At 71.2% G+C, this 216243-nt stretch carries 202 protein-coding genes, 3 tRNA genes, 2 pseudogenes and 1 riboswitch (1 of these 208 running past the window's edge); of the genes and pseudogenes, 89 read left to right on the top strand and 118 right to left on the bottom strand.

All coding sequences use genetic code 11. The annotated features are described in order from the left end of the window. The 4 genes and pseudogenes from ACZ4M5_RS11875 to glgB all read left to right on the top strand — a co-directional run. Positions 1-585, top strand: a pseudogene (locus ACZ4M5_RS11875) (alpha-1,4-glucan--maltose-1-phosphate maltosyltransferase); the annotation flags it as partial. After that, positions 582-2282, top strand: a complete 1701-nt coding sequence (gene treS / locus ACZ4M5_RS11870; protein ID WP_467735516.1) for a maltose alpha-D-glucosyltransferase — start codon at positions 582-584, stop codon at positions 2280-2282. The pseudogene ACZ4M5_RS11875 and the gene treS, both read left to right, overlap by 4 nt. Before the next feature lie 194 nt (positions 2283-2476). After that, on the top strand, positions 2477-3919 hold the full coding sequence (locus tag ACZ4M5_RS11865) for a maltokinase N-terminal cap-like domain-containing protein (protein WP_467735514.1): 1443 nt from the start codon (positions 2477-2479) through the stop codon (positions 3917-3919). 29 nt (positions 3920-3948) lie between these two features. Further along, the gene (gene glgB / locus ACZ4M5_RS11860) at positions 3949-6870 is read left to right on the top strand and encodes a 1,4-alpha-glucan branching enzyme (protein ID WP_467735512.1); all 2922 of its coding nucleotides are present in this window, start codon (positions 3949-3951) and stop codon (positions 6868-6870) included. Between the two features lie 69 nt (positions 6871-6939). Here glgB and ACZ4M5_RS11855 read toward each other — a convergent pair whose 3' ends face one another. The 4 genes from ACZ4M5_RS11855 to ACZ4M5_RS11840 form a co-directional block, all read right to left on the bottom strand. After that, positions 6940-9171, bottom strand: a complete 2232-nt coding sequence (locus ACZ4M5_RS11855; RefSeq protein WP_467735510.1) for a HelD family protein — start codon at positions 9169-9171, stop codon at positions 6940-6942. A gap of 182 nt (positions 9172-9353) precedes the next feature. After that, complete coding sequence (locus tag ACZ4M5_RS11850; protein ID WP_467735583.1) at positions 9354-9668, bottom strand: thioredoxin family protein; 315 nt, start codon at positions 9666-9668, stop codon at positions 9354-9356. Between the two features lie 20 nt (positions 9669-9688). Further along, entirely contained in the window at positions 9689-10099 is a 411-nt protein-coding gene (locus ACZ4M5_RS11845; RefSeq protein ID WP_467735508.1) for a MerR family transcriptional regulator, read from the bottom strand. A 129-nt stretch (positions 10100-10228) separates the two neighbouring features. Next, positions 10229-11899 (bottom strand): DHA2 family efflux MFS transporter permease subunit, encoded by a 1671-nt coding sequence (locus tag ACZ4M5_RS11840; RefSeq protein WP_467735506.1) that lies wholly within the window; start codon positions 11897-11899, stop codon positions 10229-10231. A 136-nt stretch (positions 11900-12035) separates the two neighbouring features. On the opposite strand from ACZ4M5_RS11840, the gene ACZ4M5_RS11835 reads away from it, so the two are divergent. Further along, positions 12036-12674, top strand: coding sequence for a TetR/AcrR family transcriptional regulator (locus ACZ4M5_RS11835; protein WP_467735504.1), 639 nt, complete (start codon positions 12036-12038; stop codon positions 12672-12674). A gap of 81 nt (positions 12675-12755) precedes the next feature. On the opposite strand, the gene ACZ4M5_RS11830 is transcribed toward ACZ4M5_RS11835, so the two are convergent. Continuing rightward, positions 12756-14162 (bottom strand): cation:dicarboxylate symporter family transporter, encoded by a 1407-nt coding sequence (locus ACZ4M5_RS11830; protein WP_467735502.1) that lies wholly within the window; start codon positions 14160-14162, stop codon positions 12756-12758. A gap of 187 nt (positions 14163-14349) precedes the next feature. Here ACZ4M5_RS11830 and ACZ4M5_RS11825 point away from each other — a divergent pair, with 187 nt between their 5' ends. The 6 genes from ACZ4M5_RS11825 (at position 14350) to ACZ4M5_RS11800 (ending at position 21119) form a co-directional block, all read left to right on the top strand. Continuing rightward, entirely contained in the window at positions 14350-16017 is a 1668-nt protein-coding gene (locus ACZ4M5_RS11825) for a sensor histidine kinase (protein WP_467735500.1), read from the top strand. Beyond that, positions 16014-16703 (top strand): response regulator, encoded by a 690-nt coding sequence (locus tag ACZ4M5_RS11820; protein ID WP_467735498.1) that lies wholly within the window; start codon positions 16014-16016, stop codon positions 16701-16703. Before ACZ4M5_RS11825 ends, ACZ4M5_RS11820 begins: the two co-directional genes overlap by 4 nt. Before the next feature lie 120 nt (positions 16704-16823). Further along, positions 16824-18191, top strand: a complete 1368-nt coding sequence (locus ACZ4M5_RS11815; protein WP_467735497.1) for an extracellular solute-binding protein — start codon at positions 16824-16826, stop codon at positions 18189-18191. 13 nt (positions 18192-18204) lie between these two features. Further along, entirely contained in the window at positions 18205-19125 is a 921-nt protein-coding gene (locus ACZ4M5_RS11810) for a carbohydrate ABC transporter permease (protein WP_467735495.1), read from the top strand. Between the two features lie 5 nt (positions 19126-19130). After that, positions 19131-19970, top strand: coding sequence for a carbohydrate ABC transporter permease (locus tag ACZ4M5_RS11805; protein ID WP_467735493.1), 840 nt, complete (start codon positions 19131-19133; stop codon positions 19968-19970). 408 nt (positions 19971-20378) lie between these two features. Further along, on the top strand, positions 20379-21119 hold the full coding sequence (locus tag ACZ4M5_RS11800; protein ID WP_467735491.1) for an XRE family transcriptional regulator: 741 nt from the start codon (positions 20379-20381) through the stop codon (positions 21117-21119). Here ACZ4M5_RS11800 and ACZ4M5_RS11795 read toward each other — a convergent pair. Further along, positions 21116-22141 (bottom strand): ATP-dependent 6-phosphofructokinase, encoded by a 1026-nt coding sequence (locus ACZ4M5_RS11795; protein WP_467735489.1) that lies wholly within the window; start codon positions 22139-22141, stop codon positions 21116-21118. The genes ACZ4M5_RS11800 and ACZ4M5_RS11795 overlap by 4 nt on opposite strands. 233 nt (positions 22142-22374) lie before the next feature. Between ACZ4M5_RS11795 and pta the strand changes: the two genes are divergently transcribed. From pta to pyk, 3 genes are all read left to right on the top strand, one after another. Continuing rightward, on the top strand, positions 22375-24465 hold the full coding sequence (pta, locus tag ACZ4M5_RS11790; RefSeq protein WP_467735487.1) for a phosphate acetyltransferase: 2091 nt from the start codon (positions 22375-22377) through the stop codon (positions 24463-24465). Then, a complete protein-coding gene (locus tag ACZ4M5_RS11785; RefSeq protein ID WP_467735485.1) occupies positions 24462-25676 on the top strand; it encodes an acetate kinase in 1215 nt (404 codons plus the stop codon). The genes pta and ACZ4M5_RS11785 overlap by 4 nt, the downstream gene beginning before the upstream one ends. 74 nt (positions 25677-25750) lie before the next feature. Beyond that, positions 25751-27178 carry a pyruvate kinase gene (pyk, locus tag ACZ4M5_RS11780; protein ID WP_467735483.1) on the top strand — a complete coding sequence of 476 codons (1428 nt, stop codon included), beginning with the start codon at positions 25751-25753 and terminating at the stop codon, positions 27176-27178. Positions 27179-27348: 170 nt separating this feature from the next. Here the strand turns inward: pyk and ACZ4M5_RS11775 are convergent, their stop codons facing one another. The 4 genes from ACZ4M5_RS11775 to ACZ4M5_RS11760 all read right to left on the bottom strand — a co-directional run bounded on the left by ACZ4M5_RS11775 (position 27349) and on the right by ACZ4M5_RS11760 (position 31733). Beyond that, positions 27349-28635, bottom strand: coding sequence for a hypothetical protein (locus ACZ4M5_RS11775; protein ID WP_467735581.1), 1287 nt, complete (start codon positions 28633-28635; stop codon positions 27349-27351). 91 nt (positions 28636-28726) lie between these two features. Continuing rightward, positions 28727-29311, bottom strand: coding sequence for a DUF6114 domain-containing protein (locus ACZ4M5_RS11770; RefSeq protein WP_467735481.1), 585 nt, complete (start codon positions 29309-29311; stop codon positions 28727-28729). Between the two features lie 187 nt (positions 29312-29498). Next, entirely contained in the window at positions 29499-30137 is a 639-nt protein-coding gene (locus tag ACZ4M5_RS11765; RefSeq protein WP_451879591.1) for a DUF6230 family protein, read from the bottom strand. A gap of 621 nt (positions 30138-30758) precedes the next feature. Further along, complete coding sequence (locus ACZ4M5_RS11760) at positions 30759-31733, bottom strand: tetratricopeptide repeat protein (RefSeq protein WP_467735478.1); 975 nt, start codon at positions 31731-31733, stop codon at positions 30759-30761. A gap of 237 nt (positions 31734-31970) precedes the next feature. Here ACZ4M5_RS11760 and ACZ4M5_RS11755 point away from each other — a divergent pair, with 237 nt between their 5' ends. Further along, on the top strand, positions 31971-32582 hold the full coding sequence (locus ACZ4M5_RS11755; RefSeq protein WP_467735476.1) for a TetR/AcrR family transcriptional regulator: 612 nt from the start codon (positions 31971-31973) through the stop codon (positions 32580-32582). A gap of 73 nt (positions 32583-32655) precedes the next feature. Here ACZ4M5_RS11755 and ACZ4M5_RS11750 read toward each other — a convergent pair whose 3' ends face one another. From ACZ4M5_RS11750 to ACZ4M5_RS11730, 5 genes are all read right to left on the bottom strand, one after another. Then, a complete protein-coding gene (locus ACZ4M5_RS11750) occupies positions 32656-34356 on the bottom strand; it encodes an acyl-CoA mutase large subunit family protein (RefSeq protein WP_467735474.1) in 1701 nt (566 codons plus the stop codon). Between the two features lie 116 nt (positions 34357-34472). Continuing rightward, on the bottom strand, positions 34473-34811 hold the full coding sequence (locus ACZ4M5_RS11745; RefSeq protein WP_398106503.1) for a DUF3817 domain-containing protein: 339 nt from the start codon (positions 34809-34811) through the stop codon (positions 34473-34475). A gap of 43 nt (positions 34812-34854) precedes the next feature. Further along, complete coding sequence (locus ACZ4M5_RS11740) at positions 34855-35364, bottom strand: MarR family winged helix-turn-helix transcriptional regulator (protein WP_467735471.1); 510 nt, start codon at positions 35362-35364, stop codon at positions 34855-34857. An 84-nt stretch (positions 35365-35448) separates the two neighbouring features. Beyond that, a complete protein-coding gene (locus tag ACZ4M5_RS11735) occupies positions 35449-35742 on the bottom strand; it encodes an MTH1187 family thiamine-binding protein (protein WP_467735469.1) in 294 nt (97 codons plus the stop codon). Continuing rightward, positions 35739-36083 carry a DUF3817 domain-containing protein gene (locus ACZ4M5_RS11730; protein ID WP_398106506.1) on the bottom strand — a complete coding sequence of 115 codons (345 nt, stop codon included), beginning with the start codon at positions 36081-36083 and terminating at the stop codon, positions 35739-35741. The genes ACZ4M5_RS11735 and ACZ4M5_RS11730 overlap by 4 nt, the downstream gene beginning before the upstream one ends. Before the next feature lie 169 nt (positions 36084-36252). Between ACZ4M5_RS11730 and ACZ4M5_RS11725 the strand changes: the two genes are divergently transcribed. The 4 genes from ACZ4M5_RS11725 to ACZ4M5_RS11710 all read left to right on the top strand — a co-directional run bounded on the left by ACZ4M5_RS11725 (position 36253) and on the right by ACZ4M5_RS11710 (position 38927). Further along, positions 36253-36885, top strand: coding sequence for an AIM24 family protein (locus tag ACZ4M5_RS11725; protein ID WP_467735579.1), 633 nt, complete (start codon positions 36253-36255; stop codon positions 36883-36885). Position 36886: 1 nt separating this feature from the next. Beyond that, positions 36887-37537 carry an AIM24 family protein gene (locus ACZ4M5_RS11720; protein ID WP_467735467.1) on the top strand — a complete coding sequence of 217 codons (651 nt, stop codon included), beginning with the start codon at positions 36887-36889 and terminating at the stop codon, positions 37535-37537. Beyond that, positions 37534-38334: an AIM24 family protein gene (locus ACZ4M5_RS11715; protein ID WP_467735465.1), complete on the top strand. Its 801-nt coding sequence runs from the start codon at positions 37534-37536 to the stop codon at positions 38332-38334. The genes ACZ4M5_RS11720 and ACZ4M5_RS11715 overlap by 4 nt, the downstream gene beginning before the upstream one ends. Before the next feature lie 116 nt (positions 38335-38450). Then, entirely contained in the window at positions 38451-38927 is a 477-nt protein-coding gene (locus tag ACZ4M5_RS11710; RefSeq protein WP_369193665.1) for a MarR family winged helix-turn-helix transcriptional regulator, read from the top strand. A gap of 4 nt (positions 38928-38931) precedes the next feature. Here ACZ4M5_RS11710 and ACZ4M5_RS11705 read toward each other — a convergent pair whose 3' ends face one another. Both ACZ4M5_RS11705 and ACZ4M5_RS11700 read right to left on the bottom strand, forming a co-directional pair. Further along, a complete protein-coding gene (locus ACZ4M5_RS11705; RefSeq protein ID WP_467735462.1) occupies positions 38932-40341 on the bottom strand; it encodes a sensor histidine kinase in 1410 nt (469 codons plus the stop codon). Next, entirely contained in the window at positions 40338-41006 is a 669-nt protein-coding gene (locus ACZ4M5_RS11700) for a response regulator transcription factor (protein ID WP_467735460.1), read from the bottom strand. Before ACZ4M5_RS11700 ends, ACZ4M5_RS11705 begins: the two co-directional genes overlap by 4 nt. Positions 41007-41122: 116 nt before the next feature. On the opposite strand from ACZ4M5_RS11700, the gene ACZ4M5_RS11695 reads away from it, so the two are divergent. After that, the gene (locus tag ACZ4M5_RS11695) at positions 41123-41752 is read left to right on the top strand and encodes a PepSY domain-containing protein (protein ID WP_467735458.1); all 630 of its coding nucleotides are present in this window, start codon (positions 41123-41125) and stop codon (positions 41750-41752) included. A gap of 300 nt (positions 41753-42052) precedes the next feature. Here the strand turns inward: ACZ4M5_RS11695 and meaB are convergent, their stop codons facing one another. After that, the gene (gene meaB, locus ACZ4M5_RS11690; protein WP_467735456.1) at positions 42053-43009 is read right to left on the bottom strand and encodes a methylmalonyl Co-A mutase-associated GTPase MeaB; all 957 of its coding nucleotides are present in this window, start codon (positions 43007-43009) and stop codon (positions 42053-42055) included. Between the two features lie 34 nt (positions 43010-43043). After that, positions 43044-44243, bottom strand: a complete 1200-nt coding sequence (locus ACZ4M5_RS11685; protein WP_467735454.1) for an acetyl-CoA C-acetyltransferase — start codon at positions 44241-44243, stop codon at positions 43044-43046. 148 nt (positions 44244-44391) lie between these two features. Between ACZ4M5_RS11685 and mce the strand changes: the two genes are divergently transcribed. From mce to ACZ4M5_RS11650, 7 genes are all read left to right on the top strand, one after another. Next, positions 44392-44832 (top strand): methylmalonyl-CoA epimerase, encoded by a 441-nt coding sequence (mce, locus tag ACZ4M5_RS11680; protein WP_333933921.1) that lies wholly within the window; start codon positions 44392-44394, stop codon positions 44830-44832. A gap of 232 nt (positions 44833-45064) precedes the next feature. Further along, positions 45065-48979, top strand: coding sequence for a polarized growth protein Scy (gene scy / locus ACZ4M5_RS11675; protein ID WP_467735452.1), 3915 nt, complete (start codon positions 45065-45067; stop codon positions 48977-48979). Between the two features lie 196 nt (positions 48980-49175). After that, positions 49176-50111, top strand: a complete 936-nt coding sequence (locus ACZ4M5_RS11670) for a coiled-coil domain-containing protein (protein WP_369193672.1) — start codon at positions 49176-49178, stop codon at positions 50109-50111. A gap of 86 nt (positions 50112-50197) precedes the next feature. After that, a complete protein-coding gene (locus tag ACZ4M5_RS11665; RefSeq protein WP_467735449.1) occupies positions 50198-51175 on the top strand; it encodes an ABC transporter ATP-binding protein in 978 nt (325 codons plus the stop codon). A 2-nt stretch (positions 51176-51177) separates the two neighbouring features. After that, complete coding sequence (locus ACZ4M5_RS11660; protein WP_467735447.1) at positions 51178-51948, top strand: ABC transporter permease; 771 nt, start codon at positions 51178-51180, stop codon at positions 51946-51948. A gap of 120 nt (positions 51949-52068) precedes the next feature. Continuing rightward, positions 52069-53448 (top strand): ABC transporter ATP-binding protein, encoded by a 1380-nt coding sequence (locus ACZ4M5_RS11655; RefSeq protein WP_467735445.1) that lies wholly within the window; start codon positions 52069-52071, stop codon positions 53446-53448. After that, on the top strand, positions 53445-54332 hold the full coding sequence (locus ACZ4M5_RS11650; RefSeq protein ID WP_467735443.1) for an ABC transporter permease: 888 nt from the start codon (positions 53445-53447) through the stop codon (positions 54330-54332). The genes ACZ4M5_RS11655 and ACZ4M5_RS11650 overlap by 4 nt, the downstream gene beginning before the upstream one ends. 7 nt (positions 54333-54339) lie before the next feature. Here ACZ4M5_RS11650 and ACZ4M5_RS11645 read toward each other — a convergent pair whose 3' ends face one another. Continuing rightward, the gene (locus tag ACZ4M5_RS11645; protein WP_467735441.1) at positions 54340-54669 is read right to left on the bottom strand and encodes an ATP/GTP-binding protein; all 330 of its coding nucleotides are present in this window, start codon (positions 54667-54669) and stop codon (positions 54340-54342) included. A 276-nt stretch (positions 54670-54945) separates the two neighbouring features. Between ACZ4M5_RS11645 and ACZ4M5_RS11640 the strand changes: the two genes are divergently transcribed. After that, entirely contained in the window at positions 54946-55974 is a 1029-nt protein-coding gene (locus ACZ4M5_RS11640; RefSeq protein ID WP_467735439.1) for an LLM class flavin-dependent oxidoreductase, read from the top strand. An 84-nt stretch (positions 55975-56058) separates the two neighbouring features. Here the strand turns inward: ACZ4M5_RS11640 and ACZ4M5_RS11635 are convergent, their stop codons facing one another. Further along, entirely contained in the window at positions 56059-56451 is a 393-nt protein-coding gene (locus ACZ4M5_RS11635) for an SCO5389 family protein (protein WP_369193679.1), read from the bottom strand. A gap of 251 nt (positions 56452-56702) precedes the next feature. Here ACZ4M5_RS11635 and nucS point away from each other — a divergent pair, with 251 nt between their 5' ends. Next, positions 56703-57374 (top strand): endonuclease NucS, encoded by a 672-nt coding sequence (nucS, locus tag ACZ4M5_RS11630; RefSeq protein ID WP_398106523.1) that lies wholly within the window; start codon positions 56703-56705, stop codon positions 57372-57374. Positions 57375-57458: 84 nt separating this feature from the next. Here nucS and ACZ4M5_RS11625 read toward each other — a convergent pair whose 3' ends face one another. From ACZ4M5_RS11625 to ACZ4M5_RS11615, 3 genes are all read right to left on the bottom strand, one after another. Beyond that, the gene (locus ACZ4M5_RS11625; protein WP_467735436.1) at positions 57459-59966 is read right to left on the bottom strand and encodes an ATP-binding protein; all 2508 of its coding nucleotides are present in this window, start codon (positions 59964-59966) and stop codon (positions 57459-57461) included. Between the two features lie 265 nt (positions 59967-60231). Next, the gene (locus tag ACZ4M5_RS11620) at positions 60232-60555 is read right to left on the bottom strand and encodes an STAS domain-containing protein (protein WP_369193682.1); all 324 of its coding nucleotides are present in this window, start codon (positions 60553-60555) and stop codon (positions 60232-60234) included. A gap of 150 nt (positions 60556-60705) precedes the next feature. Then, positions 60706-61554 (bottom strand): 3-hydroxyacyl-CoA dehydrogenase family protein, encoded by an 849-nt coding sequence (locus tag ACZ4M5_RS11615; protein WP_467735434.1) that lies wholly within the window; start codon positions 61552-61554, stop codon positions 60706-60708. A gap of 345 nt (positions 61555-61899) precedes the next feature. Between ACZ4M5_RS11615 and ACZ4M5_RS11610 the strand changes: the two genes are divergently transcribed. Then, positions 61900-62472: a cob(I)yrinic acid a,c-diamide adenosyltransferase gene (locus ACZ4M5_RS11610; protein WP_467735432.1), complete on the top strand. Its 573-nt coding sequence runs from the start codon at positions 61900-61902 to the stop codon at positions 62470-62472. Positions 62473-62491: 19 nt separating this feature from the next. Here the strand turns inward: ACZ4M5_RS11610 and ACZ4M5_RS11605 are convergent, their stop codons facing one another. Then, entirely contained in the window at positions 62492-62680 is a 189-nt protein-coding gene (locus tag ACZ4M5_RS11605) for a DUF5708 family protein (RefSeq protein ID WP_467735430.1), read from the bottom strand. Beyond that, positions 62677-63261 (bottom strand): hypothetical protein, encoded by a 585-nt coding sequence (locus ACZ4M5_RS11600; protein WP_467735428.1) that lies wholly within the window; start codon positions 63259-63261, stop codon positions 62677-62679. Before ACZ4M5_RS11600 ends, ACZ4M5_RS11605 begins: the two co-directional genes overlap by 4 nt. A 152-nt stretch (positions 63262-63413) precedes the next feature. On the opposite strand from ACZ4M5_RS11600, the gene ACZ4M5_RS11595 reads away from it, so the two are divergent. The 3 genes from ACZ4M5_RS11595 (at position 63414) to ACZ4M5_RS11585 (ending at position 67193) form a co-directional block, all read left to right on the top strand. Beyond that, positions 63414-64598 (top strand): sensor histidine kinase, encoded by a 1185-nt coding sequence (locus tag ACZ4M5_RS11595; RefSeq protein WP_467735426.1) that lies wholly within the window; start codon positions 63414-63416, stop codon positions 64596-64598. Continuing rightward, positions 64595-65236, top strand: a complete 642-nt coding sequence (locus ACZ4M5_RS11590; protein ID WP_467735424.1) for a response regulator — start codon at positions 64595-64597, stop codon at positions 65234-65236. Before ACZ4M5_RS11595 ends, ACZ4M5_RS11590 begins: the two co-directional genes overlap by 4 nt. A 133-nt stretch (positions 65237-65369) precedes the next feature. Further along, entirely contained in the window at positions 65370-67193 is a 1824-nt protein-coding gene (locus ACZ4M5_RS11585; protein WP_467735422.1) for a glycosyl hydrolase family 18 protein, read from the top strand. A 99-nt stretch (positions 67194-67292) separates the two neighbouring features. On the opposite strand, the gene ACZ4M5_RS11580 is transcribed toward ACZ4M5_RS11585, so the two are convergent. From ACZ4M5_RS11580 to ACZ4M5_RS11455, 26 genes are all read right to left on the bottom strand, one after another. After that, positions 67293-67739 (bottom strand): DUF2550 domain-containing protein, encoded by a 447-nt coding sequence (locus ACZ4M5_RS11580; protein WP_467735420.1) that lies wholly within the window; start codon positions 67737-67739, stop codon positions 67293-67295. A 129-nt stretch (positions 67740-67868) separates the two neighbouring features. Then, positions 67869-68246, bottom strand: a complete 378-nt coding sequence (locus ACZ4M5_RS11575) for a F0F1 ATP synthase subunit epsilon (protein ID WP_031117493.1) — start codon at positions 68244-68246, stop codon at positions 67869-67871. A 130-nt stretch (positions 68247-68376) separates the two neighbouring features. Further along, complete coding sequence (atpD, locus tag ACZ4M5_RS11570; RefSeq protein WP_467735417.1) at positions 68377-69825, bottom strand: F0F1 ATP synthase subunit beta; 1449 nt, start codon at positions 69823-69825, stop codon at positions 68377-68379. 3 nt (positions 69826-69828) lie between these two features. Further along, on the bottom strand, positions 69829-70743 hold the full coding sequence (locus tag ACZ4M5_RS11565) for a F0F1 ATP synthase subunit gamma (protein WP_467735415.1): 915 nt from the start codon (positions 70741-70743) through the stop codon (positions 69829-69831). A 20-nt stretch (positions 70744-70763) separates the two neighbouring features. Next, a complete protein-coding gene (gene atpA, locus ACZ4M5_RS11560) occupies positions 70764-72353 on the bottom strand; it encodes a F0F1 ATP synthase subunit alpha (protein WP_467735413.1) in 1590 nt (529 codons plus the stop codon). Between the two features lie 126 nt (positions 72354-72479). Further along, complete coding sequence (locus ACZ4M5_RS11555) at positions 72480-73295, bottom strand: F0F1 ATP synthase subunit delta (RefSeq protein ID WP_467735411.1); 816 nt, start codon at positions 73293-73295, stop codon at positions 72480-72482. Next, on the bottom strand, positions 73292-73834 hold the full coding sequence (locus ACZ4M5_RS11550; protein ID WP_467735409.1) for a F0F1 ATP synthase subunit B: 543 nt from the start codon (positions 73832-73834) through the stop codon (positions 73292-73294). The genes ACZ4M5_RS11555 and ACZ4M5_RS11550 overlap by 4 nt, the downstream gene beginning before the upstream one ends. Positions 73835-73873: 39 nt before the next feature. Beyond that, the gene (gene atpE, locus ACZ4M5_RS11545; RefSeq protein ID WP_033275524.1) at positions 73874-74107 is read right to left on the bottom strand and encodes an ATP synthase F0 subunit C; all 234 of its coding nucleotides are present in this window, start codon (positions 74105-74107) and stop codon (positions 73874-73876) included. A gap of 74 nt (positions 74108-74181) precedes the next feature. Then, the gene (gene atpB, locus ACZ4M5_RS11540; RefSeq protein WP_467735407.1) at positions 74182-75009 is read right to left on the bottom strand and encodes a F0F1 ATP synthase subunit A; all 828 of its coding nucleotides are present in this window, start codon (positions 75007-75009) and stop codon (positions 74182-74184) included. A gap of 225 nt (positions 75010-75234) precedes the next feature. Continuing rightward, a complete protein-coding gene (locus ACZ4M5_RS11535; protein WP_467735405.1) occupies positions 75235-75672 on the bottom strand; it encodes a hypothetical protein in 438 nt (145 codons plus the stop codon). A 298-nt stretch (positions 75673-75970) separates the two neighbouring features. Next, positions 75971-77317 (bottom strand): MraY family glycosyltransferase, encoded by a 1347-nt coding sequence (locus ACZ4M5_RS11530; protein ID WP_467735403.1) that lies wholly within the window; start codon positions 77315-77317, stop codon positions 75971-75973. Between the two features lie 128 nt (positions 77318-77445). Then, positions 77446-78684 carry a serine hydroxymethyltransferase gene (locus ACZ4M5_RS11525; RefSeq protein WP_467735401.1) on the bottom strand — a complete coding sequence of 413 codons (1239 nt, stop codon included), beginning with the start codon at positions 78682-78684 and terminating at the stop codon, positions 77446-77448. Positions 78685-78878: 194 nt separating this feature from the next. Then, on the bottom strand, positions 78879-79559 hold the full coding sequence (locus tag ACZ4M5_RS11520) for an arsenate reductase/protein-tyrosine-phosphatase family protein (RefSeq protein WP_467735399.1): 681 nt from the start codon (positions 79557-79559) through the stop codon (positions 78879-78881). Next, complete coding sequence (locus tag ACZ4M5_RS11515) at positions 79556-80203, bottom strand: L-threonylcarbamoyladenylate synthase (protein WP_369193700.1); 648 nt, start codon at positions 80201-80203, stop codon at positions 79556-79558. The genes ACZ4M5_RS11520 and ACZ4M5_RS11515 overlap by 4 nt, the downstream gene beginning before the upstream one ends. A 61-nt stretch (positions 80204-80264) precedes the next feature. After that, positions 80265-81110 carry a peptide chain release factor N(5)-glutamine methyltransferase gene (gene prmC / locus ACZ4M5_RS11510; RefSeq protein WP_467735396.1) on the bottom strand — a complete coding sequence of 282 codons (846 nt, stop codon included), beginning with the start codon at positions 81108-81110 and terminating at the stop codon, positions 80265-80267. 50 nt (positions 81111-81160) lie between these two features. Then, positions 81161-82237, bottom strand: a complete 1077-nt coding sequence (prfA, locus tag ACZ4M5_RS11505) for a peptide chain release factor 1 (protein WP_467735394.1) — start codon at positions 82235-82237, stop codon at positions 81161-81163. A gap of 105 nt (positions 82238-82342) precedes the next feature. Beyond that, entirely contained in the window at positions 82343-82564 is a 222-nt protein-coding gene (rpmE, locus tag ACZ4M5_RS11500) for a 50S ribosomal protein L31 (protein WP_003992975.1), read from the bottom strand. 171 nt (positions 82565-82735) lie between these two features. Beyond that, entirely contained in the window at positions 82736-83872 is a 1137-nt protein-coding gene (locus ACZ4M5_RS11495) for an LCP family protein (RefSeq protein WP_467735392.1), read from the bottom strand. 205 nt (positions 83873-84077) lie between these two features. Next, a complete protein-coding gene (locus ACZ4M5_RS11490; protein ID WP_467735577.1) occupies positions 84078-85859 on the bottom strand; it encodes a trypsin-like serine protease in 1782 nt (593 codons plus the stop codon). Positions 85860-85987: 128 nt separating this feature from the next. After that, positions 85988-88072, bottom strand: a complete 2085-nt coding sequence (gene rho / locus ACZ4M5_RS11485; protein WP_467735390.1) for a transcription termination factor Rho — start codon at positions 88070-88072, stop codon at positions 85988-85990. A 402-nt stretch (positions 88073-88474) separates the two neighbouring features. Then, complete coding sequence (gene thrB / locus ACZ4M5_RS11480) at positions 88475-89404, bottom strand: homoserine kinase (RefSeq protein ID WP_467735388.1); 930 nt, start codon at positions 89402-89404, stop codon at positions 88475-88477. A 359-nt stretch (positions 89405-89763) separates the two neighbouring features. Then, on the bottom strand, positions 89764-90822 hold the full coding sequence (gene thrC, locus ACZ4M5_RS11475) for a threonine synthase (RefSeq protein ID WP_467735386.1): 1059 nt from the start codon (positions 90820-90822) through the stop codon (positions 89764-89766). 6 nt (positions 90823-90828) lie between these two features. After that, positions 90829-92121 carry a homoserine dehydrogenase gene (locus tag ACZ4M5_RS11470; RefSeq protein ID WP_467735384.1) on the bottom strand — a complete coding sequence of 431 codons (1293 nt, stop codon included), beginning with the start codon at positions 92119-92121 and terminating at the stop codon, positions 90829-90831. Positions 92122-92274: 153 nt separating this feature from the next. Further along, positions 92275-93666: a diaminopimelate decarboxylase gene (lysA, locus tag ACZ4M5_RS11465; protein ID WP_467735382.1), complete on the bottom strand. Its 1392-nt coding sequence runs from the start codon at positions 93664-93666 to the stop codon at positions 92275-92277. 25 nt (positions 93667-93691) lie between these two features. Further along, complete coding sequence (nrtL, locus tag ACZ4M5_RS11460; RefSeq protein ID WP_467735380.1) at positions 93692-94810, bottom strand: ArgS-related anticodon-binding protein NrtL; 1119 nt, start codon at positions 94808-94810, stop codon at positions 93692-93694. 175 nt (positions 94811-94985) lie between these two features. Then, positions 94986-95561 (bottom strand): response regulator, encoded by a 576-nt coding sequence (locus tag ACZ4M5_RS11455; protein ID WP_467735378.1) that lies wholly within the window; start codon positions 95559-95561, stop codon positions 94986-94988. Positions 95562-95694: 133 nt separating this feature from the next. On the opposite strand from ACZ4M5_RS11455, the gene ACZ4M5_RS11450 reads away from it, so the two are divergent. Beyond that, a tRNA-Arg gene (locus ACZ4M5_RS11450) sits at positions 95695-95766 on the top strand. Positions 95767-95979: 213 nt separating this feature from the next. On the opposite strand, the gene ACZ4M5_RS11445 is transcribed toward ACZ4M5_RS11450, so the two are convergent. The 12 genes from ACZ4M5_RS11445 to ACZ4M5_RS11390 all read right to left on the bottom strand — a co-directional run bounded on the left by ACZ4M5_RS11445 (position 95980) and on the right by ACZ4M5_RS11390 (position 103212). Next, positions 95980-97353, bottom strand: coding sequence for a tyrosine-type recombinase/integrase (locus tag ACZ4M5_RS11445; RefSeq protein WP_467735376.1), 1374 nt, complete (start codon positions 97351-97353; stop codon positions 95980-95982). Then, positions 97350-97520: a helix-turn-helix transcriptional regulator gene (locus ACZ4M5_RS11440; protein WP_450153127.1), complete on the bottom strand. Its 171-nt coding sequence runs from the start codon at positions 97518-97520 to the stop codon at positions 97350-97352. The genes ACZ4M5_RS11445 and ACZ4M5_RS11440 overlap by 4 nt, the downstream gene beginning before the upstream one ends. 11 nt (positions 97521-97531) lie before the next feature. Further along, positions 97532-98911 carry a replication initiator protein RepSA gene (gene repSA / locus ACZ4M5_RS11435; protein WP_467735374.1) on the bottom strand — a complete coding sequence of 460 codons (1380 nt, stop codon included), beginning with the start codon at positions 98909-98911 and terminating at the stop codon, positions 97532-97534. Continuing rightward, positions 98904-99089 carry a hypothetical protein gene (locus tag ACZ4M5_RS11430; protein WP_450153116.1) on the bottom strand — a complete coding sequence of 62 codons (186 nt, stop codon included), beginning with the start codon at positions 99087-99089 and terminating at the stop codon, positions 98904-98906. The genes repSA and ACZ4M5_RS11430 overlap by 8 nt, the downstream gene beginning before the upstream one ends. A gap of 85 nt (positions 99090-99174) precedes the next feature. After that, positions 99175-99726, bottom strand: a complete 552-nt coding sequence (locus ACZ4M5_RS11425) for a GGDEF domain-containing protein (protein WP_467735371.1) — start codon at positions 99724-99726, stop codon at positions 99175-99177. A gap of 83 nt (positions 99727-99809) precedes the next feature. Continuing rightward, complete coding sequence (locus ACZ4M5_RS11420; RefSeq protein ID WP_467735369.1) at positions 99810-100130, bottom strand: SpdD-like protein; 321 nt, start codon at positions 100128-100130, stop codon at positions 99810-99812. 24 nt (positions 100131-100154) lie between these two features. Beyond that, positions 100155-100310 carry a hypothetical protein gene (locus tag ACZ4M5_RS11415; protein WP_450153119.1) on the bottom strand — a complete coding sequence of 52 codons (156 nt, stop codon included), beginning with the start codon at positions 100308-100310 and terminating at the stop codon, positions 100155-100157. A 15-nt stretch (positions 100311-100325) separates the two neighbouring features. Beyond that, positions 100326-100517, bottom strand: a complete 192-nt coding sequence (locus ACZ4M5_RS11410; protein ID WP_193507144.1) for a mobile element transfer protein — start codon at positions 100515-100517, stop codon at positions 100326-100328. A gap of 1 nt (position 100518) precedes the next feature. Further along, on the bottom strand, positions 100519-100713 hold the full coding sequence (locus ACZ4M5_RS11405) for a hypothetical protein (protein WP_450153121.1): 195 nt from the start codon (positions 100711-100713) through the stop codon (positions 100519-100521). A 19-nt stretch (positions 100714-100732) separates the two neighbouring features. Further along, on the bottom strand, positions 100733-101416 hold the full coding sequence (locus ACZ4M5_RS11400; RefSeq protein ID WP_467735366.1) for a DUF2637 domain-containing protein: 684 nt from the start codon (positions 101414-101416) through the stop codon (positions 100733-100735). An 84-nt stretch (positions 101417-101500) separates the two neighbouring features. After that, a complete protein-coding gene (locus ACZ4M5_RS11395; RefSeq protein ID WP_467735364.1) occupies positions 101501-102856 on the bottom strand; it encodes an FtsK/SpoIIIE domain-containing protein in 1356 nt (451 codons plus the stop codon). Positions 102857-102858: 2 nt separating this feature from the next. Beyond that, positions 102859-103212, bottom strand: coding sequence for an SCO3933 family regulatory protein (locus ACZ4M5_RS11390; protein ID WP_391198019.1), 354 nt, complete (start codon positions 103210-103212; stop codon positions 102859-102861). Positions 103213-103361: 149 nt separating this feature from the next. On the opposite strand from ACZ4M5_RS11390, the gene ACZ4M5_RS11385 reads away from it, so the two are divergent. The 7 genes from ACZ4M5_RS11385 to ACZ4M5_RS11355 all read left to right on the top strand — a co-directional run bounded on the left by ACZ4M5_RS11385 (position 103362) and on the right by ACZ4M5_RS11355 (position 110087). Continuing rightward, on the top strand, positions 103362-103730 hold the full coding sequence (locus tag ACZ4M5_RS11385; protein WP_033313119.1) for a GntR family transcriptional regulator: 369 nt from the start codon (positions 103362-103364) through the stop codon (positions 103728-103730). A 235-nt stretch (positions 103731-103965) separates the two neighbouring features. Further along, complete coding sequence (locus ACZ4M5_RS11380; RefSeq protein WP_467735361.1) at positions 103966-105180, top strand: helix-turn-helix domain-containing protein; 1215 nt, start codon at positions 103966-103968, stop codon at positions 105178-105180. 19 nt (positions 105181-105199) lie between these two features. Continuing rightward, a complete protein-coding gene (locus tag ACZ4M5_RS11375; protein WP_381442734.1) occupies positions 105200-105685 on the top strand; it encodes an NUDIX domain-containing protein in 486 nt (161 codons plus the stop codon). 14 nt (positions 105686-105699) lie between these two features. Beyond that, positions 105700-105909 (top strand): e9imm peptide, encoded by a 210-nt coding sequence (locus ACZ4M5_RS11370; RefSeq protein ID WP_467735359.1) that lies wholly within the window; start codon positions 105700-105702, stop codon positions 105907-105909. A 511-nt stretch (positions 105910-106420) separates the two neighbouring features. Further along, entirely contained in the window at positions 106421-107125 is a 705-nt protein-coding gene (locus ACZ4M5_RS11365) for a hypothetical protein (protein WP_467735357.1), read from the top strand. 715 nt (positions 107126-107840) lie between these two features. Beyond that, positions 107841-108893 carry a DNA cytosine methyltransferase gene (locus ACZ4M5_RS11360; RefSeq protein ID WP_467735355.1) on the top strand — a complete coding sequence of 351 codons (1053 nt, stop codon included), beginning with the start codon at positions 107841-107843 and terminating at the stop codon, positions 108891-108893. A 90-nt stretch (positions 108894-108983) separates the two neighbouring features. Next, complete coding sequence (locus tag ACZ4M5_RS11355; RefSeq protein ID WP_467735353.1) at positions 108984-110087, top strand: hypothetical protein; 1104 nt, start codon at positions 108984-108986, stop codon at positions 110085-110087. 567 nt (positions 110088-110654) lie between these two features. Here the strand turns inward: ACZ4M5_RS11355 and ACZ4M5_RS11350 are convergent. Beyond that, positions 110655-111050 carry a hypothetical protein gene (locus ACZ4M5_RS11350; RefSeq protein WP_467735351.1) on the bottom strand — a complete coding sequence of 132 codons (396 nt, stop codon included), beginning with the start codon at positions 111048-111050 and terminating at the stop codon, positions 110655-110657. A gap of 128 nt (positions 111051-111178) precedes the next feature. Here ACZ4M5_RS11350 and ACZ4M5_RS11345 point away from each other — a divergent pair, with 128 nt between their 5' ends. After that, the gene (locus ACZ4M5_RS11345; RefSeq protein ID WP_467735349.1) at positions 111179-111652 is read left to right on the top strand and encodes an Asp23/Gls24 family envelope stress response protein; all 474 of its coding nucleotides are present in this window, start codon (positions 111179-111181) and stop codon (positions 111650-111652) included. A 93-nt stretch (positions 111653-111745) separates the two neighbouring features. Here the strand turns inward: ACZ4M5_RS11345 and ACZ4M5_RS11340 are convergent, their stop codons facing one another. Further along, entirely contained in the window at positions 111746-112636 is an 891-nt protein-coding gene (locus tag ACZ4M5_RS11340; RefSeq protein ID WP_467735347.1) for an MBL fold metallo-hydrolase, read from the bottom strand. A 108-nt stretch (positions 112637-112744) separates the two neighbouring features. Next, positions 112745-113770: a non-homologous end joining protein Ku gene (gene ku, locus ACZ4M5_RS11335; RefSeq protein ID WP_467735345.1), complete on the bottom strand. Its 1026-nt coding sequence runs from the start codon at positions 113768-113770 to the stop codon at positions 112745-112747. A 63-nt stretch (positions 113771-113833) separates the two neighbouring features. On the opposite strand from ku, the gene ligD reads away from it, so the two are divergent. Beyond that, entirely contained in the window at positions 113834-114721 is an 888-nt protein-coding gene (gene ligD / locus ACZ4M5_RS11330) for a non-homologous end-joining DNA ligase (RefSeq protein WP_467735343.1), read from the top strand. Positions 114722-114800: 79 nt separating this feature from the next. Here ligD and ACZ4M5_RS11325 read toward each other — a convergent pair whose 3' ends face one another. Further along, on the bottom strand, positions 114801-115604 hold the full coding sequence (locus tag ACZ4M5_RS11325) for a nuclease-related domain-containing protein (RefSeq protein ID WP_467735341.1): 804 nt from the start codon (positions 115602-115604) through the stop codon (positions 114801-114803). Between the two features lie 158 nt (positions 115605-115762). Between ACZ4M5_RS11325 and ACZ4M5_RS11320 the strand changes: the two genes are divergently transcribed. The 9 genes from ACZ4M5_RS11320 to ACZ4M5_RS11280 all read left to right on the top strand — a co-directional run bounded on the left by ACZ4M5_RS11320 (position 115763) and on the right by ACZ4M5_RS11280 (position 125902). After that, on the top strand, positions 115763-116281 hold the full coding sequence (locus ACZ4M5_RS11320; protein WP_467735339.1) for a protein-tyrosine phosphatase family protein: 519 nt from the start codon (positions 115763-115765) through the stop codon (positions 116279-116281). A 240-nt stretch (positions 116282-116521) separates the two neighbouring features. Next, positions 116522-117331, top strand: a complete 810-nt coding sequence (locus ACZ4M5_RS11315; protein WP_467735337.1) for a hypothetical protein — start codon at positions 116522-116524, stop codon at positions 117329-117331. After that, positions 117328-118662, top strand: coding sequence for an ATP-binding protein (locus tag ACZ4M5_RS11310; RefSeq protein WP_467735335.1), 1335 nt, complete (start codon positions 117328-117330; stop codon positions 118660-118662). Before ACZ4M5_RS11315 ends, ACZ4M5_RS11310 begins: the two co-directional genes overlap by 4 nt. 733 nt (positions 118663-119395) lie before the next feature. After that, positions 119396-120760: an FtsW/RodA/SpoVE family cell cycle protein gene (locus ACZ4M5_RS11305; RefSeq protein WP_467735333.1), complete on the top strand. Its 1365-nt coding sequence runs from the start codon at positions 119396-119398 to the stop codon at positions 120758-120760. Continuing rightward, entirely contained in the window at positions 120757-122220 is a 1464-nt protein-coding gene (locus tag ACZ4M5_RS11300; RefSeq protein WP_467735331.1) for a penicillin-binding transpeptidase domain-containing protein, read from the top strand. Before ACZ4M5_RS11305 ends, ACZ4M5_RS11300 begins: the two co-directional genes overlap by 4 nt. Before the next feature lie 112 nt (positions 122221-122332). Next, positions 122333-123271, top strand: coding sequence for an AurF N-oxygenase family protein (locus ACZ4M5_RS11295; protein WP_467735329.1), 939 nt, complete (start codon positions 122333-122335; stop codon positions 123269-123271). A 248-nt stretch (positions 123272-123519) separates the two neighbouring features. After that, a complete protein-coding gene (locus tag ACZ4M5_RS11290) occupies positions 123520-124173 on the top strand; it encodes a TetR/AcrR family transcriptional regulator (RefSeq protein WP_467735327.1) in 654 nt (217 codons plus the stop codon). Between the two features lie 10 nt (positions 124174-124183). Further along, entirely contained in the window at positions 124184-124492 is a 309-nt protein-coding gene (locus tag ACZ4M5_RS11285; protein ID WP_467735325.1) for a hypothetical protein, read from the top strand. A 108-nt stretch (positions 124493-124600) separates the two neighbouring features. Next, on the top strand, positions 124601-125902 hold the full coding sequence (locus ACZ4M5_RS11280) for a C40 family peptidase (protein WP_467735323.1): 1302 nt from the start codon (positions 124601-124603) through the stop codon (positions 125900-125902). Here the strand turns inward: ACZ4M5_RS11280 and ACZ4M5_RS11275 are convergent. The 5 genes from ACZ4M5_RS11275 to ACZ4M5_RS11255 are packed head-to-tail and all read right to left on the bottom strand — an operon-like array spanning position 125899 to position 131607. Next, positions 125899-127161, bottom strand: a complete 1263-nt coding sequence (locus tag ACZ4M5_RS11275; protein WP_467735321.1) for a styrene monooxygenase/indole monooxygenase family protein — start codon at positions 127159-127161, stop codon at positions 125899-125901. The genes ACZ4M5_RS11280 and ACZ4M5_RS11275 overlap by 4 nt on opposite strands. 13 nt (positions 127162-127174) lie before the next feature. Then, a complete protein-coding gene (locus ACZ4M5_RS11270; RefSeq protein ID WP_467735319.1) occupies positions 127175-127822 on the bottom strand; it encodes a GTP-binding protein in 648 nt (215 codons plus the stop codon). Further along, positions 127803-128225: a DUF742 domain-containing protein gene (locus ACZ4M5_RS11265; RefSeq protein ID WP_467735317.1), complete on the bottom strand. Its 423-nt coding sequence runs from the start codon at positions 128223-128225 to the stop codon at positions 127803-127805. The genes ACZ4M5_RS11270 and ACZ4M5_RS11265 overlap by 20 nt, the downstream gene beginning before the upstream one ends. Beyond that, the gene (locus ACZ4M5_RS11260; RefSeq protein ID WP_467735315.1) at positions 128222-128746 is read right to left on the bottom strand and encodes a roadblock/LC7 domain-containing protein; all 525 of its coding nucleotides are present in this window, start codon (positions 128744-128746) and stop codon (positions 128222-128224) included. The genes ACZ4M5_RS11265 and ACZ4M5_RS11260 overlap by 4 nt, the downstream gene beginning before the upstream one ends. Next, complete coding sequence (locus tag ACZ4M5_RS11255) at positions 128743-131607, bottom strand: sensor histidine kinase (protein WP_467735313.1); 2865 nt, start codon at positions 131605-131607, stop codon at positions 128743-128745. Before ACZ4M5_RS11255 ends, ACZ4M5_RS11260 begins: the two co-directional genes overlap by 4 nt. Positions 131608-131975: 368 nt before the next feature. On the opposite strand from ACZ4M5_RS11255, the gene ACZ4M5_RS11250 reads away from it, so the two are divergent. Further along, complete coding sequence (locus ACZ4M5_RS11250; protein WP_467735311.1) at positions 131976-132761, top strand: protein phosphatase 2C domain-containing protein; 786 nt, start codon at positions 131976-131978, stop codon at positions 132759-132761. A 21-nt stretch (positions 132762-132782) separates the two neighbouring features. On the opposite strand, the gene ACZ4M5_RS11245 is transcribed toward ACZ4M5_RS11250, so the two are convergent. Both ACZ4M5_RS11245 and lon read right to left on the bottom strand, forming a co-directional pair. Continuing rightward, the gene (locus tag ACZ4M5_RS11245) at positions 132783-133271 is read right to left on the bottom strand and encodes a MarR family winged helix-turn-helix transcriptional regulator (protein WP_467735309.1); all 489 of its coding nucleotides are present in this window, start codon (positions 133269-133271) and stop codon (positions 132783-132785) included. Between the two features lie 174 nt (positions 133272-133445). Further along, positions 133446-135878 (bottom strand): endopeptidase La, encoded by a 2433-nt coding sequence (lon, locus tag ACZ4M5_RS11240; protein WP_467735307.1) that lies wholly within the window; start codon positions 135876-135878, stop codon positions 133446-133448. 173 nt (positions 135879-136051) lie between these two features. Here lon and ACZ4M5_RS11235 point away from each other — a divergent pair, with 173 nt between their 5' ends. After that, entirely contained in the window at positions 136052-136711 is a 660-nt protein-coding gene (locus ACZ4M5_RS11235; RefSeq protein ID WP_467735305.1) for a GNAT family N-acetyltransferase, read from the top strand. Here the strand turns inward: ACZ4M5_RS11235 and ACZ4M5_RS11230 are convergent. Beyond that, entirely contained in the window at positions 136702-137523 is an 822-nt protein-coding gene (locus ACZ4M5_RS11230) for a rhomboid-like protein (RefSeq protein ID WP_467735574.1), read from the bottom strand. The genes ACZ4M5_RS11235 and ACZ4M5_RS11230 overlap by 10 nt on opposite strands. Positions 137524-137685: 162 nt before the next feature. Between ACZ4M5_RS11230 and ACZ4M5_RS11225 the strand changes: the two genes are divergently transcribed. The 5 genes from ACZ4M5_RS11225 to ACZ4M5_RS11205 all read left to right on the top strand — a co-directional run bounded on the left by ACZ4M5_RS11225 (position 137686) and on the right by ACZ4M5_RS11205 (position 144761). Beyond that, positions 137686-138363, top strand: a complete 678-nt coding sequence (locus ACZ4M5_RS11225) for a spermine/spermidine synthase domain-containing protein (protein WP_467735304.1) — start codon at positions 137686-137688, stop codon at positions 138361-138363. 135 nt (positions 138364-138498) lie between these two features. After that, positions 138499-139239, top strand: coding sequence for a response regulator transcription factor (locus tag ACZ4M5_RS11220; RefSeq protein ID WP_333933999.1), 741 nt, complete (start codon positions 138499-138501; stop codon positions 139237-139239). Further along, complete coding sequence (locus ACZ4M5_RS11215) at positions 139236-140348, top strand: HAMP domain-containing sensor histidine kinase (protein WP_467735301.1); 1113 nt, start codon at positions 139236-139238, stop codon at positions 140346-140348. Before ACZ4M5_RS11220 ends, ACZ4M5_RS11215 begins: the two co-directional genes overlap by 4 nt. Before the next feature lie 281 nt (positions 140349-140629). Further along, entirely contained in the window at positions 140630-144493 is a 3864-nt protein-coding gene (locus ACZ4M5_RS11210; RefSeq protein ID WP_467735299.1) for a multifunctional oxoglutarate decarboxylase/oxoglutarate dehydrogenase thiamine pyrophosphate-binding subunit/dihydrolipoyllysine-residue succinyltransferase subunit, read from the top strand. A gap of 88 nt (positions 144494-144581) precedes the next feature. Beyond that, the gene (locus tag ACZ4M5_RS11205) at positions 144582-144761 is read left to right on the top strand and encodes a DUF6104 family protein (RefSeq protein ID WP_003992906.1); all 180 of its coding nucleotides are present in this window, start codon (positions 144582-144584) and stop codon (positions 144759-144761) included. A gap of 76 nt (positions 144762-144837) precedes the next feature. Here the strand turns inward: ACZ4M5_RS11205 and ACZ4M5_RS11200 are convergent, their stop codons facing one another. Continuing rightward, on the bottom strand, positions 144838-145674 hold the full coding sequence (locus tag ACZ4M5_RS11200) for a hypothetical protein (protein WP_467735297.1): 837 nt from the start codon (positions 145672-145674) through the stop codon (positions 144838-144840). 145 nt (positions 145675-145819) lie between these two features. Between ACZ4M5_RS11200 and ACZ4M5_RS11195 the strand changes: the two genes are divergently transcribed. Both ACZ4M5_RS11195 and ACZ4M5_RS11190 read left to right on the top strand, forming a co-directional pair. After that, entirely contained in the window at positions 145820-146785 is a 966-nt protein-coding gene (locus tag ACZ4M5_RS11195; protein ID WP_467735295.1) for a DUF4097 family beta strand repeat-containing protein, read from the top strand. Between the two features lies 1 nt (position 146786). Continuing rightward, positions 146787-147848 (top strand): PadR family transcriptional regulator, encoded by a 1062-nt coding sequence (locus tag ACZ4M5_RS11190; protein ID WP_467735293.1) that lies wholly within the window; start codon positions 146787-146789, stop codon positions 147846-147848. A gap of 11 nt (positions 147849-147859) precedes the next feature. On the opposite strand, the gene ACZ4M5_RS11185 is transcribed toward ACZ4M5_RS11190, so the two are convergent. The 4 genes from ACZ4M5_RS11185 to ACZ4M5_RS11170 form a co-directional block, all read right to left on the bottom strand. After that, positions 147860-148423 (bottom strand): Clp protease N-terminal domain-containing protein, encoded by a 564-nt coding sequence (locus ACZ4M5_RS11185; RefSeq protein WP_467735291.1) that lies wholly within the window; start codon positions 148421-148423, stop codon positions 147860-147862. Then, a complete protein-coding gene (locus tag ACZ4M5_RS11180; RefSeq protein ID WP_003992902.1) occupies positions 148423-148632 on the bottom strand; it encodes an HTH domain-containing protein in 210 nt (69 codons plus the stop codon). The genes ACZ4M5_RS11185 and ACZ4M5_RS11180 overlap by 1 nt, the downstream gene beginning before the upstream one ends. Positions 148633-148743: 111 nt before the next feature. Beyond that, positions 148744-149709, bottom strand: coding sequence for a zinc-binding dehydrogenase (locus ACZ4M5_RS11175; RefSeq protein WP_467735289.1), 966 nt, complete (start codon positions 149707-149709; stop codon positions 148744-148746). Positions 149710-149978: 269 nt separating this feature from the next. After that, positions 149979-151211, bottom strand: a complete 1233-nt coding sequence (locus ACZ4M5_RS11170) for an NAD(P)-dependent malic enzyme (protein WP_467735287.1) — start codon at positions 151209-151211, stop codon at positions 149979-149981. Between the two features lie 624 nt (positions 151212-151835). Here ACZ4M5_RS11170 and ACZ4M5_RS11165 point away from each other — a divergent pair. The 4 genes from ACZ4M5_RS11165 (at position 151836) to ACZ4M5_RS11150 (ending at position 155361) form a co-directional block, all read left to right on the top strand. Then, positions 151836-152789, top strand: coding sequence for an ABC transporter substrate-binding protein (locus ACZ4M5_RS11165; protein ID WP_467735285.1), 954 nt, complete (start codon positions 151836-151838; stop codon positions 152787-152789). 32 nt (positions 152790-152821) lie between these two features. Beyond that, positions 152822-153763 (top strand): amino acid ABC transporter permease, encoded by a 942-nt coding sequence (locus tag ACZ4M5_RS11160; RefSeq protein WP_467735283.1) that lies wholly within the window; start codon positions 152822-152824, stop codon positions 153761-153763. After that, positions 153760-154521, top strand: coding sequence for an amino acid ABC transporter ATP-binding protein (locus tag ACZ4M5_RS11155; RefSeq protein WP_467735281.1), 762 nt, complete (start codon positions 153760-153762; stop codon positions 154519-154521). Before ACZ4M5_RS11160 ends, ACZ4M5_RS11155 begins: the two co-directional genes overlap by 4 nt. A gap of 180 nt (positions 154522-154701) precedes the next feature. Continuing rightward, positions 154702-155361 (top strand): CGNR zinc finger domain-containing protein, encoded by a 660-nt coding sequence (locus tag ACZ4M5_RS11150; RefSeq protein WP_467735279.1) that lies wholly within the window; start codon positions 154702-154704, stop codon positions 155359-155361. 65 nt (positions 155362-155426) lie between these two features. On the opposite strand, the pseudogene ACZ4M5_RS11145 reads toward ACZ4M5_RS11150, so the two are convergent. After that, positions 155427-155600 (bottom strand): annotated as a pseudogene (locus ACZ4M5_RS11145) (S26 family signal peptidase); the annotation flags it as partial. A 224-nt stretch (positions 155601-155824) separates the two neighbouring features. Between ACZ4M5_RS11145 and sodN the strand changes: the two are divergent. Continuing rightward, the gene (gene sodN / locus ACZ4M5_RS11140; RefSeq protein WP_004983535.1) at positions 155825-156220 is read left to right on the top strand and encodes a superoxide dismutase, Ni; all 396 of its coding nucleotides are present in this window, start codon (positions 155825-155827) and stop codon (positions 156218-156220) included. 65 nt (positions 156221-156285) lie between these two features. Here the strand turns inward: sodN and ACZ4M5_RS11135 are convergent, their stop codons facing one another. Then, positions 156286-157440 (bottom strand): inorganic phosphate transporter, encoded by a 1155-nt coding sequence (locus ACZ4M5_RS11135; RefSeq protein ID WP_467735277.1) that lies wholly within the window; start codon positions 157438-157440, stop codon positions 156286-156288. 102 nt (positions 157441-157542) lie between these two features. Between ACZ4M5_RS11135 and ACZ4M5_RS11130 the strand changes: the two genes are divergently transcribed. Beyond that, a complete protein-coding gene (locus ACZ4M5_RS11130) occupies positions 157543-158295 on the top strand; it encodes a VOC family protein (RefSeq protein WP_467735275.1) in 753 nt (250 codons plus the stop codon). 361 nt (positions 158296-158656) lie between these two features. Here ACZ4M5_RS11130 and ACZ4M5_RS11125 read toward each other — a convergent pair whose 3' ends face one another. The 4 genes from ACZ4M5_RS11125 to ACZ4M5_RS11110 form a co-directional block, all read right to left on the bottom strand. Further along, positions 158657-158962 (bottom strand): hypothetical protein, encoded by a 306-nt coding sequence (locus ACZ4M5_RS11125; RefSeq protein ID WP_467735273.1) that lies wholly within the window; start codon positions 158960-158962, stop codon positions 158657-158659. A gap of 174 nt (positions 158963-159136) precedes the next feature. After that, positions 159137-159751 (bottom strand): GNAT family N-acetyltransferase, encoded by a 615-nt coding sequence (locus ACZ4M5_RS11120; protein WP_467735271.1) that lies wholly within the window; start codon positions 159749-159751, stop codon positions 159137-159139. Positions 159752-160071: 320 nt separating this feature from the next. Then, the gene (locus ACZ4M5_RS11115) at positions 160072-161241 is read right to left on the bottom strand and encodes a family 2 encapsulin nanocompartment cargo protein polyprenyl transferase (protein WP_467735269.1); all 1170 of its coding nucleotides are present in this window, start codon (positions 161239-161241) and stop codon (positions 160072-160074) included. Positions 161242-161352: 111 nt separating this feature from the next. Continuing rightward, complete coding sequence (locus ACZ4M5_RS11110) at positions 161353-162759, bottom strand: family 2B encapsulin nanocompartment shell protein (RefSeq protein ID WP_467735267.1); 1407 nt, start codon at positions 162757-162759, stop codon at positions 161353-161355. A 345-nt stretch (positions 162760-163104) separates the two neighbouring features. On the opposite strand from ACZ4M5_RS11110, the gene ACZ4M5_RS11105 reads away from it, so the two are divergent. Then, entirely contained in the window at positions 163105-164013 is a 909-nt protein-coding gene (locus ACZ4M5_RS11105; RefSeq protein ID WP_467735265.1) for a 1-aminocyclopropane-1-carboxylate deaminase/D-cysteine desulfhydrase, read from the top strand. An 87-nt stretch (positions 164014-164100) separates the two neighbouring features. On the opposite strand, the gene ACZ4M5_RS11100 is transcribed toward ACZ4M5_RS11105, so the two are convergent. Further along, on the bottom strand, positions 164101-165699 hold the full coding sequence (locus ACZ4M5_RS11100) for a Na+/H+ antiporter (protein ID WP_467735263.1): 1599 nt from the start codon (positions 165697-165699) through the stop codon (positions 164101-164103). A 61-nt stretch (positions 165700-165760) separates the two neighbouring features. On the opposite strand from ACZ4M5_RS11100, the gene ACZ4M5_RS11095 reads away from it, so the two are divergent. The 3 genes from ACZ4M5_RS11095 (at position 165761) to ACZ4M5_RS11085 (ending at position 167851) form a co-directional block, all read left to right on the top strand. Further along, positions 165761-166021 (top strand): UBP-type zinc finger domain-containing protein, encoded by a 261-nt coding sequence (locus ACZ4M5_RS11095; protein WP_369193758.1) that lies wholly within the window; start codon positions 165761-165763, stop codon positions 166019-166021. Between the two features lie 262 nt (positions 166022-166283). Continuing rightward, positions 166284-166697: an ATP-binding protein gene (locus tag ACZ4M5_RS11090; RefSeq protein WP_361198141.1), complete on the top strand. Its 414-nt coding sequence runs from the start codon at positions 166284-166286 to the stop codon at positions 166695-166697. Between the two features lie 17 nt (positions 166698-166714). After that, positions 166715-167851, top strand: coding sequence for an RNA polymerase sigma factor SigF (locus ACZ4M5_RS11085; RefSeq protein WP_467735260.1), 1137 nt, complete (start codon positions 166715-166717; stop codon positions 167849-167851). A gap of 3 nt (positions 167852-167854) precedes the next feature. Here the strand turns inward: ACZ4M5_RS11085 and ACZ4M5_RS11080 are convergent, their stop codons facing one another. Further along, entirely contained in the window at positions 167855-168298 is a 444-nt protein-coding gene (locus ACZ4M5_RS11080) for a hypothetical protein (protein ID WP_467735258.1), read from the bottom strand. 116 nt (positions 168299-168414) lie between these two features. Between ACZ4M5_RS11080 and ACZ4M5_RS11075 the strand changes: the two genes are divergently transcribed. Both ACZ4M5_RS11075 and ACZ4M5_RS11070 read left to right on the top strand, forming a co-directional pair. Next, positions 168415-169383: a diacylglycerol/lipid kinase family protein gene (locus tag ACZ4M5_RS11075; protein WP_467735256.1), complete on the top strand. Its 969-nt coding sequence runs from the start codon at positions 168415-168417 to the stop codon at positions 169381-169383. A 319-nt stretch (positions 169384-169702) separates the two neighbouring features. Further along, the gene (locus tag ACZ4M5_RS11070; RefSeq protein ID WP_003992873.1) at positions 169703-169960 is read left to right on the top strand and encodes a WhiB family transcriptional regulator; all 258 of its coding nucleotides are present in this window, start codon (positions 169703-169705) and stop codon (positions 169958-169960) included. A gap of 371 nt (positions 169961-170331) precedes the next feature. Here the strand turns inward: ACZ4M5_RS11070 and ACZ4M5_RS11065 are convergent, their stop codons facing one another. Together ACZ4M5_RS11065 and ACZ4M5_RS11060 are read right to left on the bottom strand one after the other, a co-directional pair. Further along, positions 170332-171798, bottom strand: coding sequence for a sensor histidine kinase (locus tag ACZ4M5_RS11065; protein ID WP_467735572.1), 1467 nt, complete (start codon positions 171796-171798; stop codon positions 170332-170334). A gap of 354 nt (positions 171799-172152) precedes the next feature. Continuing rightward, a complete protein-coding gene (locus ACZ4M5_RS11060; RefSeq protein ID WP_467735254.1) occupies positions 172153-172908 on the bottom strand; it encodes a TetR/AcrR family transcriptional regulator in 756 nt (251 codons plus the stop codon). A gap of 96 nt (positions 172909-173004) precedes the next feature. Between ACZ4M5_RS11060 and ACZ4M5_RS11055 the strand changes: the two genes are divergently transcribed. Together ACZ4M5_RS11055 and nagB are read left to right on the top strand one after the other, a co-directional pair. Beyond that, a complete protein-coding gene (locus tag ACZ4M5_RS11055) occupies positions 173005-173754 on the top strand; it encodes an SDR family NAD(P)-dependent oxidoreductase (RefSeq protein ID WP_467735252.1) in 750 nt (249 codons plus the stop codon). Positions 173755-174175: 421 nt separating this feature from the next. Continuing rightward, positions 174176-174961 (top strand): glucosamine-6-phosphate deaminase, encoded by a 786-nt coding sequence (gene nagB, locus ACZ4M5_RS11050; RefSeq protein ID WP_467735250.1) that lies wholly within the window; start codon positions 174176-174178, stop codon positions 174959-174961. Between the two features lie 136 nt (positions 174962-175097). Here nagB and ACZ4M5_RS11045 read toward each other — a convergent pair whose 3' ends face one another. The 6 genes from ACZ4M5_RS11045 to ACZ4M5_RS11020 all read right to left on the bottom strand — a co-directional run bounded on the left by ACZ4M5_RS11045 (position 175098) and on the right by ACZ4M5_RS11020 (position 180764). Further along, complete coding sequence (locus ACZ4M5_RS11045) at positions 175098-175643, bottom strand: hypothetical protein (protein ID WP_467735248.1); 546 nt, start codon at positions 175641-175643, stop codon at positions 175098-175100. Beyond that, entirely contained in the window at positions 175640-175888 is a 249-nt protein-coding gene (locus ACZ4M5_RS11040) for a helix-turn-helix transcriptional regulator (RefSeq protein ID WP_369193766.1), read from the bottom strand. Before ACZ4M5_RS11040 ends, ACZ4M5_RS11045 begins: the two co-directional genes overlap by 4 nt. A gap of 73 nt (positions 175889-175961) precedes the next feature. Beyond that, positions 175962-177497, bottom strand: a complete 1536-nt coding sequence (locus ACZ4M5_RS11035) for a glycoside hydrolase family 3 protein (RefSeq protein WP_467735245.1) — start codon at positions 177495-177497, stop codon at positions 175962-175964. A gap of 9 nt (positions 177498-177506) precedes the next feature. Then, a complete protein-coding gene (locus tag ACZ4M5_RS11030) occupies positions 177507-178352 on the bottom strand; it encodes a carbohydrate ABC transporter permease (RefSeq protein ID WP_467735243.1) in 846 nt (281 codons plus the stop codon). Continuing rightward, positions 178349-179338 (bottom strand): carbohydrate ABC transporter permease, encoded by a 990-nt coding sequence (locus tag ACZ4M5_RS11025; protein ID WP_467735241.1) that lies wholly within the window; start codon positions 179336-179338, stop codon positions 178349-178351. Before ACZ4M5_RS11025 ends, ACZ4M5_RS11030 begins: the two co-directional genes overlap by 4 nt. Before the next feature lie 145 nt (positions 179339-179483). Continuing rightward, a complete protein-coding gene (locus ACZ4M5_RS11020; protein WP_467735239.1) occupies positions 179484-180764 on the bottom strand; it encodes an extracellular solute-binding protein in 1281 nt (426 codons plus the stop codon). 315 nt (positions 180765-181079) lie between these two features. Between ACZ4M5_RS11020 and ACZ4M5_RS11015 the strand changes: the two genes are divergently transcribed. The 5 genes from ACZ4M5_RS11015 (at position 181080) to ACZ4M5_RS10995 (ending at position 187629) form a co-directional block, all read left to right on the top strand. Further along, positions 181080-181844, top strand: coding sequence for a GntR family transcriptional regulator (locus ACZ4M5_RS11015; protein ID WP_398106621.1), 765 nt, complete (start codon positions 181080-181082; stop codon positions 181842-181844). 131 nt (positions 181845-181975) lie between these two features. Then, on the top strand, positions 181976-182242 hold the full coding sequence (locus ACZ4M5_RS11010) for a DUF3311 domain-containing protein (protein ID WP_467735236.1): 267 nt from the start codon (positions 181976-181978) through the stop codon (positions 182240-182242). Then, positions 182239-183867, top strand: coding sequence for a monocarboxylate uptake permease MctP (gene mctP, locus ACZ4M5_RS11005; protein ID WP_467735234.1), 1629 nt, complete (start codon positions 182239-182241; stop codon positions 183865-183867). Before ACZ4M5_RS11010 ends, mctP begins: the two co-directional genes overlap by 4 nt. Positions 183868-184011: 144 nt before the next feature. Then, positions 184012-184139, top strand: a riboswitch (cobalamin riboswitch). 122 nt (positions 184140-184261) lie between these two features. Next, the gene (locus tag ACZ4M5_RS11000) at positions 184262-186619 is read left to right on the top strand and encodes a ribonucleoside-diphosphate reductase subunit alpha (protein WP_467735232.1); all 2358 of its coding nucleotides are present in this window, start codon (positions 184262-184264) and stop codon (positions 186617-186619) included. After that, positions 186619-187629, top strand: coding sequence for a ribonucleotide-diphosphate reductase subunit beta (locus tag ACZ4M5_RS10995; RefSeq protein WP_467735230.1), 1011 nt, complete (start codon positions 186619-186621; stop codon positions 187627-187629). Before ACZ4M5_RS11000 ends, ACZ4M5_RS10995 begins: the two co-directional genes overlap by 1 nt. Here ACZ4M5_RS10995 and ACZ4M5_RS10990 read toward each other — a convergent pair. Further along, on the bottom strand, positions 187542-187784 hold the full coding sequence (locus ACZ4M5_RS10990) for a hypothetical protein (protein WP_467735228.1): 243 nt from the start codon (positions 187782-187784) through the stop codon (positions 187542-187544). The genes ACZ4M5_RS10995 and ACZ4M5_RS10990 overlap by 88 nt on opposite strands. Positions 187785-187877: 93 nt before the next feature. On the opposite strand from ACZ4M5_RS10990, the gene ACZ4M5_RS10985 reads away from it, so the two are divergent. Further along, positions 187878-188840 carry a GlxA family transcriptional regulator gene (locus tag ACZ4M5_RS10985; RefSeq protein ID WP_467735226.1) on the top strand — a complete coding sequence of 321 codons (963 nt, stop codon included), beginning with the start codon at positions 187878-187880 and terminating at the stop codon, positions 188838-188840. 15 nt (positions 188841-188855) lie between these two features. Here the strand turns inward: ACZ4M5_RS10985 and ACZ4M5_RS10980 are convergent, their stop codons facing one another. The 10 genes from ACZ4M5_RS10980 to ACZ4M5_RS10935 all read right to left on the bottom strand — a co-directional run bounded on the left by ACZ4M5_RS10980 (position 188856) and on the right by ACZ4M5_RS10935 (position 198988). Continuing rightward, entirely contained in the window at positions 188856-190226 is a 1371-nt protein-coding gene (locus tag ACZ4M5_RS10980; protein WP_467735224.1) for a bifunctional albaflavenone monooxygenase/terpene synthase, read from the bottom strand. Next, positions 190223-191308 (bottom strand): epi-isozizaene synthase, encoded by a 1086-nt coding sequence (cyc1, locus tag ACZ4M5_RS10975; protein ID WP_467735222.1) that lies wholly within the window; start codon positions 191306-191308, stop codon positions 190223-190225. The genes ACZ4M5_RS10980 and cyc1 overlap by 4 nt, the downstream gene beginning before the upstream one ends. A gap of 295 nt (positions 191309-191603) precedes the next feature. Next, positions 191604-192254, bottom strand: a complete 651-nt coding sequence (def, locus tag ACZ4M5_RS10970; protein ID WP_398106630.1) for a peptide deformylase — start codon at positions 192252-192254, stop codon at positions 191604-191606. A gap of 124 nt (positions 192255-192378) precedes the next feature. Continuing rightward, positions 192379-193359, bottom strand: coding sequence for a tetratricopeptide repeat protein (locus ACZ4M5_RS10965; RefSeq protein WP_398106631.1), 981 nt, complete (start codon positions 193357-193359; stop codon positions 192379-192381). 117 nt (positions 193360-193476) lie between these two features. Next, a complete protein-coding gene (locus ACZ4M5_RS10960) occupies positions 193477-194724 on the bottom strand; it encodes an HD domain-containing protein (RefSeq protein WP_467735220.1) in 1248 nt (415 codons plus the stop codon). Next, the gene (locus tag ACZ4M5_RS10955) at positions 194721-196070 is read right to left on the bottom strand and encodes an HD-GYP domain-containing protein (protein ID WP_467735218.1); all 1350 of its coding nucleotides are present in this window, start codon (positions 196068-196070) and stop codon (positions 194721-194723) included. The genes ACZ4M5_RS10960 and ACZ4M5_RS10955 overlap by 4 nt, the downstream gene beginning before the upstream one ends. A gap of 118 nt (positions 196071-196188) precedes the next feature. After that, on the bottom strand, positions 196189-196500 hold the full coding sequence (gene rsrA, locus ACZ4M5_RS10950; protein ID WP_352098347.1) for a mycothiol system anti-sigma-R factor: 312 nt from the start codon (positions 196498-196500) through the stop codon (positions 196189-196191). After that, positions 196497-197183 (bottom strand): RNA polymerase sigma factor SigR, encoded by a 687-nt coding sequence (gene sigR / locus ACZ4M5_RS10945; protein WP_369193783.1) that lies wholly within the window; start codon positions 197181-197183, stop codon positions 196497-196499. The genes rsrA and sigR overlap by 4 nt, the downstream gene beginning before the upstream one ends. A 256-nt stretch (positions 197184-197439) precedes the next feature. Next, the gene (locus ACZ4M5_RS10940) at positions 197440-198027 is read right to left on the bottom strand and encodes an alpha/beta hydrolase family protein (protein ID WP_467735569.1); all 588 of its coding nucleotides are present in this window, start codon (positions 198025-198027) and stop codon (positions 197440-197442) included. Positions 198028-198172: 145 nt separating this feature from the next. Next, positions 198173-198988 carry an SOS response-associated peptidase gene (locus ACZ4M5_RS10935; RefSeq protein ID WP_467735215.1) on the bottom strand — a complete coding sequence of 272 codons (816 nt, stop codon included), beginning with the start codon at positions 198986-198988 and terminating at the stop codon, positions 198173-198175. Positions 198989-199167: 179 nt separating this feature from the next. Between ACZ4M5_RS10935 and ACZ4M5_RS10930 the strand changes: the two genes are divergently transcribed. The 4 genes from ACZ4M5_RS10930 (at position 199168) to ACZ4M5_RS10915 (ending at position 202894) form a co-directional block, all read left to right on the top strand. Further along, positions 199168-199890: a M50 family metallopeptidase gene (locus tag ACZ4M5_RS10930; protein ID WP_467735213.1), complete on the top strand. Its 723-nt coding sequence runs from the start codon at positions 199168-199170 to the stop codon at positions 199888-199890. A gap of 206 nt (positions 199891-200096) precedes the next feature. Next, positions 200097-201413, top strand: coding sequence for a 3-phosphoshikimate 1-carboxyvinyltransferase (aroA, locus tag ACZ4M5_RS10925; RefSeq protein ID WP_467735211.1), 1317 nt, complete (start codon positions 200097-200099; stop codon positions 201411-201413). A gap of 17 nt (positions 201414-201430) precedes the next feature. Beyond that, on the top strand, positions 201431-202441 hold the full coding sequence (rsgA, locus tag ACZ4M5_RS10920; RefSeq protein ID WP_467735209.1) for a ribosome small subunit-dependent GTPase A: 1011 nt from the start codon (positions 201431-201433) through the stop codon (positions 202439-202441). A 129-nt stretch (positions 202442-202570) separates the two neighbouring features. Next, positions 202571-202894, top strand: a complete 324-nt coding sequence (locus ACZ4M5_RS10915) for a DMT family transporter (RefSeq protein WP_369193789.1) — start codon at positions 202571-202573, stop codon at positions 202892-202894. Between the two features lie 49 nt (positions 202895-202943). Here the strand turns inward: ACZ4M5_RS10915 and ACZ4M5_RS10910 are convergent, their stop codons facing one another. After that, positions 202944-203549, bottom strand: a complete 606-nt coding sequence (locus ACZ4M5_RS10910) for a TetR/AcrR family transcriptional regulator (RefSeq protein ID WP_467735206.1) — start codon at positions 203547-203549, stop codon at positions 202944-202946. 300 nt (positions 203550-203849) lie between these two features. Here ACZ4M5_RS10910 and hisN point away from each other — a divergent pair, with 300 nt between their 5' ends. Together hisN and ACZ4M5_RS10900 are read left to right on the top strand one after the other, a co-directional pair. Then, entirely contained in the window at positions 203850-204650 is an 801-nt protein-coding gene (hisN, locus tag ACZ4M5_RS10905) for a histidinol-phosphatase (protein WP_467735204.1), read from the top strand. A gap of 128 nt (positions 204651-204778) precedes the next feature. Next, positions 204779-205171, top strand: coding sequence for a CBS domain-containing protein (locus ACZ4M5_RS10900; RefSeq protein ID WP_467735202.1), 393 nt, complete (start codon positions 204779-204781; stop codon positions 205169-205171). Between the two features lie 73 nt (positions 205172-205244). Here ACZ4M5_RS10900 and ACZ4M5_RS10895 read toward each other — a convergent pair whose 3' ends face one another. Then, positions 205245-206696 (bottom strand): catalase, encoded by a 1452-nt coding sequence (locus tag ACZ4M5_RS10895; protein ID WP_467735200.1) that lies wholly within the window; start codon positions 206694-206696, stop codon positions 205245-205247. 145 nt (positions 206697-206841) lie between these two features. Here ACZ4M5_RS10895 and ACZ4M5_RS10890 point away from each other — a divergent pair, with 145 nt between their 5' ends. Then, positions 206842-207258, top strand: coding sequence for a Fur family transcriptional regulator (locus ACZ4M5_RS10890; RefSeq protein WP_369193794.1), 417 nt, complete (start codon positions 206842-206844; stop codon positions 207256-207258). 123 nt (positions 207259-207381) lie between these two features. Here ACZ4M5_RS10890 and ACZ4M5_RS10885 read toward each other — a convergent pair. From ACZ4M5_RS10885 to ACZ4M5_RS10870, 4 genes are all read right to left on the bottom strand, one after another. After that, a tRNA-Met gene (locus tag ACZ4M5_RS10885) sits at positions 207382-207455 on the bottom strand. Between the two features lie 302 nt (positions 207456-207757). Continuing rightward, positions 207758-209581: a tetratricopeptide repeat protein gene (locus ACZ4M5_RS10880; protein ID WP_467735198.1), complete on the bottom strand. Its 1824-nt coding sequence runs from the start codon at positions 209579-209581 to the stop codon at positions 207758-207760. Between the two features lie 234 nt (positions 209582-209815). Continuing rightward, positions 209816-209889: transfer RNA gene (locus ACZ4M5_RS10875), tRNA-Met, on the bottom strand. A 57-nt stretch (positions 209890-209946) separates the two neighbouring features. Next, positions 209947-212874: a UPF0182 family membrane protein gene (locus ACZ4M5_RS10870; protein ID WP_467735567.1), complete on the bottom strand. Its 2928-nt coding sequence runs from the start codon at positions 212872-212874 to the stop codon at positions 209947-209949. Between the two features lie 162 nt (positions 212875-213036). Between ACZ4M5_RS10870 and ACZ4M5_RS10865 the strand changes: the two genes are divergently transcribed. After that, positions 213037-213579 (top strand): PPA1309 family protein, encoded by a 543-nt coding sequence (locus ACZ4M5_RS10865; protein WP_467735196.1) that lies wholly within the window; start codon positions 213037-213039, stop codon positions 213577-213579. Between the two features lie 58 nt (positions 213580-213637). Here ACZ4M5_RS10865 and ACZ4M5_RS10860 read toward each other — a convergent pair whose 3' ends face one another. The 4 genes from ACZ4M5_RS10860 to ACZ4M5_RS10845 all read right to left on the bottom strand — a co-directional run. Next, a complete protein-coding gene (locus ACZ4M5_RS10860; RefSeq protein ID WP_467735194.1) occupies positions 213638-214729 on the bottom strand; it encodes a YlbL family protein in 1092 nt (363 codons plus the stop codon). Between the two features lie 105 nt (positions 214730-214834). Next, positions 214835-215014, bottom strand: a complete 180-nt coding sequence (locus ACZ4M5_RS10855) for a hypothetical protein (protein WP_333936916.1) — start codon at positions 215012-215014, stop codon at positions 214835-214837. Between the two features lie 96 nt (positions 215015-215110). Continuing rightward, entirely contained in the window at positions 215111-215572 is a 462-nt protein-coding gene (locus tag ACZ4M5_RS10850) for a molybdenum cofactor biosynthesis protein MoaE (RefSeq protein WP_467735192.1), read from the bottom strand. 171 nt (positions 215573-215743) lie between these two features. Next, positions 215744-216243: the 3' end of an SDR family oxidoreductase gene (locus tag ACZ4M5_RS10845; protein WP_467735190.1), read on the bottom strand. 622 nt of this gene lie beyond the right edge of the window; 500 of the gene's 1122 nt are visible here — the last part of the coding sequence; its start codon lies off the right edge, out of view; its stop codon occupies positions 215744-215746.

Genomic DNA, 216243 nt, shown 5'->3' with positions numbered 1-216243 from the left:
CTGCACGCCTACCTGCAGCACGGCGGCCGGCCGGCCTTCGAGGTGCGCGCGGTGCTCGCCGCCACGCTGTCACCGACGTGGGGCATCTACTCCGGCTACGAGCTGTGCGAGAACGTGCCGCTGAAGGAGGGCAGCGAGGAGTACCTGGACTCGGAGAAGTACCAGCTGCGGCCCCGCGACTGGGAGGCGGCCGAACGCGAGGGACGCAGCATCGCCCCGCTGATCACCCGCCTCAACACCGTCCGCAGGGAGAACCCGGCCCTGCGGCAGCTGCGCGACCTGCACTTCCACCACGCGGACCAGGACGCGGTGATCGTGTACTCGAAGCGGCAGGGTTCGAACACGGTTCTGGTGGTCGTGAACCTCGATCCCCACCACACCCAGGAGGCCACGGTCTCGTTGGACATGCCGCAACTCGGCCTGGACTGGCACGAGTCGGTGCCGGTGCGCGACGAGCTCACCGGCGAGACCTATCACTGGGGCAGGGCCAACTATGTGCGCCTCGAGCCGGGCCGGCGTCCCGCGCACGTCTTCTCGGTGCTGCGACCGTCCACCCCGCAGATCGGAGGGTCACCCACAATATGATCGTCAACGAACCCGTGCCGGACACCTTCGAGGACACCCCGGCCAGGGACCGCGACCCCGACTGGTTCAAGCGCGCCGTCTTCTACGAGGTGCTGGTCCGCTCGTTCCAGGACAGCAACGGCGACGGCGTCGGCGACCTCAAGGGTCTGACCGCCAAGCTGGACTACCTCCAGTGGCTCGGTGTCGACTGCCTGTGGCTGCCGCCGTTCTTCAAGTCGCCCCTGCGTGACGGTGGCTACGACGTCAGCGACTACACCGCCGTGCTGCCCGAGTTCGGCGACCTCGCCGACTTCGTGGAGTTCGTCGACGCCGCCCACCAGCGCGGCATGCGCGTGATCATCGACTTCGTCATGAACCACACCAGCGACCAGCACCCGTGGTTCCAGGAGTCGCGGAAGGACCCCGACGGCCCCTACGGCGACTACTACGTGTGGGCCGACGACGACAAGCAGTTCCAGGACGCGCGGATCATCTTCGTCGACACCGAGGCCTCCAACTGGACCTACGACCCGGTCCGCAAGCAGTACTACTGGCACCGCTTCTTCTCGCACCAGCCGGACCTCAACTACGAGAACCCGGCCGTGCAGGAGGAGATGATCTCCGCGCTGAAGTTCTGGCTGGACCTGGGTATCGACGGGTTCCGGCTGGACGCGGTGCCGTACCTGTACCAGCAGGAGGGCACCAACTGCGAGAACCTCCCGGAGACGCACGACTTCCTCAAGCGGGTGCGCAAGGAGATCGACGCCCAATACCCCGACACCGTGCTGCTGGCGGAGGCCAACCAGTGGCCCGAGGACGTCGTCGACTACTTCGGCGACTACCCCAGCGGCGGCGACGAGTGCCACATGGCCTTCCACTTCCCGGTCATGCCGCGGATCTTCATGGCCGTGCGGCGCGAGTCGCGCTACCCGGTCTCCGAGATCCTCGCCAAGACCCCGGCCATCCCCGAGCGCTGCCAGTGGGGCATCTTCCTGCGCAACCACGACGAGCTGACGCTCGAGATGGTCACCGACGAAGAGCGCGACTACATGTGGGCCGAGTACGCCAAGGACCCGCGCATGCGGGCCAACATCGGCATCCGCCGCAGGCTCGCCCCACTGCTGGACAACGACCGCAACCAGATCGAGCTGTTCACGGCCCTGCTGCTGTCGCTGCCCGGCTCGCCGATCCTGTACTACGGCGACGAGATCGGCATGGGCGACAACATCTGGCTCGGCGACCGGGACGCCGTGCGCACGCCGATGCAGTGGACGCCGGACCGCAACGCGGGTTTCTCCTCGTCCGATCCCGGGCGGCTGTTCCTGCCCACGATCATGGACCCGGTCTACGGCTACCAGGTGACCAACGTCGAGGCGTCCATGGCCTCGCCGTCGTCGCTGCTGCACTGGACCCGGCGCATGATCGAGATCCGCAAGCAGAACCCCGCGTTCGGCCTCGGCTCCTACACCGAGCTGCCCTCGTCCAACCCCGCCGTCCTGGCGTTCCTGCGGGAGTACGAGGACGACCTGGTGCTGTGCGTGAACAACTTCTCGCGTTTCGCGCAGCCCACGGAGCTGGACCTGAGCGCCTTCGAGGGGCGGCACCCGGTGGAGCTGTTCGGCGGGGTCCGCTTCCCCGCGATCGGTGAACTGCCGTACCTGCTGACCCTCGGCGGGCACGGTTTCTACTGGTTCCGGCTCCGCAAGGACGCCGTGTGACACCCGAACGACAGGCCTGCTGAGGCCTGATCCGCGCGGCGGGCCGCAAACCCCCGTGGCGGGGCGTTTCCTCCGCCCCGCCCGGGGCACGCACTAGTAACACCCCGCCCACCCGCGTATGCCGGAGGAGCGCCGTCCGGGCCGGTTGCAGGCATCAGGGGGCGCATCAAGAATGGGTGAAAGGACGCGAGGCCATGTCGGAAGCCGTCACACGCACCGTCGCCACCCCGCCCGGCCTACTCGCATCCCTGGAGCCACTGCTGCGGGAATGGCTGCCGCGGCAGCGCTGGTTCGCGGGCAAAGGACGGCCGGTCACCGGCTTCACCCTGGTCGGGGCCACCGAGCTGCTCCCGGGCACGGCGAAGCTCGGTCTGTACCACCTGCTCGTGCGCGCCCACCAGCCGCTCGTGCCGTCCCACGGGGCGCCCGACCACCCCGGCGACTGCTACCAGCTGCTGATAGGTGTGCGCGAGGCGCTGCCGCCTCGGCTGGCGCCCGCGCTCATCGGACACGTGTCGACGGGGCCGCTGGCCGGCCGCACGGTCTACGACGCCCTGCACGACACCAGGCCCGCCGAACTGCTCCTGGAGGCCCTGCGCACCCGGGCACGGATCGGCGGGCTCCGTTTCGACCGGGACCCGCAGCAGGACATCCGCTCGGGGCTGGTGCCGCGCGTGGTGACCGCCGAGCAGTCCAACTCGTCGGTCGTCTACGGAGATACGTTCATCCTGAAGCTGTTGCGGCGGATCGTGCCGGGGGTCAACCCCGATCTGGAGCTGCCGCTGGCGCTGGCCCGCGAGGGCTGCCCCCGGGTGCCCGCGCCGACGGCCTGGATGGTCGCGGACGTCGACCCCGCGGCCGACCCGGTCGTCATGGGCGGCCCGGCGGATCTCGCCGGAGAGCCGTACGTGCTGGGGGTGCTGCAGCCGTTCCTGCAGGGTGCCTCGGACGGCTGGGAGCTGGCCCTGCGCGAGCTGGCCAAGGGCGAGGACTTCGCCGCCGAGGCACGGGCCCTGGGACGGGCCACCGCCGAGGTGCACACCGCGCTGGCCCGCGCACTGCCCACGGTGACGCTCGGCCACATGCAACTGCGGATGATGGTCGACGGCATGATCGAGCGCCTGGACACGGCGGTCCAGGCGGTGCCCGCGCTGCGCCCCTACGCCGGCGGTCTGCGCTCGGCGTTCACGGCGCTGGGCGACCTGGCCTCGGAGGGCCGCACCTGGACCGCGCAGCGCGTGCACGGCGATCTCCACCTGGGGCAGTGCCTGCGCTCGCCGTCCGGCGAGTGGTGGCTGATCGACTTCGAGGGCGAACCGGCCCGTCCGCTGCCCGAGCGGCGCATGCCGCAGCCGGCGGTGCGGGACGTGGCCGGCATGCTGCGTTCCTTCGACTACGCGGCGCGCTCGGTGGACCCGGCCCAGCCGGACTGGGCCGAGACGTGCCGGGCCGCCTTCTGCTCCGGCTACGGCGACGCCTCCGGCAGCGACCCGCGCACCGACCCGGTGCTGCTGCGCGCCTTCGAGACGGACAAGGCGATCTACGAGGTGGTGTACGAGGCCCGGCACCGCCCCGACTGGCTGCCGGTCCCGCTGGCCGCCATAGAGCGGCTGGCCTCGTCCGGCCACCTGACCTGACCCACCCCCTCGCCCTGGAGGCTCCGCCCGTGACCCCCCGTCCTGAGTCCAGCGGTCCGCGTCCCAAGGGGACGGCCGGGGAGAAGATCCCCGAGCAGCCCACGGCCGCGCAGCGAAAGAGCGCCGCGAAGAAGACGGCGGTGCCGAAGCAGGCAGCGGCGAAGAAGACGGCGGCCGCGAAGAAGGCGGCCGTCAAGAAGACGGCCACTGCCGCGAAGGCGGCCCCCGAGAAGGCGGCGGCCGCCAAGAAGGCCGTCACGAAGAAGGCGGCCGCGGCGAAGTCCACGGCCAAGAAGGCCGCCGCGACCAAGACGGCGGCAACGCAGCCGGCGGACGCCGGGACAACCACGACCGCCGGACCGGCCACGACCGCGAAGAAGACCACGGCGAAGAAGGCGACGGCGAAGAAGGCGACGGCGAAGAAGGCGACGGCCACCGGGACGGCCGCGGTGAAGTCCGTCGCGAAGAAGGCCACCGCACGCAAGACCACGGCCGAGAAGACGCCGGCGGAGAAGGCCGCCGTCAAGAAGGCCGCCGTCAAGAAGACCGTGACGAAGAAGTCGGCGGCCACCAAGGCCGCTGCCGTGAAGGCGGCGGCCGCGCCGGCGGCCTCCGCCGAGGCCCCCGCCAAGAAGGCCCCCGCCAAGAAGGCCCCCGCGAAGAAGACCACGGCGGTGAAGAAGGCCGTCGGGAAGGCCCCGGCCGGGAAGGCTCCCGCGCGGGACGCCGCCGCTCAGGTGGCCCCTCCGGAGATGGAGGTCGCCGTCTCCCCCGCCGTCGGCCCCAAGGACCGCGCGCGGCTGCTCGACGGCACGCATCACGACCCGCACTCCGTGCTCGGCGCACACCCCGTACCCGGCGGCATCGCCTTCCGGGCGTTCCGTCCGTACGCCCTTGCGGTGACGGTCCTCGCCGGTGAGGTGCGGGCGGAGCTGCACGACGACGGCGAAGGGTTCTTCTCGGGGCTGCTGCCGCTGACGGAGGTCCCGGAGTACCGGCTGCTGGTGCAGTACGAGGGGACCCTGCTGGAGACGGCGGACGCCTACAGCTTCCTGCCCACACTCGGCGATCTCGACCTGCACCTGATCGGTGAGGGCCGGCACGAGGAGCTGTGGACGGCGCTGGGCGCCCACCCGACGACGCACCAGGGCGTGACCGGCACCCGGTTCGCGGTGTGGGCGCCGAACGCCCGCGGTGTGCGCGTGGCCGGCACGTTCAACTTCTGGGACGGCACCGGGCACGTCATGCGGTCGCTGGGTTCGTCCGGGGTGTGGGAGCTGTTCCTGCCGGACGTCGGCGAGGGCGAGCTGTACAAGTTCGACATCACCCGGCCCGACGGGTCGAGGACGCTGCGCGCCGACCCGATGGCCCGCCGCACCGAGGTGCCCCCCGCGACGTCGTCGGTCATCACCTCCTCGGACTACGCGTGGGGCGACGCCGAGTGGCTGGAGCGCCGCGCGCAGGCCCCCGCGCACGAGGCGCCGTTCTCCGTGTACGAGGTGCACCTGCCCTCCTGGCGCCCGGGGCTGACGTACCGTCAGCTTGCCGAGCAGCTGCCCGCGTACGTGAAGGACCTCGGTTTCACGCACGTGGAGCTGATGCCGGTCGCCGAGCACCCCTTCGGCGGGTCCTGGGGGTACCAGGTCACCGGCTTCTACGCGCCGACGGCCCGGCTGGGCACGCCGGACGACTTCCGGTACCTGGTCGACAAGTTGCACCAGGCGGGCATCGGCGTCCTCATGGACTGGGTGCCGGCGCACTTCCCGCGGGACGCCTGGGCGCTGGCCGAGTTCGACGGGCGCCCGCTGTACGAGCACGCGGACCCGTTGCGGGCCGCGCATCCCGACTGGGGGACGCTGGAGTTCGACTTCGGGCGCAACGAGGTGCGCAACTTCCTCGTGGCGAACGCGGTGTACTGGTGCGAGGAGTTCCACATCGACGGGCTGCGCGTGGACGCGGTCGCCTCGATGCTCTACCTGGACTACTCCCGCGAACCGGGCCAGTGGACACCGAACGAGCACGGGGGCCGGGAGAACCTGGACGCGGTGGCGTTCCTGCAGGAGATGAACGCGACGGTGTACCGCAGGGTGCCCGGCGTGGTGACCGTCGCCGAGGAGTCCACCGCGTGGGACGGCGTCACGCGGGCCACCCACCACAAGGGCCCGAGCGGCTTCGGCGGGCTCGGCTTCGGGCTGAAGTGGAACATGGGCTGGATGCACGACTCGCTGCAGTACATGAGCCACGAGCCGGTGTACCGCAAGTACCACCACGGGGAGATGACATTCTCCATGGTGTACGCCTACAGCGAGAACTACGTGCTGCCGATCTCGCACGACGAGGTCGTGCACGGCAAGGGTTCCCTGGTGTCGAAGATGCCGGGCGACTGGTGGCAGCAGCGGGCCGGGGTGCGCTCCTACCTCGGTTACATGTGGGCCCACCCGGGCAAGCAACTGCTGTTCATGGGCCAGGAGTTCGCGCAGGGCGCGGAGTGGTCCGAGGCGCACGGCCCGGACTGGTGGCTGCTCGACCCGGGCTACGGGGCGGAGGCGGACCACCGGGGCGTGCGCGACCTGGTCCGCGACCTCAACGCGGTGTACCGCGCCACCCCGGCGCTGTGGCGGCTGGACACCGACCCGGCGGGCTTCGAGTGGATCGTCGGGGACGCCGCCGACGACAACGTCCTGGCGTTCCTGCGGCTGGACCCGGAGGGCAACCCGCTGCTGGCGGTCTCCAACTTCGCGCCGGTGATCCGCCACGACTACCGTCTCGGCGTCCCCGAGGAGATTCCCGCCTGGCACGAGGTCCTCAACACCGACGCGGCCCGCTACGGCGGCAGCGACGTGACGGCCCCCGACCCGGTCAAGCCGGAGCCCCAGCCCTGGCACGGCCGCCCGGCCAGCGTCCGCCTGACCCTGCCCCCGCTGGCGACGGTGTGGCTGCGGCCGGCCTGAGAGGGCAGGTACCACCGCGGTGACGCGCCGTACCCGGCCGGGGGACGGCCGGGTACGGCTCCGGGTGCGTCACGCCAGGGCGTCGGCGAGCGCCTCGGGCAGGGGGCCGGTGTGCACGACGCCGAGCCGCTGGGTGGCCCGGGTCAGCGCCACGTACAGGTCGCTGGTGCCGTAGCGGCCGGGTTCGACGACGAGCACGGAGTCGAACTCCAGGCCCTTGGCCTGGCGCGGGTCGAGCAGCACCACACTGCGGGTGAGGTCGGGTTCCCCGCCCGCCGTGACGCCGTCCAGCCGCGCCGCCAGGGAGCGGTGCAGGTCGCGCGGGGCGATCACCGCGAGCCGCCCCTCGGCGGGGGTGAGTTCCCCGACCGCCTTGGCGACGGCACCGGGCAGGTCGTCGGTGCGGCGGGCCCAGGGGCGCACTCCCGTGGAGCGGACCGAGCCGGGCGGCTCGAACCGCGGGTTCTCGGCCCGCACCACGGCCGCCGCGACGTCCATGATCTCCGCGGGGGTGCGGTAGTTGACGCCCAGCCGGGTGTGCTCCCAGCGGTCCTCCACGTACGGGGCGAGGATGCCCGACCAGGAGCCGACCCCGGCCGCCTCCGCCGTCTGCGCGGGATCGCCGACCAGGGTCATGGAGCGGGTCGGGCTGCGCCGCATCAGCAGCCGCCACGCCATGGGCGACAGCTCCTGCGCCTCGTCGACGATGATGTGCCCGAACGCCCAGGTGCGATCGGCCGCCGCGCGCTCGGCGGCGCTGCGGTGGTCGTCCTCCTCGTGCCGCTCGGCGAACCGCTCGGCGTCGATGATGTCGTGCGCGGACAGCACCTCGGAGCTCTCGGGGTCGTCCTCCTCCTTGTCCTCGAACTCGTAGGTCCGGGAGGCGTACGACACGTCCAGCACGCCCTGCGCGTAGGCGATCTGCCGCTCCCGCTCGCGCGCGGCGCGGTCCCGGGCGATCCGGTCGTCCTCGCCGAGGAGTTCGGCGGCCTCGTCCAGCAGCGGCACGTCCGCGACGGTCCAGTGCCGGGTCACGGGCCGGCGTACGGCGTCGGCGTCCTCGGCGGACAGGAACTCCTCGGGCGCGGCGAGGAGGTCCGCGACGAGCCGCTCGGGGGTGAGCACCGGCCACAACCGGTCGACGGCCGCCCACACGTCGGGGTTCTCGGCGAGGTCGTCGCGGATCTGCGTGATGTCGCTGGGGTCGAGGAGGCTGGACCCGTCGAAGGGGTCGGTGCCGATCCGCTCGGCGTACAGGTCGGTGAGCGCGTTGAGGATGTGGCCCTCGAAGTGCTCGCGGGCCGCGTTGTGCGGCAGCTTCACGGCACGGGTGCGCTCGCGGGCGACGTTGACCAGACCGTCGTCGAGCATCAGGACCTCGCGCTCGTGCTCGACGGTGATGACGGGGTCGGGCAGCGCCTGCCGGCTGCGGACGGCCTCGGCGAGCACGTCCGCCATCTCGGCCCGCCCCTTCACGGCGGCCGCCGCTGGGGTGTCGCCGGCGGTCGCCCGTACGCCCGGGTACAGCTCGCCGACGGTCGCGAGGAGCACGCCGGTCTCGCCGAGCGAGGGCAGCACCTCGCCGATGTAGCCGAGGAAGGCCGGGTTGGGCCCGACGATCAGCACGGCCCGCTTGGCGAGCAGTTCCCGGTGCTCGTACAGCAGGTAGGCGGCACGGTGCAGGGCGACGGCCGTCTTGCCGGTGCCCGGCCCGCCCTCCACGACCAGGACCCCGCGGTGCGGGGCGCGGATGATGCGGTCCTGGTCGGCCTGGATGGTCCGCACGATGTCGCCCATGCGGCCGGTACGGGCGGAGTTGAGCGCGGCGAGCAGGACCGCGTCGCCGGTGGGGTCCTCGTGACCGGTGCGCGTCTCGTCGCCGAGGTCGAGGATCTCGTCGTGCAGGTGGGTGACGCGGCGTCCCTCGGTGGCGATGTGCCGCCGGCGCGCGAGTCCCATCGGGGTGTGCCCGGTGGCCAGGTAGAAGGGACGGGCGACCTCGGCGCGCCAGTCGATCAGCACGGGGGTGCGCTCGGTGTCGTCGGTGCGCAGGCCGATGCGGCCGATGTGGTGGCTGACGCCCGAGGTGAGGTCGATCCGGCCGAAGCACAGGGAGCCGTCCACCGCGTTCAGCGCGGCGAGCAGCCCGGAGCGCTCGGCGACGAGGATGTCCCGTTCGAGCCTGGCCTGCATGGGCGTGTTGCCCTGGGCGAGCGCGTCCGTGACGGAGGTCTCGGCGTCGCCGCGCAGTGCGTCCACGCGCGCGTACAACTCGTCGATGAATTCCTGTTCCTGTCGCAATTCATCGTCCGGAAACTCGGTGTTTGACAATTCCGCTCCCGCCCGGATATACTGTGCTCACTGAACTTCACCGTGACTGCAATAAACTTGAAGTCACGAACAGACAAATATACGCAAGGAAATCCCCCGAGCGCAATTGCTCGGGGGATTTCCCGTTTCCGGGCGGGTCGTCCGCCGATCGCCTACAGCACCTCCTCCAGCTCCTGGAGCAGCCGCCGCTTGGCCCGTGCTCCCACCATCGCCTTCACGGGCTCACCGTCGCGGAACACCAGGAAGGTCGGCATCGACAGCACTTTGTAGGCGTGGGTCGTGGCCGGGTTGGCGTCCACGTCCAGCTGCACGACTTTCAGCCGCTCACCCTCCTCCGCGGCGAGGGCCTTCAGCACCGGCCCCATCTGCCGGCACGGCGGGCACCAGTCGGCCGTGAACTCCACCAGCACCGGCAGCTCCGCGCCGATCACCTCGGTCGCGAAATCGGCGTCCGTCACCTCGGTCACGCCGTCGCTCACCCTGCTCGTCACGGGTCCCCTCCCAGCTCGCACACGGGTTCCGGACCACCCGGAACCTCCGCCTCGGCGGCCAGCTCGGCGCGGGCCAGCTGCCGTGCCACCGTCTCGCGCACGGTGCTCAGCTGGCCGATCAGCGCGTCGAGTTCGTCCAGCTTGCGCCGGTAGACCGCGAGGGACGCCGGGCAGGAGTCCCCCTCGGGGTGCCCGGCGCGCAGGCACTCCACGAACGGCCGCGTCTCCTCCAGGTCGAACCCGAAGTCCTGCAGCGTCCGGATCTGCCGCAGCAGCCGCAGATCGCTCTCGTCGTAGGTGCGGTAGCCGTTCCCGGTGCGCCGCGCGGGCAGCAGCCCCCGCGACTCGTAGTACCGCAGCGTCCGCGTCGTGGTCCCGGCCCGCGCGGCCAGCTCGCCGATTCGCATACCGCCGAACGTAATCCTTGCCCCCGGCGTCAAGGCAACGGCGGTTCGAGGGGTCTGCTGCGTGACGTCCGCTCGCGCCGTCCGCCCGGCAGGGCGGGCCTGCCGGGCGGCACGACGAGGGCGGTAGGCCTAGCGGGCCCCGGCGGTCTCCGGTTCCCGCTCCTCGGCGGGCTCGGGCTCCGGCTTGTTCCGGCCGGGGAGCAGCAGGGCGACCAGCAGGGTGCCTGCGCCCAGGACGACGGCCCCGACCAGGCTGGTGTGCGCGACGGCGTCGGAGAAGGCCGCACCCACCGCGTCGGTCATCTGCCGGGCGCCGCCGCCGAGTTGTTCGGCCTGGGCGCGCAGCCGCTCCGCCTGCTGGGGGTCGCCGGTGTGGGCCGCCTGCTCGGCCAGCTGCCGCGCCCTGTCGCCGATTTCCCGGGCGACGGCGTAGCCGGCGCCGACCGAGTCCTGGGCGGTGTCCAGGGCGGAGGCGGGCAGCTTGCTGCCGGACGTGGCGTCGGACAGGTGGCCGGAGTAGGAGGTCGCCAGCAGCGAGCCCAGGACGGCGATGCCGAGGGAGCCGCCCAGCTCCAGCGAGGTGTCGTTCACGGCGCCGCCGACGCCCAGCTCCGGCTCCGGGAACGCCCCCATGATCGCGTCGGTGCAGGGCGAGAGGGCCAGCCCGATCGCGAGGCCGAGGACGATCAGGGGTGCGACGAAGTCGCCGTAGGACGATGCGGAGTCGACCCGGGTCAGCAGGGCCAGGGCCGCCGTGCCCCCGGCCATGCCCGCCGTGACGGTCCACTTCATGCCGACCCGGGGGGTGAGGTAGCCGGTCAGCGCGGAACCGGCGAAGACCGCACCGGCCAGCGGCAGCATGCGCAGCCCGGTGTCCAGGGCGTCGTAGCCGAGCACGAACTGCAGGTGCTGGGTCAGGTAGTAGAAGGCGCCGAAGACGGCCAGGAAGAACAGCGCGACGGCGAGGTTGGACCCGGCGAAGCCGCGGTCCGTGAAGCGGCGGACGTCGAGGACCGGGCGCGGGTGACGCAGCTCCCACAGCACGAAGGCCACGAGGCCGGCGCCGGCGACGACAGCGGCCGTGACGGCCTTGACGCCCCAGCCGAAGTGCGGACCCTCGATGATCATGTAGACGAGCGCGGCGATCCACACCACCGACAGCAGTCCGCCGCCGTAGTCGATCCGGCCGCGGTGCCCGGCCCGGGACGGCGGTACGAGGACGAAGGCGCCGACCACGGCGAGGGCCGCGACGGGCACGTTGATGAGGAACGTCGACGACCAGCCGTGCCGCTCCAGCAGGGCCCCGGCGACCAGGGGCCCGGCCGCGATGGCGAGCCCGGCGGTGGCGGTCCACAGGGTGATGGCCTTGGCGCGCTCGGACCGCGGGAAGGTCGCGGCGAGCAGCGAGAGCGTGGCCGGCATGATCATCGCGGCGCCCGCGCCCATCACGGCCCGGGCGGCGATCACGGTCGCGGCACTGTCGGCGAGGAAGCCGAAGACGGAGCCGCCGCCGAACACCACCAGCCCCGCGACGAGCGCGCCCCGGCGGCTGTACTTGTCGCCTATCGCACCGAGCAGCAGCATCAGCGCCGCGTAGGGGACGGTGTAACCGTCGATCACCCACTGCAGATCGGCACTGGTCAGGCCGAGGTCGGCGGTCATGTCGGGCGCGGCGACGGTCAGGGCCGTGTTCGCCATCACGATGATCAGCAGGCTCAGGCAGAGCACCAGCAGCGCCCACCAGCGGCGTGCGTAGGGCTGGTCCGTCCTGTCGGCCGGTTCGGTCACGACGAGTCGCATGGCAGGGGTCGCCTTCCTCCGGTGTGCGCGACGGTGATTGCACAGCACTGTGCAATTGCTCAGTCATGTGCAATGTACGCCTGTTGCACAGCACTGTGCAAACAACGGAGGCGTCCCGCCGGGCGGGGCGGGCAGAATGGCTGGCATGCCCACCGGTCACACCGGCCGCGCCCCCGGCCACTCCAGCCGCGCCGACGCCAACCGGCGCCGCATCCTCGACGTCGCCCTGGCCGAGCTGCTGCGCGACCCCGACGCGTCCATGGACCAGATCGCCCGTGCCGCCGGTGTCGTCCGGCGGACCGTGTACGGGCACTTCCCCAACCGCGAGGCGCTGATCAGCACACTCGTCGACGAGGCGGTGCAGGCGCTGTCGGCCGCGCACGCGGCCGGCCGGGAGGGGGTGCAGGACCCGGCGGAGGCCGTGGCCCGCTCGGTGCTGGCGGTCTGGGAGCTGGCCGACCGCTACCGGCTGCTGATCGCGCTCGCCCAGCGCACGGTCACCATGCAGGGCATCCGGGAGCGGCTCGCCCCCGTCCGCGAGGCCGCCACCGAGGTGCTGCGGCGCGGGGTCGGGCGCGGCGTCTTCAGCTCACCGCTGCCCCCGCCGGCGCTCGCGTACGTGCACGAGCAGATGCTGGTGGCGCTGATGGAGGCGGTGAACGACGGGCTCGTGGACGCGCGGGAGGCGGGCCGCTGCGCCGCGGTCACCATCCTGACCGCGGCGGGCGTGCCCGCCTCCGACGCCACCGCGCTGGTGGCGAAGCTGAACGACTGAACTGCGCGGGGTGGGACCGGACGGCCGGGCGACGGGGGGGTCGTCGCCCGGCCGCCCGGCGTCCGCGGGGCGAAGCGGCCCTCAGGCCTTCGCCAGTTCCTTCTCGCCGCCCTGCCCGGGAACCTCCCCGGCCGGGTCGTCCGCGGCCCGGTCCTCCGGCCCGCCGTGCCCGTCGTCGAGCAGCGTCTTCTCGTCGAAGGGCAGCCGGCCGGCGAGCACCTGGTCGACGCGCTCCCGGTCGATCTCCTTGGTCCAGGTGCCGATCAGCACGGTGGCCACGGCGTTGCCCGCGAAGTTCGTCAGGGCGCGGGCCTCGCTCATGAAGCGGTCGATGCCGACGATGAGGCCGATGCCGTCCACCAGGGCCGGCTTGTGCGACTGCAGACCGCCGGCCAGGGTCGCGAGGCCGGCGCCGGTGACACCGGCGGCGCCCTTGGAGGCGACCAGCAGGAACAGCAGCAGCGGGATCTGCTCACCGACGGACATCGGGGTGCCCATGGCGTCGGCGATGAACAGCGACGCCATGGTCATGTAGATCATGGTGCCGTCGAGGTTGAAGGAGTAGCCCGTCGGGACGGTGATGCCGACCACCGGCTTGCTGACGCCCAGGTGCTCCATCTTGGCGATGAGCCGCGGCAGCGCGGACTCGGAGGAGGACGTGGACAGGATCAGCAGGAACTCGCGGCCCAGGTACTTGAACAGCGAGAAGACGTTGAGCCCCGACACCACGCGCAGCAGGGTGCCCAGCACCAGGAAGACGAACAGGAAGCAGGTCACGTAGAAGCCGAGCATCAGCACGGCCAGGCTCTTGAGCGCCTCGACGCCGGCCGAGCCGGTGACGGCGGCGATCGCGCCGAACGCGCCGATCGGGGCCGCCCACATCACCATGGCCAGGATGCGGAAGACCAGCCGCTGGATGTGCTCGATGCCGCGCAGGATCGGCTGCCCGGCCGCGCCCATGCCCTGCAGGGCGAAGCCCGCGAGCAGGGCGATCAGCAGGGTCTGGAGCACCGACTCGCTGGTGAAGGCCGACACGATGGTGGTCGGGATGATCCCCAGCAGGAACTCGGTGGTGTCCTTGGCCTCCGCGTCGATCTGCGCGTGTCCGGCGTCCTTGACCGCGTCGGTCACCGCGAGGCCGGTGCCCGGCTCCAGGATGTTGCCGACCACCAGGCCGATGGCCAGCGCGACCAGCGACATGACCATGAAGTAGCCCAGGGCGATACCGCCGACGGCACCGACCTTGGCGGCCTTGCGGACCGAACCGATGCCCAGCACGATCGTGCAGAAGATGATCGGCGAGATCATCATCTTGATCAGGGCCACGAACCCGGTGCCGATCGGCTTGAGCTCCTGCGCGAAGTCGGGTGCGGCCAGACCCACCGCGATACCGGCGGCGACCGCGATGATCACCGCGATGTACAGGTAGTGCGTGCGGTCCCGCCTGGCTCGGGGTGCGGCAGGTGCCGTATCGGCTGCGCTGGTCACGGCGGCCCTCCTTGACGACGTCGTCGGCATCACCGGCGTGCGGCTCACGTCCGGGGAAACTCCGGGGAAACAGCACGGGGCTCCCGGAGATGCGTTATGGGGAATGCCGTGACTATGTCGTGCGCTGTGAGCGCGGTCACCCTTCCGTTCATTTAGTTCACAATCGGCCACGGTGCAGACTGACGGCATGCGCCTCACCGTCCCCCGCCCCCGCAGCCTGGCGGGGCAGCTCTTCGCCATGCAGGCCGTGCTGATAGCGGTCGTCGTGGCCGGATATGCGCTGTTCACCTATGTCAGCGACCGCAGTCAGGCCGAGGAGGCGGCGGCACGCCAGGCCAGGGCGGTGGCCCGGTCCGTCGCGGACTCCCCTTCCGTGCTCGCGGCGGCCCGCACCCCCGATCCGACCGCCGAGCTGCAGCCGTACGCGCTGAAGGTCATGCGGGACACCGAGGTCGACTTCGTCACGATCATGGATCCGCGGGGCATCCGCTGGACCCACCCCGATGCCCGGCAGATCGGCCAGACCTTCCAGGGGCACACCGAGCGGGCCCTGCGGGGTCAGACCTTCACCGAGACCTACACCGGCACGCTCGGCCCGTCGGTCCGCGCGGTCACCCCGATACGGGACGGCGACCGGGTGGTCGGCCTGGTCAGCGCGGGCATCCGGGTCGAGCAGATCACCCAGCGGGTGCAGGACCAGCTGACGGCCCTGCTCGGCGTCGCGGCCGGCGCGCTGCTGCTGGGCGCGGTCGGCACGTACGTCGTCAACGCCCGGCTGCGCCGCCACACCCACGGGATGAACGCGACCGAGCTGAGCCGGATGCACGACTACCATCAGGCCGCCCTGCACGCCGTGCGTGAGGGGCTGCTGATGCTGGACGGGCAGTACCGTGTGGCGCTGATCAACGACGGAGGGCGGGAGTTGCTCGGCGTGGCGGGGGACGTGGTGGGCAGGTCGGTGGCGGAGCTCGGGCTGCCCGCGCCGCTCACGGGTGCGCTGCTGGCGTCGGAGCCGCGGGTGGACGAGGTGCACCTGACGGCGACCCGGGTGCTGGTGATCAACACCTCGCCGGTGTCGGGCGGGGAGCGGCGCGGCACGGTCGCCACCCTGCGCGACGTCACGGAACTGCAGTCCCTGACGGGCGAGCTGGACTCCGAGCGAGGCTTCACCCAGGCCCTGCGCTCCCAGGCGCACGAGGCGGCGAACCGGCTGCACACCGTCGTCTCGCTGATCGAGCTGGGCCGGGCACAGGAGGCGGTGGAGTTCGCCACGGCCGAGCTGGAGCTGGCGCAGGCCCTGACCGACCAGGTCGTGGCGGCGGTGAGCGAGCCGGTGCTGGCGGCGCTGCTGCTCGGCAAGACGGCCCAGGCGAACGAGCGGGGCGTGGAGCTGGTGGTGTCGCCGGACAGCAGCCTGGACGACGGACTGCTGCCCGAGACCCTGCCCGCCCGGGACCTGGTCACCATCCTGGGCAACCTGATCGACAACGCGGTGGACGCGGCCCAGGGCACCGTGCGGGCCCGGGTGACGGTCACGGCCCGCACCCAGCGTCCCGCGACCGGCCCGGAGCTGGTGCTGCGGGTCTCGGACACGGGTCCGGGCGTCGACCCCGCCCACGCCGAGGCGGTCTTCGAGCGCGGCTTCTCGACCAAGCCGGCGGGCCCGGGCGGCCGGGGCCTGGGACTCGCGCTGGTCCGGCAGACGGCCCGCAGGCACGGGGGCTCGCTGACCGTGGCGGAGGCCGACGGGGGCGGGGCCGAGTTCGAGGTGCGGCTGCCGCTGCGGGAGCCGGGGACGGACCGGGGCGTGACCGCCGCGGCCACCGCCGGCACGGGCGCGGGAGACGACGCATGAGCGGCGACGAGCACGCCATCCGCGTCCTGGTGGTGGAGGACGATCCGGTGGCCGCCGACGCCCACGTCCTCTACGTCGGCCGTGTGCCCGGGTTCGTCGCCGTGGGCAAGGCCCACACGGGCGCGGAGGCCCGCCGGATCCTGGAGCGGACCCCGGTCGACCTGCTCCTGCTCGATCTGCACCTGCCGGACGGGCACGGACTGCAACTGGCGCGTTCCCTGCGGGCGTCCGGGCACCAGGCCGACGTGATAGCGGTGACGTCGGCCCGCGACCTGGCCGTCGTCCGCGAGGGCGTCTCGCTGGGGGTGGTGCAGTACGTCCTGAAGCCGTTCACCTTCGCCACCCTGCGCGACCGGCTGGTGCGCTACGCCGAGTTCCACGCGGCCGTCGGCGAGGCGAGCGGGCAGGACGAGGTGGACCGGGCCCTGGCTGCCCTGCGCGCACCCGGCCCGGCCGCCCTGCCCAAGGGCCTGAGCGCACCGACCCTGGAGCGGGTGACCCTCGCCCTGCGCGACAGCGCCGAGGGCCTGACGGCCGCCGGCGTCGCCGAGAGCGTGGGCATCTCCCGCATCACCGCCCGCCGTTACCTGGAGCACCTGGTCGACGCCGGCCGTGCGGCCCGCCGCCCGCAGTACGGCACGGTGGGCCGGCCGGAACTGCAGTACCGCTGGGTCACGGGCCAGTGACGGTCCCTCAGCCGGCGAGCGAACCCCCGCACACGCATTGACCTGACTAGACCACTCAACTTAGGTTCACGACGCAGCCGTCCCGGCCACAACGAAGTGCGCCCGTAGGAGGTCGTGCCCGTGCGCCCCACCGCCGCCCTCACCCCCCTCGTCGCCCTGGCCCTCGCCGCCACCGCCCTCACCGCCTGCGGCGGAGGTTCCGGCAGCGACCCGGACACCGTGAAGGTCTCCTTCAAGCAGTCCACGGACAACTCCGTGAAGGTGATGGACACCTATCTCGCCGACATCAAGAAGCAGTTCGAGAAGGCCCACCCCGGCAAGAAGGTCGAGCTGGTGCCGATCAAGGCCCCGGACTCGGAGTACTACACCAAGCTCCAGCAGATGCTCCGCTCCCCCAAGACCGCGCCCGACCTGGTCTACGAGGACACGTTCCTGATCAACTCGGACATCACCAGCGGGTACTTGAAGCCCCTCGACGCGTACCTCGCCACGTGGCCGGACTGGAAGCGGTTCATCGACACGGCGAAGGCCGCCGCCCAGGGCGAGGACGGCAAGACCTACGGCGTCCCCGACGGCACCGACACCCGCGGCCTGTGGTTCGACAAGGACGTCTTCGCCAAGGCCGGCCTGCCCGCTGACTGGCAGCCCCGGACCTGGAACGACGTCCTGGCGGCCGCCCGCACCATCAAGAGGAAGGTCCCCGGTGTCATCCCGCTGAACGTCTACACCGGCAAGCCGGTCGGCGAGGCAGCCACCATGCAGACCTTCGAGATGCTGCTCTACGGCACGAACGACGGCGCCGCGGACCCCCTCTACGACAAGTCGAGCAAGAAGTGGATCGCCGGCGGACAGGGCTTCCGGGACGCCCTCTCCTTCGTCGAGACGGTCTACGAGGAGAAGCTCGGCCCGGACGTCTCCGACGCCCTCGACCCCAACGTCATGACCCGGGTGCGCGGCGAGTGGCTGCCGCAGGGCAAGCTCGGCATCGCCCTGGACGGCTCCTGGCTGCCGCAGGACTGGCTGCCCGGCAGCGGCCACGAGTGGCCCGAGTGGTCGAGGGAACTGGGCCTGGCCGCCATGCCCACCCAGCACGGCCAGGCGCCCGGCAAGGTGAGCATGTCCGGCGGCTGGACCTGGTCGATCCCCGCCAAGGCCGGCAACCCGGACCTGGCCTTCGCGTTCATCAGGACGATGCAGACCAAGGCCAACGCCCGGAAGTGGTACGTGGCCAACTCGGGCATCGCCGTCCGCGAGGACGTCGCCGAGGACCCCGCGTACGTCGACGCCCAGCCCGGCATCGCGTTCTTCACGGACCTGGTCGCGCACACCCACTACCGCCCCGCCTACCCGGCGTACCCGAAGGTCTCCACGGCCGTCCAGGAGGCGATGGAGAGCGTCACCACGGGTGACGCGTCGGTCCAGGAGGCGGCCGCCGCCTACACCGACGCGCTGAAGGACGCCACGGACGGCCAGGTGACCACGCGGTGAGCGAGGACCGCGCATGACCGCCACCGCACCGCACCCGCGCCTCACCAAGACCTCCCCGGACCCCCGCCCGGCACGCGGCCCCCGCCTGCCGGTGCGGGCGCTGCCCCTGGCCCCCGCGGTCGTCCTGCTGCTCCTCTTCCTCGCCGGCCCGATCGGCTACTGCGTCTACCTCGCCTTCACCGACCTCCAGCTCACCGGCCAGGCCCAGGAGTCGTTCGTCGGCTTCGACAACTTCACCCGGGCCTTCGGGGACGAGGCGTTCCTCAACGCCGTATGGCTGACGCTGGTGTTCACGGTCCTGTCGTCGCTGATCGGGCAGAACACCCTGGGCCTGGCCCTCGCCGCGCTGATGCGGCGCGCGTCGGGACCGGTCCGCACCCTCACCGGCGGCATCGTGGTCACGGCGTGGGTGCTGCCGGAGGTGGTGGCCGGCTTCCTGCTGTACGCCTTCTTCCGCCGCGAGGGCACCCTGAACGCCGTGCTGGAGTGGCTCCGTCTGCCCACCCAGAACTGGCTGTTCACCCTGCCGATCCTGGCGGTGTCCTTCGCCAACGTCTGGCGGGGCACGGCGTTCTCGATGCTGGTGTACTCGGCCGCGCTGAACGAGATCCCGCAGGAGATCACCGAGGCGGCCGAGGTCGACGGGGCGGGCGGCTGGCGCCGGTGGTGGCACATCACCCTGCCGATGATCCGCCGTTCCATCGGCACGAACCTGATGCTCAACACCCTGCAGACCCTCTCGGTGTTCGGACTGATCTGGGTGATGACCAGGGGCGGCCCGGGCGGCAGGAGCCAGACCCTGCCCCTGTTCATGTACGAACAGGCCTTCCAGAACTCCCTGATCGGCTACGGCACGGCGGTGGCCCTGCTGCTGCTCGTGGTCGGCTCCCTGTTCTCCCTGGTGTACCTGCGCCTGCTGCGGACGGAGGTCTGACGCCCATGCCGTACACCCTCGCCGCGCGCCGCGCCCGCCGCCGGCTGGCCGCCGACGCGGGACTGCTGGTGGTCGCCGCCGCGTTCGTCCTGCCCCTGGCCTGGGTCGTCCTGTCCGCCCTCGATCCGCACGCCGGTCTCAGCGTCAAGGCGCCCGACGGGCTGACCCTGGACAACTTCGACGCGATCCTGACCCCCGAGATCACCTTCACGCCCCTGCTCAACAGCCTCGTCCTGTGCGGCGGGGCGACCCTGCTGACCGTGGTCTGCGCGGTCCTGGCCGCCTATCCGCTGTCCCGGTTCCGCTCCCGCTTCAACCGGCCGTTCCTGCTGACGATCCTGTTCGCGACGAGCCTGCCCATCACGGCGATCATGGTTCCGGTCTACGCGCTCTTCGTCCGGGTGGACCTGATCGACACCGTGCAGGGCACGATCCTCTTCTTCGCCGCCTCCCAACTGCCGTTCGCCATCTGGTTGATGAAGAACTTCATGGACGGCGTCCCGAAGGAACTGGAGGAGGCGGCCTGGACCGACGGCGCGTCCGCCCCGCAGTCGCTGCTGCGGATCGTGCTGCCGCTGATGGGCCCGGGCGTGGCCGTGGTGACGGTCTTCTCCTTCGTCATGATGTGGGGGAACTTCTTCGTGCCCTTCATGCTCCTGCTCACCCCCGACCAGATGCCGGCGTCGGTCAGCATCAACGACTTCTTCGGCAACCGCGGCATGGTGGCCTACGGGCAGCTGGCCGCGTTCTCGATCGTGTACTCGACGCCGGTGATCCTCCTGTACGTCCTCATCGCGCGCCGGCTGGGGGGCGGGTTCGCCCTGGGCGGGGCGGTGAAGGGCTGAACGGGTCCGGGGCCGGGTGAGGGAGGCCGACGGACGGCGGGCAGCGTACGGATCGCGCCGCGGAGTGCCGCCTTCCGTCCGCGCGCGGGGGGTTGACGGCGACGCACCCGCCTTCGACTGCCGTCCGCACGGGCGACCGCGTTCCCGCCGCCGTCCGCCCCGGCGCCGCGAGCTGCCGGGAGACGGGCGCGGTGCGCGATCGACGCATATGCCCGTTGAGCTTGCCGTTCTCGTGTCCCGGGAGCTCGCGCGCCCGCGCGCACCGGCGCGCACATCCGGTCCGGCCGCACACCCGTCCACCCGACAGGCGCTCCCCCGCTCCACCCGAACCGGCGGGTAGCCGTACGTTCCTACAATCCGTGATCCTGGCCGAACAGCCCGTAGTCGGCGCCGTCGGGCACCCCTAGCTTGTGGCGCGTGCGCCGACCATCACCCCGTCCGGGCGATCCCCCTCCCGCGACCGCTCCCCCGCCCTTCGACGCCTCCGCGGCCCGCCGTCTGCGGGCGGCCCTCGGCATGGCCCCCGAGCATGTCGCCTACGGCATGCGGGTCTCCTACGGACACGCCCACGTCACCCCCGAGCACGTCGTCGACTGGGAGCGCGGACTGACCGCCCCCAGCGGCTCCGAACTCACCGCTCTGGCGGGCGTGCTGTGGTGCTCGCCCGCCGAACTCATCGGCAGGCCGCGCACGCTGCGCGAACACCGCATCGCGCGCTGCCTCGCGCCCGAGGACGTGGCCCGCGCCGTGGGTCACGACGTGCACGCCTATCTGCGGATGGAGGAGACCGACCACTGGCGCGGGACCGAGCGCCAGTCGACGGCCCTGGCCGAGGTGCTCGGCCTCGACCTGCCCGACTTCGTCGCCGTCACGGGACGCGAGCGCAAGCTCGGCGAACTGCTGCGCAGCGCGGCCACCACCCGCTGGCAGGCCTATGTGCGCCCGGTGGCCCGGCTGGTGCCGCTGACCCGGCGGTCCCTGGAGGCGACCCTGCAGGGGCTGCACGGGGACTACCAGGGGCACATGGCCGCCACCCTCAGCTGGGGCGGTGGCCGCGGTGACGCGGGCGGCGCCGGTCAGGAGTTCCTGGACCGGATCGTCGAGCACTTCTGGACGAAGCTCCAGGAGGAGGGCGGCCGTGAGGCCTAGAAGACCGACTCGGCCTCGTCCATGCGGTCCTTCGGGACCGTCTTCAGCTCGGTCACGGCCTCCGCGAGCGGCACCATCACGATGTCCGTCCCGCGCAACGCCGTCATCCGGCCGAAGCGGCCCTGGTGCGCGGCCTCCACCGCGTGCCAGCCGAACCGCGTGGCGAGCACCCGGTCGTAGGCGGTCGGCACACCGCCGCGCTGGACGTGGCCGAGGATGACCGGCTTGGCCTCCTTGCCCAGGCGCCGCTCCAACTCATGGGCGAGGGCGGTGCCGATGCCCTGGAAGCGCTCGTGGCCGAACTTGTCTATGGCGCCCTTGCCGTAGTCCATGGAGCCGTCGACCGGGTGGGCGCCCTCGGCCACGCACACCACGGCGAACTTCTTGCCGCGGGAGAAGCGCTCCTCGACCATCTTCGCGAGGTCCGCCGGGTCGAACGGGCGCTCCGGCAGGCAGATCCCGTGCGCACCGGCGGCCATGCCGGACTCCAGGGCGATCCAGCCGGCGTGGCGGCCCATGACCTCGACCACCATCACCCGCTGGTGGGACTCCGCGGTGGTCTTCAGGCGGTCCATCGCCTCGGTGGCGACACCGACCGCGGTGTCGAAGCCGAAGGTGCGGTCGGTGGAGGAGATGTCGTTGTCGATCGTCTTGGGCACGCCCACGACGGGCAGGCCCGCGTCGGACAGCATGCGGGCCGCCGTGAGGGTGCCCTCGCCGCCGATCGGGATGAGCGCGTCGATGCCGAACTGGTGGATCATGTCGGAGGCGTTCTCGCAGGCCTCGCGGAGCCGGTCGCGCTCCAGCCGGGACGAGCCGAGGATGGTGCCGCCGCGGGCCAGGATGCCGCTGACGGACTCCAGGTCGAGGTTGCGGTAGCGCCCGTCGAGCAGCCCCGCGTACCCGTCCTCGAACCCGATGACCTCGTCGCCGTAGTTGTCGACCGCCCGGTGCACGACCGACCGGATCACGGCGTTCAGTCCGGGGCAGTCGCCGCCTGCGGTGAGAACTCCGATACGCATCGTGCTCTGTCTCCTGCTCGCTGTAGACACCGGTGAGCACTGCCGATTCTTTCACGCCCCGCGGACAGCTGTGGAACCCCCTTCTGACGGGCGCCTTATCTAGCGGCAGAGGTATTGTCAAGAGGGTTCTGCTCACCTCGGTGGGCGATTTTTGTGCCTCTGGCTGGATAGCCGTGAGGCAGGGCCGCCCCCCTTGGACGCACCCCCCATTCGGAACGAAACGGAGAGCGCGCGTGACCCGCAGCGTGTACGTGACCGGCATCGACCGCGGCGACGGCCGCCAGGTCGTCGAACTGGGGGTCATGGAGCTCCTCACCCGGCAGGTCGACCGGGTCGGTGTGTTCCGGCCCCTGGTGCACGACGGGCCCGACCGCCTCTTCGAGCTGCTGCGCGCCCGCTACCGCCTCACCCAGGACCCGGCGACCGTCTACGGCATGGACTACCACGAGGCGTCCGCCCTGCAGGCCGAGGCCGGTACGGACGAGCTGGTCTCCACGCTGGTCGACCGCTTCCACCTGGTCGCCCGCGACTACGACGTGGTCCTGGTCCTGGGCACCGACTACGCCGACACGCAGCTGCCCGACGAACTGTCGCTCAACGCCCGGCTGGCCAACGAGTTCGGTGCCTCCGTGATCCCCGTCGTCGGCGGGCGCGGACAGAGCGTGGAGGCGGTGCTCGCCGAGACGCGCAACGCCTACCGCGCCTACGACACCCTCGGCTGCGACGTCCTGGCGATGGTCACCAACCGGGTGGCCCGCGAGGACCGGGACGCGATCGCCGCCCGGCTGGACTCCCGGCTCCCCGCACCCTGTTACGTCCTGCCCGACGAGCCCGCGCTGTCCGCCCCGACCGTCTCGCAGATCAGCCACGCCCTCGGCGCCCGGGTGGTGCTCGGCGACGACTCGGGGCTCGCCCGGGACGTGCTCGGCTTCGTCTTCGGCGGTGCGATGCTGCCGAACTTCCTGAACGCCCTGACGCCGGGCTGCCTGGTCGTCACCCCGGGCGACCGGGCGGACCTGGTCGTCGGCGCGCTGGCCGCCCACAGCGCCGGGACACCGCCGATCGCCGGCGTGCTGCTCACCCTGGACGAGGTGCCCGGCCGGGACATCCTGACCCTGGCCGACCGTCTCGCCCCCGGCACCCCGGTGCTGTCGGTGACCGGCACCAGCTTCCCCACCGCCGAGCAGCTGTTCTCCCTGGAGGGCAAGCTCAACGCGGCCACCCCGCGCAAGGCCGAGCGGGCCCTCGGCCTGTTCGAGCGGTACGCCGACACCGCCGGACTGGCCCACCGCGTCTCCGCGCCGAGCAGCGACCGCGTCACGCCGATGATGTTCGAGCACAAGCTGCTGGAGCAGGCCCGCTCCGACCTGCGCCGGGTGGTGCTGCCCGAGGGCACCGAGGAGCGGGTGCTGCACGCCGCGGAGGTGCTGCTGCGCCGCGGCGTGTGCGAGCTCACCCTGCTGGGCCCGGTCGACCAGATCCGCAAGAAGGCCGCCGACCTCGGCGTGGACCTCGGCGAGTCCCGGCTGATCGACCCGGCCACCTCCGAGCTGCGCGACTCCTTCGCCGAGAAGTACGCGGCCCTGCGCGCCCACCGCGGTGTGACCGTGGAGCTGGCGTACGACGTCGTCTCGGACGTGAACTACTTCGGCACGCTGATGGTCCAGGAGGGTCTCGCCGACGGCATGGTGTCGGGCTCGGTGCACTCCACCGCCGCGACGATCCGCCCGGCCTTCGAGATCATCAAGACCAAGCCGGACGCGGACATCGTCTCGTCGGTGTTCTTCATGTGCCTGGCCGACAAGGTCCTCGTCTACGGCGACTGCGCGGTCAACCCGGATCCCGACGCCGAGCAGCTGGCCGACATCGCCATCCAGTCCGCCACCACCGCCGCACAGTTCGGCGTGGAGCCGCGCATCGCGATGCTGTCGTACTCCACCGGCACCTCCGGCACGGGGGCCGACGTCGACAAGGTCCGCGAGGCCACCGAGCTGGTGCGCGCCCGGCGGCCCGACCTGCGGATCGAGGGCCCGATCCAGTACGACGCCGCCGTGGAGCCGTCCGTCGCGGCGACCAAGCTGCCCGGCTCGGAGGTCGCCGGGCAGGCGAGCGTGCTGATCTTCCCCGACCTGAACACCGGCAACAACACCTACAAGGCCGTGCAGCGCTCGGCGGGCGCCATCGCCGTCGGGCCGGTGCTGCAGGGTCTGCGCAAGCCGGTCAACGACCTGTCCCGGGGCGCCCTGGTGCAGGACATCGTCAACACCGTCGCCATCACGGCGATCCAGGCCCAGTCCCCGAGCGAGAAGGTGACCGCCCAGTGAGCCCCACCCGTGTCCTCGTCCTCAACTCCGGCTCCTCGTCGGTGAAGTACCAGCTGCTCGACATGCGCGACAGCAGCCGGCTGGCGGTGGGCCTGGTCGAGCGCATCGGTGAGCGGTCCTCCCGGCTGAAGCACACGCCGGCGGGCGGCGAGAGCCGGGAGCGCGGCGGCGCGATCGCCGACCACGACGCCGCCCTGAAGGCCGTGGCGGAGGAACTCGCCAAGGACGGCCTCGGGCTGGACTCCCCCGAACTGGCCGCCATCGGGCACCGGGTGGTGCACGGCGGCAAGTCCTTCACCGAGCCGACCGTGATCGACGACGCCGTGCTCGCCGAGATCGAGCGGCTCATCCCGGTGGCGCCGCTGCACAACCCGGCCAACCTCACCGGCATCCGCACGGCGCAGGCGCTGCGGCCGGACCTGCCGCAGGTCGCCGTCTTCGACACCGCGTTCCACACCACGATGCCGGAGTCGGCCGCCCGCTACGCGATCGACGTGAAGACCGCCGACGAGCACCGCATCCGCCGTTACGGCTTCCACGGCACCTCGCACGCCTACGTCTCCCGCGCCACCGCCGGGCTGCTGGGCAAGGACCCGTCCGAGACGAACGTGATCGTGCTGCACCTGGGCAACGGGGCGTCGGCGTCGGCCGTGCGGGGCGGCCGCTGCGTGGACACCTCCATGGGGCTGACGCCTTTGGAGGGGCTCGTGATGGGTACGCGCTCGGGAGACATGGACCCGGCCGTCATCTTCCATTTGATGCGTGTCGGCGGAATGTCCGCCGACGAGATCGACACTCTTCTCAACAAGAAGAGCGGGCTGATCGGGCTGTGCGGCGACAACGACATGCGGGAGATCCGCCGTCGCGTCGACGCGGGCGACGAGCAGGCGGAGCTGGCGTTCGACATCTACATTCACCGGCTGAAGAAGTACATCGGCGCCTATTACGCCGTTCTCGGACGGGTGGACGCCGTCGCCTTCACCGCCGGTGTCGGGGAGAACGCGGCGCCCGTGCGCGCGGCCGCCGTGGCGGGCCTGGAGGAGCTGGGCCTCGCCGTGGACCCCGGACGCAACGGGGCGCGCTCGGACGAGGCGCGGCTGATCTCGCCCGAGGGTGCCCGGGTGGCGGTGGCCGTGGTCCCCACCGACGAGGAAATGGAGATCGCGACCCAGACCTACGCGCTGGTAATTGGTTCGGGGAATCACACCTGAGCGGCAACCCGCCCTTTTGTATTTTCCGCCAGACGGAATATTCCGCTGGGAAACAAACCGATAGGATCGCCCCCATGCGCCGTTCGAAAATCGTCTGTACTCTCGGCCCCGCGGTCGACTCCCACGAGCAGCTTGTCGCGTTGATCGAAGCCGGCATGAACGTGGCCCGCTTCAACTTCAGCCACGGCTCGCACGCCGAGCACCAGGGCCGGTACGACCGGGTCCGGGCCGCCGCCAAGGAGACCGGCCGGGCCATCGGTGTCCTCGCCGACCTCCAGGGCCCCAAGATCCGGCTGGAGACCTTCGCCGAGGGCCCCGTGGAGCTGGTCCGCGGTGACGAGTTCACCATCACCACCGAGGACGTCCCCGGCGACAAGACGATCTGCGGGACCACCTACAAGGGCCTGCCCGGCGACGTGAACAAGGGCGACCAGGTCCTCATCAACGACGGCAACGTCGAGCTGAAGGTCACCGAGGTCGAGGGCCCCCGGGTGAAGACGATCGTCATCGAGGGCGGCGTCATCTCCGACCACAAGGGCATCAACCTGCCCGGCGCGGCCGTCAACGTGCCCGCCCTGTCCGAGAAGGACGTCGAGGACCTCCGCTTCGCGCTCCGCATGGGCTGCGACCTGGTCGCGCTGTCGTTCGTCCGGGACGCCAAGGACGTCCAGGACGTGCACCGCATCATGGACGAGGAGGGCCGCCGCGTCCCCGTCGTCGCCAAGGTGGAGAAGCCGCAGGCGGTGCAGAACATGGAGGACGTCGTGATGGCGTTCGACGGCGTGATGGTCGCCCGCGGTGACCTCGCCGTCGAGTACCCGCTCGAGAAGGTCCCCATGGTGCAGAAGCGCCTGATCGAGCTGTGCCGGCGCAACGCCAAGCCGGTGATCGTGGCGACCCAGATGATGGAGTCGATGATCACCAACTCCCGTCCGACCCGCGCCGAGGCCTCCGACGTGGCCAACGCGATCCTGGACGGCGCCGACGCGGTCATGCTGTCCGCCGAGTCGAGCGTGGGCGCGTACCCGGTCGAGACCGTCAAGACGATGTCGAAGATCGTCACCGCGGCCGAGCAGGAGCTGATGTCCAAGGGCCTGCAGCCGCTGGTGCCGGGCAAGAAGCCTCGCACGCAGGGCGGTTCGGTGGCCCGTGCCGCCTGCGAGATCGCCGACTTCCTCGGCGGTCGCGGCCTGGTGGCCTTCACGCAGTCCGGTGACACCGCCCGCCGGCTGTCCCGGTACCGCGCCCAGCAGCCGATCATCGCCTTCACCACCGACGAGGGCACCCGCAACCAGATGGCGCTCAGCTGGGGCGTCGAGCCGTACGTCGTGCCGTTCGTGAACAGCACCGACGAGATGGTCGAACTGGTCGAGCAGGAGCTGGTCAAGCTCAACCGCTTCAACGCCGGCGACATCGTGGTGATCACCGCCGGCTCGCCCCCCGGCGTCCCCGGCACCACCAACATGGTCCGCGTCCACCACCTGGGCGAGGCGACGAGCTGACCACGCCCACCCCGGCACACACGACCGAGGGCGCCCCCTGCGACACAGGGGGCGCCCTCGTTGCCGTCTATAACTGATCAACCTTTTCTCGCGCACGTGACTGTGCCCCGCCGGTCGAATCCGGCGGGGCACAGTCGGTTGCGGCTCCTTCAGAGACCTCGCAGGCGGCGTCAGCCCGTCACGTACTGGCGCAGCCCCGGCACCGTCAGCGTGCCGCCGAACTGGGCGGCCTGGGTGACCTTGACCTTGGTGAAGTAGATCAGCGGGATGTTCAGGGGCGGCGGGTGCTCCGGGTCGAAGGTGACCGGGATCAGTCCGAGCAGGTTGCCGGAGATGCTCTCCGTGTACATCACCGTCTTGCCGTCGTCGATCGTGGAGATCGATCCCTTCGCGGCCTGGACGTGGTGCGTCTTCCCGGACTGCTTGTCCTTGACCAGCTGGTGCAGGTCCCCGATGTCGGTGCCGTTGCTGATGACGTACTTCAGCACCTTCTTGGTGGTCCCGCTCGCCGTCTTCACCTCGACGATGCCCTGGTAGTCGGCGCCCTTGAGCGTCAGGGAGCTGGCCTCCAGGTACCACGGGTCGTCGGGCACCAGGATCTGGTTGTCGACGCCCCCCTCGGCGTCGGTGGCGGCCGGGCAGTCCTCGGGGTCGACCGAGGGGCTCGCGGAGGGGCTGGGGGAAGCCGTGGCCTCGTCCGCCGCCTCCTCGGCCTTGTCCTCGGCGTCCTCGGCGTCCTCGGCCGCCTTCGACGCGGCGTCGGTGGCGTCCTTCGCGGTGTCCTCGACGGCGTCCTTCGCCGTCCCGGTGGCCTTGCCCGCGGTCTTCCCGGCGCTGCCGGAGGTGTCCGTGCCGGACGGCTCCTCCGTCTTCTCCGGCGTGCTCGCCTGCTCGGACGGCGACGTGGACGCCGACGGCGTGGGGCTCGGGCTCTCGGTGGACTTGCCGCCCGTGAGGATGCCGCCGATCGCGTCGCCGATGTCCTCCAGGATGCCGCCGCTCCTGGACTCGGACGGGCTGGGCGCCGCCTCGTCCTCCTTCTCGTCCGAGGCGTCCCCGGAGGCGGAGGGGGCGGGCTTCGGCTCGGCCGTGTCGCCCGGGTCGTCGGAACCTGAATCCGACGAACCTGACGAACCGGAGGAGCCCGCCGGGCTCTCGTCCGCGTCCGCGTCCGAACCGCCCGCCGACGCCGAAGGAGTCGGCTCTGCCGTGGGGGTGTCCTTGTCGCCGTCGTCCTCACTGCCGCTCGCCGAGGGCGAGGGGGAGGGCGAGGCGTCGGCCTTGTCCTTGTCGCTGTCCTTGTCGAGCGCCTCGACGCAGTCCTTGTACTCGTCGGCCTTGAGGCTGTTGGACGCCGCCGGCTGATCGTCGGCGAGGGCCAGCGTCGGGGTGAATCCCATGCCCATGAGGACGGCGGTGGGCATCGCCGCCATGGCTATCGCCTTGCCGGCCGGCATCTGGAACCTGGTGAACAGCGGCTTCTTGGGGGCCGCGTGACGGGGACCCGTTCTCGGCCGGTCCTGCGTCCCGGGGAACTGGTCGCGGGCGTCAGCCGACACGGTGCCCCCCGTGGTGCGCCTCGGGCCGCGCGTCGCCGGCCGCTTCGCCGTCACCGGCCCCGGGGGCGGGCTGCGGGTGCCCCGGCTCGCCGGGCTCGCCGGCGGGGGCGGGCTCCCAGGCGGCCTTGTCCGCGGGGCCCTGATCCGCCGACCGCTTGCCGCGTCCGTTGTCCTCCGGCCGGCCCGGCGCCCAGGCCATCGCCAGCGCGCCGCCGAGCATGGCGAACAGGAAGCCGATGATGAAGCCGCCGATGTTGGAGACCACCAGCGACACCAGGGCCAGGATGATCGCCGCCACACCGGCGAAGATGCGCGTCGCCTGCTGGAACCACATGGTCAGGCCCAGCGTCACGAGCAGGACGCCGATGATGAGGGAGCCGGCACCCGCGGTGGTCGCCATGGTGAGCGACATGGTTCCCAGCTTCAGGGTGGCGTAGGGGAAGTAGGCGATCGGCACGCCGCCGAGGATGGTGAACAGCCCCGCCCAGAACGGCCGGTTGCCCCGCCAGTCACGGAATCGCCGACGCAGCCGGGTGAAGGTCCCGGCGCTCTGGACCGGAGTCTCGGCACTCATGGAAAACAGCTCCCTCGGTCCGGTGGAGGTACGTACCGGCTCGGCCGTAGGCGTTCAGTAGCCGGAAGTGGTGAGTCTGTGGAGGCGCCCGGCGTACGGCCCGGCCGGGCGGCGGGGCGGGGAAGCGAGGGCTTCCCCGCCCTTCAGGGGCGCTTCGGCCCTTGGTGTGCCTGACGACCCGAGGCCGTCAGAAGCACTCCATGCCCTTGTCCATGCCGAGCTTCATCGACAGGCCGTTGAGCGTGAAGGTACCGGCCGAGGTCGCCCACGCCGTCTGCTTGACGCCGGTGAGGTCGGCCGACTCGGCCTGCTGGGCGAAGCCGCCCGGCAGGACGTTCTCGCCCTGCTTGACGTCGGGGCCGCGGGTCTTGTCCTTGACGGCGACGCCGATGTCGATGTTCTTGAACTTCGCGTCGGCGTCGAGCTGGGCGACGTCGATGTAGAGGTTCTCGGCGGTGACCGGCTTGTCGTTGCCCGCCTCGAGACGGAGGTACACCGTCTTGCCGATGAGCGGGATCGGCGTCGCGACCGACTGACACATCTTCTTGATGGTCGCCGTGTCGAACGAGGAGATGGCGACCGGGACCGGCACCTTCTCCTTGCCCTCGGTCGTCTTGTAGACGGTGTCGATTCCGCCGTACTGGGCGAAACCATCACCGTGCAGGTGACCGGCCGACACCTTGAACTGCTGGCCGGAGACGCTGAACGACGCGGCGAGCGCCCCCTGAGCGAGTCCGACACCCACACATGCCGCGGCGGCGACGCTGGGCACCATGACCACAGCGAACCGCTTCCATCTGGTCCCGCCACGCACCTGGGACTCCATATTTCCTCCTTCTCGGACGTACATCTCCTGTCCCGGCCCGCCGCGAAGTGCGGCTCAGCCGGGCAGGGATGGGAGAAGTGCTACGTCCTCGGGAAGGAGAGCGCCTGCACTCGGCGGCGCAACTGCGCCCGAATCACCGGCGATCACCCCCGAGCGACAACCACTGGTCGCGCCTGACACGCATCACGCACAACCCTGCTGGACAGGCTTCACCGGGTGGGTGAAGACCCCCCTGTCCTAGAGCCGGCGCCACTGCCGCCGGCTCTGCTCGGTGGGGACCCAGATCGTCCCGCGACCCAACCGGCTGCCGGGGTACGGGAATGGACCGAGCGTGGCCGATCGTGGTGCATTCTCGCCGCCCGCACAAGGGGGTTCGTTACTCACTAGTAACGGCGGGATAACCGAACAACGACCCAACGGTCTCGGACGGCGACGCACGGTGGCGCCGGGCGGCGGTACAAAGCTGTTGATCGCTGGACAGAATCCGACAGATCAACGCCCAGGATGTACTGGCAGTAACAGCGGCCGCGATTACCAAGATTTGGCAAAGCGCGGCCGCGGTGACGACTCCACAGCAGACTTTTCACCCGGGCACCACAGGCCCGGGCGTTTAACGACTGGTCAGAACAGGGCGCGCGCCAGGGCCCGGCGCGCCGCGATCACCCGCGGGTCCTCGGGGCCGACGACCTCGAACAGCTCCAGCAGCCTGACGCGTACGGCGTCCCGGTCGTCGCCCGCCGTGCGCGCCACGGTCTCGATGAGCCGGCCGAACGCGTCCTCGACGTGACCGCCCACCAGGTCCAGGTCGGCGGCGGCGATCTGCGCCTGCACGTCGGACGGCTTCTCGGCCGCTTCCCGGCGCACGCGCTGCGGGTCGGCGCCCTGCACCCGCTGGAGCAACTCGGCCTGGGCGAGGCCCAGTTTGGCCTCCTCGTTGGCCGGGTCCTCGTTCAGCACGTTGCGGTAGGCCTGGATGGCCCCGCCCAGGTCGCCCGAGTCCAGCGCCTGCACGGCGGCTTCCAGGAGCCCGTCGTGCGGACCGGCCGGACGCTCGGGGGCCGCGGGGGCACCGCCCGGCTCAGCCTCCGGGTCGACGACGAGGCCGGTCAGACCGAAGCGCTGCTCGGCGACCTGCACCAGCTGGTCCAGGGTCTGCCGGATCTGCTCCTCGCCGGCGGCACCCTGGAAGAGCGGCAGCGCCTGCCCGGCGACCACCGCGAACACCGCGGGGATCCCCTGGACACCGAACTGCTGCATCAGCATCTGGTTGGCGTCGACGTCGATCTTGGCGAGCAGGAAGCGGCCGTTGTACTCGACGGCCAGCCGCTCCAGGACGGGGCTCAGCTGCTTGCAGGGCTGACACCACTCGGCCCAGAAGTCGATGACGACCGGCACCTCGGCGGACCGCTGCAGGACGTCGTTCTCGAAGCCCGCTTCGTCGACGTCGATGACCAGGTCGGCCGGGGAGATGGCCCCCGTGCCGCCCTCGCGGGCCGCCTGGGCCCGCGCCTGCTCCGCCTTCGCCTTGGCCTCCTGGGCCGCCTTCACCGCGGCGAGGTCGACGACTCCGCTCATGGACATGTTCCGTGGCTGCATGCGCCTATCCTCCCCCGTAGTGCGCGCGCGTGTGAAAACGCGGTGTGGAAGCCGGGCCGGTCGGTGCCCTTCGGCGCCGGGTCCCCACCCCACGCCGTGCGTGTCGAGGCCCGTGTACGTCCGGCACGGGCTTTCGCTACGAGTCGTAGCGTAATGCCAGACGCGGGCTTCGGGACACCGCTCCCCGGTGATCTCCCTCACGGGGCCGTGCGGGAACCGTCGGTTTATGGTCAGGACATGGACAGTCGCAGCCCGTCCGGCCGTTCCGGGCGCCCGCGCAGCGCCGCGGCGGACGCCGCGATCCTGGCCGCGACCCGTGAGGCGCTGGTGGACCTGGGCTGGTCCAAGCTCACCCTGGGGGACGTGGCGACGCGTGCCGGGGTTGCGAAGACGACGCTCTACCGCCGCTGGGCGGGCAAGAACGAACTGGTCGTCGACGCCGTGGCCGAACTGTTCGACGCGCTGGAGCTGCCCGACTGCGGCTCGCTGGCCGCCGACATCGAGGGCGTGGTGCTGCAGTTCGCCGCGATCCTGGCGCTTCCGGAGGCGCGCAGCGGCCTGATGGCGGTGGTGGCGGAGGCCACCCGCGACGAGGCGCTGCGCGAACGCATCCGCGCCTCGGTGGTGGACCGGCAGAAGCGGCTGGTCCTGGAGGGCCGCGCCCGGGCCCAGGCGCGCGGCGAACTCCCGGCCGAGGACGACCCGGAGTCGGCGGCGCGCACGGTGGACCTGATCTTCGACATGGTGGCGGGCGCGGTGGTGCACCGCACCCTGGTGAGCGCGGAACCCGCCGACGAGGAGTGGGTCCGCGGCTTCACCAGGGTGCTGTTGCAGGGGCTGGGGTCGTAGGGGGTGTCCGCACAGCCTCGCCTGCCCCGCCCGCCGGGCGGACGACGCGACGTTGCGGACACCCGCTGGCCCCTCAGAAGCCGGCCGGCTCCGTGTACACGCCCCACTCGTCGCGGAGCACCCCGCAGATCTCCCCGAGCGTGGCCTCCGCGCGGACGGCCTCCAGCATCGGCTCGATCATGTTGGCGCCGCTGCGGGCGGCGTCCAGCATGGCGTCCAGGGCGGTGCGCACCGCCGCGTCGTCCCGCGCCGCCTTCCGGCCGGCCAGCACGCGCACCTGCTCGCGCTCCACCTCGTGGCTGACGCGCAGGATCTCCAGGTCACCGGTGACGGAGCCGTCGTGGCAGTTCACGCCGACGACCCGCTTGTCGCCCTTCTCCAGCGCCTGCTGGTACCGGAACGCCGACTCGGCGATCTCGCCGGTGAACCAGCCGTCCTCGATGCCGCGCAGGATGCCGGAGGTGATCGGGCCGATGGGGTGCTGCCCGTCGGGGTGGGCCCGCAGGCCGCGCTCCTTGATCTGGTCGAAGATCTTCTCGGCGTCGGCCTCGATGCGGTCGGTCAGCTGCTCGATGTACCAGGAACCGCCCAGCGGGTCGGCCACGTTGGCGACGCCGGTCTCCTCCATCAGCACCTGCTGCGTGCGCAGCGCGATCTCCGCGGCCTGCTCGCTCGGCAGGGCCAGGGTCTCGTCGAGCGCGTTGGTGTGCAGCGAGTTCGTCCCGCCGAGGACGGCGGCCAGGGCCTCGACGGCCGTGCGGACGACGTTGTTGTACGGCTGCTGGGCGGTGAGGGAGACACCCGCGGTCTGCGTGTGGAAGCGCAGCCACTGGGCCTTCTCCGACTTCGCGCCGTAGACGTCCCGCATCCAGCGGGCCCAGATGCGGCGGGCCGCGCGGAACTTGGCGATCTCCTCGAAGAAGTCGACGTGCGCGTCGAAGAAGAAGGACAGGCCGGGCGCGAAGACGTCGACGTCCAGGCCGCGCGAGAGGCCCAGCTCCACGTAGCCGAAGCCGTCGGCGAGGGTGTAGGCCAGCTCCTGGGCGGCCGTCGCCCCGGCCTCGCGGATGTGGTAGCCGGAGACGGACAGCGGTTTGTACGCCGGGATCCCGCCCGCGCAGTGCTCCATGAGGTCGCCGATGAGGCGCAGGTGGGGCTCGGGCTGGAAGAGCCACTCCTTCTGGGCGATGTACTCCTTGAAGATGTCCGTCTGGAGCGTGCCGTTGAGGACGGAGGGGTCGACGCCCTGCCGCTCGGCGGCCACCAGGTACATGCAGAAGACGGGCACGGCCGGGCCGCTGATGGTCATGGACGTGGTGACGTCGCCCAGCGGGATGTCCTTGAACAGGACCTCCATGTCGGCCGCCGAGTCGATCGCCACGCCGCAGTGGCCGACCTCGCCCAGCGAGCGCGGGTCGTCGGAGTCGCGGCCCATGAGGGTCGGCATGTCGAAGGCGACCGAGAGCCCGCCTCCGCCGTTGCGGAGGATCATCTTGTAGCGCTCGTTGGTCTGCTCGGCGTTGCCGAACCCGGCGAACTGCCGGATGGTCCAGGTGCGGCCCCGGTAGCCCGTCGCGTACAGGCCGCGGGTGAAGGGGTACTCCCCGGGCCAGCCGATCCGCTCGAACCCGTCGTACCGGTCGCCGGGCCGGGGCCCGTACACCGGTTCCACGGCGTCCCCGGAGAGCGTGGTGAAGTCGGCCTCGCGCTTGCGTGCGGCGTCGTACCGGGCCTGCCAGCGGCGGCGGCCCTCCTCGATGGCGTCAGCGTCCATACCCTCGAATTTACTTGGACGTCCTAGTAAATGTCGATGGCTGACGGCGGTGACCTGGCGAACGGGTGAGGACGGCCGCCGTACGCGCGCGTACGGCGGCGGCCCCGGGTGTCCTGCTACGCCTTGGCCGGCGCGGGCACGTCCTCGGCGAGCCGGCCGTCCAGCTCGCGGCTGATCCGGCGCTCGACGAAGAACGCGGCCGTGGGGATCGTGCCGGCCAGCAGCACCCACAGCTGCTTCTTGACCGGCCACTTCGCCTTGGACCCCAGGTCGAAGGCGAAGATCAGGTACACGACGTACAGCCAGCCGTGCGCGATGCTGACCACCTGGGTGAAGTCAGCCGCGCCGCCCAGATCCAGGACGTACTTGCCGATCATTCCGAGGGTCAGCGCGACGAGCAGCACACCGGTGACGTAGGCCATGACCCGGTAGCGGGTCAGCACGCTCTTCTTCATGCCGTCGAGCGTAACGACCCGTTCCGGGAGATCTTGCCCCGGGTCACTGCTCCTCGAAGTCGCCGGCCGCGACCCGCAGCGGGCGCAGCATCGCGAAGATCTCGGCGCACTCCTCGGCGTCGTACGCGCCGAGCCCGAAGTCCATCGCCATCAGGTCCCGCGTGGCCGACTCGACCACCTCGCGGCCCTTGGCGGTGATGCTGGCCAGGGTGCCGCGGCCGTCGTTGGGGTTGGGCCGCTTGGCGACCAGGCCGGACCGGACCAGCCGGTCGACGGTGTTGGTCACGGACGTGGGGTGCACCATCAGCCGCTCGCCGATCTTGGACATCGGCAGCTCGCCCGACTTGGAGAAGGTGAGCAGCACCAGGGCCTCGTAGCGGGCGAAGGTCAGCCCGTACGGCCGGACGACCGCGTCCACCTCGCCGAGGAGGATCTGCTGGGCCCGCATGATCGAGGTGATCGCCGCCATGGACGGCACATTTCCCCAGCGCTGCTTCCAGCGTTCGTCGGCGCGCGCGATCGGGTCGAAGGAGAGACTGAGCGGCTTCGGCACGGACCAGACCTTACCGGCCGGTCACATGGTGGTCAGCTCCGTCTCGCCCTTCGGTCCACTCATCGGGGAGCGCGCCGGCGGTCGCTACTGCGCGAGGTGCCGCTCCACCGTCTCCACCTTGGACGTCAGCCCGTCCGTCACGCCGGGGCGGATGTCCGCCTTCAGCACGAGGGAGACGCGCGGCGCGCGGCGCTCGACGGCGGCGACGGCACGCCGGACGACGTCCATGACCTCGTCCCACTCCCCCTCGACGGAGGTGAACATCGCATCCGTGGAGTTCGGCAACCCGGACTCCCGCACCACCCGCACGGCGTCGGCGACGTACTCCCCCACGTCCTCGCCGACGCCCAGCGGCGTCACGGAGAAGGCGACGATCACGCGTTCACCACGCCTTCCTTGCGCACGCGGGAGGCGATGACCGCGTCCTCGGCCTCACGCCGCAGCCGGCGCTCGGCGAAGAAGCCGCCGGCCGGGAGCACCGAGAGGACGAAGTACAGCGCGGCGGTCCCCAGCGGCCACTTGGCCCGGTTCCAGGCGTCGGCCCAGAAGACGACGTAGAGGACGAACAGCGCACCGTGCACCGCCCCCATCACCGGCACGGCGTTGAAGTCCGTGGTCCGCTTCAGCACCGAGCAGACCAGCAGGAGCAGGAACGAGATCGCCTCGGGGGCCGAGACCAGGCGGAGGCGGCGGAGGGCGGTGGCGGTCTTGAGGTCCACGGGTCACCTTCGGTGGCAGAGATCGGTTTGTGAACGCACGCACAAGCGTCGCGCCCATTGTGGCAAACGGCCCCGGCCGCCCGGCCCCTAGGGGTGCGCTCGGGGACGTTCTCCTCCCACGGGCCCTGTCCGTGGGCCCGGGCCTGCGGATACCTTCGCGTACGTGGCGATGTTCCGACTTCAGAGCAGCAAGGTGCTCGCCGTCGACATGACCGGAGACGCCGTGAAGGCGAAGAACGGCTCGATGGTCGCGTACGACGGCGAGATGGCCTTCAAGAAACTCAGCGGCGGCGGCGAGGGCATACGGGGCATGGTGACCCGGCGCCTGACCGGCGAGCAGATGACGTTGATGGAGGTGAAGGGCCGGGGGACCTGCTGGTTCGCGGACCGCGCCTCCGAGATCAACCTGGTCAGCGTCCAGGGCGACAGGCTCTACGTCGAGTCGAGCAACCTGCTCGCGACCGACGGCGGGCTGCGCACGGGGACCGAGTTCACCGGCCTGCGCGGCGCCTCCCAGGGGAACGGGCTGTTCACCACGACCCTCGAGGGCCACGGCCAGGCGGCGATCATGTCGGACGGGCCGGCGGTGGTGCTCCGGGTCAGCCCGCAGTACCCGCTGACCGTGGACCCGGGCGCGTACGTGGCGCACCAGGGGAACCTGCGGCAGTCCTTCCAGTCCGGTGTGACGTTCCGCACGCTGCTCGGGGAGGGCGGCGGCGAGGCGTTCCAGATGCGGTTCGAGGGGGACGGGCTGGTGTACGTGCAGCCGAGCGAGCGGAACACGATCGCGGGAGACGTGTGAGATGGGCTTCCGGGAGATCAACGGGAAGATGGTCGAGGCGACGGTCGCGCCCGGGCAGCGGCTGTTCAGCCAGCGCGGCGCGATGCTCGCGTACAAGGGCGAGGTGTCCTTCACGCCCAACATGGCGGGCGGGCAGGGCGGGATCATGTCGATGATCGGCCGCCGGGTGGCGAACGAGGACACGCCCCTGATGTCCGTCGAGGGCAGCGGCACGGTCCTGTTCGGGCACGGCGGCCACCACGTCCAGGTGATCCAGCTCGCCGGCGACACCCTGTACGTCGAGGCGGACCGCCTCCTCGCCTTCGAGGGCACGCTGCAGCAGGGCACGATGTTCCTCGGTTCGCAGGGCGGCGTGATGGGCATGGTGCGCGGCCAGGTCAGCGGCCAGGGGCTGTTCACGACGACGCTGAAGGGGCACGGGTCCGTCGCGGTCATGGCCCACGGCGGGGTCATCGAGATCCCGATCACCCCGCAGCGCCCGGTGCACGTCGACCCGCAGGCCTACGTCGCCCACCACGGCGAGGTCCGCAACAAGCTGTCCACCGCCCTGGGCTGGCGGGACATGGTGGGCCGCGGCTCGGGCGAGGCGTTCCAGCTGGAGCTGAGCGGCAGCGGTGCGGTGTACGTCCAGGCGTCGGAGGAGAAGCTGTGAGCACCTACGCAACCCCGGGCGCCGGCCCCGCGGTCTTCGACCCGGCGACACTGCCCTCCGACGACAACGTCAATCCGTACACCTTCTGCGTGGAGCTCAAGGGAAGCCAGTGGTTCCTGCAGAAGGGGAAGATGATCGCCTACTACGGGTCGATCGACTTCAACGGCGTCGGGCACGGCCGGCTGGACCGTCTCGTGCGCACCTCGTTCCATTCGCCACTGCACGCGAGCGACTGGGTGGTGGCCGAGGGGTCGGGCAAGATGCTCCTGGCCGACCGGGCTTTCGACGTCAATTCGTACGACCTCGAGGACGGCAACCTGACCATTCGCTCGGGCAACCTGCTTGCTTTTCAGCCAAGTCTGTCGCTGAAGCAATCAATCGTGCCGGGTTTTTTGACGCTCATCGGGACGGGGAAGTTCGTGGCCGCGTCCAACGGCCCGGTGGTGTTCATGGAGCCCCCCATCCGGGTCGACCCCCAGGCGCTGGTCGGCTGGGCCGACTGCCCCTCGCCCTGCCACCACTACGACCACGGCTACATGACGGGCGTGATGGGCGGTCTACGTGCACTGACGGGCCTCGGGGGCGCCTCGGGCGAGGAGCACCAGTTCGAGTTCGTGGGCGCCGGCACAGTGCTGCTGCAGTCGTCCGAGATGTTGATGGCGGAGCAGGCGACGGGGGTGGTCCCGCACCAGGCGGGGGTGCCCGGCGCGGCGGCGCCCGGCCCGCAGGCGGGGCAGTCCGGGGTACCGCGCCTTCCCGGACAGCTGGGGGACCTCCAGCGTCGCTTCGGGCTGTGAGCGGTAGTCTGCGGAGTGTGACATCGAACGCCTGCGCACGGTTGTTCGCCAGGTGTGCGCTGTCACACGCCACCCCTCACTAGTTCGCCTTTCAACATTTTAGGTAGACTTCATTCATGGAGACCGAGACGGCCACCCGCTGGCTGACCGATGCGGAGCAGTGCGCTTGGCGCACCCACCTGGAGGTCAACAGGCTGTTGACGTACCAGCTCGAGAAGGACCTGCAGCCGTTCGGCCTGACGATGAACGACTACGAGATCCTCGTGAACCTCTCGGAGTCCGACGACCTGCGGATGCGGATGAGCGACCTCGCCTCCGCCACGATGCAGTCCAAGAGCCGCCTGTCGCACCAGATCACGCGCATGGAGAACGCGCACCTGGTCAGGCGCGAGAACTGCGAGTCGGACCGCCGGGGGCTCTACGCGGTCCTCACCGACCACGGCATGGCGACGATGCAGAAGGTCGCGCCGCACCACGTGGCGTCCGTGCGCAGGCACTTCATCGACCTGCTGTCCCCGGAGACCCTCACGGAGCTCGACAAGGCCCTCAAGCCCATCGCGGAGCACCTGCGCGGCCAGCGCGGGCGCCCCTGACCCGCTAGCGGAGCGGCAGGCGGAGTTCGAACAGGGCTCCGCCTGCGGGTCCGCGCCCGGCGGTGAGCGTGCCCCCGTGCCGGACCGCGACGTCCCGGGCGATGGCCAGCCCCAGTCCGGCGCCTCCGTCGTCCCGGCTGCGGGCCGCGTCCAGCCGGACGAACCGTTCGAAGATCCGCTCCCGGTCCGCCTCGGGCACCCCCTCGCCGTCGTCCGCCACCCCGACCACGGCCCGGTCGCCCTCGCGCCGCACGCTGACCGTCACGGCCGAGTGCGCGTGCCGCTGAGCGTTGTCGAGCAGATTGGCGAGCACGCGCCCCAACTGCCCCCGTGAACCGACCACCTCCACGGCTTCCGCCCGGACGCTCACACCGGTCCGCCCGGCGGCCTCCTCGCGGGCCAGCGCGGCGAGGTCGACCGTCGCGTCCCCGGGCCGCTCCCCCGCGTCGAGCCGGGCGAGCAGCAGCAGGTCGGCGGCCAGCCGCTGCAGGCGCACGGTGTCCTCCACGGCCCCGTCGAGGTCCAGCAGGTCGGGGTGGGCGGCGGCCACCTCCAACTGCGTGCGCAGGGAGGCGATCGGGCTGCGCAGCTCGTGGGAGGCGTCCGCGACGAACCGGCGCTGCCGCTCCACGGACGTCTCCAGCGCCGCGAGCGTCTCGTTGGTGGTGCTGGCGAGCCGGGCGATCTCGTCGTGCGTGTCGGGCTCGGGCACCCGGCGCGCGAGGTCCTCGGACCGGGTGATCGCGGCCATCTCGCGCCGGATGCCCTCCACGGGGCGCAGGGCCCGCCGGGTCACCAGCCAGGTCACGCCCGCGACGACGGCCAGCAGCAGCGGGAAACCGATCAGCATCACCGTCAGCGCCGTCCGCACGGCCCCGTGCTCGGCGGCCAGCGGCCAGCCCGCGTAGACCTCGAGGTGACCGCGGTCCCGGGTCTCCACCTCGACGGCGGCGAACCGGTAGTCCTCCGTGTCCCCGTCGATCGTCGCGGAGCCGTTGCTGAAGACGCTCTCCCCGGAGATCTCGCCTGGTTCGAGGCTCTCGCCCGCGCCGTCGGAGTCGTCCTCGTCGTCCCCGTCCGGCGACGCGGCCGGCCGCGGCTTCACCTGGGTGCTGTCCGTGCCGCTGATCCGCTCCAGGTCCTCGCTGGCCGCGACCAGCCGTCCGTCCTCGTCGAGCACCTGCACCGGCCCGTCGTCGCCGTCCAGCCCGGACAGCTTGCCGTAGGGCGTGCCGGCGGCCAGTTCCGAGGCGACCGCGCGGGCGGAGCGCTCGGCCTGCGTTCCGGCCTCGCCGATCAGGTTGGACCGCAGGGACAGCAGCACGGCGGCCCCGGCCGCGACCAGGGCCACCGCGACGACGAGCGTGGCGCCCAGCGTGGCCCGTGCCCGGACGGACCCGAACAGCCGGCTCACGGCGCCGTCTCCAGCCGGTACCCGGCTCCGCGCACGGTCCGGATCAGCTCCGGGCGCAGCTTGCGCCGCAGCGTGCTGACGTACACCTCGACGATGTTCGGGTCGCCGTCGTAGGCGAAGTCCCAGACGTGCTCCAGGATCTCCGACTTGGACACGACCTCGCCGGGCCTCAGCACGAGCTGCTCCAGCACGGAGAACTCCTTCGCCGTCAGGGCGATCTCCGCCTCGCCGAGGAAGACCCGGCGGGCGGCCGTGTCGACCTTCAGGTCCCCGAGCACGTGCACGGGCGACGCCCCGCCACCCTGTCCGCGCCGGCGCAGCAGCGCCTTCACACGGGCGACCAGCACGACGTACGAGAACGGCTTGGTCAGGTAGTCGTCCGCGCCGGTGTCGAGGCCCTCGGCCTCGTCGTACTCGCCGTCCTTGGCGGTCAGCATCAGGATCGGCACGTCGTGCCCGGCGGCGCGCAGGGCGGCGCAGACCCTATAGCCGTTGAGTCCCGGCAGCATGATGTCCAGGATCACCAGGTCGTGGACGCCCTCCGAGGCCCGGTGCAGCCCCTCCAGTCCGTCGTGGACGACGTCCACGGCGTACCCCTCGGCCGTCAGGCCCCTGGCGAGCGACAGGGCCAGCCGCTTCTCGTCCTCCACGATCAACAGGCGCATGCGTCCAGAGTGGCAAAGCCAAGCTGAAGATCCCTTCAGGGGGCTTCAGCTTCCTCTCAGCCTCCGTCGGCCAGAGTCGAAGACATCGAAAACGAAACGACTCGGGAGGAACCCGCATGAAGCGCAACATCGTGATCGCCGCCGTGACCGCCGCCGCTCTGATCGGAGGCGGTACGGCCACGGCCCTCGCGACCACGGGCGACGACGACGGCCCGGCGCGCCAGACGGCGAACACCCGGGTGTCGGACGACGACGGCCGCGACGACCGGGACGACGCCGAGCAGGTCGCCGACGCGGACGTCACGGCGGCCGAGGCCATCGCCTCCGCGCTGAAGCACACCCCGGGCACGGCCGTCTCCGCGGAACTGGACGACGAGGACGACTCCGGCAAGGCGGTGTGGCAGGTCGACGTGCTGTCCGGCGACGACACCTGGCGCAGCGTGAGCGTCGACCCGTCCAGCGGCAAGGTCCTCGGCGCGCACAAGGACGACGAGGACGACACGGCGCAGGTGCGGGCCGCGCTGAAGGGCTCCGCCGTGACCGCCGAGGAGGCGGCGAAGGCCGCGGCCGGCAAGGGCGTCGTGACGTCCGTCGACCTCGACGACGACGGCAAGGGCCAGACCTGGGAGGCCGAGACCCGCAAGCAGGGCGGCACCGAGCAGGACTGGAAGATCGGCCTCGACACGGCGAAGGTCACGCCGGACCACTCGGACACCCAGGACGACACGGACGACGACCAGGACTGACCACTCCCCCGGCGCCCACAGTCGCGCCGGGGCACGGCACGACAGGAGCGCAGCCGGACCGGCTGCGCTCCTGTCGTGGCAGCCGAAACCCACCCGCACCCGCACCCGCAGGGACGGCGCAAGGGGCCGTGTCGGGGGGTGTCCGCCCGCAGCTGGTTGGCGCGTCGACGAACAGTCAGTCGGCACGCACGTCGATCGCGCCGTTCCGAGGACGGACACCCCCCGGCGCGGCCCCGACCCACCACCCACGGTCGGGCGCCACACCCCCGGAGCAGCCGGGCGCCCGGCGCCCGGCTCAGCTCAGCCCTCCGTCAGCCCCGCCACCAGCTCGTCGGCCGCCCGGTAGGGATCCAGCTCGCCCGCCACGATCCGCTCCGCGAGGGCCCCCAGGCGCCGGTCCCCGTGCAGGTCCCCGATCCGCTCGCGCAGAGCCGTCACCGCGATCGTCTCGACCTCGCGCGCGGCCCGGGAGAGACGCCGCTCCGCGAGCACTCCCCGCTCCTCCATCCAGGCCCGGTGCTTCTCCAGCGCCTCGACGACCTCGTCCACGCCCTCCCCCCGCGCGGCGACCGTCTTCACGATCGGCGGGCGCCAGTCCCCCGGCCCCCGCGACTCCCCCAGCCCCAGCATGTGGTTCAGCTCGCGGGCCGTCGCGTCCGCGCCGTCCCGGTCCGCCTTGTTCACGACGTACACGTCGCCGATCTCCAGGATCCCGGCCTTGGCCGCCTGGATGCCGTCGCCCATGCCGGGCGCCAGCAGCACCACCGAGGTGTCCGCCTGCGAGGCGATCTCCACCTCCGACTGCCCGACCCCCACCGTCTCGACGAGGATCACGTCGCACCCGGCGGCGTCCAGCACCCGGATCGCCTGCGGCGCGGCCCACGCCAGCCCCCCCAGGTGCCCGCGCGTCGCCATCGACCTGATGTACACACCCGGGTCGGACGCGTGATCCGACATCCGCACACGGTCGCCGAGCAGCGCGCCGCCCGAGAACGGGGAGGACGGGTCGACGGCGAGCACACCGACCCGCCTGCCCTGCTTGCGGTAGGCGCTGACCAGCGCCGAGGTCGACGTCGACTTGCCGACACCCGGCGACCCGGTCAGGCCCACCACGTACGCGCCGCCGGTCAGGGGCGCCAGCGCCTCCATGACCTCCCGCAGCTGCGGGGACGCCCCCTCCACCAGGGAGATCAGCCGGGCCACGGCCCGGGGCCGACCTTCCCTGGCCTGGGCCACCAACGTGGAGACGTCCTGCATCACAGCTCCGTTCAGATCAGGGACGTACCGAAACTCAGGCCTTGGGCACGCGCACGATCAGCGCGTCACCCTGGCCTCCGCCACCGCACAGCGCGGCCGCGCCCACACCGCCGCCGCGCCGCTTCAGCTCCAGCGCAAGATGCAGCACCAGCCGCGCGCCGGACATCCCGATCGGGTGACCCAGGGCAATGGCACCGCCGTTGACATTCACCTTTTCGGTGGACACTCCGAGGTCCTTCATGGACTGCACGGCCACCGCCGCGAACGCCTCGTTGATCTCGACGAGGTCGAGGTCGGAAACCTCCAGCCCTTCCTTCTTCAGCGCGTGCAGGATCGCGTTGGACGGCTGCGACTGCAGCGAGTTGTCCGGACCGGCCACGTTGCCGTGCGCCCCGATCTCGGCGATCCACTCCAGGCCGAGCTCCTGCGCCTTGGCCTTGCTCATCACGACGACGGCGGCGGCGCCGTCCGAGATCTGCGAGGCGGAACCGGCCGTGATCGTGCCGTCCTTGGCGAAGGCGGGACGCAGCTTGCCGAGCGACTCCGCGGTCGTGTCGCCGCGGATGCCCTCGTCCTTGCCGAACAGCACCGGGTCGCCCTTGCGCTGCGGGATCTCGACGGGCGTGATCTCGGCGTCGAACAGGCCGTTCTTCTGCGCGGCGGCGGCCCGCTGGTGCGACAGCGCGGCGATCTCGTCCTGCTCGGCCCGGCCGATGCCGAGGCGGGTGTTGTGCTTCTCGGTGGACTCGCCCATGGCGACGCCGTCGAAGGAGTCGGTCAGCCCGTCGTGCGCCATGGAGTCCAGCATCTGGATGGCGCCGTACTTGTACCCCTCGCGGGACTTGGGCAGCAGGTGCGGGGCGTTGGTCATCGACTCCTGGCCGCCGGCGACGATCACGTCGAACTCACCCGCGCGGATGAGCTGGTCGGCGAGCGCGATGGCGTCGAGGCCGGAGAGGCAGACCTTGTTGATGGTCAGCGCCGGCACGTTCATCGGGATGCCGGCCTTGACCGCGGCCTGGCGGGCCGGGATCTGCCCCGCCCCGGCCTGGAGCACCTGGCCCATGATCACGTACTGCACCTGGTCGCCGCCGATCCCCGCACGGTCGAGGGCGGCCTTGATCGCGAATCCGCCGAGGTCGGCTCCGGAGAAGGACTTCAGGGAGCCCAGCAGCCGTCCCATGGGCGTACGCGCCCCCGAGACGATCACCGAGCTGGTCGTTGCAGAAGACATGAGCTGCGATCCCCTTACCGGCTGCACAGCCGAGGAGTGAACGAGGGTTTACTTCGAATGTACTGAGTGGCACTCCGTGCCGTCATCGGGCCGTCGGTGTGATCGCGCGCACGTTGCGTAACCACCTCCGGGGCGCTGCACTGAACTCATGCTGACGCGAATCGACCACATCGGGATCGCCTGTTTCGACCTGGACAAGACCGTCGAGTTCTACCGTGCCACCTACGGCTTCGAGGTCTTCCACTCCGAGGTCAACGAGGAGCAGGGCGTGCGCGAGGCCATGCTCAAGATCAACGAGACGTCCGACGGGGGCGCCACCTACCTGCAGCTCCTGGAGCCCACCCGGGAGGACTCCACCGTCGCGAAGTGGCTCGCGAAGAACGGCGAGGGCGTCCACCACATCGCCTTCGGCACCGCGGACGTCGACGCGGACGCCGCCGACATCAAGGACAAGGGCGTGCGCGTGCTGTACGAAGAGCCCCGGCGCGGTTCCATGGGGTCACGGATCACCTTCCTGCACCCCAAGGACTGTCATGGCGTACTGACAGAACTGGTCACTTCGGCGCCCGTTGAGTCACCTGAGCACTGACCCTCGTACATAGGGGCCGGTAGGGTTGGGTGCGGTCGCCGCTCAGCCAGGGTGACCGCGGTCCCGCCGTGCGACGGCAGGACCACCGGGGTCCGGGTTTCGGGGGACGAGCGTCGGGGCAGCAGCCTCTGCTCCGCCGATGATCTGACACCATTCCCCGGGGGCCCCGTTCGGCGGATGGACGGAGCTCGTACGGAAAGAGTTTCGACCAGGGGACGGATGGGACCGCGCAGTGCGGGGCTACGAGAGCCAGGAGCGAGAGCCGGCGGCTGACGTCGACCACCTCTCTCGGTTCGAAGCCGAGATGAAGCGGCTGAAGACCGAGCGGGAAAAGGCGATCCAGCACGCCGAGGACCTCGGCTACCAGGTCGAGGTACTGCGCGCCAAGCTGCACGAGGCGCGGCGCACCATCATGACCCGGCCCTCCTTCGACGGGGGCGACATCGGCTGGCAGGCCGAGCAGTTGCTGCGCAACGCGCAGATGCAGGCCGACCAGATCCGCACGGACGCCGAGCGGGAACTGAGCGAGGCCCGGGCCCAGACTCAGCGGATCCTGCAGGAGCACGCCGAGCAGGCGGCCCGCCTCCAGGCGGAGCTGCACCAGGAGGCGGTCACCCGCCGCCAGCAGCTGGACCAGGAGCTGGCCGAGCGCCGCCAGACGGTCGAGTCGCACGTCAACGAGAACGTGGCGTGGGCCGAGCAGCTGCGCGCCCGCACCGAGCAGCAGGCCCGCCGGCTGCTGGAGGAGTCCCGCGCGGAGGCCGAGCAGTCCCTGGCCGCCGCCCGCGCGGAGGCCGAGCGGCTGGCCACCGAGGCCCGGCAGCGGCTGACCAGCGCGGCCGAGGAGGCCCGGGCGGAGGCCGAGCAGATCCTGCGGCGGGCCCGCACGGACGCCGAGCGGCTGCTGAACGCCGCCTCCACGCAGGCCCAGGAGGCCACCGACCACGCCGAGCAGCTGCGCACCTCCACCGTCTCGGAGTCGGAGTCCGCGCGCCGCGAGGCCCAGGAGCTCACCAAGGCCGCCGAGCGGCGGATGGCCGAGGCCGAGGAGGCGCTGCGCAAGGCGCAGTCCGAGTCGGAGAAGCTCGTCTCGGAGGCCGAGGAGGCCGCCGCCAAGGCCCTGGCGAGCGCCGAGTCGGCCAACGAGACGCGGACGCGCACCGCCAAGGAGCAGGTCGCCCGGCTGGTCGAGGAGGCCACGAAGGAGGCCGAGAGCACCAAGTCCGAGGCGGAGCAGATCGTCGCGGACGCCCGGGCCGAGGCCGAGAAGATCGTCGCGGAGGCCGCCGAGAAGGCGCGCACGCTCACGGCCGAGGAGACGGCGACCCAGCTGTCCAAGGCGGCCCGTACGGCCGAGGAGGTCCTCAACAAGGCGTCGGAGGACGCCAAGAAGACCACCAAGGCCGCGGCCGAGGAGGCCGAGCGGATCCGCAAGGAGGCCGAGGCCGAGGCGGACCGGCTGCGGGCCGAGGCGCACGACATCGCCGAGGAGCTCAAGGGCGCGGCGAAGGACGACACCAAGGAGTACCGCGCCAAGACGGTCGAGCTGCAGGAGGAGGCCCGCCGGCTGCGGGGCGAGGCCGAGCAGCTCCGGGCGGACGCCGTCGAGGAGGGCGAGAAGATCCGCGCCGAGGCCCGCAAGGAGGCCGTGGCGCAGATCGAGGAGGCGGCGAAGTCCGCCGAGGAGCTGCTCGCCAAGGCCAAAGCCGACGCGGACGAGCTGCGCACCACGGCCCAGGCCGACAGCGAGAAGGTCCGCACCGAGGCCATCGAGCGGGCGACGACGTTGCGCCGGCAGGCGGAGGAGACCCTCCAGCGCACCCGGCAGGAGGCCGAACGGCACCGCGAGGAGGTCGTCGAGCAGGCCGAGGCCCTCAAGGCGGAGGCCGAGCGCGCGGCGCTGGAGCTGCACGAGGAGACCGAGCGGGCCATAGAGGTCCGCCGGGCGGAGGCCGCCGCGGAGCTGACACGGCTCCAGACGGAGGCGGAGGAGCGGCTGACGGCCGCCGAGCAGGCGCTGTCGGAGGCCCGGGAGGAGGCCGCGCGGATCCGCCGCGAGGCCGCCGAGGAGAACGAGCGGCTGCGCGCCGAGGCCGCCGAGCGCATCCGCACGCTGCGGCAGCAGGCAGAGACGGAGGCCGAGCGGCTGCGGGACGAGGCCGCGTCGGACGCGTCCGCCGCGCGTGCCGAGGGCGAGGCCGTCGCCGTACGGCTGCGCACGGAGGCCGCGACCGAGGCCGAGCGGCTGAAGTCGGAGGCGCAGGAGAGCGCCGACCGGATGCGCGCGGAGGCGCAGGCCGCCGCCGAGCGGCTGGCCGCGGAGGCGTCCGAGACGCTGGCCGCCGCCCAGGAGGAGGCCAACCGCCGCCGCCGCGAGGCCGAGGAACTCCTCGGCAGCGCCCGGCAGGAGGCCGACCAGGAGCGCGAGCGGGCCCGCGAGCAGAGCGAGGAGCTGCTGGCCTCGGCGCGCAAGCGCGTGGAGGAGGCCCAGGCCGAGGCCGTGCGACTGGTCGAGGAGGCCGACCGGCGGGCCACGGAGATGGTGTCCGCCGCCGAGCAGCACGCGCAGCAGGTCCGCGACTCCGTCGCGGGGCTGCACGAGCAGGCCCAGGAGGAGATCACCGGACTGCGCAGCGCCGCCGAGCACGCGGCGGAGCGCACCCGGCGCGAGGCCCAGGAGGAGGCGGACCGGGTCCGCGGCGACGCCTACGCGGAGCGCGAGCGGGCGAGCGAGGACGCGAGCCGGCTGCGGCGCGAGGCGCACGAGGAGTCCGAGGCCGCCAAGGCGCTCGCCGAGCGGACGATGTCCGAGGCGATCAGCGAGGCGGAGCGGATCCGCGCGGATGTCGCCGAGCACGCCCAGCGGGTGCGCACGGAGGCGTCCGACGCGATCGCCGAGGCGGAGCAGAGCGCCTCGCGCACCCGGGCCGACGCCCGTGAGGACGCCAACCGCATCCGCTCGGACGCGGCGACGCAGGCGGACACCCTCATCACCGAGGCACGCAGCGAGGCGGAGCGGCTCACCACGGAGACGGTCCGGGAGACCGACCGGCTGCGCATGGAGACGGTCACCGAGGCGGAGCGGGTGCGCACCGAGGCGCTCGCCGAGGCCGAGCGCGTGGGCGCGGAGGCTGCCGGGGAGGCCGACCGGCTCCTCGCGGAGGCCACCGGTGAGGCGGAGCGGCTGCGGGCCGAGGCCGCCGAGACGGTCGGTTCGGCGCAGCAGCACGCGGAGCGGATCCGCACCGAGGCCGAGCGCGTCAAGTCGCAGGCGCGGGCGGAGGCCGAGCGGGTCGTCGCCGACGCGCGCGAGGAGGCCGACCGCACGCTGGACGAGGCCCGCAAGGACGCCAACAAGCGGCGCTCCGAGGCGGCCGAGCAGGTCGACAAGCTCATCAACGAGACCACGGCCGAGGCGGACAAGCTGCTCACCGAGGCGCAGCAGCAGGCGCACAAGACCACCGCCGAGGCCGAGGCACAGGCCGACACGATGGTGGGCGCGGCCCGCACGGAGGCCGACCGGCTGGTGTCCGAGGCGACGGTCGAGGGCAACTCGCTGGTGGAGAAGGCCCGTACGGACGCCGACGAGCTGCTGGTCGGCGCGCGCCGGGACGCCACGCAGATAAGGGAGCGCGCCGAGGAGCTGCGCGACCGCATCACCGCGGAGATCGAGGAGCTGCACGCGCGGGCCCGCCGGGAGTCGGCCGAGGCGATGAAGACGGCGGGCGACCGCTGCGACGCCCTGGTCAAGTCGGCCGAGGAGCAGCTGGCGAAGGCACAGGCGAAGGCCAAGGAGATCGTGTCGGAGGCCAATTCCGAGGCGGGCAAGGTGCGCATCGCCGCGGTGAAGAAGGCCGAGGGGCTGCTCAAGGAGGCCGAGCAGAAGAAGTCGACGCTGGTCCGGGAGGCCGAGGAACTCAAGGCCGAGGCGGTCCGCGAGGCCAAGCGCACGGTCGAGGAGGGCAAGCGCGAGCTGGAGGTGCTGGTCCGCCGCCGCGAGGACATCAACGCCGAGATCTCCCGTGTCCAGGACGTGCTGGAGGCGTTGGAGTCCTTCGAGGCTCCGGCCGGTGCGAAGGACAGCGGGGTCAAGGCGGGCGCGACGGTCGGCGCGCCCCGATCGGGTGGCAAGTCCTCGGACGGCTAGGCGTCCGGAGCGAGCCGGAAGGACCGATTCCGGGGACATCGAGCGGCTTTGACCGGGTTCTGGCAAGCGATCCGCCGCTTAGCCACTCAAAAGGGGTCTCATTTTCCGGTTCAAACGCGCATCCGCTCGATGACACACCGTTCCGGCCCCTAGGATTCCACCTATCACCTCACCGGTCTCATTCGACAGGAACCCCATGAGCGACACTTCCCCCTACGGCTTCGAGCTTGTGCGGCGTGGGTACGACCGCGCTCAGGTGGACGAACGTATCTCCAAGCTCGTCTCCGACCGTGACAGCGCTCTCGCCCGCATCACCGCTCTGGAAAAGCGCATCGAAGAGCTCCACCTCGAGACGCAGAACGCCCAGGCCCAGATCACCGACGCCGAGCCGTCGTACGCGGGTCTCGGTGCGCGCGTGGAGAAGATCCTCCGCCTCGCCGAGGAGGAGGCGAAGGACCTGCGCGAGGAGGCCCGGCGCGCGGCCGAGCAGCACCGCGAGCTCGCCGAGTCGGCGGCCCAGCAGGTGCGCAACGACGCCGAGTCGTACTCGGCCGACCGCAAGGCCAAGGCCGAGGACGAGGGCCTGCGGATCGTCGAGAAGGCCAAGAGCGACGCCGCCCAGCTGCGCTCCGAGGCGCAGAAGGACGCGCAGTCCAAGCGCGAGGAGGCCGACGCCCTCTTCGAGGAGACCCGCGCCAAGGCCGCGCAGGCCGCCGCCGACTTCGAGACGAACCTCGCCAAGCGCCGCGAGCAGTCCGAGCGCGACCTGGCGTCGCGTCAGGCCAAGGCCGAGAAGCGCCTCGCCGAGATCGAGCACCGCGCCGAGCAGCTGCGCCTGGAGGCCGAGAAGCTCCGCACGGACGCCGAGCGCCGCGCACGCCAGACCGTCGAGACGGCCCAGCGCCAGGCCGAGGACATCGTGGCCGACGCCAACGCCAAGGCCGACCGCATCCGCTCGGAATCCGAGCGCGAGCTGGCGGCGCTGACGAACCGTCGCGACTCCATCAACGCGCAGCTGACGAACGTCCGCGAGATGCTCGCGACGCTCACCGGCGCCGCGGTGGCCGCAGCGGGCACGCCGGCCGAGGACGAGCCCATCTCCCGTGGGGTCCCGGCCCAGCAGTCCCGGTAACAGCCCGGCATACGGAAGCTGAACCTCCGCAAAGCCCTCTGCCGCCCGGGTGGCAGAGGGCTTTGCCGCGCTCTAGCGTGGCGGTCATGATTGAGCTGGAGGGGCTGACCAAGCGTTACGGCGAGAAGGTGGCGGTCAACAACCTGTCGTTCACCGTGAGACCGGGCATCGTCACCGGCTTCCTCGGGCCGAACGGCGCGGGCAAGTCCACCACCATGCGGATGATCCTGGGCCTGGACCACCCGACCGCCGGCGGCGTCCGGATCGACGGCAAGCGGTACCACCAGCTCACGGACCCGCTGACCTGTATCGGCGCCCTGCTGGAGGCCAAGGCCTGGCACGGCGGGCGCACCGCCTACAACCACCTGTTGTGCCTCGCGCAGAGCAACGGCATCCCGCGCGCCCGGGTCGGTGAGGTGCTGCAGACGGTCGGGCTGACCGGCGTCGCGAAGAAGAAGACCAAGGGCTTCTCCATGGGCATGGGCCAGCGGCTCGGCATCGCCGCCGCGCTGCTCGGCGACCCGCGGATCCTGATGTTCGACGAGCCGGTCAACGGCCTCGACCCGGAGGGCATCCACTGGATCCGCACCCTGATGAAGTCGCTCGCCGCCCAGGGCCGGACCGTGTTCGTCTCCTCCCACCTGATGAGCGAGATGGCCCTGACGGCCGACCACCTCGTCGTCATCGGGCAGGGGCGGCTGCTCGCGGACACCTCCATGGCCGACTTCATCGACCGCAACTCGCGTTCGTACGTCCGGGTGCGCAGTCCGCAGCGGGAGCGGCTGCTCGATGTGCTGCACCAGGCCGGGGTGGTGGCCGTGGAGAGCGGTGAGGGCGTGCTGGAGGTGGACGGCGGCAAGGCCGAGCAGATCGGCGAGCTGGCGGCACAGCACCGGATCACCCTGCACGAGCTGAGTGCGCAACAGGCGTCCCTGGAGGAGGCGTTCATGCGGCTGACGGCGGAGTCGGTGGAGTACCACGCGCACAGCGGAACGGGCGCCGAGGCGCCACCACCGCCCCCGCAGCAACAGCAGCAGTGGGGCGACAGCTGGAAGAGGGGCTGAGCATGGCGGTGACACAGGTCGTACGGTCGGAGTGGACCAAGATCCGGTCGGTGGCGTCCACGGTGTGGACGCTGTCGCTCGTGGTGGTCGTGACGGTCGCCCTCGGCATGCTGATCTCGGCCCTGTCGAAGAGCGAGTTCGACTCGATGAACGCGCAGGACCGGGCGGAGTTCGACCCGACGTTCATCAGCTTCGCGGGGATGAGCCTCGGACAGCTGGCGATGATCGTCTTCGGTGTGCTGGTGGTGTCGAACGAGTACAGCACCGGCATGATCCGCACCTCGCTGGCGGCGGTGCCCCGGCGCGGCGCCTTCCTGTTCAGCAAGATCGCGGTGGCCACGGCTCTCGCCCTGCTGGTCGGGCTAGTCACCAGCTTCGCCGCGTTCTTCCTCGGCCAGGCGATGCTGGGCGGGCACCGGGCGGAGATCGGCGATCCCGGGGTGCTGCGGGCGGTGTTCGGCGGGGGCCTCTACATGGCGCTGATCGCGATGTTCTCCATGGGTGTCGCCGCGATGCTGCGCTCGCCGATGCTGTCGCTGGGCATCCTGATGCCGTTCTTCTTCCTCATCTCCAACATCCTGGGCAACGTCGAGGCGACGAAGAAGGTCGGCCGGTTCCTGCCCGACCAGGCGGGCAGCAAGATCATGCAGGTGGTCCCGCCCATCGGCGACGACACGCCGTACGGCCCGTGGGGCGGGCTCGGGATCATGGCGCTGTGGGTGCTGGCGGCCCTGGCCGGGGGGTACCTGCTGCTGAGGAAACGGGACGCCTAGCGGTTCGGATGCCGCCGACCTTTACCTGCTCTTGGGCGGAACCGTCAGCGCCTGGATATCCTCCTAACCCTTACGGGGGCGTGTGCCCCGCTGTCCTGAACCTTGCGATGGGTGCGGAGCATGATCGAAGCAGTCGGCCTGACGAAGCGCTACGGCGACAAGACCGCTGTGTACAACCTTTCCTTCCAGGTGCGGCCCGGAGCCGTGACCGGCTTCCTGGGCCCGAACGGCTCCGGCAAGTCGACGACCATGCGCATGATCCTCGGTCTGGACAACCCGACGGCCGGGCACGTGACGATCGGCGGCTTCCCCTACCGCAGGCTGCCCAACGCGGCTCGGCACGTCGGCGCCCTGCTGGACGCCAAGGCCGTGCACGGCGGCCGCTCCGCCCGCAACCACCTGCTGTCCCTGGCCCAGCTGTCGGGCATCCCGGCCCGCCGGGTGGACGAGGTGCTGGGGGTCGTCGGTCTCCAGGACGTGGCCAAGCGGCGGTCCAAGGGCTTCTCCCTCGGCATGGGGCAGCGGCTCGGCATCGCCGCGGCGCTGCTCGGCGACCCGCAGGTGCTGCTGTTCGACGAGCCGGTCAACGGTCTCGACCCGGAGGGCATCCTCTGGGTGCGCAACCTGATGAAGGCCCTGGCCGCCGAGGGCCGCACGGTCTTCGTCTCCTCGCACCTGATGAGCGAGATGGCGCTGACCGCCGACCACCTCATCGTCATCGGCCGCGGGCAGCTGCTCGCCGACATGAGCGTCACGGCCTTCATCTCGGCGAACTCCGCCGACTTCGCCCGGGTGCGCACGCCCGACAGCGAGCCGCAGCACCGCGAGAAGCTGTCGGCCGCGCTCACCGAGTCCGGCGGCCACGTGCTGCCGGAGCAGGACGGCGCGCTGCGTGTGACCGGGCTGCCGCTCCCCCGCATCAGCGACATCGCGCACGAGCACGACGTACGCCTGTGGGAGCTCTCGCCGCACCAGGCGTCCCTGGAGGAGGCGTACATGCGGATGACGCAGGGCGCCGTCGACTACCGGTCGACCACCGACCAGAAGGAAGGGCTCCAGCAGCCGCTGCCGCCCGGCGCGCAGCCGCCCATGCCGGTGCCCGGTCAGGGCCAGCCCGGCTGGTACGCCCCGCCGCCGCCCCAGCCGGGCGGTCCGCTGCCGGCCCCGCCGCAGGGCGCGCCGATCCCCTCCGGCGCGTACGGCGCTCCCCAGGGCGCCTTCGCCCCGGACCCGGCCAACCCGTACGCCCAGCCCGCGCCGCAGGGCTTCGCCCCGCCGGCCCAGCAGGTCCCCGCGGGCCCGGCCGCGGGTGCGCCCGCCGCGCCCCTGACCCCGCCGTCCTCCGCGGGCCGGGCTCCCTCCGCCGGCGCCCCGTCCGCGCCCACGGCCGCCCAGGCGCCCGCCGCGGCACCGGCCCCCGCGGACAGCCCGCCGGCGACTCCGTCCGCGCCCGCCGCCGCTCCGACCACCGACCTGACCAAGCCCGAGGACGCCCGATGAGCAGCCCCCAGCCCCAGATGCCGCAGGCCGAGCCCGCCTGGCACGCGGCGCCCGGCACGCCGTTCCCCGCCGGCCCGGCGCAGCCCGGCTACACCTCGCCGATCCCGGTCGTCCGCACGCACCTGCTGCACGCGATCGCCTCCGAGTGGACGAAGATCCGGTCGGTGCGCTCCACGCTGTGGACGCTGGGCGTGTTCGTCCTGCTCGTCGTCGGCATCGGCACACTGACCGGCGTCATCGTGGCCCAGTCCGACCCGGCCCTCAGCGGCGAGAGCCCGCTCGGGCTGGGCTTCTTCGGGGTGCTCCTCGGCAGCATGTGCCTCATGACGCTGGGCGTGCTGACCACGGCCTCGGAGTACGGCACCGGGATGATCCGCACCACGATGGTCGCCTGCCCGAGCCGCGGCCGGGTCCTGGCGGCCAAGGGCGTGGTGTTCTTCCTGGTCGCCTTCGTGGTGACGCTGGTCTCGGCGTCCCTGGTGGCCTTCCTGCACGTGGCGCTGCTGGAGGGCGACGGCGCCCGGACCCCCTCCGGCGGCGAGTGGCTCAAGGCCACCGTCGGCATCTCGGTCTACGTCGCCCTGCTGGGCCTGCTCTCGCTGGCCGTCGGCTCGATCATCCGCCACTCGGCCGGTGCCATCACGATCATGATCGGTGCCGTGCTCGCCCCGCTGGTGATCGCCCTGTTCATGTTCTCGGAGTCGCTGCAGGGAGTGCGCGACGCCCTGTTCGAGTACTCGATCCCGAACCAGCTCAGCATCTTCTACTCCAACTCCCTCAGCTCGTCCGGCCCGTCCGGCTGGGACCCGCTGTGGATCATCCTGGGCGCCACGGCCGTCGCGTTCGCCGCCGCCTTCGCGCTGCTGGAGAAGCGGGACGTCTGAGCCCGGTTCAGAACCTCGGCGCGTTACGGGACCGCCGCACCCCCGGGGTGCGGCGGTCCCGCGCGTTCCAGCAGGCCTTGTGCCAGTGCCGGCGGTCGTCGACGCCCGCGTGCTCGGACCAGGCCACCACGTGCGGCACCCCGTCCGGGATCAGCTGGTCGCAGCCCGGGCAGCGGTAGGACTTGCCCTGCGCGCTCGCCCCGGCCACGTGCCGCACGCTCCAGCTCTCGCCCCGCCAGTCCTCGGAGGACTGCCAGCCGCCGTAGCGGCCGCCGTCGTCCTCGGAGGTCCGGCCGAACGATCCGGCGCCCTTGGCTCGGTTGCGACGCGGGGACACGGGACACCTCTCGGGTCTATACAGGAAGCACGGGCCGCGTCCAGCCTACGCGGCGCGGGGGCGGGTGGACGTACGCCACCGGTCGTCACAAGTCCCCCCGCGAGCGGGGCGGGCGGCCCGCCCGGACGCGCCGCGCGACCGCTCGCGATCCCCCGCGCGGCCGCTCATTGGGCAGACAATCCGCAAAACACTCCGCCCGGCCGTGTCCTCGGCACGTGTCGGACGGTTATGCGCTGTGGGGGAGCTCCGCGTCGGAGCCAAGGAAGCAGGAAAGCAATGCGCGTTGGAAGTTTCGTGCTGGGGGCCCGGTTCCCCGGCCAGGGCGAGGGAGAGGCGCTGCACCGCGCGGTCCGCTCGGCCGAGGTGGCCGAGGAGGCCGGGCTCGACACGGTCTGGCTGGCCGAGCACCACTTCGTGCCGTACGGCACCTGCCCGTCGGCCGTCACCCTGGCCGCGCTGCTGCTGGGCCGCACCCGCCGGATCCGGGTCGGCACGGCGGTCAGCGTCCTGCCCACCGCCCACCCCGTGGCCCTGGGCGAGCAGGCGGCGCTGCTGCACCACACGAGCGGTGGCCGCTTCACCCTCGGCGTCGGCCGGGGCGGCCCGTGGATCGACCTGGAGGTCTTCGGGGCCGGCCTGGAGGCCTACGAGACGGGGTTCCCGGAGTCCCTCGACGTCCTGGTGCGCTGGCTGCGCGAGCCGTCCGTGTCGGCCGACGGGGAGCGGTTCCGCTTCCGCGAGGTCCCGGTCGTGCCCCGGCCGTCGGAGGCCCTGACCGACGTGGCGGGTCCCGAGCTGGTCGTCGCGTGCACCTCGCCGAAGTCGGTGCGGCTGGCGGCCGAGCGCGGGCTGCCGATGCTGCTCGGCATGCACGTGGGCGACGAGGAGAAGGCCGAGATGGTCGCGCTGTGGCGGCGGCACGCGCGCGACAGCGGCCGGCCGGCCGAGGAGGTCCTCGCCGCGGCCCATGTGTCGGCCGGCGTCTGCCAGATCGCGGACCGCAGGGCCGACGCGGCGGAGACGCTGATGAAGGCGATGCCGGGCTGGCTGAAGCAGGGTCTGGAGGCGCACGTCACGGTCGACGGGCGCACGCGCCGGATGCGCGACCCCCTGGCGTACACCGAACTGCTCTGCGGGCTGCACCCGGTGGGCACCCCGCGGCTGTGTGCGGACCGGATCGCGGCCACCAGCGAGCGGACCGGCATCTCCCGCTTCGCCCTCCTCGTCGAGGGCTCCGGCGACCTGGCCGCGACGGAGGAGAACGTACGGCGGCTGGGGGCAGAGGTGCTCCCCCAACTCCTCTGAAGGCACGGTGGATCCCGGGCACTTGCCGCTCCGGTACAAAAAGTGCACCTCCCGCGTACGGAGCGGCAAGCGAGCGGCGCTGCGTCAGCAGTCCCGGAATTCGGGGGACTGGTTGAGCACCTGACTGCGGACCGAGGTGAAGCGCGTCAGCTTCTCGTCGACCGAGGAGTCAAGCGGGAACACGGCCACCCGGTGGCAGTTCTGGAAGGCCAGCCGCACACCGAAGTGGCGTTGCAGCGCGCCGCGTATCGCGTCACTCGCAAGCGCGCGCAGCAGCTGGCCGCGCGCCTGCTCGTCCGGCGGAGGCGTCTGGTTGTCGGCGAACGCACCGCCGTCCACCTTCAGCTGGGCCACCAGGGAGCTGATCATCTCCCACGCATAGGGCAGGGAGGTCCGGACGCAGTCGACGAATTCCGCTTCGTCGACCTCGCCTCGCTCGGCCTGTTCGAGTAGGGCCGGTGAGACGTCGAGCGACATGAGTTCTCCTCTCGCACCCCCAACCAGCGGGGGTTGCCTGACGGATGAGGGAGCTCGCGATCCAGACACGCTGCGTACACATATCGCGACCTCCCGCTCATACGGTAAGCACCGGAGCGGGACGGCACCAGGAAAATGCGCAGATGAGACACTCTCGCTGAGCACACCCTGCACACAATCGGCCATTACCGAACACGCGTTTTCCAGGGCGAATCGCGTGGACAGGTGCCCGTCGAGTAGCGTTGCGGACCATGCGTCTCGTCATTGCCCGCTGCTCCGTGGACTACGCCGGGCGGCTCACCGCCCACCTTCCCTCGGCCCCGCGCCTGATTCTGGTGAAGGCGGACGGCAGCGTCTCGATCCACGCCGACGACCGGGCCTACAAGCCCCTGAACTGGATGTCGCCGCCCTGCACCCTCAAAGTGGGCACCGGCGAGGAAGAGGGCGTCTGGACCGTCGTCAACAAGGCGGGCGAGAAGCTCATCATCACGATGGAGGAGGTCCTCCACGACTCCTCGCACGAACTGGGCGTGGATCCCGGCCTGATCAAGGACGGCGTGGAAGCGCACCTCCAGGAGCTGCTCGCCGACCGTATCGAGACACTCGGCGAGGGCTACACGCTGATCCGCCGCGAGTACCCCACGGCCATCGGGCCGGTGGACATCCTCTGCCGGGACGCCGACGGCCGGACGGTCGCCGTGGAGATCAAGCGGCGCGGTGAGATCGACGGTGTCGAGCAGCTGACGCGCTATCTGGAGCTGCTGAACCGCGACCCCCATCTCGCGCCGGTGCGCGGCGTGTTCGCCGCGCAGGAGATCAAGCCCCAGGCCCGCGTCCTCGCCACCGACCGGGGCATCGGCTGCCAGGTCCTCGACTACGACGCGCTGCGCGGCATCGAGGACGACAAGCTGCGGCTGTTCTGACCGCACATCCCGCGCGCACACCCGCGCGACGGCGACACAGGGCCGGGTCCGGCGTACGGACCCGGCCCTGCGTGTGTGCGGGTGTCAGATCACCGACGGGGAGCCGCTCGGCGCGCCACTGCCGCTCGCCGGTGCGCTCATGGTGCTCGCGGGAGCACTGGAGGCGGGACCGCTCGCGGAGTTGGACGTGGAGGGCGAGGACGGCGGCGGGTCGGACGTCGGCGGCTCGGAGGAGGCCGGGGGCTCGGAGGAGGCGGGCGGCTCCGACGTCGGCGGCTTGGAACTGGCCGGCGGCTTCGACGAGGCGGGCGGCTTGGAACCGGCCGGCGGCTTCGACGACGCGGGCGGCTTGGAACCGGCCGGCGGCCTGGAGACGGAAGCGGAACCGCTCGGGTCCGGGGATCCGCTCGGGCCGCCCGTCGGCGTGGGGTCGTCCGAGGTGCCGAGCGTGCCGTCGGGGCCCGGGTCGGTCGGGCGGTTCGCCGCCGGCTCGGTGTCGCCGTCGGCCCCGTCGGCCGGGCGGTCGGCACCCAGGCTGCCGTCGCTCGCGTCCTGACTGGCGGACGGGTTGACGCCCACCCGGTCCGACGGTGAACCGGGGTCGTTGTCGGAGGTGGCGCCGAGGGTCACGACCGTGCCGAGGACGGCGACGAGCAGGGCACCGGCACCGGCGGCCACGAGATTGCGCCGGGCGAGGCCCCCCAGTCCGCCCCGGGCCTTGCGCGAGGGCGCGGGTGTGCTCTGGTGGGTGACGAGCGCCGGGGAGGTGGGCGGCTGGAGCCTCGGGAACGCCGCGGGGGCCGCACCGGCCGGGGGCGTCGACTCCTCCTGCCGGGCCTCGGGCACCTCGTCCGCGACGGCCGGCCCCAGGCTGATCGGGGTGCCGGAGCGGTCGGCGACCAGGGCGAGGGCCCGGCGCCCGGCGACGGTGCCGCGCTTGTCGGAGAGGGCCCCGCGCAGGCCGATGGACGCCTCCAGCTCGGCGCGCGCCCGGTCGAGCCCGCCCTCGCACAGGGCGAGGATGCCGAGCTCGTGGTGGAAGTAGGCCTCCTCGGCCACGTCCCCGGCGAGCCGGGCCGCCTCGGCGCCGGAGCGCAGGGTCCGCTCCCAGGCGCTCCAGTGCAGCCCGGCGGCGAAGGCGGGGGCGGCGGTGCGGGCCAGGTGCACGGCCGCGCTCCGCTCGTCCTCGGCGGGCGGCCGGGTGGCCGGTCCGAGGACGGCCAGGGCGGCGAGGACCGCGTCGGCCTCGGCGCACACCCGCTCGGGCGTGACCGAGGGGTGCCCGGCCCACCAGGAGTAGTGCTGGGCGGCACTGCGAGCGGCGGCCTCGGCCTCCTCGCCGTACCCGGCGGCCTCCAGCTGCGCCTGTACGCCGGCGGCGAGCCGGTAGTGGGAGCCGACCGGGGAGACCAGGCCGCAGGCGGCCAGTTCACCGAGGGCGGCGTCGGCGTGGGTGTCGCCGACCAGGGCGGGCAGGTGGGCCTGGTGCGGGATCTCGCCGCCGAGGGCGACGGCGAAGCGCAGGGTGGCGCGGGCGGAGGCGCTCAGCCGTGCGGCGAGCAGGGGCGCGGGTGCGGCGGCCTCGGCGAGCGAGGGCAGTGGTACGTCGTCCCCGTCGGCCGGGTCGGAGGAGTCGGCAGGGGGCGCGTCCTCGAAGACGCCGAACTCGTCGACGGCGCTGGTGCCGGCGCGCAGCCGGTCGCGCTGGCGGAGCAGGGCGCCGGCCTGCGCGAAGCGCAGCGGCAGGCCCTCGGACTCGAACCAGAGGTCGCCCGCCCAGGTGGCCTCCTCCTCGGTGAGGGGCCGGCCGACGGCGTGCTCCAGCAGCTCCAGACCGTCGGCGCGGTCCAGGCCACCGAGCGTGACCTCCTCCACGCCGGAGTCGCCGGAGGGGTTCGGCACGTCCGGGGTGGCGCCGAACAGGAAGGCGCACTCGGGGGTCGCCTCCAGCAGCTCGTCGAGTGCGGCCCCGCCGAACTCCAGGTCGTCGAGGACGACGACGGCGCCGATCTCGCGGACGTGGGCGAGCAGCCGGTCCCGGTCGGGGCGGTGCAGGGGGGCGCTGTACACGGCCCGGAAGAGGTCGTCCAGCAGGTCGCCGGCGGTGCGGCCGAAGCCGCTGAGGCGGATGACTCCGTCGGGGGCGAGGTCGGAGCAGTCCTCGGCGACGAGGTCGAGCAGACGGGTGCGGCCGGAGCCGCCGGGGCCGGTGAGCCGGACGGAGCGGCCGCGAGCCAGGAGACGGACCAGCTGCTCGCGCTCGTCCTGGCGGGCCAGCAGCGGCAGGTCGGGCTGGGCGGGGCCGGGCGGCACGGGCGGCCGGGACGCGCGCTCGGCCTCGGCGCGCTCGGCGGTGGCGCGTTTCACGGGGGCGGCGGGCCGCTCGGCGGGCGGGCAGACCTCTATCTCGCTGCCGTCGACGGGGTTGACGGTCAGCAGGAAGTCGCCGGAGACCAGCTGCACGGTGCGCGCCAGCGCCGGTGCGTGCTGCCCGAAGTCGGAGGTGAGGGATTCCCTGGGAGGGCGCTGACGCGGCGTCTCGCCGTCGCCGTCGTGGCCGTACTCCTCGGGTCCCCGGTTGTCAGGGTCCATAGGTCATGCCCCCCAGAGGCGTGTGTGTGCTCGGTGAAGCCCCTCCCGGCCTTGCTGCACACCGCGCTGTCGCTTCTGGTCCGGGCCCGCTCGAAGGGTGCAGTGCAGCGGGCAGCCAGACCTTAAACCTTCGCACAGTATCTACGACAGTCCGGGGTGCCGCTCCGTCCATAACGTCATGGTGTCGTGAGGATTGTGCGCGGCGCGCTGCTCGGCGCCGGGGGGCCGGGTCTCCCGGGTCGCCCGGTTCACACCCGGACGGACGTCACACGCGGGGCAGTGTCTCCACCCCGATGCCGCCCTCGATGGCGAGGATGCGGTGCAGGCGGGTGGCGACGAGCAGCCGCTGCATCTGCGGCGGGACGCCGCGCAGCACCAGTCGCCGGCCGCAGCGGCCGGCCCGCCGGTGGGCGCCCATGATGACGCCGAGTCCGGTGGCGTCCCAGGAGTCCAGTGCGGACAGGTCGAGCACGAGGTCACCGACTCCGCCGTCGACCGCCGAGTGCAGAACCGTACGGGCGTCCGCCGCGCTGCGGACGTCGAGGCGGCCCCCGACGACCAGCTCGGCGTGGTCGCCCCTGATGTACATATGCGCTCCCGGTGCGTGCGAATCGTGCTCCGCGTTCTGGTTCTGGGTATGCAACCTCTGACTGTGTGGAGGAGCCGGAGGTTGCTTCTTGTAAGCGAACCGATACCGAATTCACCCCGGGGAGTGATCCCCCCGGGGCGTGTGCGGTTTTCAGTGCTTGTAGAAGCCCTGCCCGCTCTTGCGGCCGATGTCACCGGCGTCAACCATCCGGCGCATCGACTCGGGGGCGGCGAACTTCTCGTCCTGGGACTCGGTGTAGATGTTGTTCGTGGCGTGCAGCAGGATGTCGACGCCCGTCAGGTCCGCCGTGGCCAGCGGGCCCATGGCGTGGCCGAAGCCCAGCTTGCAGGCCAGGTCGATGTCCTCGGCGCTGGCCACGCCGGACTCCTGCAGCTTCGCGGCCTCGACGACCAGGGCGCAGATGAGACGGGTCGTCACGAACCCGGCGACGTCGCGGTTGACGACGATGCAGGTCTTCCCGACGGACTCGGCGAACTCGCGGGCGGTGGCGAGGGTTTCGTCGCTGGTCTTGTAACCGCGCACCAGCTCGCACAGCTGCATCATCGGCACCGGCGAGAAGAAGTGCGTGCCGACGACCCGCTCGGGACGCTCCGTCGCGGCCGCGATCTTGGTGATCGGGATGGCGGAGGTGTTGGAGGCGAGGATCGCCTCGTCCTTCACGATCTTGTCGAGTGCGCGGAAGATCTCGTGCTTGACCTCGAGCTTCTCGAACACGGCCTCGACGACGACGTCGGCGTCGGCCGCTGCGTCCAGGTCGGTGGTGGCGGTGATGCGGGCCAGGGCGGCGTCGGCGTCGTGCGCCTCCAGCTTCCCCTTGGCGACGAACTTGTCGTACGACGCCCTGATGCCGTCGGTGCCGCGCCGGAGCGCCTCGTCGGTGACGTCACGCAGGACCACCTCCCAGCCCGCCTGTGCGGAGACCTGAGCGATGCCGGATCCCATGAGGCCGGCTCCGATGACGGCGAGCTTCCGTGCCACTGTGCGACTCCCCTGACGCGCTGTTCATGTCTGCCTCTCCGGCGGACATTAGCGGTCGTGCGGTCCTGTGTGACCAGTAAGTAATGCGCGTCACGTCTCACATGACGGACATCACACCAGGAGGGGTCACGCGGCGCCCCGGACGGCGTAGTTGAGCACCTTCCGGCTGAAGAACCCCTCCTGTCCACGGTGTCGCCGGCGGCACTGCCGTACGCACTGGTGACTGCGTCCCGCCCCGCCCCGCGCCGTCCCGCCGTCCGGTCGGCGCCCGACGCTACGCGTACGCGCCCGTGACGGTGGGCACACGCGTGTCCCGAACGGGCGGTGCGTAACTAGGCTGGTCACATGGTCAATCTGACGCGCATCTACACCAGGACCGGCGACCAGGGCACGACCGCCCTCGGCGACATGAGCCGGGTCGCCAAGACCGACCTGCGGATCTCCGCGTACGCCGACGCCAACGAGGCGAACGCGGTGATCGGCACGGCGATCGCGCTGGGCGGTCTGGACGAGGAGGTCGTCACGGTCCTCACCCGCGTGCAGAACGACCTGTTCGACGTGGGGGCGGATCTGTCGACGCCGGTGGTGGAGAACCCGGAGTTCCCGCCCCTTCGGGTCGAGCAGTTCTACATCGACAAGCTGGAGGCGGACTGCGACCGCTTCAACGAGCGACTGGACAAGCTCCGCTCCTTCATCCTCCCCGGCGGCACCCCCGGCGCGGCCCTGCTTCACCAGGCCTGCACGGTGGTGCGCCGGGCGGAGCGCTCCACCTGGGCCGCCCTGGAAGTCCACGCCGACGTGATGAACCCCCTCACCGCCACGTACCTCAACCGGCTCTCCGACCTCCTGTTCATCCTCGCGCGGACGGCGAACAAGGAGATCGGCGACGTCCTGTGGGTCCCGGGCGGGGAGCGGTAGGCACGCGGCAGGGCGGCGCTCAGGCTCCCCTGTGCGCCCTGTGCCACGCCCCCGCGACGGCCTGCGCGGCGCCCACGCACATCATCACCACCCCCACCTTGGTGAGGGTCACCCACGGCACCTCCACGTCACCGGCGAACAGCCACAGCGCCAGCCCCGCCGTGAAGGTGACGGCCCCCTCCGGCAGCCCCCCGCGCCCGCGGCTCATCGGCGCACCCCTTCCTTGTCCTCCTCCGCCGCCACCCCGACATCCCCCACGGGTGCCTTCCGCGGCCAGATCCAGTACGACAGCGCGATCAGGCCGTGGATGCCCGCGGCGCGCCACGCCACGGAGCGCCAGCTCTCCAGGGACGTGACGCGGCCCGGGTGGTCGACGTACCAGATCGCCAGCTGCAGCAGTCCGGTCGCGACGGCGGCGCCGAACAGGGTGCCCAGCCAGACCCTGCCCTCGTGACGGGCCCGGGGCATGCCGTACCGCGGCGGCCTCCGGGGCGGCGGCGCACCGCCGAACCGATGGGCCGCGTGGCCGTCCAGCCACGTCACCGTGCGGTGGCCGTGCCCCACGGTGTAGCCGATGTACAGCGCGGCCAGCCCGTGCGTCCAGTTCGGGTCCGCGCCGTTCCTCAGGTCCACCGCGGTGGCGACCAGCAGGACGACCTCCAGCAGCGGTTCGCACAGCAGCAGCGCCAGTCCCGTACGCGGCATGCGCAGCAGGTAGCGGAAGGCCAGCCCGGCCGCCAGCAGCACCCAGAAGCCGACCTCACACGCGGCGATCAAGGCGACGATCACGGTTCGCTCCTCTCGGTCACCCTTCCAGGCTCCCGGGCGGTGCGGCCTAAGTCGTCGTCGCCACTGACGAACCCGCGGTACATCGAAAGATGCAGCCGAGGACCCTCCACGGGGATCAGGCGCCGCACCAGACGGCCGTGTTGGATGGGGACATGGCCGTACGACCGACCCGCCCCAGCCGCTTCGACGTGACCGTCGCGCTGGGCAGCCTGCTGGGCGGGCTGCTGCTGTGGGGCCTCGGCCTGGCCGTCCGACCGCACACCGAGCCATACGTGCTGCTGCCGGGACGCTGGCCGGTCCTGCTCCCGCTCGTCGTCATGGCGGGCTGCGAACTGCTGCGCCGGACCGCGCCGCGCACGGCCCTGCTGGTCGGCACGCCCGCGATCGTCCTGGACACCGTCACCCAGGGCAACCTGGTGACGATCCTGATGTACACCGACCTGATGTACGCGGCCGTGCTCTACGGGCCGCCCGCCTCCGCGCACCGGATCCCGCGGATCACCGGGCTGCTCACGGTGGCCGGAGCCGTCGTGCCGTTCGCGCTCTGGCGCGAGCCCGAGGCGCTGCTGATCGGCGTGGTGACGGGCCTGGTCACCTTCGGTCCCGCCTCCACCGGGCTGATCGTGCGCAACCACCGCGAGGCCGCCGACGCGGCCCGGCTGCGCGCCGGGCAGACCGCGCTGCTCGCCGAGATGGACCGCACCCAGGCGGTCACCGCCGAGCGCGCCAGGATGGCCCGCGAACTGCACGACATGGTCGCCAACCACCTCTCCGCGATCGCCATCCACTCCACGGCCGCGCTCTCCCTGGACGACCCGAGGACCTCCCGGGACGCCCTGACGGTCATCCGCGAGAACAGCGTCGAGGGGCTGGCCGAGATGCGCCGCCTGATCGGCATCCTGCGGGACGCCGGCGGTGGCACCGAGCCGGCCGCGGCCCCCACGCTCGACGGGCTCGGCGCCCTGGTCGAGGCCGCCCGCACCAACGGCCTCGACGTGCAGCTGGACGCGGCCCCGGGCGCCGTCCCCGCGCCGGTCGAGCTCGCCGCCTACCGCATCGTCCAGGAGTCGCTGACCAACGCCCTCAAGCACGCCGGCCCCGGCCGGGTCACCGTCCGCCTGACCCGGCGGGACGGGTCGCTGGCCATCGCCGTCACCAGCCCCTACGGCGACCGTGAGGTGCCCGGCGCTCCGGGGTCGGGCGCGGGCCTGATCGGCATGCGCGAACGCGCCGCGCTGCTGGACGGCACGTTCGAGGCCGGACCCGAGACCTCCCCCAAGGGCAAGGTCTGGGTCGTGCGCGCCGCCCTGCCCGTCGTCGAAGGAGAGCCCGAATGATCCGCGTCCTGGTCGCCGAGGACCAGTCCGCCGTCCGCGCCGGCCTGGTGCTCATCCTGCGCAGCGCCCCCGACATCGAGGTGACCGGCGAGGCGGCGGACGGTGAGCAGGCGGTGGAGCTCGCCCGGGAGTTGCGGCCGGACGTGGTGCTGATGGACGTTCAGATGCCGCGTCTGGACGGGGTGACGGCGACCCGGCGGATCGTCGCGGACCGGCTCGCGGACGTGCTCGTGCTGACCACCTTCGACCTGGACCAGTACGTCTTCGGGGCGCTGCGCGCGGGCGCCTCCGGCTTCCTGCTGAAGAACACCGAGGCCAAGGACCTGCTGGAGGCGGTGCGGACCGTGGCGCGCGGGGAGGGCCTGATCGCCCCCGCGGTCACCCGGCGGCTCATCGCGGAGTTCGCCGCGAAGCCCGCCCGGGAGCCGGCGGCCGACCCGGCCGTCCTGGAACGGCTGACCCGGCGCGAGCGCGAGGTGCTGTCCTGTCTCGGCGAGGGGCTGTCGAACGCGGGCGTCGCCGAACGGCTCGACATGGCCGAGGCGACCGTGAAGACGCACGTCAGCCGCCTGCTGGCCAAGCTGGAGCTGCGCAGCCGGGTGCAAGCCGCAGTGCTCGCGCAGGAGTTGGGGCTCTGATCCGGCACGGATCGGCACAGGTCGTGGTGGTCCAGACCTATTGACCGGTGGTCCAGACCTTTCTATTCTCACCGCACCATGAGTGGCGTGAGGCTCAGTCACGCCCCCCACAACTCCATCAAGGAGGCGCAGCATGCGCTTCAGACACAGAGCCGCGGCAGGGTTCGCGACCCTGTTGCTCCCCTTCGCCGGCCTCGTCGGCCTGGCGAGCCCGGCCCAGGCAGCCACGTCCGCCACCGCCACCTACGCCAAGACCCAGGACTGGGGCTCCGGCTTCGAGGGCAAGTGGACGGTGAAGAACACCGGCACCACCTCCATCAGCTCCTGGACCGTCGAGTGGGACTTCCCCTCCGGCACGTCCGTCACCTCCTCCTGGGACGCCGACGTCACCTCCTCCGGCACCCACTGGACCGCGAAGAACAAGGCCTGGAACGGCAGCCTCGCCCCCGGCGCCTCCGTCTCCTTCGGCTTCAACGGCTCCGGCTCCGGCTCCCCCGCCAACTGCAAGCTCAACGGCGGCAGCTGCGACGGCGGCACCCAGCAGCCCGGGGACAGCGCGCCGAGCGCCCCCGGCACCCCCACCGCCTCGAACATCACCGACACCTCGGCGAAGCTGACCTGGTCCGCCGCCACCGACGACAAGGGCGTCAAGAACTACGACGTCCTGCGCGACGGCGCCAAGGTCGCCACCGTCACGACGACCTCCTACACGGACACCGGCCTGACCAAGGGCACGGACTACTCCTACTCGGTCCAGGCCCGTGACACCGCCGACCAGACCGGCCCGGTCAGCGGCGCTGTACGGGTCCGCACCACCGGCGGCACCACCGAGCCGCCCCCCGGCGACAAGGTCAAGCTCGGCTACTTCACCGAGTGGGGCGTCTACGGCCGCAACTACCACGTCAAGAACCTCGTGACGTCGGGCACCGCGTCGAAGATCACCCACATCAACTACGCGTTCGGCAACGTCAAGAACGGTCAGTGCACCGTCGACGACACCTTCGCCGCGTACGAGAAGGCCTACACCGCCGACCAGTCGGTCAGCGGCACCGCCGACACCTGGGACCAGCCGCTGCGCGGCAACTTCAACCAGCTGCGCCAGCTGAAGGCCAAGTACCCGCACATCAAGGTGCTGTACTCCTTCGGCGGCTGGACCTACTCCGGCGGCTTCGGCCAGGCGGCGCAGAACGCGGCCGCGTTCGCCAAGTCCTGCAAGGCCGTCGTGGAGGACCCGCGCTGGGCCGACGTCTTCGACGGCATCGACATCGACTGGGAGTACCCGAACGCCTGCGGCCTGACCTGTGACACGTCCGGTCCGGCGGCGTTCAAGACCCTGTCCCAGGCCCTGCGCACCGAGTTCGGCTCGAACTACCTGATCACCGCGGCCATCACCGCCGACGGCTCGTCCGGCGGCAAGATCGACGCGGCCGACTACGGCGGCGCCGCCCAGTACCTCGACTGGTACAACGTGATGACGTACGACTACTTCGGCGCCTGGGACAAGACCGGCCCGACGGCTCCGCACTCCCCGCTGACCTCGTACAGCGGCATCCCGAAGGACGGCTTCAACTCCGCGGCCGCCATCGCCAAGCTCAAGGGCAAGGGCGTCCCGGCGAGCAAGCTCCTGCTCGGCATCGGCTTCTACGGCCGCGGCTGGACCGGTGTCACCCAAGCCGCTCCGGGCGGCACGGCGACCGGCCCCGCGCCCGGCACGTACGAGGCGGGTATCGAGGACTACAAGATCCTCAAGAACTCCTGCCCCGCCACCGGCACCATCGGCGGCACCGCGTACGCCCACTGCGGCAGCAACTGGTGGTCGTACGACACCCCGTCGACCATCGCCGGCAAGATGAGCTGGGCCAAGAACCAGGGCCTGGGCGGCGCGTTCTTCTGGGAGTTCAGCGGCGACACCGCCAACGGAGAGCTGGCGGCCGCCATCGACAGCGGCCTGAAGTAGGCCGGATCAGAGAGAAGTTCGAAGGGTCATGGACCCTGGACGACACTGACGCTCCCCCGGAATCCTTCCGGGGGAGCGTCACCCGGTCGGGGGGCGCGGCTACGCCACGTTCACGCGCTGTCCGGGCGGGGCCGCCTCGAGCCACGCGAGGAAACCGGTCAGCGCGTCCTCGCTCATCGCGAGTTCCAGGCGCGTGCCCCGGTGCAGACAGGCCAGGATCACGTGGTCGGAAAGCAGCGCCAGCTCCTCCTCGCCCTCCGGGACCCGGCGGCCGGCGACCTCGATCGCGGACCGCTCCAGGGTGCGGCGCGGGCGGGGCGCATACGAGAAGACCCGGTACCACTCGACGCGGTCGCCGTTGTACCGGGCCACTCCGTACGCCCACCCCTTGCCGTTGCTCTCGCCCTCGGCGGGGGCGTCCCAGCGCAGGCTGGCGTCGAAGGTGCCGCCCGAGCGCTGGATCAGCCGGCGGCGCAGGCCGAAGACGAACAGGCCCACCACCACGAGGGCCACCACGATTCCGCACACAGTCAGAGCGAGGACCATCGACACCGACCTCCTCGTCTCCTAGGTAACGGAACGTAAAAACACCCACATCCGCCTCAGCCGCGGCCGGGTCCGGATCTCTCCGGTACCCAGCCGCGGCTGAGTGACGTCATCACACGGCGAGCGGGGTCAGCGCGCCGCCGTCGCAGCCCGCAGACGGACGTCCGCGCGGCGCCGGGCCTCCGCGTCGTCCTCCGCCTTCGCGCGCTCCAGCTCCTGCTCGGCCCGCTGGACGTCGATCTCGTCCGACAGCTCGGCGACTTCGGCCAGCAGGGAGAGCTTGTCGTCGGCGAACGAGATGAATCCGCCGTGCACCGCGGCGACGACCGTCCCGCCGTCGCTCGTGCGGATGGTCACCGGGCCCGACTCCAGCACACCGAGCAGCGGCTGGTGACCGGGCATGACGCCGATGTCGCCGGACGTGGTGCGCGCGACGACCAGGGTGGCCTGGCCGGACCAGACCTCACGGTCGGCCGCGACCAGCGCGACGTGCAGCTCAGCAGCCAAGGTGGCTCCTCGGGTCACCACCCGGCGGGAGTGCCGGGTGTTGGTTACAAGTCTAGTAGGCGTGACGGAGGGGGCGGGACGAACCCCGCCCCCTCCGGTGTGAGCACGAGGCTCACGTCGAACACGCGGCTCAGCTGACGCCGAGCTCCTTCGCGTTCTTCTTCAGGTCCTCGAGACCACCGCACATGAAGAACGCCTGCTCCGGGAAGTGGTCGTACTCGCCGTCACAGATCGCGTTGAACGCGGCGATCGACTCGTCCAGCGGCACGTCCGAACCGTCCACGCCGGTGAACTGCTTGGCGGCGTGGGTGTTCTGGGACAGGAAGCGCTCCACGCGACGGGCACGGTGGACGACGAGCTTGTCCTCCTCGCCGAGCTCGTCGATACCGAGGATCGCGATGATGTCCTGCAGGTCCTTGTACTTCTGCAGGATGTTCTTCACGCGCATCGCGGCGTTGTAGTGGTCCGCCGAGATGTACCGCGGGTCGAGGATGCGGGACGTCGAGTCCAGCGGGTCCACGGCCGGGTAGATGCCCTTCTCGGAGATCGGACGGGACAGAACCGTCGTCGCGTCGAGGTGGGCGAAGGTGGTGGCCGGGGCCGGGTCGGTCAGGTCGTCCGCGGGGACGTAGATCGCCTGCATCGAGGTGATCGAGTGACCACGGGTCGAGGTGATGCGCTCCTGGAGGGTGCCCATCTCGTCGGCCAGGTTCGGCTGGTAGCCCACCGCGGAGGGCATACGGCCGAGCAGGGTCGACACCTCGGAACCGGCCTGGGTGAAGCGGAAGATGTTGTCGATGAAGAACAGCACGTCCTGCTTCTGGACGTCACGGAAGTACTCCGCCATCGTCAGGCCGGCCAGGGCCACGCGCAGACGGGTGCCCGGGGGCTCGTCCATCTGGCCGAAGACCAGGGCGGTCTTGTCCAGAACGCCGGACTCTTCCATCTCCGCGATGAGGTCGTTGCCCTCACGGGTGCGCTCGCCGACGCCCGCGAAGACGGAGACGCCCTCGTGGAGGTTGGCGACACGCATGATCATTTCCTGGATCAGCACGGTCTTGCCGACACCGGCACCACCGAACAGACCGATCTTGCCGCCCTTGACGTACGGGGTGAGCAGGTCGACGACCTTCAGGCCCGTCTCGAACATCTCGGTCTTCGACTCGAGCTGGTCGAACGCGGGGGCCTTGCGGTGGATGGACCAGCGCTCGCCCGTGTGGACCTCGTCCGTGTTCAGCACCTCACCGAGGGTGTTGAACACCTTGCCCTTGGTGAAGTCGCCGACGGGCACGGTGATGCCCGCACCGGTGTCGGTCACCGGGGCCTGGCGGACCAGGCCGTCGGTGGGCTGCATCGAGATCGCGCGGACCAGGCCGTCGCCCAGGTGCTGCGCGACCTCCAGGGTCAGCGTCTTCTTCTCGCCCGCGAGCGCCGGGTCGGCGACCTCGACGTGCAGGGCGTTGTAGATCTCCGGCATCGCGTCGACGGGGAACTCCACGTCGACGACCGGGCCGATGACCCGCGCGACGCGGCCAGTGGCCACGCCAGCAGGAGCGGTCGGCTCAACAGTGGTGGTCATTTGTCAGTCACTCCCCGCGGTCGCGTCGGCCAGGGCACTGGCGCCACCGACGATCTCGCTGATTTCCTGGGTGATTTCGGCCTGGCGGGCCTGGTTGGCAAGCCGGGTGAGCGTCTCGATGAGCTCGCCGGCGTTGTCGGTGGCCGACTTCATCGCGCGCCGCGTGGCGGCGTGCTTGGAGGCGGCCGACTGGAGCAGCGCGTTGTAGATGCGGCTCTCCACGTAGCGCGGCAGCAGGGCGTCCAGGACGTCCTCCGCCGAGGGCTCGAAGTCGAACAGCGGGAGGATCTCGCCCTTGGGCGCGGCCTCCGCCGCCACCTCGTCGAGGCTGAGCGGCAGCAGCCGCGCCTCGAACGCCGTCTGCGTCATCATCGACACGAACTCGGTGTAGACGATGTGGAGTTCGTCCACGCCGCCCTCGGCCGTCTCCGTCTCGATGGCCTCGATCAGCGGGGCCGCGACCTTCTTGGCGTCCGCGTACGACGGCTCGTCGGTGAAGCCCGTGAACGACTCCGCGATCTTGCGCTCGCGGAAGTTGTAGTGGGCGACGCCACGGCGGCCGACGATGAAGTTGACGACCTCCTTGCCCTCCGCCTCCAGCTTCGCCGTGAGCTTCTCCGCCGCCTTGATGGCGTTGGCGTTGAAGGCGCCGGCCAGACCGCGGTCGCTCGTGAGGAGCAGGACCGCGGCACGGGTCGGGTTCTCGGCCTCCGTCGTCAGCGGGTGCTTGGTGTTAGAGCCGGTGGCGACCGCCGTGACCGCGCGGGTGAGCTCGGTCGCGTACGGGGTGGAGGCCGCCACCTTGCGCTGCGCCTTGACGACGCGCGAGGCGGCGATCATCTCCATCGCCTTGGTGATCTTCTTGGTCGCGGAGACGGATCGGATGCGACGCTTGTAGACCCGGAGCTGGGCTCCCATGAGTCAGGTCCCTTCCGTCGTCACTTGCCGGCAGCCGGGGCGTCCTCGCCGAGCAGCTTGCCGTCGGAGGTCTCGAACTGCTTCTTGAACTCCACGATGGCGTCCGCCACGGCCTGCAGGGTGTCGTCGGACATCTTGCCGCCCTCGCGGATGGAGGTCATCAGACCCTGCTCCTTGCGGTGCAGGTAGTCCAGGAGCTCCGACTCGAAGCGGCGGATGTCGGCGACGGGGACGTCGTCCATCTTGCCGGTGGTGCCGGCCCAGACGGAGACGACCTGGTCCTCGGTGGCCATCGGCTGGTACTGCGGCTGCTTCAGCAGTTCGACCATGCGCTGACCGCGCTCCAGCTGCGCCTTCGACGCGGCGTCCAGGTCGGAACCGAAGGCGGCGAACGCCTCCAGCTCACGGAACTGGGCGAGGTCCACGCGCAGACGGCCGGAGACCTGCTTCATCGCCTTGTGCTGCGCGGAACCACCGACTCGGGAGACGGAGATACCGACGTTCAGCGCGGGGCGCTGACCGGCGTTGAACAGGTCCGACTCCAGGAAGCACTGGCCGTCGGTGATGGAGATGACGTTGGTCGGGATGAACGCCGAGACGTCGTTGGCCTTGGTCTCGACGATCGGCAGACCGGTCATCGAACCCGCGCCCATCTCGTCGGAGAGCTTGGCGCAGCGCTCCAGCAGGCGGGAGTGCAGGTAGAAGACGTCACCCGGGTAGGCCTCACGGCCCGGCGGGCGGCGCAGCAGCAGCGACACGGCGCGGTAGGCGTCGGCCTGCTTCGACAGGTCGTCGAAGATGATCAGGACGTGCTTGCCCTGGTACATCCAGTGCTGACCGATGGCCGAACCGGTGTACGGCGCCAGGTACTTGAAGCCGGCCGGGTCGGACGCCGGGGCGGCGACGATGGTCGTGTACTCCAGCGCGCCGGCCTCCTCCAGAGCGCCGCGCACGCCGGCGATGGTGGAGCCCTTCTGGCCGATGGCGACGTAGATGCAGCGGACCTGCTTCTTCGGGTCGCCCGAGCGCCAGTTGTCGCGCTGGTTGATGATCGTGTCGACGGCCAGGGCGGTCTTGCCGGTCTGGCGGTCACCGATGATCAGCTGACGCTGACCGCGGCCGACGGGGGTCATCGCGTCGACGGCCTTGTAGCCCGTCTCCATCGGCTCGTGCACCGACTTGCGGACCATGACGCCCGGGGCCTGCAGCTCCAGGGCACGACGGTCCTCGGTCTCGATCTCGCCGAGGCCGTCGATCGGGTTGCCGAGGGGGTCCACCACGCGGCCGAGGTAGCCCTCGCCCACCGCGACGGAGAGAACCTCACCGGTGCGGGAGACCGGCTGGCCCTCCTCGACGCCGCTGAACTCGCCGAGGACGATGGCACCGATCTCGCGCTCCTCGAGGTTGAGGGCGAGGCCGAGGGTGCCGTCCTCGAACTTCAGCAGCTCGTTGGCCATGGTCGAGGGCAGGCCCTCGACCTTCGCGATGCCGTCACCGGCGAAGGTGACCGTACCGACCTCCTCGCGCGAGGCCGCGTCCGGCTTGTACGCCTGGACGAAGTTCTCCAGCGCGTCCCGGATCTCCTCCGGCCGGATCGTGAGCTCCGCCATCTGGGTTCCCTGCTCTCCTTGTTGGGCCCGAAGTTTCACTTTGGGGGTCTGGGGGCGACCCCCAGGATTCTTCTGCACGGCCCAACCAGGGCCGTCGTAAGTACGTTGTGCCTATTGAGTTGCTGCTCAGCCGGCGAGCCGGCGGCTGGCGTCCTCGATGCGGTCCGCGAGGGAGCCGTTGATCACCTCGTCGCCGACCTGCACCCTGATCCCGCCGAGGACCTCGGGGTCCACGTCCAGGTTGAGGTGCATCTGGCGGCCGTAGAGCTTCGCGAGGGCGGCACCCAGGCGCTGCTTCTGCGGGTCGCTCAGCGGAACCGCCGAGGTCACGATGGCGACCATGCGGTCCCGGCGTCCGGCGGCGAGCTTGGACAGGGACTCCAGTCCCGTCTCCAGGCTACGTCCACGCGGCACCGTCACGAGGCGCGTCACCAGACGCTCGGTGGCCGACTGCGCCCGGCCGCCGAGGAGGCTGCGCAGCAGCCCGCTCTTGGCCGAGGTGGTCGCCTTGCGGTCGGTCAGCGCGGCACGCAGCTCGGTGCTGCCGGAGACGATCCGGCCGAACCGGAACAACTCGTCCTCGACGTCGTCGAGCTTGCCGGCCTGCTGGGCGGCGGTGAGGTCGGCCGTGTTGGCCAGCTCCTCCAGGGCGTCCACCAGGTCGCGCGAACGCGACCAGCGGGAACGCACCATGCCCGCGACGAGGTCGGCGGCGGGACCGCTGACCTGCGTGCCGAGCAGGCGCTGGGCCAGCTCGGCCTTGGCCTGACCGTCCTGCGCCGGGTCGGTCAGGACCCGACGCAGCGACACCTCGCGGTCGAGCAGCGCGGTGACGGCGGCCAGCTCGTCGGCGAGCCGCGCGGCGTCGGCGGACGTGGAGTCCGTCAGCGCGTCGAGACGCTCTCGTGCGGCTGCCAGGGCCTCGCGGCTCGCTCCGTTCATCGCCCGGCCTCGGCCTTCTCCTCGAGGTCGTCGAGGAACCGGTCGATCACGCGGCTCTGCCGGGCGTGGTCCTCGAGGGACTCGCCGACGAGCTTGCCGGCCAGGTCGGTGGCGAGCTTGCCGACGTCCTGGCGCAGCGCGGACGCGGCGGCCTTGCGGTCGGCCTCGATCTGGGCGTGACCGGCGGCGACGATCTCCTCGCGCTGCCGCTGGCCCTCGGCCCGCATCTCGGCGATGAGGGTGGCACCCTGCTCCTGCGCCTCCTGGCGCAGACGCGCGGCCTCGTGCCGGGCCTCGGCGAGCTGTGCCTTGTACTGCTCAAGGACGCTCTGGGCCTCGGTCTGGGCGGCCTCGGCCTTCTCGATACCGCCCTCGATGGCCTCACGCCGCTCGTCCAGAACCTTGTTGATGTTCGGGAGGAGCTTCTTGGCGAGGAAGCCGAAGACGATGGCGAAGGCGATCAGGCCGATGACAAGCTCAGGGATCGGCGGGATGAGGGGGTTCTCTCCCTCACTCGCCGCGATGAGCAGGTAGCTCATGTGAGTGCCTTTCGTCTGGTCGGCTGGTCCCGGGGCGGTTTAGTTGTAGCCGTAGACGAACGGCATAACCAGACCGATCAGGGCGAGCGCCTCACAGAAGGCGAAGCCGAGGATCTGGTTGGCACGGATCAGGCCGGCGGCCTCGGGCTGACGGGCCAGCGCCTGGGTGCCGTTACCGAAGATGATGCCGACGCCGACGCCCGGGCCGATCGCGGCGAGGCCGTAACCGATGGAGCCGAGCGAGCCGGTAACAGCGGCAAGGGTCTGGGACATGCCAGTTCTTCCTTTTCTTTACGGACCGGTGGGGGTTGGCCACCGGACGATCTGAGAGGGGGAGGCCAGTGGTCTCAGTGGTGTTCAGCCATGGCGCCCTGGATGTACGTGCAGGTGAGCAGCACGAACACGTAGGCCTGCAGGGCCTGGATGAACAGCTCGAAGGCGGTCATCACGACGACCATCACGAACGAGACACCCGCGTAGGCGATACCGATGCCGTTCAGCATGTACCAGCTGGCGATGGTGAACAGCAGCAGCAGGGTGTGCCCGGCGAACATGTTCGCGAAGAGCCGCACGGCGTGCGTGAACGGCCGGATCAGCAGGTTCGAGAAGAGCTCGATCAGCATGGCCAGCGGCAGCACCGGGCCGAGCGACTTGTCGTAACCCGTGACGTTCTTCCAGAACCCGACGAAGCCCTGACGCTTGAAGGTCAGCGAGACCCACACGACATAGACGAGGAGAGCCAGGATGAGCGGGTACGAGATGATCGAGGTGACCGGGAACTGGGCGATCGGAATGATCGACCAGAGGTTCATCATCCAGACGAAGAAGAAGAGCGAGACGACCAGAGGAACGTACTTCTCGCCCTCCTTCTTGCCGATCGTCTCGTAGACGACTCCGCGGCGGATGAAGTCGTAGCCGGCCTCGGCGACCATCTGGAGCTTGCCGGGAACGACCTGCGGCTTACGGAAGGCCGCCCAGAAGAAGCCGACGATGATGATCGAGCCGAGCAGCGCCAGCAGCATCGTCTTGTTGAAGTACACATTGCTGTCGCCGTCGCCCCACAGGGGCTGGAACAGGAACGAGTGCAGGCCCGGGGACACATCGGCGAAGCCACACCCGTCGAAGAGGTGGCAGTTGGTGTCGAAGGCGAGCACCTGCGTCGGGTCAGCACTCACCGCGGGCTCCTTCAGCGTGGCGCATAGGTACGGCAACCTCGTTGTGTCGGCGCGGCGCAGGGCCGCGGTTCGGCACGGGACTGGTGTTACGGATGTGGGGGCGGCAGTGGGGCATCTCGCCTCGCGATGAAGCAGGCGTCAACTCGGATGCCCGCGCCCGCGATGCCGCAGTTGGCACCGGACGATAGCAGGAGATCTCACGCCTCTTTATCCCGGCCCTACCCCTCACGAGGAGTGCTCCGACTTTTCGGGCTTCTTGCCCGTCGTCGAATCGGGCTCGACGTAAAGGATCTTGGATTTCATGTGGGCACGCGCCTGCGCGGCGATCCACGCGAGGGTGCCCGCGACGAGCGTGATGGCGAACGCCCTCGGGTTGAACAGCGTCGTGTTCTTGAAGGCGGCCATGAAGATGAACAGCAGCAGGATCTGAGCCGCGTAGAGCATCAGGCCCATCGCCTGGAAAAGATGCGGAAGCGATTTGGCGGTGCGCTGCAGAACGTAGAGACCGATCCCCATGAAGAGGATCACCACAAGGGTGGCGACGACCGCCCCGATCGCCCCTTTGCCACCGGCGACCACACCACTGATGACGGCGGCGACAGCACCGACGGCAGCCGTGGGTACGGCGGCCTGGGCCAGGATCCGGGCGTCATTGGACGGCATGGCGGCAACTCCGCTTTCGCAGGGGGCAGGGGTGTCGTCATGGACGAGCGTAGTCCCGGGCTGAGTGGAGACCTCACGCCGGTGGACCGTCGCACTGCGGTCCTTCGGCTCTATCCGGGGGGTTCTCGTGAACCGTATCACAAACTATTTGATGCAGTCTTTACCTGGGGGTGTGCGTACAGTCACACATGAGAGTGAACACGCGCGTATGAGCGAGAACAGCATCGACATGTCTGGTATTGGGGCGCTTTGCACCCCCATCACCACCCCACGACTTGGCAATGCTCTCGTCAGATTCTTACCTTGTCCCAGCCCTGCCCCGGTCGGCCATACGCGACCGTCCCCCGATGGCCGTAGCCCCGTTGACGCCCGATACCCCCGAGGCCACCGGGGTGCGGTCCTGTGGGTCGGCTGGGGCCGGGTCGTCCGTCGTCGGGTCCGGGGACGCGGCACCGGGAGCGACCGCCGCCGGGGCTCCGCGGCGGCGGTAGCGCGGCGGCACGAACCGCTCCATCCAGCGCGGCGTACGCGGCGTGAAGCGCGGCAGCAGGAGCAGGATCAGCCCGATCGCGCTGAGGAAGACCACGCCCAGCACGATCCACATGGACGCCGAGTTGACCGAGTAGGCCAGCGCCCCGAAGGCGATCAGCGCCGACCAGAAGTACATGATCAGCACCGCGCGGCTGTGCGAGTGCCCGATCTCCAGCAGCCGGTGGTGCAGATGCCCGCGGTCCGCGGCGAACGGCGACTGCCCGCGCCAGGTACGCCGCACGATCGCCAGGATCAGGTCGGCGGCCGGCACCGCGATGATCGTCAGCGGCAGCAGCAGCGGGATGTAGACGGGGACCGTCTGGTGCACGGCCTCCTTCTCCGACCCCGCGTACAGGTTGAGCGCGTCCGGGTCGACCTGCCCCGTGACGGAGATCGCACCCGCCGCCAGGACGAGGCCGATCAGCATGGAGCCCGAGTCGCCCATGAAGATCCGCGCCGGGTGCATGTTGTGCGGCAGGAAGCCCAGGCACATGCCCATCAGGATCGCCGAGAACAGCGTGGCCGGGGCCGCGGCCTCGATGCCGTACGAGAACCAGATGCGGTAGGCGTACAGGAAGAACGCCGTGGACGCGATGCAGACCATGCCGGCCGCGAGACCGTCGAGGCCGTCCACGAAGTTGACCGCGTTGATCGTGATGACGACCAGCGCGACGGTGAGCAGCGTGCCCTGCCACTGCGTGAGCGCGACCGAGCCGACACCCGGGATCGGCAGCCACAGGATCGTCAGACCCTGCACGACCATCACGCCCGCGGCGATCATCTGGCCGCCCAGCTTGATGAGGGCGTCGATCTCGAACTTGTCGTCCAGGACGCCGATCAGCCAGATCAGGGCCGCTCCGGACAGCAGCGCTCTCGGTTCGTTCGACGTCTCGAAGACCTGGTTGAGGTTGGTGAGGTGGTCGGCGACCAGCAGGCCCGCGCACAGACCGAAGAACATCGCGATCCCGCCGAGCCGCGGAGTGGGTTCCCGGTGCACGTCACGGGCCCGGATCTCCGGCATCGCGCCCGCCACGATCGCGAACTTCCGCACCGGCCCTGTGAGCAGATACGTCACCGCGGCCGTGATGCAGAGCGTCAGCAGGTATTCACGCACGGGCTTCCCCACAGGTCTCGCTGGCCATCTCAGCCTCACACCCTAGCGATGCGCGCATATGAGTGGGGACTTCCGGGTAGCGACGATGGTTGCACGATCAGCCGCGCACCCGGGCGCGCCCGCCCCGCTCAGCGGGGGTACGGCGGGAATCCACCGGTCAGCTCCCGCACTTCTTCACGAGCCGTCGAGGGATCCGTCACGTTCCGGAGCACCCGCGCGAGCAGGTGCGCGATCCGTGTCATCTCCGCCTCCCCCATGCCCTGGGTGGTGACGGCGGCGGTGCCCAGACGCAGTCCGCGGGCGTCGCCGTGCGGCAGCGCGCAGCAGTCCAGGACCAGCCCGGCCGCGGCCAGCCGGCTCCGGGCGGTGCGGCCGTCGACGCCGAGCGGGGCCGGGTCGGCGGTGATCAGGTGGGTGTCCGTGCCGCCGGTGGTGACCACCAGGCCCTCGGCGGCCAGCCGCGCCGCGAGGACACGCGCGTTCGCCACCACCTGATGGGCGTACGCGGAGAACGCCGGTGTTGCCGCCTCCCCGAAGGCGACGGCCTTGGCGGCGACGGTGTGCATCTGGGCGCCGCCCTGGGTGAAGGGGAACACGGCCCGGTCGACCCGCTCGGCCAGTTCGGCCCGGCACAGGATCAGCCCGCCGCGCGGGCCGCGCAGCACCTTGTGCGTGGTGCCGCACACGACGTCCGCGTACGGCACCGGGTTCGGCGCCGCTCCCCCGGCCACCAGCCCCAGCGGGTGCGCGGCGTCCGCGATGAGGTAGGCGCCCACCTCGTCGGCGACCTCGCGGAAGAAGGCGTGGTCCAGGTGGCGGGGGTAGGCGATGGAGCCGCAGACGATCGCCTTGGGCCGGCGCGCCCGGGCCAGCGCGCGCACCTGCTCGTGGTCGACGAGCCCCGAGTCGGCCTCCAGCCCGTAGCCGACGAAGTCGAACCAGCGGCCGGAGAAGTTGGCGGGCGATCCGTGCGTGAGGTGGCCGCCGTGCGGCAGGCCCAGGGCCAGGACGGTGTCCCCGGGGCGCAGCAGGGCCGCGTAGGCGGCCAGGACGGCCGAAGAGCCCGAGTGGGGCTGGACGTTGGCGTGATCGGCGCCGAACAGGGCCCTGGCCCGTTCGACGGCGAGGCGTTCGGCGGCGTCGACGATCTCGCAGCCGCCGTGGTGGCGCGCGCCCGGGTAGCCCTCGGCGTACTTGTTTGCCAGGGGTGAGCCGAGCGCGGCCAGCACGGCGGGTGAGCTGAAGTTTTCCGCGGCGATCAGCTGGAGCGTGGTCGCCTGCCGCTCCCGTTCGGCGAGCAGGAGGTCGGCGAGCTCCGGGTCCTGGCGGTGCAGGACGTCGGCCTCGATGGCAGGGGTGACCGTCATGGTGGGCTCCGGGCGGCGTCGCTTTTCTGGGCGGTTCGCCTCCGGGGCGCCTGAGTCGGTCCTGAGAGGCCGATCGTGCTCAGCCCTCCGGGCCTCCGCGCGTTCGGCCTCTGAGGACGGACGCGCCCCTTCGGCTCACGCGCCGGGGTGACGTACGTCCAATGTAGGCCCGGGGCCCCCGGGGCGCTCGGCCGCTACGTCCGTGCGGGAACGCCGGTGAGGGCCGTCACGACCGGGTCGAGCGCCTGGTGTATCTCGTCGCCGATGGAACGGAAGAACGTCAGCGGCGCCCCGTACGGGTCGTAGACCTCGTCCGCCTCGGCGTCCGGGGCCAGGAGCCAGCCGCGCAGCGCGGCCGCGGCACGCACCAGGGCACGGGCGCGGATGACCACGCCCTCCTCCAGTGCGGGCAGGGTCGCCGGGTCGATCGCCTTCACCAGCCGGGTGAACTCCTTGAGCGTGAAGGTGCGCAGGCCCGCCGAGTGGCCCATGGAGATGACCTGGGCGCGGTGGTCGCGGGTGGCGGTCAGCACCAGGTCCGCGCGGATCACGTGCTCGTCGAGGAGCTCGCGCCCGGTGAAGCCGGAGGCGTCCGCGCCGAAGTCGGCGAGGACGGTCTCCGCGTGGGCCTCCATGGGCGCGCCCTCGTGACCCCAGGTCCCCGCGCTCTCCACGACGAGCCCGCCGCCGAGCACGCCCAGCCGCTCCATGACGAGGTGGCGGGTCAGCCGCTCGGTGATGGGTGAGCGGCACACGTTGCCGGTGCTGACGTGAAGGATGCGGAAGCTGTCGCGCGGAAGTCCCACGAAGGTCGTCGTGATCTCCGCCGCGCTTTCCCCGTTGCCTATGCCGCGCCCCGTTCCGGGGGACGTCAATTCGCCACCTCGAGGTCGGGTACGACCTTGCGCAGCTCGTCCGCCGAGAGGGCGCCGGCCCGCAGCAGCAGCGGGACCTCGCGGGTGACGTCGACGATGGACGACGGCACGTTGCCGGGGGTGGGGCCGCCGTCGAGGTAGACGGAGACGGAGTCGCCGAGCATCTGCTGCGCGGCGTCGCAGTCCTCCGGCGCCGGGTGGCCCGTGAGGTTCGCCGACGACACGGCCATGGGGCCGACCTCGGTGAGCAGCTCGATGGCGACCGGGTGCAGCGGCATGCGCACGGCCACCGTGCCCCGGGTGTCCCCGAGGTCCCACTGCAGGGACGGCTGGTGCCGGGCGACGAGCGTCAGGGCGCCCGGCCAGAAGGCGTCGACCAGCTCCCAGGCCAGCTCGGAGAAGTCGGTGACGAGGCCGTGCAGGGTGTTCGGGGAGCCGATGAGGACGGGCGTGGGCATGTTGCGGCCCCGGCCCTTGGCGTCCAGCAGGTCGGCGACCGCCTCCGCGGAGAACGCGTCCGCGCCGATGCCGTACACGGTGTCCGTCGGCAGCACCACGAGCTCGCCTCGGCGGACGGCGGACGCTGCCTCGCGCAGACCGGTCACACGGTCGGTCGCGTCGTTGGTGTCGTATCGCCGTGCCATCTTCAGCTGGCCTCCTCGTACACGTACTGCTGGGTCGAAGTTCGCGGGGACCGCGCCGGGCTCACGGCAGTGCCTTGCGGGCCGTGGCGAAGCGCGGACGGTTGTTCAGGTCGGGGTGGTCGGCGGCGTCGGTCCAGCCGCGGTCCTCGGCGAAGATCCACGGCACCTGACCGCCCTGGGTGTCGGCGTGCTCCACGACGACGACGCCGCCGGGGCGCAGCAGCCGGTGCGCGGTGCGCTCCAGGCCCCGGATCAGGTCCAGGCCGTCCTCGCCGGAGAACAGGGCCATGTCGGGGTCGTAGTCGCGCGCCTCGGGGGCGACGTACTCCCACTCGGTGAGCGGGATGTACGGCGGGTTGGAGACGACCAGGTCGACCTGGCCGTCGAGGTCCGGGAAGGCCGTCAGGGCGTTGCCCTGGCGCAGGTCGACCCTGGACCCCTCGACGTTCTTGCGCGTCCACTGCAGAGCGTCCTCGGACAGCTCCACGGCGTGCACGCGCGAGCGCGGGACCTCCTGGGCGAGGGCGAGCGCGATCGCGCCGGAGCCGGTGCACAGGTCGACGATGCACGGCTCGACGACGTCCATGGCGCGCACGGCGTCTATGGCCCAGCCGACCACCGACTCCGTCTCGGGCCGCGGCACGAACACCCCGGGCCCGACCTGGAGTTCCAGGTAGCGGAAGTAGGCGCGCCCGGTGATGTGCTGGAGGGGTTCGCGGGCCTCGCGGCGGGCGATGACCTCCCAGTACCGGGCGTCGAAGTCGGAGTCCTTGACGGAGTGCAGCTCGCCGCGCTTGACGCCGTGCACGAACGCGGCGAGTTCCTCCGCGTCGGTGCGCGGCGAGGGCACGCCGGCGTCGGCGAGCCGCTGGGTGGCCTGGGCCACCTCCGCGAGCAGCAGGTTCACGCAAGTCCTCCGTAGTGCTCGTACGTGCTCGGGCGCGCGCGCACGTCGTCTTACGCGGCTGCCAGCTTCGCCGCCGAGTCGGCGTCGACGCAGGCCTGGATCACCGCGTCGAGGTCGCCGTCCAGGACCTGGTCCAGGTTGTACGCCTTGAAGCCGACGCGGTGGTCCGAGATGCGGTTCTCCGGGTAGTTGTACGTCCGGATCTTCTCGGAGCGGTCGACGGTGCGGACCTGGCTGCGGCGGGCGTCGGCGGCGTTCCTCTCCGCCTCCTCCTGCGCGGCGGCGAGGAGCCTGGAGCGCAGGATACGCAGGGCCTGCTCCTTGTTCTGCAGCTGGCTCTTCTCGTTCTGGCAGGAGGCGACGACGCCGGTGGGCAGGTGCGTGATGCGCACGGCGGAGTCGGTGGTGTTGACGGACTGCCCGCCCGGTCCGGAGGAGCGGTAGACGTCGATGCGCAGGTCGTTGGGGTTGATCTCGACGTCGATCTCCTCGGCCTCGGGCGTCACGAGGACACCGGCAGCGGAGGTGTGGATCCGGCCCTGGGACTCGGTGGCGGGCACGCGCTGCACGCGGTGCACACCGCCCTCGTACTTCAGCCGCGCCCACACGCCCTGCCCGGGCTCGGTGGCGCCCTGGCCGCCCTTGGTCTTCACGGCGACCTGGACGTCCTTGTAGCCGCCGAGCTCGGACTCGGTGGCGTCGATGATCTCGGTCTTCCAGCCGACGCGCTCGGCGTAGCGCAGGTACATCCGCAGCAGGTCGCCGGCGAACAGGGCCGACTCGTCGCCGCCCGCGCCCGCCTTGATCTCCAGGATGACGTCCTTGTCGTCGCTGGGGTCGCGCGGGACGAGCAACAGGCGCAGCTTCTCGGTGAGCTCCTCGCGCTGCCGCTCCAGGTCCTTCACCTCGGCCGCGAAGTCGGGGTCGTCGGCGGCCAGTTCGCGCGCGGTGTCGATGTCGTCGCCCGTCTGCGTCCAGGAGCGGTAGGTGGCGACGATGGGGGTGAGCTCGGCGTAACGCTTGTTCAGCTTGCGCGCGTTGGCCTGGTCGGAGTGGACCGACGGGTCGGCGAGCTTCTTCTCCAGGTCGGCGTGCTCGGCGACGAGTTCCTCGACGGCCTCGAACATCTTGGGCTCCTGTGCGGGACGGGGGTGAAGGGCGGGCGACCAAAAACGCCGGTCCCGGAGCGCCCGGTGAGGGGGCGCGTCCGCGGACCGGCGATTGGAGGCTCGCTACTTCTTGGAGCCGGCGGCCTTGCCGAAGCGGGCCTCGAAGCGGGCCACGCGGCCACCGGTGTCGAGGATCTTCTGCTTGCCCGTGTAGAACGGGTGGCACTCGGAGCAGACATCGGCGCGGATCGTGCCGGACTCGATGGTGCTGCGGGTGGTGAACGACGCGCCGCAGGTGCAGCTGACCTGCGTCTCGACGTACTCGGGGTGGATGTCGCGCTTCAAGGTGTCTCCTAGGTTCGGGAGGGCGCCGGGTCGCCGCCGCGGGGTGCGGGAGCGTGAACCGGAGCCGACGTACCAGTCTGCCAGGACTGGGGCCATCCCCCAAAACCGGGGGTTGCCGTTCTTTGTTCCCTGCGGGCCGCAGGTGGCTGCTCGCGCGGTTCCCCGCGCCCCTCACGGGGCGCTCACGACCTCCTTGGCCTCTCCTGAGGCGTTGCCCGTCGTCGCGCTCTTCGGGATCGGCTTGTCGTGCGCCAGGGCCTTCCAGATCTCGTCGGCCTTCTTCTCCCGCAGCAGCACGCGGTTGGGGTCGGCCGGGTCGTAGGCGACCGGCATGGTGACCATGTGCAGGTGGGAGGGGCTGATGCCCTTGAGGCCGTTCGCGAAGGACGCGAGCCGGTTGACCGAGCCGAGGTCGGAGTCGGTCGTCACCGTCTTGGTCGCGGTCTCGGCGAGGTCGAGCAGTTTCTTGGGGCTGGAGAAGACGCCGACGTCCTTGAGCTGGTGGACCAGCGCCTTGACGAACGCCTGCTGGAGCTGGATGCGGCCGAGGTCGGAGCCGTCGCCGACGCCGTGGCGGGTGCGGACCAGGCCGAGGGCCTGCTCCCCGTCGAGTCTGTGGGTGCCGGCCTTGAGCCTCAGGTGGCTGTCGGGGTCGTCGATGCTCCTGGTCGTCGTGATCTCGACGCCGCCGAGGTCGTCGACGAGCTTCTGGAAGCCGGCGAAGTCGACCTCCAGGTAGTGGTCCATGCGCAGGTCCGTGATCGACTCGACCGTCTTCACGGCGCAGGCGGCTCCACCGGTGGAGTAGGCGGAGTTGAACATCACGCCGCGCGCGGCGGGGTGCTCGTTGCCCTCGGTGTCGGTGCAGGCCGGGCGGTCGATGAGGGTGTCGCGCGGGACGGAGACGACGCTGGCCTTCTTGTGGCCCTTGTACAGGTGCACGATCATCGCCGTGTCCGAGCGGGCGCTGCCGTCGTCGGTGCCGCCGCCGATCTTCCTGTTGCCGCCGGCGCGGGTGTCGGAGCCGAGGACGAGGATGTTCTCGGAGCCGTTGTCGGCCTTCTCGGGCCGGTCGGTGCCGAGGGCCTGGTCGATGTCGACGCTCTTGAGGTTGCCGTTGAGCTTGAAGTACAGGTAGCCCGCGCCGGTGCCGCCCAGGACGACGATGCCCGCCGCCGTCCAGGCCGCGATCACCAGCCCCTTGTGCCGCTTGCGGGGCTTGCGGCGCCGCCCCTTGGCGCGGCCGCGCGTTCCCTCGGTGCCGGTTCCGCCCGGTATGTCCGGGCCCGGTGTGCTCTCGGCAGACATGTGCTCCTCAGCTCGTCTACGGTCCATTACCCCCTGCGGTCAGCGCCAGGCGTGGAGACGAACCTCCTCCTCGCACCATCGTCGCTCCGCCCGGTCAGACGGAGAAACTCGGGAAAGGGTTGCACAACGGACTGTGCCCACCGCGTGCGGCGGTGGGCACAGTGCGTGGTCGGGCGTCGCGGGGCGTACCCGCTCACCTGGGATTTCAGCCGAAGATGTCGTACTGTGCGAAATCGGTGCCGACGGACTTCCTTGTGGCAAAGATCTCGCTGGTCGCCTTGCCGGTGCCGGCGTACAGGTAGAGCGTGCCGCCGGGCGTGCGGGCCAGGAAGTCGGCCTTGCCGTCGCCGGTCACGTCACCGGGCGCGTCGAAGGCGTTGTAGCCGTCCCACGTGCGCACCTTGACCCGGGTGGAGAAGGCCGCCGAGCCGGACTTGCCGGTCCCCTTGTACAGGTACATGGCGCTGCCGGTCTTGGCGCGGGCGATGAGGTCGGTCTTGCCGTCGCCGTTGAAGTCGCCCTTGCCACGCACGGAGTTGTACTGGTTCCAGCCGGAGCCGACCTTCACGCGGGTGGCGAAGGTGCCGTTGCCCTTGCCCGGGTAGATCCACAGCACACCGGCGGAGTCCACCGAGAGCAGGTCGGGCAGGTAGTCGCCGGTGACGTCACCGGGGGTGACGATCCGGGTGCGGGTCTTCCAGTTGTCGAAGATCTGCTTGGTGGTCCAGGTGCCGCTGGAGACGACGAAGTGGGTCCAGAAGACGTCGCCGTCGCTGCTGCGCCGGTAGACCAGGTCCTGGTAACCGTCGCGGTCGAGGTCGGCCTGCAGGACGACGTTGACGCCGTTCCAGTCGCCCCAGGACTCGCGGGCGGCGAACGAGGTGCCCTTGGAGTCCTTGGAGTAGCCGGTCCTGGTGGAGGCGTTGCGCACCCACAGGTCGGCCTTGTGGTCACCGCTGATGTTGGTGTCGTCCAGGCGCGGGTAGGCGGCGCCGACGTAGGAGCTGACCTTGCTGAAGACGCTGTAGGCGCCCCGGGCGACGCAGTCGGTCACGCCCCAGGACACGACACCGACGATCCGGTTGTTGACGACCAGGGGGCCGCCGGAGTCGCCGTTGCAGGCGGTGGTGGTCCCGGTGTCGCTGCCGGTGGCGGGCTTGCCCGCGCAGACCATGTGCCCCTTGACGAAGTCACTGCCGTACGCGCCGGAGCAGGTCGTGTCGGACTGGATGGGCAGCGTGGCGGTCTTCAGGGTGTCGGAGATGTCGTCGCTGGTGGAGCTGGTGCGGCCCCAGCCGTACACCTTGGCGCTGGTGCCGGCCTTGTACGACGTGGTGTCGCCGGACGTCGTCATCCGGATCGGGGTGGCCTTGACCGCGACGGGCAGGGTCAGCACCGCGATGTCGTTGTCGATGGTCGTGGCGCTGTAGGAGGGGTGGTTCCACTGGCGCCAGACACCGGTGACGGTGCCGCCGTGCACGTCGTCGCCGTCGGGCAGCTGGGAGGTGCCCGTGATGACGGCGCCGTTGTTCTTCCAGTCGTAGCCCTTGACGCAGTGCGCGGCGGTGAGGATCTTCGTCGGCGCGACGACGGCTCCGCCGCAGAAGAAGCCGAGGTCGTCGTCGGTGCCGGAGGTGCCCCGGTCGTCGTAGTAGTGGAGCTGCGCCATCCACGGGGCCGTGCTGATGGTGGTCTCGTTGCCGCCGATGATCTTCGGATCGATGCGGCCGTCGACGGTGCCCGCGCTGAGCGAGGTCTTGCTCGTCCTGCCGGCGACATCGTCACCGGCCATGGCGCCGGCGACCCGCTTCTGCAGCTCGGCGAGCGACGGCGAGCTGACGGCCGGCTCGACCGTCGGCTGCGGCAGCGAGGTGGCGGCGCCCGCGGACGTCGTCAGCAGCGTGCCGGCGACGGCGGCCGCGATGCCGGCGGCGGCGACGGGCAGCGCGAAACGTATCCGGCGTCTGTGCCGACCGCCCCCGGACATGGGTGTACCCACGTATGTCCCCCCTCGGGATCACAAGTTCGAAGAGAGCGTGATCCTAACGTGTACACGACCAACACAAAGGGCCGCCCCCGTGCGGGGAGCGGCCCTTGTGCGTGGTGCTGCCGGCGTCAGTCGCCGTTGCCCGGCGTCGGCGTCGTCTTCTGGATCTGCATCAGGAACTCGGCGTTCGACTTGGTCTGCTTCATCTTGTCGAGCAGCAGCTCGACCGCCTGCTGCTGGTCGAGGGCGTGCAGCACCCGGCGCAGCTTCCAGACGATGGCGAGCTCGTCGGGCGCGAGCAGGATCTCTTCCTTGCGGGTGCCGGACGCGTCGACGTCCACCGCCGGGAAGATGCGCTTGTCGGCGAGCTTGCGGTCGAGCTTGAGCTCCGCGTTGCCGGTGCCCTTGAACTCCTCGAAGATGACCTCGTCCATGCGGGAGCCGGTGTCGACCAGCGCGGTGGCGAGGATGGTCAGCGAGCCGCCGTCCTCGATGTTGCGCGCGGCACCGAAGAACCGCTTCGGCGGGTACAGCGCCGTCGAGTCGACACCACCGGACAGGATGCGGCCGGAGGCCGGGGCGGCGAGGTTGTACGCACGGCCCAGACGGGTGATCGAGTCGAGCAGCACGACGACGTCGTGACCCAGCTCCACCAGGCGCTTGGCGCGCTCGATGGCGAGCTCGGCGACCGTGGTGTGGTCCTCGGCCGGGCGGTCGAAGGTCGAGGAGATGACCTCGCCCTTGACCGACCGCTGCATGTCGGTGACCTCTTCCGGACGCTCGTCGACGAGGACGACCATCAGGTGGCACTCGGGGTTGTTGTGCGTGATCGCGTTGGCGATCGCCTGCATGATCATGGTCTTGCCGGTCTTCGGCGGGGCCACGATCAGACCGCGCTGGCCCTTACCGATCGGCGACACGAGGTCGATGATGCGGGTGGTGAGCACGCCCGGGTCCGTCTCCAGGCGGAGGCGGTCCTGCGGGTACAGCGGGGTGAGCTTGTTGAACTCCGGGCGGCCGCGGCCGTGTTCGGGCGCCATGCCGTTGACGGAGTCCAGGCGGACCAGCGCGTTGAACTTCTCGCGGCGCTCGCCCTCCTTGGGCTGGCGGACCGCGCCGGTGATGTGGTCGCCCTTACGCAGGCCGTTCTTGCGGACCTGGGCGAGGGAGACGTACACGTCGTTCGGGCCGGGCAGGTAGCCGGAGGTCCGGATGAACGCGTAGTTGTCGAGGATGTCGAGGATGCCCGCGACGGGGATCAGGACGTCGTCCTCGTTGATCTGCGGCTCGGTCGCGATGTCGTCGCGGCCCCGACGGCCCCGGCGGTCGCGGTAGCGGCCGCGGCGGCCCCGGCGGCCGCCCTCGAAGTCGTCCCCGTCCTCGTCGGCCCGCTGCTGGCCGCGGTCCTGGCGGCCGCCGCCCTGCTGGCTCTGCTGCTGGCCGCGGTCCTGACGGCCGCCGCCCTGCTGGTCGTCGCCCTTGCCCCCGCGGCCGCGGTCGCGGTCCCGGCCGCGATCGCGGTCCCGGTCCCGGTCGCGGCGGTCACGCCGGCGGCCCTCGCCGCCGTCACCGGCGTCGGACTTGGCGTCGTTGTTGTTCTGCGACTGCTGCGAGGCGTTGTTCTGCGACTGCTGCGCGGCCGGGGTCTCGGCCTTGCCGTCGTTCTTCGCCTCGGCCGCGACCGTCCCGGAAGCGGAGGCGGGGGCTCCGGCATCGGCGGTGGCGCGGCGGCGACGGCGCTCGGCCGGGGCGTCCTCGCCGCCGGCGGGCTGTCCCGGGATCTCGATCTGCTGCTGGGCCGCGGCCTTGTCGGCCTGGTCCGCGGGGGCCTGCGCGGCCTCCTTCGCGTCCTTCTTCTCGGCCTTGCCGGCACCGTCGGCGTTGTCGCCCGTACGGGCGCGGGAGGTCGCGCGACGCTTGGGCTTGGTCTCGGCACCCGCGTCGCCCGCGTCGGCCTTGGCGGCCGGGGCGGCGCCGCCGGACGCCTGCGCCTCCTTGATGACCTCGATCAGCTGGCTCTTGCGCATACGCGCGGTGCCCCTGATGCCGAGGCCGGATGCGACCTGCTGCAGCTCGGCCAGCACCATGCCCTCGAGGCCGGTACCGCGGCGCCGCCGGGAGCCGGCACCGGTGGCAGGCGCGGAGGCGTCCGTGGCGGGCGCGGCAGCGGTCTCCTCGACACGTGCGCCCATCAGATCGGTGGTGTCGCTCACGAAGGGTCCTTCCCTGGAGCGGACGTCGGCCTGTCTGGCTCGGCGACCGGTTGTGCTGTCCGGCTTCGGTCCGTGTGGTGTGAACCGTGCCGGGGCGGTGGTCCGCCTAAGCGGCGGAGGAATCTGGTGATGGCGCTTCCTTGAGTCGTGGCACCCAGTGTCAGTGTCACGCGGCGTGGGAGCACCGGTTCCGGAGCGTGCCCTGCGCCCCGCTCAGTGTCCACGTACGGCGTACGGTCCGACGTACGGCACACAGTGCGGCTTGGGGGGCTCCCGGAAGAATGTCTGTCCCGGACGGGGACACGAGGCACCTCGCCATGGTGGGGTCGGGTGCAGACTTGAGATTAACACTACCGGATCCAACAAACATTCCCCCTCTCGAAATCCGGCAACCGTGTGGCGTCAGATGTCGCCGGAGGCCGTCAGCGGCAGCACGCTCGCGCCCTGCGCGTCGAGACCGAGCCGGTTGGCGGCCCATTCGGCACCGGCCAGGGCCTCGACCTTGTCGGCCGTTTCCGCGTCGGCCAGTGCCATGACCGTGGGTCCCGCACCGGAGATGACCGCGGGGACGCCGTCGCCGCGCAGCCGCTCCACCAGCGCCGCGCTCTCCGGCATGGCGGGGGCGCGGTACTCCTGGTGCAGCCGGTCCTCGGTGGCGGGCAGCAGCAGCTCGGGACGGCGGGTGAGGGCCTCGACGAGCAGGGCGGCCCGGCCGGCGTTGGCGGCCGCGTCGACGTGCGGAACGGTGCGCGGGAGCAGTCCTCGCGCCGTCTCGGTGAGCACCGGCTTGGCGGGGACGAAAACCACCGGAACGATGGAATCGGCCGGGTCCATCCTGATCGCGCGGGCGGCGCCGCCCTCCATCCACGACAGGGTGAAGCCGCCCAGCAGGCAGGCCGCGACGTTGTCGGGGTGACCCTCGATCTCGGTGGCGAGTTCCAGCAGCGCGGTGTCGTCGAGCTTGGCGTCCGCGCCTATGGTCACGGCCCGGGCGGCGACGATCCCGGCGCAGATGGCGGCGGAGGAGGAGCCGAGGCCCCGGCCGTGCGGGATGCGGTTGGCGCAGACGATCTCCAGTCCGCGCGGCTGCCCGCCCAGCAGGTCGAAGGCGGTGCGCAGGGACCGTACGAGCAGGTGCCGCTCGTCGCGCGGGAGCGTCTCGCTGCCCTCACCCGCGATGTCGATGTGCAGCCCGGAGTCGGCCACCCGGACGACGACGTCGTCGTACAGCCCCAGCGCGAGGCCGAGGGCGTCGAAGCCCGGGCCGAGGTTGGCGCTGGTGGCGGGGACGCGCACCCGGACGGCGGCGGCGCGGAACGCTGGACCGGCCATCGCTCGATGACTCTCCTTGAGCTGCGTGATTGTCGAATGACGTTCGATGGACATTCGATGCCGTACGGGAACCCCGGGGGCCGCCGCCGGCCGGGAGGGCCGGCCGCTGCCCGGCCGCGGAGACGGCGCGACACCGCGCTCCTGCGGAGGCATATGCGGCGGGCGGGTTCAGTACAGCCTATCGAAGGAAGGTTCTGCGGCGACATAGGGCGCACAGGAGGCGCACGATGCGTGTCGCAAGCCCCCTGTGCACCCCCCGCGAGAACCCTTCCCCGGCGGGCGCCGCCTTACGCCGGACCGTGCCGTGCGAGCACCGGCGCTCGGAGCGTCGGCGCACGTCGCAGCGGGTCCGGGCGCCCTCAGGCGAGACCCAGGCGCTCCGCCGCGGCGGCCGCGTCCACCGGGACGGTGACCGGCTGCGGGGCGCCGGCGACGGCCCAGTCGGGGTCCTTCAGCCCGTTGCCGGTGACCGTGCAGACGATCCGCTGGCCCGGGTCGACCTTGCCCTGCTCGGCGGCCTTCAGCAGACCGGCGACGGACGCGGCGGACGCCGGCTCCACGAAGACGCCCTCCTGCGACGCCAACAGCCGGTAGGCGCGCAGGATCTCACGGTCCGTCACCTCGTCGATGAAACCGCCCGACTCGTCCCGTGCGGCGAGCGCGTAGTTCCACGAGGCCGGGTTGCCGATGCGGATGGCGGTGGCGATGGTCGAGGGGTCCTTGACCACCTCGCCGCGCACGATCGGGGCGCTGCCGGAGGCCTGGAAACCCCACATCCGGGGCTTGCGGGAGGCGATCCCGTCGCCCGCGTACTCCGTGTAGCCCTTCCAGTAGGCCGTGATGTTGCCCGCGTTGCCGACCGGCAGGACGTGGATGTCGGGCGCGTCACCCAGCATGTCCACGATCTCGAAGGCGGCCGTCTTCTGGCCCTCGATCCGTACCGGGTTGACCGAATTGACCAGGGCGACGGGGTAGTTGTCGCTCAGGCCGCGCGCGAGCGTGAGGCAGTCGTCGAAGTTGCCGTCGACCTGGAGGATCTTCGCGCCGTGGACCAGCGCCTGGCCCATCTTGCCGAGCGCGATCTTGCCCGTGGGCACGAGGACGGCGCACACCATCCCGGCCCGCACGGCGTACGCGGCGGCGGAGGCGGACGTGTTGCCCGTGGAGGCGCAGATGACGGCCTGGGCGCCCTCCTCCTTGGCCCGCGTGATGGCCATGGTCATACCGCGGTCCTTGAAGGAACCGGTCGGGTTCGCGCCCTCCACCTTGAGGTGGACCTCGCAGCCCGTGCGCTCGGAGAGCACCTGCGCGGGCACGAGCGGCGTGCCGCCCTCGCGGAGCGTCACGACCGGCGTGGTGTCGGAGACCGGCAGACGGTCCCGGTACTCCTCGATGATTCCGCGCCACTGGTGGGTCATTGCTGGTTACTCTCCTTCAACCCGCATGATGCTGGCGACACCACGCACGGTGTCGAGCTTGCGCAACGCCTCGACGGTGCCGGTGAGGGCGGCGTCGGACGCACGGTGCGTGACGACGACGAGGGAGGCCTCGCCGTCCTTCCCCGACTGGCGAACCGTATCGATCGAGACCCCGTGCTCGGCGAAGACGGTCGCGACCTGGGCGAGAACGCCCGGTTTGTCGGCCACGTCGAGGCTGATGTGGTAGCGCGTGACCACGTCGCCCATGGGCGACACCGGCAGCGCGGCGTAGGCGGACTCGCCCGGTCCGGTCGCGCCGCCGATCCGGTTGCGGCAGACGGCGACGAGGTCGCCGAGCACGGCCGAGGCCGTGGGGGAACCGCCCGCCCCGGGGCCGTAGAACATGAGCTGCCCGGCGGCGTCGGACTCGACGAACACGGCGTTGTAGGCGCCGCGCACGGAGGCCAGCGGGTGGCTCAGCGGGATCATCGCCGGGTGCACGCGCGCGGTGACGGACGCGCCGTCCCCGGCCCGCTCGCAGATGGCGAGCAGCTTGATGGTGCAGCCCATCTGCCGGGCGGAGGCGAAGTCGGCCGCCGTCACCTCGGTCATGCCCTCGCGGTAGACGTCGTCGAGGCGCACGCGCGTGTGGAAGGCGATGCCCGCGAGGATGGCGGCCTTCGCGGCGGCGTCGAAGCCCTCGACGTCGGCGGTCGGGTCGGCCTCGGCGTACCCCAGGGCGGTGGCCTCGTCGAGGGCCTCCTGGTACCCGGCGCCCGTCGAGTCCATCTTGTCGAGGATGAAGTTGGTGGTCCCGTTGACGATGCCCATCACCCGGTTGATCTTGTCGCCGGCGAGGGACTCGCGCAGCGGCCGGATCAGCGGGATGGCACCGGCGACGGCGGCCTCGTAGTAGAGGTCCTTGCCGTGCTGCTCGGCGACCGCGTGCAGGGCCGCCCCGTCCTGGGCGAGCAGGGCCTTGTTCGCGGAGACGACGGAGGCGCCGTGCTCGAAGGCGGTGGTGATGAGCGCCCGGGCGGGCTCGATGCCACCGATGACCTCGACGACCACGTCGATGTCGCCGCGTTTGACCAGGGCGGTGGCGTCGGTGGTGATGAGCGCGGGGTCGATGCCCTCGCGGACCCGGTCGGGCCGGCGGACCGCCACGCCCGCGAGCTCCACCGGGGCACCGATGCGGGCCGTGAGGTCGTCGGCGTGCGTCGTCATGATGCGCGCCACCTCTGAGCCGACCACTCCACAGCCCAGCAGCGCCACCTTCAGCGGACGCGTACGCATCATCCGACCTCGTTTCCTCATTACCGTCATCGGTGGAACCAGTCTCACTCACCGGACGGGAGTTTCTGCCCGGAGTCCGGATCGTGAGACATCTATTTCATTTCCGCGGGGCGGTGGACAGAAGATCTTCCGCCACCCCGGGACTGCGCGCCGGGCTCAGCCGACGTCGAGACGCAGCAGGTCCTCCTCCGTCTCGCGGCGGACGATCACCCGGGCCTCGCCGTCGCGCACGGCGACGACCGGCGGGCGCAGCACGTGGTTGTAGTTGCTGGCCATCGACCGGCAGTAGGCGCCCGTGGCGGGCACGGCGACCAGGTCGCCCGGCGCCAGGTCGGCCGGCAGGAACGCGTCCTTGACCACGATGTCCCCGCTCTCGCAGTGCTTGCCGACGACGCGGGCCAGCATCGGCTCGGCGTCGGAGGTGCGGGAGACCAGGGCGACGCTGTACTCGGCGTCGTACAGCGCGGTGCGGATGTTGTCCGACATGCCGCCGTCCACCGAGACGTACGTGCGCAGCCCGTCGAGCGGCTTGATCGTGCCGACCTCGTAGAGCGTGAAGGCGGTCGGCCCGACGATGGCCCGCCCCGGCTCGACCGAGATGCGCGGCGTGCGCAGCCTGGCGGCCTCGCACTCCCGCGTGACGATCTCGGTGAGCGCCTTGGCGATCTCGTGCGGCTCGCGCGGGTCGTCGCCACTGGTGTACGCGATGCCGAGTCCGCCGCCGAGGTCGATCTCGGGCAGCTCGACGCCGTGCTCGTCGCGGATGTCCTTCAGCAGCCCGACCACCCGGTGGGCGGCGACCTCGAACCCGGACATGTCGAAGATCTGCGAGCCGATGTGGCTGTGGATGCCGACCAGCTCCAGGCCGTCGAGCTGCAGCGCCCGCCGTACGGCCTCGGCGGCCTGCCCGCCGGCCAGCGGGATGCCGAACTTCTGGTCCTCGTGGGCCGTGGCGATGAACTCGTGGGTGTGCGCCTCGACGCCGACGGTGATCCGGATGAGGACCTTCTGCCGCTTGCCCAGGCTCTGCGCGATGTGGGCGACGCGCACGATCTCCTGGAAGGAGTCGAGCACGATGTGCCCCACCCCGGCCTCGACGGCCCGGGTGATCTCGTCGACGGACTTGTTGTTGCCGTGGAAGGCGATGCGCTCGGCGGGCATGCCGGCGGACAGCGCCGTGGCCAGCTCACCGCCGGAGCAGACGTCCACGTTCAGCCCCTCCTCGTGCAGCCAGCGCACCACGGCCCGGGAGAGGAACGCCTTGCCGGCGTAGAAGACGTCGGCGCCGGTCCCGAAGGCGGTACGCCAGGCCCGCGCCCGGGCCCGGAAGTCGGCCTCGTCCAGGACGTACGCCGGGGTCCCGACCTCCTCGGCGAGCCGCGTGACGGGGATCCCGCCGACGGTGACGACACCGTCCTCGTCGCGCGTCACCGTCCCCGCCCAGACCTTGGGGTCGAGCGCGTTGAGGTCGGCGGCCGGGGCGGAGTAGTGGCCCTCGGGAAGGACATCGGCGTGACGGGGCCCGGCGGGGTGTGCGGAACGGCTCATGGTGTCGTGTGCCTCTTCTTGGCTCTCAGAGGTGTTCGGGTGCGTCGATACCGAGCAGGGACAGGCCGCCGGCCAGCACCGTCCCGGCGGCTTCGGCGAGAGCGAGCCGGGCACGGTGGGCGGCCGAGGGTTTCTCCTCCCCCAGGGGCAGCACGGAGTGCAGCACGGGCAGGGTGGCGTCGGCGACGGCGACGAGGTGCCGGGCCAACCGGTCGGGAGCGCGGTGCGCGACGGTGGCGGCGAGGACGCGGGGGTGGTCGCGGAGGGCGGCGAGGAGCGGGGCGTGGGCGGCGGGGGCGTCCACCGGGCCGGGCTCGGGGTGGAAGCCCAGGTCGGCGGCGTTGCGCAGGAGGGCCCGGGTGCGGGCGTGGGCGTACCGGACGCGGAAGAGGGGGTTGCCCTCCCGCTGCACGAGGTGGTCGCCGGTGACGCGGGGCCGGTCGTGCCCGGCGGGATACAGCAGGGCCCAGCGGGCGGCGTCCCGGCCGAGGGGAAGGGGGTCGGCGGGGGCGGGCACGGGGCGGAGGGCGGCGACGGTGTCGTGGCCGGGGTGCGTGGCGCTGTCGGTGTCGAGACCGAGGACGGTGGGCCACTGCGGGTCGACGGGGCCGTGGTCGGCGTGCGCCGCGGCATCGGTATCGAGTCCCAGGAGGGTGGGCCACTGCGGGTCGACGGGGCCGTCGCATTCGACGCGGGCGGCGTGTCCCTGGCTGCGCGCCACGCGGGCGAGGGCGTCGGCGACGACTACGGCACGGACCTCGGCAGGACAACGGAGGAGGAGGCCGGACGGGCTCGGTGCGGTGACGTGCCCGTACCGCTGCCCGCACCGCAGGATCTCGGCGACGAGGTCGGCGGAGGCGTCACCGCGCAGACGGAGATTGAGGAACCCCGGTCCGGTGACGACGACGTCGGTGATCCGACGCTCCCGGAGCAGCCGCGCGCGCAGGATGCCGGCGACGCGGTGCGGGGACTCGCCCGCCGCACGGGCCAGCTGGAGGGCGACGGGGGTGGCGTAGTCGCCGCACCCTCCGGGCCCGGGCGGCGCGACCACGACCCGCTCGGGAACGGTCACGCACAGCTCTCCCTCGTCGACAGCACGACGCACGGCGTGCAGCACGGTGCGCGAGAGCTCGACGGGGGTCACGGGTCAAGCGTAGGGGAGGAGGGGGGTGGGTATGCGAACCGGTTTACCGAGGGTCCCGGGATGTGGACGGGGGGCGGTGGGGCGGAGGGGCGGCGGGAACGCCCGGGGGGGGCGAGGGCGTCTGCGCGTAGGAGGGAGAAGAGCAGTGGGAAGTGGGAGAGGAAAGAGAAGCGGACTACGACCCGACGGACTGATCCGCGACGACGGGCGGAGGGACTACGGCCGACCGATCAACCGGGGCGGACGACTCGACCGCCGGCACATGGACGGAGGCGTCACCCTCCTTGCCGACGCCGGAACCACCACCCCGCTGCCGCCCGCCACCCCGGGCGCGCTCGACCAACTGCCGGACCAGGGAGACCAGTTCGGCGGGCTCGAAGGGCTTGGACAGAAAGGCGTCGACACCCACTTCGAGCCCGGACTCGATCTCGTGGTGGCTGCAGGCGCTGACGATGGCGAGGGGGACGTCACGGGTACGCGGGTCGGCCCGAAGCCGAGCGGCGGTGCGGAGCCCGTCGAGCCGGGGCATGACGACATCGAGGGTCACGACATCGGGCCGCACTTGATGAACGACATCCAGACACTCGGCACCATCGGCAGCGGTCACGACCTCCAGCCCCTCCAGCTCGAGGTTGACCCTGATCAACTGCCGGATGACCTTGTTGTCGTCCACAACAAGCACCCGGCCCGACGCGCCTGGCACAACTCGAGAGTAGGTCGCCCCCGGCCATCGCGTCCGGGTTTTCCCCACTTCCACCCCGCACGGGCGACCGGCACGCCGTGCCGCCGAGGTGCCGCCGGCCTCGGAAAGTGGTTCATGACCACCCCGAGGGAGCTGGTAGTGTTCTACCCGTCGCCGCGAGCGAACAGCTCCCGCCCGACACGCCCCCGTAGCTCAGGGGATAGAGCAACGGCCTCCGGAGCCGTGTGCGCAGGTTCGAATCCTGCCGGGGGCACCTTGGATTAGGTGCCTAAAGACCCCGCCATCAGCGCTTTTGCTGAGACGGGGTCTTCGCGTATGTGCAGGCGTATGCAGCCCTAAGCGACCCTGGGACGCGGTCTGTGGACTATTCGTGGACAGGATCTTGGGGCATCAGTCCAGGTCAGCCATGGCAAACGGCAAGGCCCCCGGACAAGTCCAGGGGCCAGAAGCCTAGCGTCGAGCACGATCATTCGTACTCGCGCAACAGCTCTTCGATCTTCCGGTTGGCGATCTCCTGCCGACCGTCGATGCACTTCGCGTAGCGGCTCAGCAGGACCTCAACGCTGTTGCCTGCTCGCTCGGCGACCTCAGTTGGATCCACCCCGGAGTTGAGCCAGGTGGACAGCGCCGAGTGCCGGAGGTCGTACGGCCGGGCAGCGAGAGGGGAAGCGACCGCGGCCGGCGGGAGCGCCAGCGCCCGAGCCTCCTGCCAGACGCGGTAGTACGTCGAGGAGCCGACCACTCCCCCGCGTTCGTTCGTGAACAAGCGCCCGTCCTCCGCAGTGCCGAAGGTGTCGAGGTGTTGCCGGAGAATGGCGACGAGCTGAGGCGGGATCGGTACCAGCCGGACCTCTTCGGCCGGTCGGTTCTTCAGGCCGCGGTCGTCGTGTGTCTCCCCGGAGTCCGTCCACTGCTTGCCGACACTGGGGCGCGTCCGGTTCAGCAGAGCCGTCCCCCAGCCGGTCTCCGGCAGTTTCAGGTCCGCACGAGTGAGACCGACAGCCTCAGCGGGACGGAGGGCGCCGTAATACATGCAGGCGAACAGGCCAACGAGTCGACGACCACGCGCCCGGCCGTACCCACCAACGTACGAGACCGCAGCCAGCAGGGACCGTGCCTGCTCCGGATTGGCAACTACCCGCGGATCTACTTCCCCGGCCACCTTCGGTTTCTTCCAGCGGATAGCAGTGATCGGGTTCTCTTTGAACTCCCCGAGATCCACCGCATAGTGCAGTGCGTTGACGAGCGTCCGACGCTTGCGCCGAACGGTTTCCGCGGCCGCCGCCGTCCCGTCGAGCTTCAGTTTGAGGGAGTCCAGTACCGCCCTGCCTACCGCAGGGTCGCCGAGGTCGGACAGGGGCCGCGAAGCCTTGGCCACCCAGTACAAGGTGTTGGCGATCTCGGTCGGCACTTCGCGATCATCAGGAAAGGGCAGGACAAAGGCCCAGTTACGCAGTGCCTTCCTAAGCAGACTGTCGGACGGCCGCCCCGGACGATCATCCAGAAGAGCCATGGTCACGGCGGTCAGCGACTCATTGATCCCGTTGCGCGTATTCGGAGCGGCGTGCGGCCACTTCATAGCGAGGTAGATCAGAGCGAAGGCATACCAGGTAGTCGAAGGCGCCTTCTCGACCATCGAATCAGGCAGCCCCGTGACCGTATCGAACTCCTCACCGTCACGGGTGGCCCTAAGAAGCTTGGCCCGGTAGTGGTCTGCAAGCCCCTTAGTGCGAAACTGCTCGGAAAACACGTTGCCGGAAACCGTCCACCTGACGTCATATGACGACTTCTTGGTGTTTCTCTTCCGGACCCCCCAGACCTTTACGTCAAGCGACTTCATGCGGCCCGCTCTCGGGCGTTCAGCCAAGCGTTGAAGTCACTACGCCACACGCGCAGTTCCCCGTTAGGCAACTTGAATGCCTGCGGCGCCTCACCCAACTCGCGCCAACGATAGAAGGTCCGGCGGGAGATGCCCTTGAGTTCGGCACAGACCTCTCGAACGGTCATCAGCTCGTCTTTCACGTCAGCGCTCCTTCCTGACTGAGTTGGTCGCGCAGGGCTTCGCGGGCGGTTTCTCGGTTGAGCTGGAGGTCGCGGGCGATGGTGGCTGCGAGGGCGGATTCGCCGGGGGTGTGGCCGTGTCCGGCGTACTGCCAGTCGGCCAGGACCAGGACGGTGTCCGGCTCGACGTCCTCCAGGCCGAGGGCGGCGTGTTCCTGGGCGGCGCGGTAGTCGGCGCGGGCCTGGCGGAGGGCGCCGAGGGTGGTGGAGTAGCGGCGGGACTTGGAGGAGAAGTGACCGCGGAATCCGAGCATGTGCGCCCAGGCCCACAGGCGCCGGTCGGGGTAGAGCGGGTCGAGCTGCTTGCAGGCTTCGATGAGGCGGCGGGTGTGGTCGGGGACCTGGTGGCGGTCGAGCTCGGAGAGTTCGCCGATGCGCCGATCGAGGGTGCCGGTGGTCTCGGCGGCCTTGGTGGCGTACTTGGCCACGTAGGAGGCGACGGCCTGTTCCGTGATGTCGGAGCCGTCTCCGAACGCCTTGATCGACCGGACGTCGAGCTGTCGGCCCCAGCGGAAGGTCCGGGCCGGCTGGTCGGCGACGGCCGGGACGGAGACCGAGGTGTAGGAGTGCTTGGCGGCGGCCCGGATCGCGTCGGAGAGGAGATCGACCGTGGCCCAGGTCGGCGGCGGGGAGCCAGGGCCGTCCGGTCCGTCGAGGCGGATCACGGCATGGAAGTGCAGCGCACCCCGCTTCTGGAACTCCGCGACCTTGCCGTACGACAGCCGGGCCGACTCCTTCAACTCCCGCTGAGAGAGGCCGGCGCGGGCGGCGACTTCCCGACGGAGCCGGTTCGTGAAGCGTTGCCAGAGCTGTCCGGCGTGGTTGTTGAACAGCACCGTGCCCGCGTAGTCGTACGTCTCCGGGTCGAGGGCCGTGCCGAGGGTGGGATCGTCGGGAGCGTGGCGGGTGCCGCATCGGCAGACGCCTCGGTCCGGGCGGTTGTGCACGCGGCCGAATGAGGGTGCGGTGAGGGTAGCGAAGACGCGGGGATGGTCGCGGATGGTGGCGGGGATGTCACGGCGGTCGTCCCCGGCCAGGCCCGCACGGATCAGGTGGTAGGTGTCGCCCGCGTACGTCCAGGCGCAGGACGGGCAGCGGGAGGCGCGGCGGTTGCCGCAGGCGACGCGAAGGCGTCCGCCCGGCTCGTTGGCGGTGGAGTAGTGGTGCAGGGTCTCGCCGGTGGTCTTGTCCTTGGTGAGGGTCCAGCCGGTCAGGTGGATCGGGTCGGCGCAGCCGCCGGTGCGGCGGATCTGTTCTTCCCAGCGGTGGTAGTCGACAGCCGAAGCCACCCTCAGCAGGTCGCCGAGGGTGGTCGGGTCGAGCAGCGTCTCAGGCACCAGCGCCCTCCCGGAGGCGGCGGGCGGGAACGGTGCCGGTGCCCTGGCAGGCGGGGCAGTGCGCAGTGATAGTGCGCAGGTGGCCGCGCGGGTTGCGGCCGCCGAGGGTGACGGCGACCGTGGCGAAGCCGTTGCAGGCCGGGCAGATACGTCGTGCGGGTCGGGTTTGCTGGGCCATGATGGTGGTTCCTTTCGATTGCGGTTGGAAGGAACGGCACCGGGTGGCGGCGTGCTTGGCGGCTTGTGCGCCACCCGGTGGCCGGTCAGTGAGAGAGGCGCGAGCCCCGGCGGCCACGACCCTTGGCCGCGTACATGGCCGCATCGGCGGCGGCGAGCGCATCGGTGAGCAGCGGCACCGGCAGCTCAGAGAGACGGCAGACACCGACCGACGCGGCCAGCGGCAGCGACCTTCCGGCGTAGTCCAGCGGCCGGTGGAGTGCGGCGATGAGCGCGTCGAGGTCGGCGGCGGTTAGGTCCTGGACGACGGCGACGAACTCGTCCCCGCCCAGGCGTCCGGCGGTGCCGTGGCGGCCGCACCAGGCCCGGAGCCGGTCGGCGGTGGCGATGAGGGCGGCGTCCCCGGCGGCGTGGCCGTGGGTGTCGTTGAGCGTCTTGAAGTGGTCGAGGTCGACCAGGAGCAGAGCGGCTGCCGGGTGCCGGCGGACGCAGTGTTCGGCGCGGGCGGTCCATCCGGCGCGGGTGTGCAGCCCGGTCAGCGGGTCGCGGCGGGCAGAGGCGAGCCGGTGGGCGAGGACGCTCCCATGCACGGCCCAGCCCAGTAACGGCACCAGGGCGGCAGTTATCTGGAGATCCATGACGTTCCCTTCGGTGGCGGCTGGCGATTCGGACCCGGAGGCGGCGGCGTGCTGGCGGCTTGTGCGTCGCCCCTCAGGACCGGTCAGCGGCGCTTGGCGCCGGAGGCGGCGAGTGAGCGCAGGACGACGGCGCAGACGGCGACCGAGGCGGCGGTGATGGCGACCGCGAGGAGCATGGAGACCAGGACGGCGCCGACGACCAGGACCACGGCGGTGCCGCCGCCGACGAGGGCGAGGGCCGTGCCGGGGGTGAGCTGCACTGTCGGCCGGGACGGCGTGGGGGCCGGGGCCACCGGGGCGGGCTGCGAGACCTGAGCAGCCGGGACGATGGTGGTCGGCTCGACCACGGCAGAGCTGACCTGACCGGTCGGTGTGGGCATGGTCGGGATCTTCGGGCGGAACATCAGCGGTTCTCCCTTCCGGGGCGGCTACTTGACGAAGGTGTCGATGGCGGGGGCGATGACGCTGTCGGCGAGGAGGAAGCCACCGAGCAGCAGGACGGCGATGAGCCAGGCGGGCGGGCGGATGAGCTTGACGCCGAGGTAGCCGACGACGAGCAGCGCGAGCCAGAGCGGTACTTCCATGGCGGAGGGCCTCCCTCAGCGGACCTTGCAGCGGTGGGTGCGGGCGGCGAGCTGGGCGGCGGACTGGCTGGAGTAGTCGGAGGACCAGCCGCACCGGTCGGCGGTGCACACGGCGGCGTACTTGGTCTGGCCGTGGCGGTCGCGGTGGGTGCCGATCTGCACAGGGCCGATCCGCATCACGGAGTGGAAGTGGTCACGAGCGGGCATGTCAGTCGGTCTCCTTGCGGGTCAGGGCCGGGTCGGGGAAGGCGGCGCGGATACCGGCGGCGGTGGCCGGGTCGGCGGTGCGGCGAGCGGCTTCCTCGGCGAGCAGGTACGCGAGGAAGGGACGGTTCGCAGCGGCCATCTCGCGGGCGGCGTCGAGGTGATCGGCGGCGTTCAGGTCAGCCGGGTCACTGGTCATGGCGTGTCTCCCGTCGAGATCAGGCGAGTTGGGCGGCGATGGCGTCGGCGAGCTGGGGCGGGACGCCGAGGCGGGCGCGCAAGGTGTCGGTGTCGATCGGCGTACCGGTACGGGCCTGGTGGTCGTCTGCGACCTTGCGGGCGTGGTCGACCAGCGCGGCCGGGACCGGCACAACCGGAGCAGCGGCGACCGGAGCAGGCTCAGCCGGGGCGGGCTCGGCGGCGGGAAGCGCCGGGGTGTCGTCGACCGCCGGAAGCGACTCGGGTTCGGGCTCGGTAACCGGTTCAGGGTCCGGTTCGATGGCCGGGGCCGGGGGTGCCGGCGGTTCTGGCTCCCGGTCGGTGGCGGAGTGGGCGAGGAGGGTGCCGCCCATGAAGGCCAGCGCGGGCCAGGCGGCGACGAGGATGCGCAGCCAGGCCGGGACGTCGGTCAGGTCGAGGAGTCCGGCGGTGGCGACGTTGGCGCCGAGCGAGGCGACCAGGGCGATCACGAACCAGCACCAGGCGAGCCGGGACGGCCCGTCGGAGCGGAGTCGGCGCCAGGAGGCGACAAGGAGCAGGTCCACCGAGATCGGGTAGGCCCAGGCTTTCCAGCCGTCCTGTCCGGCTGCGGCGGCGAGGTCGTGGAGGTGGGCGAAGGACAGCGCCCCGGCGATGACGGCCTGGACCAGGACGGCGTCGATGCGGAGAGCGGGGCGGGCCATCACGGCTCCTTCCGGTGATGAGGCATGGCGGGGGTAGGGACCTGGCGCGAAGCGGTCGCGCCGACCGGTGGAGCAGGGGAAGGGTCAGGCGGTGACGGGGGCTGTCTTGGACAGCGGCGCCCGGGCCGAGGGCAGCGCGGCGACCGCGGGCCGGAACGGGGCCAGGGCGGGCACGTCGGGGGTGCGGTCGGCGTACTTGTTGCAGGTGTTCACGGCCTGGCGCAGCGAGGTGTGCGGGGCGCGGATGCGGTGCCAGCCACCGGTGGAGTCACCGGCGATCGCGATGCCGCGTGTTTCGGCGGGGATCTGGATGGCGGCCAGGACGGCGTCCGGGGAGATGTCGCCGAAGGCCATGTTGGCGGAGGTTTCGTCGTTGACGCGGTGGGCGGTGCGGCCGGTGAGCTGGGCGCGGAGCATGGTGATGCCCTTGCCGAGTTCGGAGCCGAAGCGCTGTCCGCAGATCTCCAGGTAGATGCCGGCCGCGCGGCCGAGCTGGGCGAGACGGACCAGGGCGGTGATGATGCGGTCCCGGCGCTTCTCCTCGTCCTTGCTGGCGAACAGGGCGAGTTCGGCGACCTCGTCGACCAGGACCACGACGGGTACAGGGCGGATGTCGTCGGGCAGGTCCCAGATGTCGGCGGCGATCTCCGCATCCGGCACCGCGACACTGATGCGCTGCTCAGCGCGGATCAGTTGGTAGACCTCCTCCATGTGGGACACCAGGGCTTCGAGCAGTTCCAGGGCGGTGTCGGGGTTGTCGGCCAGCGCGGAGAACCGGCGTGCCAGCGGGAACAGCTCAACACCTTGCTTGCAGTCGATGCCGACCAGAGCGACGTCCATCGGGGCCAGGCCGGCGACCAGGTTGCGCTGGTAGACCGACTTGCCGGACTCCGTGACCCCGAGGGTCAGACCATGTGGCACGGCACGGTAGTCGCGGTAGTGCACCGAGCCGTCCTCCCGCAGCGCGACCGGAACCCGCATCGGACGCGTGTCGGTCTTGGCGGGCATCTGGACCTGCTTGAGCACGTCGTAGCCGGTCATCCGCACCTCAACGACGCCGGAGCGGACCTCACGTGAGGTGACGCCGTACATCCCGAAGGAGTGCCTCAGCCGGTCCGTGGCCGCCGACACGTCGAAGGCGTCCTGTCCAGGGCGGAGCTTGAGCCGCAGGACCAGGCCGGTCCGGGTCGGCCGTAACCGCAGGATGCGCGGCACACGGGACTCCGGCACCGGACGGTTGGCCACCCGGGCCAGGGCCAGCCGCCAGCGCGAGGGCGGGACCGTCAGGCCGCAGGCGTCCATGACCGAGGCGTAGCGGACCAGGACCCGCACCGTGGCCAGGGCGACGCCGAAGGTCAGCCAGTACCAGGCGGGGCGCCGCCACCGCAGGAGACCCGCAGCGGCGACGACCACAACCACAGCGACCATGAACCAGGTCATGATCAGGCCGCCTCGGAGGCCGCACCGGTGGCGGCCAGCGAGGTGACGGCGACCGCGCGGAAGGCGATGCCGTGCCGCTTCTGGCCGTTGAACTCGTTCTCCCACGGCCGGGCAATCAGGCCCGTCAGGGCCACCGGGGTGCCCATCGCCAGGTCGCTGGAGATACCGGGCTCCGGGACGGTGATGGACAGGATCTCGACTTCGTCGTTGGCCGCGAACATCACGTCCACGGTCATCAGCTTGACGCCGTCGGCGTCGAGTGCGATCTCACCAGTCCGGCGGTCACGGACCTTGGGCTGCGGGGCCTTGGCCACCATCACGGTCGCGCCGGACGTCTCAACAGGGATCTGACGCATGAGTGCGCTCCTAGCTGTCATTGAACTTGACGTACTTAGTACGTCGACCTGCCACGAGAGTGCACCTGAAGTACTTAGTACGTCAAGTGGTTCTCGACTGTTGTCGGTTGGATGTGCTGCACTTAGTGCGACAAGCACTGAGAGGGGCTATGGCCGAGTTCACCGGACGCGCGAAGTACCTGGAGATCGCTGACGACTTCAAGCGCCGCATCCGCCAGGGAGAGCTGGCTCCAGGCAAGAAGCTGCCGTCCGAGACCGAGCTGATGGCAACGCACGACGTCTCCCGCACGGTCGCCCGACAGGCGATCTCACGCCTTCGCGAGGACGGCTACGCGATCTCCCACCAGGGCAAAGGCAGCTTCGTCACTCTTCCGGACGAGCCGCGCCCGGCGAAGCACAGCCCGGAGTTCGAGGAGATCGCCGGGTACCTGTCGGACGTCCGCCAGGAGGTACGTCGGCTCGCGGAGCGCATGGATCAACTTGAGCAACTGGTGCGGAACCAGGCGCAAGACGACTGACTAGCACCTCGGCTCGATGCCCGAGCGCAGCCACCTCCTCACCAAGCTCTCTGACCTCCCTAATGAGTTCGACCACTTCGGCCGGGGTCAGCGGCATCGCGTGGCTCCTTCGTCGTGGTTCGACCTGACAGCCCCTTGGGTTGTCAGCAACGCTAGGAGCGGGTTGCCGGAGCACCCCGGAAAATCTCTCCGGGGTCCCAAGTAGAGACGGGGGGACGCTCTTGCCATGCGAGGAATGACGACGAACCTGACAATCGGCGAACGCGTTGCCTGGTACCGCCGCAGGCGTGGCATGTCCCAAGAAATCCTGGCCGGACTCGTCGGCCGAACGGTCGACTGGCTGAGCAAGGCCGAGAACAACCGGATCGAGCTGGACCGGCTCTCGGTCATCAAGTCGCTTGCCGATGCACTAGACGTGCCCCTGGGCGACCTGCTTGCTGAACCCACTCTGTTGGAGTGGACGGCTGACAGCGGCACCCGCACGGTGCCGGCGCTTCGCTCGGCCCTGATGAACTACCGCCAGCTGACACCGCTGTTGGGGGTCGCGACCGAGGGTGAGCCGACCTCACTCGACGAACTCCGCAGCAGCATCGCTGAGGTGTGGGACGCCTACCAGGACTCGCGCTACGCGTTCGCGACCCGTCGCCTACCGCTGCTGTTGGCCGATGCGCTCATCGCGACCCAAGCCTACGAGGGCAGGGAGCGTGAGCGAGCGCATGAGCTCATGGCGATGACCTACCAGGGCGCGGCGATGGTGCTCACCAAGCTCGGAGAAGTCGACCTCGCATGGATCGCAGCCGACCGCGGTCTGGCAGCAGCCCAGCAATCCGGCAACGCGATAGTGACCGGCTCCCTGTTTCGCTCCGTGGCGCACTGCCTCTTGTCCAATGGCCGGTTCGATGCCGCCGCGCAGCTCGTTGGCGACGCGGGCGAGTACCTTCGCCCCGGCCTGGAAGACGCGAGCCCTGCGTTCCTGTCGATCTACGGAACCCTGTACCTCGCGGGCTCAATGGCTGCGGCCCGAGCGGAGGACCGCGCAACGACTCAGACCTTCCTCGCTGAGGCCGACCAGGCGGCGAGGCGTCTGGGAACCGATGCCAACCACGTCTGGACAGCCTTCGGTCCCACAAACGTGGCGATCCACCGAGTGGCGACCGCCGCCGAGCTCGGTGACATGCAGATCGCGGTGGACCTAGGCCCGGAGATCGACACCAGCACTCTGCCGACCGAGCGCCGGACCCGGCACAACCTCGAAGTGGCCCGCGCCCTCAGCGCCCATAACCGCATGGACGACGCACTGGCGAAGATCCTCGAAGCGGAGAGCTGGGCGCCCGAGCAGGTACGGAGCCACTACCTCGCCCGCGAGCTGGTGCTCGCCTGGGTCCGGAACCAGCGAGGCCGGCCGAGCCGCAGTCTGGCGGACCTTGCCAATAGGCTGCATGTCGTCTGAGCTGGGTACCCTCGGCTGCATGGCGCCGACTGAACAGGAAGCGAAGATGGCGCATCCGCGCATGGCGGCGGGTGCACTCTTCTTTGATACGGCTGGGCGAGTCCTCATGGTGGAGCCCACCTACAAGGACTACTGGGAGATCCCCGGCGGATACGTCGAGACCGGCGAATCCCCCTTGCACGCGGCCGTGCGCGAGGTGCAGGAGGAGCTGGGCATCACCCCACCCCTTGGGCGCCTGCTCGCGGTCGACTGGGCCCCGAACCAGACCGAGGGCGACAAGGTGCTGTACTTGTTCGACGGTGGCCAGCTCGACCAGGACGACTTGACCCGGATCAGCTTGCAGCCCGAGGAGCTGAAGAGCTTCGCCTTCTTCACTCCCGAGCAGATCTCGGAACACACCATCCCGCGATTGGCCCGGCGCATCATCGCAGCAACAGAGGCCCGAGACGCAGCGGCGCCGGTCTACCTCGAGCACGGGCAGACACCCGGCACCGAGGCAGCGTGACCACGCCCCGCAACATGAGTCGAACGGAAGGCATCCACCACGTCCAGCGGCTCATGAACGCCGATTACGCCGACGAGGCAGAAGCCGACCAGATCATCGCAGCACTGGTGCGCGGACTTGGCTGCCCACACATCAGCGACTACGTCTTCTGGGACCACGATCCTCAGCTGACGGCGGAGAAGGTCGTCGACCGAGCCATGTCCTACGAGCCGTTCGCCCTGTAACCGCCCACTCGAACGCATCGCGGTAAGAGTTTCCCTACTTCATCAAGCCCCGGCTGCGCTCCGCTCCGCCGGGCGCGCTCCCGGCTCCGCTGCGGGCGCCGCTCCTGCCTCCGGCCCGCTCCGCCCGCGCTGCGCCGACGCGCGCCCACAGGTGGATAGGGCCGGACGGCCATGAGTCGAGCACCGCATAGAGCGGCCACGGTCAAGACAATGCCTCCGGCGGGGGATCGGCCGGCACCGGGATGGAGGGGGCGCCGTTGCCGACCGCGGGCCCGTAGTGGCGTGCGCGGGGAGCTCCCATCCCACCCACCGTCGACCCAGGCAGAGCCGAGCAGACGCGGCCCCTGGCGTCCAGGTCGTTCGTACAGTGGCGCGCTCCACCTGGACGCCAGGAACCACGCCCGCTCCACGGTGTGTGGGTCGACGGCGGACGGGATGGGAGCTAGGGCAGTGCGGGCTGAGAAATTGGATTATGCCACCTGTTAACGTCCAGATCTGCCACTATGGCCGCATGGAATACGGTCTCTTCGACTACGCGTCAGCGCCCAGCATATTTCTTAACAGGCCAGGATCAGGCCCGCTGTATATGGCCTGGGACACCAACGTGCTTCTCGACTACATGCAGTTCGGGCACAAACTATGGAATGACGAAGCTCTCGACATAGCGAACCCAAAACATGCAGAACAGGTTGAGTCGATAGACCGGATAATGGACCCCTACTTCTGCTTTTGGGATATCAGAATCCATCTCTTTGAGGAGATTTTGAACGACGCTAAGCGTGAATTATCGATCGAGCGCAGAAGTAACCGGGAGCATGCCCTTGAGCGCTTCGCTCGCGCCCTGATGTACGTCGAATGGTCCGACGAGGACGAGCCAGCCGACCCGAATGACGCCTGTAACGGCATCCAGGATAGCTTATTCGACGCCGCTTCCGTTCCGCAGATACGAACATCGAGGCATCAGCGGCTGATCGATGCTCTACCAAACGGGCACGACCGAATCCTCGTGAACGAAGCAGTTGAACGTGGGATGCACGTCTTCCTGACTCAAGATCGTGGCATCCTCAAAGCGGCACCCCTCGCAAAGGAGAACGGCCTCGTACTCACTGATCCCATCGGATTCCTTCGACTATTCGAAGAAGCCGGGATATCAGCACTTCAGTTCCCGATGCCCGACCTTGCGCGGGTTTCGAAAGTGATACAGGCCCTACCCTAGACACCGGGTGACATCGATCATCACTGAACGGTGGAAAGGAGCAGCAGGACAGCGTCACGTGGTGCAGTGTCCCCGTGGAGCTAAAGCGCGAACGGTAGACCACTCCCGTCCAGACCAGGTGCTCTCCATGCCGCAACGAGCCGAGCGGGGAGCCACGGGGAACAGCCGGCGTCGGCAGAGTATGTACCCCACGTGCGCCGGAGTGCTCTTTCCGCAGTTCAGCCACCGGGTGGAGTCAGGCCCCGACCTCGGTGGCAGATCACACAGGAACTGGTGGCGCCGTCGCATTCGGAACTTGCAGATCAGGAAACAGGGAAGGGCCCCTGGCGTGCTACCAGGGGCCCAGGACACGGGTCAGGTCGTGTCCCTGATACTCACGAAGCAAGCTCCGCCACAGCCAGCGGCATCGCGCTCCGACACACCTAGCATAACGCGCAATCAGACCTCGACTCCGCGGAGCGACCACGTGTCGGTTCGCCAACGCCACCGCGTGCGCGTCAAGCAGCTCTCTGCGCCACGAGTGTGCACCACTGAGATGCGGCGAGCCATAGCGCTCGACGGCCGGCCCAGTCGCACCGATGGCGCAGACCTCTGGCTGACTACATCTGGCCGCGCAGCACTGGCAGCACCTCCGCCACCAAGGTGCATCAGCAGCCCCTTCAGCAACCTGACGCACCGAGCACCATTGTCGGCCCCCTCGTCTACTCTGTGAGCCATGTCTGATCAGACGTTCATGGATCTGTTTGCTGGCGCAGGGGGCCTTTCCCTTGGGCTCACCCGGGCTGGGCTCACCCCTCTGTACGCCCAGGACGTGTGGCCAGATGCCGTAAATACGTACAAAAGTAACCTTACCGGCCATCTCGTCGAGTGCGGCGATGTGGCGGACCTCACTCCAGATCATTTGACTAAGGCGCTGCCAGCGCGCCCCAACTGGATCGTCGGTGGGCCCCCTTGCCAGGGCTACAGCACAATCGGAAAGCGAAACCGGGATGATGAAAGGAATCGCCTATTCGAAAACTTTCACAAAATCGTAAAGTACCTGAAGCCGGATGGCTTCGTCATTGAAAACGTCCTCGGCCTAAAGGACATGAGTTTTCAGTTTGAAGTGTCTCAAACGTTCAAAGAGATCGGGTACAGCGTCCACTTTCAGGTGGCGAGCGCCGCGGACCACGGCGTGCCGCAACTTCGCCGGCGCGTTCTCTTCATCGGCCACCAAGACGCAGAATTCAAGGGCCTAGACCCAAAGTTTTCTGCAGATGAGTACGTCTCTGTTAAGGCGGCCATCGGTGATCTACCGGAACTCGCCCCTGGAGAAACTGCGACCATTTACACCAAAGCAGCCGAGAGTCCCTATCAGGAGCAGATTCGAAACGGAAGTACGGAGCTCCAGGGGCATACCGCCTCTAAGCATCCTCCCCACCTAGTTGAGGCCATCTCCCATATTCCGGATGGTGGAAATCGTACATCTATCCCGGATCACTTGCAGCCCAAGTCCGGCTTCCATAACTCCTACAGCCGCCTGGCTTCATGGCTCCCTGCAGTGGCTGTGACCCAAAATATGGGCAAACCGAGCGGAACGCGATGCATTCACCCATTCCAGAACAGAGGCCTCACAACACGCGAAGGGGCACGTCTGCAGTCATTTCCGGACACTTTCATCTTCACCGGACCGTCAACTAGTCAGCGCCTGCAGGTCGCCAACGCCGTCCCCCCCCTGCTCGCACAAGCCTTGGGCACTGCATTGCTCGATACGACACGCTGGGCGTGATTCCTTGGGCGCGCTCTGGCGGGGAGTGAAGCAGCGGGACATCCGCGTGATTGTAGAGACAACACCGGTCGGTGCTTCTAGCATGACGCCATGACTGATCTTGGGGAGCAGCCGCAGCTTGCTGACTACGTGCCGGCTCTGGAATGGCCGGAAGACTTCACTCGTCGAGAGCGCCCATCAGGCCAAAGCGAGCGTGTGAGCGCGGTAATTCGGCTTCGCCAGCAGTACCACGAGCGGGGCTTCCTGCTGGGAGTGCTCCTGGCCTACATCGGCGTGGCAGAGGAGCTACTGAGACACGACGGCGTTGAGTCATTGCCGAATGTTTTCTCCATTCACCCGCCGCACGAATTTTCCGGTAAGCGGCGTCTCAACACCCTGACACTCGGCCGTAACGACAGTGCAGTATCCCTAAGACCCTATTATAATAAAGTCGAACGTGTCATTCGCCATGATCTCCTCCGGTACGGCTATCCGAACTCGGCCCCACACGCCACCCAATCATGGACGCAGCACAAACGCGAGTTCGAGCTTATTTGCGAGATGACCCCCGGAGAAAGATTGGCCCTCGCAGATATTCTGTGGGAGGAAGTTGTTCGGCTGGAAACCCCCTCAAACCAGCTTGGGGCGGCCCGGCAGGTCCGTCCTTTCGAGATGGTGATTCGCGAGTTCCCCAATACACAGCGTGGCGAACCGGCAGGGAGTGTCCTACAAGGCCTGGCCTTCGCTTATTATCGCGCAGATAGTCCGAACGTCACTTTGCGCGTATACAAGGTAGGTTCTGGCTCTGCTCGCGTTGGAGCTACAGGGGATGTAGACGGCTGGGTCGGCGACACACTGGAACTCAGTGTTGAAGTCAAAGATATGCCAATAGTCGAGGAAAACCTAGACCAATTCGATCAGTTCGTCAAACTACTGCAGCGGTGGCCCAACTGCACAGCAGTTGCCTTGGCTCAGAGTTTCACAGCTGAAGCTCAAAATTGGCTTTCGGAACACCACATCCTTGCTCTTGACCGTGAAAGAATGTCGAGCAATGTAGAGTTCTGGGATATCCCTAAACAGCGACTGGCAGTTCAGGAATTTCTATACTTCATCGCCGTCATCCAACAGAATCCTCGCCTGATAGCCCGCTTCAGGGAATTCTGTCGAGAAGCTGGAATCGAATTGTCCAGGAGTACACAAGAAGAGCATCAATAGGTCAGTGGGCGAAGTCGCCTGCAGCCTAGCGAGGCGCGGAAATAAATGGCACCCGGTTGGAGTCATTTTGTGAGGCGCGTGAACGGATGGCGGCGGCTGATGAGACAAGCTCGTAGCCGCCGCGCTCTCTGATCATGGATGCCCCTCGGTCCTCAGCTACAGGCCGGCCAGCACGAAAGTACTCATCGATCCGGTTCCCCCGCACCGGCCGTGGGGAGCGTTGGCCGTGGACCATATGTGGACAGGTTTCGTTCTACGGCACAGCGAAGAGCCGTCGACCTGCACAAACACAGTGCGCCGTAATGGCCTCCGGAGCCGTGTGCGCAGGTTCGAATCCTGCCGGGGGCACCTTGGATCAGGTGCCTAAAGACCCCGCCATCAGCGCTTTCGCTGGGACGGGGTCTTCGCGTATGTGCGGCCCGGAGCGGACGGAAGTACGGCTGCTGCTTGAGGCGTTGGCGGGTTTCTCCCGAGCTCCACAGGTGAGGTGGCTCAGGCTGGCTGGTCAGTGAGCGGGGTTCGTTTCGTGGGCACTTGCAGCCCCGGGTCTCCCCGGCCTCGACGGGCTCAGCCGTATCCCCGCAAGGCCCTGTGTGCGCCGTACGCCTCGATGAAGGCCTGGATGACGTCCAAGTGGTTGGTGAAGCCGGCTGAGTTCCATCGGGTCTTGGTGCCGTTGCGGTGGTGCAGGTCCAGCCAGGTGGAGACCAGGGACGATGAATCCGTCGTGGAGACGCGGAGTTTCACCTCCGTCAGGTCGTCGAAGAGGACGATCGCCAGTGGCTTGGCCTCGCTCACGTACTCCACCGAGCCGCCCGTCGTGATCACCAGGAGCGGGTCCGGGTCGTCCGACGTTCCGTGGAGGAAGCCGGAGAGTTTGCCGCGCTTCTTTGTGAACACGCGCCAGTCCGGCGGGACCGGTCCCTTGCGCGCCTGCCACACGACCGTTCGCGGGTCCGTCATGGCACCTCCCTCCTGGTCCGCGTGCACCTGCCTGCGGTATCTGCACTTTCGCCCCTTTCGTCCCTCTGTTCTACCGTGGAAGGAAAGACGCTGCTCGTACCCCCTCACCCACCATCGAGGTGACGGTCATGACGGAGACCACTCAGCGCAGCAATGCCGCGACCGGGTCCGGACCAGGCTCCGCGTCGCGGGGCGGTAAAGGCGCCCCAGAGACCCGCGGAAGCACCGCGATCGCGGACACGGTCGTGGCGAAGATCGCGGGCATGGCGGCCCGGGAGATTCCCGAGGTGCACAACCTCGGCGGCGGGATGACCCGGGCCTTCGGTGCCGTGCGTCAGCGCGTGCCCGGCTCGGGCAGCGGTGTGACGCAGGGCGTGAAGGTGGAGGTCGGCGAGCGTCAGGCCGCCGTCGACCTGGACATCGTCGTGGAGTACGGCGCCGCCATCACCGACACGTCCGCGGACGTGCGGACCAACGTCATCAATGCGGTGGAGCGGATGACCGGGCTGGAGGTCGTCGAGGTGAACATCTCCGTCGACGACGTCCATCTGCCCGACGAGCCGGACGAGGAGGATGAGGGAGGGGGAAGGCGGGTCACCTGATCGCCATCGCCCCCGACGACGACCACCCCCGAGGCGGACCCACGCGGACCCGACGCGAACCCGACGCGGACCCGGGGCGGTCGTCGTCCGCGCTCAGCCTTCCTGCACGCTCGGGGCCACCCCCGCCTCCGCCGGGATCCTGGCCCGTTCCCCGTGGGCGCAGTGGACGATCCTGTCGCCGAGGCCGATCTTCTCCGCCTCCGTCAGGAACTCCGACAGCGGTGAGCGCATCACCGTGTAGTCGCCGTAGTGGACCGGCAGGATCAGGCGGGGACGCAGGCGGCGGGCGAGTTCGGCGCCCTGCGTGCCGTCCATCGTGACGACGAAGCCGCCTGGCAGGCGGGTGCCGCCGAGGTGGAGGACCGCCAGGTCGGCGGAGGGGAAGTGGCGGGTGATCTCGTCGAGGCCGTCGTAAACGAGGGTGTCGCCGGAGATGTAGAGCCGCAGGCGGGGCGGGCCGCCGGCGGGGCCGAACTCGAGCATGCTGCCCATCACCGGCGGCAGCATGCGGCGCAGCGCGGCGTGGCCGGCGTGGCGGCCCGGGAGGGCGGTGACGGTGACCTGCACGCCGTCGCGTTGCAGGGTGAGCGACTTCCACGTGCGCAGTCCCGCGGTGCGTTCGAAGCGGTGCAGGACCTTGAGGCGGCGGGCCGCGTGCGGGGTCGTCAGGATCGGCACCGTGCGGTCCAGGTGGCGGCGGGCCCGGCGGTCCCAGTGGTCCCCGTGCAGGTGGGACAGGACGATCCCGTCCAGGCGCGGGAGCTCGTGCACGTCCAGGGCCGGTTCGGTCACGCGGCGGCTGAGCAGGCCGTAGCCCAGGTAGGCGTACTGGCCCTTGTGCAGGAAGTTCGGATCGGTGAGGAGGGTGAGGGGGCCGTAGGAGAGCAGCACCGTCGCGTTGCCGATGAAGTGGACGTCGAGTGCGTCGGCCCCGGCCGACAGGCCGGCGTCGGTTCCGCCGTGGTGGTGGGTTGACCGCGGCATGGCGTTCTCCCGTCTTCCCGGACGCGTCGGCCCGGACCTTTCGTGCCGGCCTCCGCGAACCCGGCCCGTCCCGGCCCGTCCCGGGCGGGGTACCCCTGCCCCGGCCGTTCAGGCCGAGCGCTTGCGTGGGGTCGACTTCTTCGCCGGGGTCTTCTTCGCCGTGCTCTTGGCCGTCGTCTTCTTCGCGCTCTGTGTCGACTTGGCCGTGGACTTCTTGGTGGACGAGGCTGTCGTCTTCTTCGCCGCCGTCTTCTTCGCGGTGGAGGTCGACTTCTTGCCGCCGGTCTGCTTGGGCGCCGCGCGGGACGTCTTGCGGGCCGGGAGCGGCTTGACCTCGGCGTGGTCGCCGGCCTCCTCGCCGCGGGACTCGCGGGCGGCGCGGACGCTGTTCTCCAGGGCCGCCATCAGGTCCAGGACCTTGCCCCCGGTGGCCGGCTCCGGGGCCTGCGGCGGGGCCTCGCCGGCGACCTTCGCGGCGATGACCTCCTCCACGGCCTCGCGGTACTCGTCGTGCAGGTCCTCCAGGTCGACCTCGCCCAGGGTGTCCATGAGCGCGTCGGCGAGGTCCAGTTCCTGGTCACGGACGGTGACGTCGGTCTCGGGGGCGACGCCCTCGGGGGCGCGCACCTCGTCCGGCCAGAGCAGGCCGTGCATGGCGATGGCGTCGCCGACGACCCGCAGCATGCCGAGGCGTTCCCGGCCGCGCAGGGCGTACTTGGCGATCGCCACCCGGTTGCTGCGCTTGAGGGCCTCGCGCAGCAGGGTGTACGGCTTGGCCGCCGGGGCTCCGCCGGCCTGGAGGTAGTACGCGGCGTCCATCTGGAGCGGGTCGATCCGGTCGGCCGGGACGAAGGCGACGATGTCGATCGTCTTGGCCGTCGGCAGCGGGAGGCTGGAGAGGTCCTCGTCGGTGATCGGGATGATCGTGCCGTCCGCGTCCTCGTACCCCTTGCCGATCTCCCCCTGGGTGACCTCGCGGTCCTCCAGTTCGCAGAACTTGCGGTAACGGATGCGGCCGCCGTCCTCGCTGTGGATCTGGCGGAACGAGATCGAGTGGTTCTCGGTGGCGTTCACCAGCTTGATCGGAATGCTGACCAGGCCGAAGGAGATGGCGCCGTTCCAGATGGATCTCACGTGCAGCACCCTTCCGGTCACGCTCGGCAGTGTTTGTCATGGTTTGCGTGGGATTCTTATCGTATGGCGCCTATGACAGTGGTGGAGGGCCGACGGCTCGCGCTGAGCAACCTGGAGAAGGTGCTGTATCCCGCCACCGGTTTCACCAAGGGCGAGGTGCTGCACTACTACGCCACCGTCGCCGAGGTCCTGCTGCCCCACCTGCACGACCGGGCGGTGTCCTTCCTGCGGTATCCGGACGGGCCGGACGGGCAGCGGTTCTTCGCGAAGAACGTGCCGCCGGGTACGCCCGAGTGGGTCACCACCGCCGAGGTGCCCCGGGTCGAGGGGCCCTCACGGATGGTCCTGGTGCAGGACCTGCCGAGCCTGATGTGGGCGGCCAACCTCGTGACCGAGTTCCACACGCACCAGTGGCTCGTCGGCTCGGCGGACGAGGCCGACCGGATCGTCTTCGATCTCGACCCGGGGGCGCCGGCGACCATCGTGCAGTGCTGCGAGGTCGCGCTGTGGCTGCGCGAGCGGCTCGCCCGGGACGGCTTCGAGACGTACGCCAAGACGTCCGGCTCGAAGGGGCTGCACCTGCTCACAGCGGTGCGCGGGGCGTCCTCCGAGCAGGTCTCGGAGTACGCCAAGGCCCTCGCCGTGGAGGCGGAGAAGGCCATGCCGCGCCTGGCCCTGCACCGGATGACGCGCAGTCTGCGGCCCGGGAAGGTGTTCGTCGACTGGAGCCAGAACGCCGCCCGGAAGACGACCGCGACGCCCTACACCCTGCGGGCCCGCCCCGAGCCGACCGTCTCGGCGCCGGTGACCTGGGAGGAGGTCGAGGAGTGCCGGGCTCCCGGGCGGCTGGACCTCCGGGCCGGGGACGTACCGCCCCGGGTGCAGGACTTCGGGGACCTCCTCGCGCCACTGCTGGACCCGGAGCGGGCCGGGTCGTTGCCGCAGCCATAGCCATAGCCATAGCCGTAGCCGTGATCTTGGACGCCGCCGTGGGCGTTGCCGCCGTCGACGGGGTCGGCGCGCCGTGCCGTCACACCCGTGCCCAGGTGTTCCTGTCGCGGGCCATGGCGTGCAGGGCCTCCACGTCGGCCGGTTTGAGGACGCCGCCCTGGCGGGACAGGTCCGGCAGGTCGCCGTCCGTCAGGACCCGCACCCCGCGCGGCACAACCGGGACCGACACGGCGGCCGGGCTCACCAGGGCGAGGACCGGGCGGACCTCCGCGGTCAGGGCGTAGGAGGCGCGGGCGGCGTCGGAGCGGACGCGGCGGAGCAGGGGTTCGGGGTCGCGGCGGCCCAGCGCCACGAGCGGGTCGGAGACGCGGACGCGCTGCTTGCGGGCGTACAGCGTGTGCACGGCGTACAGACCGCCGGGGCCGATCAGCAGGTGGTGGACGCGGTCGCCGCCCGGCAGCGGGACGGAGTGCAGGGCGTGCCAGCCCGCGCCGTCGAGGGCGTCCAGGGCGTCGCCCACCGTCTGCTCGGCGGCCAGGGCGCGGCGGCGGGGATCGGGCCGCAGCCGGTGGGGCGGCCCGGGGTCCCGGTCCAGGGCGACGACGAGGGCCTCACCGGGGCGGTTGGGGGCGAGGTCGTCGTCCGGGTGGAGGGCGAGGCGGGCGAGTTCGGCAGGTGTCGGCACCGGGGGCGGGCCGACCGTCACGGGGCCGGTGAGGAAGGGCCGGAGAACGCGCAGGACCTCGTCCTCGCGGTCCTCGGCGAGCAGGCTGACCCGGGCGGCCTCACGGTCGTACCAGGCGACGTTGCCGCCGTCCGGGAGGCAGACGTACAGCAGCTGCCGGCCGTGCCTAAAGGTCGGTATGACGCGCAGTCCTCGCATGCACCATCACCCCCGACCATGGGAACAGGCGGGGTGCTGCGGGGGCAAGAACCCGGTTACCTTGGGAAGGAGTTGGGCCCGCCCGGCGACGGGGCGCGGGAAGGACGCCGCGCCTGGTCAGCGGTGCGGGCCCCCGGGCGGTGAGGTGGGAGGCGTCGGTGCGTACCCGCGGAAAACCCGATGTTCCGGCTCCGCAGAACGCGTGGAGCGAGGTGGTCCCCCAGCTGTGGATGGGCGGTCACGAGTACACCGGCGGCTCGGGCCACCGGGAGCTCGCCGTCGTACGGGACGAGTTCGACCTGGTGCAGACGCTGCTGCGGCTGCCCGGCCACGGCCCCGATCCCGGCGTACGGCATCAGGTCTGGCCGATCCCCGACGGGCCGCTGGACGGCACCCAGCTGGCCGGGGTGATGCGGCTGGCCGAGGCCGCGTGCGAGGCGCTGGACGACGGCCGCAGGGTCCTGGTCCGCTGCTTCCACGGCTACAACCGCTCGGGGCTGGTGGTGGCGCACGTGCTGATGCGCCGGGGCAGTTCGGCCGAGGCGGCGATCCGGCTGATCCGGGACCGCCGCTCGCCCTGGGCGCTGCACAACGACCTGTTCGTCGACTACCTGCGGGCCGGTCTGGCCACGGCCCGGCTGCTGGAGGACCTCACCGAGCAGCAGGGCGCGGAGTAGGGCGGCGCGCCCGGCCGGGACGGGGGGGGCCTGCGCGCCGCCCCTCGGCGTACGGCGTACCGCGTGCGGTGTGCGCGTGCGGGGGTGCGGGGTGCCCGTGGCGGCGCGGCGTACGGTGTGCTGCCGTGCCCACGGCGTACGGCCGCCCTGGCGCGCAAATGGGACGTCCCCGCGAATAAGGTGTAGGCGGCCGGCGGTCGCGCCCGAGCCGCGTGATCACCCACCAACCGCAGGAGTGCAGTGCCCCCCAGCCTCCGCCCCGGCAGCCGCAGCCGCCTCGGCCCTCTCGCGTGCCGGCCCGCCCGCCCCGTGCGTGCCGCGGCCGTCGCCGTGCTGCTGCTGGCCGGGGCCGTGGGCTGCGGGGACGCCGGTGGTCTCGAGGGCGCGGGGGCGACTCCGACGGCGGCCGGTCCGGTCCGGCTGTGGCCGGGGATGACACCGGCGTCCAGCCCGGCCTTCGAGATCGGCGAGGTCGACACCGAGGTCGTCAAGGGCGTGAAGGTCCCCGGGGACGACCTCCGCAGGGTGGACCCGGTCGACATCGTCCGGGCCGAGATCGCCGCGCACCCCGGTGACTACGACGGCGCCAAGGCCCCCTACCGCGGCACGAGGGCCCGGATGGCGGACTGCGCGGACGGTGCCGGGCACGGCGACTGCCCGGTCCTCGGCCCCTACTACCGGGACCTGACCGGGGACGGGCGCGACGACCTCGTGCTGGGCTTCCGGCTCCTGCCCGGCAAGACCACGGCCGTCCGCGTCTACACCGTGGTCGGGCACCGGATCGAGCGGGTGATGGCCTGGGAGGACGCGCTGAGCGGCGTCGAGCTGGCCGGGCGGTCCCTGGTGATCCGCTCGCCCTCCGAGGTGGCCGGCTACGAGTACCGGCTCCAGTGGACCTGGGACCGGGACCAGGGGGCCATGCTCCTCACGCACGACGAGATGCTGCGCACCGGTGCGCGCAAGCCCCCGCACCGGGCGTCTCCCTCCCCCACCTCCTCCCCCTCGGCCTCCGGGGCGCCCTCCGGTCCGTCCGCCGCGAGCACCGGATGAGAGAACCCGCGCTGCCCCGGAGACCCGCCCTCCCCCGGAGGTCCGCCCTCCCCCGAAGGTCTCTCCTCCCCCGCTGGTCCGGGACGCTCGCCGTCAAGGCCGCCGCCTTCATCACGGTGATGTGCTGCGCGCTGGCCGCACTGCTCGGCGTCCTGGTGCACGTGCAGGTGACGAACCAGACCGTCGGGCAGGCCCGCCACCAGGCGTTGCAGCGGCTGGCGGACGCGACGCGGCGGTACGAGGCCGGGGACGCCCTGCGGCAGGACGCGGGGCTGGATCCGCGCGGACTGCCGCGCGAGCTGCGGGACCTGGCGGTGTCCGGGGACCGGGGCACGATGGTCGACGACCGGGACGGACGGCCGACGATGTGGGCGGCCGGGCCCGCCGACGGGGACCGGGCCCTGGGCGTCGCGGTGGACTACTCGCAGCAGGCCCGCACCATCGCGGGTCTGGACCGGGCGATCCTGTGGTCCTCGGCGCTGGCGATCGGTGCGACGCTGCTGGTCGGCGCGTTCGCGGTGACGCGGGTGACGCGCCGGCTGCACACCACGGCACAGGTGGCCCGGCGGATCAGCGCGGGTGACCTGGACGCCCGCGTGCACGACCCCCGTACGCACCCGCGGGACCGGGACCGGGACCGGGCACGGGCCGAGGGCCCGCCGCGTCCGCAGGACGAGGTGGCCGCGGTCGCCGCCGCGCTGGACTCCATGGCCTCCTCGCTGCAGGGCAAACTGCTCGCCGAGCAGCGGTTCACGGCCGATGTCGCGCACGAGTTGCGCACCCCGCTGACCGGGCTGCACGCGGCGGCCGAACTGCTGCCGCCCGGTCGGCCGACGGAACTGGTCCGCGACCGGGTGGCGGCGCTGCGCACCCTCACCGAGGACCTGCTGGAGATCTCCCGGCTGGACACCGGCCGGGAGCGGCTGGAACTGGACGCCGAGCAGTTGGGGCCGCTGGCCGAACGGGTGGTGCGGGTGGTGGGCAACGGCACGGAGGTCAGCGTCGTACGGGACGTGTGCGTGGAGACGGACCGGCGTCGGCTGGAGCGGGTGCTGGGCAACCTCGTCGCCAACGCGCACCAGCACGGAGCCGGGCCGGTGGTCCTGACGGTGGACGGTCCGGTGGTGACCGTGCGCGATCACGGCGGGGGCTTCCCCGAGTACCTGGTGGCGCACGGCCCGCAGCGCTTCCGCACCGAGGGCGGGACGCGGGGGCACGGCCTGGGGCTGACCATCGCGGCCGGACAGGCCGAGGTGCTCGGCGCGCGTCTGGAGTTCGCCAACGCGCCGGACGGCGGTGCCGTGGCGACCCTGCGGCTGCCGACGGAGTGACGGCGGCGGGGTTCCTGCCGGGCCGGCTTCGGCCGCGGAACGGCAGCGGGTTCTGCTTGCCGGGGGCCGGCTTCGGCCGCGGGGCGGCGGGCGGCGCCTGCCAGGGGCTACTCCTGCCGGAACGGCATCGGCCGGGAAACGGCGGCCGGTTCTGCCTGCCGGGGGCAGGCTCGGCCTCGGGCGGCGGACGGCGCCTGCCAAGTGCTACTCCTGCCGGGACGGCTTCGGCCGGGGAACGGCGGCGGGTTCTGCCTGCCGGGGGCCGGCTTCGGCCGGGGGGCGGCGGGCGGGGCCTGCCAGGGGGTCATTCCTGCCGGGACGGCATCGGCCGGGGAACGGCGGCGGGTTCTGCCTGCTCCTGCTACAGGCAATCTCCGGCCCGGGTGACAACCTGACGCCGCGCCCGCCACGAAGGCCCAGCCGGAGATGACAGCCCGGCGCGATGCCCGCCAGGGGCCCTCTCCTGGCGCAGCGTGAGGGGCGGTCCGCGCGGGACGCCCCTAGGGTGGCGCTCAGTCGGCTCCGCCACCTCCGCCCCCGCATGGAGGTATCCCTCCCCCATGCCCCTGCGCCCCCACCTCTCGCTCACCACGCCCCCCGCTGCCGGCGTCACGCCCGCCGCGTACGGCGGGCGGATCGACCCGGCCACCCCGGGACGGCCCCACGCCACATCCGTCCTGACACCCCATCAGCCAAAGACTCACAAGACGCACTGTTTGGGTAGGTTCCGGACATGAGCAAGGCCGGAATCACCGTGGCGACGGCGGACCCTCCCGCGGTCGCCGCCCGCCGCCCTCCCCGGCGCCGGGGCGTCGAACTCTCCCTCATCGTCCTGGCCGTCCTGCTGTCGGTCTACGGCTACTGCGCCGTGGGCCTCGCCCGGCACGGCGCCCTGCCGCCCGGCGCGGCCGGTTACGGCGCCGGGCTGGGCGTGCTGGCCCTGGTGGCCCATCTGGCCGTACGCCTGCGGGCCCCGTACGCCGATCCCCTGCTGCTGCCGATCGGCGTGCTGCTCAACGGGCTCGGCCTGGTGCTGATCTACCGGCTCGACCTGGAGACCCCGGACGACCGGGCGGCGCCGGCCCAGCTGGTGTGGTCGACGCTGGGCGTGGCGCTGTTCACCCTGGTCGTGCTGATCCTGCGCGACCACCGCGTCCTCCAGCGCTACACGTACGTCTGCGTCGCGGCCGCGCTGGTGCTGCTCACCCTGCCGATCCTGTTCCCGGCGGTGAACGGGGCCCGCATCTGGATCCGGGTCGCCGGGTTCTCCATCCAGCCGGGCGAGTTCGCGAAGGTGCTGCTGGCGGTGTTCTTCGCGGCGTACCTGGCGGCGAACCGCAACGCCCTGGCGTACACGGGCCGCCGCCTGTGGAGGCTGCAGTTCCCCACCGGGCGGGTCCTCGGGCCGATCGTCGCCGTCTGGCTGGTGAGCGTCGGCGTGCTGGTCCTGGAACGGGACCTCGGGACCTCCCTGCTGTTCTTCGGCCTGTTCGTGGTCCTCCTCTACGTCGCCACCGGCCGTACCGGCTGGATCGCCCTGGGGCTGCTGCTGGCGGGGCTGGGCGCGGTCGCGGTGGGCCGGCTGGAGCCGCACGTGCACAGCAGGATCGAGACGTGGCTGCACCCCTTCGCCTCCGTCGAGGCGGGCGAGGGGGCGAACCAGCTCGCCCAGTCCCTGTTCGCCTTCGCGGAGGGCGGGCTGCTCGGCACCGGCCTGGGCCTCGGTCACTCCGTCCTCATCGGGTTCGCGGTCAAGTCGGACTTCATCCTGGCCACGGCCGGCGAGGAGCTGGGCCTGGCCGGCCTGTCCGCGATCTTCCTGCTGTACGGCCTGCTCGTGGAGCGCGGCTTCCGGGCGGGCCTCGCCCTGCGCGAGCCCTTCGGGCGGCTGCTCGCGGTCGGTCTCGCCTCGCTCGTGGCGCTGCAGGTGTTCGTGATCGCGGGCGGCGTGACCGGTCTGATCCCGCTGACCGGCATGGCGATGCCGTTCCTGGCGCAGGGCGGCTCGTCGGTGGTGACCAACTGGGCGATCGTGGCGCTGCTGGTCCGGGTCAGCGACTCGGCCCGGCGCCAGCAGGAAGGGCAGGAGACCCGGTGACCCGGTACATCAGGCACGCCCGCCTCTTCTGCGCGCTGCTGCTGGCGGCCCTGCTGCTGAACGCCGCCCGGGTCCAGTTGGTGCGGGCCCCGGAGTACGACCGCAGTCCGGCCAACCGCCGCCCCGACATCGCCCGTTACGAGCAGCCGCGCGGGGACATCCTGGTCGGCGGCAGGCCCGTCACCGGATCGCGCGACACACGCGAGCACCTCCGTTTCGAACGGACCTACACGGACGGGCCGTTGTACGCGCCGGTCACCGGCTTCGCCTCCCAGTTGTACGGGACGACGCTGCTGGAGGACGCCCAGGACGGCGTCCTGTCCGGCTCGGACCCGATGCTCGCGCCGTTCCCCCTGTGGGACGAGTTCACGCGGGCGCGCCCCACCGGCGGGGACGTCGTCACGACCCTCCATCCGGGAGCGCAGCGGGCGGCGTTCAAGGGACTCACCGGGCTGAAGGGGGCCGTCGCGGCGGTGGAACCCGCCACCGGCCGGATCCTGGCCCTGGTGTCGGCCCCGTCCTACGATCCCCAGCCGCTGTCCGGCAACGGGCCCCGCGCGACCCGGGCCTGGAAGCGGCTGAACGCGGACGAGGACCGTCCGATGCTCAACCGGGCGGTGCGGCAGACGTATCCGCCCGGGTCCACGTTCAAGGTCGTCACCGCGGCCGCCGCGCTGGACGCGGGTGTGGTGCGGGACCTGGACGCGCCGACCGACTCCCCCGACCCGTACACCCTCCCCGGCACACGGACCCGGCTGACGAACGCCGCCAAGGGCTGCCGGGACGCGTCCCTGCGCAAGGCGTTCACGCTGTCCTGCAACACGGTGTTCGCCAAGCTCGGCGTGGAGGTGGGGGTGGCGGACATGACGGCCACGGCGCAGGACTTCGGCTTCAACGACCCTGCGCTGCGCGTCCCGTTCCCGGTGGCCCGCTCCACCTTCGACACCGCGCTGGACCGGGCCCAGCTCGGACTGTCGTCGATCGGCCAGTACAACACCCGCGCCACGCCGCTGCAGATGGCGATGGTCGCGGCGGCGGTCGCCAACGGGGGGCAGGTGCGCGAGCCGTACCTGGTGGAGCGTACGACCCGGCCGGGCGGCGGCACGCTCGCGACCGCCGGTTCGCGGGCGGCCCGTCAGGCGATGTACCCCTCGACCGCGATGCGGCTGCGGGCGCTGATGCGGGAGGTGGTGGACAAGGGCACCGGCCGCCGGGCCGCGATCCGCGGCGCGGAGGTGGGTGGCAAGACCGGCACGGCCCAGCACGGCCGCCGCAACTCCGGCATGCCGTACGCCTGGTTCATCTCCTGGGCGCAGGGCGAGGCGGACGTGGAGCCGCGGGTGGCGGTGGCGGTGGTCGTGGAGGACGCGGAGGCGGAACGCCGGGAGATCAGCGGGGGCGGCGACGCGGCCCCGATCGCCCGGGCGGTGATGGAGGCGGTGCTCACGTCCCCCCGCTGAGCGGTGCGCCCCGCCGGCCCGGGCCGACAAGTCGCGCACGGGGGATTGACGTGCTTGCTGACAGGCAGTCTCATAAGGGTGACGCTGACGTGTGCACAACGAGGTGGCAGCCATGACGACCCTGACGGAAGCCGACGCGCTCGACGGCCTGCGCGACGCTCTCGGCCTGCTGAAGGACCGGGAGCAGGTGGCCCAGCGGCTCCTCGACTCCTCCGCCAAGCACTCCTTCGACCCCGACAAGGAACTGGACTGGGACGCGCCCTTCGAGGAGGGCAAGTGGTTCTGGCCCCCGGAGCTGGTCTCGCTCTACGACACCCCGCTCTGGAAGCGCATGGGCGAGGAGCAGCGCATCCTCCTCTCCCAGCACGAGGCGGCGGCCCTGGCCTCCCTGGGCATCTGGTTCGAGATCATCCTGATGCAGCTGCTGGTCCGGCACATCTACGACAAGGCGGCGACGAGCGCGCACGTCCGCTACGCCCTCACCGAGATCGAGGACGAGTGCCGCCACTCCAAGATGTTCGCCCGCCTGATCTCCCGCGGCGACACGCCCTGGTACCCGGTCAGCCGTGCGCACCAGCAGCTGGGCCGGCTGTTCAAGACCATCTCCACCACCCCCGGCTCCTTCACGGCCACCCTCCTCGGCGAAGAGGTCCTCGACTGGATGCAGCGTCTGACGTTCCCCGACGAGCGCGTCCAGACCCTGGTCCGAGGCGTCACCCGCATCCACGTCGTGGAGGAGGCCCGCCACGTCCGCTACGCCCGCGAGGAGCTCCGCCGCCAGATGGTGACGGCCCCCAAGTGGTCCCAGGAGTTCACCCGCATCACCTCCGGCGAGTTCGCCCGGGTCTTCTCGGTGGCCTTCGTGAACCCCGACGTCTACACGAACGTGGGCCTCGACAAGCGGGAGGCGCTCGCCCAGGTGCGCGCGAGCGGCCACCGCCGCGAGGTCATGCAGACCGGCTCCAGGCGCCTGACGGACTTCCTCGACGACATCGGTGTGCTGCGCGGCGTAGGCCGCCGCCTGTGGAAGTCCTCCGGCCTGCTGGCCTGATCACCACTGCGCCCGCCAAGGCAAGGGCACGCGCCCGCCGTCGTACGCAAGGGGCCGTGTCGGGGGGTGTCCGCCCGCAGCCGGTTGGCGCGTCAACGAACAGCGAGTCGGTCCGACACCCCATCGCGCCGTTTCCGAGGACGGACACCCCCCGGCGCGGCCCCGACCCGCCACCCACGGTCAGGCGCCACGTACCCCCACCGAAGCCGCGCTTCGCAGCCGGCGCCGCCCCGATTACGCTGCTGGGCATGACACCAGCCGCCTCCAGTCCCGCCTACCGGCGGCTCAGCGTCGAGGAGCGGCGCACCCAGCTGCTCTCGTCCGCGCTGGGCCTCTTCGCGCACCGCGCTCCCGTGGAGGTCTCGCTGGACGACGTGGCCGAGGCGGCCGGGGTGTCGCGGCCGCTGGTGTACCGCTACTTCCCCGGCGGCAAGCAGCAGCTGTACGAGGCCGCGCTGCGCTCCGCCGCCGACGAGCTCCAGGACTGCTTCGACGAACCCCGCGAGGGTCCCCTGCTCGCCCGTCTGTCCCGGGCCCTGGACCGCTACCTCACCTTCGTCGACGAGCACGACACCGGCTTCAGCGCCCTCCTCCAGGGCGGCAGCGTCGTGGAGACCTCGCGCACCTCGTCCATCGTCGACGGCGTGCGCCGCGCCGCCGCCGAGCACATCCTCAGCCACCTGGGCGCCACCCGGCCCGGCCCGAGCCTGCGCATGACGGTCCGCATGTGGATCACCGCGGTGGAGGCGTCGTCGCTGATGTGGCTCGACGAGGGCAAGCAGCCTCCCGCCGGGGAGCTGCGCGACTGGCTGGTCGAGCAGTTCGTGGCGGTGCTGACGGTGACCGCCCGGCGCGACCCGCAGACCGACGCCCTGGTCCGGGCCCTCGCCGAGGATGTCTGACACTGATCCCGTGAAGAGCGAAGAGACCCCCTTCGAGGGCGGCCCGATGGACGGCAGGGTCCTGCCCGTCCTCCTCGGCATCACCGGCCACCCGCCCAAGACGTACCGCATCCCCGTCCCGGACCCCGCGGGCGGCCCGCCCACGGTCCTGGTCTACCGCCGTGTCCCCCGGGGCCCGGGCAAGGTCGGGCTGAGCAACCGCTGGAAGTACGCGTACGCCCCGGAGGGCGTGCCGCCCCGCCGGCTGAACTGGCCGTGGTCGAAGCCGCACAGGCCAGACGCCACGCCGCCCGGCAAGCCGGACGACGCCGACGGGTGACCCCGTTGCGCCGAACCGCGCACACCCGCCGCGCGCTTCCCGCGCGCGCACCTGATCCTCACGAGTGTCCGGTGGCCGAAGGGCCGCCCCCGCACCGGAGGTGATGGCATGTCAGCACGGCTCGTGCGTCTGGTCTGTGTCGCGGCGACGGCGGCGACGACGGCCCTCGCGCCCGTCCCCGCCACCGCGGCCCCGAAGCCGGCCGGGGACGTCTCCGTGGCCGAGCTGCTGACGGATCTTCAGAAGCTGTACCGGGAGACAGAGAAGGCGACCGAGGCGTACAACGCCACCGACGAGAAGCTGAAGGCGCAGCGCGCCGAGACGGCCCGGCTGGAGCGCGCCCTCGTCCGCGCGCGGCTCTCCCTGTACGACAGCCGGAGCGCGGCCGGCCGGCTGGCCCGCCAGCAGTACCAGAGCAGCACCGACCTCTCCCCCTACGTACGCCTGCTCCTGGCCCGCGACCCGCAGCACGCGATCGAGCAGGGCCAGGTGATCGGCCGGCTGGCGCGGGAGCGCGCCGGCACGGTCGGGCGCCTGACCGGCGCCGAACGCACGGCCCGTGCGCTGGCCCGCACGTCCCGCACGGCGCTGGACCGGCAGCTGGTCCTCACCGAGCGGCGCAGGAAGGCCAGGGACGAGGTCCGCGAGCGCCTCGCGGAGGTGGAGGAGATGCTCACCTCGCTCAGCCGGGACCAGCTCACGGCCCTGGCCGAGCTGGAGGCGGACGGCATCACGAAGGCGCAGAAGAAGTTCCTGGCCTCCGAAGCCCTAGGCGGGACCGGTGAGGGCGAGCCGTCCGGCAGCGGCGACGCGGCCCCCGACGACGACGGCGTAAGCGAGGGCGAGGGCCAGAGCGAGGGCGAAAGCGAGGGCCAAAGCGACGGCGAGGGCGGAAGCAATGACAAGGCCGACGGCAAGAACCGCGACGGCCGCAAGGCCGGCGGCCGGGACGGCGTGCGGCGCCCGACCGCCGCGGGCGCCCGGGCCGTCCGCTACGCCGTGCGGCAGTTGGGCAAGCCCTACGAGTGGGGCGCGGAGGGCCCGAGGTCGTTCGACTGCTCGGGGCTGACCTCGCGCGCCTGGGCCGCGGCCGGGAAGGTCGTGCCCCGGACCAGCCAGGAGCAGTGGAAGCGGCTGAAGCACGTCCCGCTGAACCGGCTGCGCCCCGGTGACCTGGTGGTGTACTTCCCGGAGGCCACGCACGTGGCGGTGTACCTGGGCGACGGCATGGTCGTCCACGCACCCCGCCCCGGCGCCCAGGTGAAGGTGTCACCGATCGCCGCCAACCCCGTCCTGGGCGCCGTCCGTCCGGACCCGGCGGGGAAGCCCCTGCGGCGCTACGAGCCGCCGGAGCTCCCCGAGGGCGCCGAGGACGGGTCGGACGAGGGCTATGAGGCGGACGGGGCCTAGGCGGCGCCCGCGCCCGACGCCTCGACCAGGTACGCCTGGGTCTTGTCCGGGTCGTAGAAGAAGTTCTCGAAGTCGGACGGGTCGTTGAAGCCGTTGGCGAAGCGGTCGGCCACGGGCTGGATCTCACCGGCGGCGCCGATGAGGTTCAGGATGTGCTCCGGCGGCGGCGCGAGCATCGCGTTGGTCCACTTGGTGACGTGCTGCGCGGTATTCCAGTAGCGGGCGAAGGTCGCCCGCATCCACTCCTCGTCGAACGGCCTGTCGCCGTGCTCGACGATCGAGGCGAGGTAGGCGGCGGCGCACTTGGAGGCCGAGTTGGAACCCTGGCCGGTGATCGGGTCGTTCGCGACGACGACGTCCGCCACGCCCAGCACGAGTCCGCCGCCGGGGAGGCGGCCGATCGGGTTGCGGACGGTCGGGGCGTAGCGTCCGGCCAGCGTGCCGCCGGCGTCGGTCAGTTCGACCTTGGTGGCCCGGGCGTACTCCCAGGGGACGTACCGCTCCATGAGTTCCAGGGTCAGGGAGAGGTGCTCCGCGGGGTCCTTGACGCCGGCGAAGACGTCGAGCGGACCGCCGGGTATGCCCTCCCAGAAGAGGATGTCGGCGCGGCCGGAGGTGGTCAGGGTGGGCATCACGAACAGCTCGCCGACGCCCGGCACGAGGTTGCAGCGGACCGCTTCGGTGCCGGGGTGCTCGGGGCGCGGCCCGAGGCCGTGGACGTAGGCGACGGCGAGGGCGCGCTGCGGCTCGCTGTACGGGGAGCGCTCCGCGTCGCGGCCGAACATCTGCACCAGTTCGCCCTTGCCGGCCGCGACCAGCACCAGGTCGTAGGTGCGGGAGAAGTAGTCGAGGTCGCCGACGGCCGCGCCGTGGATGACGAGCTGTCCGCCGCGCTGGGCGAAGGTCTCCATCCAGCCGGCCATCTTCACGCGCTGGTCGACGGACTGCGCGAACCCGTCCAGCCGGCCCAGCCAGTCGATGGCCCGGGCGGCGGGGCCCTCGGCCCAGGAACCGGGGGCGGCGACCGAGACGCCGAGTCCTTCGATCTTCGGGGCCTGGGACTCCCAGAAGTTCAGCTGGAGGTCACGCTCGTGCTGCAGGGCGGTGTGGAACATGCACTGCGTGGACATGACCCGGCCGGTGCGGATCTCGTCCGCCGTCCGGTTCGACATCAGGGTGACCTCGTACCCCTGGGACTGCAGGCCGAGGGCGATCTGGAGGCCGGACTGACCGGCTCCGACGACGAGTATCTTCCGCATGCGGGGCTGTCTCCTACTCGGGGGTTTCGTCGAGCGCGTGGCCCACCAGGGCCAGGAGGGTCTCGATCACGGAGATCCGGCGACGCGCGTCCATGATCATGACAGGTATGTTCCGCGGGATGGTCAGGGCCTCCCGCACGTCCTCCGGCTCGAACAGCTCGCTGCCGTCGAAGTGGTTCACGGCGACCACGTACGGCAGTCCGGAGCTCTCGAAGTAGTCCAGGACCGGGAAGCAGTCCTTCAGCCGCCGCGTGTCGGCCAGGACGACGGCGCCGATCGCTCCGCGCACGATGTCGTCCCACATGAACCAGAACCGCTGCTGGCCCGGTGTGCCGAACAGGTACAGCACCAGGTCGTCGTCGAGCGTGATGCGCCCGAAGTCCATGGCGACGGTGGTGGTGGTCTTGCCCGGCGTGGCGGTGAGGTCGTCGGTGGCCTCGCTCGCCTCGGTCATCAGCGCCTCGGTCTGCAGGGGCGTGATCTCCGAGACGGAGGTGACGAGCGTGGTCTTGCCCACGCCGAAGCCGCCCGCCACCACGATCTTCGTGGCGATCGGGGCCCGGGTGCGGTCCGTCTCCCAGGCGTGCATGCCCTCGTCGGGCTGCGCGAACGGAGAGGAACCGGTGACGCCGTGAGCGGCGTCAGAGACGACGGAGTCCACTCAGCACCCTTTCCAGCAGAGCGCGGTCGGGGCGGCCCGTGCCATGGCCGGTCCCCGTGCCGTACACACGGATCTTTCCCTGGTCCGCGAGGTCGCTGAGGAGCACGCGGACCACGCCGAGTGGCATCTTCAGCAGCGCGGCGATCTCGGCCACCGTACGCATCCGGCGGCACAGTTCGACGATGGCCCTCAGCTCCGGCATCACGCGGCTGGAGAGGTGGCCGTTGGTCAGTTCCCTGCGCTCCTCGGCCGCTTCGAGGGCGGCCGTGCTCGCCACGAACGTCTCCACGAGCAGGACGTGACCGAAGCGGGTGCGGCCGCCGGTGAGCGAGTACGGGCGCACCCGGGCGGGTTTGCGGTCCCCGCCACGCACGGGGAGCTGCTGTTTGGGCGTACTGCTCATCGGGCGTCCTCCGCCGTCTGCGTCTCCTCCAGGGAGGCGCGCAGCTCGCTGCGCAGTTCGGGCGTCAGGACGTGACCGGCCCGGCCCACGAACAGCGCCATGTGGTAGGCCACCACGCTCATGTCGCAGTCGGCGGAGCCGTGCACGCCGAGCAGCGAGCCGTCGCTGATCGACATGACGAACAGGCTGCCCTCCTCCATGGCGATCATGGTGTGCTTGACCCCGCCGAAATCCATCAGCTTGGCGGCCCCGACCGTGAGGCTGCCGATGCCGGAGACGATGGTCGCCAGGTCGGCGGCGGATCCGCGCGGGCCGGTCTGCCGGGTCCCTCGGGTCTGCAGGGCTTCCCGGGCCTCCTTGTTGCGGTCCGCGTCCGAGGACAGCAGGAGCAGTCCGTCGGACGAGACGACCGCGACCGACAGGATGCCGGGGACCTCCTCGACGAGGTTGGTCAGCAGCCAGTGCAGGTTTCGCGCCTCGCTGCTCAGTCCGATCAGTCCGAAGGTACTGGGAGCGGTCAACTGCTTGCCTCCTCGACTGTGCCCCCCGTGGCTTCTTCGGATTCAGCTGGTCCAGAGGTGCCGGTGGCGGTCGGCCTCTTGTGCGAGGCCGTCTGCTCGGCGATCTCCGCACTGACGTCCCGATGGCCGGCCTGGGCGCCCTGGCGGAAGCCGCCGAGGCGTCGGCGCAGGGCCTCGGCGTCGACGGAGCCGCTGCGCTGGCGTGGCGCGGTGGCCGGTGCGGTGATCTTGGGCGTGCGCTTGGGGAGGCCCTTGTCGGTGACGCGCTCGTGTTCGGCGTCGGCCTCCGCCGCGGTGTCGCCCCCGGCGGGTTCGTTCCCGGCCGCACCCCCCGTGCGGCCTTCGTGGTCGTGCGCGGCCGGCCCGTGCGGGGCGTCCCCTCCGGCGCCGGCAGCGGATGCGTGCTGCACGTCGTCCGGCTCGTCCTGCGGCAGGGGGGCCAGCAGCTCCATCGTGGTCTCGGACGGGCTCTCGGACGGGGTCTCCGCCGGGCTCTGTGCCGGGATCTGTGCCGGGATCCGCGCCCGTTCGGCGCCGGCGGGGTCCGCCGTGCGGTCCGCTCCGGTGGTCCCGGCCGGTTCGGGGTGCTCCGCGGCGGTGCCGCGCTCGCCGGCCTCCGTGCGGCGCACGGCCTTCTCCGCCAGGGCCACCAGCGGGTCACCGCTCTCCGCGCGGCCGTGCAGGACGTTGGAGTTGGCCTCGGCGTCGGCACCGGGCAGGGAGAAGGAGTGGGCGGCGCCGGAGACGGGCCCGGAGGCCGGGACGGCCCCGGGCGTGGCCGCCGCCAGCAGGGTGCGCGGCAGGACGACGACCGCCGCGACACCGCCCTGCTTCTGCTCGCGCAACTGCACGCGCACGCCGTGGCGGTGGGCGAGGCGGGCCACGACGTACAGCCCGAGGCCGAGGCCGTCCTCGCCCTCCTGGTCGTAGGGCGCCTCGGGGTCGAAGTCGGACAGCCGGGTGTTGAGCCGCTCCATGCGGTCCTCGGTCATGCCGATGCCCTCGTCCTGGACGGAGAGCATGACCTCGCCGTTCTCCAGGAGCCAGCCGGAGATCTCCACGGGCAGGTCGGGCGGGGAGAACGAGGTGGCGTTCTCCAGGAGTTCGGCCAGCAGGTGGGAGAGGTCGTCGGCGGCGAACCCGGCGATGTGGGCGTGCGGCGGCAGGGCGGCGATGCGGACCCGCTCGTAGCGCTCGATCTCGCTGACCGCGGCGCGCACGACGTCCACGAGCGGTACCGGCCCGGCCGTGTGCTGGACGTGCTCGGTGCCGGCGAGGACCAGGAGGTTCTCGCTGTGGCGGCGCATGACAGTCGCGAAGTGGTCGAGCTTGAACAGCGTGGCCAGGCGGTCCGGGTCCTGCTCGCGCTCCTCCAGGTTCTCGATGACGCCCAGTTGCCGCTCGACCAGGCCCAGGGTGCGCAGTGCGAGGTTGACGAACGTGCCGCCGATGGCGGTGCGCAGCCGTTCCAGCTGGGCGGCGGACTCGGCGAGTTCGCCGCGCAGTTGCTCGCGGGCGTCGGCCATCTTCTGCCGCTGTCCCACGAGGTGCTTGCGGTCGGCCTCCAGCGTGGTGATGCGCTCGGTGAGGGCGGCGGCGTGCGCGTGCAGGGCGTTGACGGAGCGGACGACCTGGGCGAACTCGTCGTTACGGCCGGTGAACTTGACCGGCTCCTCCGCCGCCGGGTCCTCGGCCTCGGCGAGGCGCTTGGAGCCCAGGCGCAGGACGGCCAGCGGCCGGGTGAGGCTGCGGGCCATGCCCGTGGCGACGCCCACGGCGAGCAGCATCAGGGCGCCGAGGACCGCGACGCGGATCTCCAGCGCGGTGACGTCCTCGTCGCGCAGCGCCTCGAGGTCCTTGGCGCGCCGGTCGTAGAGGGCCGACTCCACGCCGCGCATCAGGTCGACCCGGGCGGACAGGGCCGTGTCCAGCTTCGTGGTGCTGGTGCCCAGTTCACGGCTCGACAGGGCCGGCTGGTCGGTCAGGGCCGCGAGGTACTTCTCGGCGGAGTTGACCTCGGTGCCGGTGACGGTGCTGTCGAAGGAGGCGCGGGCGGCCTTGGGCGCGGTGGCCCGGAAGTCGGCCAGGGCCGCGTCGGAGCGCAGCCGGGCCTGCTGGGCGGCGGCGCTCAGCAGCCCGCGCTGCCGGGTGTCGGCGTCCGAGGAGGTGGAGGTCCGGGTCGGCAGCCCGGTGACGGGGTCGATGACCGTGCCGGTGCTGCGCGGCACGCTGAGCGCGGCGAGCAGCAGCCCGCGGGCCGCCGCGGCCTGCTGCACGGCGGAGTCGAGTTCGGCCAGGGCGTACGCGCCGGAGCCGGCGCGCGGCGGCGTGCGCTGGGCCAGGTCCTCGGCGAGCCGGTGCAGTTCGGTGATGGCGGTGGAGTACGCCTGGTGGGTCTCCAGCGCGCTGCTCTTGCCGGTGAGCGCGGCCCGTCGTACGGCCGCTATGCCGTCGAGCCCGGCTTTCAGGACCGCCGGCGTGTCCGAGTCGGCGCGCAACTCCTCGACCTGCCGGTCCACTCGGGCGCTGCGCTGCTCGGAGGGTGCCTTGGACTCGGGGCGGCCTGCCGCGATGTAGGCGGTGACGTCGTCGCGTTCGTCGGCCAGGGAGTGGGCGAGGACGAGGGCGTCCCGCGTCTGCTCGGCGAGCGTCACCAGCTGCTGCGAGTCGTGGAGTTGCCCGGAAGCGGCGAGGACGGCCGGCGTGCCGGCACCGGCGATGGCCGCGGCGACCACGGCCACCGAGACGATCAGCCGGTTGCGTACATGGGTGGGGCGGCCCTTGCCGGTGGGGGGCGTCGGCTCAGCGCTTCGCTGGGGGGCCGTCTGCTTGCCTGTGCGACGAGGCCGCGTCTTCTGCACCGGTGCTCGCATTCCTGACTCGTGAACCCTTGGGTCCGGGTGACGCTCCGTCAACTGGCGCGTACTCCCGGTACACTTCCCGACCCTCCCAGCGCCGGTGTGCCACGCACGCGCATCACCTGACCCGCCACCCGAAGGAGTGAACATCGGAGGGGAGTTGAGGGGCAAGTTCCACCGGCCTGTGCAGTCGCCCCGCGCGGCAAGCCGGTTGGACGACGGCGACGGGCGGTGGCAATATTCGCCACCACGTCTTCCCGATACACAGCATTACCCGCCAAACAGGGCGTCCGACCTGCTGGAGTGTGCCGGTCCGGCGATCGTCGCCGACCTCCGGCGAACCTTGTGAAGGGCTCGTGCAGACTGGCTCGATGCGTACTGAACTCGCCTCGGAGCCCGGGGACGCGGACCGCCCGAACGAGGACTTCGCCGCTGTCGGACTCCCGGCCTCGGGACAGGGCGGTTCGGTCGTCGTGCTGGACGGGGTCACACCCCCGAAGGGCGGGACGGGCTGTCTGCATTCCGTCCCCTGGTTCACCGCACGCCTGGGCGGCGCACTGACCGAACTGACCGTTTCACTCCCGGATGTTCCCCTCGCCGACGCGTTGTCCCACGCCATCGCGCGTACCGCCGCAGCACACGCGACAACCTGTGACCTTTCTCACCCGCGTACGCCGCAGGCCACGGTGGTCGTAGCGCGCTGGAACCCGGCCACGGTGGAGTACCTGGTCCTCTCGGACTCGGCGCTCCTGGTGGAGTCCCCGGAGGGGGTGGTGACGGCGGTGCTGGACGACCGGCTGGCCCTGCTCCCCCGCTCGGCCCTGGCGACGGACGCGCTCGTCGACACGACCCTGCGCAACAAGGAGGGCGGCTTCTTCACCGCCGCGGCCGATCCGTCCGTCGCGGCGCGGGCGGTGACCGGCACCCTGCCCCGCGGGGAGGTGCGCGCCCTGGCCGCCCTGACGGACGGCGCCGGCCGCTGGGTGGAGCGGTTCGGCCAGGGTGACTGGACGGAGTGCTTCCGGATGGTGTGCAAGGAGGGGCCGCAGGCGCTGGTGGACCGTGTGCGGGCGCTGGAGCGGTCGGACGCGGCCCGGACGTCCCCGGGCAGGGGCAAGACGCACGACGACGCGACGGTCGTGTACGCCGAGTTGTAGGCGCCGGGCGCGGCCGCCGCGCTACTTCTCCATGCCGCGGTTGAGCTCGTGCAGCAGCCGGGCCAGTTCCGTGACCTCGCGGGTGTCCCAGTCGGCGAGGCGGCCGGCGTAGCGGGCGCGGCGGGCCTGGCGGACGCGGCGGACCCGGTCGTGCCCCTCCTGGGTGAGGGCGACCAGCCAGGCCCGTCCGTCTGCGGGGTCGGGCTCGCGGGCGACGAGGCCGAGCTCCTCCAGGGCGCGCAACTGCCGGGACATGGTGGCCTTGCCGACACCGATGTAGCCGGCCAGTTCGGTCGCCCGCTGCTTGCCGCACTCGTCCAGGCGCACGAGCAGCCCGTAGGCGGACGACTCCAGGTCCGGGTGGACCTCGCGGGCCATCTCGCCCTGGCTGGCCCGGGCGCGCCGCAGCAGCACGGTCAGCTCGCGCTCCAGCGCGAGGAACGCGGGCTGGTCCACACCGCGTCCCGGGCCGGCGTCCCGGCGGTCGTCGTCGTTGCCGTCGTCGTGCACGTGAGCCCTGCCTCGGTCGTCGCCCGGTACCTGAATTCTCCGCCCGCCGCGGGCATCGCCGCAGCTCGGCAAGTATTCCGCAGCTCGCGGCACCCGTGTCCACAGGGTCCTCACGGGGTGAAGGCCCGGATCTCCCTCACGGGACCCGGGCCTTCCCTCATCCGATGACCTCCGTCACGCGGCCACCGGAACCTCGGGCGCGGCGCCGTTGGTGGCGGGCGCGAGCGCCAGTTCCAGGACCTGGCGGACGTCGGTGACGGCGTGGACGTCGAGCTTGTCCAGCACCTCCGCCGGGACGTCGTCCAGGTCGGGTTCGTTGCGCTTGGGGATGATCACCGTGGTGACACCGGCCCGGTGCGCGGCGAGCAGCTTCTGCTTCACCCCGCCGATCGGCAGCACCCGCCCGGTCAGCGAGACCTCGCCGGTCATCGCGACGTCCGTGCGGACCAGCCGGCCGGACAGCAGGGACGCCAGGGCCGTGGTCATCGTGATGCCGGCGCTGGGGCCGTCCTTGGGGACCGCGCCCGCCGGGAAGTGGATGTGCACGCCCCGGTCCTTGAGGTCGGCCACCGGCAGTTCGAGCTCGGCGCCGTGCGAGCGCAGGAAGCTCAGCGCGATCTGCGCCGACTCCTTCATCACGTCGCCCAGCTGACCGGTCAGGGTCAGTCCGGCCGCACCGGTCTCCGGATCGGCCAGGGACGCCTCGACGTACAGGACGTCCCCGCCCGCGCCCGTCACCGCGAGCCCGGTCGCCACGCCCGGCACGGACGTCCGCCGCTCGGCCGGGTCCTGGGCGGACTCGGGCACGTGGTGCGGCCGGCCGATCAGGTCCCGCAGGTCCTCGTCGCGGACGGTGAACGGCAACTCCTGTTCGCCCAGTTCGTGCCGGGCCGCGATCTTGCGCAGCAGCCGTGCCACGGACCGCTCCAGGGTGCGCACGCCCGCCTCGCGGGTGTACTCGCCGGCGAGCTTGCGCAGGGCGCTCTCGTCGATGGTCACCTCGTCCGCGCCGAGGCCGGCCCGCTCCAGCTGGCGCGGGAGCAGGTGGTCGCGGGCGATGACGACCTTCTCGTCCTCGGTGTAGCCGTCGAGGCGGACGATCTCCATGCGGTCGGCCAGGGCCTCGGGGATCGCCTCCAGGACGTTGGCGGTGGCGAGGAAGACCACGTCCGACAGGTCCAGTTCGACCTCCAGGTAGTGGTCCCGGAAGGTGTGGTTCTGCGCCGGGTCGAGCACTTCGAGCAGGGCGGCGGCGGGGTCGCCCCGGAAGTCGGAGCCGACCTTGTCGATCTCGTCGAGGAGCACCACCGGGTTCATCGACCCGGCTTCCTTGATGGCCCGGACGACACGGCCCGGCAGCGCGCCGACGTAGGTGCGCCGGTGGCCGCGGATCTCGGCCTCGTCGCGGACGCCGCCGAGGGCGACGCGGACGAACTTGCGGCCCATGGCGTGGGCGACGGACTCTCCGAGGGAGGTCTTGCCGACGCCGGGCGGCCCGACGAGCGCGAGCACGGCACCGCCGCGCCGCCCGCCGACCACGCCGAGGCCCCGGTCGTCACGGCGCTTGCGCACCGCGAGGTACTCGGTGATGCGTTCCTTGACGTCGTCCAGGCCCGCGTGCTCGGCGTCCAGGACGGCCTGGGCGCCCCGGATGTCGTAGGCGTCCTCGGTGCGCTCGTTCCACGGCATCTCCAGGACGGTGTCCAGCCAGGTGCGGATCCAGGAGCCCTCGGGCGACTGGTCGGAGGAGCGCTCCAGCTTGTCGACCTCCTTCAGGGCGGCCTCGCGGACCTTCTCGGGCAGGTCGGCGGCCTCCACCCGGGCGCGGTAGTCGTCGGACTCCTCGGCCGGGTCCTTGCCCGCCTCGCCGTTCAGCTCGCGCAGCTCCTTGCGGACGGCTTCGAGCTGGCGCCGCAGCAGGAACTCGCGCTGCTGCTTGTCGACGCCCTCCTGGACGTCCTTGGCGATGGTCTCGGCCACGTCCTGCTCGGCGAGGTGGTCGCGCAGCTGCTGGGTGGCGAGCCTGAGCCGGGCCACCGGGTCGGCGGTCTCCAGCAGTTCGACCTTCTGGTCGGTGGACAGGAACGGCGAGTAGCCGGAGTTGTCGGCCAGGGCGGAGACGTCGTCGATGGCCTGGACCCGGTCGACGACCTGCCAGGCGCCGCGCTTGCGGAGCCAGGCGGTGGCGAGTGCCTTGTACTCCTTGACCAGCTCGGCGACCTGCCCGGGCAGCGGCTCCGGGACGGTCTCGTCGACGCTGGTGCCCTCGACCCAGAGGGCCGCGCCGGGGCCCGTGGTCCCGGCACCGATCCTCACCCGGCCCCGGCCGCGGATGAGCGCGCCCGGGTCGCCGTCGGCCAGCCGGCCGACCTGTTCGACGGTGCCGAGCACACCGGTGTTCGCGTAGGTCCCGTCGATGCGCGGCACCAGGAGTACCCGGGGCTTTCCGGGTGTTGTGCGGGCGGCGGCCTGCGCGGCCTCCACCGCCGCACGGACCTCGGAGTCGCTCAGGTCCAGCGGGACCACCATGCCGGGCAGCACGACCTCGTCGTCGAGCGGCAGCACGGGCAGGGTGAGCGGTGTGAACGCCGTGGACTCAGCAGCCATGATCTCCCCTTCGGCAGTCAAGTTGAGCTATGCCGACTCAATGCTCGGGGGCGGCCGAATGTTCCCCGGCAGCCGTTCGCTGTCAGCGATCACCTCTCCCGCGCCGGACTGGGGCGCCCGTAAGGTCGTCGCGTAATAGACGAACCGCACTTACAGTCGTTACAGGGGGATGCGTGGACGGGACCGTGCAGGCGTGGGTGAACGGGTGGGTCGTGTCCCGGGGGGCGGCCCCGCCCATGGCCGAGCCATGGGGCTGGACGATCGACGTGGGCCTGTACGGGCACGTCACCCGGCACGTCCTCGGCACCAAGGGCGACGCCCTGGACGAGACGACCGTGCGCAAGGTGGCCGGCGCGGTCACCGGGCAGGGTGTGTGGCTCAAGGCGTTCCGGGACCCGGCGGTGGTCTCCGGCTGGCTCGGCGACGGCTGGTGGGTCGACCCGGAGCCCGGCTACCTGATGACCGTCCCGCTCAAGGAGGACGACGTCCCGGACGTGCCCGACGGCCACCGGCTGCGCATCTGGTCGCGCGACGGGGTGACGCGGCTGATCGTGGCCGCACCGGACGGGTCCCTCGCGGCGCGCGGCCAGATCGCCCCGACGGGCCGCACCGCCGTCGCCGACCAGATCGAGACGGCCGCCGCGCACCGCCGCAAGGGACTCGGCAGCCTCGTCATGCGGACGCTGCAGCAGATCGCGTACCGGCAGGGCGCGCGCACCGGCGTCCTGGCCGGCACGCCCGCGGGCCGCGGTCTCTACGAGGCCCTGGGCTGGCAGGTGGCGGCCCCGCTGACCAGCGCCCGGTACGGTCCGCCGCCCGCCGCTCAGCCCTGAGGGGCCGCCCGCCGGGCACCCGGGGGGAGCCGCCGGGCCGCGTGCCACCGCCGCACCGGCGGCCAGAGCGCGATCCCGACCACCAGGGCGATCAGATGCCCCCACGCGGTCAGGGGGTCGGTGAAGGCGAGCAGGTCCTGCACGAGCATCGCGCCCAGGGCGGCCAGCGCCGGCACGCGCAGCCACAGCGGCAGCAGTCCGGCCAGGGCGCCGCAGACGGCCGCGACACCGAAGCTCACGCCGTAGTCCATGCGGTGCAGTGAGGATCCGGGGAGGTCCCCGGCCAGCACCGCGAGGCCCACGGGCACCTCGGTCGCCAGGGTGGCCAGGACATGGCCGAGCAGGAAGACACCGGCCGTGCGCAGCCCGCCGACCCGCCGCTCCAGCGCGGTCAGCACCAGCACGAAGCCGAGGGTGAAGGGGGAGGCCGGCCCGCCCGCGATCCACAGCGCGCTGCCGATCAGCACCAGCTCCGGCGTCCGCACCAGGTGGGCCACGTCGGTGCTGGAGCCCTGGAGCAGCGCGTGCACCACGGCGGGGTCCGCCAGCGCGGCGATCAGCCCGGTCGCGCAGAGCACGACGGTGTACCAGAAGGTGAACGGCGTCCCGGCGGGCGTGGGCAGCAGCCGCCAGGGCCGCGGTCCCCTCGCCACGGCCTCGCGCGGGCCCGCGGCGGGGATCCTCCGTGCGCCGGTCCCCGCCGCCGCGCGCGGGCACCACTGGCGCGGCACCCCGTCGAGCAGCACGGGCACCCCTTCGGCGGGCCGGCCGGCCGGTGCGGCCGTCCCGTCGGGCGGCGCGGTGCGTTCCACCACGGGCGCTCCTTCCGTCCTGCCCGGCATTCGCCCCGTGCGTCCCATTGTCCGCGACGGGCCACGCGCGCGTGCTCCCCGCGCGACGGCCTCGCGGCCCACAGGCCGCGCCCCACGGACAATTCCCCGTACCCGCCGTCCCAGACCTGCCAGGATGATGCGATGCCCACCTCATACGACAGGCCTGACGTACTGGACCGGCGCGAGGGGCCGCACGGCGAGGTCGTGCTGCGGCGGCACGGCGACCGGCTGGAGATCATCTCAAACGGCACCTTCCTGATGGACACCTCCGACGGCCGCTCGGAGCGGCTCCTGGTCGACGCGGCGCTGGACGCCCTGCCCGGCCGGGACCACCCCGACGTGCTGATCGGCGGGCTCGGCGTCGGCTTCTCCCTCGCACACGCGGCGGCCGATCCGCGCTGGGGCCGGATCACCGTGGTCGAACGCGAGCACGCGATCGTCGAGTGGCACCGCTCCGGCCCGCTCGCGGCCCTGTCCGCCGAGGCGCTCGCGGACCCGCGCACCGACATCGTCGAGGCGGACCTGGTGGCCCACCTGCGTGAGACATCCGCCACGTACGACGCCCTGTGTCTCGACATCGACAACGGACCCGGCTGGACCGTCACCGAGGACAACGACACGCTCTACGAGGAGGCCGGACTGGCGCTCTGCGCCCGGGTGTTGAGGCCCGGCGGAGTGCTCGCGGTCTGGTCCGCACAGCCGTCTCCGGAATTCGAGGGAACCTTGCGGAATGCCGGGTTCCAGCAGGTGCGTACCGAAGAGATCCCCGTTGCCCGGGGCGTTCCGGACGTCGTCCACCTCGGCATCCGCCCTGGATAGCAATGGCGTGCCGCATCCCCGTACGCTGCTCCCCTGGCGCCGATCATTCAAGCGTCAATCGCAAGCATGCGCAGGCACAGCCAGTCAGAAGGAATCACCCCACTGATTCCGGAAAGCACACCCCAGGGGCGGGCGATGGAGCAGACACACACCTCCCACAACGGTTCGGCGACGGCTGCACCGGGCGCACAGCGCCGGGTGCTCGTCGTCGAGGACGACGCCACGATCGTGGACGCCATCGCGACCCGTCTGCGAGCCGAGGGATTCCTCGTGCAAACCGCCGGCGACGGTCCGTCCGCGGTCGACACGGCCGAGGCGTGGCAGCCCGACCTGCTGATCCTCGACATCATGCTGCCCGGCTTCGACGGCCTGGAGGTCTGCCGTCGCGTGCAGGCCGCCCGCCCGGTGCCGGTGCTGATGCTGACCGCGCGCGACGACGAGACCGACATGCTGGTCGGGCTCGGCGTCGGCGCCGACGACTACATGACCAAGCCGTTCTCGATGCGGGAGCTGGCGGCGCGCGTGCACGTGCTGCTGCGCCGGGTCGAGCGGGCCGCCATCGCGGCCGCCACCCCCCGCTCCGGCATCCTGCGCCTGGGCGAGCTGGAGATCGACCACGCCCAGCGCCGGGTCCGGGTGCGCAGTGAGGACGTCCACCTCACGCCCACCGAGTTCGACCTGCTGGTGTGCCTGGCGAACACCCCGCGCGCGGTCCTCTCGCGCGAGCAGCTCCTGGCCGAGGTCTGGGACTGGGCGGACGCCTCCGGCACCCGCACGGTCGACAGCCACATCAAGGCGCTGCGCCGGAAGATCGGCGCCGAGCGGATCCGCACGGTGCACGGCGTGGGCTACGCCCTGGAGACCCCGACGCCATGAGCCGCGGGCCGGCCGCACGGAGGAACCCCCGGGAGCCGGAGTCCTGGGGCAGGGTGAGCCCGTTCTCGATCAAGACCAAGCTGGGCGCGCTGGTCGTCATCTCGGTGCTGATCACCACGGGCCTGTCGGTGATCGCGGTGCACACCAAGACGGAGCTGCGCTTCATCACGGTCTTCTCGATGATCGCCACGCTGCTCATCACGCAGTTCGTGGCCCATTCGCTCACCGCCCCGCTGGACGAGATGACGGCGGTGGCCCGCTCCATCTCCCAGGGGGACTACACCCGCCGCACGCGGGAGAACCGCCGTGACGAGCTCGGCGACCTGGCCGTGACGATCAACGCCATGGCCGACGAGCTGGAGGCGCAGGACAGCCAGCGCAAGGAGCTGGTGGCGAACGTCTCGCACGAGCTGCGCACCCCCATCGCGGGGCTGCGCGCGGTGCTGGAGAACATCGTCGACGGCGTCACGCAGGCCGACCCGGAGACCATGCGCACGGCGCTGAAGCAGACCGAGCGGCTCGGCCGGCTGGTGGAGACGCTGCTGGACCTGTCCCGCCTGGACAACGGCGTGGTGCCGCTGAAGAAGCGGCGGTTCGAGGTGTGGCCGTACCTGTCCGGCGTGCTGAAGGAGGCCAACATGGTCGCCTCCGTGCGCGCCGGCATCGCCACCGGCTCGGGCAGTCACACCCGTACGGACGTCCATCTGCACCTCGACGTCCATCCGCCGGAGCTGACCGCCCACGCGGACCCGGAACGCATCCACCAGGTCGTCGCCAACCTCATCGACAACGCGGTCAAGCACAGCCCGCCGCACGGCCGGGTGACGGTCAAGGCGCGGCGCGGGGCGGTGCCGGAGTCCCTGGAGCTGGAGGTCCTTGACGAGGGCCCCGGCATCCCCAAGTCGGAGTGGCACCGCGTCTTCGAGCGGTTCAACCGCGGCAGCGCCAAGCGCCCGCAGGGGCCGGGCAGCGACGGGGGCACGGGGCTGGGGCTGGCGATCGCCCGCTGGGCGGTCGATCTGCACGGCGGCCGGATCGGAGTGGCCGAATCCGAGCGGGGTTGCCGGATTCTTGTCACTCTTCCGGGAGTCACCTCAACGCCGAGTTGACGTAAAGTTCGAACCGGAGTCACAAGATCCACGAGCGTCCTCGCTGACGGACACGCGTGATCAGGCACAGGCCCGCGCCATCGGCGCGCCAGGCCCCGCTCCCCCCTTGCCTGCTGAAGCGGAACCACGCTTGTTTCCCGCCATTTCAAGCCCCGAAACACGCTTCAAGATGTGACTTGCACGACGTTGAACGGGCCCGGCCTGACCTTCCCCGTCGGGGAGGCGTAGCCTTGATTCCCGCTGTCCATCATCTTGTGAAGCGGAAGAGGGCGGTTGCCGCCGTGTCGCCACAGTCCCCCAGTAACTCGAGCATCTCGACCGACACCGACCAAGCGGGCAAGAACCCCGCTGCGTCGTTCGGTGCCAACGAGTGGCTCGTCGACGAGATCTATCAGCAGTACCTCCAGGACCCGAATTCGGTAGACCGAGCCTGGTGGGACTTCTTCGCCGACTACAAGCCGGGCGCCGCTGGCGCCCCGGCTCCGGCGGGTACCGCGGCCGCGGGGGCCGCGGGGACCACCACCGCTCAGCCGGCGGCTCCGGCCGCTCCCGCCCAGGCCCCCGCGCCTGCGGCCGAGCAGGCCCAGAAGCCCGCCGCCGCTCCGGCCCCCGCCCAGGCGCAGGCCCCCGCGCAGGCCCCGGCCCAGCCGAAGCCCGCCGCACAGGCCCCGGCCCAGGCCGCCGCTCCCGCGAAGGCCGCCCCGGCCCCCGCGAAGCCGGCCGCCGCCAAGCAGGCCGCCCCGGCGAAGAAGGCCGAGCCCGCCGCCGAGGCCCCCTCGGGCCCCGAGCAGGTCGTGCTGCGCGGCCCGGCCGCCGCGGTCGCGAAGAACATGAACGCCTCCCTGGAGGTGCCCACGGCCACGTCCGTGCGCGCGGTCCCGGTGAAGCTGCTGTTCGACAACCGCATCGTCATCAACAACCACCTGAAGCGCGCCCGGGGCGGGAAGATCTCCTTCACGCACCTGATCGGCTACGCGATGGTGCAGGCCATCAAGGCCATGCCGTCGATGAACTACTCCTTCGCGGAGAAGGACGGCAAGCCGACCCTGGTCAAGCCGGAGCACGTCAACTTCGGCCTCGCCATCGACCTGGTCAAGCCCAACGGCGACCGCCAGCTCGTGGTCGCGGGCATCAAGAAGGCCGAGACGCTGAACTTCTTCGAGTTCTGGCAGGCCTACGAGGACATCGTCCGCCGCGCCCGTGACGGCAAGCTGGGCATGGACGACTTCACCGGGGTGACGGTCTCCCTGACCAACCCCGGCGGCCTCGGCACCGTGCACTCCGTGCCGCGTCTGATGCCCGGCCAGTCCGTGATCATGGGCGTCGGCTCCATGGACTACCCGGCGGAGTTCCAGGGCACGTCCCAGGACACGCTGAACAAGCTCGGCATCTCGAAGGTCATGACGCTCACGTCGACCTACGACCACCGGGTCATCCAGGGCGCCGCCTCCGGCGAGTTCCTGCGGATCGTCGCGAACCTCCTCCTCGGTGAGAACGGCTTCTACGACGACATCTTCGAGGCGCTGCGCATCCCCTACGAGCCGGTCCGCTGGCTCAAGGACATCGACGCCAGCCACGACGACGACGTCACCAAGGCCGCCCGCGTCTTCGAGCTGATCCACTCCTACCGGGTCCGCGGCCACGTCATGGCCGACACCGACCCGCTGGAGTACCAGCAGCGCAAGCACCCCGACCTGGACATCACCGAGCACGGCCTCACGCTCTGGGACCTGGAGCGCGAGTTCGCCGTCGGCGGCTTCGCCGGCAAGTCGATGATGAAGCTGCGCGACATCCTCGGCGTCCTGCGCGACTCGTACTGCCGCACCACCGGCATCGAGTTCATGCACATCCAGGACCCCAAGCAGCGCAAGTGGATCCAGGACCGCGTCGAGCGCCCGCACTCCAAGCCCGAGCGCGAGGAGCAGCTGCGCATCCTGCGCCGGCTGAACGCGGCCGAGGCCTTCGAGACGTTCCTGCAGACCAAGTACGTCGGCCAGAAGCGCTTCTCCCTGGAGGGCGGCGAGTCCGTCATCCCGCTGCTGGACGCGGTCCTCGACAGCGCCGCGGAGTCCCGCCTGGACGAGGTCGTCGTCGGCATGGCCCACCGCGGCCGCCTGAACGTCCTGGCGAACATCGTCGGCAAGTCCTACGCCCAGATCTTCCGCGAGTTCGAGGGCAACCTCGACCCGAAGTCGATGCACGGCTCCGGTGACGTGAAGTACCACCTGGGCGCCGAGGGCACCTTCACCGGCCTGGACGGCGAGCAGATCAAGGTCTCCCTGGTCGCGAACCCCTCGCACCTGGAGGCGGTGGACCCGGTCCTGGAGGGCGTCTCGCGCGCCAAGCAGGACATCATCAACAAGGGCGGCACGGACTTCACGGTCCTGCCGGTGGCGATCCACGGCGACGCGGCCTTCGCGGGCCAGGGCGTGGTGGCCGAGACCCTGAACATGTCGCAGCTGCGCGGCTACCGCACCGGCGGCACGGTCCACATCGTCATCAACAACCAGGTCGGCTTCACCGCGGCCCCCGAGTCCTCGCGTTCCTCCATGTACGCCACGGACGTGGCCCGCATGATCGAGGCCCCGATCTTCCACGTGAACGGCGACGACCCGGAGGCCGTGGTCCGCGTGGCGCGGCTCGCCTTCGAGTTCCGCCAGGCGTTCAACAAGGACGTGGTGATCGACCTCATCTGCTACCGCCGCCGCGGTCACAACGAGTCGGACAACCCGGCCTTCACCCAGCCGCTGATGTACGACCTGATCGACAAGAAGCGCTCGGTGCGCAAGCTCTACACCGAGTCCCTCATCGGTCGCGGCGACATCACCCTGGAAGAGGCCGAGCAGGCGCTGCAGGACTACCAGGGCCAGCTGGAGAAGGTCTTCACCGAGGTCCGCGAGGCCACCTCGCAGCCGAACACGGTGGAGACGTCCGACCCGCAGGCCGAGTTCCCGGTCGCCGTGAACACCGCGGTGACCACGGAGGTCGTCAAGCGGATCGCCGAGTCGCAGGTCAACATCCCCGACCACATCACCGTCCACCCGCGTCTGCTGCCGCAGCTGCAGCGCCGGGCGTCGATGGTCGAGGACGGCACCATCGACTGGGGCATGGGCGAGACCCTCGCGGTCGGCTCCCTCCTGCTGGAGGGCGTGCCGGTCCGCCTGGCCGGCCAGGACTCGCAGCGCGGTACGTTCGGCCAGCGCCACGCGGTCATCATCGACCGCAGCACGGGCGAGGAGTACACGCCGCTGCAGTACCTCTCCGAGGACCAGGCGCGGCTCAACGTCTACAACTCCCTGCTCTCCGAGTACGCGGCGATGGGCTTCGAGTACGGCTACTCGCTGGCCCGCCCCGAGGCGCTCGTGATGTGGGAGGCGCAGTTCGGCGACTTCGTCAACGGCGCCCAGACGGTCGTGGACGAGTTCATCTCGTCGGCCGAGCAGAAGTGGGCGCAGACCTCCGGTGTCGTCCTGCTGCTGCCGCACGGCTACGAGGGCCAGGGCCCGGACCACTCCTCGGCCCGCCCCGAGCGCTTCCTGCAGATGTGCGCGCAGAACAACATGACGGTCGCCATGCCGACGTCGCCGTCGAACTACTTCCACCTCCTGCGGTGGCAGGTGCACAACCCGCACCACAAGCCGCTGGTGGTCTTCACGCCGAAGTCGATGCTGCGCCTGAAGGCGGCGGCGGCCAAGGCGGAGGAGTTCACGACGGGCCAGTTCCAGCCGGTCATCGGCGACGCGTCGGTGGACGCGGCCGCGGTCAAGAAGGTCGTCTTCTGCGCCGGCAAGGTCTACTACGACCTGGAGGCCGAGCGTCAGAAGCGCGGTGTGACGGACACGGCGATCATCCGCATCGAGCGCCTGTACCCGCTGCCGGGTACGGAGCTCCAGGCGGAGATCAAGAAGTACCCGAACGCCGAGAAGTACCTGTGGGCCCAGGAGGAGCCGGCGAACCAGGGTGCCTGGCCGTTCATCGCGCTCAACCTGATCGACCACCTGGACCTGGCCGTCGGCGCCGAGGTGCCGCACGGCGAGCGTCTGCGCCGCATCTCGCGTCCGCACTCCTCGTCCCCGGCCGTCGGTTCCGCCAAGCGGCACCAGGCCGAGCAGGAGCAGCTGGTGCGTGAGGTGTTCGAGGCGTAACCACCCTTGCGCGTCCCGTGCGGCCGGGCCGCATCCCCGCTGGTGGGGGTGCGGCCCGGCCGTTTCGCACCCCCCTATCCTTGACGGCATGTACTTCACGGACCGTGGCATCGAGGAACTGGAGAAGCGGCGCGGCGAGGAGGAGGTCACCTTCGAGTGGCTGGCCGAGCAGCTGCGCACGTTCGTGGACCTCAACCCCGACTTCGAGGTGCCGGTGGAACGTCTGGCGACGTGGCTGGCCCGGCTGGACGACGAGGACGACGAGTAGCACCCGCGCGGACTCCTCCGCACCTCGGCCCGGGGACTTCTGGTGGGCCCCCCGTTCCGGACCCCGGCAGGCGCTTCTAGTCGCGCGGGTGGGCCACCCGGTGGGCCAGCCCCACGGTGCCGTGCGCGAGGAGCAGTGCGCCGGCCGTGACCCAGCCCCAGCGCCCGCCGGACCGGCGCAGGCCCCGGACCAGCAGGGGCACGCCCGCCACGATCTGAGCCAGGGCGAGGACGTGCGCCGCGGGGCCGCCCGTCCGGGGCATCCAGGCACCCAGCCGGCTGTGCGCGACGGCGCCGCGCTCCACCACCGCCTCGCGCAGGCCGGGCCACTCGATGCGGCGGCTGTCCGGCAGGACCGCGACGGCTTCACGGAGGCGGTCGGCGGGTAGTCCCGGGGCGAGTTCCGGGGGCATCGAGACGCCCACGCGCGTGAGGACCGCCAGCAGACCGCGCAGCCGGGCGCGGGCGTCGGCCGTCGTGTCGGGTGCGGTCAGCCGGTCGAGGGCCTGGACGTCCAGGACGGGGTCGAGCCCCACCCGCGCGGCGAACGTCCGCATCGCCTCGTCCTGGCCGACCGGGACGCCGTGGGAGAGCCAGACGAAGCCGACCGGGCGGCGGAACCCGGAGGCCAGCGTGAAGCCCGCGTGGTCCGCGTCCCACCACAGCGCGAGAACGGGCCAGGGCGCGCCGACGGCCAGCGCGCCGGCCCAGCCGGTCGCCACCCGGTCGACGGGCTCGTCGCCGTCCCGCCAGGGGCCGCCCTCGGGAACGAGCACGCTCCACCCGTCACCCGCGCGGGTCAGCTGCATGGGTTCGCGCAGCAGCGGGGCCACCGCGGCGACGGCGGCGGGCGCCGCCCGGCACAGCAGCAGCGCCCCGGAGGGAGAGCCCGTAGGGGCGGCTTCCGTCGGCATGGTCACACGGTAGGGCGATTTGCCCGCCTATGAGCACTTGTGCCTGCTTTCCCTCCGCACAACGGGTGTCTTGACTTTCCCCGACCGCGATATATCGTGACTGCGAGAGGACGCGATATGGCGCGTCGCATCAGGGAGGTCTGCCATGTCCGAGTGGTCCGTCACGGAGCCGGTGAAGCTCACCTTCGACGAGCCCGTGCGCGATCTCCACGTGCGCCTGGTCAACGGCACGGTGAACGTGGTGGGCACCGACGAGGGTTCCGCCCGGCTGGAGGTCTCCGAGATCGAGGGGCCGCCCCTGGTGGTGACCCAGGAGCACGGCACCCTCACCGTGGCGTACGAGGACCTGCCCTGGAAGGGCTTCCTCAAGTGGCTGGACCGCAAGGGCTGGCAGCGCAGCGCGGTGGTCTCCCTGGCCGTTCCGGCCGGCACCCGCGTCGAGGTGGGCGTGGTCGGCGCGGCGGCGGTGATCTCCGGCCTCCGGGGCCCGTCGGTGGTCAAGGGCGTCACCGGCGACACGACGCTGGTGGGCCTGTCCGGCCCGGTCCGCGCCGACACGGTCTCCGGCAGCCTGGAGGCGCAGGACGTCACGGGCGAGCTCCGGTTCAACTCCGTCTCGGGCGACCTCACCGTGGTCGAGGGCTCCGGCCCCTCCGTGCGGGCCGACTCCGTCAGCGGCTCCATGATCGTCGACCTCGACCCGGACGGCCCGACGGACGTGCGGCTGACCAGCGTCTCGGGCGAGATCGCCATCCGCCTGCCGTACCCGGCGGACGCGGAGGTCGAGGCGAACACGGCGAGCGGCGCCATCTCCAACGCCTTCGAGGGCCTGCGGGTCTACGGCCAGTGGGGCGCGCACAAAATCGCGGGCAGGCTCGGCGCGGGCACCGGCAGGCTGCGGGCCACCACCGTCTCCGGCTCCATCGCCCTGCTGCGCCGCCCGGCCCGGGAGGGCGAGGACACCGGTCCCGCGGACGCCCGGCCCGGCACCGAGCCGGCCGACCCGCGGGGCGGGGCGCCGGCCGGCTCGGGAGACAATTCCGTCTCCGGCCGGGACACCGGCGCCGACGGCGCCCCGGCCGACGGCTCGACCGACAAGAAGGTGCTCTGACATGCCTCCCGTCTTCGCCCACGGCCGCCTCCGCCTCTACCTGCTGAAGCTGCTCGACGAGGCCCCGCGCCACGGCTACGAGGTGATCCGCCTCCTCGAGGAGCGCTTCCAGGGGCTGTACGCGCCGTCGGCGGGCACCGTCTACCCCCGGCTGGCCAAGCTGGAGGCCGAGGGCCTGGTCACCCACACCACCGAGGGCGGCCGCAAGGTCTACTCGATCACGGACGCGGGGCGCGCCGAGCTGGCCGACCGCAGCGGTGAACTGGCCGACCTGGAGCTGGAGATCCGCGAGTCGGTCGCGGAACTGGCCGCGGAGATCCAGGCGGACGTCCGCGGCGCCGCGGGCGACCTGCGCCGCGAGATGCGCGCGGCGGCCACGGAGGCCCGCCGGGGCCCCGGCACGGGCCGCACGGAGGGCGGCACCTCCCCCGGTGACGTCCCGCCGTTCGGCGACAAGGAGGCCTGGCGCATCGCCAAGGAGGAGATGCGCCGCGCCCGGCAGGAGTGGAAGGAGCAGGCCCGGCGGGCCAAGGACGAGAGCCGCCGGGCCCGCGAGGACGCCCAGCGGGCCCGTCGCCAGGCGAAGGAGGCCCAGGAGCAGGCGCGGGCCCAGGCCCAGGAGCAGATGCAGCGCATCACCCGCCGGGTCCAGGAGCAGGTGCAGGACCGCTTCGCCCGCGGCGACTGGCCGGCGGGGCTGCGCGAGGGCCTGAGCGAACTGGTCAAGGAGATGGGTGAGTTCGGGAAGGACTACGGCAAGGACTTCGGCTTCGACTGGTCCGGCACGGGCCGGGCGGCCCCGGCCGCCCCGGACCCGGTGCACGACCAGCCCGCGCAGGACTTCCCGGCCGCCTTCGAGCCCGCCTGGGCCCACGAGGACGCCGCGGACTCCACCGGCGACCCCGCCCGCGACCTGGACCGCCTGCTCGACCGTTTCCGGGACGACATCCGGGACGCGGCCCGGGACAACGGCGTGACGCCGGACCAGCTCCGCGACGCCCGCCGCCACCTGTCGACGGCCGCGGCCCACATAGGAGCGCTGCTGCGCTCCCCGAGGAAGTAACCGGCCGCCGCTCAGCCGGCCTTGGCCTCGCCGCCGCGTCCGTACAGCACCCGCACCAGGGACTCGTACGTCACCCCGTGGTCGGCGAGGACCTCGGCGGGCACGCCGGGCCGGGTGGTCAGGGCCAGCAGGATGTGCTCGTCCCCGATGTGCCGGTCGTGCCGGGCCAGCGCGGCCCGCAGGGAGCGCTCCAGCACGTCCTTCGCGCCCCGGCCGAAGGAGGGGCGCCCGGCGGACCACCACCGCCTGTCCTTCGGGTCGCCGGACAGCGCCCCCGCCCCGTGCAGGTCCTCCACCCGGGCGACGATCCCGGCCACGTCGATACCCAGCCCGGCCAGCGCGTCGCTCTCGGCCCGGGAGAGCCCGGCCCGTCGCCGTGCCTCCCTCAGCGCCTCGCGCACGGGCTCCCGGTCCTCCCCGAGGCCCAGCGCCGCGAGGGCGAACGACCCGCGGCTGCCCTCCCGGTCGAGCAGGGCCAGCAGCAGATGCTCCGGCTCCACGCTCCGCCCGCCCTCCACATGGGAGAACGCGCCCTTCACCACGTCCCGTGCGTCCTTGGTGAACCGCTCGAACATCAATGCCTCCCGTACTTCTTGTGCACGGCCTGCCTGCTCACACCGAGTTCGGTGGCGATCTCCTGCCAGGACCAGCCCTGGTTGCGCGCGTTGCGCACCTGCACGGCCTCCAGCTGCTCCAGCAGCCGGCGCAGGGCGGCGACGGCCCGCAGGCCGACCCGGGGGTCCCGGTCACCGGCCCGCTCGGCCAGATCGGTTGCTTCGGTCATGACGTCAACCTACGTTGACATCATCCCACTCGTCAACCCCGGTTGACATGCCAAACGGCCGGCCCGTTTCCGGACCGGCCGTCGAACAACGCGCCTGCGCGTGGCGTCCGCTCAGGGGTTGGTCAGCACGACCTTCCCGAACTGCTCACCCGCGGCCAGCCGCTCGAAGCCCTCACGGGCCCGGTCCAGGGGCAGCACCTCGTCGATGACGGGCCGCACACCCGTGGTGGCGCAGAAGGACAGCAGGTCCTCCAGCTCGTCCTTGGTGCCCATCGTGGAGCCGACGACCTTCAGCTCCAGGAAGAAGATCCGGGTCAGTTCGGCGTGCGAGGGCCGGTCGCCGCTCGTGGCACCGGAGATGACGAGCGTGCCGCCCGGCCTCAGCGACTTCACCGAGTGCGACCAGGTGGCGGCCCCCACAGTCTCGATCACGGCGTCGACCCGCTGGGGCAGCCGCGCCCCGGACTCCAGCGCCTCCACGGCCCCCAGTTCCAGGGCCCGCTTGCGCCGGGCCTCGTCCCGGCTGGTGGCGAACACCTTCAGGCCGGCGGCCCTGCCCAGCACGATCGCGGCCGTGGCGACACCGCCGCCGGCGCCCTGGACGAGCACGGAGTCACCCGGCCGGACACCCGCGTTGGTGAACAGCATCCGGTAGGCGGTCAGCCAGGCCGTGGGCAGGCAGGCGGCTTCCTCGAAGGAGAGCCCCTTCGGCTTCGGCAGGATGTTCCAGGTCGGCACTGCGACCTGCTCGGCGAACGTCCCCTGGTAGCGCTCGGTGAGGATGGAACGGGGCTCCTTCGGGCCGACCCCGTGCCCGCTCTGGCCGATGACGGAGTGCAGGACGACCTCGTTGCCGTCCTCGTCGACACCCGCGGCGTCGCAGCCGAGGATCATCGGCAGCTTGTCCTCGGCGAGGCCGACCCCGCGCAGGGACCAGAGGTCGTGGTGGTTGAGGGAGGCGGCCTTGACGTTGACGGTGCTCCAGCCGGGACGGGCCTCGGGGGCGGGACGCTCCCCCGACTCCAGGCCGGAGAGCGGCTGGTCGCGGTCGATTCGGGCGGCGTAGACGGCGAACATGACCTTGACGATAGGTTCCCGGTCGTGGCGAAGGAACCACGCCGCCCTGTGAGACACACCCTCTTGCCAGGAGCCCGAGGGTGGTGCCCGCAGCCACCGGGGCAGGGCCCGCACCCTCGCAGACGCGGGACCCGCACGGCCGGACCGGCACGGGACCGGGACCGAGCCGGCCGCGACCGGCCCGCGCCACCCGATCAGCCGTACCGCCCGGCAAAGAAATGACCCCGTCCGCACCCGGACGGGGTCACCTCACGGCACGGTCGGCGCTGTCAGCGCCGGGCCACACCCTCCGCGCGGGCCGCCGCCGCGACCGCCGCGGTCACGGCCGGTGCGACGCGCTCGTCGAAGGGCGACGGGATGACGTAGTCGGGGGCCAGATCGTCCCCGACGACGGCGGCCAGCGCCTCGGCGGCGGCCAGCTTCATCCCCTCGGTGATCCGGGACGCCCGCACCTGCAGGGCGCCGGCGAAGATCCCCGGGAACGCCAGGACGTTGTTGATCTGGTTCGGGAAGTCCGACCGCCCGGTGGCGACGACCGCCGCGTACTTGTGCGCGACCTCCGGATGGACCTCGGGGTTCGGGTTCGCCATGGCGAAGACGAAGGCCCCCTCGGCCATCGTGGCGACCGCGGACTCCGGGACGGTCCCGCCGGACACGCCGATGAACACGTCGGCACCGGCCAGCGCCGACTCCAGCGACCCGGTCAGCCCGGCCTTGTTCGTGAACCCGGCCAGGTCCCGCTTCACGGGCGTGAGGTCCTCGCGGTCCGCCGACACCACACCCTTGCGGTCGGCCACCGCGACGTCCCCGATACCGGCCTCGACCAGCATCTTCGCGATCGCGACACCGGCCGCGCCGGCGCCGGAGATGACGGCCCGCAGGTCGCCCACCGCCCGCCCGCTCAGCCGGGCGGCGTTGCGCAGGGCGGCGAGCGTCACGACCGCCGTGCCGTGCTGGTCGTCGTGGAAGACCGGGATGTCCAGCCGCTCCTGCAGCTTCCGCTCGATCTCGAAGCACCGCGGCGCCGAGATGTCCTCCAGGTTGACTCCGCCGAACGAGGGTGCGAGGCGCACCACCGTCTCGACGATCTCGTCGACGTCCGTGCAGTTCAGCGCGATCGGAACGGCGTCCACACCGCCGAACTGCTTGAACAGGATGGCCTTGCCCTCCATCACCGGGAGGGAGGCCTCGGGCCCGATGTCACCGAGCCCCAGCACGGCCGTGCCGTCCGTCACGACGGCCACGACCGACGACTTCCACGTGTAGTCGTGCACGAGCTCCGGCTGCTCCGCGATCGCGCTGCACACCTTCGCGACGCCGGGCGTGTACGCCAGGGACAGGTCGTCCTTGTCACGGACCGGCACGGTGGCCTGCACAGCCATCTTGCCGCCGCGGTGCAACGCGAACGCCGGGTCGAAGGAGTCGAGGGGCTCCGCACTGCCCTCGTGCTCCGTATCGCCGGTCTTGCTCTCGCTGCGAGGATTGACGATCTCCGCTGCCACTTTCTTTTACCCCTTAAATCTTCATCGGCTTGAGGGTGGCCACTCCTGGTGAGGGGTGGGCGGGACCGCGTACGGCCGTGGTCGTGCTGTGTACGTGATACGTACGGGCGCGTACGCGACGGGCGCGCCGCACACGCGCCCTGAGCCCCGGATGAGGGGTGTGAAGACCCTTCTTACCGGACGGGAGGCGCCTGGGACGAGTCCATAACGCCAAGGTCACATGACGGTGCCCTGACTCTTCGTCCAATATCGGTACAAGGCCTGGACAAACCAGGGAGAACCACTCAAGCGGCGGCGAAGCCCATGGACCCCGTCTCGAAATCCAGGGATGTACCGAAGATCTTCCGGCCGGAACGAAAGATTCCCACAGAAGGTCCGGCCGTGATGTACCGGAGTGGTGCGGTTCGGGGATCGCCCGTTATCCGATTTTGACATGGCTGGCCCCCAGAATGGCGCAGTCCGAATGGCAAGATGCCGTAATCACACGAGGTCGCGACACTCGAAGACGTGTGCTCCCGTCGACCCACGGCTCTGCCGGCACCGTCGGCAGTGCATGCGCTGCCGGCCCCATCGGCGGCGCGCAGCCCCATCGGCAACTCCACCCATCCGCCGGAGGAACCCACCATGACCGCAAGCTCCACCCGTCGTACGACCGCCGCCCGCTCCCGGCTAGCAGCGGTCGGTGCGATCGCGGTCGCAGGCACGCTGATGCTCACCGGATGCGGCGACCAGACCAAGGACAGCGGCTCGGAGAGCGACACCGCCTCCACCGCCCCGCTCGCCGGCAAGCTGCCCCAGGCCGTCCGCGACAAGGGCGTCATCAAGGTCGGTTCGGACATCGCCTACGCCCCGGTCGAGTTCAAGGACAGCTCCGGCAAGGTCGTCGGCATCGACCCGGACATCGCCGCCGCCATGGGCAAGCAGCTCGGTGTCGACTTCCAGTTCGAGAACGGCACCTTCGACACGCTGATCACGGGTCTGCGTTCCAAGCGGTACGACATCGCCATGTCCGCGATGACCGACACCAAGGACCGCCAGGAGGGCATCGACTCCGACACCGGCAAGAAGGTCGGCGAGGGCGTCGACTTCGTCGACTACTTCACCGCCGGTGTGTCGATCTACACCAAGAAGGGCGACGACCAGGGCATCAAGAGCTGGTCGGACCTGTGCGGCAAGAAGATCGTGCTGCAGCGCGGCACGGTCTCCGAGGACCTCGCCAAGGCGGAGTCGAAGAAGTGCCCGGCCGGCAAGAAGATCGCCATCGAGGCCTTCGACAACGACCAGCAGGCCCAGACCCGTCTGCGCGCGGGCGGCGCCGCCGCCGGCTCGTCCGACTTCCCGGTCGCCGCGTACGCCGTGAAGACCTCCGGCGGCGGCAAGGACTTCCAGCTGGTCGGCGAGCAGGTCGAGGCCGCTCCGTACGGCATCGCGGTCGCCAAGAACCAGGCGGAGCTGCGGGACGCGCTCAAGGCCGCGCTCGACGCCATCATCGAGAACGGCGAGTACGAGAAGATCCTGAAGAAGTGGGGCGTCACCGACGGCTCCGTCGACGCGGCCACCATCAACGGCGGCAAGTGACCGCAGCGCAGCGGCACTGAAAGGCACTACCCGTGACTGTTGACATCGAGAAGACGGCGGGCGACACGCCCCCGGCCGGACCGGAGGCCATCAAGGCCATCCCGGTCCGGCACTACGGCCGGTACGTCTCCGCCGTCGTCGCCGTCGCCCTGCTGGGCGGCATCGTCTACGCGTTCGCCCAGGGCAAGATCAACTGGGGCGCGATCCCGGACTACTTCTTCGACGACCGCATCCTCGACGGCGTCGGCAAGACGCTGCTGCTGACCGTGCTGTCCATGGCGATCGGCATCATCGGCGGCGTCCTGCTCGCCGTGATGCGCCTGTCGAAGAACCCGGTGACCTCGTCGATCGCGTGGTTCTACATCTGGTTCTTCCGCGGCACCCCGGTCCTGGTCCAGCTGATCGTCTGGTTCAACCTGGGCCTGGTCTTCGAGTACATCAACCTCGGGCCGTTCTACAAGGACGAGTGGTCGGACTTCATGACCCCGTTCCTGACGGCGCTGCTGGGCCTCGGCCTGAACGAGGCCGCGTACATGGCGGAGATCTGCCGGGCCGGCCTGCTCTCGGTCGACGAGGGCCAGACCGAGGCGTCCCACGCGCTCGGCATGAGCCACTCCAAGACGCTGCGCCGGATCGTCATCCCGCAGGCGATGCGCGTGATCGTGCCGCCGACGGGCAACGAGGTCATCAACATGCTGAAGACGACCTCGCTGGTCTCGGTCGTCCAGTATCCCGAGCTGCTGCGCGCGGCCCAGGACATCGGCCAGACCTCCGGCGCACCCGCGGAGATGCTGTTCCTGGCCGCGGCCTGGTACCTGCTGCTGACCTCGGTCTTCAGCGTCGGCCAGTACTACCTGGAGCGCTACTACGCCCGCGGTTCGAGCCGGTCGCTCCCGGCCACGCCGTTCCAGAAGATCAAGGCCAACGTGCTGTCCCTGTCCAACCGCTCGTCGACGACGGGAGGCACCGCATGACCGCCATGGTGAAGGCCGAGGGCGTCCACAAGTCCTTCGGGCCGGTCGAGGTGCTCAAGGGCATCGACCTGGAGGTCAAGTCGGGCGAGGTGTTCTGCCTCATCGGCCCCTCCGGCTCCGGCAAGTCGACCTTCCTGAGGTGCATCAACCACCTGGAGAAGGTCAACGCCGGCCGCCTCTACGTCGACGGTGAGCTGGTGGGCTACCGCCAGAAGGGCGACAAGCTCTACGAGCTGAAGGACAGCGAGGTCGCGGTGAAGCGCCGGGACATCGGCATGGTCTTCCAGCGCTTCAACCTGTTCCCGCACATGACGGCCGTGGAGAACGTCATGGAGGCGCCGGTCCAGGTCAAGGGCGTCAACAGGGGCCAGGCCCGGCAACGCGCGCTGGAACTGCTGGACCGGGTGGGCCTGGCCGAAAAGGCGGGCAACTACCCCTCCCAGCTCTCCGGCGGCCAGCAGCAGCGCGTCGCGATCGCCCGGGCCCTGGCCATGGACCCGAAGCTGATGCTGTTCGACGAGCCGACCTCGGCGCTGGACCCGGAGCTGGTGGGCGACGTCCTGGACGTCATGCGGGACCTCGCCGAGTCCGGCATGACGATGGTCGTCGTCACCCACGAGATGGGATTCGCCCGCGAGGTGGGCGACAGCCTGGTCTTCATGGACGGTGGCGTGGTCGTCGAGTCCGGCCATCCGCGCGAGGTGCTGACCAACCCGCAGCACGAGCGGACGAAGTCCTTCCTGTCCAAGGTGCTCTGACCCCGGTCACGGCGAAGGGGCGGTACGGAGTCTCCGTACCGCCCCTTCGCACGTCCTGGCCCGGCCCGGCGGCGGGGTGTCCGAGACGCCGTCGAGCCCCTCCCTCGTAATACCCTGGAAGCTTCACCAGCTCTTACCCGTGCACGCTCCCGACGATGAAGCCCTGCGTGAGGACTACAAGTGGAACTGGCCTATTACTCGGACTACGCCGTGCGCCTCGTCAACACCGAGGAGCCGGTCCGGGGCAAGGACGCCCTGACGTCGGTCGAGGCCGTTCGTGACCTGTTCGGCACCAGCCGGTCCGCGGCCCGTCGTGCCACGGAGGCGGACGTGACGCGGTTCCGCTCGATCCGGGCCCGGCTGCGCGCGGTCTTCGAGGCGGCCGACGCCGGCGACGAGACGCTCGCCGTCGACCTGCTCAACTCCCTGCTGCTGGAGTTCCCGGTCAGTCCCCAGATCTCCGGGCACGACGTCCGCGACGACGACGGGCGCCCCCTGTGGCACATGCACCTGGCGGACCACCCGTCCAACGCGACGGCCGGCTACGCGGCGATCGCCGCGATGGGCCTGGCGTTCCACCTCACCGAGTACGGCGTGGACCGCCTCGGCCTGTGCGAGGCCGCCCCCTGCCGCAACGCCTACCTGGACACCTCCACCAACCGCTCCCGGCGCTACTGCTCGGACCGCTGCGCGACCCGGGCCAACGTGGCGGCCTACCGGGCCCGCAAACGCCTGGAGACGGCCAGGCCCGGCCTGCCCGAGACGACGGGCCTGGCGGCGGACAGCACCCAGCCGAGCAGCGCCCAGGGCGAGCGCCGGCCGGACTTGAGCGGCCGGTAGCGGAACCGGACCCGGCCCAGCACCAGCTCGTCGGGCACCACGCCGTAGTCGGTGCTGTCGCCGCCGGCGTGGGCGTTGTCGCCGAGCACCCACCAGCCGTCGCCGCGGCGCCCGGCGGCCCGCTTCACCACGAGCAGATCCTGCTGGAAGGGATGCCGCAGCACGACGACGTCACCGGTCCGGATCCGGGCGCCGTAGTGCACCAGGAGCCGGTCGCCGTGGTACAGCGTGGGCACCATGGAGGGACCCGTGACCTCGGCGACCCCGAAGGGCGGGGCCGGCCTTCCCCGCTCGGACTCCTGCGACAGCTCCGGCATCACCCGGCACCTCCCCGGTTCTTTCCTCCACCAGTCTCAGTCTCACCCCGGACTTTTGTCCTAAGCCCAAGGGGGCACTCGCGAAAACCCCTCCGTCACGGAGTAATGTCCCCTGTGAGAAGACGATCACGAGGAAGGAATGCTCCATGCTTTCCCGCCTGTTTGCACCCAAGGTCAAGGTCAGCGCGCACTGCGACCTTCCCTGCGGTGTCTACGACCCCGCCCAGGCCCGCATCGAGGCGGAGTCGGTCAAGGCCGTCCAGGAGAAGATGGCCGGAAACGACGACCCGCACTTCCAGGCCCGCGCCACCGTCATCAAGGAGCAGCGCGCGGAGCTTGCCAAGCACCACGTCTCGGTGCTCTGGAGCGACTACTTCAAGCCCCCGCACTTCGAGAAGTACCCGGAGCTGCACCAGCTGGTCAACGACACCCTGAAGGCCCTCTCGGCCGCCAAGGCGTCGACCGACCCGGCCACCGGCCAGAAGGCGCTGGACTACATCGCCCAGATCGACAAGATCTTCTGGGAGACCAAGAAGGCCTGATCGCCTCCTGCGGCGAAGGGGCCCGGCCGGATCGGCTGCCGGGCCCCTTCGCCGTGTGCGCGGTCTCACGCGGCCGAACCGACCTTCGCCGGCCGTTCACCGGGGAGCGGGACGTCGTGCGCGTCGTTGACGTTGTGGGCGTTCACCGGGGTGCGGCGCGAGACCAGCACCATGCCGGCGGCGAGAGCGGCGCCGGCGAGTCCGACGACGGCCGTACCGAGGTCGCCGCCGGAGCCGACGACGGCGGCCGCCAGGCCGCCGATCAGCCCGGCCGCGGGCAGAGTGAGCACCCAGGCGACCACCATGCGGCCCGCCACGCCCCAGCGGACCTCCGCGACCCGGCGGCCCAGCCCCGCGCCGAGGATGCTGCCCGACGCGACCTGCGTGGTGGACAGGGCGAAGCCGAGGTGGGCGGAGGTGAGGATGACGGCCGTGGAGGCGGTCTCCGCCGCGAAGCCCTGGGGGGAGCGGATCTCCGCCAGGCCCTTGCCCATCGTGCGGATGATCCGCCAGCCGCCGAGATAGGTGCCGAGACCCATGGCCAGACCCGCGGAGGCGACCACCCACAGGGGCGGCCCGGCGTCCGCGCCGAGCGCCCCGGCCGAGACGAGGGTGAGGGTGATGACGCCCATGGTCTTCTGCGCGTCGTTCGTGCCGTGGGCGAGGGAGACCAGCGAGGCGGAGACGACCTGGCCGACGCGGAAGCCCCTGGTCACCGTCTCCGGGCGGGCCCGGCGGGTGAGCCGGTAGGCGAGGCCGGTGGCCAGCAGCGCCGCGAGCCCGGCCACCAGCGGTGAGGCCACCGCCGGCACCAGGACCTTCTCGACGACCTTGCCGACGTGTACCCCCTGGCTGCCCGCTCCGGCCCACACCGCCCCGATCAGCCCGCCGAAGAGGGCGTGGGAGGAGCTGGACGGCAGTCCGAGGAGCCAGGTCAGCAGGTTCCACAGGATCGCCCCGACCAGCCCCGCGAAGATCATGCCGGGGGTGACGAGGCCGTCGTCCACGATGCCGTCCGAGATGGTCCGGGCGACCTCGGTGGACAGGAACGCACCGGCGACGTTGAGGACACCGCTGATCAGGACCGCCGTCCGGGGGGCGAGCGCGCCGGTGGCGATGGAGGTGGCCATCGCGTTCGCCGTGTCGTGGAATCCGTTGGTGAAGTCGAAGACGAGTGCCGTGATGATCACGGCCGCCACGAGGAACGTGATGTGGTCCATTGCAGCATGCAAACAAGTCCGGGCCGGGGGGCGGGACCGGCGAGGCGGAGCAGGCGCAAGGTTCACGCAGGTGGCCGTGGCGGGCCCTCTACGATCGCGCCCATGACGATCCGCTGGACCTACGCCTTCATCGACCGCCCCCGCTCCGGCTTCCGCGCCGCCTGCGACTTCTGGACGGCGGTCACGGACACCCGGCTGTCCGAACTGCGCGGTGAACAGGAGGAGTTCGTCACCCTGCTCCCGGACGGTGCCGACGCGTACGTGAAAGCGCAGGCGGTGGAGTCCGGGCCGGGCGGCGCGCACCTCGACTTCTGCGTGGACGACGTGGCGGAGTTCGCCGCCGCGGCGGTGCGGCTCGGCGCGAGTGTGGTGGCGGACCTCGGGTCGCTCGTCGTACTGCGCTCGCCGGGCGGTCAGTTGTTCTGCGCGGACCCGTGGCGCGGCCAGGCGTCACGGCCGGGCGTGGTGCGGGGCAGCCGGCTCGACCAGGTGTGCGTGGACGTCCCCCCGTCTGCGTACGGCGCCGAAGTCGCCTTCTGGAGCGCGCTGCTGGCCGGCTGGGAGTCGCGGCCGGGGTCCCTGCCCGAGTTCCATGTGGTCCAGCCGCCGTCCGGCCTGCCGGTCCGTCTGCTGCTCCAGCGCCTCGACGAGGAGCGGCCGGTCTCCGCGCACCTCGACCTGGCCTGCGCGGACCCGGCCGCGACCCGGGCGCGGCACGAGGCCCTCGGGGCGGCCTTCGTGTCGGGCTTCCCCGGCTGGACGGTGATGCGCGCCCCCGCGGGCGGCCTGTACTGCCTGACGTCCCGCGATCCGGCGACGGGCGGAGTGCGCCCCGGGTCCCGGGAGACGGCCTGACGTCAGCGCGAGCCGGCGTCCGCGCAGGAGACGAGCCGACCCGCGTCGCGCGTCGGGCAGGGCGACAGGTCGTAGGTCTCCCCGGGTTCGGTGTAGGTCGTAGGTCTCCCCGGGTTCGGTGTTCTGCCGGACGTACGGCCCTCCGGGCTCCGCCGGGTCCCGCATCCGCACGGTGAGCGCACCCGCCGTGGCCACGAGGAGCATCCACGCCATCAGCACGGCGTGCGGCACACGGCGGCGGCGCTCCACCCCTGAGCCCATGGGGCACGCGGCAGCCCCCCGCGGGGCGCCGGCCGGCGGGCCCGAGACGGGCTCCGGCCGACGGGTTCGACGCGGGGTGGCCCGGCCTCGGCGGCTGGGCTCAGGGGCGCCGTGTGACGGTTTCCTCCGGCGCCGTCCGCGGCGGGGTGGCGCCGGGCGGGGCGTTCTCCGGTGGTGCCGTCGCCGTGGCGGCGGGTGACTCGGCCGGCTGCTGCTCCGCCGCGGGGCGGGCCGCCACGGTGTCGGCGCTGTCGGCGCCCTCGGTCTCCCGGGCTCCGCAGTCCGGGTTGTGGCAGGGGCCCGCCACCCATCGCGGGACCCAGGTGCCCAGCGTCTTGTGCCGCCGGACGACGGTTTCCACCGGCTGTCCGCAAGTGGGACAGACGTGCTGTTCGCTGCTGCCCATGTCCTCAGCCTAGGCCGGTCCGGGCCGCGCCGCTCCCCGCCGTGGGCGGACACCCGCCGGATCGCGGCACCCGGCCCGGACCGCGGCGCGCCGGGGTGGTCACGCCGGGGTGGTGGGCGGACCCTGCGCGGGCCGGACGTCGCCGGCCGGCTGGCGGGTAGGGGCCGGGTCGTCCTAGACCGTGTGCGACGCCGGCTCGCGCCACATCGGCCACATCTCCGGGCCGCCGGGCAGGTGCAGGGCGGGGCCGCAGGGCTCGAAGCCGAGGCGTTCGTACAGCGTGCGGCTGCGTGCGCTGCTCGCTTCCAGGTACGCCGCGGTCCCGTCGCGGTCACACCGGTCGAGGACCGACTCGATGAGCGCCGTGCCGAGCCCCTCGCCCTGGCGGCCGGGGGCGACGCCGATCATCCACAGGTACTCGTGGGCCCGCCCCGAGGGGTGGATGCCCGCGGTGAGCCGGCCGATGAGTTCGATGCGCTCGTTGCCGGGGTCGACGGCCTCCCGCACCTGGGCCGGGCCCTCGTCCTCGGCGTCGTCGTCCTGATGTGGATCACCGTCGGGCAGGGACAGCCACAGCGCACAGGCCGAGCCGTCCTCCGTGACGTCGATGCGGCCGGCCTCGAACACGATGTCGGTGAAGGCGGCCATGAGCCCGGGGTGGTGCGCGCGACGGTCCTGCGCGTCGGGGAAGACCCAGCCGCTCACGGGGTCGTCCTGGAACGCCTCGTCGAGCAGACGGACGATCAGGTCCCTGTCCCCTTCGTCCGCCGTCCGGATCGCCACACCCATGCTTTCGCCCCTTCACTCGTCCGATCGGCGTTGATCGTAGGGGCGTTGAGGGTCACCGGGCCGAACCGCGAGCGAGCTTGGCGCAAATCAGTCGAACGCGCGCCCTATCCCGAGGACGTGACACCTGTAAGGGGCGGGCCCCGCACACCGTGGGGCAGTGCGGGACCCGCCGGCCGGAGGCCGGTGACCGTGCGGGGTCAGGAGCCGCACGGCCCCGGCGCTCCGGGGTCGTGCCCTTCGGTCGCCCGAAGGGCCGTCAGTGCTGCCGGCGGCCGGTTCTCACCGACCGCCGAACGGTGACCGCCGACGGGCGTCGGCCGTCAACTGCTGCGCCGTGTCACGAACTCGGCGAGGGCCAGCAGTCCGCCCGCCGACTCCGGGTCCGGCACCGCCCGGGAGAGCTGCTGCATCGCCCGGGCCATCCGGTCCGCCGCCTGGATCTGTGCCCAGTCCCGGCCTCCCGCACGCTCCACGGTGGTGGCGATGTGGTCGAGGTCCTCCTTCTCGCTGGGCCGTGCGTACAGTTCGGCCAGTTCCGCCGCCTCCGGAGTCCCGGAGACCAACGCCGCGACGACGGGCAGGGACTTCTTGCGGGCGGCCAGATCCGCGCCGGCGGGCTTGCCGGTACGACGCGGATCGCCCCATATGCCGATGATGTCGTCGATGAGCTGGAAGGCGAGCCCGGCCTCCCGGCCGAACGCGTCCAGTGCCGCCACCTCGTCGTCCGAGGCACCCGCGTACAGACCGCCGATCGCACAGGCGCTGCCGAGCAGTGCGCCCGTCTTGGCCTCCGCCATGGCGAGCACCTCGTCGAGCGTCACCTCGCCCGGGGCGCAGTGCTCCAGGGCCGTGTCCGCGTGCTGGCCCGCGCACAGTTCGATCACGCAGTCCGCGAGCCGGGCGGCCGCCGCCCGGGACACCGGACGCGGGTCCTCGGCCAGCAGCCTCAGCGCCAGCGCCTGCAGGGCGTCACCGGCGAGGATCGCGTCCGCGTCACCGAACACGGTCCAGGCGGTGGCCCGGTGACGGCGGGTGGCGTCCCGGTCCATCACGTCGTCGTGCAGCAGCGTGAAGTTGTGGACCAGCTCCACCGCGGCTGCTGCCGTGGCGGCTGCGGCCCGAGCCTCCGGACCGCCGAGGGCGGACGCCGCGGCGAGGACCAGAGCGGGACGGATGGCCTTGCCCGAGCCTCCGTCGGCGGGACTGCCGTCGGCCTGCTCCCAGCCGAAGTGGTAGAGCGCGACCCGGCGCATCGGCGCGGGCAGGGTGCCGAGGGCGCACCGCAGCACCGGGTCGACCTCCGCGCGGGCCCGCTCCAGGAGCGTCGCCGCCTCGTGTCCCTCGGCCGGTTCGGTCCGGCCCTGCCGCTGCGTCCCGATCGGGCTGCGTCCTTCCGACGGCCCGACCGGCGGCCGGGACTCGGCCCCGGGCTGCCCGCCGGGGGCGGGCAGCGTCGGCTCCGTCCGGGGCTCCGTGAGGGAATCACCCATGGGGCCGCCTCGGGGGGTGAGCCGACGGTGGCGCTTCCGCTGCCGCCGGGCGCATGCCCCAAGGGCCCACCCGCCGCGCCAGGCGGGGACGCGAGAGGCACACGGGGAGCGTCACTGCCAGCGGCCGATCTCGACGTTCTCCAGGACGCCCAGCGCGTCCGGCACCAGGACCGCGGCCGAGTAGTAGGCCGTGACCAGGTACTTGATGATGGCCTGTTCGTTGATGCCCATGAAGCGCACGGACAGGCTCGGCTCGATCTCGTCCGGGATGCCGGAGGCCCGCAGACCGATGACGCCCTGGTCGGCCTCGCCGGTACGCAGGGCGATGATCGAGGTCGTCCGCGCCTCGGTCACCGGGATCTTGTTGCACGGGAAGATCGGCACGCCGCGCCAGGTGGGGATGCGGTTGCCGGCCATGTCGATGGTCTCGGGCACCAGGCCCCGCTTGTTGAGCTCGCGGCCGAACGCGGAGATGGCCCGCGGGTGCGCGAGCAGCAGCTTGGTGCCGCGGCGCCGGCTGAGCAGCTCGTCCAGGTCGTCCGGGCTGGGAACGCCGTCGTGCGGCTGGATCCGCTGGTCGTACTCGCAGTTGTGCAGCAGACCGAAGTCCCGGTTGTTGATGAGCTCGTGCTCCTGGCGCTCCTTGAGCGCCTCGACCGTCAGCCGGAGCTGCTGCTCGGTCTGGTTCATGGGCTGGTTGTACAGGTCGGCCACGCGCGTGTGGATGCGCAGGACGGTCTGGGCGACGCTCAGTTCGTACTCGCGGGGCCGGGCCTCGTAGTCGACGAACGTGTGCGGGATGTCCGGCTCGCCCGAGTGGCCGGCGGAGAGGTCGATCTCCTTCTCGCCGTACTTGTTGGAGCGCTGCGAGGGGATCGAGCGGACCTGCCGGAGGTGCTCGGTCAGGGTGTCCGAGCGCTCCGCGATCTGCTGGAACTCGGCGCGGGGCAGGACGAGCACGGTGCAGGCGGTGAGCGCGCGGGCCGTGTACTCCCAGATCGCGTCCTCGTCGAGCAGTGCGTCGTCGCCGAAGTAGGCGCCGTCGGCGAGGATGCCGAGGGACTCGTCGTCCCCGTAGGGGCCGGTGCCGACCTTCTCGACCCGGCCGTGCGCCAGCAGGTACACCTCGTCGGACGGGCCGCCGAACGACGTGATCACCTCACCCGCCGCGAACTCCCGCTGCTCGCAGCGGCGCGCGATCTCGAAGAGGACCTCCTCGTCCTCGTAGGACCGCAGTGCCGGCAGTTCGCCCAGCTCCGCGGGAATGATCTCGACACGGTCGCCGGTCTTGACGAACGTCAGCCGGCCGTCGCCCACGGCGTACGTGAGCCGCCGGTTCACCCGGTACGTACCGCCCTTGATGTCGACCCAGGGCAGCATGCGCAGCAGCCAGCGAGAGCTGATCTCCTGCATCTGCGGCACGGACTTGGTCGTGGTGGCCAGGTTCCGCGCGGCCGCTGTGCCGAGACTCTGCTGCGGCTTGGTCTGCTCCGTGCGGACCTCTTCGCCTACCGACATAGAGAACTGCCTCCCCGATTGTGACCGACGCCCATATGCCTCGGGCATCGCTGTGCACGGGCCAGCCTTCCTCACGCAGCGTCGTGGTGCTATTACCCGAAAGAGCGGGAATGGATCTTTGCCGCGCTGGGCAGGGGGGCCACTTCGAGGGTCCCCGGCGTTCGAAAACACCGAACTGCGGCTCCCGGAAGCACCGGTGAGGCCGCGGGCCGGGACCGGCCGACGCGACGAACGCACGGAGGCCGTGGGGCGGCAGCCGCGGCTCGTCGGCGACGGACGCCGGGCGATCGCCCCACACCGTCGGCACCGGCCCGGCACCCCCTACTCCCGGGTGACAATGGCGCGGTGACCAGCCCCGACACCTCCGGCCTCGCCTCACTGCGCCCCCGGCTCCCCTCGCCGGTGCAGGAGGTCGTCGACGGCCGGTTCGAGCGGCGGGGCGTGCGGCTGCTGCTGAAGCGCGACGACCTGATCCATCCGGAGCTGATCGGCAACAAGTGGCGCAAGCTGGCGCCGAATCTCGCGGCTGCCGCCGGCCGGACCGTCGTCACGTTCGGCGGTGCCTGGTCCAACCACCTGCGCGCCACGGCAGCGGCCGGCCGGCTGCTCGGCATCCCCACGGTCGGCGTCGTACGCGGCGACGAACTGGCGACCCGGCCCCTGAACCCCTCCCTGGCGCGCTGCGCAGCCGACGGGATGCGGCTGCACTTCGCCGACCGGACGACGTACCGCCGCAAGGCGGAGCCGCCCGTCCTGGCCTCTCTCCTGCGCGCGGCGGGGGCCGAGGACGTCTGCGTCGTCCCCGAGGGCGGCAGCAACGCCGAGGCGGTGCGCGGCTGCCGGGAGCTGGGCGCCGAACTGCGCGGCAAGGCCGACGTCGTCGCCGTGGCCTGCGGAACCGGAGGCACCCTGGCGGGTCTGGCCGCCGGTCTCGCACCCGGGCAGCGCGCTCTGGGCGTACCGGTACTCAAGGGCGGTTTCCTGGCCGCGGAGACCGAGGCCCTGCAACGAGACGCCTTCGGCGGCCGGCGTGGCACCTGGGACCTGGACGACCGTTTCCACTTCGGCGGCTACGCGCGCGTGCCCGCCGCGCTGGAGGCGTTCGCCGCGGATTTCGAGCAGCGCCACGGCCTGCCCGTCGAGCGCCTCTACGTCGCCAAGCTGCTGTACGGGCTCGTCACCCTCGTGGACGAGGGCGCCTTCCCGCGCGGGACGACACTGGCGGCCGTGATCACGGGCCGCCCGTTCCCGTGACCCGAGGTCCGGCCACCCGTCCCGGGCCGCCCGTTCCCGTGAGCCGAGGTCCGGCCACGCCTCCCGGAGCGCCCCGGGGCCCGGCCGTCACGCCGTCTCCCGGAAGGCCGCCGCCTCCTCCAGGTCCAGCCTGCGCAGCAGGGTCCGCAGCATCTCGTCGTCGATGTAGCGGCCGTCGCGGAGCTTGACGAACACCTCGCGCTCGGCGCTGATCATCTCCCGCGACAGCCGCCGGTAGGTGTCGTCCACGGACTCCCCGGTGATCGGGTTCGCCTGCCCGAGGCGCTCCCAGACAGCGTTGCGGCGGCGTTCCAGGACCGTGCGCAGACGTTCGGCGAGCGGACCGGGCAGGGCGTTGCGCTCGTCGGCGAGGAGGTCGTTCAGGCGGCGCTCGGCCGCCCGGGAGGCCTGCGCCTGGGCGTTGGCCTCGGCGAGGGTCTCGGCCTGGGCGTCCCGTCCGGGGAACTTCAGCAGACGGATCAGCGGGGGCAGGGTCAGGCCCTGCACGACGAGGGTCCCGATGACGGTGGTGAAGGTCAGGAAGAGGATCAGGTTGCGCTGCGGGAAGGGTTCCTCGCCGTCGTGCAGCGTGAGCGGGATGGAGAAGGCGATGGCCAGCGACACCACGCCCCGCATCCCGGCCCAGCCGACCACGAAGGGCGCCTTCCAGGTGAGTTTCTCCTCCCGTTCGCGGATCCGGGCCGACAGCAGCGGCGGCAGGAAGGCCGAGGGGTACACCCACACGAACCGGGTGGCGACCACCACCAGGAAGACCGCGACCGCGTACCAGGCCGCCTCGGAGCCCGCGTACTCCCCCAGTCCGCGCAGGACGATCGGCAGTTGCAGGCCGATCAGCGCGAACACCGCCGACTCCAGGACGAAGGCGACCATCTTCCAGACGGCGTCCTCCTGCAGGCGCGTGGCGAAGTCGACCTCCCACGCGCGGTGCCCGAGGTAGAGCGCGACGACCACGACAGCCAGGACACCGGAGGCGTGCACCTGCTCGGCGACGGCGTAGGCGACGAACGGGGTGAGCAGGGACAGGGTGTTCTGCAGCAGCGCTTCCTTCACGTGGGTGCGCAGCCAGTGGATCGGCGCCATCAGCACGAGTCCGACCACGACACCGCCCACGGCGGCGAGCAGGAACTCGCCGATGCCCCCGGCCCAGGTCGCGCCCTCGCCGACGGCGGCCGCGAGGGCGACCCGGTAGGCGGTGATGGCGGTGGCGTCGTTCAGCAGGGACTCGCCCTGGAGGATCGTGGTGATCCGGGACGGCAGTCCCACCCGGCGGGCCACCGCCGTCGCCGCGACCGCGTCCGGGGGTGCGACGACCGCGCCGAAGACCAGGGCGGCCGTCAGCGGCATGTTCGGCACGATCACGTACAGGGCCCAGCCGACGACGAACGTCGCGAACAGCACGTAGCCGACGGACAGCATCGCCACCGGCCGCAGCTGTGCCCGCAGGTCGAGGTAGGAGCTGTCACTGGCCGCCGTGTGCAGCAGCGGGGGCAGGATGAGCGGCAGCACGACGTGGGGGTCGAGCGTGTAGTCCGGCACCCCCGGGATGTAGCTCACCGCCAGTCCGGCCGCCACCAGCAGCAGCGGCGCCGGCACCGGTGTGCGCCGCGCGGCCGCGGCGATCGCGGCACTGCCCGCCACCAGGAGCAGCAGTGGCATCACGTCCATCGATCTCGCCCGCCCTCTTTTTCCACGCGGTCTTCGGCCCGACCGTCGTAACCTGGCAATCATGAAACAGTGCACGCACGCCGACGCGCTGCCGCACCCCGAACCGGGTCCGCTCACCGAGACCTGTCCGGAGTGCCTGGCGGAGGGCACGGATCCGGTGCAGCTGAGGCTGTGCCTCAGTTGTGGTCACGTCGGCTGCTGCGATTCCTCGCCGGGGCGGCACGCGGCGCGGCACCACAAGGAGTCCGGCCATCCCGTGATGCGGACCCATGAGCCCGGGGAGGCGTGGCGGTGGTGCTTCGTCGACCATGTTCTGGTGTGACGCCGCAGGACCCCGCCGCAGGACGGTTCGACCGTCTGACGTCTGGGTACGTCAACCCGGCGCACGCTCTTCCCATTTGGGCCCGCCCGACCCCTAGACACGGAGCGTATCCACAGGTTTACTGTGAGTGACGACAAGGGGTTGGGGTCCCGGGGACAGGACCGTTCAGAGCGCGATAGCGTCACCGCTGAACCACGTAGCGCGTTACCCCCGGGGGGCGACCCTCGGGCCCTATAACGCTTGTACCACCATGGAGGTGAGGGTGTCCCAGATCGCAGGCGAGCCCGCGACCCAGGACTTCGTAGAAGTCCGGCTGCCGGCCGCGGGGGCCTACCTGTCGGTGCTGCGTACGGCCACGGCCGGTCTCGCGGCCCGTTTGGACTTCACCCTCGACGAGATCGAGGACCTGCGCATCGCGGTGGACGAGGCCTGCGCGATCCTGCTGCAGCAGGCCGTGCCCGGCTCGGTGCTCAGTTGCGTCTTCCGCCTCGTCGACGACTCACTCGAGGTCACCGTCTCGGCGCCGACCACGGACGGGCACGCCCCTTCGCGGGACACCTTCGCCTGGACCGTCCTGTCCGCCCTCGCGGGCAAGGTCTCCTCTGCCGTGGACAAGGACAGAACCGTTTCGATCAGCCTCTACAAACAGCGCGGCGCGGGACCCGGGCCGGCGTGAGGAACGGGGACGGGCCGGTGCGGGACGAAGAGCGCAGCACACGAGAGCTGCCGGCCGAGGGCACGGGCACGAGCGGTCCGAGCGGAGCCCGGCGTATGGCGGACGGTATCGACGGCATTCCCGAGCAGGCCCGCCCGCACCCGGAGGACGACGCCGCGGGGGCCGTCCTCCCGGGCGGTGCGAGGCCGGAGCGGGACAGCGCCGTGCGGAGCGCGCCTCCGGGCGGGGAGGTCACCGCACCCCCGGCCCAGGGGGGTCCCGCCACCCACGAGGAGTCGAGGGTGGCGGAGGGGGCGAGGGCTCGGGGAAGGGCGACGGGCGGGACGATGAGCGAGCACGAGCGACACTCCGAGGACGAGACGCCGAACGCGCACCGCACTCAGGGCGCGCACCACGCGTCCCCGGACCGCAGCGGGGCACGCGAGATGTTCCTGAAGCTGCGCACCCTGAGCAGCGGCAGCCCGGAGTACGCGGAGCTGCGCAACCAGCTGGTCCGCATGCACCTGCCGCTGGTGGAGCACCTGGCCCGGCGCTTCCGCAACCGGGGCGAGCCGCTGGACGACCTCACTCAGGTCGCCACCATCGGCCTGATCAAGTCGGTCGACCGTTTCGACCCGGACCGCGGGGTGGAGTTCTCCACGTACGCGACCCCGACGGTCGTCGGCGAGATCAAGCGGCACTTCCGCGACAAGGGCTGGGCGGTGCGCGTCCCGCGCCGGCTGCAGGAACTGCGCCTGTCGCTGACGACGGCGACGGCCGAGCTGTCGCAGCTGCACGGCCGCTCCCCCACGGTCCACGAGCTCGCCGAGAAGCTGGCGATCTCGGAGGAGGAGGTCCTGGAGGGCCTGGAGTCGGCCAACGCCTACTCCACGCTGTCCCTGGACGTCCCCGACACGGACGACGAGTCGCCGGCGGTCGCGGACACCCTCGGCGCGGAGGACGAGGCGCTGGAGGGCGTCGAGTACCGGGAGTCACTCAAGCCGCTGCTGGAGGACCTCCCGCCGCGCGAGAAGCGGATCCTGCTGCTGCGCTTCTTCGGGAACATGACCCAGTCGCAGATCGCGCAGGAGGTCGGCATCTCGCAGATGCACGTCTCCCGGCTGCTGGCGCGCACCCTGGCCCAGCTGCGGGAGAAGCTCCTCGTCGAGGAGTGACGGCTACCGCTCGCCGGTGTTTCCGGGCCCGCGGATCCCGAGGGCCCGGGTGGTCTCGGGGTTCACGAGCAGCACGAGCGCCGCGACGGCGACGACGGCCAGGGCGATCCCGCCCGGGATGGCCATGCTGTCGGCCTGCAACAGGTTGTAGGCCACCGGCAGCGCGAGGAGCTGTGTGATGACGGCGGGTCCGCGGCTCCAGCTGCGGCGGGCCAGCAGTCCGCGCGCGGCGAGCAGCGGCAGCAGCGCCAGCACGACCAGGGTGATCCCACCGGTCACGGCCTGCTGCCGGTCGTCCGGGTGCCCGCTCAGTCCGAGGACGAGGATCCAGACGCCGCCGACGACCAGCGCGAGCCCTTCCAGTGCCGCCAGCAGCGCGGCGTAGGTGAGCCGCCGCGGGCGGGGGCCGGTGGTTTCCTCGGTGGTGGGGGTCTGCTCACTGCTCACCCCTGAAGGGTAGCCCTGGGCGTACGCGCCCCCCGCGGCCAGGTTCACCTCCGCTCTCTTACCTGATCCCCACCTCGGTCTGGGCCAGGTACCACCCAGTAGGTACGCTGCCAGTCATGCGTGCACTTCTCGTGGTCAATCCGGCGGCAACCACCACAAGTGCGCGCACACGCGACGTACTGATCCACGCGCTCGCCAGCGAGATGAAGCTGGAGGCGGTCACCACCGAGTACCGCGGCCACGCCCGTGACCTCGGGCGGCACGCGGCCCAGAGCGACGACATCGACCTGGTGGTGGCCCTCGGCGGCGACGGCACGGTCAACGAGGTGGTCAACGGCCTCCTGCACGCGGGCCCCAACCCCGGGCACCTCCCCGGCCTGGCCGTGGTCCCGGGCGGTTCCACGAACGTCTTCGCCCGCGCCCTGGGGCTGCCCAATGACGCGGTGGAGGCCACCGGCGCCCTGCTGGACGCCCTGCGCGAGGGCAGGGAGCGGACGGTCGGCCTCGGTCTGACCTCCGGCACGGCCGGCACGGAGGACGAGTCGGTGCCGTCCCGCTGGTTCACCTTCAACGCCGGGCTCGGTTTCGACGCCGGCGTGGTGGGGCGGGTGGAGCAGCACCGCGAACGGGGCCGCAAGTCCACGCACGCGCTGTACGTGCGCCAGGTGGTGCGCCAGCTCCTGGGTGAGCCGAACCGCCGGCACGGCACGATCACGCTGGAGCGGGCGGGCGAGGAACCGATCACCGATCTGGTCCTGTCCATAGCCTCGAACACCTCGCCGTGGACGTTTCTGGGGAATCGCCCGATCTACGCGGCGCCTAAGGCCTCGTTCGATACCGGCCTCGACGTCTTCGCACTCAGCCGCCTCTCCACCGCGGCGGTTGCCCGGTATGGCACCCAGTTGCTCACTTCGTCCCCCGAGCGCGGCCCCCATGGGAAGCACGCCACTTCCTTGCACGACTTGACACAGTTCACCTTGCATTCGAAGGTCCCGCTCCCCCTCCAGATGGACGGCGACCACCTGGGACTGCGAACCAGCGTGACGTTCACAGGCGTACGCCGTGCACTGCGTGTGATTGTGTGAGCAGAACTGGCTAAAGTCCTTTCACTCGAACGTTTAGGCCAGGATCCACCCCATGGAAGTACGGCTGTGACCTAGTCGACACCGAAGAATCAAAAAAAACTTTCCGGAAGGGGTTGTATCCGTCGCCGAGGTTTGCGAGTCTCTACGTGGCGATCGGGACGGCCCGCAGGATCGGCCTCCACTGATCACCAGAATCCCTCATCAACTCACAGGACCCACGCCAGGGAACCTGGCAGTCGGCCCTTCACTTGTTGAGGGATTCGTGAAAGCGTTCACATTCACAAGCACCTGCACGTAATACCAAGGAGAGGTAGCAGCCATGGACTGGCGTCACAACGCCGTTTGCCGCGAGGAAGACCCCGAGCTCTTCTTCCCCATCGGCAACACCGGTCCTGCGCTGCTGCAGATCGAGGAAGCCAAGGCCGTCTGCCGTCGCTGCCCGGTGATCGAGCAGTGTCTGCAGTGGGCGCTCGAGTCCGGCCAGGACTCCGGCGTCTGGGGTGGTCTCAGCGAGGACGAGCGCCGCGCGATGAAGCGCCGCGCCGCTCGCAACCGGGCTCGTCAGGCTTCCGCCTGACAACGCACCCCTGCTGACAGCCTGAGCTTGGCGGCGCGTACACCGCGTACGCATCTCCCGCCCCCGAGCCGCAGCGCGCAGTTCCCCCGATGCGCTTAGTCAAGCGACAACGAGCTTTAGCCCCGGGCCAGTTGACGGCCCGGGGCTCAATGCTTTTCCGGGGCCCGTCACGGAAGTCGCGGCGCCCTTCCTTCTTGGGGGCCCTTCTTCGGGGACCCTTCCTCGTGGGCTCTTCCTCGGGGGATCTTCCACGTGGGATCTGACACGTGGGATCTGACACGTGGGCTTTCGCAACTCCGTTAGCTTCTAAGGGAATTGCCGGCCGGCTCCTTCCCATGCGGCTCGGATTGCCGGAAGCCGGCCGCTGCGCGCTACTTCTCGCCGCGCACCGGGATGTCCAGGATCACCCGGGTCCCGTGCTGCGGGGCCGGGACCATGTCGAAGGTGCCGCCCAGTTCGCCCTCCACCAGCGTGCGCACGATCTGCAGGCCCAGATTGCCGGCCGTGTGCGGGTCGAAGCCCTCCGGGAGTCCGACCCCGTCGTCCTGGACCGTGACCAGCAGACGGGCTTCCTTGGTGGTGCCGCCGCGGACCGCCGACACCTCGACCGTGCCGGTGTCGCCCTCGCGGAAGCCGTGCTCCAGCGCGTTCTGCAACACCTCGGTCAGCACCATGGACAGCGGCGTGGCGACCTCGGCGTCGAGGATGCCGAAGCGGCCGGTGCGCCGGCCGGCGACCTTGCCGGGCGAGATCTCCGCCACCATGGCGAGGACCCGGTCGGCGATGTCGTCGAACTCCACGCGCTCGTCCAGGTTCTGGGACAGCGTCTCGTGCACGATCGCGATCGATCCGACGCGCCGCACCGCCTCCTCCAGGGCCTCACGCCCGCCGTCGGACTCGATGCGCCGGGCCTGGAGGCGGAGCAGGGCGGCGACGGTCTGGAGGTTGTTCTTGACCCGGTGGTGGATCTCCCGGATGGTCGCGTCCTTGGTGATCAGCTCGCGTTCGCGTCGGCGCAGTTCGGTGACGTCGCGCAGGAGCACGAGGGAACCGATGCGGGTGCCCTTGGGCTTGAGGGGGATCGCGCGGAACTGGATGACCCCGTCGCTGGCCTCGATCTCGAACTCGCGCGGTGCCCAGCCGCTGGCGACCTTCGCCAGCGCCTCGTCCACCGGGCCCCGGGTCGGGGCGAGTTCGGCGGTCGTGCGGCCGAGGTGCTGGCCGACGAGGTCGGAGGCGAGGCCGAGCCGGTGGTAGGCGGACAGCGCGTTCGGGGAGGCGTACTGGACGAGGCCGTCGGCGTCGAGACGGATCAGCCCGTCGCCCACGCGGGGCGAGGCGTCCATGTCGAGCTGCTGGTTCGCGAACGGGAAGGAACCCGCCGCGATCATCTGAGCGAGGTCCGAGGCACTCTGCAGGTAGGTCAGTTCGAGGCGGCTCGGCGTGCGCACGGTGAGCAGGTTGGTGTTGCGGGCGATGACCCCGAGGACGCGGCCCTCCCGCCGCACGGGGATCGACTCGACCCGGACGGGGACCTCCTCGCGCCACTCCGGGTCGCCTTCCCGCACGATGCGGCCCTCGTCCAGGGCGGCGTCCAGCATGGGACGGCGACCGCGCGGGACGAGGTGGCCGACCATGTCGTCCTGGTAGGAGGTCGGTCCGGTGTTGGGCCGCATCTGGGCGACCGACACGTACCGGGTGCCGTCGCTGGTGGGGACCCACAGGACCAGGTCGGCGAAGGAGAGGTCGGAGAGCAGCTGCCACTCCGAGACCAGCAGATGGAGCCACTCGAGATCGGTGTCGTCGAGTGCGGTGTGCTGGCGTACGAGTTCGTTCATGGAGGGCACGGGTGCGAGCGTACCCGGGGGTTTGTACGGCACTGAAACACCCGCGGGCCGCGGCGCCTGGGAGGGACCCTCAACCCTCCCGGCACCGCAGCCCGGAGCAATATCGGCCGTGGGGTGTGCGGTCCCGGTCGGCCGAGAATGAGGAGCCGGGGCAGTCAGGGCAGAGAGCCTCGGATCCTCGGTCCGCCTTCCTGTGCGGGGAAGACGGATGCTGGCTGCGCGCTGTGACACGCGTTCTCGTCACGCATTGTGGACTAGACCACTCGCGGGTGTCCATGCGTGCGAGGCTGTTCGTTGCTGTCTTTTTCTCCGACGTGCCGGGCGCGCCGGCGCCCAGCAGGCAGCCTAACCCGTGTGGGTTCCTGTGCGGGGCCACACGGTCATGGCAATTTCCGCGACGGCTTCCAGTTCCTCCCGGCTCGCCCCGTCCCGCGCCTGTTGTGACATGCCCTGGATCATGGCGCCGGTGTGGCGGGCCAGGGAGGCGGCGTCGGTGTCCGCGGGCAGCACGCCGACGGCGACATCGGCGCGGATGCGGCGCTCGAAAGCGGCGATGTTGGCGTTGCGGCGTTCGCGCAACGACTGTTCGACCTCGGGGGTGGAGCAGTTGGCGGCGGCATGGATGACGAGGCAGCCGTGCGGATGACCCGGTTCCGTGTACGCGGTGGCGGCCTCGCGCAGGGTACGTCCGGCGGCGGCGCGAGCGGTCGGCTCCTCGGCGAGGGCCCGGTCGGCGAAGGAGCCGTACCGCACGCCGTAGACCTGGACGACCTCGTCGAAGAGGGACCTCTTGTCACCGAAGGCCGCGTAGAGGCTCGGCGCGCCGATGTCCATGACGCGGGTGAGGTCGGAGACGGAGGTGGCTTCGTAGCCGTGCTCCCAGAAGGCCAGGAGAGCCTTCTCCAGAGCGGTTTCGCGGTCGAAGGAGCGGGGGCGCCCTCGCGGTTTGCCCTTCTTGCGGCTGCCCGCGGCGGCGCCCGGCGCCTCCGGCTTCTCCGGCTTCTTCGGCTCCGCCGACTGCTCCGGCTTTTTCGACTGCGCCGAGTCCGCCGACTCCGCCGACTCGGTCGACTCCTTCGGTGATGCCTGGTCGTTCACCATGGCGTGCATTTTATAGCGGGCACTAGAGAAATGTCTGCGGGCTGTTGTACGGTCATTTCTGTAGCGACCGCTAGGGAATTACGGAGGGGGAGCGTCATGGGCGTGCTCACGGGCAGGACGGCACTCGTCACGGGGGCGAGCAGGGGGATCGGTCGGGGCATCGCCGAGCGGCTGGCCCGCGACGGGGCGCGCGTCGCAGTGCACTACGGCAGGAACGAGACGGCGGCCGAGGAGACGGTCGCGGCGATCGAGAAGGAGGGCGGCACGGCGTTCGCACTGGGCGCGCTGCTGGGAGTACCGGGGGACGCCGAAGCGCTGTGGCACGAGTTCGACCGGCACGCGGACGGCCTGGACATCCTGGTGAACAACGCGGGGATCGGCCACACCCGCCCCATCGAGCAGTTGGAGGAGCGGGAGTTCGACGCGGTGTTCGCGGTGAACGTGAAGGCGCCGTTCTTCCTCCTCAAGCACGGCATGTCCCGGCTGCGGGACGGCGGCCGCGTCGTCAACGTCTCGTCAGGGCTGGCGCGGACGGCGGTGATGCCGGACAACATGGCGTACGCCATGACCAAGGGCGCGCTGGACGTCCTCTCCCGGGACCTGTCCAAGGTGCTGGGGCCTCGGGGCATCACGGTGAACTCGGTGGCGCCGGGAATCATCGACACCGACAACACGGCCCCGCTGCTGAGCAGCCCCGGCGGCCGGCGGCAGGCCGAGGCGATATCGGCGCTGGGCGGCGTGGGCGAGCCGGCCGAGGTGGCGGACGTGGTGGCGTTCCTGGTCTCGGACGCCGGGCGCTGGGTGACGGGAAGCTGGGTGGACGTGACAGGGGGATCACTGACGTAGCTGTGCCACGGATACGCGCCCGGGCCTCGCGGAGCCGCTTCTGCTGGATGTACCCCGAGGTCATCGCAGGTGCGCCCACGGACATCACAGCTGTGTGCCGTGGCCGTCCCTGCGGACAGGGTCTTCACTGGACAGGACAGGGCGGCACTCCGCAGCCGCTGCTCAGTGAGCGGACCCGCACGGGCGGCGGGGGCGTCACGGCCGGCTGACCCGCCACGGCCGGCGGAGGCGCCGCCCACACCATCGCCGGAGCCGTTCCCCGCCCGGCCACCTGCCCTGCACCCGGCGGCCGCCTCACCGCGCAGGGGCGTCCGCCACCCTGGGAGGGAGGCTCCAGCTCTGTTAGATTGGTCTAAACCACACGACCCTCCCCCGGGTCACCCTCCCAGTCGAGCATCCCTCTCAGATCGGCAGGCCCAGCGTGGAAGTTGTCATCGTCCCGGACGCCAGGGCGGGCGGCGAGCTCATCGCCGAGGCCATGGCGCAGCTGCTCCGGCGCAAGCCCGACGCCCTGCTGGGCGTGGCCACCGGCTCGACGCCGTTGCCGGTGTACGAGGCGCTGGCCGGCAAGGTGCGCTCCGGTGCCGTGGACGTGACCCGGGCGCGCATCGCCCAGCTCGACGAGTACGTGGGACTGCCCGCCGACCACCCGGAGTCCTACCGGTCGGTGCTGCGACGCGAGGTGCTGGAGCCGCTGGGGATCGGCATGGAGCAGTTCACCGGCCCGGACGGTACGGCGGAGGACGTGCAGGGGGCGTGCGAGGCCTACGACAAGGTGCTCGCGGAGGCCGGCGGTGTGGACCTCCAGTTGCTGGGGATCGGGACCGACGGGCACATAGGGTTCAACGAGCCGTGCTCCTCGCTGGCCTCCCGGACGCGCATCAAGACACTGACCGAGCAGACCCGGGTCGACAACGCGCGCTTCTTCGACGGGGACATCGACCAGGTCCCGCACCACGTGATCACGCAGGGCATCGGCACCATCCTGGAGGCCCGGCACCTGGTCCTGCTGGCGACGGGTGAGGGCAAGGCCGACGCGGTGGCGGCGACGGTGGAAGGGCCGGTCGCGGCGGTGTGCCCCGCGTCCGCGCTGCAGCTCCACCCGCACGCGACGGTGGTCGTCGACGAGGCCGCGGCGTCGAAGCTGAAGCTGGCGGACTACTTCCGCCACACGTACGCCAACAAGCCGGAGTGGCAGGGCATCTGAGGCCCCGGGCCTGGCAGCTGACAGTTCACAGGGCAGGCAGGGGCGGCCCCGCCCGGTGCCCGACGGCAGATCCCGGGGCGGCGCCGGGCGCCCCCGCCGGCCGGCGCCGCCAACTCTCCCCCCAATGCCCCGGAACTCAGGGCTGCGCCACCTCGTCGTCGCCCGGCTCGTCCTGCGCGCGCCAGCCGGCCACCCACAGGGGCATCAGCCAGTGCACGACGAGAACGGTGATGAGCAGGGGCGCGGCGTAGGCCTTGGGGGCGTCGCCGTCGAGGCCACCGCTGATCAGCAGGGCGGCCGCACCGGCGAGCAGGAGCAGGGTCGTCGCGCGGTGGGCCAGGGCCAGGACCCGGGTGCGCTCGGCGGACTGACGCTCGTCGAGAGCGCGTTCGCGCAGTTCCAGCAGGCCCCGGGTGGCGGCGTTGATCACGCCGGTGGCGACCATCCAGGGGAGGAACAGCACCGCCGTCACGGCCGCCGGCCACAGCGGCTCGCCCTCGACGAGGAAGAAGACGGTCAGCAGCCCGCCGATGGCCGCGGTCAGGGTGATGTGCGCGGCGACGGCCAGGCGGCGGCGCGCCGCGGTGGCGTACCAGGCCGCTCCGCGGCGGTCGTTCATCAGCCGCAGCATGGTCCGGTCGTAGCGGGTCAGGCGTGTCGTCGTGATCGCCGGTTCCGTCATGGCTGGTTCCTCCCGTAGACCTCGTCCGTGAGCGGCCGGAACGGTTCGAGGGAGAACAGGGCCTCGACCGGGAGCCCGAAGAACGCGGAGATCTTCAGCGCCAGGTCGAGGCTCGGGTTGTACTGCCCCCGCTCGATGTAGCCGATGGTCTGGTAGTGGGCCCCCACTGCCTCGGCCAGGCTCTGGCGCGACACCTTCCGTTCGGCGCGCACCACGGCCAACCTGTTGTGCACCTGCTCGCTCATGTATAAGAAGTACTACATTCGTCAGCAGCCCTGCAACCACGTGGCCTGGCGTCACTGCCCTCCCGGAGCGGGTCTAGTGGCTCGTGGCCCCGGCGATCACCTCGGCCGCCGCCCGGCCGCAGACGCGGGCCGCGCCGTGGGTGGCGATGTGCAGCGCGCCGCGTGGGGCGGCCTGCGGGACGCCCATCTCGACGACGACGGTGTCCGGGCGGGCCGACAGCAGGACGTCGAGGGCACCGGCCATCCAGGGATGGCGGTGCTCGTCGCGGACGACGGCGACGATGCGGCGCGTCCCGGCGGCCTGGAGTGCGGCCCGGCCCGCGTGGTGCCCGGCCTCTCCCCCGTCGGCGTCGGCGGTGAAGCTGCCGGTGACGGTGCCGGGCAGGAGGTGGATCAGTTCGGCGGCGACGCCCCACGGCGTCTCGTCGCCGACGGCGATGTTGGCGACGGGGGTGAAGGCCGCGACGTAGGGGGGTTCAGTGAGGGGTTCCAAGGTCGCGGGGTCGCCGAGACCGGGCGCGGCGGTCAGCGTCAGGGCACGGCGGGCGGCGTGCAGGCCGACCTCGGCGCCGTGGGCGCTGTCGGGCGAGCGGTCGGCCGTGCCGGTCCAGCGGGCCAGGGCGCGGACGCGTTCGGCCGCGTCGGCCAGGCGGTCCTCGGGAAGTTCGCCGGTGCGCACGGCCGAGACCAGGGCGTCGCGCAGCCGCAGCACGGTGGCGTCGTCGGCCAGGCCGCCTCCCACGCAGATCGCGTCGGCGCCCGCGGCGATGGCGAGGACGCTGCCGCGTTCGATGCCGTAGGTGCCGGCGATGGCCTGCATCTCCATGCCGTCGGTGACGATCAGGCCGTCGTAGCCGAGTTCGCCGCGGAGCAGGCCGGTGAGGATGCGGCGGGAGAGGGTGGCCGGACGCTCGGGGTCCAGGGCGGGGACGAGGATGTGGGCGCTCATGACGGCGCGGCTGCCGGCGGCGATGGCGGCGCGGAAGGGGGCCAGTTCCCGTTCGGCCAGGACCTCGGCGGAGACGTCGATGCGCGGCAGGGCGTGGTGGGAGTCGACGGCGGTGTCGCCGTGGCCCGGGAAGTGCTTGGTGCAGGCGGCGACGCCGGCGGACTGCAGGCCGGTGACGTAGGCGGCGGTGTGCCGGGCGGCCAGGGCCGTGTCGGCGCCGAAGGAGCGGACGCCGATCACGGGGTTGCGGGGGTCGGAGTTGACGTCGGCGGAGGGTGCCCAGTTGAGGTTGACGCCGCAGGCGGCGAGGCGGCGGCCCAGTTCGTGGGCGACCTGCCGGGTCAGCTCCACGTCGTCGACCGCGCCGAGGGCGTGGTTGCCGGGGAAGGAGGAGCCGTTGCGCACCTCCAGCCGGGTCACGTCGCCGCCCTCCTCGTCGATGGCGACGAGGACGTCGTCGCGCTCGGCCCGCAGCTGGGCGGTGAGGGCGGCGAGTTGGCCGGGTGAGGCGATGTTGCGGCCGAAGAGTCCGACGGAGGCGAGCCCTTCACCGAGCCGGCGCAGCAGCCAGTCGGGAGCGGTGGTGCCGGTGAAGCCGGGCTGGAGCACGGTCAGCGCGTCGCGGGTGAGTGTGTCGGTGCCGCTGGCGAGTGTCGTCATCGGGTGAGGTCATCCCTTCACGGCGCCCGCGGTCAGGCCCGCGGCCATCTTGCGCTGGACGAGGAGGAAGAGGGCGACGATCGGCACGGCCATCATCGTGGCTCCGGCCATCATCGGCGCGTATTCGGTGCCGTGCTTGGTGGTGAAGTTGCCGAGCCAGACGGTCGCGGTCTGGTTCTTCTGGCTGAGGAGCATCAGGGCGTAGAGGTACTCGTTCCAGGCCTGGATGAAACCGTAGACCGAGGTGGCGACCATCCCGGGGGCCAGCAGCGGGAAGACCACCCGCAGGAAGGCGCTGGTGCGGGAGCAGCCGTCGACCATGGCGGCCTCCTCCAGCTCCTTGGGGATGTTGACGATGAAGCCGCGCAGCGTCCAGACCGTGAAGGGCAGGACGAAGGTCAGGTAGGTGATGATGATGCCGGTGAGCCTGTCGTACTGACCCAGGTCGTTCAGGAGCAGGAACACCGGGATGATCATGGCGACCAGCGGGACCATCTGGACCGCGAGGATGCCGACGATCACGATCTTGCGGCCCCGGAAGGCGAAGCGGGAGATGGCGAGGGCGGCCAGCAGACCGACGGCCATGCCGATGACGACGACCGCCAGGGACACCACGAGGCTGCGGCCCACCGGGCCCCAGAAGTCGGCGATGTCCAGCGCCCGGCCGAAGTTGTCGAAGGTCAGGCCGGTCGGGAGCAGGCTGGGGTCGGGGTCGATGGCGTCCTTGGCCGGCTTGAACGCCGTGTTGAGCATCCAGTAGAGGGGGAAGCCCGCGACGAGGAAGACCAGCAGGCCGAGGAGGTTCCAGCCGAGCCGCGGGTTCCTGCGGCGGCGGGTTCCGGCGAGCGTGCTCATTCGACCTCTCCGATCTTCAGCATCTGCCGCATGTAGACGGCGACGACGCCGAGCAGCAGCAGGACGGTGATCAGCGCGATGGCCGAGCCCTGGGCATAGTCGTTGACGACGAAGGCCCGGTCGTAGGAGTAGGTGTTGAGGACCTGGAACTCCGGCTCGGGGTGGCCGTTGCGCATGACGAACACCTGGGGGAAGACGCCCATGTCCCAGATGACCGACAGGGTCGTGAGCATCACGATGATCGGCTTCAGGACGGGCAGGGTGACGAAGCGGAAGACGCCCCAGGAACTGGCACCGTCCAGGCGGGCTGCCTCCTCCAGTTCCTTGGGTACCTGGGTGAGGCCGGCGCTGAGGGTGATGACCACGAAGGGCACGGCGCCCCAGATGACCAGCAGCATGATCACGGCGAGGCCCTCGGGTCCGCTGGCGAACCAGTTGTGGCCGATCATGTCGACGCCCGGCAGCTTGCTGAGCAGCGCGTTGAAGACGCCGTAGTCGGAGTCGAAGAGCCATTTGAAGACGGTGGTCGCCACGATGACCGGCATGCCCCAGCTGGCCACCAGCACGATGTTGATGAGCACCTTCAGCCAGCCGGAGACCCGCTGCAGCAGCAGGGCGAGCCCCATGCCGATGACCATGGTGAAGACGACGGCGCCGGCCGCGAAGACGATCGTGCGTCCGACGACGGCCCAGAACTCGCCGTCGCCCAGCACCTTGGCGAAGTTGTCGAGGCCGACCGACTCCGCGGGCTGGAAGCCCCACAGCTGCGACTGGCCGAACTTCTGGAAGGACAGGGTGACCAGGCGGGCCAGCGGATAGCCCATGACCAGGGCCAGGATGACCAGGCAGGGCGCGAGCAGCAGCCAGGGTGCGGCGGCCCCGCCCGAGGTGCGCCGGCCGCGTGGACGACGCGCCTGCGGTGGCGGCATGGGCACCTGCCGCGGTGGCGGCACCTTGGCGGGAATGTGGGTGTCTGCGGCACTCATCGCGCGCTCCTCGGCGGTCCCTCAGGTCTGACGAACGGCGGGGCTCCGCTGCCGGGAGCCCCGCCCGTGGGTCTGTCGTCCGGGTCGCGCCGCAGACGCGGGGAGGCACCGTGGCGTGATTCGACCCGGACGACAGACCCGCAGGTCACTTGGTGTTGATGACCTTGTCGATCTTGGCGTCCGCCTCCTTGGCGGCGGCCTCGACGGACTTCTTGCCGGTGCCGATGCTCTGCAGCATCGTCTGCAGGACCTGCGCCTTCTCGACCTGGCCCCAGCCGGGGGCCATGGGGACGAACCAGCTGGACTCGGCCGCGGTGGCGGGCACGGCGGTCTTCGGGTCGTTCTTCAGCGTCGCGAGGTCCGTCTTGTTGTTGGGCAGGTTGCCCTTGGCCATCAGGCCCTTCTGACCGGAGGAGCCGGTGAACGCGTTGATCCACTCGGCCGCCAGGGCCTGGGCGTCGGACTTCACCGGGACGGCGAGGTCGGAGCCGCCCAGGAAGACGGGCATGTTCTTGCCGGAGGGGCCGGGCATCACGAAGTTCTCGAGGTTGCCCTTGAGCTTGCCGGTCTTGTCGTTCTTCGGGTCCTCGGCGGTCGCGCCCTCCCAGGCCGCCGCGAAGATCATGGCGGACTTGCCCTGGCCGTAGACGATGTAGCGGTCGGACTCGTCCTTGGTCTTGTCGCCGTGCATGTACTCGTCGACGACGTTCTTGAACTCCTTGAGGCCCTTGATCGACTCGGGCGAGGAGAGGGAGGCCTTCCACTGGCCGCCCGACTCGGTGGCGATGGCGCCGCCGGCGTCGTAGACGAAGGACATGGCCGCGTACCAGTCGCGGGTGGGCTGGTACCAGGCGTTGAACTTGTCGCCCTGCTTCTTCTGGATCTTGTCCAGGGCGTCGGTCAGCTCGTCGTAGGTCTTGGGAGGCGTCTTCAGGCCGGCCGAGGCGGCCACGTCCTTGCGCCAGTTGGCGACGCGGCCACCGGCGTAGTAGGGGACGCCGTAGGTCTTGCCCTCGTAGGTCACCGAGGCCTTCAGGCCGTCCAGCCAGGCGTCCGAGTTGTCGAACTTGCCCTGGTCGAGGGGGGCGAAGGCGCCCTTGACCATGTAGCCGAGCATCTCGGTGTTGCCCATCTCGACCACGTCGGGGGCCTTGTCGGTGGCGAGGACGGCGTCGAGCTTGGCGTTCTTGTCGGGCCAGCCGTAGTACTCGTGGTTGATCTTGACGCCGGGGTGCTTCTTCTTCACCGCGGCGTCGGCGGCCTTCACCAGCTCCGGCCAGTTGTTCTGGGCGTCGACCGTGAGCCAGACCGTCAGTTCCTTGGCGTCCGCGCCCTTGTCGGAGCCCCCGTCACCCTCGCCCCCGCACGCCGCGATGGAGACCATCATGCCCGCGATACCGATCGCGGATATCAGCTTGCGCTTCACGCCACCCTCCTCAGGGATGCCACAACCCCCCTGCTCCCCGCGGTGAGACGTGGGGCGCCAGGAACTGGACCAATGGTGTAGACCAGTACGGGGAGCTTGGACCAGACCAGCAGGCCTGTCAAGGGTCGCGAGATGGCCCTGACCAGCCGTTATGCGACCTACATATGCAGGAACCTTTAAGTAAGAAGCCAGCGAAAACCCTGATGGACACGGCATACTGCGGGTAGACCACAGCGATGGCTGGACTAGACCAAAAGAGGCGCCGACGGTATACAAGTGGGATCGTGTCGGCGGACCGAGCCGGGAAGGCGGAGCATGAGCACCGACGTCAGCAGTGCGGAGAACGAGACGGGGGCACCCGTCCGTACCGCGCGCGTGCCCAAGTACTACCGCCTGAAGAAGCACCTGCTCGACATGACCGAGACCCAGGCGCCCGGTACCCCGGTGCCGCCCGAGCGCACCCTGGCGGCGGAGTTCGACACCTCGCGCACCACCGTGCGCCAGGCGCTGCAGGAACTCGTGGTCGAGGGCCGGCTGGAACGCATCCAGGGCAAGGGCACGTTCGTCGCCAAGCCGAAGGTCTCGCAGGCGCTGCAGCTCACCTCGTACACCGAGGACATGCGCGCACAGGGCCTGGAGCCCACGTCGCAGCTGCTGGACATCGGCTACATCACCGCCGACGACCGGCTCGCCGGTCTGCTCGACATCACCCCGGGCGGACGGGTGCTGCGCATCGAGCGGCTGCGCATGGCCAACGGTGAGCCGATGGCCATCGAGACCACCCACCTGAGCGCCAAGCGCTTCCCCGCGCTGCGCCGGTCGCTGGCCAAGTACACCTCCCTCTACACCGCGCTCGCCGAGGTCTACGACGTCCACCTCGCGGAGGCCGAGGAGACCATCGAGACGTCGCTGGCGACCCCGCGCGAGGCCGGACTGCTCGGCACGGACGTCGGCCTGCCCATGCTGATGCTGTCCCGGCACTCCCTGGACCGGGACGGCCAGCCGGTGGAGTGGGTGCGCTCGGTGTACCGCGGCGACCGGTACAAGTTCGTGGCCCGTCTCAAGCGGCCCCAGGACTGACGCGGCGGCTGCCGGATCCCCGGTTTCTTTTGGGTACCGCATTGCGGACGAGGGGTTCCGCTTGCGCCGCACCCTGACCTAGATTGCCTGCGCAATTGCACAGGTGATCACTGAGGGGACGGAGCCGCCTGATGTCGCAAGCCCCAGAATCCAGTAGAGGTCCGGTGGTGACGCCCGTGCGCGTCGTCATCGGCCTCTGCCTCGTCGCACCCTTCGTGGCCATGCTGTGGGTCGGCTCGTACGCGAAGACCGACCCGGCCTTCATCGGGATCCCGTTCTTCTACTGGTACCAGATGGCGTGGGTGCTGATCTCCACCGCGCTGACGATGATCGCCTACAGACTGTGGCAGCGTGACCAGCGTTCCCGCTCGGCAGCGAAGGGCGGTGCGTCGCGGTGAAGGACGGCGTGAACGGCGTCGCACTCGCCGTCTTCATCTTCTTCTTCCTGCTCGTCACGGTCATGGGCTTCCTGGCCGCGCGCTGGCGCAAGGCCGAGAACGAGCACAGCCTGGACGAGTGGGGCCTGGGCGGCCGCTCGTTCGGCACCTGGGTCACCTGGTTCCTGCTCGGCGGCGACCTGTACACGGCCTACACGTTCGTCGCGGTACCCGCGGCGATCTACGCGGCCGGCGCGGCCGGCTTCTTCGCCGTGCCGTACACGATCCTGGTGTACCCGCTGATCTTCACCTTCCTGCCCCGCCTGTGGTCGGTCTCCCACAAGCACGGGTACGTCACGACCTCCGACTTCGTGCGCGGCCGGTTCGGCTCGAAGGGCCTGTCGCTCGCGGTGGCCGTGACCGGCATCCTGGCGACCATGCCGTACATCGCGCTCCAGCTGGTCGGCATCCAGGCCGTGCTGGACGTGATGGGCGTCGGCGGAGGCGAGGACACCAACTGGTTCATCAAGGACCTGCCGCTGCTGATCGCGTTCGGCGTGCTGGCGGCGTACACGTACTCCTCGGGCCTGCGGGCGCCGGCGCTGATCGCGTTCGTGAAGGACACCCTGATCTACCTCGTCATCGCGGTGGCGATCATCTACATCCCGATCAAGCTGGGCGGCTTCGACGAGATCTTCGCCAAGGCCGGCGAGGCGTACAGCCAGACCAACCCGGCCACGGGCGCGCCGCGCGGTGCGCTGACGCCGCCGGAGGCGGGCCAGTGGACGTACGCCACACTGGCGCTGGGCTCCGCGCTGGCGCTGTTCATGTACCCGCACTCGATCACGGCGACGCTGTCCTCGAAGAGCCGTGAGGTGATCCGCCGCAACACCACGATCCTGCCGCTGTACTCGCTGATGCTGGGCCTGCTCGCGCTGCTCGGCTTCATGGCGATCGCGGCCGGCATCAAGGTGCAGAACGGGCAGCTGGCGATCCCGCAGCTGTTCGAGACGATGTTCCCGGACTGGTTCGCCGGTGTGGCGTTCGCGGCGATCGGCATCGGCGCGCTGGTGCCCGCGGCCATCATGTCCATCGCGGCCGCGAACCTGTTCACCCGCAACATCTACAAGGACTTCATCAAGCCGGACGCCACCCCCGCGCAGGAGACCAAGGTCTCCAAGCTGGTCTCGCTGCTGGTGAAGGTGGGCGCGCTGGTCTTCGTCCTCACCATGGACAAGACGGTCGCCATCAACTTCCAGCTGCTGGGCGGCATCTGGATCCTGCAGACCTTCCCGGCCCTGGTCGGCGGCCTGTTCACCCGCTGGTTCCACCGCTGGGCCCTGCTCGCGGGCTGGGCGGTCGGCATGGTCTACGGCACGCTCGCCGCCTACGGCGTGGCCTCCCCGACGCAGAAGCACTTCGGCGGCTCGTCGAAGGAGATCCCCGGCATCGGCGAGATCGGCTACATCGGCCTCACGGCGTTCGTGCTGAACGTCGTCGTGACGGTCGTCCTGACCTTCGTCCTGAGGGCGGTGAAGGCCCCCGACGGCGTCGACGAGACCAGGCCGGAGGACTACACGGCCGACGCGGGCGACCCGGGGGTCCAGGTGGAGCTTCCGCCGGCCACCGCCGGTTCCTCGCACTGAGCAAAAGGGCGCGGCACGCCGCGACCACCGGCAGCGGGCCGTCGTGACCAGGCGTCACGGCGGCCCGCTGTCCTGTGAAGCCGACGCTCTGACCCCATCGCGACACTACATCTGGGGGTGCCACCCGAGCCCGGCACAAGATGTATGCTCATGCTCGCTGTCGCCGCAGGGGAATCCGGTGCGAATCCGGAACTGTCCCGCAACGGTGTACCCCATGCCCCTCTGCGCGCATGGTGGTCAGTCCGAGGACCTGCCGACAGTGCACCCGGCCGCCGGCCGGTGTGCCCTGACGTCCGGGCCTCGTGGAATGGGCCGGTGGACGCGTGACGCCGTTGCGTCCGTGTGCTGCCCCCTGCCCTCGGCGAGGCTCCGTGCCGAGCGAGGGAGAGCCCCCGTGACCATCGCGCCAGCGGGTCCGGTCGCAGCCGCCGAACAGGAGCAGGACGCTCCCGGTGCCGCGCTGCTGCGGACCCTGACCGAACTGACCGCCGACCTTCCCGACGCCGACCCCGGCCGGGTCGCCGCCGCCGCGCTGCGCGGCCGGTCCGCGCAGGCGGACGAGCGGGAGCTGCGGGACCTGGCGACGGAGTCGGCGGCGGGCCTCATCTCGGAGGACCCGGCCTACTCCCGGCTGGCCGCCCGCCTGCTGACCATCGGCATCCGCGAGGAGGCCGCCTCGCAGGGGGTCACGTCCTTCACCGGGTCCGTCGCGGTCGGTCACCGCGAGGGGCTCATCGCCGACCGCACCGCCGCGTTCGCCGAGCTGCACGCGGACCGGCTCGACGCGCTGGTCGACAGCGCCGCCGACGACCGCTTCGGCTACTTCGGCCTGCGCACGCTGTACAGCCGCTACCTGCTGCGGCACCCGATCACCCGCAGGGTGATCGAGACGCCCCAGTACTTCCTGCTGCGCGTGGCGAGCGGCCTCGCCGAGGACGACTCCGCCCGCGCGGTGGACGAGGTCGCGGCGCTCTACGGGCTCATGAGCCGCCTCGACTACCTGCCCTCCTCCCCCACCCTGTTCAACTCCGGCACCCGGCACCCCCAGATGTCGTCCTGCTACCTGCTCGACTCCCCCCAGGACGAGCTGGACTCGATCTACGACCGCTACCACCAGGTCGCACGCCTGTCGAAGCACGCGGGCGGCATCGGCCTGGCCTACTCCCGCATCCGCGCCCGGGGTTCGCTGATCCGCGGCACCAACGGCCACTCCAACGGCATCGTCCCGTTCCTGAAGACCCTCGACGCCTCGGTCGCCGCCGTGAACCAGGGCGGCCGCCGCAAGGGAGCCGCCGCGGTCTACCTGGAGACCTGGCACGCGGACATCGAGGAGTTCCTGGAGCTGCGGGACAACACCGGCGAGGACGCCCGGCGCACCCACAACCTCAACCTGGCGCACTGGATCCCGGACGAGTTCATGCGCCGCGTGAACACCGACGCGCAGTGGTCGCTGTTCTCCCCCTCGGACGTGCCCGAGCTGGTCGACCTGTGGGGCGAGGAGTTCGACACCGCCTACCGCAGGGCGGAGGCCGCGGGACTGGCCAGGAGGACCCTGCCCGCCCGTGAGCTGTACGGCCGCATGATGCGCACCCTCGCGCAGACCGGCAACGGCTGGATGACCTTCAAGGACGCCGCCAACCGCACCGCCAACCAGACGGCCGAGCCCGGCCACGTCGTGCACTCCTCCAACCTCTGCACGGAGATCCTGGAGGTCACCGACGACGGGGAGACGGCGGTCTGCAACCTCGGCTCGGTGAACCTCGGCGCCTTCGTGACCGGCGGGGACATCGACTGGGAGCGCCTGGACGAGACCGTCCGCACCGCGGTCACCTTCCTCGACCGGGTCGTCGACATCAACTTCTACCCGACCGAGCAGGCGGGCCGCTCCAACGCCCGCTGGCGCCCGGTCGGCCTCGGCGCGATGGGCCTGCAGGACGTCTTCTTCCAGCTGCGCCTGCCCTTCGACTCCCCCGAGGCCAAGGCCCTGTCGACCCGGATCGCCGAGCGCATCATGCTCGCCGCGTACGAGGCGTCGGCCGATCTCGCCGAGCGCAGCGGCCCGCTCCCCGCCTGGGAGAAGACCCGCACCGCCCGGGGTGTCCTGCACCCCGACCACTACGACGTGGCCCGGACGTGGCCCGAGCGCTGGGCCGCCCTGCGCGCGCGCATCGCCACGACCGGCCTGCGCAACTCCCTGCTCCTCGCCATCGCGCCCACGGCCACCATCGCCTCGATCGCGGGCGTGTACGAGTGCATCGAGCCGCAGGTGTCCAACCTGTTCAAGCGGGAGACGCTGTCGGGCGAGTTCCTCCAGGTGAACTCCTACCTGGTGGACGAGCTCAAGCGGCTCGGCGTGTGGGACGCCCGCACCCGGGAGGCCCTGCGCGAGGCGAACGGCTCGGTGCAGGACTTCGCCTGGATCCCCGAGGACGTGCGCGACCTCTACCGCACGGCCTGGGAGATCCCGCAGCGCGGCCTGATCGACATGGCGGCGGCCAGGACCCCGTTCCTGGACCAGTCCCAGTCCCTGAACCTGTTCCTGGAGACGCCGACCATCGGCAAGCTCTCCTCGATGTACGCCTACGCCTGGAAGTCCGGGCTGAAGACCACGTACTACCTGCGCTCGCGCCCGGCGACCCGCATCGCCCGCGCCGCCCGCGCCGCCGTCCCCGCCCAGGCCACCGCCGCCCCGGACCCCGAAGCGGTCGCCTGCTCCCTGGAAAACCCCGAGTCCTGCGAGGCCTGCCAGTAATGAGCACCACCCAGAACCTGCTCGACCCCGGCTTCGAGCTGACCCTGCGCCCCATGCGCTACCCGGACTTCTACGAGCGCTACCGGGACGCCATCAAGAACACCTGGACCGTGGAGGAGGTCGACCTCCACTCCGACGTCGCCGACCTCGCCAAGCTCTCCCCCGCGGAGCAGCACCTCATCGGCCGGCTGGTGGCCTTCTTCGCGACCGGCGACTCGATCGTCGCGAACAACCTGGTGCTGACGCTGTACAAGCACATCAACTCCCCCGAGGCGCGGCTCTACTTGAGCCGTCAGCTGTTCGAGGAGGCCGTGCACGTCCAGTTCTATCTGACGCTGCTCGACACGTACCTGCCCGACCCGGAGGACCGCGCGGCGGCCTTCGCGGCCGTGGAGAACATCCCGTCCATCCGCGAGAAGGCGGAGTTCTGCTTCACGTGGATCGACTCCGTGGACAAGCTGGACCGGCTGGAGTCACAAGCGGACCGGCGCCGCTTCCTGCTCAACCTCATCTGCTTCGCCGCGTGCATCGAGGGCCTGTTCTTCTACGGGGCCTTCGCCTACGTCTACTGGTTCCGCAGCCGTGGCCTGCTGCACGGGCTGGCGACCGGCACCAACTGGGTGTTCCGCGACGAGACGATGCACATGTCGTTCGCGTTCGACGTGGTCGACACCGTCCGCAAGGAGGAGCCGGAGCTGTTCGACGACCGGCTGCGGCAGGAGGTGACGGACATGCTCCGGGAGGCCGTCGAGGCCGAGCTGCAGTTCGCGCGCGACCTGTGCGGTGACGGCCTGCCGGGCATGAACACCGAGTCGATGCGGCAGTACCTGGAGTGCGTCGCCGACCAGCGGCTGACCCGCCTGGGCTTCGCGCCGGTGTACGGCTCCGAGAACCCCTTCTCCTTCATGGAGCTCCAGGGGGTTCAGGAGCTGACCAACTTCTTCGAGCGGCGGCCCTCGGCGTACCAGGTGGCGGTGGAGGGCACCGTCGACCTGGACGAGGACTTCTGAGCCGGAGCGTTCGCGCGGGCCTCCTGGGCCTCCCGGATCCGCCGGTCGATGCGCCGGTCGTGCACCAGGCCGATCACGGACGGGAGGACCAGGAGGACCAGCGTCCCGAGTACGAAGATCATGGCGATGAGTGTCTGTGTCTGGTTCGTGTCCATGGACACCACTGTCCCGCCTGATGCTCCTTACCGTCAGTGGCAGTACTGCCGTGAACCCTCGAATTACTGCCACCGGCGAGGCACACTGGACGCATGCTGCAGAACGTGGCCGTCGCCCTGCTCGACGGTGTGAACCCCTTCGAACTCGGCGTGGTGTGCGAGGTCTTCGGCACCGACCGCAGTGACGACGGACTGCCGGTGTACGACTTCGCCGTCGCCTCGGCCGAGGGCCCGTCCCTGCGCACGAACACGGGCTTCTCGCTCCAGGTCGAGCACGGCCTGGAACGGCTGGAGACGGCGGACCTCATCGCCGTCCCGGCCGGGGACGACTACTCCACGCGCACCTTCCCGCCGGAGCTGCTGGACGCCCTGCGCCGCGGCGTCGACCGCGGCGCCCGGGTGCTCAGCGTCTGCTCCGGCGTCTTCGTGCTGGCCGCCGCCGGGCTGCTGGACGACCGCCGCTGCACGGTGCACTGGAAGCACGCGCGGGACCTCGCCCGGCGCTATCCCCGGGTGGTCGTCGAGCCGGACGTGCTCTACGTCGACGAGGACCCGGTCATCACCTCCGCCGGCACGGCCGCCGGCATCGACGCCTGCCTGCACCTGGTCCGCAGGGAGCAGGGCACCGAGGTCGCCAACAAGATCGCCCGGCGGATGGTGGTGCCGCCGCACCGGGACGGCGGCCAGGCCCAGTACATCGAGCGTCCGCTGCCGCACTCCGAGGCCGATTCGATCGGGGAGGTGCTGGCCTGGATGGAGCGGCACCTCGACGAGGAGGTCACCGTCGAGCAGCTCGCCGCCCGGGCCCTGATGTCCCCGCGCACGTTCGCCCGCCGCTTCCACCAGGAGACGGGCACCACGCCCTACCGCTGGGTCCTGCGGCAGCGCGTGCTGCAGGCCCAGCGGCTGCTGGAGGCGACGGACGAGACGATGGACGCGATCGCCGGCCGGACGGGGTTCGGCAACGCGGCGACGCTGCGCCACCACTTCGTCCGGGCCGTCGGGACCACCCCGAACGCCTACCGGCGCACGTTCAGGGGCCCCGAGGCGGCCTGACCGCCGGCCCGGCGGTCACCTCGCCACCGGCCGCACCTTCAGCTCGTGCGGCCGCAGGGTGATGCCGATCCGAGGGCTGTCCTTCGAGCCGGCCACCTGCTCGAAGCGGTACTTCGCGGCCAGCGCCGCCGTCACCAGGGTCAGCTGGGCCATCGAGAAGTGGTCGCTCGGGCACTTGCGGTTGCCCACGCTGAACGGGCTCATGGCGTGCTTCGGGACGTCCTTCGCCCGTTCCGGGAGCCAGCGGTCGGGGTCGAACTCCAGATTCCGCTCATAGGACTTCGCATCGCGCTGGATCGCGTAGGGACTGTAGATGATGTCCGCCCCGGCCGGAATGCGGTATTCGCCGAGCTTTGTGTCCCGTACCGCCCGGCGGGTCAGAATCCAGACGGCCGGGCTCACACGCATGGACTCGACCACGACATTGTTGGTGTGCCGCAACGCCCGGACGTCGGCGAATGCCACGGGCCTGCCGCCGGTGACCTCCTGCACTTCGTCGTGCACCCGGTCCGCGTGTTCCGGATGTTCCGCGAGGACATGCAGGAGCCACATGATCGTGGAGGCGATGGTTTCACTGCCCGGGGTGAGGATCGCCACGACCTGATCATGGATCTCCTGTTCCCCGATGGGGTCGCCATTCTCGTCCTTCGCCTCCAGCAATGCCGTCAGCAAATCGTCCGGCTTTTGACCGCTTGCGCGGCGCTCGGTGACGATCTCGTCGACCAGGAGATGCAAATCGGCCAAGGCGCGGTTGAATTCGCGGTTGGCCGGGAGGGGCAGCCGGTAGAGCGGTCCGAGCGGAATGACCATCCGCCGGTACATGCCGCGGAAGACGGTGGCGAGGGCGACGCACAGCCGCTCCGCCCGCTCGTCCATGTAGTCGCCGCGCAGCAGGCAGCGGGCCGCGATGCGCACGGCCACCCGGAAGGACTCCGAGGTGCAGTCGACGGTCTCCCCGGACCTCCAGCGCTCGGTGAGGGCGTGCGCCTCCTCCTCCATGATCGGCCCGTAGGCGGGTATCGCGTCGAGCCGGAAGGCGGGCTGGATCGTGCGCCGCTGGCGGCGGTGGAGCGGGCCGTTCGCCGTGGCCACGCCCTCCTTGCCGAGCAGACCCTCCAGGGACTCCCACAGCGGTCCGGCGATGATGAAGTCGTTGCTCAGCGCGAGGGCGCCGGTCAGGTCCGGGGTGGTCACGGCGTAGAGGGTCTTCGGGCCGAGCTTGAGGCGGACCACGTCGCCGTGCTCGCGCAGCCGGCACATGAACCCCAGCGGGTCGCGCGCCAGCCGCCAGCCGTGGCCGAGGACGGGGACACCGCCGCCCGCCCGGGGCGGCTCGTGCGGCTCCGCTGCCACAGCGGTGTCCGGCTTGACGGACTCGACGGTCATTTCTCACCTGCCGCTTCGTTGTTGACGTACGGGGGCGTCGACCGGTCGTCCCAGCTGTCGACCATGTACCGGCCGGACTCGTGGTGGAACCAGTAGACGGAACTGAACCAGTTCCGCATATTGCTCAGACAGACCCGCACGGCGGCGCTCAATTCCTTTCCGTGCACGGTCCCGTCGTCGAGACCTTCGGCGAACCGCAAGGCCTCCCTTTCGGCGTCGATGAATTCGGTGATGCATTCCTCGACGCGCCGGCGAACTTCTCCCACGGCCTGTTCGAGGGTCAGCCCCTCATGGGTGATGAGACTGATTCCGAGATTGTGCACCTCATCACCCGCGAGTTCCTTCGGCAGCGAGCAGAGGTCGTTGTACCAGGCGGCGAATTCCTGGCTCAGCAGCGCCGCCCGCCGAAAGTCCGGAAAAGCGCGCACGGCGTCGGGGAGTTCACATCCCGCGGCCGGCTCCAGCAGGTCGGTCCATATCCAGTGCGCGAACGTGAGCCGGCGCAGCCGCAGGTACTCCTCGACCGTGGGCACGATGCCGTGGGTGCGGTTGTGGAACTCGCGGTCGTACGCGTCGATCACCGCGTGGAAGTGCCGGGCGAACCGGAGGTTCCATGTCCGGGGCAGGAACCCGTACAGCCGGTGCACGCCGTCCGCGAACCCGGCGACCAGTGGGTCCTCGTGGTGCAGGTGCTCCCCGGGGGAGTCGAGCGCCTCGTGCAGGCGGTCCTTGAGCTCCCGCCAGGCGTCCGGACGGCCGTGCACGATGTCGCGGTCGTGCCGGTCGTCCCAGACGAAGAACCAGGCGCTGTAGTCCGCGATCGCCTGCATGACCTCGTCGGGTGCGCCGAGGTAGTACCCCGCCATGAGGTCGGTGTAGCACAGGCCGTCGGCATATTCCTCCACCTTGTCCGCGGGCATGAGCCGCTTTTCGAGCAGCCAGGCCCGGGTCTTCTCCTGGCACTTGGGCCAATACGGGTGGAGTCGCCGTGGAAACGACTCCTCGATCACCGGGAGCGAGAGCGACGGTGGAACTGCGGTCCTGGCCGGTGTCGCTGTGGTGCCGTGTGACAAAGCGTGCACGAACTAACCCCTCTCAGCCGCCGGTTGGCGCGGGCGCCCCTCCCTTCGTGCCGGGCGTGCGCCGTTGCATACCCCGCTCATCCCATTCAGCACTACAACTGACCGTTCTGGGAACGTATTTGCTTCATTCACTACCCCACAGTGCCGGGATCCTCCCGTTAGGTGACGGGTACCGGATCGACGGGCGAGCAGAAGCGATCGAACGTGCGACGGACAGGCGAACGACACAGACGAACGGCGCCTGTTCGAGGCGGTGCACCCGAACAGACGCCGTGCGCCTGGTGAAGCAGAGGTCTCAGTCGTTGGCCACCACGGGGTAGCGGGGCTCGTTCTCGGCCATCTGCCGCAGCGCGTCCTTGCGCTCCCGCTTGGAGAGCCGGTCGATGTACAGGTAGCCGTAGAGGTGATCGGTCTCGTGCTGCAAACACCGTGCGAAGTATCCGGTGCCCCGCACCTTGACCGGGTTGCCCTTCTCGTCCTGCCCGGTCACCTCGGCGTAGTCGGGCCGGGCCAGCGGGGCGTACGCGGTGGGCACCGACAGGCAGCCCTCGTTGCTGTCGTCCAGCCGGCGCCGGTCGGCGGGCAGTTCGACGAGCTTGGGGTTGCAGATCACGCCCACGTGCCGGACGCCCTCGTCGTCCGGGCAGTCGTAGACGAAGACCTTCGCGTCGACACCGATCTGGTTGGCGGCCAGGCCCACGCCCTCGGCGGTGCGCTGGCTGGCGAACATGTCGGCCACGAGCTGCTGGAGCTCCTCGCCGAACTCCGTGACGTCCTTGCACTCCTTGTGCAGCACCGGGTTGCCGACGACCGTGATCGGCCGCGAGGTCCCCCGCTCACGCCAGGCGGCCTCGCGCTCCTCGCAGTCCTCCGTGTCGATCACGTACCCCTCGCCGTCGACGGGGAGCACGCCCTCGTGCTGCTGATCGGTGTCCTGCTGAGCCATGACGTTACGTACGCCTTCCTGAACAAATTCAAGGGATGCTGATACAGGGTACGGGGATGGCGCCCCCCGAGGGGCGCGGGGAACCGCGCGAGCGGCCACGACGCAGCCGCACCGGACAACGGCGCTAACACACCTCTTCCAGATCCCGCCAGTCCCGGGAATCCGGGCTGTCGGCCACCCACCCGTCCAGAAGCCCCCGGACCAGCGAAGCCGGCGCAGCCAGCCCGCACTCCCGCTCGGGAACCCACAGCTGCCCGTCCGTCCGGTGCCCCAGCGGCCCGGGATGCCCCGGCTCGCTGTGGTCGTGCGGGTCCAGGTGCTCGCCGTCGCCCTCGTCGGACGGCATCCGCGACTCCGAGCACATCCGGCACAGCAGCCGCACCGAGGAGGACCAGTCCTCCGCGGCGAACCCCGCGTCACCGGCGAGCTGCTCCAGCGCGTCCCGGTCCGACTCGGTCGCCGCCTCCAGCAGCACCACCCAGGTCGGCACGGGCGACGGCGCCCACAGCTCGATCTCGTCGAACACCGGGTAGGTGTGCCCGGCGGCCGTGGTGCGCTCGCCGTGCGGCACGCCGTCGTGCAGGACGACCTCGCCCCAGCGCCGCCCGGACGACGGCAGCGGGATGGACAGCACCTCGATCCGCGCGGGATCCAGCCGCCGCCCCCACACGACCTCGGCCTCACCCTCCGGGGACAGCCGTACGGCGGCGCTGCCGAGGTCCATGCCGACGGGCTCACCGGGGTCGTTGGCCGGGCCCGGCGTGCGCAGCCCGTACGCCTGCCAGGCGCGCCGGGCCAGCGGCCAGTCCTGCAGGGCCGTCGCGGCGATGCCGACGTTCCACCAGTCGGGCGCGCCGGCGTCCCGGTCCAGCAGGGCCACCGCCCGGAGGCCCGCCGCCCGCGCCTGCTCCCAGTCGTGCCGGAACTTGTGCAGCAGCGCGAGGTTGAACCAGGACTCGGAAAGCCAGGGCTCCAGATCGGCGGCACGTGTCAGCAGTGCGCCCGCGTCCTCGTACCGGCCGTCGCCGATGAGTGTGAACGCCCGGTCCGTGGCCTGCCGCCAGGAGGCGGAGGGCCGGTGCCGTCCCTTGCCGAAGATCCTCACGATTCCCGCCTGCCAGTTCCGTGCGGTGGGCTGGCCGTAGCTGTGTTTCGAGCCCCCGGACACCTTCTCCTTCGCATCCAACCACGTACGCCCTCGGGGGCGCTCATTACCCATGGGTTACCCAGCCACGGGCAGCGTCAGACTGCTCCTTGCCAGTACACGGGCCAGTGATTCCACCACCTCCGGCGCATACGTCCCGGCGGTGGCGAGCCGGAGTTCCTCCAGCGCCGTCAGCGGCCCGCCGGGCCCTCCTTCCCGGGACTTCTCCTCGTACGCGTTCACGGCCCGGACGATTCGCGCGGCGAGCGGCTGCTCCGGGTAGGGGTCGGCCTGCCGCTCCACGACCACGGCGACCGCCTCGTCGACCCCGGTCTGCCGGACGACGGCCGCGCCGAGCAGCGCGATGCGCCGCTGCTCGGCGGCGGGCAGCGCGGCGGTGGCACCGGCGGGCACGGGGTCGACGAGACTCAGCTGGCCGATGTCGTGCATGAGCGCCGCGTACTCCAGCACGGCCAGTTCGGGCTCGGTGAGGCCCAGGTCACGGCCGACGGCCTGGCTCACCGCGGCGACGCGGCGGGCGTGCCCGGCGGGGGTGCAGCCGGCGACCTCGGTGGCCCGGGCGAGGGAGGCGATGGTCTGCCGGTAGGTCGCCCGGACGGCCGCGTACCGCCGGAAGGACATCTGCGCGAGCAGCAGCGGCACGGAGAACACGGGCAGCCCCCACAGGCCCACGACGGCCACCGCCAGGGCCATCACCGCCCCGGTCGCGATGACCGCGGTGCCGATGCCGTGCGCGGCCCGCAGCTCGTCGCGCAGCACCGGTCCGAAGGGCCAGCCGGTACGCAGGTGGGCCAGGGCGGCGGCGAGCAGCGCGTCGCACAGCGCGGTCAGGGACAGCAGCGCGAGCAGCAGCAGCGCGTAGGCGGGACCGCCCCAGTCCTCGAACGTGCCCCGGTTGTACGGGGGCTGGAAGCAGACGGCGACGAACCCGACGGTGAGCACGCGCCGGGAGAGGTGGTCGAGGGTGGGGCCTTCGCCCCGTGCGACGTGCGGCACGCTGCCGAGCAGCGAGGCGGCCAGCACGACGGCGAGGACCTGGGCGAGGCCGTGGTGGGTGGGGTGCCCGCCGGCCTCGCCGAGCAGCGCGTAGGACAGGGCTCCGGCGGCGCCCAGCGGGGCCGGTTCCCGGACGTGTGCGTCGTTGCGCCGGGCGAGTTCGCCGACGGCGACGAGGACGCCGAAGGCCAGGGCGACGCGGCGTTCCTCCAGACCGTCGTAGAGGGTGACGGCGAGGGAGCCGGCGGCGAGGAGGCCGGCGCAGGTGTGCACGAGGGCGAGGAGCAGCGGCTGCCGCCGCGGGCTCACCGGTGGGCTCCGGGCCGGCCGGTGACGGGGGTGCCCGGCGGGGGCACGCGGGGAGTCCTGGTGCGGTCGCGGACCTCCTCGTCCCCGGCGGTGACGGCGGGGCGCCACCCCGCCCGCCCCACGGCCTCGACCAGGGCCGCCACCATCGCCGGGTCGAACTGGCTGCCGGCGCACCGCTCCAGCTCCGCCAGGGCCACCGGAACCGGCCGGGCCCTGCTGTAGCTGCGGGTGGAGGTCATGGCGTCGAAGGCGTCGGCGACCGCCACCACCCGGGCGGACTCGGGGATCTGGCGGCCCGTCAGTCCGTAGGGGTAGCCGCTGCCGTCCAGCCGTTCGTGGTGGTGCAGCACCGCCGCGCGGGCCTCCCCGAGGAATCCGATGCCGCGCACCATCTCGTGCCCGTACTCGGGGTGCAGCTCGATCACCCGCCGTTCCTCGGGCGTCAGCGGCCCGTCCTTGCGGAGCAGCCGGGTGGGCACGCCGAGCTTGCCGACGTCGTGCAGGATCCCGGCGAAGCGCAGCACCTCGACGCGCTCGTCGTCCATGCCCAGCTGGCGGGCGATCATCATGGAGGCGTGCCCGACGCGCTCGCTGTGCCCGCGCGTGTAACCGTCCTTGATGTCGACGGCCTGCACCAGCGCCCGGATGGTCGCCTGGTGGGCGCCCCGTTCGCGGTGGTACTGCGCGAAGGCCCACCACGAGACGCACATCGGCAGCAGGACCAGCAGCGCCGCCACGGGGCCGTAGGGGCTGCGCCACAGGACGGCCATCATCAGTCCGGCCAGGCCGTGCACGGCGATCGGGGCGAGCGAGCGGGCCACCAGGCCGCGCCAGGCCCGCCGCGCCGGGACCCGCTCGGCCACGGCCAGGATCCCGCCGTCGAGCAGCGCGAGCACCAGGCAGAACGCCAGCACCGCCGCTCCGGCGGGGCCGAGGGCGTAGGGGACGTCGCCGTCGGCGACCGCGTCCCGGCCGCCGAGGAGGCGGTGCACCTCGGCCGCGGCCCACACGCCGAGGACCAGTTGCGCGGCCCGCCAGATCCGCCGCACCGCCACGGGCCGGTGCTCGACGTGGGACAGCAGCGCGCCCGGCACGGCCACCAGGGCCGCTACGGGCGCGGGCAGCAGGAAGGCACCGGCGAGGAGCACGGGGTAGAAGGTTCCGGCCGGCTGGGAGATCCCCGCGAACCGGGACCGGGCGGCACGCTCGCAGCCCGCGTACAGCAGGGCGAGCAGCAGGGCCGCCCACCAGGGCGCTCGCGCGCCCGGCAGGGGCAGCAGGCAGAGCAGGGCGGCGCCGACGACACAGGCGACGTACGCACGTACCCGTGCCGGTACCGCTTTCATGAGCCCCTCCCCGGCCATGTCCGTCAGGCCCGGAGCCTAGGACGGCGGGAGGGGTTGGCGGGCGGACGGCCCGCGCATTCGCACGTTCGAGTGACGCGTTCGAGGTCGACCGGGAAGGTCAGGACTCGCGCGGTGTGGCGGGCGAGGCCGTGACGTCCTGCTCGGGGACCGTCTGGCCGGAGCGGATCAGCTCGATCCGCCCCATGACCTTGTCGCGCAGGTCACCGGGGACGTCGTCGTGCCCGCAGCACCGCTTGACCAGCTTCTTGACGGCCTGCTCGAGCCCGTACTTCTCGAGGCAGGGCGAGCACTCCTCGAAGTGGTGCTCGAACTTCACGCAGTCCGAGTCCGGCATCTCACGGTCGAGGAACTCGTAGAGATGATCGAGGATTTCGCTGCAATCCGTCTCGTGCGGCTCTCCGCAGCTCATGACCCCGAGCCTTTCGCTTCGTTCGACTCTCCGGCGCCGGCCGGGACCATCCCGCGGTCGCGGGCGTAGTCCTGCAGCATGCCGCGCAGCTGACGGCGGCCCCGGTGCAGCCGGGACATCACCGTACCGATGGGTGTCCCCATGATGTCGGCGATCTCCTTGTAGGCAAAGCCCTCGACATCCGCCAGGTAGACGGCGATGCGGAACTCCTCGGGGATCGCCTGGAGTGCTTCCTTCACGTCCGAGTCGGGCAGGTGGTCCAGCGCCTGCGACTCGGCGGAGCGCAGACCGGTCGACATGTGCGACTCGGCACGGGCCAGCTGCCAGTCCTCGATCTCCTCGGCCGCCGAGCGCTGCGGTTCACGCTGCTTCTTGCGGTACGAGTTGATGAAGGTGTTGGTGAGGATCCGGTACAGCCACGCCTTGAGGTTGGTGCCCTCACGGAACTGGTGGAAGGACGCGTACGCCTTGGCGTACGTCTCCTGCACCAGGTCCTCCGCGTCGGCCGGGTTGCGTGTCATGCGCAGCGCGGCCGAGTACATCTGGTCGAGGAACTCGAGCGCGTCCCGCTCGAAGCGCGCGCTGCGCTCGGTCGCGGTCTCCGTGCTCGTGCCGCCCTGGCCCTCGGGCTGCTCCGCCTGGCCGTTGTCGGTCCCTGCGTCGGTCCCAGTGACCGGACCCACCTCCTCGAATGCTCTCGTGAGACCGAGGCCGGTCCCACCCGAATCGGAGGATAGACGACGATCCGGTCCGCCCGCCGCCCGAACAGGGGCGGTCTTGGCCGCGTGCAGCACCGTCCAGTCCAGGTCGGCGCGGCTGCTGCGGGTCGGGCAGATGGTCGAACCCATGCGGCGGACTCCCTTTCCTACGGCGTCGGTGCTGGTCTCCAGCACGTACGCACCGCACAACAGCGACCGCCGCCCCGGCATTCCCGAAGCTTTACCCGAGTGACCCGGTCCACCGCGCGACCGCGCCGGTGATGACCTCCACGGCCTCCTCCTGCGAGATCTCCGCACGTTTGGGCACGGCGAACCCGTGATCCCCGTACGGAACCTCCACGAGCCGGTACGGCCCTTCGGGGAACTCCTCGGGCCTGCCGAAGGGGTCGTTGCCGCCCTGCACGACCAGGGTGGGCACGCCGGCGCCCAGCAGTTCGGCGGCGCGGGACCTGTCCGGCTTGCCGGGCGGGTGGAGGGGGAAGCTCAGCGCGAGCACGGCGTGCGCGCCCAGCTCGGCGGCGGTGCGGCAGGCCACCCGGGCCCCGGCACTGCGGCCGCCCGCGACGACCGGCAGCCCCGGTGCGGTCAGGGCGGGCCACAGCCCCCGCCAGCCCGTGTCGAGGGTCTTGGGGGCGGGTGCCAGCTTCCGGCCCGCCACCCGCCAGGGCTGCTCGACCCGGGCGACGGTCACGCCGTGGTCGGGCAGGACGGCGGCCAGGGCCGTCAGGTCGCGGGCCTCGATGCCGCCGCCGGCGCCGTGGCTCACGGCCAGCACGAGCCGGGGCCGCGGGGCCCGGTGCCAGGTGATCCGCGCGGTTCCGGCCTCGGTCTCGACGGCCTCGGTCTCGACGGGCCCGGGCTCGGCGGTACCGGGCCCGGCAGTACCCGGCTCGGCGGTACCGGGCTCGGCGCTCTTAGTGGCCGGGGCGGCCGCCTTCTTTCGTTGCGTCACGTCAGAAGAGTGTGCCCTCCTCGGGCCCCTCCAGCTCCTTCAGCAGCTCCGGCCCGTTGTTGCGGACGTTGCTGACGGCGGTGGCGACGGGGTAGGCGCGCATCAGCCCGGCGGGCGGCGGCGCGAGCAGGTCGCGCAGTGCGCCGGGGTCGGTGCGGGCGGGGTCCAGCCAGGCGTCCCAGCGGTCCGGGGTCAGCATCAGCGGCATCCGGGGGTGGATGTCGGCCAGCGCCCGCGGCCCCTCCGCGGGGGCCACCGCGAGGGGGCTCGTCTCGGCCTCGGTGGTGATCACCGAGCACGTCACCCACCAGGCGAGCGGGTGGTCGTCGGGCAGGGTCCTGTCCCGCCAGAACTCGTAGAGGCCGGCCATGGCGAAGACCGACCCGTCCGCCGGGGTCACGAAGTAGGGCTGCTTGCGGGGCCGCTTCCTGCGCCCCTCGACCTCCAGCTCGCGCTCCTCGGTGCCGGTGACCCACTCGTAGTAGCCGTCGGCGGGCAGGATGCAGCGCCGGGAGGTGAAGGCGCGGCGGTAGGAGGGCTTCTCGTGCACGGTCTCGGCACGGGCGTTGATCATCCGGGCGCCGCCCTCGGGGGTCTTCGCCCAGGACGGGACCAGCCCCCACTTCAGCCGGCGCAGCTGCCGCACCGGCCGCGGGTCGTCGGCGTCCTTCAGGGGGCGGTCCAGGACGACGTGGACCTCCTTGGTGGGCGCCACGTTGTAGTCGGGCCCGAGGCTCTCCTCGGGCTCCCACTTCTCGATCCCGAAGACCGCCGCGAGATCCTCCGCACTGCGGCTGGCCGCATACCGTCCGCACATGTGTCCTGCCCCTCCGACCTGCGCACACGCCAGAACCCGTCCGGGCCGGCACCGGCCCGGACGGGTCCCAGGGTCGCAGAGGCCGGAACGGTCGCCGCCTCCAGGGCGTCTTTCGGTACCGTCCGCGCAGACGTGCCACACTGCCAGCCCCGCGCGACCCGGAGGAGCCCCCCGCCGACATGGACCACATAGCATCCGCCTCGCTCGCCTCCCTCTGGGACGAGGTGGCCGGCACCCAGCCCGAGCCCGACCTGTGGGTGGTGATCGCGACCCTGGCCGCCGCGCTGGCCGTGGTCGTCCCGCACGTCCTGTGGCGCGTCGCCCGCAACGCCATCACCATCGCCCACGAGGGCGGTCACGGGCTCGTGGCCCTGCTCACCGGCCGTACGCTGACCGGCATCCGGCTGCACTCGGACACCAGCGGCCTGACGGTCAGCCGGGGCAAGCCGCACGGCATCGGCATGATCCTCACGGCCGCCGCCGGCTACACGGCCCCGCCCCTGCTGGGGCTCGGCGGCGCCGCCCTGCTGGGAGCCGGCCGCATCACACTCCTGCTGTGGCTGGCGACGGCCCTGCTGCTCGCGATGCTCGTGATGATCCGCAACGCCTACGGCGCCCTGACCATGCTCGTCACCGGCGGGCTGTTCGTGGTGGTGTCGTGGCTGGCCGGACCGCAGGTGCAGGCGGCGTTCGCGTACGCGGTGGTGTGGTTCCTGCTGGTCGGCGGGGTGCGGCCGGCCTTCGAGCTCCAGGCCAAGCGGTCGCGGGGCGGGGCCGGGGACTCGGACGCGGACCAGTTGTCCCGCCTGACGCACGTACCGGCGGGCCTGTGGTTCTTCCTGTTCCACGCGGTGTCGCTGTGTTCGCTGCTCGGCGGCGGCCGCTGGCTGCTCGGTCTGTGACGGACCCCCGGGCGCACGCCCGCCCGGTCCGCACGCCGACCGGGGCGCGAGGGCGGGGCCGAGGCGCCGTCGGGCTCCACAGGGCGGAGCCCGAGGTGCCGTCCGGCCCCGCAGGGCGAGCCCGAGGTGCCGTCCGGCTCCGCCGTGCGGGCGCTGCGGCCCGACGGCGCGGCGTCCGTGGCACGGCCTGCCGATAAAGTGAGGGCATGGCCCCGAACACCGCAGAAGCCGCCCTCTGGCCCGCCCCGCACGCGAGCGGAGCCGTCGACGCGACGGTCCACGTGCCGGGGTCCAAGTCCGTCACCAACCGTGCCCTGGTCCTGGCCTCCCTCGCCTCCGAGCCGGGCTGGCTGCGCCGCCCGCTGCGTTCCCGCGACACGCTGCTGATGGCCGGCGCGCTGCGCGCGCTGGGTGTCGAGATCGAGGAGGGCGTGGGCCCCGACGGCACGGGCGAGGCCTGGCGCGTGCTGCCGACGGGTCTGCGCGGCCCGGCCACGGTCGACGTCGGCAACGCCGGCACGGTGATGCGGTTCCTGCCGCCGGTCGCCGCGCTGGCCGACGGCCCCGTCCGCTTCGACGGCGACCCCCGCTCCTACGAGCGTCCCCTGCACGGCGTGATCGACGCCCTGCGCGCGCTGGGCGCCCGCATCGACGACGACGGCCGGGGCGCCCTGCCGATGACGGTGCACGGCGGCGGCGCCCTGGACGGCGGCCCGGTGTCGATCGACGCGTCCTCCTCGTCTCAGTTCGTCAGCGCCCTGCTGCTGTCCGCCCCGCGCTTCAACCAGGGCGTCGAGGTCCGCCACACGGGCGACACGCTGCCCTCCCTGCCGCACATCCGCATGACCGTCGACATGCTGCGCGCGGTCGGCGCCCAGGTCGACACGCCCGAGTCGGGCGGTGAGCCGAACGTCTGGCGGGTGACGCCGGGCGCCCTGCTCGGCAGCGACCTGGTGATCGAGCCGGACCTGTCCAACGCCCAGCCGTTCCTGGCGGCGGCCCTGGTCACCGGCGGCAAGGTCGTCGTCCCGGACTGGCCGGCCCGCACCACCCAGCCCGGTGACAGGCTGCGCGAGATCTTCACCGAGATGGGCGGCTCCTGCGAACTGACCGAGTACGGGCTGGTGTTCACCGGCTCCGGATCGGTCCACGGCATCGACGTCGACCTGAGCGAGGTCGGCGAGCTGACCCCGGGCATCGCGGCCGTCGCGGCCCTCGCCGACTCCCCGTCGACCCTGCGCGGCGTCGCCCACCTGCGCCTGCACGAGACGGACCGGCTGGCCGCGCTCACCAAGGAGATCAACGAACTCGGCGGTGACGTCACGGAGACCGCCGACGGCCTGCACATCCGGCCGCGCCGGCTGCACGGCGGCATCTTCCACACCTACGACGACCACCGCATGGCCACGGCCGGCGCGATCATCGGCCTCGCGGTCGAGGGCGTGCAGATCGAGAACGTGGCGACGACGGCCAAGACCCTGCCCGACTTCCCCGACCTGTGGACCGGGATGCTCGGGGCGTAGGACGCGGGGAACAGGTCATGCGCCGCTACGGCAAGCACACCGACGAGGACGACATCCGCACCCGTCCGGGCCGCCGCAACACCCGGCCCCGGACGAACATCCGCCCCAAGCACGAGGACGCCGCCGAGGGCCTGGTGCTGACCGTCGACCGGGGGCGCCTGACGTGCCTGGTCGAGGACCGCGTAGTCCTGGCGATGAAGGCACGCGAACTGGGCCGCAAGGCCGCGGTCGTGGGAGACCGGGTGGCCCTGGTGGGCGACCTGTCCGGGAAGAAGGACACGCTCGCGCGGATCGTGCGCATCGCGGAGCGCACCTCGGTACTGCGCCGCACGGCCGACGACGACGATCCGTACGAGCGGGTGGTCGTGGCCAACGCCGATCAGCTGGCGGTCGTCACCGCCCTGGCCGACCCCGAGCCCCGCCCCCGGCTGATCGACCGCTGCCTGGTCGCGGCCTACGACGGCGGCCTCGAACCGCTGCTGGTCCTCACCAAGTCCGACCTCGCCCCGCCCGAGAAGCTGCTGGAGCTGTACGGCGACCTCGACATCCCCTACGTGGTCACCAGCCGCGCGGAACTGGACAGCGGTGTGGCCGTGGCCCGGGTGCGCGAGCAACTCGACGGCAGGATCACCGCTTTCGTCGGCCACTCCGGCGTCGGCAAGACGACCCTGGTCAACGCGCTGGTGCCGGAGGACCGGCGCCGGTCGACCGGGCATGTGAACGCGGTGACGGGCCGCGGCCGGCACACCACCACCTCGGCGCTTGCGCTGCCGCTGTCCGGCGGTGACGGCTGGGTGATCGACACCCCCGGTGTGCGGTCCTTCGGGCTCAACCACGTCGACCCGTCCCGGGTCATCCACGCCTTCCCCGACCTGGAGCCGGGCACCGAGGGCTGTCCGCGGGCGTGCAGCCACGACGAGCCGGACTGCGCGCTGGACGCCTGGGTGGCCGAGGGGCACGCCGATCCGGCCCGGCTGTACTCACTGCGGCGGCTGCTGGCCACCCGGGAGCGAACCGAAGAGGACTGACCTCCGCGTTGTTTGTCCTGGCCCGCGGACGGTAAGTGCATAATCGCACCGAGCCGAATGCAAGCCTGGCCAAAACTCGACGGACCCGGACGTAGCGGTCACCGGACGTGGGAAACGGGAGGACACCTCATGGCGTGGCTGCTGGTCATCGTGGCAGGGCTGCTGGAGACCGGCTTCGCCGTGTGCCTGAAGCTCTCCCACGGATTCACCCGGCTCTGGCCGACGATCGCGTTCTGCGCCTTCGCCCTCGGCAGTTTCGGCTTGCTGACGCTGGCGCTGAAGAGGCTCGACGTGGGCCCCGCGTACGCGGTGTGGACCGGCATCGGCGCGGCGGGCACCGCGATCTACGGCATGGTCTTCCTGGGCGACCTGGTGTCGACGCTGAAGATCGTGTCGATCAGCTTCGTCATCATCGGCGTGATCGGGCTGCAGTTGTCGGGGTCGGCACACTGACGGCACGTCAAATGCTGCCATCGGGGCCGCCGCCGGGACCGCCGCGGGGTCAGCCGGGTTGCCGGTGGAGGGCTCCGCGGACCAGGTCGGCGACCCCGCCGCCGGCCGGTGGCGCGGCCACGCAGGACAGGGCGAGCCGGACGGCGAGTTCACAGGTGCGGGCCAGCTCGGCGGTCTCGGACCGGGGCGCGCCCGAACCGGTCAGGGCCGTGACGGCCCGGTCGCGGACCAGGGCGACGAAGTCCGCCGGCGAGGGCAGCGGGCCGTCGGCGCGCCGCTGGGCCGGCACGGCGGAGCCGGACGGTACGGCGGTCAGGACCGGCGAGGGCAGGCGTTCGCCCCAGCAGCCGGTGAGCATGGCGCGGACCAGGGCGTTGTCGCGGGCGGCCGAGGCGGTCCACTCCGCGGTGGCGGTGATGCGCTCCCGGGGGTCGGTGTGCGCGGCGAGCGCCCGGTCGACGCCCGCCAGATATCCGTCGGCCTCTCTGCGCACCAGGGCCCGGGCCAGGCCGTCCTTGCTGCCGAACTCGTTGTACAGCGTCTGCCGGGACACCCCCGCCGCCGCGGCCACGTCCACCATCCGCACGGTGGACCAGGGCCGGCGCGCCAGCGCCGTGTAGGCGGCGTCCAGTAGAGATTCCCGCGCTGCAGGCATCTTCGCCTCCCCTTGGGGCGAGCGGCTCTGCGCCCAGGTTTGACGCGCACGCGACCACTGTCAAGGGTTCACGAACGTGCGCGGGGGGCGCGTTCCGGCCGCTGTACGCGGGGGCTTCACCCGGCGCACCCGCGCCCGCACCCGCACCCGCGCACCGCCGGCCGCACCCCGGGTGCCACCACGGCCCGTGGCACCGGTCCACCGTGCCCGCCGGGTCGCGCAGGCGCGTCACACGACCGCTCCCCCACCCTCACGATCCCCCGGTGGCCCCACCCCCACCTCGGCCGATAGGTTCGTCGCATGCCCGACTACCTCGACGACCTGCGTCTCGCACACGTCCTCGCCGACGCCGCCGACGCCGCGACGACGGACCGCTTCAAGGCCCTCGACCTCAAGGTCGAGACCAAACCGGACATGACCCCGGTCAGCGAGGCGGACAAGGCCGCAGAGGAGCTCATTCGCGGCCAGCTCCAGCGCGCCCGGCCCAGAGACGCGATCCTCGGCGAGGAGTACGGAGTCGAGGGAACCGGCCCGCGCCGCTGGGTGATCGACCCGATCGACGGCACGAAGAACTATGTGCGGGGCGTGCCCGTGTGGGCCACGCTCATCTCCCTGATGGAAGCCGGCGAGGGCGGGTTCCAGCCCGTCGTGGGTGTCGTCTCCGCCCCGGCCCTGGGGCGCCGCTGGTGGGCGGCGAAGGGCCACGGCGCGTTCACCGGCCGCAGCCTCACCAAGGCGTCGCGGCTGCAGGTCTCGCGCGTCTCGCAACTCTCCGACGCCTCCTTCGCGTACTCCTCGCTCAGCGGCTGGGAGGAGCAGGGCCGTCTCGACGGTTTCCTCGACCTGACCCGCGCGGTCTGGCGCACGCGCGCGTACGGCGACTTCTGGCCGTACATGATGGTCGCGGAGGGCTCGGTCGACATGTGCGCCGAACCGGAGCTGTCCCTGTGGGACATGGCCGCCACGGCGATCATCGTCACGGAGGCCGGCGGCACCTTCACCGGACTGGACTCCCGCCCGGGCCCGCACAGCGGCAACGCGGCCGCGTCGAACGGCCTGCTCCACGACGAACTGCTGGGGTATCTCAACCAGCGCTACTGAGCGCCCTGTTGTTACGAGCGCCCCCTTGTTTGACCGTCCCTTTGCCTGCCACTCTGAGAGTCCCCGGGCTTGTGAACTTGTGAAATCATGAACAAGCTGCGGGACACTCCCAGGAGGTGGCTCCTTACATGCTCGTCCGTGACGCCATGAGCACCGTTGTCCTCACCATCGGACCGACCCACACCCTGCGTCAGGCCGCCGCACTGATGTCGGCACGCCGGGTCGGCGCGGCCGTCGTCCACGACCCGGACGCCGGCGGCATCGGCATCCTCACCGAACGCGACATCCTCAACTCCGTGGGCCTGGGCCAGGACCCGGACACGGAACACGCCCATGCCCACACCACCACCGACGTCGTGTTCGCCGCTCCGGCCTGGACCCTGGAGGAGGCGGCGGGCGCCATGACCCACGGCGGCTTCCGGCACCTGATCGTGCTGGAGGGCGGCGAACCCGCCGGCATCGTCTCGGTCCGCGACATCATCCGCTGCTGGGCACCCGCGCGGCAGCGCGTCCCCGCCTAGACGCGAAGGACGGGCCGGGTTCCCTTCCGGGAGCCCGGCCCGTCCCCTACCGCAAGCGGTCCAGTGCTGGAGTTCAGCCGCGCAGGGCCTGGACCGCGGCCTCCAGCCGCTTGCCGTAGTCTCCGTCGGCTCGACGGAAGTTGTCGATCGCCCGCTCGACGATGTCGTCGCGCGAGACCTTGGCGATGAAGCCCGCCAGGTTGGCGATCAGGCGCTCCTTCTCGTCCTCCGACATGAGCCGGTAGAGGTTGCCCGCCTGCACGAAGTCGTCGTCCTCGGCGTGCACGAGCGCCTCGTGGTTGCCGGTGGCGCCGCCCACGGCGACGGCCGACCACAGCGGACGGTCCGTCTGGAACGGCCCGCCGAAGCTGTTCGGCTCGTAGTTCTTCGCACCCCCGTGGCGGCCGTCGTAGAGGTGTCCGTCCCGGGAGTGGGTGCGCGCCACGGTGGCGTGCGGGCGGTTCACCGGCAGGTGATCGGCGTTGATGCCGACGCGGTAGCGGTGGGCGTCGCCGTACGCGAAGAGACGGCCCTGGAGCATCTTGTCCGGGGAGGGGCCGATGCCCGGCACGAAGTGGGCGGGGCTGAAGACCGACTGCTCCACCTCGGCGAAGATGTTCTCCGGGTTGCGGTTGAGCTCCAGCCTGCCGATCTCGACGACCGGGTAGTCCGCGTGCGGCCACACCTTCGTCAGGTCGAACGGGTTGAACCGGTACGTCGCCGCCTCGGCCACCGGCATGATCTGCACGCCGACGGTCCAGCTCGGGTACTCGCCCCGCTCGATGGCCTCGCGCAGGTCGCGCTGGTGGGAGTCGGGGTCCTCACCGGCGAGCCGCGCCGCCTCCGCGCTGGTCAGGTTCTTGATGCCCTGGTCGGTCTTGAAGTGGTACTTCACCCAGAAGGCCTCGCCGGCCGCGTTGTTCCACTGGAAGGTGTGCGAGCCGAAGCCGTCCATGTGCCGGTAGGAGGCCGGGATGCCCCGGTCGCCGAACAGCCAGGTCACCTGGTGCGTGGACTCGGGCGAGAGGCTCCAGAAGTCCCAGACGTTGTCCGCCTCGGTCGAGCCGGTGTACGGGTCGCGCTTCTGGGTGTGGATGAAGTCCGGGAACTTGATGGCGTCCTTGATGAAGAACACCGGGGTGTTGTTGCCGACGAGGTCGTAGTTGCCCTCCTCGGTGTAGAACTTCAGCGCGAAACCACGCGGGTCGCGCACCGCGTCCGCCGCACCCAGGTTGCCGGCCACGGTCGAGAAGCGCAGGAAGACCTCGGTCTGCTTGCCGACCTCACCGAGGAACGCGGCGCGCGTGTAGGGCGTCACGTCGGCCGTCACCGTGAAGGTGCCGTACGCGCCGGCACCGCGGGCGTGCACCACCCGCTCCGGGATGCGCTCCCGGTTGAAGTGGGCCAGCTTCTCCAGCAGGAGCTGGTCCTGGACGAGTACGGGGCCGCCGACGCCCGCGGTCTCGCTGTTCTGGTTGTCGGCGACCGGAGCCCCGGCCTCCGTCGTAAGCGGTCCCTGCGTCACGTGCGCCTCCTGCACCGATCCTGGTCAATCCTGTCCCTTGGCCAAAGCCGTTCTCGATCCTACAATAGACATTGTCTAAAGCAAGTGAGGCTCCAATCTCACACCTGTTCGGGACCTGGTCCCCTTAGCTGTTAGGCTGGTGGCCATGAGTGACCTTCTGGAACGCCTGCGCGGACGCGGATGGCGGATGACCGCGCAGCGGCGCGTCGTGGCCGAGGTCCTCGACGGCGAACACGTCCACCTGACGGCCGACGAGGTCCATGCCCGGGCCGTCGCCAAGCTGCCGGAGATCTCCCGGGCGACCGTCTACAACACCCTCGGTGAGCTCGTGACCCTCGGCGAGGTGCTGGAGGTCTCCACCGACCAGCGCGCCAAGCGGTACGACCCGAACGCCCACCGGCCGCACCACCACCTGGTCTGCGCCCAGTGCGGCGCGATCCGTGACGTCCATCCGGTCGGCAACCCCATGGCGGACCTGCCCGACTCGGAGCGCTTCGGTTTCACCGTCTCCGACGTCGAGGTCACTTACCGCGGCGTCTGCCCGAACTGCGCGGCGGCCTGAAGCCTCCGCACGAAGGCCCCGGCACCGATGATGCCGGGGCTTTCTCGCACCCTCAGGACGCGCGCGGATCACGACAACGACCGAGGGCCGGAACCCTTTCGGATTCCGGCCCTCGGCCTTCAGTAGCGGGGACAGGATTTGAACCTGCGACCTCTGGGTTATGAGCCCAGCGAGCTACCGAGCTGCTCCACCCCGCGGCGATGAATGCAACGTTACGTCAGTGACGAGGGCAGATGCAAATCGCTTCCCCTTCGGGTCGCGTGCCAGGGGCCCGGGCCCCGCAGGGCGGCCGAGAAGCAACAGCGTGCCGCCGGTCCGGTCCACCCGTCGGCGACGCCTGGCCGCCCGCCCCCGCCGACGCCCAGGACTCGGTGGAGGGTCGGCGGGTCGCTCGCCCGCCGGCGACGGGCGGCCCGCCCGGCCAGGGGCTCGTCGGGGAGCCACCGCCCGCCGCCGACGGCACCGGAGTCCGGCCGGGTCACCCCGCAGCCCGGCCGCCCTACGCCGACAGCTCCTGCCGCAAGGCGTCCCGCAGGCGCGCCGCCCGCTCCGCCACGGACTCCGGACCGAGTGCCACCGCGCGGTCGGCCCAGCGCTGCCCTTCCGCGAGTTCTCCACGACGCGCGTAGACCAGGGCGAGCCGCAGAGCCGCCCGTCCGTGACCGGCGTCGGCCGCCCGCTGCCACCAGACCGCCGCCTCGGGCTCACTGCCCTCCCGCGCCAGCAGCAGCCCGAGGTTGAACGCCCCGTTGCGGGAGCCCGCCTCGGCCGCCTCCCGGTACCACCGGGCCGCCTCGACGACATCGCCCCGCGCCGCCGCGTGCATGCCCACCCGGACCTGCGCCCGCCGATGCCCCTGCGAGGCCGCCCGCTCGTACCACTCCTCGCACTCGCTGCGCCGGTGCACCGGCTCGCCGAGCTCGTGTGCCGGCTCCGGCGGCCGTCGCGCGTCCAGCACGGTCGCCAGCCGGTACGCGGCCTCGGCGCTGCCGCCCCCGGCCGCACAACGCAGGTGCCGCTCGGCCTCCTGCTCGTCGCCGGCCCGCAGCCGGGCCATGCCGACCTGGAGCGCCGCCTCCGTGTGCCCGGCGGCGGCAGCCCGCTCGTACCAGCCCAGCGCGGCCTCGTCCTCGCCCCGTCCCGCGTGCAGGATGCCCAGGTTGAACGCGGCGTCCACGCTCCCGGCCTCCGCGGCCTTGGAGAACCACGGCTCCGCACCCGTCTCGTCGCCGCCCTGCAGCAGCAGGATCGCCAGCGCGTTCGCGGCCTCCCGGTGCCCGGCGTAGGCGGCGCGGCGGTACCACTGCTCGGCCTGGGGGGTCCGGCCCTGCTCGGCGCAGAGCAGCCCGAGGTTGTACGCGCCGTTCACGTCACCGGCGTCCATCGCGGCCCGGTACCACCGCTCGGCCGTCTGCGTCTCGCCCCGCTCGGCGTGCAGCGCGCCCAGTGCGTTGGCCGCGTTGCCGTCGCCGTCCTGGGCGGCGCGCAGCCACCACACGGCGGCGTTCTCGGTGTCGCCCGCGTCACGCAGCAGGAACCCGAGCGCGCAGGCGGCCCGGGCCTCGCCGTCCTTGGCGGCCGTCAGGTACCAGCGCCCGGCCTCCTTGAGCTCACCGCGCCGCTCCAGGATCGTCCCGAGGTGCAGCGCCGCCCGGCGGTGGCCGCGCGCGGCGGCCTGCCGGTACCACTGCTCGGCGTCGGCGGCCCCATGGCCACCGTTGTCACCGTCGCTCTCCCCTGTCGCCCCGCGGTCCAGCGCCCGCGCCAGCCGGTAGGCCGCCTCGCGGTGGCCGCGCTCGGCCGCGACCCGCATCCACCGCTCGGCCCCGGCGTCACCGCGGTGCTCCAGCAGGTCGGCGAGCGCGTACGCGCCCAGCGTGTGGCCCTGCTCGGCGGACTGGCGCAGCCAGTACTCGGCGGCGGGCTCGTCCCCGCGCTCGCGGTGGTGCCGGCCGAGGGCGTGCGCGGCCGCCGCGGATCCGGCGACGGCGGCGATCCGCCACCATCCGGCGGCCTCGTCGGCGTATCCCCGCTGGTGGAGAAGGACTCCCAGGTTGTTGGCCGCGGCCCGGTCGCCCGCGGCGGTGGCGGCACGCAGATGGGGTTCGGCACCGTCGAGATCACCACGGCGCAGCAGCATGGCCCCGAGGACACTCATCGCCTCGACATCGCCGGCCTCCGCGGCGAGCCGCTGACGCAGCTCTTCGGCCGCCTCGTCGGCGATCTCCCCGGTCTCGTCCGGGGTCTCGGTGTCCTCCCGGCTGGAAGGCTGCACAAAACGCCCTGTCTCGAACAGAGTTGCCTTGTCCCCCATAACGTCCATCGTCGCACCACCTGCAACCTGGGTACACCTGGTATACCGCAGCCAGTGAGGTCACTACAGCGTTTTGTCGACATGCCCACAGAGAGACAAGTCAAACACAGATTGCCCAACTCCCCCCGGCGGCGCGGCCACAACTCCCGTCAGCACATGCGTTCACACATCACGAAGGCCCGGATTCCTGTGTGGAATCCGGGCCTTCGTGGCCGCTGCGTCACTCGGACATCGCGACTGCAGTAGCGGGGACAGGATTTGAACCTGCGACCTCTGGGTTATGAGCCCAGCGAGCTACCGAGCTGCTCCACCCCGCGCCGTTGTGTTCACCACCGTATCACGGCGCGGAGTGGCCATTCGTCCAGGCCGGAGCGCTAGCTGCTCGGCTTCGGGCTCGGGCTGCCGCTGGGCTTGCCCGCACCGCCCCCGGCGCCCCGGGCCGCCTCGGCCTGCGCGTCCTCGGCCCTCTTCAGGGCGTCCTCGAGGTCCTTCTGCGCCCGGCCGTAGGCCTCCCAGTCGTTGTCCTTCAGGGCCTCCTGGCCTTCGTCGAACGCCTTCTGGGCGTCCTCCAGGGCCTGTTGGACCGTCGGGTTCTTCGAGGACGGCGGTGGCGGCGAGGTGTCGTTGTCGCCCTCGTCCGGCGGTTCGGGTGTCGCGCCGTCCGCTCCGAAGACCTTGTTGAGGGCCTCGTCGAGCGTGTTCTCGAAGGCGGTCTGGCCCCCGTAGGTCACCAGGATCTTGCGCAGCAGCGGGTACTTCAGTCCACCACCGCGTACGTAGACCGGCTCCACGTAGAGCAGTCCCCCGTCGAGCGGGACCGTCAGCAGGTTGCCGTACTCGACTTCGGAGTCGCCGCCTCTGAGGAGCCTGATGGACTCGGCGATGTCCTCTTGGGAGTTGAACTGGCTCTGGACCTGCTTGGGTCCGTTCACCGTGGTGTTGGTCGGCAGTTTCAGGATTCTGATCTTGCCGTAGTCACTGGTGCCTGCCTCGGCGTCGACCGCCATGAACGCACTCAGGTTGTCCCGGCCGTTGGGCGTGAAGGTCGTCGTCAGCGAGAACGCCTGCGCCTTCTGGTCGGGCATCCTCATGCTCAGGTAGTACGGCGGCACCGCGCTGCCCGAGCGGTTCGTCGGGTCGTCCGGCACCTGCCACACCTCGCTGCCGCTGAGGAACGTCGTGGCGTCCTTCACGTGGTAGCGGGTGAGCAGTTCACGCTGGACCTTGAACAGGTCCTGCGGGTAGCGCAGGTGGTCCATCAGCTGCTGGGAGATGTCGCTCTTGGGCTCGACCGTGTCCGGGAAGGCCTTCATCCAGGTCTTCAGGACGGGGTCCTGGGTGTCCCACTGGTAGAGCTTCACCTTGCCGCTGTAGGCGTCGACGGTCGCCTTCACCGAGTTCCGGATGTAGTTGACCTGGTTCTGCTGGGCCACCACCGCGCGGTTGTCGTTGGTGGCGGTCAGCGAGTCGGCCGTGGTGTCGCCGAGCGTCGTGCGCGAGGAGTACGGGTAGCCGTTCGTCGTCGTGTACGCGTCGACGATCCACTGGATGCGGCCGTTGACGACCGCCGGATAGGCGTCGCCGTCGATGGTCAGCCAGGGGGCGACCGCCTCGACGCGCTCCTTGGGCGTGCGGTTGTACAGGATGCGCGAACCGTCGCCGATGGCACCGGAGTACAGGATCTGCGGCTCGCCGAACGCCACCGCGTACGCGGCCCGGTTGACCGGGTTGGAGAGGTTGACCCCGCTGCCGCCCTTGTAGCTGGTGGTCTTCTCGCCGTTGTCGTCGGAGTAGTCGATCTCCTTCTGGGGACCGCCGACGATCGAGTACGTGGTCGTCTTCTCGCCGTAGTAGACCCGCTGCTCGTACGTGCCGAGGTCACCCTTGGACGGCAGGTCGGACTCCGTGAAGTTCGGCCGGCCCTGGGCGTCGGCGCTGGTGCCCTCGGCGGCGACCACTCCGTAGCCGTGGGTGTAGCGGAAGTGGTTGTTGATCCAGTTCTTCTTGGGGATGCCCGCGAGGTTGATCTCGCGCAGGCCGAGGACCGTGTCCTGGTCCTTGCCGTCCTTGGGGTAGCGGTCGACGTCCAGGTTGGTCGGGAACGCGTAGTAGTTCCTGATCTGCTGGAGCTGCTGGAAGGTCGGCGAGACGATGTTCGGGTCCATGATCCGGATGCTCGCCGTGGAGCCGACGTCGTCGCGGAGCGTGGACTTGTCCTCGGTCTTGCTGGTGCCCGAGTAGTCGGTGACCTTCGTGCCGTCGATGCCGTACGCCTTGCGCGTCGCTTCGAGGTTCTTCTCGACGTACGGCGCTTCCTTGGCCTGCTCGTTCGGCTGGACCTGGAACTTCTGGACGATCGCCGGGTAGAGGCCGCCGATGAGGATGGCGGACAGGACCATCAGGCCGAAGCCGATGACGGGCAGCTGCCAGGTGCGCCGCCACAGCGTGGCGAAGAACAGCAGCGCGCAGATCACGGCGATGCAGAACAGGATCGTCTTGGCCGGCAGGTAGGCGTTGGCGTCGACGTACCTGAGGCCGGTCCAGTTGTCGGTCGCCCGGAAGTCGCTGGACTTCACCGCGAGCCCGTAGCGGTCGAGCCAGTAGGCGACCGCCTTCAGCGCCACGAAGATGCCGAGCAGGACCGACAGGTGACCGGTGGCGGCGGCCGTGGCACGGGCGCCGGGGCTGGTGACGCGCAGCCCGCCGTACAGGTAGTGGGTGAGCGCGGCGGCGATCACGGACAGGATCGCGGCGGCGAAGCCGAAGCCGAGCAGGAACCGGTACCAGGGCAGGTCGAAGGCGTAGAAGGAGACGTCCAGCTTGAACTGGGGGTCCTTCTGGCCGAAGGGCACGCCGTTGACCCACATGAGCCAGGTGCGCCACTGGCCGGACGCGGAGGCGCCGGCGATCAGGCCCACCAGGGCGGTGATCCCGAGCAGCAGCCACTTCTTGTAGGGCGCGATGCCCATGCGGTAGCGGTCGAGGTTCTGCTGCTCCATCGACATCGCGCTCAGCGGCGGCCGCAGGCGGTGGGCCAGCCAGATGTTGACGCCGACGGCGAGGGCCATCAGCAGTCCGAAGACGAAGAAGAGCCCGATCTTGGTCCACAGGGTGGTGGTGAAGACCGACGAGTAGTTCACCGACCGGTACCACAGCCAGTCCGTCCAGAACCCCGCGAACATGGTGAACGCCATGCCGATGACGGCCAGGACGCCCAGTGTCATGAGCAGGGTCCGGACACGCCGGGACGGGCGGCCCACTCTCATCCGCGGCCCTGTCGGGCCTCCGCCGCGGTCCGGCATCTGGAAAGCCAAGGTGCGCACCTCGAAGTCGCTGTCGATTCGTCGGGCCCGCGTCTTCACGGACCGTCAGCGGCCCCCGTGATCGTGGGCCCCCACCTATGCAACTTACTCACCGTTTACTCGGTTCCCGATTTCGGCCAGGAACGAGAGAGGATTGTGACCATGTCCAACACTCCCATGGCTGCGAACCCGCTCACCCGGGCCGTTCTCGAGATCGACGAGTACGTCTCCGGCCTCGGCTGGGACCAGCCGGCCCGCCTTTTCGCCCTCGTCGACACCGCCCGGCTCAAGACCGAACAACCCTCGCTGGCCGATCGGCTCGGTCTCGGTGACGAGCCGGAGAGCGCCGGCCTCACCCCGATCGAGCAGGACGAAGTACCGACGGGCAAGCCCCTCGACGAGTTCCTCGCCACCATCGCCTGGCCGGACGCGGTGGCCGGCTGCGCCCTCACCGTGGAGCGCCTGATGCTGCCCCCGTCGGCGGAGGCACAGGTTCCGAAGGACCTGGACGAGACCGCGCTGACGAAGTGGGTGGCGGAGCACCCGGACCGCCAGGAGGTCCGTATGACCGTCGCGGTCCTGCGTGACGGCACCCGCGACTCGGCGCTGCGTCTGCGGGAGAAGGACTCCCCCACGGAGGTGCTGACCGGATCCGAGCTGGTCCCGGGTCTGGCGGAGGCCCTGACGGCGACCTTCGAGGAGTAGGTCCGCTGCGTCCGGCCGGGGCGCGGCCGCCCCCGGCCCACCGGGGGTGCGCCCCGGTCTACTCACCGCATGTCGGCAGGGCCGCGGTGTCGCCGCTGCGCAGGTCCTCGAGCGCGCCGAGGGCGTCCTGGATGGTGTCCACCTTGATGAGGGTGAGTCCCTCGGGGGTGTCCTTGGTGGCGGCCGCGCAGTTGTCGGCCGGCGTCAGGAAGTACCGGGCGCCCTTGCTCCGCGCGCCGACGGTCTTCATCTCGATGCCGCCGATCGGTCCGACCTTGCCCTGGTCGTCGATCGTGCCGGTGCCCGCCACGAACCTGCCGCCGGTGAGGCTGCCGGGCGTGAGCTTGTCGTAGATGCCGAGCGCGAACATCAGCCCGGCGCTGGGACCGCCGACGTCGGCCAGCTTGATGTCGACGGTGAACGGGAACGTGTGGTCGGTGCCCGCGGAGATGCCGACGATGGCGCGCTTCTCGCCGGTGTCGTCGGACGTCGCCGTCGTGATGGTGACGTTCTCCGTCCGGGTGGGCGTCCGCTTCTCCTTCTCCGCGGCGGCCTGCTCCTTGGCCGGCACGATCGTGAACCGCACCTCCTGGCCGGGCTTGTGCCTGGTGACCAGCTTGGCGACGTCGGCCGGCTTCTTGACCGCCGTGCCGTCGACGGCCTTGATCACGTCGCCGGCGTGCAGCCTGCCCTCGGCCGGGGAGCCCTTGACGACGGTCGAGACGATCACCCAGGACTTCACGGGGACGTCCAGTTCCTTCAGCGCCGCGACCTTGGCGCTCTCCTGGGACTGGCTGAACTCCTCGGCGTTCTCCTGGGTGGACTGCTCCTCGGTCTTGCCGTCCGGGTAGAGCGTGTCGTGCGGCACGACCTTGTTGTCGTGCGCGAGCCAGCCGTAGACCGCCTCGACCAGGTTCATCCGGTAGTCCGCGCTGGTGACCCGGACCGTCGTCATGTTCAGGTGGCCGCTGGTCGCGTAGGTCTTCCGCCCCGAGATGTGCAGCACCGGCTCACCGTCGTGATCGCCCAGCGTGTTCACCGTCGGCCCCGGCGACATCTCCGCGTACGGCACGGGGATGAAGACTCCCGCGCACAGGAGCGCGATCAGCATCAGGGTGGAGGCGAGCATCGTCGCGGTGCGGCGTGGCATGACTCGACAGTACGGGACGGTTCTGTCAGCGCACCGTCAGGGCCGCCCGTCCGGGGCGGCCCTGAGGCTTCAAACGCTTGTGACCTGCTGCTTTCCGGCTCCGCGCTAGCGGACCGGGGGCTTCTCCATGGCCTCTCGGAAGCGGGCGTACCCGACGAGTTCCGGGCCGTCGTTGCGGACCTTGCGGGTCCGGTTGGCCCAACTTCCCCACAGACCGGCGCCGATCGCAGCCACAAGCGGAATCAGCAACCAGGCGAGCGCCGCCATGCCGACCTCCAACCCCATCGAGCTCCGCGAACTGACTGATCAGCAGATTAACCATCCGCAGTGACAACGCTCACGCCAGGGGTGCGGTTACGCAACCGGAAATCGGATCCGGGATCAGCAGGCGCCGACCCACTCCTCGGTGCCGTCGGAGAACTTCTGGTGCTTCCAGATGGGCACCTCGTGCTTGAGGTCGTCGATCAGCTTCCGGCACGCCTCGAAGGCCTCGCCACGGTGCGGGCAGGAGACGGCGACGACCACGGCGAGGTCACCGACGGCCAGGTCGCCGACCCGGTGAACGGCGGCCAGCGCCCGGACCGGGTACTCGGCCGCGACCTTCTCGGCGATCCGCCGCATCTCGGCCTCGGCGCTGGGGTGGCACGAGTAGCCCAGTTCCTCGACGTCGGCGCCGCCGTCGTGGTCGCGCACCGTCCCCACGAAGAGCGCGGTGCCCCCCGCGGCGTCGTCCCCGACGGCCCGGAAGACCTCGTCCACGGAGAGGGCCGTCTCACGGATGCCGATCAGCCTGATCGGGTCCTGCGCGGCCTGCTCACCGGGGTGCTCGCTCGTGGGTGCCATGCCCCCATCGTGCCGCACGGCACCGACAGCACGGAATAGAGCTATCGACCGGCACGCGCGCGTACTCGTTTGGAGCCTCCTACAGGGGGACCCTGCCGCCACATGTCGCTCGCACGAGGACGGCGCTCACGGCGGCCGGACGCGCCGTGCTCCCCCGCGCGAAGGCGGCGGTCAGATGCGCCGCCGGGCCTTGCGCGCCCGGCGCACCACCGCCGCCGCGCCCAGCAGCGCCACCGTCGCGCCGGCGGCACCCGCGGCCGTCGCGTCCTTGCGGCCCAGCCGGCGGCCCGCCACCGTGTGCCGGCCGGAGACCTCCTCCAGGAGTTCCGCCAGCACCTCCTCGTTCGTGTACCGCGGCCGCCAGCCGGCGTCGTGCAGCCGGCTGCCGCTCACCACCCACGGGTACATCGTGTAGGCCAGGTCGCCCGCCGGGGACGGGGTGAGCCCGATGCGGTGCAGCCGCGCCGCCGCCCCCAGCGCGACGGCGGAGGGCAGCTCCATCCGCCGGATGCCGCTGAGCTCCTCGACCTCCTCCTGCTCCAGCCACCCGTCGCAGCCGACGGCGAGCTCCCCGTCGACCTTCTCCAGGACGGCGTACTCCAGCGCGCTGCACAGGTCCTCGACGTGGCAGAACTGCCAGGCGGGCCGCGAACCGGCGACGACGAGCAGCC

It is taken from the genome of Streptomyces sp. NPDC026246, from assembly GCF_055567995.1.
This window is presented reverse-complemented; position numbering and strand designations above follow the sequence as displayed.

What these genes read in the sequence shown, in the direction of transcription:
- thrB (WP_467735388.1), bottom strand. Translation starts at nt 89,404, where the DNA reads ATGGCCGGTCCAGCGTTCCGCGCCGCCGCCGTCCGGGTGCGCGTCCCC.
- treS (WP_467735516.1), top strand. Translation starts at nt 582, where the DNA reads ATGATCGTCAACGAACCCGTGCCGGACACCTTCGAGGACACCCCGGCC.
- ACZ4M5_RS11595 (WP_467735426.1), top strand. Translation starts at nt 63,414, where the DNA reads ATGGCCGTACGACCGACCCGCCCCAGCCGCTTCGACGTGACCGTCGCG.
- prfA (WP_467735394.1), bottom strand. Translation starts at nt 82,237, where the DNA reads ATGTTCGAGGCCGTCGAGGAACTCGTCGCCGAGCACGCCGACCTGGAG.
- ACZ4M5_RS11750 (WP_467735474.1), bottom strand. Translation starts at nt 34,356, where the DNA reads ATGGACGCTGACGCCATCGAGGAGGGCCGCCGCCGCTGGCAGGCCCGG.
- nucS (WP_398106523.1), top strand. Translation starts at nt 56,703, where the DNA reads ATGCGTCTCGTCATTGCCCGCTGCTCCGTGGACTACGCCGGGCGGCTC.
- ACZ4M5_RS11410 (WP_193507144.1), bottom strand. Translation starts at nt 100,517, where the DNA reads ATGCCCGCTCGTGACCACTTCCACTCCGTGATGCGGATCGGCCCTGTG.
- ACZ4M5_RS11165 (WP_467735285.1), top strand. Translation starts at nt 151,836, where the DNA reads ATGACCGCAAGCTCCACCCGTCGTACGACCGCCGCCCGCTCCCGGCTA.
- def (WP_398106630.1), bottom strand. Translation starts at nt 192,254, where the DNA reads ATGGCTCAGCAGGACACCGATCAGCAGCACGAGGGCGTGCTCCCCGTC.
- ACZ4M5_RS11525 (WP_467735401.1), bottom strand. Translation starts at nt 78,684, where the DNA reads ATGACGGTCACCCCTGCCATCGAGGCCGACGTCCTGCACCGCCAGGAC.
- ACZ4M5_RS11345 (WP_467735349.1), top strand. Translation starts at nt 111,179, where the DNA reads ATGACGGAGACCACTCAGCGCAGCAATGCCGCGACCGGGTCCGGACCA.
- ACZ4M5_RS11040 (WP_369193766.1), bottom strand. Translation starts at nt 175,888, where the DNA reads ATGAGCGAGCAGGTGCACAACAGGTTGGCCGTGGTGCGCGCCGAACGG.
- ACZ4M5_RS10985 (WP_467735226.1), top strand. Translation starts at nt 187,878, where the DNA reads ATGCTGCAGAACGTGGCCGTCGCCCTGCTCGACGGTGTGAACCCCTTC.
- ACZ4M5_RS11425 (WP_467735371.1), bottom strand. Translation starts at nt 99,726, where the DNA reads ATGGATCTCCAGATAACTGCCGCCCTGGTGCCGTTACTGGGCTGGGCC.
- ACZ4M5_RS11445 (WP_467735376.1), bottom strand. Translation starts at nt 97,353, where the DNA reads ATGAAGTCGCTTGACGTAAAGGTCTGGGGGGTCCGGAAGAGAAACACC.
- ACZ4M5_RS10995 (WP_467735230.1), top strand. Translation starts at nt 186,619, where the DNA reads ATGAGCACCACCCAGAACCTGCTCGACCCCGGCTTCGAGCTGACCCTG.
- ACZ4M5_RS11200 (WP_467735297.1), bottom strand. Translation starts at nt 145,674, where the DNA reads ATGCCGACGGAAGCCGCCCCTACGGGCTCTCCCTCCGGGGCGCTGCTG.
- ACZ4M5_RS11265 (WP_467735317.1), bottom strand. Translation starts at nt 128,225, where the DNA reads ATGAGCAGTACGCCCAAACAGCAGCTCCCCGTGCGTGGCGGGGACCGC.
- ACZ4M5_RS11755 (WP_467735476.1), top strand. Translation starts at nt 31,971, where the DNA reads ATGGACAGTCGCAGCCCGTCCGGCCGTTCCGGGCGCCCGCGCAGCGCC.
- ACZ4M5_RS11835 (WP_467735504.1), top strand. Translation starts at nt 12,036, where the DNA reads ATGGCTGGCATGCCCACCGGTCACACCGGCCGCGCCCCCGGCCACTCC.
- ACZ4M5_RS11195 (WP_467735295.1), top strand. Translation starts at nt 145,820, where the DNA reads ATGTCCGAGTGGTCCGTCACGGAGCCGGTGAAGCTCACCTTCGACGAG.
- ACZ4M5_RS10890 (WP_369193794.1), top strand. Translation starts at nt 206,842, where the DNA reads ATGAGTGACCTTCTGGAACGCCTGCGCGGACGCGGATGGCGGATGACC.
- ACZ4M5_RS10855 (WP_333936916.1), bottom strand. Translation starts at nt 215,014, where the DNA reads ATGGGGTTGGAGGTCGGCATGGCGGCGCTCGCCTGGTTGCTGATTCCG.
- ACZ4M5_RS11550 (WP_467735409.1), bottom strand. Translation starts at nt 73,834, where the DNA reads ATGAGCTACCTGCTCATCGCGGCGAGTGAGGGAGAGAACCCCCTCATC.
- ACZ4M5_RS11290 (WP_467735327.1), top strand. Translation starts at nt 123,520, where the DNA reads ATGACACCAGCCGCCTCCAGTCCCGCCTACCGGCGGCTCAGCGTCGAG.
- ACZ4M5_RS11845 (WP_467735508.1), bottom strand. Translation starts at nt 10,099, where the DNA reads ATGCGAATCGGCGAGCTGGCCGCGCGGGCCGGGACCACGACGCGGACG.
- ACZ4M5_RS11385 (WP_033313119.1), top strand. Translation starts at nt 103,362, where the DNA reads ATGGCCGAGTTCACCGGACGCGCGAAGTACCTGGAGATCGCTGACGAC.
- ACZ4M5_RS11035 (WP_467735245.1), bottom strand. Translation starts at nt 177,497, where the DNA reads ATGACGACACTCGCCAGCGGCACCGACACACTCACCCGCGACGCGCTG.
- ACZ4M5_RS11840 (WP_467735506.1), bottom strand. Translation starts at nt 11,899, where the DNA reads ATGCGACTCGTCGTGACCGAACCGGCCGACAGGACGGACCAGCCCTAC.
- mce (WP_333933921.1), top strand. Translation starts at nt 44,392, where the DNA reads ATGCTGACGCGAATCGACCACATCGGGATCGCCTGTTTCGACCTGGAC.
- ACZ4M5_RS11340 (WP_467735347.1), bottom strand. Translation starts at nt 112,636, where the DNA reads ATGCCGCGGTCAACCCACCACCACGGCGGAACCGACGCCGGCCTGTCG.
- ACZ4M5_RS11395 (WP_467735364.1), bottom strand. Translation starts at nt 102,856, where the DNA reads ATGACCTGGTTCATGGTCGCTGTGGTTGTGGTCGTCGCCGCTGCGGGT.
- ACZ4M5_RS11685 (WP_467735454.1), bottom strand. Translation starts at nt 44,243, where the DNA reads ATGTCTTCTGCAACGACCAGCTCGGTGATCGTCTCGGGGGCGCGTACG.
- ACZ4M5_RS11100 (WP_467735263.1), bottom strand. Translation starts at nt 165,699, where the DNA reads ATGGACGTGATGCCACTGCTGCTCCTGGTGGCGGGCAGTGCCGCGATC.
- ACZ4M5_RS11610 (WP_467735432.1), top strand. Translation starts at nt 61,900, where the DNA reads ATGGTCAATCTGACGCGCATCTACACCAGGACCGGCGACCAGGGCACG.
- ACZ4M5_RS10955 (WP_467735218.1), bottom strand. Translation starts at nt 196,070, where the DNA reads ATGAAAGCGGTACCGGCACGGGTACGTGCGTACGTCGCCTGTGTCGTC.
- ACZ4M5_RS11310 (WP_467735335.1), top strand. Translation starts at nt 117,328, where the DNA reads ATGAGAGAACCCGCGCTGCCCCGGAGACCCGCCCTCCCCCGGAGGTCC.
- ACZ4M5_RS10915 (WP_369193789.1), top strand. Translation starts at nt 202,571, where the DNA reads ATGGCGTGGCTGCTGGTCATCGTGGCAGGGCTGCTGGAGACCGGCTTC.
- pyk (WP_467735483.1), top strand. Translation starts at nt 25,751, where the DNA reads ATGCGCCGTTCGAAAATCGTCTGTACTCTCGGCCCCGCGGTCGACTCC.
- lysA (WP_467735382.1), bottom strand. Translation starts at nt 93,666, where the DNA reads ATGAGCCGTTCCGCACACCCCGCCGGGCCCCGTCACGCCGATGTCCTT.
- ACZ4M5_RS11745 (WP_398106503.1), bottom strand. Translation starts at nt 34,811, where the DNA reads ATGAAGAAGAGCGTGCTGACCCGCTACCGGGTCATGGCCTACGTCACC.
- ACZ4M5_RS11045 (WP_467735248.1), bottom strand. Translation starts at nt 175,643, where the DNA reads ATGACGGAACCGGCGATCACGACGACACGCCTGACCCGCTACGACCGG.
- ACZ4M5_RS10980 (WP_467735224.1), bottom strand. Translation starts at nt 190,226, where the DNA reads ATGACCGTCGAGTCCGTCAAGCCGGACACCGCTGTGGCAGCGGAGCCG.
- ACZ4M5_RS11515 (WP_369193700.1), bottom strand. Translation starts at nt 80,203, where the DNA reads ATGGCACGGCGATACGACACCAACGACGCGACCGACCGTGTGACCGGT.
- ACZ4M5_RS11660 (WP_467735447.1), top strand. Translation starts at nt 51,178, where the DNA reads ATGGCGGTGACACAGGTCGTACGGTCGGAGTGGACCAAGATCCGGTCG.
- ACZ4M5_RS11060 (WP_467735254.1), bottom strand. Translation starts at nt 172,908, where the DNA reads ATGGTGAACGACCAGGCATCACCGAAGGAGTCGACCGAGTCGGCGGAG.
- ACZ4M5_RS11010 (WP_467735236.1), top strand. Translation starts at nt 181,976, where the DNA reads ATGTCGCAAGCCCCAGAATCCAGTAGAGGTCCGGTGGTGACGCCCGTG.
- ACZ4M5_RS11065 (WP_467735572.1), bottom strand. Translation starts at nt 171,798, where the DNA reads ATGAACGAACTCGTACGCCAGCACACCGCACTCGACGACACCGATCTC.
- ACZ4M5_RS11305 (WP_467735333.1), top strand. Translation starts at nt 119,396, where the DNA reads ATGAGCAAGGCCGGAATCACCGTGGCGACGGCGGACCCTCCCGCGGTC.
- ACZ4M5_RS11605 (WP_467735430.1), bottom strand. Translation starts at nt 62,680, where the DNA reads ATGAGCCGCGGGCGCGGGGGGCTGCCGGAGGGGGCCGTCACCTTCACG.
- ACZ4M5_RS11095 (WP_369193758.1), top strand. Translation starts at nt 165,761, where the DNA reads ATGAAACAGTGCACGCACGCCGACGCGCTGCCGCACCCCGAACCGGGT.
- ACZ4M5_RS11155 (WP_467735281.1), top strand. Translation starts at nt 153,760, where the DNA reads ATGACCGCCATGGTGAAGGCCGAGGGCGTCCACAAGTCCTTCGGGCCG.
- ACZ4M5_RS11640 (WP_467735439.1), top strand. Translation starts at nt 54,946, where the DNA reads ATGCGCGTTGGAAGTTTCGTGCTGGGGGCCCGGTTCCCCGGCCAGGGC.
- ACZ4M5_RS11205 (WP_003992906.1), top strand. Translation starts at nt 144,582, where the DNA reads ATGTACTTCACGGACCGTGGCATCGAGGAACTGGAGAAGCGGCGCGGC.
- ACZ4M5_RS11620 (WP_369193682.1), bottom strand. Translation starts at nt 60,555, where the DNA reads ATGTACATCAGGGGCGACCACGCCGAGCTGGTCGTCGGGGGCCGCCTC.
- ACZ4M5_RS11405 (WP_450153121.1), bottom strand. Translation starts at nt 100,713, where the DNA reads ATGACCAGTGACCCGGCTGACCTGAACGCCGCCGATCACCTCGACGCC.
- ACZ4M5_RS11120 (WP_467735271.1), bottom strand. Translation starts at nt 159,751, where the DNA reads ATGGGTGTGGCGATCCGGACGGCGGACGAAGGGGACAGGGACCTGATC.
- ACZ4M5_RS11220 (WP_333933999.1), top strand. Translation starts at nt 138,499, where the DNA reads ATGGAGCAGACACACACCTCCCACAACGGTTCGGCGACGGCTGCACCG.
- ACZ4M5_RS11325 (WP_467735341.1), bottom strand. Translation starts at nt 115,604, where the DNA reads ATGCGAGGACTGCGCGTCATACCGACCTTTAGGCACGGCCGGCAGCTG.
- ACZ4M5_RS11115 (WP_467735269.1), bottom strand. Translation starts at nt 161,241, where the DNA reads ATGGGTGATTCCCTCACGGAGCCCCGGACGGAGCCGACGCTGCCCGCC.
- ACZ4M5_RS11225 (WP_467735304.1), top strand. Translation starts at nt 137,686, where the DNA reads ATGCCCACCTCATACGACAGGCCTGACGTACTGGACCGGCGCGAGGGG.
- ACZ4M5_RS11135 (WP_467735277.1), bottom strand. Translation starts at nt 157,440, where the DNA reads ATGGACCACATCACGTTCCTCGTGGCGGCCGTGATCATCACGGCACTC.
- ACZ4M5_RS11015 (WP_398106621.1), top strand. Translation starts at nt 181,080, where the DNA reads ATGAGCACCGACGTCAGCAGTGCGGAGAACGAGACGGGGGCACCCGTC.
- ACZ4M5_RS11670 (WP_369193672.1), top strand. Translation starts at nt 49,176, where the DNA reads ATGAGCGACACTTCCCCCTACGGCTTCGAGCTTGTGCGGCGTGGGTAC.
- ACZ4M5_RS11655 (WP_467735445.1), top strand. Translation starts at nt 52,069, where the DNA reads ATGATCGAAGCAGTCGGCCTGACGAAGCGCTACGGCGACAAGACCGCT.
- ACZ4M5_RS11665 (WP_467735449.1), top strand. Translation starts at nt 50,198, where the DNA reads ATGATTGAGCTGGAGGGGCTGACCAAGCGTTACGGCGAGAAGGTGGCG.
- ACZ4M5_RS11355 (WP_467735353.1), top strand. Translation starts at nt 108,984, where the DNA reads ATGACTGATCTTGGGGAGCAGCCGCAGCTTGCTGACTACGTGCCGGCT.
- ACZ4M5_RS11795 (WP_467735489.1), bottom strand. Translation starts at nt 22,141, where the DNA reads ATGCGTATCGGAGTTCTCACCGCAGGCGGCGACTGCCCCGGACTGAAC.
- ACZ4M5_RS11820 (WP_467735498.1), top strand. Translation starts at nt 16,014, where the DNA reads ATGAGCGGCGACGAGCACGCCATCCGCGTCCTGGTGGTGGAGGACGAT.
- rsrA (WP_352098347.1), bottom strand. Translation starts at nt 196,500, where the DNA reads ATGAGCTGCGGAGAGCCGCACGAGACGGATTGCAGCGAAATCCTCGAT.
- ACZ4M5_RS10930 (WP_467735213.1), top strand. Translation starts at nt 199,168, where the DNA reads ATGGACCACATAGCATCCGCCTCGCTCGCCTCCCTCTGGGACGAGGTG.
- ACZ4M5_RS11180 (WP_003992902.1), bottom strand. Translation starts at nt 148,632, where the DNA reads ATGACCGAAGCAACCGATCTGGCCGAGCGGGCCGGTGACCGGGACCCC.
- ACZ4M5_RS11635 (WP_369193679.1), bottom strand. Translation starts at nt 56,451, where the DNA reads ATGTCGCTCGACGTCTCACCGGCCCTACTCGAACAGGCCGAGCGAGGC.
- ACZ4M5_RS11470 (WP_467735384.1), bottom strand. Translation starts at nt 92,121, where the DNA reads ATGATGCGTACGCGTCCGCTGAAGGTGGCGCTGCTGGGCTGTGGAGTG.
- ACZ4M5_RS11765 (WP_451879591.1), bottom strand. Translation starts at nt 30,137, where the DNA reads ATGGAGTCCCAGGTGCGTGGCGGGACCAGATGGAAGCGGTTCGCTGTG.
- rsgA (WP_467735209.1), top strand. Translation starts at nt 201,431, where the DNA reads ATGCGCCGCTACGGCAAGCACACCGACGAGGACGACATCCGCACCCGT.
- ACZ4M5_RS11295 (WP_467735329.1), top strand. Translation starts at nt 122,333, where the DNA reads ATGACGACCCTGACGGAAGCCGACGCGCTCGACGGCCTGCGCGACGCT.
- ACZ4M5_RS11415 (WP_450153119.1), bottom strand. Translation starts at nt 100,310, where the DNA reads ATGGAAGTACCGCTCTGGCTCGCGCTGCTCGTCGTCGGCTACCTCGGC.
- ACZ4M5_RS11365 (WP_467735357.1), top strand. Translation starts at nt 106,421, where the DNA reads ATGGAATACGGTCTCTTCGACTACGCGTCAGCGCCCAGCATATTTCTT.
- ACZ4M5_RS11440 (WP_450153127.1), bottom strand. Translation starts at nt 97,520, where the DNA reads ATGACCGTTCGAGAGGTCTGTGCCGAACTCAAGGGCATCTCCCGCCGG.
- ACZ4M5_RS10910 (WP_467735206.1), bottom strand. Translation starts at nt 203,549, where the DNA reads ATGCCTGCAGCGCGGGAATCTCTACTGGACGCCGCCTACACGGCGCTG.
- ACZ4M5_RS11055 (WP_467735252.1), top strand. Translation starts at nt 173,005, where the DNA reads ATGGGCGTGCTCACGGGCAGGACGGCACTCGTCACGGGGGCGAGCAGG.
- ACZ4M5_RS11380 (WP_467735361.1), top strand. Translation starts at nt 103,966, where the DNA reads ATGACGACGAACCTGACAATCGGCGAACGCGTTGCCTGGTACCGCCGC.
- meaB (WP_467735456.1), bottom strand. Translation starts at nt 43,009, where the DNA reads ATGCAGGACGTCTCCACGTTGGTGGCCCAGGCCAGGGAAGGTCGGCCC.
- ACZ4M5_RS11490 (WP_467735577.1), bottom strand. Translation starts at nt 85,859, where the DNA reads ATGTCCGGGGGCGGTCGGCACAGACGCCGGATACGTTTCGCGCTGCCC.
- ACZ4M5_RS11400 (WP_467735366.1), bottom strand. Translation starts at nt 101,416, where the DNA reads ATGGCCCGCCCCGCTCTCCGCATCGACGCCGTCCTGGTCCAGGCCGTC.
- ACZ4M5_RS11125 (WP_467735273.1), bottom strand. Translation starts at nt 158,962, where the DNA reads ATGGGCAGCAGCGAACAGCACGTCTGTCCCACTTGCGGACAGCCGGTG.
- ACZ4M5_RS11280 (WP_467735323.1), top strand. Translation starts at nt 124,601, where the DNA reads ATGTCAGCACGGCTCGTGCGTCTGGTCTGTGTCGCGGCGACGGCGGCG.
- ACZ4M5_RS11430 (WP_450153116.1), bottom strand. Translation starts at nt 99,089, where the DNA reads ATGGCCCAGCAAACCCGACCCGCACGACGTATCTGCCCGGCCTGCAAC.
- ACZ4M5_RS11865 (WP_467735514.1), top strand. Translation starts at nt 2,477, where the DNA reads ATGTCGGAAGCCGTCACACGCACCGTCGCCACCCCGCCCGGCCTACTC.
- ACZ4M5_RS11805 (WP_467735493.1), top strand. Translation starts at nt 19,131, where the DNA reads ATGCCGTACACCCTCGCCGCGCGCCGCGCCCGCCGCCGGCTGGCCGCC.
- ACZ4M5_RS11535 (WP_467735405.1), bottom strand. Translation starts at nt 75,672, where the DNA reads ATGCCGTCCAATGACGCCCGGATCCTGGCCCAGGCCGCCGTACCCACG.
- ACZ4M5_RS11725 (WP_467735579.1), top strand. Translation starts at nt 36,253, where the DNA reads ATGTTCCGACTTCAGAGCAGCAAGGTGCTCGCCGTCGACATGACCGGA.
- ACZ4M5_RS11420 (WP_467735369.1), bottom strand. Translation starts at nt 100,130, where the DNA reads ATGTTCCGCCCGAAGATCCCGACCATGCCCACACCGACCGGTCAGGTC.
- ACZ4M5_RS10990 (WP_467735228.1), bottom strand. Translation starts at nt 187,784, where the DNA reads ATGGACACGAACCAGACACAGACACTCATCGCCATGATCTTCGTACTC.
- ligD (WP_467735343.1), top strand. Translation starts at nt 113,834, where the DNA reads ATGGCGCCTATGACAGTGGTGGAGGGCCGACGGCTCGCGCTGAGCAAC.
- ACZ4M5_RS11350 (WP_467735351.1), bottom strand. Translation starts at nt 111,050, where the DNA reads ATGACGGACCCGCGAACGGTCGTGTGGCAGGCGCGCAAGGGACCGGTC.
- ACZ4M5_RS11700 (WP_467735460.1), bottom strand. Translation starts at nt 41,006, where the DNA reads ATGCGCCTGTTGATCGTGGAGGACGAGAAGCGGCTGGCCCTGTCGCTC.
- ACZ4M5_RS10900 (WP_467735202.1), top strand. Translation starts at nt 204,779, where the DNA reads ATGCTCGTCCGTGACGCCATGAGCACCGTTGTCCTCACCATCGGACCG.
- sodN (WP_004983535.1), top strand. Translation starts at nt 155,825, where the DNA reads ATGCTTTCCCGCCTGTTTGCACCCAAGGTCAAGGTCAGCGCGCACTGC.
- ACZ4M5_RS11710 (WP_369193665.1), top strand. Translation starts at nt 38,451, where the DNA reads ATGGAGACCGAGACGGCCACCCGCTGGCTGACCGATGCGGAGCAGTGC.
- ACZ4M5_RS10860 (WP_467735194.1), bottom strand. Translation starts at nt 214,729, where the DNA reads ATGCCACGCCGCACCGCGACGATGCTCGCCTCCACCCTGATGCTGATC.
- ACZ4M5_RS11025 (WP_467735241.1), bottom strand. Translation starts at nt 179,338, where the DNA reads ATGAGTGCCGCAGACACCCACATTCCCGCCAAGGTGCCGCCACCGCGG.
- ACZ4M5_RS11370 (WP_467735359.1), top strand. Translation starts at nt 105,700, where the DNA reads ATGAGTCGAACGGAAGGCATCCACCACGTCCAGCGGCTCATGAACGCC.
- ACZ4M5_RS11695 (WP_467735458.1), top strand. Translation starts at nt 41,123, where the DNA reads ATGAAGCGCAACATCGTGATCGCCGCCGTGACCGCCGCCGCTCTGATC.
- ACZ4M5_RS11250 (WP_467735311.1), top strand. Translation starts at nt 131,976, where the DNA reads ATGCGTACTGAACTCGCCTCGGAGCCCGGGGACGCGGACCGCCCGAAC.
- atpA (WP_467735413.1), bottom strand. Translation starts at nt 72,353, where the DNA reads ATGGCGGAGCTCACGATCCGGCCGGAGGAGATCCGGGACGCGCTGGAG.
- ACZ4M5_RS11625 (WP_467735436.1), bottom strand. Translation starts at nt 59,966, where the DNA reads ATGGACCCTGACAACCGGGGACCCGAGGAGTACGGCCACGACGGCGAC.
- ACZ4M5_RS11585 (WP_467735422.1), top strand. Translation starts at nt 65,370, where the DNA reads ATGCGCTTCAGACACAGAGCCGCGGCAGGGTTCGCGACCCTGTTGCTC.
- ACZ4M5_RS11175 (WP_467735289.1), bottom strand. Translation starts at nt 149,709, where the DNA reads ATGTTCGCCGTCTACGCCGCCCGAATCGACCGCGACCAGCCGCTCTCC.
- ACZ4M5_RS11825 (WP_467735500.1), top strand. Translation starts at nt 14,350, where the DNA reads ATGCGCCTCACCGTCCCCCGCCCCCGCAGCCTGGCGGGGCAGCTCTTC.
- ACZ4M5_RS11360 (WP_467735355.1), top strand. Translation starts at nt 107,841, where the DNA reads ATGTCTGATCAGACGTTCATGGATCTGTTTGCTGGCGCAGGGGGCCTT.
- ACZ4M5_RS11275 (WP_467735321.1), bottom strand. Translation starts at nt 127,161, where the DNA reads ATGCGGAAGATACTCGTCGTCGGAGCCGGTCAGTCCGGCCTCCAGATC.
- ACZ4M5_RS10935 (WP_467735215.1), bottom strand. Translation starts at nt 198,988, where the DNA reads ATGTGCGGACGGTATGCGGCCAGCCGCAGTGCGGAGGATCTCGCGGCG.
- ACZ4M5_RS11215 (WP_467735301.1), top strand. Translation starts at nt 139,236, where the DNA reads ATGAGCCGCGGGCCGGCCGCACGGAGGAACCCCCGGGAGCCGGAGTCC.
- ACZ4M5_RS11555 (WP_467735411.1), bottom strand. Translation starts at nt 73,295, where the DNA reads ATGAACGGAGCGAGCCGCGAGGCCCTGGCAGCCGCACGAGAGCGTCTC.
- aroA (WP_467735211.1), top strand. Translation starts at nt 200,097, where the DNA reads ATGGCCCCGAACACCGCAGAAGCCGCCCTCTGGCCCGCCCCGCACGCG.
- ACZ4M5_RS11565 (WP_467735415.1), bottom strand. Translation starts at nt 70,743, where the DNA reads ATGGGAGCCCAGCTCCGGGTCTACAAGCGTCGCATCCGATCCGTCTCC.
- ACZ4M5_RS11390 (WP_391198019.1), bottom strand. Translation starts at nt 103,212, where the DNA reads ATGCGTCAGATCCCTGTTGAGACGTCCGGCGCGACCGTGATGGTGGCC.
- ACZ4M5_RS11580 (WP_467735420.1), bottom strand. Translation starts at nt 67,739, where the DNA reads ATGGTCCTCGCTCTGACTGTGTGCGGAATCGTGGTGGCCCTCGTGGTG.
- ACZ4M5_RS11130 (WP_467735275.1), top strand. Translation starts at nt 157,543, where the DNA reads ATGACGATCCGCTGGACCTACGCCTTCATCGACCGCCCCCGCTCCGGC.
- ACZ4M5_RS10870 (WP_467735567.1), bottom strand. Translation starts at nt 212,874, where the DNA reads ATGCCGGACCGCGGCGGAGGCCCGACAGGGCCGCGGATGAGAGTGGGC.
- atpD (WP_467735417.1), bottom strand. Translation starts at nt 69,825, where the DNA reads ATGACCACCACTGTTGAGCCGACCGCTCCTGCTGGCGTGGCCACTGGC.
- ACZ4M5_RS11070 (WP_003992873.1), top strand. Translation starts at nt 169,703, where the DNA reads ATGGACTGGCGTCACAACGCCGTTTGCCGCGAGGAAGACCCCGAGCTC.
- ACZ4M5_RS11760 (WP_467735478.1), bottom strand. Translation starts at nt 31,733, where the DNA reads ATGCAGCCACGGAACATGTCCATGAGCGGAGTCGTCGACCTCGCCGCG.
- ACZ4M5_RS11775 (WP_467735581.1), bottom strand. Translation starts at nt 28,635, where the DNA reads ATGCCGGCCGGCAAGGCGATAGCCATGGCGGCGATGCCCACCGCCGTC.
- ACZ4M5_RS11810 (WP_467735495.1), top strand. Translation starts at nt 18,205, where the DNA reads ATGACCGCCACCGCACCGCACCCGCGCCTCACCAAGACCTCCCCGGAC.
- ACZ4M5_RS11375 (WP_381442734.1), top strand. Translation starts at nt 105,200, where the DNA reads ATGGCGCCGACTGAACAGGAAGCGAAGATGGCGCATCCGCGCATGGCG.
- ACZ4M5_RS11770 (WP_467735481.1), bottom strand. Translation starts at nt 29,311, where the DNA reads ATGAGTGCCGAGACTCCGGTCCAGAGCGCCGGGACCTTCACCCGGCTG.
- ACZ4M5_RS10880 (WP_467735198.1), bottom strand. Translation starts at nt 209,581, where the DNA reads ATGGACGTTATGGGGGACAAGGCAACTCTGTTCGAGACAGGGCGTTTT.
- lon (WP_467735307.1), bottom strand. Translation starts at nt 135,878, where the DNA reads ATGGCTGCTGAGTCCACGGCGTTCACACCGCTCACCCTGCCCGTGCTG.
- ACZ4M5_RS11720 (WP_467735467.1), top strand. Translation starts at nt 36,887, where the DNA reads ATGGGCTTCCGGGAGATCAACGGGAAGATGGTCGAGGCGACGGTCGCG.
- ACZ4M5_RS11110 (WP_467735267.1), bottom strand. Translation starts at nt 162,759, where the DNA reads ATGTCGGTAGGCGAAGAGGTCCGCACGGAGCAGACCAAGCCGCAGCAG.
- ACZ4M5_RS11650 (WP_467735443.1), top strand. Translation starts at nt 53,445, where the DNA reads ATGAGCAGCCCCCAGCCCCAGATGCCGCAGGCCGAGCCCGCCTGGCAC.
- ACZ4M5_RS11030 (WP_467735243.1), bottom strand. Translation starts at nt 178,352, where the DNA reads ATGAGCACGCTCGCCGGAACCCGCCGCCGCAGGAACCCGCGGCTCGGC.
- ACZ4M5_RS10865 (WP_467735196.1), top strand. Translation starts at nt 213,037, where the DNA reads ATGTCCAACACTCCCATGGCTGCGAACCCGCTCACCCGGGCCGTTCTC.
- ACZ4M5_RS11190 (WP_467735293.1), top strand. Translation starts at nt 146,787, where the DNA reads ATGCCTCCCGTCTTCGCCCACGGCCGCCTCCGCCTCTACCTGCTGAAG.
- ACZ4M5_RS11495 (WP_467735392.1), bottom strand. Translation starts at nt 83,872, where the DNA reads ATGTCTGCCGAGAGCACACCGGGCCCGGACATACCGGGCGGAACCGGC.
- thrC (WP_467735386.1), bottom strand. Translation starts at nt 90,822, where the DNA reads ATGACCCACCAGTGGCGCGGAATCATCGAGGAGTACCGGGACCGTCTG.
- ACZ4M5_RS10850 (WP_467735192.1), bottom strand. Translation starts at nt 215,572, where the DNA reads ATGGCACCCACGAGCGAGCACCCCGGTGAGCAGGCCGCGCAGGACCCG.
- hisN (WP_467735204.1), top strand. Translation starts at nt 203,850, where the DNA reads ATGCCCGACTACCTCGACGACCTGCGTCTCGCACACGTCCTCGCCGAC.
- ACZ4M5_RS11590 (WP_467735424.1), top strand. Translation starts at nt 64,595, where the DNA reads ATGATCCGCGTCCTGGTCGCCGAGGACCAGTCCGCCGTCCGCGCCGGC.
- ACZ4M5_RS11185 (WP_467735291.1), bottom strand. Translation starts at nt 148,423, where the DNA reads ATGTTCGAGCGGTTCACCAAGGACGCACGGGACGTGGTGAAGGGCGCG.
- atpE (WP_033275524.1), bottom strand. Translation starts at nt 74,107, where the DNA reads ATGTCCCAGACCCTTGCCGCTGTTACCGGCTCGCTCGGCTCCATCGGT.
- ACZ4M5_RS11075 (WP_467735256.1), top strand. Translation starts at nt 168,415, where the DNA reads ATGCGTGCACTTCTCGTGGTCAATCCGGCGGCAACCACCACAAGTGCG.